Source organism: Streptomyces sp. NPDC092369 (genome assembly GCF_044755245.1).
Taxonomy (GTDB): Bacteria; Actinomycetota; Actinomycetes; order Streptomycetales; family Streptomycetaceae; genus Streptomyces.
Genome location: NZ_JBIVQP010000007.1, coordinates 333,134 through 563,819, shown reverse-complemented (window position 1 = coordinate 563,819; position 230,686 = coordinate 333,134). Strand labels below are relative to the sequence as shown.

The 230,686-nt window shown below is 71.9% G+C and carries 174 protein-coding genes, 5 pseudogenes and 2 riboswitches (2 of these 181 cut by a window edge); of the genes and pseudogenes, 88 read left to right on the top strand and 91 right to left on the bottom strand.

Annotated features, from left to right (window positions below):
- Nucleotides 1-2,525, top strand: the 3' portion of a protein-coding gene (locus ACIQI8_RS37470) for an AAA family ATPase (protein WP_402361027.1). The gene continues 484 nt to the left of window position 1, outside the view; only the last 2,525 of its 3,009 coding nucleotides appear in the window; the start codon falls outside the window, past its left edge; it ends in the stop codon at nucleotides 2,523-2,525.
- A gap of 19 nt (nucleotides 2,526-2,544) precedes the next feature.
- Here ACIQI8_RS37470 and ACIQI8_RS37465 read toward each other — a convergent pair whose 3' ends face one another.
- A complete protein-coding gene (locus ACIQI8_RS37465) occupies nucleotides 2,545-2,991 on the bottom strand; it encodes an Lrp/AsnC family transcriptional regulator (protein ID WP_402361024.1) in 447 nt (148 codons plus the stop codon).
- Nucleotides 2,992-3,085: 94 nt separating this feature from the next.
- On the opposite strand from ACIQI8_RS37465, the gene ACIQI8_RS37460 reads away from it, so the two are divergent.
- The 3 genes from ACIQI8_RS37460 (at nucleotide 3,086) to ACIQI8_RS37450 (ending at nucleotide 5,110) form a co-directional block, all read left to right on the top strand.
- Nucleotides 3,086-3,559 (top strand): rhodanese-like domain-containing protein, encoded by a 474-nt coding sequence (locus ACIQI8_RS37460; protein ID WP_402361021.1) that lies wholly within the window; start codon nucleotides 3,086-3,088, stop codon nucleotides 3,557-3,559.
- A gap of 84 nt (nucleotides 3,560-3,643) precedes the next feature.
- The gene (locus ACIQI8_RS37455; RefSeq protein WP_402361018.1) at nucleotides 3,644-4,159 is read left to right on the top strand and encodes an immunity 21 family protein; all 516 of its coding nucleotides are present in this window, start codon (nucleotides 3,644-3,646) and stop codon (nucleotides 4,157-4,159) included.
- 105 nt (nucleotides 4,160-4,264) lie between these two features.
- Nucleotides 4,265-5,110, top strand: a complete 846-nt coding sequence (locus tag ACIQI8_RS37450; RefSeq protein WP_402361015.1) for an SDR family oxidoreductase — start codon at nucleotides 4,265-4,267, stop codon at nucleotides 5,108-5,110.
- A 29-nt stretch (nucleotides 5,111-5,139) separates the two neighbouring features.
- Here ACIQI8_RS37450 and ACIQI8_RS37445 read toward each other — a convergent pair whose 3' ends face one another.
- From ACIQI8_RS37445 to ACIQI8_RS37420, 6 genes are all read right to left on the bottom strand, one after another.
- Complete coding sequence (locus tag ACIQI8_RS37445) at nucleotides 5,140-6,831, bottom strand: DUF885 domain-containing protein (protein WP_402361012.1); 1,692 nt, start codon at nucleotides 6,829-6,831, stop codon at nucleotides 5,140-5,142.
- Nucleotides 6,832-6,913: 82 nt separating this feature from the next.
- Nucleotides 6,914-8,299, bottom strand: coding sequence for a GNAT family N-acetyltransferase (locus tag ACIQI8_RS37440; protein WP_402361367.1), 1,386 nt, complete (start codon nucleotides 8,297-8,299; stop codon nucleotides 6,914-6,916).
- 201 nt (nucleotides 8,300-8,500) lie between these two features.
- A complete protein-coding gene (locus ACIQI8_RS37435) occupies nucleotides 8,501-11,191 on the bottom strand; it encodes a DUF6493 family protein (RefSeq protein WP_402361009.1) in 2,691 nt (896 codons plus the stop codon).
- The gene (locus tag ACIQI8_RS37430) at nucleotides 11,188-12,609 is read right to left on the bottom strand and encodes an SWIM zinc finger family protein (protein ID WP_402361006.1); all 1,422 of its coding nucleotides are present in this window, start codon (nucleotides 12,607-12,609) and stop codon (nucleotides 11,188-11,190) included. The genes ACIQI8_RS37435 and ACIQI8_RS37430 overlap by 4 nt, the downstream gene beginning before the upstream one ends.
- Before the next feature lie 156 nt (nucleotides 12,610-12,765).
- Entirely contained in the window at nucleotides 12,766-14,349 is a 1,584-nt protein-coding gene (locus ACIQI8_RS37425; protein ID WP_402361003.1) for an alkaline phosphatase D family protein, read from the bottom strand.
- Nucleotides 14,350-14,479: 130 nt separating this feature from the next.
- On the bottom strand, nucleotides 14,480-16,075 hold the full coding sequence (locus ACIQI8_RS37420) for a PLP-dependent aminotransferase family protein (RefSeq protein WP_402361000.1): 1,596 nt from the start codon (nucleotides 16,073-16,075) through the stop codon (nucleotides 14,480-14,482).
- 47 nt (nucleotides 16,076-16,122) lie between these two features.
- Between ACIQI8_RS37420 and ACIQI8_RS37415 the strand changes: the two are divergent.
- Nucleotides 16,123-16,911 (top strand): annotated as a pseudogene (locus ACIQI8_RS37415) (EamA family transporter); the annotation flags it as partial.
- A gap of 63 nt (nucleotides 16,912-16,974) precedes the next feature.
- Here ACIQI8_RS37415 and ACIQI8_RS37410 read toward each other — a convergent pair.
- Nucleotides 16,975-17,850, bottom strand: coding sequence for an alpha/beta fold hydrolase (locus tag ACIQI8_RS37410; protein WP_402360997.1), 876 nt, complete (start codon nucleotides 17,848-17,850; stop codon nucleotides 16,975-16,977).
- Between the two features lie 263 nt (nucleotides 17,851-18,113).
- On the opposite strand from ACIQI8_RS37410, the gene ACIQI8_RS37405 reads away from it, so the two are divergent.
- Together ACIQI8_RS37405 and ACIQI8_RS37400 are read left to right on the top strand one after the other, a co-directional pair.
- Complete coding sequence (locus ACIQI8_RS37405) at nucleotides 18,114-18,998, top strand: RNA polymerase sigma-70 factor (RefSeq protein ID WP_402360994.1); 885 nt, start codon at nucleotides 18,114-18,116, stop codon at nucleotides 18,996-18,998.
- A 272-nt stretch (nucleotides 18,999-19,270) separates the two neighbouring features.
- Nucleotides 19,271-20,032: a GntR family transcriptional regulator gene (locus ACIQI8_RS37400; protein ID WP_402360991.1), complete on the top strand. Its 762-nt coding sequence runs from the start codon at nucleotides 19,271-19,273 to the stop codon at nucleotides 20,030-20,032.
- 80 nt (nucleotides 20,033-20,112) lie between these two features.
- Here the strand turns inward: ACIQI8_RS37400 and ACIQI8_RS37395 are convergent, their stop codons facing one another.
- From ACIQI8_RS37395 to ACIQI8_RS37385, 3 genes and pseudogenes are all read right to left on the bottom strand, one after another.
- Nucleotides 20,113-21,270, bottom strand: coding sequence for an ROK family transcriptional regulator (locus tag ACIQI8_RS37395; protein WP_402360988.1), 1,158 nt, complete (start codon nucleotides 21,268-21,270; stop codon nucleotides 20,113-20,115).
- Nucleotides 21,271-21,392: 122 nt separating this feature from the next.
- The gene (locus ACIQI8_RS37390) at nucleotides 21,393-22,058 is read right to left on the bottom strand and encodes a response regulator (protein WP_402360985.1); all 666 of its coding nucleotides are present in this window, start codon (nucleotides 22,056-22,058) and stop codon (nucleotides 21,393-21,395) included.
- A gap of 14 nt (nucleotides 22,059-22,072) precedes the next feature.
- Nucleotides 22,073-22,270 (bottom strand): annotated as a pseudogene (locus ACIQI8_RS37385) (two-component sensor histidine kinase); the annotation flags it as partial.
- 3 nt (nucleotides 22,271-22,273) lie between these two features.
- On the opposite strand from ACIQI8_RS37385, the pseudogene ACIQI8_RS37380 reads away from it, so the two are divergent.
- A pseudogene (locus tag ACIQI8_RS37380) lies at nucleotides 22,274-22,498 on the top strand (ABC transporter permease); the annotation flags it as partial.
- 28 nt (nucleotides 22,499-22,526) lie between these two features.
- On the opposite strand, the gene mug reads toward ACIQI8_RS37380, so the two are convergent.
- The 10 genes and pseudogenes from mug to ACIQI8_RS37330 all read right to left on the bottom strand — a co-directional run bounded on the left by mug (nucleotide 22,527) and on the right by ACIQI8_RS37330 (nucleotide 33,114).
- A complete protein-coding gene (gene mug, locus ACIQI8_RS37375) occupies nucleotides 22,527-23,072 on the bottom strand; it encodes a G/U mismatch-specific DNA glycosylase (RefSeq protein ID WP_402361364.1) in 546 nt (181 codons plus the stop codon).
- Nucleotides 23,069-24,511, bottom strand: a complete 1,443-nt coding sequence (gene purB / locus ACIQI8_RS37370; protein ID WP_402360982.1) for an adenylosuccinate lyase — start codon at nucleotides 24,509-24,511, stop codon at nucleotides 23,069-23,071. Before purB ends, mug begins: the two co-directional genes overlap by 4 nt.
- 127 nt (nucleotides 24,512-24,638) lie before the next feature.
- On the bottom strand, nucleotides 24,639-24,995 hold the full coding sequence (locus ACIQI8_RS37365; protein WP_402360979.1) for a DUF4326 domain-containing protein: 357 nt from the start codon (nucleotides 24,993-24,995) through the stop codon (nucleotides 24,639-24,641).
- 5 nt (nucleotides 24,996-25,000) lie between these two features.
- A complete protein-coding gene (locus ACIQI8_RS37360; protein ID WP_402360976.1) occupies nucleotides 25,001-25,843 on the bottom strand; it encodes an SGNH/GDSL hydrolase family protein in 843 nt (280 codons plus the stop codon).
- 131 nt (nucleotides 25,844-25,974) lie between these two features.
- Nucleotides 25,975-26,988: a hemolysin family protein gene (locus tag ACIQI8_RS37355; RefSeq protein ID WP_402360973.1), complete on the bottom strand. Its 1,014-nt coding sequence runs from the start codon at nucleotides 26,986-26,988 to the stop codon at nucleotides 25,975-25,977.
- Complete coding sequence (locus tag ACIQI8_RS37350; protein WP_402360971.1) at nucleotides 26,985-28,397, bottom strand: hemolysin family protein; 1,413 nt, start codon at nucleotides 28,395-28,397, stop codon at nucleotides 26,985-26,987. The genes ACIQI8_RS37355 and ACIQI8_RS37350 overlap by 4 nt, the downstream gene beginning before the upstream one ends.
- Before the next feature lie 220 nt (nucleotides 28,398-28,617).
- Nucleotides 28,618-29,043 (bottom strand): GNAT family N-acetyltransferase, encoded by a 426-nt coding sequence (locus tag ACIQI8_RS37345; protein WP_402360968.1) that lies wholly within the window; start codon nucleotides 29,041-29,043, stop codon nucleotides 28,618-28,620.
- 118 nt (nucleotides 29,044-29,161) lie between these two features.
- Nucleotides 29,162-29,918: pseudogene (locus ACIQI8_RS37340) on the bottom strand (LLM class F420-dependent oxidoreductase).
- Nucleotides 29,919-29,978: 60 nt separating this feature from the next.
- Entirely contained in the window at nucleotides 29,979-32,228 is a 2,250-nt protein-coding gene (locus ACIQI8_RS37335) for an ABC transporter permease (protein ID WP_402360965.1), read from the bottom strand.
- A 4-nt stretch (nucleotides 32,229-32,232) separates the two neighbouring features.
- Nucleotides 32,233-33,114 (bottom strand): ABC transporter ATP-binding protein, encoded by an 882-nt coding sequence (locus tag ACIQI8_RS37330; protein WP_402360962.1) that lies wholly within the window; start codon nucleotides 33,112-33,114, stop codon nucleotides 32,233-32,235.
- Nucleotides 33,115-33,342: 228 nt separating this feature from the next.
- Here ACIQI8_RS37330 and ACIQI8_RS37325 point away from each other — a divergent pair, with 228 nt between their 5' ends.
- Both ACIQI8_RS37325 and ACIQI8_RS37320 read left to right on the top strand, forming a co-directional pair.
- Nucleotides 33,343-33,582: a toxin-antitoxin system HicB family antitoxin gene (locus ACIQI8_RS37325; protein ID WP_124000597.1), complete on the top strand. Its 240-nt coding sequence runs from the start codon at nucleotides 33,343-33,345 to the stop codon at nucleotides 33,580-33,582.
- Nucleotides 33,583-33,586: 4 nt separating this feature from the next.
- Nucleotides 33,587-33,961, top strand: a complete 375-nt coding sequence (locus ACIQI8_RS37320) for a fic family toxin-antitoxin system, toxin component (RefSeq protein ID WP_402360958.1) — start codon at nucleotides 33,587-33,589, stop codon at nucleotides 33,959-33,961.
- Here the strand turns inward: ACIQI8_RS37320 and ACIQI8_RS37315 are convergent, their stop codons facing one another.
- On the bottom strand, nucleotides 33,962-34,675 hold the full coding sequence (locus tag ACIQI8_RS37315) for a class I SAM-dependent methyltransferase (protein ID WP_402360956.1): 714 nt from the start codon (nucleotides 34,673-34,675) through the stop codon (nucleotides 33,962-33,964).
- Nucleotides 34,676-34,745: 70 nt separating this feature from the next.
- The gene (locus tag ACIQI8_RS37310; RefSeq protein WP_402360952.1) at nucleotides 34,746-35,432 is read right to left on the bottom strand and encodes an esterase/lipase family protein; all 687 of its coding nucleotides are present in this window, start codon (nucleotides 35,430-35,432) and stop codon (nucleotides 34,746-34,748) included.
- A gap of 200 nt (nucleotides 35,433-35,632) precedes the next feature.
- Here ACIQI8_RS37310 and ACIQI8_RS37305 point away from each other — a divergent pair, with 200 nt between their 5' ends.
- A complete protein-coding gene (locus ACIQI8_RS37305) occupies nucleotides 35,633-38,632 on the top strand; it encodes a LuxR C-terminal-related transcriptional regulator (RefSeq protein ID WP_402360949.1) in 3,000 nt (999 codons plus the stop codon).
- A gap of 58 nt (nucleotides 38,633-38,690) precedes the next feature.
- Here ACIQI8_RS37305 and bioD read toward each other — a convergent pair whose 3' ends face one another.
- From bioD to bioB, 3 genes are read right to left on the bottom strand one after another with little or no spacing between them, the layout of a single operon-like run.
- Nucleotides 38,691-39,410, bottom strand: coding sequence for a dethiobiotin synthase (gene bioD, locus ACIQI8_RS37300; protein WP_402360946.1), 720 nt, complete (start codon nucleotides 39,408-39,410; stop codon nucleotides 38,691-38,693).
- Nucleotide 39,411: 1 nt separating this feature from the next.
- Nucleotides 39,412-40,719 carry an adenosylmethionine--8-amino-7-oxononanoate transaminase gene (locus ACIQI8_RS37295; protein ID WP_402360943.1) on the bottom strand — a complete coding sequence of 436 codons (1,308 nt, stop codon included), beginning with the start codon at nucleotides 40,717-40,719 and terminating at the stop codon, nucleotides 39,412-39,414.
- Nucleotides 40,712-41,935: a biotin synthase BioB gene (gene bioB, locus ACIQI8_RS37290; protein ID WP_402360940.1), complete on the bottom strand. Its 1,224-nt coding sequence runs from the start codon at nucleotides 41,933-41,935 to the stop codon at nucleotides 40,712-40,714. The genes ACIQI8_RS37295 and bioB overlap by 8 nt, the downstream gene beginning before the upstream one ends.
- 146 nt (nucleotides 41,936-42,081) lie before the next feature.
- Here bioB and ACIQI8_RS37285 point away from each other — a divergent pair, with 146 nt between their 5' ends.
- Nucleotides 42,082-43,218 carry an 8-amino-7-oxononanoate synthase gene (locus ACIQI8_RS37285; RefSeq protein ID WP_402360937.1) on the top strand — a complete coding sequence of 379 codons (1,137 nt, stop codon included), beginning with the start codon at nucleotides 42,082-42,084 and terminating at the stop codon, nucleotides 43,216-43,218.
- Nucleotides 43,219-43,282: 64 nt separating this feature from the next.
- On the opposite strand, the gene ACIQI8_RS37280 is transcribed toward ACIQI8_RS37285, so the two are convergent.
- Both ACIQI8_RS37280 and ACIQI8_RS37275 read right to left on the bottom strand, forming a co-directional pair.
- Nucleotides 43,283-43,510 (bottom strand): DUF397 domain-containing protein, encoded by a 228-nt coding sequence (locus tag ACIQI8_RS37280; protein ID WP_402360934.1) that lies wholly within the window; start codon nucleotides 43,508-43,510, stop codon nucleotides 43,283-43,285.
- Between the two features lie 9 nt (nucleotides 43,511-43,519).
- Nucleotides 43,520-44,380: a helix-turn-helix domain-containing protein gene (locus ACIQI8_RS37275; RefSeq protein WP_402360931.1), complete on the bottom strand. Its 861-nt coding sequence runs from the start codon at nucleotides 44,378-44,380 to the stop codon at nucleotides 43,520-43,522.
- A gap of 213 nt (nucleotides 44,381-44,593) precedes the next feature.
- Here ACIQI8_RS37275 and ACIQI8_RS37270 point away from each other — a divergent pair, with 213 nt between their 5' ends.
- Nucleotides 44,594-45,052: an ATP-binding protein gene (locus ACIQI8_RS37270; protein ID WP_402360928.1), complete on the top strand. Its 459-nt coding sequence runs from the start codon at nucleotides 44,594-44,596 to the stop codon at nucleotides 45,050-45,052.
- Nucleotides 45,053-45,114: 62 nt separating this feature from the next.
- Here the strand turns inward: ACIQI8_RS37270 and ACIQI8_RS37265 are convergent, their stop codons facing one another.
- The 3 genes from ACIQI8_RS37265 to ACIQI8_RS37255 all read right to left on the bottom strand — a co-directional run bounded on the left by ACIQI8_RS37265 (nucleotide 45,115) and on the right by ACIQI8_RS37255 (nucleotide 47,093).
- Nucleotides 45,115-45,588: a C40 family peptidase gene (locus ACIQI8_RS37265; RefSeq protein ID WP_402360925.1), complete on the bottom strand. Its 474-nt coding sequence runs from the start codon at nucleotides 45,586-45,588 to the stop codon at nucleotides 45,115-45,117.
- A 3-nt stretch (nucleotides 45,589-45,591) separates the two neighbouring features.
- Nucleotides 45,592-45,792: riboswitch (cyclic di-AMP (ydaO/yuaA leader) on the bottom strand.
- 349 nt (nucleotides 45,793-46,141) lie between these two features.
- Entirely contained in the window at nucleotides 46,142-46,450 is a 309-nt protein-coding gene (locus ACIQI8_RS37260) for a hypothetical protein (RefSeq protein WP_402360922.1), read from the bottom strand.
- Between the two features lie 7 nt (nucleotides 46,451-46,457).
- Nucleotides 46,458-47,093 (bottom strand): ATP-dependent Clp protease proteolytic subunit, encoded by a 636-nt coding sequence (locus tag ACIQI8_RS37255; protein WP_402360919.1) that lies wholly within the window; start codon nucleotides 47,091-47,093, stop codon nucleotides 46,458-46,460.
- Nucleotides 47,094-47,175: 82 nt separating this feature from the next.
- On the opposite strand from ACIQI8_RS37255, the gene ACIQI8_RS37250 reads away from it, so the two are divergent.
- Complete coding sequence (locus tag ACIQI8_RS37250) at nucleotides 47,176-47,460, top strand: type II toxin-antitoxin system Phd/YefM family antitoxin (protein WP_402360916.1); 285 nt, start codon at nucleotides 47,176-47,178, stop codon at nucleotides 47,458-47,460.
- Between the two features lie 109 nt (nucleotides 47,461-47,569).
- On the opposite strand, the gene ACIQI8_RS37245 is transcribed toward ACIQI8_RS37250, so the two are convergent.
- Nucleotides 47,570-48,583 carry an ABC transporter permease gene (locus ACIQI8_RS37245; RefSeq protein WP_402360913.1) on the bottom strand — a complete coding sequence of 338 codons (1,014 nt, stop codon included), beginning with the start codon at nucleotides 48,581-48,583 and terminating at the stop codon, nucleotides 47,570-47,572.
- A gap of 134 nt (nucleotides 48,584-48,717) precedes the next feature.
- Between ACIQI8_RS37245 and ACIQI8_RS37240 the strand changes: the two genes are divergently transcribed.
- From ACIQI8_RS37240 to ACIQI8_RS37205, 8 genes are all read left to right on the top strand, one after another.
- Complete coding sequence (locus ACIQI8_RS37240; protein ID WP_402360910.1) at nucleotides 48,718-49,347, top strand: TetR/AcrR family transcriptional regulator; 630 nt, start codon at nucleotides 48,718-48,720, stop codon at nucleotides 49,345-49,347.
- Between the two features lie 133 nt (nucleotides 49,348-49,480).
- Nucleotides 49,481-49,783 carry an urease subunit gamma gene (locus ACIQI8_RS37235; RefSeq protein ID WP_028808600.1) on the top strand — a complete coding sequence of 101 codons (303 nt, stop codon included), beginning with the start codon at nucleotides 49,481-49,483 and terminating at the stop codon, nucleotides 49,781-49,783.
- A gap of 9 nt (nucleotides 49,784-49,792) precedes the next feature.
- Entirely contained in the window at nucleotides 49,793-50,104 is a 312-nt protein-coding gene (locus tag ACIQI8_RS37230; protein WP_402360906.1) for an urease subunit beta, read from the top strand.
- Nucleotides 50,097-51,818 (top strand): urease subunit alpha, encoded by a 1,722-nt coding sequence (locus ACIQI8_RS37225; RefSeq protein ID WP_402360903.1) that lies wholly within the window; start codon nucleotides 50,097-50,099, stop codon nucleotides 51,816-51,818. The genes ACIQI8_RS37230 and ACIQI8_RS37225 overlap by 8 nt, the downstream gene beginning before the upstream one ends.
- Nucleotides 51,819-51,828: 10 nt before the next feature.
- Nucleotides 51,829-52,503 carry an urease accessory protein UreF gene (locus ACIQI8_RS37220; protein WP_402360900.1) on the top strand — a complete coding sequence of 225 codons (675 nt, stop codon included), beginning with the start codon at nucleotides 51,829-51,831 and terminating at the stop codon, nucleotides 52,501-52,503.
- Nucleotides 52,504-52,556: 53 nt separating this feature from the next.
- Nucleotides 52,557-53,234, top strand: coding sequence for an urease accessory protein UreG (ureG, locus tag ACIQI8_RS37215; protein WP_402360897.1), 678 nt, complete (start codon nucleotides 52,557-52,559; stop codon nucleotides 53,232-53,234).
- Nucleotides 53,222-53,989, top strand: coding sequence for an urease accessory protein UreD (locus tag ACIQI8_RS37210; RefSeq protein WP_402360894.1), 768 nt, complete (start codon nucleotides 53,222-53,224; stop codon nucleotides 53,987-53,989). Before ureG ends, ACIQI8_RS37210 begins: the two co-directional genes overlap by 13 nt.
- Before the next feature lie 163 nt (nucleotides 53,990-54,152).
- Nucleotides 54,153-55,757: an alpha/beta hydrolase gene (locus ACIQI8_RS37205; protein ID WP_402360891.1), complete on the top strand. Its 1,605-nt coding sequence runs from the start codon at nucleotides 54,153-54,155 to the stop codon at nucleotides 55,755-55,757.
- 97 nt (nucleotides 55,758-55,854) lie between these two features.
- On the opposite strand, the gene ACIQI8_RS37200 is transcribed toward ACIQI8_RS37205, so the two are convergent.
- From ACIQI8_RS37200 to ACIQI8_RS37175, 6 genes are all read right to left on the bottom strand, one after another.
- Nucleotides 55,855-56,586 (bottom strand): lysophospholipid acyltransferase family protein, encoded by a 732-nt coding sequence (locus ACIQI8_RS37200; protein WP_402360889.1) that lies wholly within the window; start codon nucleotides 56,584-56,586, stop codon nucleotides 55,855-55,857.
- Nucleotides 56,587-56,770: 184 nt separating this feature from the next.
- The gene (locus ACIQI8_RS37195) at nucleotides 56,771-58,000 is read right to left on the bottom strand and encodes a PP2C family protein-serine/threonine phosphatase (RefSeq protein ID WP_402360886.1); all 1,230 of its coding nucleotides are present in this window, start codon (nucleotides 57,998-58,000) and stop codon (nucleotides 56,771-56,773) included.
- Nucleotides 58,001-58,069: 69 nt separating this feature from the next.
- Nucleotides 58,070-60,532 (bottom strand): SpoIIE family protein phosphatase, encoded by a 2,463-nt coding sequence (locus ACIQI8_RS37190; protein WP_402360883.1) that lies wholly within the window; start codon nucleotides 60,530-60,532, stop codon nucleotides 58,070-58,072.
- 188 nt (nucleotides 60,533-60,720) lie between these two features.
- Nucleotides 60,721-61,959 carry an ornithine--oxo-acid transaminase gene (gene rocD, locus ACIQI8_RS37185; RefSeq protein ID WP_402360880.1) on the bottom strand — a complete coding sequence of 413 codons (1,239 nt, stop codon included), beginning with the start codon at nucleotides 61,957-61,959 and terminating at the stop codon, nucleotides 60,721-60,723.
- Nucleotides 61,956-62,777: a dimethylargininase gene (ddaH, locus tag ACIQI8_RS37180; RefSeq protein ID WP_402360877.1), complete on the bottom strand. Its 822-nt coding sequence runs from the start codon at nucleotides 62,775-62,777 to the stop codon at nucleotides 61,956-61,958. Before ddaH ends, rocD begins: the two co-directional genes overlap by 4 nt.
- Before the next feature lie 152 nt (nucleotides 62,778-62,929).
- Nucleotides 62,930-63,415 carry an Lrp/AsnC family transcriptional regulator gene (locus ACIQI8_RS37175; RefSeq protein ID WP_402360874.1) on the bottom strand — a complete coding sequence of 162 codons (486 nt, stop codon included), beginning with the start codon at nucleotides 63,413-63,415 and terminating at the stop codon, nucleotides 62,930-62,932.
- 77 nt (nucleotides 63,416-63,492) lie between these two features.
- On the opposite strand from ACIQI8_RS37175, the gene ACIQI8_RS37170 reads away from it, so the two are divergent.
- From ACIQI8_RS37170 to ACIQI8_RS37155, 4 genes are read left to right on the top strand one after another with little or no spacing between them, the layout of a single operon-like run.
- Nucleotides 63,493-64,242, top strand: a complete 750-nt coding sequence (locus ACIQI8_RS37170) for a LytTR family DNA-binding domain-containing protein (RefSeq protein WP_124000626.1) — start codon at nucleotides 63,493-63,495, stop codon at nucleotides 64,240-64,242.
- Nucleotides 64,243-64,244: 2 nt separating this feature from the next.
- Complete coding sequence (locus tag ACIQI8_RS37165; RefSeq protein WP_124001489.1) at nucleotides 64,245-64,607, top strand: hypothetical protein; 363 nt, start codon at nucleotides 64,245-64,247, stop codon at nucleotides 64,605-64,607.
- An 11-nt stretch (nucleotides 64,608-64,618) separates the two neighbouring features.
- Entirely contained in the window at nucleotides 64,619-66,331 is a 1,713-nt protein-coding gene (locus ACIQI8_RS37160; RefSeq protein WP_402360871.1) for a cation acetate symporter, read from the top strand.
- A complete protein-coding gene (locus ACIQI8_RS37155) occupies nucleotides 66,328-67,545 on the top strand; it encodes a sensor histidine kinase (RefSeq protein WP_402360869.1) in 1,218 nt (405 codons plus the stop codon). The genes ACIQI8_RS37160 and ACIQI8_RS37155 overlap by 4 nt, the downstream gene beginning before the upstream one ends.
- A gap of 52 nt (nucleotides 67,546-67,597) precedes the next feature.
- Here the strand turns inward: ACIQI8_RS37155 and ACIQI8_RS37150 are convergent, their stop codons facing one another.
- From ACIQI8_RS37150 to ACIQI8_RS37120, 7 genes are all read right to left on the bottom strand, one after another.
- A complete protein-coding gene (locus ACIQI8_RS37150; RefSeq protein WP_402360866.1) occupies nucleotides 67,598-67,768 on the bottom strand; it encodes a hypothetical protein in 171 nt (56 codons plus the stop codon).
- Nucleotides 67,769-67,781: 13 nt separating this feature from the next.
- The gene (locus ACIQI8_RS37145; protein ID WP_402360863.1) at nucleotides 67,782-69,641 is read right to left on the bottom strand and encodes a septum formation family protein; all 1,860 of its coding nucleotides are present in this window, start codon (nucleotides 69,639-69,641) and stop codon (nucleotides 67,782-67,784) included.
- Between the two features lie 28 nt (nucleotides 69,642-69,669).
- Nucleotides 69,670-70,944, bottom strand: a complete 1,275-nt coding sequence (locus ACIQI8_RS37140; RefSeq protein WP_402360860.1) for a DUF6777 domain-containing protein — start codon at nucleotides 70,942-70,944, stop codon at nucleotides 69,670-69,672.
- 187 nt (nucleotides 70,945-71,131) lie between these two features.
- Nucleotides 71,132-72,082, bottom strand: coding sequence for a cytochrome c oxidase assembly protein (locus ACIQI8_RS37135; RefSeq protein WP_402360857.1), 951 nt, complete (start codon nucleotides 72,080-72,082; stop codon nucleotides 71,132-71,134).
- A 99-nt stretch (nucleotides 72,083-72,181) separates the two neighbouring features.
- A complete protein-coding gene (locus ACIQI8_RS37130; protein ID WP_402360854.1) occupies nucleotides 72,182-73,207 on the bottom strand; it encodes a 6-phosphofructokinase in 1,026 nt (341 codons plus the stop codon).
- Between the two features lie 212 nt (nucleotides 73,208-73,419).
- Nucleotides 73,420-74,148, bottom strand: a complete 729-nt coding sequence (locus tag ACIQI8_RS37125; RefSeq protein ID WP_124000634.1) for a glutamine amidotransferase — start codon at nucleotides 74,146-74,148, stop codon at nucleotides 73,420-73,422.
- Nucleotides 74,149-74,164: 16 nt separating this feature from the next.
- Nucleotides 74,165-75,403 carry a MurT ligase domain-containing protein gene (locus ACIQI8_RS37120; RefSeq protein WP_401725969.1) on the bottom strand — a complete coding sequence of 413 codons (1,239 nt, stop codon included), beginning with the start codon at nucleotides 75,401-75,403 and terminating at the stop codon, nucleotides 74,165-74,167.
- Between the two features lie 111 nt (nucleotides 75,404-75,514).
- Between ACIQI8_RS37120 and def the strand changes: the two genes are divergently transcribed.
- Nucleotides 75,515-76,090, top strand: coding sequence for a peptide deformylase (gene def, locus ACIQI8_RS37115; protein WP_402360849.1), 576 nt, complete (start codon nucleotides 75,515-75,517; stop codon nucleotides 76,088-76,090).
- Here def and ACIQI8_RS37110 read toward each other — a convergent pair.
- Nucleotides 76,087-76,731 carry a TetR family transcriptional regulator gene (locus tag ACIQI8_RS37110; RefSeq protein ID WP_402360846.1) on the bottom strand — a complete coding sequence of 215 codons (645 nt, stop codon included), beginning with the start codon at nucleotides 76,729-76,731 and terminating at the stop codon, nucleotides 76,087-76,089. The genes def and ACIQI8_RS37110 overlap by 4 nt on opposite strands.
- Before the next feature lie 172 nt (nucleotides 76,732-76,903).
- On the opposite strand from ACIQI8_RS37110, the gene ACIQI8_RS37105 reads away from it, so the two are divergent.
- A complete protein-coding gene (locus ACIQI8_RS37105; RefSeq protein WP_402360843.1) occupies nucleotides 76,904-78,133 on the top strand; it encodes an acyl-CoA dehydrogenase family protein in 1,230 nt (409 codons plus the stop codon).
- An 89-nt stretch (nucleotides 78,134-78,222) separates the two neighbouring features.
- Here ACIQI8_RS37105 and ACIQI8_RS37100 read toward each other — a convergent pair whose 3' ends face one another.
- The 3 genes and pseudogenes from ACIQI8_RS37100 to ACIQI8_RS37090 form a co-directional block, all read right to left on the bottom strand.
- Nucleotides 78,223-78,744, bottom strand: a complete 522-nt coding sequence (locus tag ACIQI8_RS37100; RefSeq protein WP_402360840.1) for a cupin domain-containing protein — start codon at nucleotides 78,742-78,744, stop codon at nucleotides 78,223-78,225.
- 7 nt (nucleotides 78,745-78,751) lie between these two features.
- Entirely contained in the window at nucleotides 78,752-79,969 is a 1,218-nt protein-coding gene (locus ACIQI8_RS37095; protein ID WP_402360837.1) for a cytochrome P450, read from the bottom strand.
- Nucleotide 79,970: 1 nt separating this feature from the next.
- Nucleotides 79,971-81,041 (bottom strand): annotated as a pseudogene (locus ACIQI8_RS37090) (type III polyketide synthase); the annotation flags it as partial.
- A gap of 173 nt (nucleotides 81,042-81,214) precedes the next feature.
- Here ACIQI8_RS37090 and ACIQI8_RS37085 point away from each other — a divergent pair.
- Nucleotides 81,215-81,787 carry a transcriptional regulator gene (locus ACIQI8_RS37085; RefSeq protein WP_402360833.1) on the top strand — a complete coding sequence of 191 codons (573 nt, stop codon included), beginning with the start codon at nucleotides 81,215-81,217 and terminating at the stop codon, nucleotides 81,785-81,787.
- 61 nt (nucleotides 81,788-81,848) lie between these two features.
- Here the strand turns inward: ACIQI8_RS37085 and ACIQI8_RS37080 are convergent, their stop codons facing one another.
- From ACIQI8_RS37080 to ACIQI8_RS37060, 5 genes are all read right to left on the bottom strand, one after another.
- On the bottom strand, nucleotides 81,849-82,085 hold the full coding sequence (locus tag ACIQI8_RS37080) for a DUF6213 family protein (RefSeq protein ID WP_280879016.1): 237 nt from the start codon (nucleotides 82,083-82,085) through the stop codon (nucleotides 81,849-81,851).
- Between the two features lie 25 nt (nucleotides 82,086-82,110).
- On the bottom strand, nucleotides 82,111-83,496 hold the full coding sequence (locus ACIQI8_RS37075) for an NADP-dependent succinic semialdehyde dehydrogenase (RefSeq protein WP_402360829.1): 1,386 nt from the start codon (nucleotides 83,494-83,496) through the stop codon (nucleotides 82,111-82,113).
- 74 nt (nucleotides 83,497-83,570) lie between these two features.
- A complete protein-coding gene (locus ACIQI8_RS37070; RefSeq protein ID WP_402360826.1) occupies nucleotides 83,571-84,041 on the bottom strand; it encodes an NUDIX domain-containing protein in 471 nt (156 codons plus the stop codon).
- The gene (locus ACIQI8_RS37065) at nucleotides 84,038-85,576 is read right to left on the bottom strand and encodes an ATP-dependent DNA ligase (protein WP_402360823.1); all 1,539 of its coding nucleotides are present in this window, start codon (nucleotides 85,574-85,576) and stop codon (nucleotides 84,038-84,040) included. The genes ACIQI8_RS37070 and ACIQI8_RS37065 overlap by 4 nt, the downstream gene beginning before the upstream one ends.
- Nucleotides 85,577-85,701: 125 nt before the next feature.
- Entirely contained in the window at nucleotides 85,702-86,625 is a 924-nt protein-coding gene (locus tag ACIQI8_RS37060) for an NAD(P)/FAD-dependent oxidoreductase (protein WP_402360820.1), read from the bottom strand.
- 77 nt (nucleotides 86,626-86,702) lie between these two features.
- Here ACIQI8_RS37060 and ACIQI8_RS37055 point away from each other — a divergent pair, with 77 nt between their 5' ends.
- The 6 genes from ACIQI8_RS37055 (at nucleotide 86,703) to ACIQI8_RS37030 (ending at nucleotide 92,077) form a co-directional block, all read left to right on the top strand.
- Nucleotides 86,703-87,305: a helix-turn-helix domain-containing protein gene (locus ACIQI8_RS37055; RefSeq protein WP_402360817.1), complete on the top strand. Its 603-nt coding sequence runs from the start codon at nucleotides 86,703-86,705 to the stop codon at nucleotides 87,303-87,305.
- Between the two features lie 100 nt (nucleotides 87,306-87,405).
- Nucleotides 87,406-88,413: an NADPH:quinone oxidoreductase family protein gene (locus ACIQI8_RS37050; protein ID WP_402360814.1), complete on the top strand. Its 1,008-nt coding sequence runs from the start codon at nucleotides 87,406-87,408 to the stop codon at nucleotides 88,411-88,413.
- Nucleotides 88,410-89,627 carry an acyl-CoA dehydrogenase family protein gene (locus ACIQI8_RS37045; RefSeq protein WP_402360811.1) on the top strand — a complete coding sequence of 406 codons (1,218 nt, stop codon included), beginning with the start codon at nucleotides 88,410-88,412 and terminating at the stop codon, nucleotides 89,625-89,627. Before ACIQI8_RS37050 ends, ACIQI8_RS37045 begins: the two co-directional genes overlap by 4 nt.
- A complete protein-coding gene (locus ACIQI8_RS37040; protein ID WP_402360808.1) occupies nucleotides 89,624-90,697 on the top strand; it encodes an acyl-CoA dehydrogenase family protein in 1,074 nt (357 codons plus the stop codon). The genes ACIQI8_RS37045 and ACIQI8_RS37040 overlap by 4 nt, the downstream gene beginning before the upstream one ends.
- 171 nt (nucleotides 90,698-90,868) lie before the next feature.
- Nucleotides 90,869-91,726: a phosphatidylinositol-specific phospholipase C/glycerophosphodiester phosphodiesterase family protein gene (locus ACIQI8_RS37035; RefSeq protein WP_402360805.1), complete on the top strand. Its 858-nt coding sequence runs from the start codon at nucleotides 90,869-90,871 to the stop codon at nucleotides 91,724-91,726.
- 156 nt (nucleotides 91,727-91,882) lie between these two features.
- Nucleotides 91,883-92,077: a hypothetical protein gene (locus tag ACIQI8_RS37030; protein WP_124000652.1), complete on the top strand. Its 195-nt coding sequence runs from the start codon at nucleotides 91,883-91,885 to the stop codon at nucleotides 92,075-92,077.
- A gap of 15 nt (nucleotides 92,078-92,092) precedes the next feature.
- Here the strand turns inward: ACIQI8_RS37030 and ACIQI8_RS37025 are convergent, their stop codons facing one another.
- The 4 genes from ACIQI8_RS37025 to ACIQI8_RS37010 all read right to left on the bottom strand — a co-directional run bounded on the left by ACIQI8_RS37025 (nucleotide 92,093) and on the right by ACIQI8_RS37010 (nucleotide 96,916).
- Nucleotides 92,093-93,328, bottom strand: a complete 1,236-nt coding sequence (locus ACIQI8_RS37025) for a phosphodiester glycosidase family protein (protein WP_402360802.1) — start codon at nucleotides 93,326-93,328, stop codon at nucleotides 92,093-92,095.
- Nucleotides 93,329-93,403: 75 nt separating this feature from the next.
- On the bottom strand, nucleotides 93,404-93,763 hold the full coding sequence (locus ACIQI8_RS37020; RefSeq protein WP_402360799.1) for a DUF779 domain-containing protein: 360 nt from the start codon (nucleotides 93,761-93,763) through the stop codon (nucleotides 93,404-93,406).
- 88 nt (nucleotides 93,764-93,851) lie between these two features.
- Entirely contained in the window at nucleotides 93,852-96,203 is a 2,352-nt protein-coding gene (locus ACIQI8_RS37015) for an FtsX-like permease family protein (RefSeq protein WP_402360796.1), read from the bottom strand.
- A complete protein-coding gene (locus ACIQI8_RS37010) occupies nucleotides 96,200-96,916 on the bottom strand; it encodes an ABC transporter ATP-binding protein (protein ID WP_402360793.1) in 717 nt (238 codons plus the stop codon). Before ACIQI8_RS37010 ends, ACIQI8_RS37015 begins: the two co-directional genes overlap by 4 nt.
- A gap of 254 nt (nucleotides 96,917-97,170) precedes the next feature.
- Between ACIQI8_RS37010 and ACIQI8_RS37005 the strand changes: the two genes are divergently transcribed.
- The gene (locus ACIQI8_RS37005) at nucleotides 97,171-98,439 is read left to right on the top strand and encodes a sensor histidine kinase (protein WP_402361360.1); all 1,269 of its coding nucleotides are present in this window, start codon (nucleotides 97,171-97,173) and stop codon (nucleotides 98,437-98,439) included.
- A 14-nt stretch (nucleotides 98,440-98,453) separates the two neighbouring features.
- Nucleotides 98,454-99,128, top strand: coding sequence for a response regulator (locus ACIQI8_RS37000; protein ID WP_402360790.1), 675 nt, complete (start codon nucleotides 98,454-98,456; stop codon nucleotides 99,126-99,128).
- Nucleotides 99,129-99,238: 110 nt separating this feature from the next.
- Here the strand turns inward: ACIQI8_RS37000 and ACIQI8_RS36995 are convergent, their stop codons facing one another.
- Nucleotides 99,239-103,321 (bottom strand): discoidin domain-containing protein, encoded by a 4,083-nt coding sequence (locus ACIQI8_RS36995; RefSeq protein WP_402360787.1) that lies wholly within the window; start codon nucleotides 103,319-103,321, stop codon nucleotides 99,239-99,241.
- A 393-nt stretch (nucleotides 103,322-103,714) separates the two neighbouring features.
- Here ACIQI8_RS36995 and ACIQI8_RS36990 point away from each other — a divergent pair, with 393 nt between their 5' ends.
- From ACIQI8_RS36990 to ACIQI8_RS36935, 12 genes are all read left to right on the top strand, one after another.
- A complete protein-coding gene (locus tag ACIQI8_RS36990) occupies nucleotides 103,715-105,775 on the top strand; it encodes a glycoside hydrolase family 27 protein (protein WP_402361357.1) in 2,061 nt (686 codons plus the stop codon).
- 14 nt (nucleotides 105,776-105,789) lie between these two features.
- The gene (locus ACIQI8_RS36985; protein ID WP_402360784.1) at nucleotides 105,790-107,079 is read left to right on the top strand and encodes an ABC transporter substrate-binding protein; all 1,290 of its coding nucleotides are present in this window, start codon (nucleotides 105,790-105,792) and stop codon (nucleotides 107,077-107,079) included.
- 1 nt (nucleotide 107,080) lies between these two features.
- A complete protein-coding gene (locus tag ACIQI8_RS36980; RefSeq protein ID WP_402360780.1) occupies nucleotides 107,081-108,016 on the top strand; it encodes a carbohydrate ABC transporter permease in 936 nt (311 codons plus the stop codon).
- Nucleotides 108,016-108,864: a carbohydrate ABC transporter permease gene (locus ACIQI8_RS36975; protein WP_402360777.1), complete on the top strand. Its 849-nt coding sequence runs from the start codon at nucleotides 108,016-108,018 to the stop codon at nucleotides 108,862-108,864. The genes ACIQI8_RS36980 and ACIQI8_RS36975 overlap by 1 nt, the downstream gene beginning before the upstream one ends.
- Nucleotides 108,861-110,924: an alpha-galactosidase gene (locus ACIQI8_RS36970; protein ID WP_402360774.1), complete on the top strand. Its 2,064-nt coding sequence runs from the start codon at nucleotides 108,861-108,863 to the stop codon at nucleotides 110,922-110,924. The genes ACIQI8_RS36975 and ACIQI8_RS36970 overlap by 4 nt, the downstream gene beginning before the upstream one ends.
- 76 nt (nucleotides 110,925-111,000) lie before the next feature.
- Complete coding sequence (locus ACIQI8_RS36965) at nucleotides 111,001-111,774, top strand: SDR family NAD(P)-dependent oxidoreductase (protein WP_402360771.1); 774 nt, start codon at nucleotides 111,001-111,003, stop codon at nucleotides 111,772-111,774.
- 52 nt (nucleotides 111,775-111,826) lie between these two features.
- A complete protein-coding gene (locus ACIQI8_RS36960) occupies nucleotides 111,827-112,567 on the top strand; it encodes a FadR/GntR family transcriptional regulator (RefSeq protein ID WP_402360768.1) in 741 nt (246 codons plus the stop codon).
- Entirely contained in the window at nucleotides 112,564-113,709 is a 1,146-nt protein-coding gene (dgoD, locus tag ACIQI8_RS36955) for a galactonate dehydratase (protein WP_402360765.1), read from the top strand. Before ACIQI8_RS36960 ends, dgoD begins: the two co-directional genes overlap by 4 nt.
- 2 nt (nucleotides 113,710-113,711) lie before the next feature.
- Nucleotides 113,712-114,497 carry a hypothetical protein gene (locus ACIQI8_RS36950; protein ID WP_402360762.1) on the top strand — a complete coding sequence of 262 codons (786 nt, stop codon included), beginning with the start codon at nucleotides 113,712-113,714 and terminating at the stop codon, nucleotides 114,495-114,497.
- A gap of 25 nt (nucleotides 114,498-114,522) precedes the next feature.
- Nucleotides 114,523-115,173 (top strand): bifunctional 4-hydroxy-2-oxoglutarate aldolase/2-dehydro-3-deoxy-phosphogluconate aldolase, encoded by a 651-nt coding sequence (locus ACIQI8_RS36945; protein ID WP_402360759.1) that lies wholly within the window; start codon nucleotides 114,523-114,525, stop codon nucleotides 115,171-115,173.
- Nucleotides 115,170-116,156 carry an SMP-30/gluconolactonase/LRE family protein gene (locus ACIQI8_RS36940; RefSeq protein WP_402360756.1) on the top strand — a complete coding sequence of 329 codons (987 nt, stop codon included), beginning with the start codon at nucleotides 115,170-115,172 and terminating at the stop codon, nucleotides 116,154-116,156. Before ACIQI8_RS36945 ends, ACIQI8_RS36940 begins: the two co-directional genes overlap by 4 nt.
- Entirely contained in the window at nucleotides 116,153-117,139 is a 987-nt protein-coding gene (locus ACIQI8_RS36935; RefSeq protein WP_402360753.1) for a sugar kinase, read from the top strand. Before ACIQI8_RS36940 ends, ACIQI8_RS36935 begins: the two co-directional genes overlap by 4 nt.
- On the opposite strand, the gene ACIQI8_RS36930 is transcribed toward ACIQI8_RS36935, so the two are convergent.
- A complete protein-coding gene (locus ACIQI8_RS36930; RefSeq protein WP_402361354.1) occupies nucleotides 117,120-118,385 on the bottom strand; it encodes a YhgE/Pip domain-containing protein in 1,266 nt (421 codons plus the stop codon). The genes ACIQI8_RS36935 and ACIQI8_RS36930 overlap by 20 nt on opposite strands.
- A 292-nt stretch (nucleotides 118,386-118,677) precedes the next feature.
- On the opposite strand from ACIQI8_RS36930, the gene ACIQI8_RS36925 reads away from it, so the two are divergent.
- The 3 genes from ACIQI8_RS36925 (at nucleotide 118,678) to ACIQI8_RS36915 (ending at nucleotide 124,732) form a co-directional block, all read left to right on the top strand.
- Complete coding sequence (locus ACIQI8_RS36925; RefSeq protein WP_402361351.1) at nucleotides 118,678-120,762, top strand: molybdopterin cofactor-binding domain-containing protein; 2,085 nt, start codon at nucleotides 118,678-118,680, stop codon at nucleotides 120,760-120,762.
- 55 nt (nucleotides 120,763-120,817) lie between these two features.
- Entirely contained in the window at nucleotides 120,818-121,279 is a 462-nt protein-coding gene (locus ACIQI8_RS36920) for a (2Fe-2S)-binding protein (protein ID WP_402360750.1), read from the top strand.
- A gap of 78 nt (nucleotides 121,280-121,357) precedes the next feature.
- Nucleotides 121,358-124,732 carry a pyruvate carboxylase gene (locus tag ACIQI8_RS36915; RefSeq protein ID WP_402360747.1) on the top strand — a complete coding sequence of 1,125 codons (3,375 nt, stop codon included), beginning with the start codon at nucleotides 121,358-121,360 and terminating at the stop codon, nucleotides 124,730-124,732.
- Between the two features lie 3 nt (nucleotides 124,733-124,735).
- On the opposite strand, the gene ACIQI8_RS36910 is transcribed toward ACIQI8_RS36915, so the two are convergent.
- Complete coding sequence (locus tag ACIQI8_RS36910) at nucleotides 124,736-125,653, bottom strand: pyridoxamine 5'-phosphate oxidase family protein (protein ID WP_402360744.1); 918 nt, start codon at nucleotides 125,651-125,653, stop codon at nucleotides 124,736-124,738.
- 300 nt (nucleotides 125,654-125,953) lie between these two features.
- On the opposite strand from ACIQI8_RS36910, the gene ACIQI8_RS36905 reads away from it, so the two are divergent.
- Entirely contained in the window at nucleotides 125,954-129,706 is a 3,753-nt protein-coding gene (locus tag ACIQI8_RS36905) for a BTAD domain-containing putative transcriptional regulator (protein WP_402361348.1), read from the top strand.
- 9 nt (nucleotides 129,707-129,715) lie between these two features.
- On the opposite strand, the gene ACIQI8_RS36900 is transcribed toward ACIQI8_RS36905, so the two are convergent.
- Nucleotides 129,716-130,621 carry an AraC family transcriptional regulator N-terminal domain-containing protein gene (locus tag ACIQI8_RS36900; RefSeq protein ID WP_402360741.1) on the bottom strand — a complete coding sequence of 302 codons (906 nt, stop codon included), beginning with the start codon at nucleotides 130,619-130,621 and terminating at the stop codon, nucleotides 129,716-129,718.
- 205 nt (nucleotides 130,622-130,826) lie between these two features.
- On the opposite strand from ACIQI8_RS36900, the gene ACIQI8_RS36895 reads away from it, so the two are divergent.
- The 3 genes from ACIQI8_RS36895 to ACIQI8_RS36885 all read left to right on the top strand — a co-directional run bounded on the left by ACIQI8_RS36895 (nucleotide 130,827) and on the right by ACIQI8_RS36885 (nucleotide 133,608).
- Complete coding sequence (locus ACIQI8_RS36895) at nucleotides 130,827-131,093, top strand: Atu4866 domain-containing protein (protein ID WP_402360738.1); 267 nt, start codon at nucleotides 130,827-130,829, stop codon at nucleotides 131,091-131,093.
- A 200-nt stretch (nucleotides 131,094-131,293) separates the two neighbouring features.
- Nucleotides 131,294-132,034 (top strand): FG-GAP repeat domain-containing protein, encoded by a 741-nt coding sequence (locus ACIQI8_RS36890; RefSeq protein WP_402360735.1) that lies wholly within the window; start codon nucleotides 131,294-131,296, stop codon nucleotides 132,032-132,034.
- Nucleotides 132,035-132,204: 170 nt separating this feature from the next.
- Entirely contained in the window at nucleotides 132,205-133,608 is a 1,404-nt protein-coding gene (locus ACIQI8_RS36885) for an amidohydrolase family protein (protein WP_402360732.1), read from the top strand.
- Here ACIQI8_RS36885 and ACIQI8_RS36880 read toward each other — a convergent pair.
- Complete coding sequence (locus ACIQI8_RS36880) at nucleotides 133,589-135,418, bottom strand: glycoside hydrolase family 76 protein (protein ID WP_402360729.1); 1,830 nt, start codon at nucleotides 135,416-135,418, stop codon at nucleotides 133,589-133,591. The two genes, ACIQI8_RS36885 and ACIQI8_RS36880, sit on opposite strands and share 20 nt — an antisense overlap.
- A 352-nt stretch (nucleotides 135,419-135,770) precedes the next feature.
- Between ACIQI8_RS36880 and ACIQI8_RS36875 the strand changes: the two genes are divergently transcribed.
- Nucleotides 135,771-138,659 carry an MGH1-like glycoside hydrolase domain-containing protein gene (locus ACIQI8_RS36875; protein ID WP_402360726.1) on the top strand — a complete coding sequence of 963 codons (2,889 nt, stop codon included), beginning with the start codon at nucleotides 135,771-135,773 and terminating at the stop codon, nucleotides 138,657-138,659.
- Nucleotides 138,660-138,757: 98 nt separating this feature from the next.
- Here ACIQI8_RS36875 and ACIQI8_RS36870 read toward each other — a convergent pair whose 3' ends face one another.
- Together ACIQI8_RS36870 and ACIQI8_RS36865 are read right to left on the bottom strand one after the other, a co-directional pair.
- Entirely contained in the window at nucleotides 138,758-140,185 is a 1,428-nt protein-coding gene (locus ACIQI8_RS36870) for a cellulose binding domain-containing protein (RefSeq protein WP_402360723.1), read from the bottom strand.
- A gap of 84 nt (nucleotides 140,186-140,269) precedes the next feature.
- Nucleotides 140,270-141,802 carry a beta-N-acetylhexosaminidase gene (locus ACIQI8_RS36865; RefSeq protein ID WP_402360720.1) on the bottom strand — a complete coding sequence of 511 codons (1,533 nt, stop codon included), beginning with the start codon at nucleotides 141,800-141,802 and terminating at the stop codon, nucleotides 140,270-140,272.
- A gap of 271 nt (nucleotides 141,803-142,073) precedes the next feature.
- Here ACIQI8_RS36865 and ACIQI8_RS36860 point away from each other — a divergent pair, with 271 nt between their 5' ends.
- Entirely contained in the window at nucleotides 142,074-142,913 is an 840-nt protein-coding gene (locus ACIQI8_RS36860; RefSeq protein WP_402360718.1) for a GntR family transcriptional regulator, read from the top strand.
- Nucleotides 142,914-142,957: 44 nt separating this feature from the next.
- Here the strand turns inward: ACIQI8_RS36860 and ACIQI8_RS36855 are convergent, their stop codons facing one another.
- The 3 genes from ACIQI8_RS36855 to ACIQI8_RS36845 all read right to left on the bottom strand — a co-directional run bounded on the left by ACIQI8_RS36855 (nucleotide 142,958) and on the right by ACIQI8_RS36845 (nucleotide 145,358).
- On the bottom strand, nucleotides 142,958-143,509 hold the full coding sequence (locus ACIQI8_RS36855) for a dinucleotide-binding protein (RefSeq protein ID WP_402360715.1): 552 nt from the start codon (nucleotides 143,507-143,509) through the stop codon (nucleotides 142,958-142,960).
- A gap of 148 nt (nucleotides 143,510-143,657) precedes the next feature.
- On the bottom strand, nucleotides 143,658-144,440 hold the full coding sequence (locus tag ACIQI8_RS36850; protein ID WP_402360712.1) for an SDR family oxidoreductase: 783 nt from the start codon (nucleotides 144,438-144,440) through the stop codon (nucleotides 143,658-143,660).
- A gap of 78 nt (nucleotides 144,441-144,518) precedes the next feature.
- Nucleotides 144,519-145,358, bottom strand: a complete 840-nt coding sequence (locus tag ACIQI8_RS36845; protein ID WP_402360709.1) for an SDR family NAD(P)-dependent oxidoreductase — start codon at nucleotides 145,356-145,358, stop codon at nucleotides 144,519-144,521.
- Between the two features lie 175 nt (nucleotides 145,359-145,533).
- Here ACIQI8_RS36845 and ACIQI8_RS36840 point away from each other — a divergent pair, with 175 nt between their 5' ends.
- Entirely contained in the window at nucleotides 145,534-145,995 is a 462-nt protein-coding gene (locus ACIQI8_RS36840; RefSeq protein ID WP_402360706.1) for a MarR family winged helix-turn-helix transcriptional regulator, read from the top strand.
- Between the two features lie 34 nt (nucleotides 145,996-146,029).
- On the opposite strand, the gene ACIQI8_RS36835 is transcribed toward ACIQI8_RS36840, so the two are convergent.
- From ACIQI8_RS36835 to ACIQI8_RS36810, 6 genes are all read right to left on the bottom strand, one after another.
- Nucleotides 146,030-146,908, bottom strand: a complete 879-nt coding sequence (locus ACIQI8_RS36835; RefSeq protein WP_402360703.1) for a helix-turn-helix transcriptional regulator — start codon at nucleotides 146,906-146,908, stop codon at nucleotides 146,030-146,032.
- Between the two features lie 172 nt (nucleotides 146,909-147,080).
- Complete coding sequence (locus ACIQI8_RS36830) at nucleotides 147,081-148,883, bottom strand: dipeptide ABC transporter ATP-binding protein (RefSeq protein ID WP_402360700.1); 1,803 nt, start codon at nucleotides 148,881-148,883, stop codon at nucleotides 147,081-147,083.
- Nucleotides 148,865-149,791, bottom strand: coding sequence for an ABC transporter permease (locus ACIQI8_RS36825; protein WP_402360697.1), 927 nt, complete (start codon nucleotides 149,789-149,791; stop codon nucleotides 148,865-148,867). The genes ACIQI8_RS36830 and ACIQI8_RS36825 overlap by 19 nt, the downstream gene beginning before the upstream one ends.
- A complete protein-coding gene (locus tag ACIQI8_RS36820) occupies nucleotides 149,788-150,747 on the bottom strand; it encodes an ABC transporter permease (protein WP_402360694.1) in 960 nt (319 codons plus the stop codon). Before ACIQI8_RS36820 ends, ACIQI8_RS36825 begins: the two co-directional genes overlap by 4 nt.
- 3 nt (nucleotides 150,748-150,750) lie before the next feature.
- Complete coding sequence (locus ACIQI8_RS36815; protein WP_402360691.1) at nucleotides 150,751-152,388, bottom strand: ABC transporter substrate-binding protein; 1,638 nt, start codon at nucleotides 152,386-152,388, stop codon at nucleotides 150,751-150,753.
- A 196-nt stretch (nucleotides 152,389-152,584) separates the two neighbouring features.
- Entirely contained in the window at nucleotides 152,585-152,695 is a 111-nt protein-coding gene (locus tag ACIQI8_RS36810; protein ID WP_402360688.1) for a putative leader peptide, read from the bottom strand.
- Between the two features lie 18 nt (nucleotides 152,696-152,713).
- Nucleotides 152,714-152,827, bottom strand: a riboswitch (SAM riboswitch).
- A 342-nt stretch (nucleotides 152,828-153,169) separates the two neighbouring features.
- Here ACIQI8_RS36810 and ACIQI8_RS36805 point away from each other — a divergent pair.
- The 13 genes from ACIQI8_RS36805 to ACIQI8_RS36745 all read left to right on the top strand — a co-directional run bounded on the left by ACIQI8_RS36805 (nucleotide 153,170) and on the right by ACIQI8_RS36745 (nucleotide 195,239).
- A complete protein-coding gene (locus ACIQI8_RS36805) occupies nucleotides 153,170-154,447 on the top strand; it encodes a sulfite oxidase (RefSeq protein ID WP_402360685.1) in 1,278 nt (425 codons plus the stop codon).
- Between the two features lie 11 nt (nucleotides 154,448-154,458).
- The gene (locus ACIQI8_RS36800) at nucleotides 154,459-155,964 is read left to right on the top strand and encodes an MFS transporter (RefSeq protein ID WP_402360682.1); all 1,506 of its coding nucleotides are present in this window, start codon (nucleotides 154,459-154,461) and stop codon (nucleotides 155,962-155,964) included.
- Nucleotides 155,965-156,439: 475 nt separating this feature from the next.
- Nucleotides 156,440-159,151 (top strand): AAA family ATPase, encoded by a 2,712-nt coding sequence (locus ACIQI8_RS36795; protein ID WP_402360679.1) that lies wholly within the window; start codon nucleotides 156,440-156,442, stop codon nucleotides 159,149-159,151.
- Nucleotides 159,152-159,245: 94 nt separating this feature from the next.
- Complete coding sequence (locus ACIQI8_RS36790) at nucleotides 159,246-168,587, top strand: type I polyketide synthase (protein ID WP_402360676.1); 9,342 nt, start codon at nucleotides 159,246-159,248, stop codon at nucleotides 168,585-168,587.
- A gap of 16 nt (nucleotides 168,588-168,603) precedes the next feature.
- Entirely contained in the window at nucleotides 168,604-181,749 is a 13,146-nt protein-coding gene (locus ACIQI8_RS36785) for a type I polyketide synthase (RefSeq protein ID WP_402360673.1), read from the top strand.
- A 91-nt stretch (nucleotides 181,750-181,840) separates the two neighbouring features.
- Nucleotides 181,841-187,936, top strand: coding sequence for an SDR family NAD(P)-dependent oxidoreductase (locus ACIQI8_RS36780; protein WP_402360670.1), 6,096 nt, complete (start codon nucleotides 181,841-181,843; stop codon nucleotides 187,934-187,936).
- Nucleotides 187,937-188,020: 84 nt separating this feature from the next.
- Nucleotides 188,021-188,809, top strand: coding sequence for an SDR family NAD(P)-dependent oxidoreductase (locus ACIQI8_RS36775; RefSeq protein ID WP_402360667.1), 789 nt, complete (start codon nucleotides 188,021-188,023; stop codon nucleotides 188,807-188,809).
- A gap of 86 nt (nucleotides 188,810-188,895) precedes the next feature.
- On the top strand, nucleotides 188,896-189,348 hold the full coding sequence (locus ACIQI8_RS36770; protein ID WP_402360664.1) for an ester cyclase: 453 nt from the start codon (nucleotides 188,896-188,898) through the stop codon (nucleotides 189,346-189,348).
- Between the two features lie 93 nt (nucleotides 189,349-189,441).
- Nucleotides 189,442-189,876, top strand: coding sequence for a nuclear transport factor 2 family protein (locus ACIQI8_RS36765; protein ID WP_402360661.1), 435 nt, complete (start codon nucleotides 189,442-189,444; stop codon nucleotides 189,874-189,876).
- 106 nt (nucleotides 189,877-189,982) lie between these two features.
- Nucleotides 189,983-191,635, top strand: coding sequence for an ABC transporter substrate-binding protein (locus ACIQI8_RS36760; RefSeq protein WP_402360658.1), 1,653 nt, complete (start codon nucleotides 189,983-189,985; stop codon nucleotides 191,633-191,635).
- Complete coding sequence (locus tag ACIQI8_RS36755) at nucleotides 191,632-192,570, top strand: ABC transporter permease (RefSeq protein ID WP_402360655.1); 939 nt, start codon at nucleotides 191,632-191,634, stop codon at nucleotides 192,568-192,570. The genes ACIQI8_RS36760 and ACIQI8_RS36755 overlap by 4 nt, the downstream gene beginning before the upstream one ends.
- 51 nt (nucleotides 192,571-192,621) lie before the next feature.
- Nucleotides 192,622-193,482: an ABC transporter permease gene (locus ACIQI8_RS36750; RefSeq protein ID WP_402360652.1), complete on the top strand. Its 861-nt coding sequence runs from the start codon at nucleotides 192,622-192,624 to the stop codon at nucleotides 193,480-193,482.
- Nucleotides 193,479-195,239: a dipeptide ABC transporter ATP-binding protein gene (locus ACIQI8_RS36745; protein ID WP_402360649.1), complete on the top strand. Its 1,761-nt coding sequence runs from the start codon at nucleotides 193,479-193,481 to the stop codon at nucleotides 195,237-195,239. The genes ACIQI8_RS36750 and ACIQI8_RS36745 overlap by 4 nt, the downstream gene beginning before the upstream one ends.
- 35 nt (nucleotides 195,240-195,274) lie before the next feature.
- Here the strand turns inward: ACIQI8_RS36745 and ACIQI8_RS36740 are convergent, their stop codons facing one another.
- Both ACIQI8_RS36740 and ACIQI8_RS36735 read right to left on the bottom strand, forming a co-directional pair.
- Nucleotides 195,275-195,646: a MerR family transcriptional regulator gene (locus ACIQI8_RS36740; protein WP_402360646.1), complete on the bottom strand. Its 372-nt coding sequence runs from the start codon at nucleotides 195,644-195,646 to the stop codon at nucleotides 195,275-195,277.
- 50 nt (nucleotides 195,647-195,696) lie between these two features.
- Nucleotides 195,697-196,731 (bottom strand): MDR family NADP-dependent oxidoreductase, encoded by a 1,035-nt coding sequence (locus ACIQI8_RS36735; protein ID WP_402360643.1) that lies wholly within the window; start codon nucleotides 196,729-196,731, stop codon nucleotides 195,697-195,699.
- Nucleotides 196,732-196,977: 246 nt separating this feature from the next.
- Here ACIQI8_RS36735 and ACIQI8_RS36730 point away from each other — a divergent pair, with 246 nt between their 5' ends.
- A complete protein-coding gene (locus ACIQI8_RS36730) occupies nucleotides 196,978-197,829 on the top strand; it encodes a helix-turn-helix transcriptional regulator (protein ID WP_402360640.1) in 852 nt (283 codons plus the stop codon).
- A gap of 55 nt (nucleotides 197,830-197,884) precedes the next feature.
- Here ACIQI8_RS36730 and ACIQI8_RS36725 read toward each other — a convergent pair whose 3' ends face one another.
- A complete protein-coding gene (locus tag ACIQI8_RS36725; protein WP_402360637.1) occupies nucleotides 197,885-199,078 on the bottom strand; it encodes a permease in 1,194 nt (397 codons plus the stop codon).
- Nucleotides 199,079-199,376: 298 nt separating this feature from the next.
- On the opposite strand from ACIQI8_RS36725, the gene ACIQI8_RS36720 reads away from it, so the two are divergent.
- The 7 genes from ACIQI8_RS36720 to ACIQI8_RS36690 all read left to right on the top strand — a co-directional run bounded on the left by ACIQI8_RS36720 (nucleotide 199,377) and on the right by ACIQI8_RS36690 (nucleotide 208,494).
- On the top strand, nucleotides 199,377-200,315 hold the full coding sequence (locus ACIQI8_RS36720) for a GlxA family transcriptional regulator (protein WP_402360634.1): 939 nt from the start codon (nucleotides 199,377-199,379) through the stop codon (nucleotides 200,313-200,315).
- A gap of 179 nt (nucleotides 200,316-200,494) precedes the next feature.
- Nucleotides 200,495-201,598 (top strand): LacI family DNA-binding transcriptional regulator, encoded by a 1,104-nt coding sequence (locus ACIQI8_RS36715; RefSeq protein WP_402360631.1) that lies wholly within the window; start codon nucleotides 200,495-200,497, stop codon nucleotides 201,596-201,598.
- A 118-nt stretch (nucleotides 201,599-201,716) separates the two neighbouring features.
- Nucleotides 201,717-203,327, top strand: coding sequence for an FAD-dependent oxidoreductase (locus ACIQI8_RS36710; protein ID WP_402360628.1), 1,611 nt, complete (start codon nucleotides 201,717-201,719; stop codon nucleotides 203,325-203,327).
- A gap of 57 nt (nucleotides 203,328-203,384) precedes the next feature.
- The gene (locus tag ACIQI8_RS36705; protein ID WP_402360625.1) at nucleotides 203,385-205,514 is read left to right on the top strand and encodes a hydantoinase/oxoprolinase family protein; all 2,130 of its coding nucleotides are present in this window, start codon (nucleotides 203,385-203,387) and stop codon (nucleotides 205,512-205,514) included.
- On the top strand, nucleotides 205,511-206,143 hold the full coding sequence (locus ACIQI8_RS36700) for a hypothetical protein (RefSeq protein ID WP_402360622.1): 633 nt from the start codon (nucleotides 205,511-205,513) through the stop codon (nucleotides 206,141-206,143). Before ACIQI8_RS36705 ends, ACIQI8_RS36700 begins: the two co-directional genes overlap by 4 nt.
- 3 nt (nucleotides 206,144-206,146) lie before the next feature.
- Nucleotides 206,147-207,433: a TRAP transporter large permease subunit gene (locus ACIQI8_RS36695; protein WP_402360619.1), complete on the top strand. Its 1,287-nt coding sequence runs from the start codon at nucleotides 206,147-206,149 to the stop codon at nucleotides 207,431-207,433.
- 62 nt (nucleotides 207,434-207,495) lie between these two features.
- Nucleotides 207,496-208,494 (top strand): hypothetical protein, encoded by a 999-nt coding sequence (locus ACIQI8_RS36690; RefSeq protein ID WP_402360616.1) that lies wholly within the window; start codon nucleotides 207,496-207,498, stop codon nucleotides 208,492-208,494.
- 16 nt (nucleotides 208,495-208,510) lie between these two features.
- Here the strand turns inward: ACIQI8_RS36690 and ACIQI8_RS36685 are convergent, their stop codons facing one another.
- Both ACIQI8_RS36685 and ACIQI8_RS36680 read right to left on the bottom strand, forming a co-directional pair.
- On the bottom strand, nucleotides 208,511-209,422 hold the full coding sequence (locus ACIQI8_RS36685; protein ID WP_402360613.1) for a hypothetical protein: 912 nt from the start codon (nucleotides 209,420-209,422) through the stop codon (nucleotides 208,511-208,513).
- A 4-nt stretch (nucleotides 209,423-209,426) separates the two neighbouring features.
- A complete protein-coding gene (locus ACIQI8_RS36680; RefSeq protein ID WP_402360611.1) occupies nucleotides 209,427-210,509 on the bottom strand; it encodes an NlpC/P60 family protein in 1,083 nt (360 codons plus the stop codon).
- A 208-nt stretch (nucleotides 210,510-210,717) separates the two neighbouring features.
- Between ACIQI8_RS36680 and ACIQI8_RS36675 the strand changes: the two genes are divergently transcribed.
- From ACIQI8_RS36675 to ACIQI8_RS36660, 4 genes are all read left to right on the top strand, one after another.
- On the top strand, nucleotides 210,718-211,497 hold the full coding sequence (locus ACIQI8_RS36675) for a DUF1963 domain-containing protein (RefSeq protein WP_402360608.1): 780 nt from the start codon (nucleotides 210,718-210,720) through the stop codon (nucleotides 211,495-211,497).
- A gap of 211 nt (nucleotides 211,498-211,708) precedes the next feature.
- On the top strand, nucleotides 211,709-213,103 hold the full coding sequence (locus tag ACIQI8_RS36670) for an FAD-binding oxidoreductase (protein ID WP_402360605.1): 1,395 nt from the start codon (nucleotides 211,709-211,711) through the stop codon (nucleotides 213,101-213,103).
- A gap of 49 nt (nucleotides 213,104-213,152) precedes the next feature.
- Entirely contained in the window at nucleotides 213,153-213,410 is a 258-nt protein-coding gene (locus ACIQI8_RS36665) for a hypothetical protein (protein ID WP_402360603.1), read from the top strand.
- Between the two features lie 165 nt (nucleotides 213,411-213,575).
- Nucleotides 213,576-214,145: a sigma-70 family RNA polymerase sigma factor gene (locus ACIQI8_RS36660; RefSeq protein WP_402360600.1), complete on the top strand. Its 570-nt coding sequence runs from the start codon at nucleotides 213,576-213,578 to the stop codon at nucleotides 214,143-214,145.
- A gap of 415 nt (nucleotides 214,146-214,560) precedes the next feature.
- Here ACIQI8_RS36660 and ACIQI8_RS36655 read toward each other — a convergent pair whose 3' ends face one another.
- Nucleotides 214,561-215,598 (bottom strand): zinc-binding alcohol dehydrogenase family protein, encoded by a 1,038-nt coding sequence (locus ACIQI8_RS36655; protein ID WP_402360597.1) that lies wholly within the window; start codon nucleotides 215,596-215,598, stop codon nucleotides 214,561-214,563.
- Nucleotides 215,599-215,752: 154 nt separating this feature from the next.
- Entirely contained in the window at nucleotides 215,753-216,115 is a 363-nt protein-coding gene (locus ACIQI8_RS36650; RefSeq protein ID WP_402360594.1) for a winged helix-turn-helix transcriptional regulator, read from the bottom strand.
- Between the two features lie 370 nt (nucleotides 216,116-216,485).
- Between ACIQI8_RS36650 and ACIQI8_RS36645 the strand changes: the two genes are divergently transcribed.
- Nucleotides 216,486-217,400: an SGNH/GDSL hydrolase family protein gene (locus ACIQI8_RS36645; protein ID WP_402360591.1), complete on the top strand. Its 915-nt coding sequence runs from the start codon at nucleotides 216,486-216,488 to the stop codon at nucleotides 217,398-217,400.
- 170 nt (nucleotides 217,401-217,570) lie between these two features.
- On the top strand, nucleotides 217,571-218,470 hold the full coding sequence (locus ACIQI8_RS36640; RefSeq protein ID WP_402360589.1) for a hypothetical protein: 900 nt from the start codon (nucleotides 217,571-217,573) through the stop codon (nucleotides 218,468-218,470).
- Between the two features lie 70 nt (nucleotides 218,471-218,540).
- Here the strand turns inward: ACIQI8_RS36640 and ACIQI8_RS36635 are convergent, their stop codons facing one another.
- The 3 genes from ACIQI8_RS36635 to ACIQI8_RS36625 form a co-directional block, all read right to left on the bottom strand.
- Nucleotides 218,541-219,443 carry an alpha/beta hydrolase gene (locus ACIQI8_RS36635; protein ID WP_402360586.1) on the bottom strand — a complete coding sequence of 301 codons (903 nt, stop codon included), beginning with the start codon at nucleotides 219,441-219,443 and terminating at the stop codon, nucleotides 218,541-218,543.
- Entirely contained in the window at nucleotides 219,440-219,673 is a 234-nt protein-coding gene (locus ACIQI8_RS36630) for a hypothetical protein (protein ID WP_402360583.1), read from the bottom strand. The genes ACIQI8_RS36635 and ACIQI8_RS36630 overlap by 4 nt, the downstream gene beginning before the upstream one ends.
- A 90-nt stretch (nucleotides 219,674-219,763) precedes the next feature.
- Nucleotides 219,764-222,454: a LuxR C-terminal-related transcriptional regulator gene (locus ACIQI8_RS36625; protein ID WP_402360580.1), complete on the bottom strand. Its 2,691-nt coding sequence runs from the start codon at nucleotides 222,452-222,454 to the stop codon at nucleotides 219,764-219,766.
- A 114-nt stretch (nucleotides 222,455-222,568) separates the two neighbouring features.
- Here ACIQI8_RS36625 and ACIQI8_RS36620 point away from each other — a divergent pair, with 114 nt between their 5' ends.
- Nucleotides 222,569-223,282 carry a hypothetical protein gene (locus tag ACIQI8_RS36620; RefSeq protein ID WP_402360577.1) on the top strand — a complete coding sequence of 238 codons (714 nt, stop codon included), beginning with the start codon at nucleotides 222,569-222,571 and terminating at the stop codon, nucleotides 223,280-223,282.
- Nucleotides 223,283-223,338: 56 nt separating this feature from the next.
- On the opposite strand, the gene ACIQI8_RS36615 is transcribed toward ACIQI8_RS36620, so the two are convergent.
- The 3 genes from ACIQI8_RS36615 to ACIQI8_RS36605 all read right to left on the bottom strand — a co-directional run bounded on the left by ACIQI8_RS36615 (nucleotide 223,339) and on the right by ACIQI8_RS36605 (nucleotide 225,417).
- Nucleotides 223,339-224,388 (bottom strand): MBL fold metallo-hydrolase, encoded by a 1,050-nt coding sequence (locus ACIQI8_RS36615; RefSeq protein ID WP_402360574.1) that lies wholly within the window; start codon nucleotides 224,386-224,388, stop codon nucleotides 223,339-223,341.
- Between the two features lie 77 nt (nucleotides 224,389-224,465).
- Complete coding sequence (locus tag ACIQI8_RS36610; protein ID WP_402360571.1) at nucleotides 224,466-225,146, bottom strand: SDR family NAD(P)-dependent oxidoreductase; 681 nt, start codon at nucleotides 225,144-225,146, stop codon at nucleotides 224,466-224,468.
- 121 nt (nucleotides 225,147-225,267) lie between these two features.
- Nucleotides 225,268-225,417: a hypothetical protein gene (locus ACIQI8_RS36605; protein WP_402360568.1), complete on the bottom strand. Its 150-nt coding sequence runs from the start codon at nucleotides 225,415-225,417 to the stop codon at nucleotides 225,268-225,270.
- Nucleotides 225,418-225,481: 64 nt separating this feature from the next.
- On the opposite strand from ACIQI8_RS36605, the gene ACIQI8_RS36600 reads away from it, so the two are divergent.
- Nucleotides 225,482-226,357, top strand: a complete 876-nt coding sequence (locus ACIQI8_RS36600; protein WP_402360565.1) for a DUF3592 domain-containing protein — start codon at nucleotides 225,482-225,484, stop codon at nucleotides 226,355-226,357.
- Here ACIQI8_RS36600 and ACIQI8_RS36595 read toward each other — a convergent pair.
- The 4 genes in view from ACIQI8_RS36595 to ACIQI8_RS36580 are tightly spaced (at most 17 nt apart) and all read right to left on the bottom strand, a layout consistent with a single transcriptional unit that may run on beyond the window.
- Nucleotides 226,350-227,600, bottom strand: coding sequence for a CHAT domain-containing protein (locus tag ACIQI8_RS36595; RefSeq protein ID WP_402360562.1), 1,251 nt, complete (start codon nucleotides 227,598-227,600; stop codon nucleotides 226,350-226,352). The genes ACIQI8_RS36600 and ACIQI8_RS36595 overlap by 8 nt on opposite strands.
- A gap of 17 nt (nucleotides 227,601-227,617) precedes the next feature.
- On the bottom strand, nucleotides 227,618-229,276 hold the full coding sequence (locus tag ACIQI8_RS36590) for a tetratricopeptide repeat protein (RefSeq protein ID WP_402360559.1): 1,659 nt from the start codon (nucleotides 229,274-229,276) through the stop codon (nucleotides 227,618-227,620).
- Nucleotides 229,277-229,279: 3 nt separating this feature from the next.
- Nucleotides 229,280-230,542, bottom strand: a complete 1,263-nt coding sequence (locus ACIQI8_RS36585; RefSeq protein ID WP_402360556.1) for a hypothetical protein — start codon at nucleotides 230,540-230,542, stop codon at nucleotides 229,280-229,282.
- Nucleotides 230,542-230,686, bottom strand: partial view of a hypothetical protein gene (locus ACIQI8_RS36580; RefSeq protein ID WP_402360553.1) — the 3' end only. Its footprint extends 1,217 nt past the window's final position; the window shows 145 of its 1,362 coding nt (coding positions 1,218-1,362); its start codon lies beyond the right edge, outside the window — the gene reads right to left on this strand; the stop codon is at nucleotides 230,542-230,544. The genes ACIQI8_RS36585 and ACIQI8_RS36580 overlap by 1 nt, the downstream gene beginning before the upstream one ends.

Sequence of the window (230,686 nt, the reverse complement as noted above, 5' to 3'; positions counted from 1 at the left end):
AGGTCGTGCTGTTGCCCCAGGGCGACTTCGCGCGCTTCCTGCGCGCCGACGCCGAGGCCCGCGGCAAGCTGCTCGGGCGGCTCTTCGACACCCACCGGTTCGCCGAGGTCGAGCAACGCCTCGCCGTGCTCCGCCGGACCGCCGAGGCCCAGGTCCGCGACGGCGACGCCGAGTTGCTGGCCGACGCGCACCGCATGCAGCAGGCCGCCGGCGGCGCGATGGAACTGCCCGAGCTCCAGCCGGGCGAGCCCGGTCTGGCCGAGGCCGTCCTCACCGCCGCCGCGATCGCCCGCAGCACCGCCCGCGAACAGCTCACGATCGCCGAGTGTCGGCTCACGGCCGCGGAGTCCGCGCAGACGGGCGCCGAGCGTGCGCTGGCCGACGTACGCGAACTGGCGCGGTTGCAGGGGCGGTTCGCGCAGGCGCGGGAGCGGGCGGCGCAGATGGAGGCGCGGGCCGACGGGTACCGGGACGCGCAGGCGCGGATGGAACGGGCGCGCAAGGCGGAGGCGGTGGCGCCCGCGCTGGAGCTGCGGGAGTCGGCCGAGAGTGAGCACCGCAGGGCGGCGACTCGTGAGGCGGATGCGCGTGCCGTGCTGCCGGATTCATTCGCCGGTGCCGGCGCGAGCGGGTTCGCGGCCGCCGAACGCCGGGCCGCCGAGGAGCTGGGTGGGCTCGAGTCGGCGCGTCGTGGGGAGCGGCGGCTGGATGAACTCGTGGACGAGCGTGACCAGTTGGATCGCCAGGAGCGCGCCGACGAAGGTGTGCTTCAGGAGGCCGAGGCATGGCTGGTCGGTTGGGAGGGACTGAGGGCCGGGCTGCAGGACGAGGTCGAGTCCGCCCAGCGGGCGGCCACCCGGGCCGAACAACTGGGCGTGCAGCGGGAACCCGCTCGCCGGAAACTGGACGCCGCCCGCCAGCGCGACCAGTTCGCGCGGGACACGGAGGATGCCGGACGGCAGGTGGTCGTCGCGACGGACCGCGCCCAGAAGGCCCGGGCCGAGTGGCTCGACGTCAAGGAACAGCGGCTGAACGGCATCGCCGCCGAACTGGCCGCCCAGCTCACCGAAGGCGACCCCTGCGCGGTGTGCGGCGCCACCGAACACCCGGCGCCCGCACGCAAGGACGCCGGACACGTGGACCGGGAGACGGAGGAGCGCGCGCAGGCGGCATTCCAGGACGCCGACGAACAGCGCGCCGAGGCCGAGCGGCGACTCGGCGTCGTACAGCGGGCGTTGGCCGCCGCGCAGGGCGAGGCCGGTGACGCGTCGACGGACCAACTCATGCGGCAGAGCGAGGAGTTGGAGCGGCTCTACGCGGAGGCCCGGCAGGGCGCGAGCGCGCTGCACCCCGCGCAGGAACGGCTGCGACAGGCCGAGCAGGAGCGGGAGCGGCGCAGCTCCGCCCAGCAGGAGGCCGCGGTGCGTGCCGCCTCCCGGGTGGCCCGCCGCGATGCCCTCGACCGCGAACGCACGGCGCTGGAAGGCGAGTTGGCGCAGGCGCGCGGTACCGCCGTCAGCGTGGCCGCGCGAGCCGGGCAGTTGGAGCGGCAGGCCGCTCTGCTCACCGAGGCCGCCGATGCCGCGCGCGGCGCCGAGGACACGGCTCAGCGGCTCAAGGACGCCGACGCCCGGCTCGCCGACGCCGCCTTCCGGGCCGGCTTCGACACCCCGCAGGCCGCGGCCGCCGCGCTCCTCGACGACGACGCCCACCGCGAGCTGCAACGCCGCCTGGATGCCTGGCAGTCGGAGGAGGCCGCCGTACGCGCCGTCCTCGCCGAGCCCGACACCGCGCACGCCGCCCAACAGCCGCCCGCCGAGCTGGAGTCGGCCGAACGGGCCGCCGCCGACGCGTCGGCACGTCTGCGCGATGCCGCCTCCGCGTGCGACGCGGCAGCCGGCCGCCGCACCGAACTCGACCGGCTCTCCGCCCGGTCCGCCACCGCCGTGCGCCGACTCGCCCCGCTCCGCGACGAGTACGACCGCGTGGCCCGCCTGGCGACCCTGACCGCGGGCACGTCGGCGGAGAACGAGCGCAAGATGCGCCTCGAGTCGTATGTGCTGGCGGCTCGACTGGAACAGGTGGCCGCCGCCGCGACCGTGCGCCTGCAACGCATGTCGTCCGGCCGTTACACCCTCGTGCACTCCGCCGACCGGTCTGGCCGGGGGCGCAGCGGTCTCGGGCTGCACGTCGTCGACGCGTGGACCGGGCGCGAGCGCGACACGGCGACGCTGTCCGGCGGCGAGACCTTCTTCGCCTCGCTCGCGCTCGCCCTCGGCCTCGCGGACGTCGTCACCGACGAGGCGGGCGGAGTCCGCCTGGACACGCTCTTCATCGACGAGGGCTTCGGGAGTCTCGACGACCAGACGCTGGACGAGGTCCTCGACGTACTCGACTCACTGCGCGAGCGCGACCGCAGTGTCGGGATCGTCAGCCATGTGCCTGATCTGCGGCGCAGGATCCACGCCCAGCTGGAGGTCGTGAAGGAGCGGACGGGGTCGACGGTGCGGCAGCGCGGTCAGTGACGGAGCCGCAGCGGCAGGGTCACTGACCCAGCGGGCGTCGGGGGAGCGGTGAGGAGTAGACGACGCTGGTCGTGACCGAACCCAGGGCGCCGATCTTGCCCGAGACCTCTTCGAGGTGGCGCATCGAGCGGGCGGTCACCTTGATGACGAAGCAGTCGTCGCCGGTCACGTGGTGCGCCTCCAGGATCTCCGGGGTCACCGCGACCAGGTCGTGGAAGGGCTTGTAGTTGCCGTTCGGGTAGCGCAGCCGCACGAACGCCATGATCGGCAGCCCCAGCCGCTCGGGGTCCACGACCGCCGCGTACCCCTGGATCACCCCCGCCTCCTCCAGCCGCCGCACCCGCTCGGTGACCGCACTCGGCGACATGGAGACGGCCCGCCCCAACTCGGCGAAACTGGCCCGCCCTTCACGCTGGAGGACGTCGAGAATGCGCCAGTCGGTGGCGTCCGGGGAAAACGTGGTCATGGGGGAGAGATAGCAGGGCAATCCCCGGCAGATCAAGGGGCGGGCCGGGGATCGCCTCTTCAGAGGGCCGGACAGCGGCCGTAAATTCCCTGCCATGACCATCACTGACAACCCCGTCCTGCGCGTCCCCCCGGCGGCACCCGCCGAGGCCGCCGCCCACTTCCGGGCGAGCCTCGCCTTCCACGCGGACGTCTCCGACGTCGCCGGCGCGCTCGCGGGCGACGGCGACCCCGGCTTCGTCGTCCTGGACTCCCGTTCCACCGCGTCCTGGGACCAGGGCCATGTGCCCGGCGCGATCCACCTGCCGACCGCGCTGATCCCCGAGCAGGCCGCCCAACTCCTCGACGTTTCCGTGCCGGTGGTCACCTACTGCTGGGGCCCCGGCTGCAACGGCGCCACCCGCGCGGCCCTCGCCCTCGCCGAACTCGGCTACCAGGTCAAGGAGATGCTCGGCGGCTTCGAGTACTGGGTGCGGGAGGGCTTCGCCTACGAGACCTGGGAGGGGCGCGAGCAGCGGGCCGCCGATCCGCTCACGGCGCCCAAGTCCTCTGCGGACTGCGGCTGTTGAGGAGGGCGGCGGCTGGAAGGGGGCTGCGGTCGGCGGGGGAGGGGGACGCGGAGGTGAGGCACGGCCACGTGTACGGTCGGCGCCATGGTGCGATACGCGGATCCCGGTGCGGTGGAGTGGGTCGAGTCGGGCGGCGGGCCCCTGATAGCGGTGCCGGAGACGGTCCTGCCGTTCTGGGCGGGGGCCGACGGCGAGGAGACCGCGTCCGACTACGACCGGGCCTGCGAGGTCGACGGCTACTGCGGGCTGCTGCCCGTCGGGGACTCCGCCGCGCTGGTCCTGGGCGACGAACCCGCCTCGACGGCCTTCCTGCCGGAACACGGCATGTTCGTACGATGGACGGCCGCGAACTCCGAGGACGAACTGCTCGCCGAAGTCCCCGCCGCCCTCGCCGCCGCGGACTGGGCCGACGAGGTCGACTGGGAGGTGCCAGGGCCGGTCGTCCTCTTCGACTCGGCCTGGCCCGGTACCGAGACCGAACGCACGGAGAGCCTGCGGGTCGCGCTGGAACCGGGGCGGTACGCGGTGCGGGCGGCCAACGTGCAGCCCGGGCCGGAGACTTGGGTGGGGCTGGTGCAGTTGCGGCGGGTCGCGGGCTGATCGGGTCGGGCGGCCTGATCAAGTCGTGGGCCGATCGGTGCCGGCGCTGTCGGTGGCCCTAAAACCAAGTGCGCGGGCCGTCGCCGCTCACCATGATGATCGTCCATGCCACGACTTCCCGAGCCCACCGCCGAAGACCTCCGCCGCGACCCCCTGCCCCTGCGCGGTCGTACCGCCCTGGTCACCGGCGCCAGCAGGCGCGCCGGCATCGGGCACGCCGTGGCCCGGCGGCTGGCCGCGTACGGGGCGAGTGTCTTTCTGCATCACCATGTGCCGCACGACGTCGCGATGCCCTGGGGTTCCGACCGGATCGAGGACGTGACCGCCTCCGTACGGGCCGCCCTCGGCGACCCGGACGCGCGAGTCGTCGACGGTCCCGGTGACCTCTCCGACCCGGCCGGCCCCGCCGAACTGATCTCAACTGCCGCCTCCGCGCTGGGCGGTCGGCTCGACATCCTCGTCGCCAACCACGCCCTCAGCGGCAGCGACGGCGACCTCGACACGATCGACGCCGGGATGCTCGACGCGCACTGGGCCGTCGACACGCGCTCGGTGCTGCTCCTCGTGCAGGCCTACGTCCGCCATCGTGCCGCGCTGCCGCCGCGTACCCCGGGTGGGCGCGTGGTGATGATGACCTCCGGGCAGGACCAAGGGGGCGGTATGCCGGGCGAGTTGGCATACGCCCTGCAGAAGGGGGCGCTCGCCTCGGTGACGCGTTCGCTGGCGACGACGCTCGCCGAGCAGGCGATCACTGTGAACACGGTCAACCCGGGCCCGGTGGACACGGGTTACGCGACCGGAGAGAGGTACGACGCGGTCGCCGCCCTTTTCCCCGGCGGCAGTTGGGGTATGCCGGACGACCCGGCCCGCCTCATCGCGTGGCTCGCCACGGACGAGGCGGGTTGGATCACGGGTCAGGTCATCGACTCGGAGGGCGGCCTCCGGCGCTGACCCGGTGCTCGGTCACCCATGGCTCGTGTCTAGAGCTGGGACAGCTCGTCCACCAGGTCGTCCAGGCCCAACGAGCCCTGCGAGAGCGCGGCCATGTGCCAGGACTTGAGGTCGAACCCTTCGCCCTTGCGCTCACGGGCCTTCTCCCGGCCGAGCAACCAGGCCCGCTCGCCCAGCTTGTAGCCGATGGCCTGGCCCGGCATGGACAGGTAGCGGGTCAGCTCGCTCTCCACGAAGTCCGCGGGACGGCTGCTGTGCGAACCGAAGAATTCCTGCGCCAGCGCGGGCGTCCACCGCTCCCCGGGGTGGAAGGGGGAGTCGTCGGGGATCGTCAGCTCCAGGTGCATGCCGATGTCGACGATCACCCGGGCAGCACGCATCATCTGCGCATCCAGATAGCCGAGCCGGCGCTCGGGATCCGTGAGGAGGCCCAGCTCGTCCATCAGGCGCTCCGCGTACAGCGCCCAGCCCTCGGCGTTGGCACTGACCATGCCTACGCCCGCCTGGTAGCGGGAGAGGTTCTCCGCCACGTGTTTCCACTGCGCGAGCTGGAGGTGGTGGCCCGGCACACCCTCGTGGTACCAGGTCGACACCAGGTCGTAGACGGGGAACCGGGTCTGGCCCATGGTCGGCAGCCAGGTGCAGCCCGGGCGCGAGAAGTCGTCCGACGGGGGCGTGTAGTACGGCGCCGCCGCGCTGCCGGGAGGGGCGATCCGGGACTCGACGCGCCGCACCCGTTCGGCCAGGTCGAAGTGGGTGCCGTCGAGCTTCTCGATGGCCTCGTCCATCAGGGACTGCAGCCAGCGCTGCACCTCGTCGACGCCTTCGATGTGCGTGCCCTGCTCGTCCAGGTGCGCCAGCGCCACCCACGGCGTGGCCGCGCCGGGCAGGACCTTCTCGGCTTCGGCCTTCATCTCGCCCAGCAGCCGGTGGTACTCCGACCAGCCGTACGCGTACGCCTCGTCCAGGTCGAGGTCCGTGCCGTTGAAGTAGCGGACCCAGCGGGCGTACCGCTCGCGGCCGACCACGTCCGGTGAGCCCGCGATCGCCGGCTCGTAGACGTCCCGCAGCCAGTCGCGCAGCGCGACCACGGCCTCGGTGGCCGCGCGGGCCGCTGTGTCCAGCTCGGTCCTGAGCGCCTCGGGGCCGGCCGACGCGTACTGCTCGAACCAGCCGTGCCCCTCGCCGTCCGCGTCGGCCCACTCGCCGAGCTGTCCGACGAACGTGGCGGTGGCGCGCGGCCCGCCGTACAGCTTCCGCTCCAGGCCGAGGGCCAGGGACTCCCGGTAGCCCTCCAGCGCGGCCGGCACCGCGCGCAGCCGCTCGGCGATCGCCGCCCAGTCCTGCTCCGACTGCGCCGGCGTCACGGTGAACACCTGGCGCACCGAGTGGACGGGCGAGCTCAGGTTGCTGACGGCGCGCAGTCCCTCCTCGGCCTCCTGCACGGCGAGCGAGGCGTTCAGCCGCTCGCGCAGCAGGCGCGCGCACCGGCGCTCGCTGTCACTGTCCGCCCCCGGCTGCCGCTCGGCCTCGTCCAGCCGCGCCAGCGTCCGGCGTGACAGCTCCGCGATCGCCTCGTCACCCGCGGGCGAGGTGTCGGGCAACCTGCTCGAACTCTCCTTGACGCCGAGGAACGTGCCGATGATCGGATCGAGGGCGACGAGTTCGTCGACGTAGGCGTCGGCGACCTGACGGGGCAGCTGGCTCTTGGTCTCTGACATGCGGTCCATCCTCGTACGAGGGGCCGCCGCGCGTCACCCCGATTGAGCCGGGGGCGCCGCGGGCGGCGGCACCCCGCACGCCCTACGGTGTTTCGGCGCTCGTGGTCCTCATGGCTCCCTCGCCGACCGGAGCGTCTCCGACCAGCCGCGCCGTGACGACCAAGGTCCCCTCCTCGATCTGGTAGTCGAGCGGAAGCTCAAGACCCCGCATCGCCGCCACCATGCCCGTGTTGGACGCCTGCGTCACCGCGTACACGCTGTCGCACCCCGCCTCGACGGCCATGGCCACCAGCCGCCCGAGCAGCTCGCCCCCGATACCGCGCCGCTGCCACTTGTCCTCTACGAGCAGCGCGACCTCCGTCTCGTCCCCGTCCCACAGCAGATGACCGAGCCCGACGATCCGCCCCGACGCGGTCTGCACCGCGAGGGTGCGGCCGTAGCGCGGGCTGAGGAGGTGGTTGAGATAGCGGTCGGCGTCGCCGACCGGACCGTGGTACCGCATGGCGAGTGTGCGCGGCGAGCACCGCTCGTGCATCTCCTTCGCGGCCTCCACATCACCCACGTCGGCCCTTCGTACGGTGATCTCGTTGCCCTCGGGCAGCGTCAGTACGTCCTGACTGCGCGGCACCCGCGGTCCGAGCCGGGCGTCCAGCTCCACCAGTGCCCGCGCCCGGGCGAACTCGGTGGGCGTGAACGGCAGATACGGCCGCTCCACGGTGATCACGCCACCCTCGGGCGCCCGCAGCCGCAGCACGGTGTCCTCCAGCGCTCCCTCGACGGGCGCGCCCTCCGGGGCCCGGCTGCCGGCGCCGACCGGCACGGCGGGCGACTGGCGGATGGTGCACCGGCCCAGCAACTGCCGCAGCGCCAGCGGCAGTTCCGCCGCGTCCAGGGCGGTACGGGTGGCCAGACCGAGGACCCGGGTCGGCGCGTCGACCAGGTCGTGGGCGTCGGCCCGTTCGATCCAGGTGTCGGTGCCCCCGGCCGACGCGATCACCCGGGTCAGCTCCGAGGCGGACAGCCCGGCCGGAGCCCGCAGCAGGAACTCGTCCACCGTGCCGGCGCCCAGCGGATGCGTCTGCAGGCTCAGGATGTCGACCCGGTGCTCGGCCAGAGCCGTGCACAGCACAGCCAGCGACCCCGGTTCGTCCTTCACCGTCGTCCGCAACCGCCACAGCGTGCTCTCGGTGGGCTCGGTCTCCTGCGGCGCCGACGACGGGTCGGACGGCCCGGCCTGCCTGACTTCGGTCAGCGGCCGGGCACCGGTATCGCTCGTCGGTGGCGCATGACCGTGGCGGCGTGTCCACCACGTGTGGAACACCGCCGTGGCGGCCAGCAGGACCGCCGAGATGACCAGCAGCGCCGGTCCGTCGGGCCCGTGCCCGACCAGGTTCGCCACCCCGTCCGCCACGGCGACCGCCGTGAACAGGGCGGCGAGCTCGACGACATCCCGCCGCCAGTGGTGCACAGGACGTCCGTCCTTCGCACGCGTCACATCAGACATGTCTCGACTCATGCAGCCACTGTGAAGGAAGGGTGTTGCGTGATCACGAACGCTCTGTGACTGATCGGTAAAGCGTGGTTATGCCCTTTTTGTAGATTTTTCAACGGTCGTGGGGGTGGACGACGTGCGGGCTGGTGGGGTGCCGGGTGCGCGGTTTCGCCTACGTCATGCGGCTACCTCCACCGCCAGCGCACTGCGCAGCCGGCGCGCCTGCGTCACCAGACGCGAGGAGCCGCGCCGGTCGGCTGTCTGCGTCAGGTGCGGCAGCTCCCCGCGCGCCCCGGTCCGCTCGGCGCACTCCGCGGCCACGCCCAGCAGCTCCCCGATCCCGCGCGCGGACGACGCCGCCGGGTCCGTCGCGAGCGCGGCGAGCAGAACCGGCAGCGTGTGCCGCAGCACCTGCCAGATCGTCGCGTTCGCCCCCGTGGCCGCCGCCGTGCGCACCGACTCCGCGAGCCGCAGCGGCTTCACCGCCCCGCGCCCCACCAACTGGCCCAGGTCCGCGCCCAGTTGGGCCGCGTCCAACTGACCGCGCGCCGCGAGCGTCAGCAGCGCGTCCACCGCGGCGAGCCGGTCCTCGGGATGCCGCGCGCCGAGCCCGTACGCCACGCACAGATGCACGGCCTCGCCCGCCACGCCGCCGGACTCGGCGAGGTACGGCAGGACGGCGGCGGCACCTCGGACGTCGTCCACGCCGGCGGAGGCGACGTCCGTCAGCAGGCGCGCCGCCACGAGTTCGCGCCGCTCGGGGAGCAGGGCGAGCCAGTGCGGGCGTATGTCGTCGTTCCAGTGGTGGCAGTGCCAACGGCCCCTGACGAAGGTGGGCGTCGGCCGGCCCAGCGAGCGGTATTCGGCGAGGAAGCCCTCCTGCAGCTCCGGGAGTTCACCCAGCTCGACCAGGACACGTGGGCCGGAGGTGAGGCGCTGTGACGTCGGCAGATCCGCGCCCTCGCCGGTGAGCCACGCGGCGAGTCTCTCGCCCTCCCTTGTGCCCAGCGCCGCCGCCCTTTCCGCAGCTGTCACGGCGGCGGCACGGTCGGCACGCCGCACCCGCAAGAGCGCCTGCGCGAAGTCGCTCTTCACGACCCGCGCGCCCAGGCGCCGGTACTCGGTGAGACGGTCCACGAGTTCGGCCGGCTCCAGCAGGCCCGTGCTCCAGGTCGGGGTCGACAGCAGGAAGGGCGGCGGGTCGGTCCGGAGCCGGTACGCGATCTCCCACAGCCGGCTCTGGAAAGCCCCGGCCAGGCTGCTGTGCCGGCACTGCGGGCCGGTGGTCGGCTGAGTGACGAGTGAGTGGAGCAGCCGCGTCACCTTCCGGTCGGGCGTCGGCGGGTCCGTCCTGCCGCTCAGGGCGGCGAGGATCAGATCCAGGCCGGTGGACCCGTCTCCCACGTGGAAGGTGTCCCTGCTGAAGCGGGCCCATGCCGTCTCCGCGTCCTCGGGGGTGTCACCGTGCCACCAGCGACGCACGAGTACCGGCCCCAGCGCCTCCAGCAGGGCGTCCCGATCCCGGTGGGCATGGCGCACCAGCCCGTCCAGTGCCCGCTCGAACACGGCCACCCCGGGCTCACCCGCCAGAGCCGCGCCCACCTCCTCGGCGACCTCGACCGCCGAGGCCGGCGCGGGCGCGAGGCGCGTCGGCTCCGGCACCGGCGGCAGGACCTCCTCGTACGCGACCGGCAGCACCGGCCCGAGCGCGCTGCCCAGGATCTTGGCGGCGCGAGCCCGCAGTCCGGGGATCAACTGCTCGGCGGCGACGACCAGTGCGGCGTGCGCCTCGGTGTTCTCGATCTTCCCGGCATGGCGCTCCACCAGCTTCAGCGCCCGCTCCTGCACCTCCGAGTCCTCATGGCCGAAGGCCTGCGCCACGGCGGGCAGCAGTACCTCGGCCGTCGTCGCGTCCCGGGTCAGCGCCCTGCCGAGGAGGACCAACTGCGCCCGCACGAGCTTCTTCTCGGTGCGGAAGAGCACCGCGTCGGACATCTCCGCCAGCCGGCCGGGCGGCAGCTCGCCGTCCAGAGCCAGCTCGGCCAGCACCGACTGCGCGTGCGACGCCACCGGGGAGACGGCGTCGGCGGTGAGCGCCAACCAGTCGGCGGTCCGCTCCAGTTGCTCCTCGCGGGTGAGCGCCAGGGAAGTCAACATGCGCAGGAACACCCGGTTGTCGGCGGCCGAGCCGCCCCGCAGCAGCCGGGCGACACAGGCGTCGACGGTCGCCCGTCGGTCCAGGGCCCCGTCGACGGTGAGCCGGGCGAGGGCGTCGGTCCAGCTGTTCGGCCCCTCGCGCGGAGTCCACTCCAGACTGCTCCCGATCTCGGCCGTCTCGAAGAGCGCGGCCACCAGGTCGGTGAGATACGCGTCCTTGCGCAGCCGCTCCAGCACGCTGTCCCCGTGCTGCCAGAGGCTGTTGATGTGCTGGACCCAGCCGGTGACGTAGGCCTCGGTGGTCGGCACCGGGCAGCCGGACAGCCGTACCAGGCCCGCCATCAGTTCGTAGGGCACATCGGACGTGACGGGTCGCTCGGCGAGCCGCTCGGTGAGGTCGGCGAGCCACTCCGGCGCGCGGTCGCCCAGGAGGCGCAGGGACAGGGCGGGAGACGTCCGCGACCAGCGCATGTCGGCCGCGGCGATCCAGGTTGCGACGGCCGCGGCGCCCGTTTGGCACGCCACCCCGGCCGCGTACAGCGGTGGGTAGGCGCGACGGGACCCCGCCTCCCAGGGAGCCGCTCTGAGCTCCTTGCGCAGCGCCTTCAACTCCGGGAACAGCGCCCGTCGTTCGGTATGGGTCAGCTCGTCCAGCAGACCCACCACCTCGGCCGTCCGCCCGGCCCGCACCGCTTCCATCAGCTCACTCATCGCACACCCCCGTCGATCCGAACCCCGGCCCGCTCCATACCGACCGGCTCCACCGCGCCGCCGCCCCGCCGCATCATCCGCACCGCCAGCGCGTGCTTGCACGGCCCGCGGCCACCCCGGTACTTCGCCCACCACAGGCAGCTGCAGCTGAGCACCCCCGCCTCCTCCCGCACCCGGTGCGTGTGGCCGTCCTGCGCCGTCACGGTCGCCGGCGTGCGGTCGAGCCGGACCGCGCCCGCGGCCACCAGGGCCCGGGCCGCGCGCAGCCTCGGGTTGTGCTTCTCCACCCGCTCCGCGTCGTAGGGCAGTTCACGGTGGAAGTAGGCCGCTTCCGCGGTGTCGTACCCGACCCGGCCCGAGGTGCCGAGGCGGATCAGCGCCGCCCGGACCCGCTCCGCCGTGAGACCCGAGTCGGTGGCGAGGTCGGCGACGTCGACGCGGGGCTCCCAGGCGAGGAGCACCGAGATCAACTCCGCGTCCTCGGCGGCCTCGTCGGTGGCCAGCGCGTCCAGCACACCGCCCTCGCCGGAGAACCCGCGCGAGGCGTCGGGCGACAGGGTCAGCGTGAGCCGCATGCCCGGCAGGACGGCCTCCCAGGCGGCGGCCGTGGCATCGGTGCCGGTCACCGGGGGGCCGTAGACGCGAAGTGCCGTCGCGTGCCGTAGGATCCGCTGGAGCGCGGTCAGCCGCTCCGGTCCCGGCAGGCACACCGCGCCGGGCACCGCGCGCGTGGTCGGCCGCAGAGTGCGGCCGGCGGGCACCACCCAGCGCGGCCCGGCCGCCGAGCCGCGTCCACCGCCGCGGGGCAGCGCGCGCAGGAACCGTACGGCCTCGGCGGCGGGCAGCTCGGCCCGCAGGTCGAAGCCGGCCGCGATCACCTGGGCCTCCGCGAAGCCGCGCAGCCACCGGTCCGGCAGCGGCACCTTCTTCTCCACGACCGGGCCGTCCAGCGTCGTGACGGCCAACTCCTCGGGGCCGACCCGTAGATGGAGCGGATCGTCCGAGCCGATCCGGGAAAGGGCGTCGCGCAGCGGGTTGTTGACGTCGACGTTCGTCGTGCCGTGTCCCACCTCGCCGCCGTCCAGGCCCGGCGCCAGCACGTCCAGGCGGGCGTACACCCCGCCGCAGCCCGAGAAGGACTCGAAGCGCAGCCGGTCGCCGTTGCCCGTCACGACCGGGTCGAGCGAGGCGCGCAGCAGGCGCTGGTAGTACCGAGCGGCGGCCACGTCCGCCACCGCGAGCAGTCCGGCGGCGGCCACCTGAGGAGACGTCAGAAAGCCTGCGAAGAAGCGGGGGTGGTCCTCGACGCCGGTGGGCGTCGCACCCCGCGAGGTCTCGAGTCCCAGGCGCTGTCCGCCCGCCGCGGACTCCAGCACGGAGGGTCGGCGGTAGGCCACGGCCTGCAAAGATCGCGTCATGGAAAAACCGTAGAGGCGACCACTGACAATCGGCCCTGACCTGCGAAAACAGCCTGGCTCAGAGGGATTTCGCACACGTGGGCGCAGACCGCGCACCGGGGGATGACGCCGGTGCGCGGCACACGGACAAGGGTACGGGAGCCGGAGGCGGGGAAATCACTGCCCGACGCGGCCCGGCTGCAGTACCTGCGTGAACAACACCGTTCCGTCGTACTCCCGCAGACGGACCGTCAGCTCCCCGCTGTCGCCGTCGATGTCGACCTCGCCGAAGAACTGGTAGCCCTCGGCCGGCGAGACGTTCGCGGTGGTCGGCGCCTTCACGAACACCCGCTCGGGACCGAAGGTGCCGTCCAGCGCGCTGGCCGGGAAGGCTCCGGCGTTGAGCGGACCCGAGACGAACTCCCAGAACGGCTCGAAGTCCTTGAACGCGGCCCGCGACGGGTCGTAGTGCTGGGCCGAGGTGTGGTGCACGTCGGCCGTCAGCCACACCGTGCCGGTGATCCGGCGGTGCTTGATGAACCGCAGCAGCTCGGCGAACTGCAGCTCGCGGCCCAGCGGCACGCCCGGGTCGCCCTGCGCGACGGCCTCGATGTTCGCCTTGCCCTCGGTCGCGTCGGGCACGACCAGGCCGATCGGCATGTCGTTGGCGATCACCTTCCACACCGCACGCGACTTCGCCAGCTCGCGCTTGAGCCACTCCAACTGCTCACGGCCGAGGATGCCCACCGGGTCCGTGGTCTGGTCGTCGGCGGAGTTGGCGTTGCGGTAGGTGCGCATGTCGAGCACGAACACGTCGAGGAGCGGACCGTGGTTGACGACCCGGTAGATCCTGCCGTCCGGACGGCCGCTGATCGAGGAGATCGGGAAGTACTCGGAGAAGGCCCGCCGCGCCCGCACTGCCAGGTCGTCGAGTTTCGTGCCGGCCGGGTAGGGCGTGCCGGTGCCGATGACCTCGCCCGGGTACCAGTTGTTGCGGACCTCGTGGTCGTCCCACTGGATGATGCTCGGCACCTGGGCGTTGAACCGGCGCAGCGCCTTGTCCAGCAGGTTGTAGCGGAAGTTGCCGCGGTAGTCGGCCAGCGTGGTGGCGACGTGCGCCTTCTCCTCGGTGGTGACGTTCCGGTAGACGCTGCCGTCGGGCAGCGCGGCACTGGCGGCGATCGGCCCGTCGGCGTAGATGTTGTCGCCGCTGCACAGGAAGAAGTCCGGGTCCACCTTCGCCATGGCGTCGAAGATCCGGTAGCCGCCGATGGACTCGTTGATGCCCCAGCCCTGTCCCGCCAGGTCGCCGGACCACACGAATCTGACGCCCTTGCGGCGCTTCTCGGACGCCGTGCGGAAGGTGCCGGCGACCGGCTCACCGGTACGGCGCGGGTCGTGCGGGTCGGCGAGCAGCACGCGGTAGTGGATCTGCTCGCCCGAGGGCAGTCCGCGCAGCCGGGTGGTGCCGGTGAAGTCGGAGCCCGGGCCCAGCAGCGGGCCGTGCCGGCGCTGCGGGTTGCGGAACGACTCCGTCGCGGACGTCTCGACGATCATCCGGGCCGGACGGTCGGAGCGCACCCACACCAGACCGGAGTCATGGGTCACGTCTCCCGTCTGCACACCCCAGTCCGCCCGGGGACGGCCGGACAGGGCGAAGGCCGGCGCGGCGCCGAGGGCGGTGGGCAGGGTCAGGGCCGCGGACGCGGCCAGCGAGCCGCGCAGCACGCTGCGACGGCCGGGGAACGGACGGTGTGACATGCGGGCGCCTCCAGGGACGGGATCCGGCCAGTGGTTCGATGCCGTGTTGCGATGCCACAACTACTGGGACCCCGCAGCGCACACGGAAACCCCGAGTGAACAACTGCCCGCGGAGACAGGGTGGGCGGTGTCACACGGCGATGGCCCGGGCCATCAGCCGCACGCCGTCACGGATCCGGGCGGGTGAGAGATGGGCGTACCCCAGGACCAGCCGAACGTCCCCGTCCCCGTTGCCCTCCTCACCCCCGCCTCCGACTCCGTCGGCGTCGTGTTCGGCACGTGCGTGCGTGTAGTCCGTCAGCAGGCGCACCTCCACACCGGCAGCGGTCACGCGCGCGTGGAAGTCCTCCCGGGGGCCGTACCGCTTCGGCAGGTCGACGATGACGTGCAGCCCGGCCGCGATGCCGGCCACCGCCGCACCCGGGAAGTACTCCGCAAGGGCGGCGACGAGCGCGTCGCGCCGCTCGCGGTAGGCGCGCTGACACCGGCGCAGCTGACGGTCGTAGTCGCCGCGCTCCACGAACCGGGCGAACAGCGCCTGGTCGAGGGTGGGATGGCCGAGGTCCATGGTCCGCTTGCGCTCCACGACCTCGTCGGCCAGCGCCTCCGGGACCAGCAGCCAGCCCAGCCGCAGCCCCGGAGCCAGCGACTTGCTGACCGAGCCCGCGTAGGCCACCCGTTCCGGGTCGAGCCCCTGGAGAGCGCCCACCGGGGCACGGTCGTAGCGGAAGTCGCCGTCGTAGTCGTCCTCCATCACGAACCCGTCCACCGACCGCGCCCAGTCGAGCAGTTCGGCACGGCGCTGTGCCGAGTACGCGATCCCGGTGGGGAACTGGTGCGACGGGGTCGTGACCACGACCCGAACGTCCGTCGCGCGCAGCGCGTCCATGCGGAGACCTTCGTCGTCCAGGGGTACGGGCAGGGTCGCGACGCCGGCCGAGGCGTAGAGGGAGTCGTGCTGAGGGCTGCCGGGATCCTCGACGGCGACCGTGCGCAACCCGCGCGCGTGGAGCGCGAAACCGAGCAACGTCGTCGCCTGGGCCACTCCGGAGACGACCAGGATCCGTTCCGGGTCCGCGACCACGCCCCGGCGCCGCGCCAGCAGTTCCGCCAGCGCCGTCCGCAGCCGGGGCAGCCCGCGCGGGTCCGGATAGCCGAGATCCGGGTGGGGCAGCTCGGCCAGCACACCGCGCTGCGCTGCGGCCCAGGCGGCGCGCGGGAACAGCGACAGGTCCGGCGTCCCGGGCACGAAGTCCGCCCGCGCGCCCGGTGAGCGCGGGGCGAGGTCACGCGCGCGTGGGTGCGCGGCCCGCACGGCACCGCCCACCCATGTCCCGGCCCCCCGGCCGCTGCGCAGATAGCCCTCCGCCGTCAACTGCTCGTACGCCTCGGTGATCAGCCCGCGTGAGACCCCGAGGTCGGCGGCGAGATCCCGGCTCGACGGCAGCCGGGTGCCCGTCGCGAGCCGTCCCGAGCGCACCGCCTCGCGCAGCGCCGCCTGCAGCGAACGCCCACGCGCGCGTGCCGGCGCCGAGGCGGCGGGGAGCAGCAACTCCCAGGCGGGGGAGGCGGGGAGAGCGGGCGAGTCGGAGGAGGTGGGAGGCGAGACGAGCCGGTCCGCGGACAGCGCCGGATCTGGCCCCTCACCCCTACCCTCGCCCGAATCCCCGCTCGAATCCCCACCCGAACCCCCGCTCACCCCCGAATTGGTCTCCGATGACGTCATGAAAGTGGACCTTAAACCGGACCGCCCCGCTCCCTAGCGTCGCTGCCATGAATGCCACCACCGCGCGGGGATCCCTGCTCGCCGCACTCGCCTGTGTCCTCGTCGGAGGGTCCTTCACCGCCAACAGCGTCCTGGGCGAATACCCGTACGCGGGCGGCCAGTTCCTGCGCTACGGCCTGGCCTGTGCGCTGCTCGCCCCACTGGCAGGTGCGGGTGCCACGGCCCGGCTGCGGGCGCTCACGCCCCGCCAGTGGGCCCGCCTCGGACTGCTGGCCGCCGTCGGCATGGTCGGCTTCAACCTCGCGGTCATCGCCGCCGAACGCACCGCGGAACCGGCCGTGCCCGGAGTCTTCGTCGGCTGCGCGCCCGTGGTCGTGGCGGTGGTCGTCCCGCTCCTGGAGGGGCGCCGGCCCCGACGCGTCGTGCTGTACGGGGCACTGCTCGTCGCGGTCGGGGCCTGCACCGTCCAGGGGTGGGGGCGCACCGACGGAACGGGACTGGCCTTCTCCGCCTGCGCGTTGGCGGGCGAGGTGGGCTTCGCCGTCCTCGCCGTGCCTGTCCTGCGGCCGCTGGGGCCGCGCCTGCTGTCCGCCACGGTGTGCGGTGTCGCCGCGGTCGAGTCCGCGGTGGCCGGCCTGCTGCTCGACGGGACGGGGTGGTTGCGGCGCCCCGACGCCATCGAGGCCGCCGCGCTGCTGTGGCAGGCGGCGATCGTCACGGTGATCGGCTTCGTGTGCTGGTACTTGGGCATGCAGCGGCTCGGCGCGGAGCGCGCCACGCTCTTCTCCGGCCTCATCCCGGTCGCCGCGGCCTGCACCGCCCCGCTCGTCGGAACGGGCTCCTACGGGGCCGCCCAGGCCGTTGGCAGCGCCCTGGTGGGTGCCGGAGTCGCCCTCGGATCAGGCGCGTTGGGGCTCGGCCTGTCCGGGCCGGGCCGGCGCCGGCCCGCGGCTGCCGTCGAGGATGACGCGGGAGACCAGCGCCGGGTCGTCGTTCATCGGGCAGTGCCCGCAGCCGGGCAGCCGCACCAGGCGGGCCTTCGGAATGATCCGCTTGGCCCGCACGCCCTGGCGGCGCACGAGCAGCATGTCCCTTGTGCCCCAGGCCACGGTGACCGGAATCCCGGGGATGTCGTCGGCGAACTGGACAGAGCCGCCCGCCCGGAGGGTCGCGTCGAACCCGGTGGCCTGCGCGAGGGCGAGCGTCTCGGCGACCACGGCCTCGGGTGAACGGCGGCCGGGACGGGCGTAGATGGTGCTGGTCAGCATCGCGCGGCCGGCCGCCGACCGGGACAGCCGCTCGACCAGGGGCAGCGGCAGCTGCTGCGAGATCCTGCGCATCGCGATCAGGACGCCGAAGGCGTAGCGCCGCTCGGACTCCGACCAGAATCCGGCCGGGGACAGGGCGGTCACCGAGCGCGCGAGCTTCTCCCGGCCGAGCTCCAGGGCGAGCAGCCCGCCGAGCGAGTTGCCCGCCACATGCGGCCGGTCGAGCTCCAGTGCCTCGCAGAACGCGCCGAAGACGGCCGTCGTCGTGGGCAGGTCGTAGGCGAGTCCGTCCGGCAGCGCAGGGGACGCGCCGAATCCGGGCAGGTCCACCGCGATCACGTCGCGCTCGGTGGCCAGAATGTCCACCACCGGGTCCCAGACCTGAAGGTGATGGCCGATGCCGTGCAGCAGGAGCAGCGGTTCGCCGCGGCCCACGCGCGTGTAGGAGACGGTCACGGACCGGGGGCCGTGCGGAGAGGGGACCTCGAAGGAGACGGTGGCGGGCATGGGGGTGCTCCTCGACCGGGACGCGAAGACGGACACTGGGTAGACAGCTTGTCAGCAATTGCTACCGACGGGTAGCCCCTGGTGCCGTCCTCCTCCTGTCCGTATGGATCTCCCCCACGCGCGCGTGGTGAAGACCCTCGCGTACCGCATGGCCACCTCCGCGCGTCGCTGCCGCCGACCACCGGCGGCCCGCCGGTCATTCTGGTCCTGGAACCGCGGGTTCCTCCTGGACAGGGACGCGGTGGGTCGCGTGGGATGGTGCCGTGACCACCGACACCGAGACCGAGGTCTTCGAAGCGCACCGCCCCGTCCTCCTGGGGGTCGCCTACCGCATGCTCGGGCGGGTGGCCGACGCCGAGGACGTCGTCCAGGAGGCCTGGCTGCGCTGGTCCGGCGCCGACCACGGCCGGGTGCGCGAGCCGCGCGCCTACCTCGTGCGCATCACCACCCGCCTCGCCATCGACCGACTGCGCCAGGTCAAGGCCCGCAACGAGGCGTACGTCGGCCCCTGGCTGCCCGAGCCGTACGTCACCGACTTCGGCGACACCGTCCCGGACACCGCCGAGCGGGCCGTCCTCGCCGACTCCGTCTCACTGGCCGTCCTCGTCGTCCTGGAGTCGCTCTCGCCCCTGGAGCGGGCGGTGTTCGTCCTCAGGGAGGCCTTCGGGTACCCGTACGCGGACATCGCCGTCATGCTCGACCGGGGCGAGCCGGCGGTGCGTCAGCTCGCCGCACGGGCCCGCAAGCATGTGGACGAACGGCGACCGCGCTACGAGGTCGATCCCGGCCGGCGCCGCGACCTCACCGAGCGATTCCTCGCCGCAGCGGCCGAGGGCGACCTGGAGGGGCTCCTGGAACTGCTCGCGCCGGATGTGCGCCTGGTGGCCGACAGCGGCGGCAAGTCCAGCGCGCCGCTGCGGGTCCTGGACAGCGCCGACAAGGTCGGCCGCTTCATCGTCGGGGTCGCGCGGAAGGGCGTGGCGGACCTGTCCGTCCGCTTCGTCGAGCTCAACGGCGGCCCCGCCATCGTGGCCCTGTCGGCAGGCAAGCCCGACAGCGTCTTCCAGCTGGACATCTACAAGGGTCGTGTCCAGGCGGTCTACATCATGCGCAACCCCGACAAGCTGGTGTCCCTGGCCGTGGAGTAGCCCGGGGGCGCCCGTTCGCCGCCTCGCTTCCTCCTTCGGATGAAACAAAGCCCCCGTTTCACTACGGGGGCTTTGCCGTGATGTCACGAATGCGGTTCGGCGCGAACGCCCCATGAACGCTGTACTGCACGGGTCCTGTGGGTTGCGTACGGGATCGAGGATTGGTCTTGACCAAGGGTTTGGGCCGCCCTATGGTCGCAGATAAGTGCAACAACCTTTAATAAACAAGGGCGCTAAAACGCCGCCGGACCACGGCGATCGCGGAGGACAGGGTGGGGACCACGCAGCTGGAATCGGTACCGGAACCGAAGTACTGGCATCTCAGGACGGTGTTGAGCGAGGCACTGGACTCCGAATTCACCGTGGGCGAGATCCTGCCCAACGAGCGCGACCTCGCCGCCCGCTTCGGCGTCGCCCGTGCGACGCTCCGTCAGGCGCTGGAGCAGCTCGAACTGGAAGGCAGGCTGCACCGCCGTCGCGGTGTCGGCACGACCGTCGCGCCCCCGCGTGTGGGCGTGGCCGTCGGCACCGAGCAGCACGCCTGGCCGGGCGCCGCGGGGGACGTCTGGCAACCCGTCGACAGCACGGTCACGCCGCCGCCCGCGACCGTCGCCGCGGTCCTGGAGACCGGCCAGGACGAGCCGGTGCACATCGTGCGCCGCTCCCGCGTCTCGAAGGGCCAGCCCGTCGCCGCGGAGCTGCTCTACATCCCGGAGTCGTCGGTCCCCGACCTCTCCGCCATAGACGCTCCGTCAGGACCCGCACGCGCGCGTGCCGTCCTGCGCGAGCTGCAGCGGCTGGAGCTGGACGGCCAGGACAGCTCGGTGGAGCTCGGCTCCGCGCGCGCGGACGACGCCAAGGAACTGGACCGCCTCCCCGGCGCGCCCGTCCTCGTCGTCACCACCCGCTTCCTCGCCGCCGGCCGCACGGCCGCGCTGTCCGTCGCCACCTACCGGGCGGACACCTGCCGACTCACCTTCGGTGACTCCGGGGGCGTGGAGATCCACGAGGGTCCGGAGCGCCAGGCCTCCTGATCCCACGTAGCGTCAAACGCCCCGCGCCCCGGAACTCCTCCGGGGCGCGGGGCGTTTCGCCCGCCGGTCGTCGGCCGGGGTCAGTGCCGCCCGGTCACCGTGCCCTCCACCGCGAACAGTTCCTCTTCCACGTGGTCAAGTGCCAGCCGCAGCGCTCCCGTTGCCACCGCCGCCTCACCGAGGAGGGACAGGGCCACGCGCGGCGGGCGCAGACAGAAGCGGGCCAACTCCTGGCGCAGGGGCGCCAGTACGCCGTCCAGGCCGGCCGCCCACCCGCCGATCACGACGAGTTCGGGGTCGAGGGCGAGGACGAGCGCGGCCACGTCGTGGACGAGGCGTTGGATGAAGCGGTCGACCGCGGCGATCGCGCGCTCGTCGCCCTCGCGGGCCTTCGCGAAGACCTTGGCGACAGCCTGCTCGTCGAGAGGGTGCAGCGGCTCGTCCGTGGTGGACAGGAGCGTCTCCGGAGTCACCTCGCTGCCCAGCAGATGCAGCGCGCCGATCTCCCCGGCCGCCCCGCCGTACCCGCGGTGCAGCTTGCCGCCGATCAGCGAACCGGCGCCCGGGCTCAGCCCGGCAAGCACGAACACCACGTCGTCGGACTCGGTGGCGGTGCCCTTCCAGTGCTCGGCGACGGCCGCCGCGTTGGCGTCGTTCTCGACCAGGACCGGGCACTTGAAGGACCGGCTCAACCGCTCGCCGAGGTGCAGTCCCGTCCACTCCGGCAGCGCGGTCCCCAGCCGTACGGTGCCGTCCGCCTCGACGATCCCGGGCGTGGCCACACCCACCGCGCGCAGGGAGTTGCGCGGGACGCCGGCCCGGCGCAGCAGTTCGGCGACCACGGTGCGCAGCCGGTCGAGCCGTTCGTCGGCCGATGCCGTCTCGTCGACGTCCTTGGCCTGCGCGCCGAGCACCCGCCCGTCCAGGTCGGACAGGAGCGCCGCGACGCGGTGAGGGCCGATCTCCAGGCCCAGCAGATGCCCCGCCTCGGCCCGGAACCGGAACCGCCGCGCGGGCCGCCCCTGCCGCCGTGTGGCGCTCTCGTCGGCGGCCTGCTCGACCACGAGACCGGCCTCGATGAGCCCCTCGACCACACCTTCGACCGTCGGCCGGGACAGCCCGGTCACCCGCGTGATCTCGGTCAGCGTCGCGCAGTCCGTGGCACGCAGCGCGTGCAGCACCACCGCGGAATTGATCCTTCGCAGCAGCGAGGGATCCCCGCCGGTCAGCTGCCCCAACGTCCGTCCTTCCAGCTCGTGCGCGTGTTGGGGCGGATCGTACTCGGCGCGGCGCACCCCGGCGAGTGCCGGGCCCGATCGACCCGTCGAACAATCCGTTCCCGTCCTGTTCGTCCCACCGATCACCCCGGCGCCACGAACCCCGATTCGTACGCCGTGATCACGGCCTGCGTACGGTCCCGGGCCCCCAGCTTCGCCAGTACGGCGCTCACATGCGACTTCACCGTCTCCGTCCCGACGACCAGGCGGGCGGCGATCTCCGCGTTGGTCATTCCCCGCGCCATCAGCCGCAGCACCGCCGCCTCACGCTCCGTCAGCCGGGCCCGCTCCAGCACGTCCCGGGCCGCGCGGTTGCCGCCGCCGGCCTCCCCGTACTCGGCGGCCAACCGCCGTACCGACGCCGGGAACAGCAGTGACTCGCCCTCGGCGACCAGCCGCACGGCATGCACGATCTCGGCCGGCCGCGCCCGCTTGAGGAGAAACCCGTCGGCACCGGCCCGCAGCGCCTCGTACACGTACTCGTCGTTCTCGAACGTCGTCACCACGAGGATCTTCGGCGGCTCGGCGACCGTCCGCAGCACCGCGCGCGTGGCCTCGATCCCGTCGAGCAGCGGCATCCGTACGTCCATCGCGACCACGTCGGGCCGCAGCTGCCGCACCAGCGGGATCACCGCCGCCCCGTCGGCCGCCTCACCGACCACCTCGATGTCGGACTGCGCCTCCAGCACGGCCCGCAGCCCCGCGCGTACGAGCGGTTCGTCGTCCACGAGGAGCACGGTGACCGGCATCCGGCCAGCCTAGATCACCGCAACGGCAGCCTGACCTGGACCTGCCAGTCACCCCGGTCGGGCCCGGTGCGCGCGTCACCGCCCAGCAGCGCCGCGCGCTCGCGTATGCCCCGCAGACCGCTGCCCCGGCCGGGCCCGGGTATATCGGCCGTCAGCGGGTTGCGCACCTCCAGGTCCAGGGCGTCGTACGCCACCTCGATCCGGATCCGGACGCCGCCACGCTCGGCATCCTCATCCCGTTCCTGCTGATCGTCTCCTTCGTCGTCGGAGACGTGTCCGGCTCGGCTGCGGACGTCCTGCCGGACAAGGCGGGCCAGGTGGTGTTCCACGAGAGCTGGGACGGTGCGCTGGGCCCCTGGACGGGTCTCGCGGTGACGGCGCTGTGGACGGCCGCCGCTCTGTGCGCGGGGGCGTGGAGCGTGCGACGACGGGACGCCTGACACCCTGCCTTCGGCCCGCCGGAAACGGCTAGGAGTCCGCTGCCACCCGCAACCGCGCGAACTCCTCCGCCATGCTCGCCGCCGTCCAATGCGCGTTCAGCCCGCTCGGATTCGGCAGCACCCACACCCGCGTCTCCCCGAACGTCCGCTCCTGCGGCCCCACTTGGGCCTTGCGGTCGTCGAAGGCGGCGCGGTACGCGGTGACGCCCAGGACGGCCAGCCAGCGGGGGCGCAGCAGGGTGATCCGCTCCGCCAGCAGGCGTCCGCCCTCGCGGTACTCCTCCGCGCTCAGCTCGTCCGCCCGGGCCGACGCCCGCGCCACGACGTTCGTGATGCCGAGCCCGTACGAGAGCAACTCACCTTGTTCGGCGGGCTTCATGAGCCTGGGCGTGAAGCCGGACAGGTGGAGGACCGGCCAGAAGCGGTTGCCGGGGCGGGCGAAGTGGTGGCCCGTCGCGGCCGTCATGAGGCCGGGGTTGATGCCGCAGAACAGGACGCGGAGGCCGGCCGCGGCCACGTCGGGGACGAGGCGGTCGCGGGCGGCCTCCAGCTCCTGCCGGGTGAAGCGGGTCAGAGGATCGCCCCCGGCGTGTAACCCGCCGCCTCGGGGTGCTGCTTCACGAGCTCCTCGATGCGGCCCACGACGGTCGCGACCTGGGCGGCCGCAGCACCGGTGAAGGACAGCTTGTCGGCCATCAGGTCGTCCAACTGGGCCCGGTCGAGCGGGATCCGCTCGTCGGCGGCCAGCTTGTCGAGCAGCTCGTTGCGCTCGGTGCCCTGCTCGCGCATGGCCAGCGCGGAGGCCACCGCGTTCTCCTTGATGGCCTCGTGCGCGACCTCGCGGCCGACACCCGCGCGCACCGACGCCATCAGCACCTTGGTGGTGGCGAGGAACGGCAGGTAGCGGTCCAGCTCGCGGGCGACGACGGCCGGGAAGGCGCCGAACTCGTCGAGGACCGTCAGGAACGTCTCCAGGAGGCCGTCCAGCGCGAAGAACGCGTCGGGCAGGGCCACCCGGCGCACCACCGAGCAGGACACGTCGCCCTCGTTCCACTGGTCGCCCGCCAGCTCGCCGGTCATCGAGGCGTAGCCGCGCAGGATCACCATCAGGCCGTTGACGCGCTCGCAGGACCGCGTGTTCATCTTGTGCGGCATCGCGGAGGAGCCGACCTGGCCGGGCTTGAAGCCCTCCGTCACCAGCTCGTGCCCGGCCATCAGCCGGATCGTCTTCGCGAGGGACGAGGGCGCCGCCGCGAGCTGCACGAGCGAGGTCACCACCTCGTAGTCCAGCGACCGCGGGTACACCTGGCCGACCGAGGTGAACGCCTGCGAGAAGCCCAGGTGCCCGGCGATCCGGTCCTCCAGTTCGGCCAGCTTCGCCGCGTCCCCGCCCAGCAGGTCCAGCATGTCCTGGGCGGTGCCGACCGGGCCCTTGATGCCGCGCAGCGGATAGCGGCCCAGCAGCTCCTCCACGCGCGCGTACGCCACCAGCAGCTCGTCGGCCGTCGTCGCGAACCGCTTGCCCAGAGTCGTCGCCTGCGCGGCCACGTTGTGCGAGCGGCCGGCCATGACCAGCTCGCCGTACTCGCCCGCCAGCTTGCCGAGGCGTGCCAGCACCGCCACCGTGCGGTCCCGCACGAGCTCCAGCGAGAGCCGGATCTGGAGCTGCTCCACGTTCTCGGTGAGGTCGCGCGAGGTCATGCCCTTGTGCACCTGCTCGTGCCCGGCGAGGTCGTTGAACTCCTCGATCCGCGCCTTCACGTCGTGCCGGGTGACCTTCTCGCGCTCCGCGATGGAGGCCAGGTCGACGGTGTCCAGGACCCGCTCGTAGTCGGCGATCGCGCCGTCCGGCACCTCGATCCCGAGGTCCTTCTGCGCCCGCAGCACGGCGAGCCAGAGCTGCCGCTCCAGCTTCACCTTCTGCTCGGGCGACCAGAGCGTGGCGAGCTCGGCGGAGGCGTAGCGTCCGGCGAGGACGTTCGGGATGCGGGGCTTGGCGGCAGCGGAAGTCACGTAGACGGATTCTACTGGCGATTCGTGCAGGCCAGCGCCAGGGCCCCGCTCGTCGGAAGCTACGAGACGCCCGTCACGTGCGAAGACGTCCGGCTCGGGCAGACGTCCGGCTCGGGTGGACGTCCGGCTACGGGACGCCCGTCACCTCGTCCGTCTCAGCCAGCTCTGCCAACACATCCCCGTGGCACAGCTCGGGCGCGCACCAGCACGCCAGCGTCCTGCCGCGCAGCTCCGCCACCAGGTCCAGCAGCTCGGGGCGCTCCAGCAGATACGCCCGGTACATCGCCATGACCTCCGCCCGCGTCCCGTCCCGCTTCTTGGCGGGGGTGTCGTAGGCGAAGGGGTTGTGGAGAGGGTGGCGGGGGAGGTCCCAGCCGCCCATGGTCCAGCGGCGGCCGACGTAGACGACGTCCTCGGGGGCGAACTCCAGGCGGGGGCCGAAGTCGTGGATCCGGCCCCTGACGTTGATCACCCGGGTGACCACGGCGGTCAGGACGCCGAGTCCTGGTAGGGGTCCTTGGCGTCTCTTGAGTCCTTGTAGGGCAGCAGGTCGGGACGCTTGGCGACGAGGCCGTCGCCGGAGGAGCGGCCGGTCAGGCGGCGGCCGATCCACGGCAGCAGGTGCTGCCGGGCGAACCGCGCGTCCGCGATGCGCCGCGCGACCCACGCGGGCGGCACGGTGGCCGCCATCGGCGTACGCCACTCGGTGTCCTCGGGGTCGTAGCCGAGCGTCTGCCAGACCGCCTCGGCGACCCGGCGGTGACCCTCGGCCGTCAGGTGGAGCCGGTCCACGTCCCACAGGCGCGGGTCGGCGAGCGAGGGGGCGCCGTACAGGTCGACGAGCAGGGCGCCGTGCCGTTCGGCGAGCCCCTCGACGATGGTGAACAGCTCCTCCATGCGCGGCCGGAACCGCTCCAGGACGGGACCCTGGCGGCCCGGGCTGCGCATGAGCACCAGTTGCTCGCAGGACGGGGCCAGCCGCTCCACGGCCTCGGTCAGCAGATCCCGCACCCGGCCCATGTCGACCTTGGGGCGCAGGGTGTCGTTGAGCCCGCCCACCAGCGTGATCACGTCGGGTCGCATGGCCACGGCCACGTCGACCTGCTCGTGGACGATCTGCCCGATCAGTTTGCCGCGCACCGCGAGGTTGGCGTAGCGGAAGCCGGGCGTGCGGGCGGCCATCCGGCCGGCGAGGAGATCGGCCCACCCGCGGTACGAGCCGTCCGGCAGGAGGTCCGACATGCCCTCGGTGAACGAGTCGCCCAGCGCCACCAGGCTGGTGTACGTCGGGCCGGCGTGCGCGGGGTCGCTGTGTGTGGAGTTCGTCTGCATGGCGAAGCCGATCGTAACCCGACGGCATACCCACCGGTCTGTCGGCCTCCGGGCGGTGCGGGGCCTCGGCGGATCTGGCCGCCGACTGATCCCGCACCGCCCGGGCGCCACCGCCCGCTACCCCCTGATCGTCACGCCCGCTGCCCGAACAGCTCCTGCAGGACGTCCTCCATGGTCACCAGACCTTCCAGCCGGCCGTCGTCGCCGCGGACCGCCGCCAGGTGCGTACGGCTGCCCCGCATCGCGGTCAGCACGTCGTCCATGGGCGTGCTCGCCCGCACGCGCGCGATGGGCCGCATGTCCTGGACGCGGAACGGCACATCGCGGGGCGAGGCGTCCAGCGCGTCCTTGACGTGCAGGTAGCCGACGATCCGGCGGGACTCGTCGACGACCGGGAAGCGGGAGAAGCCGGACTGCGCCGAGAGCTGCTCCAACTCCTCGGGAGTGACGCCCACGCGCGCGTAGACGACGCCTTCCAGCGGCAGGACGACGTCGCGGACCGGGCGGCGGCCCAGTTCGAGCGCGTCGCGCAACCGCTCCTGCGCGCGGTCGTCGATCAGGCCCGCCTCGCCCGAGTCCCGCACGATCCGGGCCAGTTCGGCGTCCGAGAAGGTGGCCGCGACCTCGTCCTTCGCCTCCACGTGCAGCAGTCGCAGCAGGGTGTTCGCGAAGGCGTTGATCGTGAAGATCACCGGGCGCAGCCCCCGGGCCACGGCGACCAGCGGCGGGCCGAGCAGCAGCGCGCTGCGCACCGGCTCCGCGAGCGAGATGTTCTTCGGCACCATCTCGCCGAGCAGCATGTGCAGATACGTCGCGAGGGCCAGCGCGATCACGAAGGACACCGCGTGGCCCGCGCTCGTGGGCACGCCCAGCGCGTGGAACACCGGTTCCAGCAGGTGCGCGATCGCGGGTTCCGCGACCACGCCCAGGACCAGCGTGCACAGCGTGATGCCGAGCTGGGCGGCGGCCAGCAGCGCCGACACGTGCTCAAGCCCCCACAGCACGCTCTTGGCCCGCCGGTCGCCCTCCTCGGCGTGCGGTTCGATCTGCGAGCGTCGTACGGAGATCAGCGCGAACTCGGCGCCGACGAAGAAGGCGTTGACGACGAGGGTCGCGAAACCGATCAATAGCTGTACGGCGATCATCGGGCGTCCTCCTGCTCGTCCTTGGCCTCGGCCTTGGTCCTGGCGGATCCGGCAGTCCCGGAGGACCCTGCGGCGCCCGAGGCACCGGCGGCCTCCGTCACGCCGTCGAACGGCGCATGCATCAGCACGCGCGCGGCCCTGCGCCCGGACGCGTCCACGATGTCCAGCCGCCAGCCGGTCACCTCGACGGAGTCACCCGTCTCCGGGATGCGGCCGAGTTCCGTCGCGACGAGGCCCGCGAGGGTCTCGTACGGTCCCTCGGGCGCCCTGAGACCGACACGCGCGAGCTGGTCGACGCGGGCCGAGCCGTCGGCGGAGTAGAGGGCGCGGCCGTCGTCGTCGGTGCCGGCGTGGGCCAGGTCGGGCGTCTCGTGCGGGTCGTGCTCGTCGCGCACCTCGCCGACGACCTCCTCGACGATGTCCTCCAGCGTGGCCACGCCCGCGGTGCCGCCGTACTCGTCGATCACGACGGCCATGGTCCGTCTGCCGGACAACCGGTCCAGCAGGCGGTCGACGGTGAGGGACTCGGGGACGAGCAGCGGCTCGCGCATGATCTCGGCGACCGGCACGTACCGGCGGCGGTCCGCCGGGGTCGCCAGCACGTCCTTGATGTGCGCGGTGCCGACCACGGAGTCGAGGTTGCCGCGGTAGACGGGGAACCGGGACAAGCCCGTCGCCCGGGTCGCGTTCGCCACGTCCTCGCAGGTCGCCTGGACGTCGAGGGCGATCACCTGCACGCGCGGGGTCATCACGTTCTCCGCGGTGAGGTCGGCGAGGTTCAGGGTGCGCACGAACAGCTCGGCGGTGTCCGGCTCCAGGGCGCCCTCCTTGGCGGAGTGCCGGGCCAGCGCGGCCAGCTCCTGCGGCCCGCGGGCCGCGGCCAGCTCCTCGGTGGGCTCGACGCCGAAGAGACGCACCACGCGGTTCGCCATGGTGTTGAGATGCGAGATGAAGGGGCGGAAGGCGGCGCTGAACCAGCGCTGCGCGTTGCCCACTCCCTTGGCCACCGCCAGCGGCGAGGAGATCGCCCAGTTCTTGGGCACCAGCTCGCCCACGACCATCAGGAAGACCGTCGACAGCGCGGTGCCGAGCACCAGCGCCACGGTGCTCGACGCGGAGTCCGGGATGCCGATCGACTCCAGCGGACCCGCGATCAGCTTGGCGATCGAGGGCTCCGAGAGCATGCCGACCACCAGGTTGGTGACCGTGATGCCGAGCTGCGCGCCGGAGAGCTGGAAGGTGAGATTCCGTACGGCCTTGAGGGCGCCGGCCGCGCCGCGCTCGCCGCGTTCCACCGCCCGTTCCAGCTCGCCCCGCTCGACCGTGGTCAGCGAGAACTCGGCGGCGACGAAGGCGCCACAGGCGAGCGACAGCAGGATCGCCACCAGCAGGAGGAGCACTTCGGTCATCGGGTCACCTCCGTCCCATGATCGGACAGGGTGGGGCGGACCGCGCGCCATCGTGCACGGTGGGTACTACTGGGAGGCTCGCCCATGGGCGGACGCTCACACCTTTCATGACAGTACGGGTCGTCCTCGCATGCTCGCACGGAGGACGGAACGGTGCCTCAATAGTAAAGGACGGGCAAAGTGGATCGAGAGGCGGTCCCGAGGCAGATCGAAAAGCGGCTCAGCCGGCCAGCGGCTTCACCCACCGCCGCCAGTGCTCCTCGCGTGTGTACCCCGCCGCACGCCACGCATGCTGGCCGGTCTCGTTGCGGGTCAGCACCATGGCGTCCCCGCGCCGCCCGCCGAGCCGTACGAACCGCTCCTCGGCCGCCCTCAGCAGCGCCGAGCCGATACCCTGACGGCGCCGCTCCGGGTGCACCGCCAGCCGGTACAGATGGCAGCGCCACCCGTCGAAGCCTGCGATCACCGTGCCGACCAGTTCGCCGTCCAGCTCGGCCAGGATCAGCGCCTCGGGATCGCGGGCCACCAGTCGCTCCACGCCGTCCCGGTCGTCACTGATGCTCGTCCCCTCGGCGGCGCCCTTCCAGAAGGCGAGAACGGCGTCGAGGTCCTCGGGCCCGGCGGCCCGTATCCGCAGATCGCTCATACGGCGATCCCATCATCCGGGACGCCTCTGAGCGCGGAATTCCAGCATGCGGACCGGACCTCACCTGCCGTCGGTCCGGCCGTTCGCCGCCCTGTTCGCCGCGCGCCGAGCGCCCCTCTCACCGCCCCGCCAACGCCGCGACCACCGGCGCGAACGCCCCCATGTACGGCTCCAGGACCGTCAGATACCAGAACCCGAACCGCTCCCGCTGCGTCAGCACCTGCGCGGTGATCTCGTCGAGGGTGCCCACCAGGAGGATCGGCAGGCCCAGCGCCTGCTCCGCAGTCAGCCCCGGGACCCGTTCGAGGAGCGGCCGGATGGCCGCCGCGCGGTCCTCGGTGACGATCACCATCTGGACCAGGAGGTTCAGTTCGGCTCTCTCCGCGCGCGTTTCCGCCAACTCCCGGTAGCGCGCCACCCGTTCGGCGAGTTCCGCCGCCGTGACCGGCGCCAGTTTCCCCGTCGTGCTGCCCGGCACCGGTCGCGCCCCCGTGAAGGCGACGATGTCCGCGTGCTCGGCGGCGAGTTGGAGCATCCGCTCGCCGTTGCCGCCGATCATCAGCGGGACCCGGGTGCCCTCGTCGGCGTCGAACGCGCAGTTCAACTCCTCCACCGTGCGCCGCAGATGGGCCACCCGCTCGCCCGGCGAGCCGTACGGCAGCCCGGCCGCCTCGTGAGCCGAGCCTCGGCCGCTCGGTCGCGCCGGCCGCGGCGACGAGGGCCGGGAACGGGGCGACCATGCCGAGGTGGTCGGGGACCAGGATGACGTCGTATCCGAGCTCCTCGGCGCGCCCGCATCTGGCGCGCCACTCGGCGGCCGGTCCGGGCAGCAGCAGACTGGCGCCGAAACGGAACGGGCGGGACGGCCGCGGCATGAACTCTCCTCACCGGCAGGGGACTTGAGCACTCACCGCGATTCCCTCACTGCCGTTCCGTCATTCGTGCGCGATCGCCGCCAGGACGTTCATCCGTGACGCGCGCAGCGCGGGCAGCAGGGCCGCCACCACGCCCACCACCGCCGAGCCCACGACCACTTCGACGATCGTGGTCCACGGGACGGCCAGTGCGTTCATGCCCTGCAGTGCCAGCACCTGCTGGGTGCACACGCCCCACACCAGGCCCAGCGCGAGGCCGAGGACCGCGCCGAAGACGGCGATCACCACCGACTCCAGCCGGATCATCCGGCGCAGTTGGCGCCGGGCCAGCCCGATGGCCCGCAGCAGGCCGATCTCGCGGGTGCGCTCCACGACCGACAGGGCAAGGGTGTTGACGACTCCGAGCACCGCGATGACGATCGCGAGTCCGAGCAGCGCGTACACGAGGTAGAGCAGGACCGCGATCTGGTCGTGCACCAGCTTCTTGTAGTCGGCCAGGTCGCGGACCTGGACCTGCGGATACGGGTCGAGCGTCGTGTCCAGCCGCTTGCGCAGCTGGTCGGGGGAGGTGCCGGAGGACGCGTTGACGTAGAGCGCGGAGTCCTGTCCGCCGGGCACGTACTTCTCCACGGCCGCGATCGCGAGGAACAGGCCGCCCTGCATGCCGAATCCGTCGCTGCCGTCCTGGTCGGTGAGCGCGCCGACCTTCAGCTGGGTCCGTTGGCCGCCGGGGAACTCCACCGGGATCGTGTCGCCGACCTTGACCTTGTGGTCCTTCGCGAAGTCGACGTCCATGCCGAGGGCGCCGGGCGCCAGTGCCGCCGCCGTGTCGCCCGTACGGCGTGGATTGCGCAGGGCGTTGCGCTGGCTCATCCGGCCGATCGAGCCGAAGATCGCGGGGAAGGCCGCGCCCAGGACCCGGATCACCGGGCGCACCAGGAGCGGTCCCGCGACCACGGTCGCCAGCAGCGTCAGGACGATGCCCAGACCCAGGAAGGAGGCCGACGAGGCGGTCTTCGTGGCGGTCGCGCAGCCCGCCAGCGCGGCCGCGCCCAGGACGCCCAGGACGGACCCGACGATCGCCCGGGTCCGCAGCGGCCGTCCGATCTCGGCGATCTCCGCGTCCGCGAGCGCGGCCATCGGCGAGACACCGGCGGCGCGCCGCGCGGGGAGGTAGGCCGCGACGAAGGTGACGCCGATGCCGACGACGTAGGCCGCGACGGGTGTGCCCCAACCCACCACCATCTCGGTGGTCTTGAGGTTCATGCCGAACGCGCTCATCAGCTTGATCAGTCCGGCCGCGAGCCCGATGCCGGCCCCCAGGCCCAGGGTCGAGCCGACCACACCGAGCAGGATCGCCTCGGTGAGCACGGACCGGCGCACCTGCCGGCGGTCGGCGCCCAGGGCGCGCAACAGGCCGAGTTCGCGGGTGCGTTGGGCGATCAGCATGGAGAAGGTGTTGACGATCAGGAAGACGCCGACCAGGACGGCGATCCCGGCGAAGCCGAGCATCACGTACTTGATGATGTCGAGGAATCCGCCGAGGTCCGCGGCGGCCGACTTGGCCTGTTCGTCGGCCGTCCTGACCTCGTAGTCGGCGGTGCCCACCACGGCGGCGACCCGCTGCTCGAGCACGGTGTCGCTGACGCCGTTCGCCGCGTCGACGGAGATGCCGGTGGCCTTGTCGGCGGAGCCCAGCAGTTGGGTCGCCGCGATCTTGGGGTCGAGGAAGACCAGGGCCGCGCCCGGGTTGGTGGTGGTGAAGGTGGCGATGCCGACGATCTCGACCTTGAAGGTGCCCGGCTGGGCGAGCACGGTCAGGGTGTCGCCGATCTTCACGTGCTTCCTGTCGGCGGTGTCGGCGTCCAGGAGCGCCTCGCCGCCGCCCTCCGGGGCATGGCCCGAGGTCAGCTTCACGGCGCTGCGGTCGGTGAGGAACCAGTCGGAGGCGATGGTCGGGGCGCCGGTGGTCGGGCCGACGGACTTGTTCCTGCTGTCGACGACCGTGATGTTCTCGACGCTCACGTCCGCGTGCGCCGACGCGACACCGTCCACCTTCGCCACCCGGTCAGCGAGCGCGGCCGGCACGGTCCGCGCTTCCCCCGTCGGCACCTGCGACTTGAGGTCGTCCTTGGCCTCCACCGTCACGTCGGCGGAGGTGGAGGCGAACAGCCGGTCGAAGGTGCGGGTGACCGTGTCCGAGAAGATCAGGCTGCCCGCGACGAACGCCACGGACAGCACGATCGCCAGCGCGGAGAGCAGCAGCCGCCCCTTGTGCGCGAGGAAGCTGCGGAGCGTCGCCTTGAGCACCGGTTCAGTCCTTGTCGAGGTGTACGTCGGAGGTGGCCGCGCGGCCCTCACCGGGCCCGGCCCCCGGCCTGGTCCCCGTCCCGAACACGTCTCCGTCCCCGTCGGACGAGCCGCGCAGCGAGTCGAACCGCTTCATTCGCTCCAGCACCGCCTCCGCCGTCGGCCGCTCCATCTCGTCCACGATCCGTCCGTCTGCGAGGAAGAGCACCAGGTCGGAGTGGGCGGCGGCGCCCGGATCGTGGGTGACCATGACCACGGTCTGGGACAACTGGTCGACGGCCTCGCGCAGGAAGCCGAGCACCTCCAGACCGGCCCGCGAGTCGAGGTTGCCGGTCGGCTCGTCGGCGAAGATCAGCTCGGGGCGGGAGGCCAGCGCCCGCGCGCAGGCCACGCGTTGCTGCTGGCCGCCGGAGAGCTGGGAGGGCCGGTGCTTGAGCCGGTCCCGCAGCCCCAGGGTGTCGATGACCTGGTCCAGCCACTTCTCGTCGGGCTTCTTGCCCGCGATGTCCATGGGCAGGGTGATGTTCTCGAGCGCGTTGAGGGTCGGGATCAGGTTGAACGACTGGAACATGAAGCCGATCCGGTCGCGGCGCAGCCGGGTCAGCTCCCGCTCCCGCAGCCCCGTGATCTCCGTGTCGCCGAGCCACACCTGACCGGCCGACACGTTGTCGAGGCCGGCCAGACAGTGCATCAGCGTGGACTTCCCGGACCCCGAGGGTCCCATGACGGCGGTGAACCGGCCGCGCGCGATGTCCACGTCCACCGAGTCGAGGGCGCGCACGGTCGTCTCACCGGTGCCGTACGCCTTGGTCAGACCGCGGGCGCGAGCCGCGATCCCGTCCGCCGACGCATGGCCGGGGACGTACTGCGCAGCAGGTGTGGACAAAGCCGTCTCCTCGCTCCTGGGCATGGCGACTCGCTGGTCCCGCCCGAGCGTAGTGTGATGCGCGGCACACGTGGAATCCCTCGCAAGTCCTGGGTGGTCTCCACCGCAGGTCGGGCCCCCGATACGGATGTAAGGGGCACCCTCCACCCTGAGGTGGACCCTTTCGTCCCGGATTTGGCAAGGGAGTACCCCTTGCCGGTGCTAGCTGTTCGGCGCTAGCTTGTGGGTATGGCGAAGACCCAGCTGAACGTGAGAGTGGACGAGGGCACCGCCCGCGCCGCCCGTGAACGCGCCCTGGCCCGCGGCATGAGCGTCAACCGTTACATCGAAGAGCTGGTCAGGCAGGACACCGGAGAGGTCGGCCACACCTTCGTGGACGCCGCCGCCGACTTCATGAAGCAGTACGAGTCCGTCTTCGCCGAGGAGTTCGGCACGGAGAAGGAAACGCCGCGCGAAGGTCGCCGCTGATCCGTTGAGCAGTCTCAGAATCGATCTTGCCTGGCTCCTCATGCTCGCCGAACAGAAGACACCGGGGGACCCCCAGGTCACCGACTGGGGTGCCCTCGTCGCCGCCGTCGCGCGCCACGAGGCCGAGATCTTCGACGTACCCGTCTACGACACCCCGCCCGCGCGTGCCGCCGCACTGCTCCAACTCCTCATCCACGTACCGGCGTTGGAGCGCTCCAACGCCCTCTTCGCCTCCGCCGTGGCATACGCCTACCTCGTCGCCAGCGGCCTCAAGGTCGCCACCTCGCCCGAACAGGTCCGCGATCTGGCCCGGATGGTCAAGAACGGTGAGGCCACGGTGCACGAGATCGCGGAGGAGCTGCGCCAGTGGACGCTGTGATCACGACCCGGTGGCCGGCTGCTTGACCTCCGGCACTTCGGACGGCCGCCAGGCCGTGCCCAGCACGCAGTACGAAGTGGGCAGCCGCGGCCCCTTCTCCGGCATCAACAGCCTTCGGTAGGGGCCGAGTTCGAACCCGGCGTCCCGGAAGGCGGCGATCGGCTCGCGGGCCAGATGGCAGCCGCCGTTCAGGGGCGGCCACAGGGTGCGGTCCAGGGCGCGCTGAGTGAAGGTCATCGCGCTGCCGCCGCCCCGCCCGTGCTCGAAGAACCGCACGACCCCGCCCGGCCGCAGCACCCGCCGCACCTCGCCGAGTGCGCGCCGCACATCCCGCACGCTGCACAGCACCAGACACAGCACCGCCACGTCGAAGCCCTCGGACTTGACCGGCAGCGCCTCCGCCGCGCCCGGCACGACATCGACCGGCACCTCCGCGCGCAGGGCGGCCTCGACCGCCAACTGCCGCAGCAGGGACTCCGGTTCGAGCGCGACGACCTCCGCGACCGTACGCGGATAGTGCGCGAAGTTGAGCCCGTTGCCCGCGCCGATCTCGATGACCCGGCCGGAGAGCCCGGCGAGCAGCCGGTCGCGTACCCCGCCCATGCCCATCCGGGTCTCGGCGCCGACACTGACCTTGGCGTAGTAGCGGGCGAACAGCGGATGGTGCACGGGGCCCCGCGTGACCTTCGCGGAAGCGGCGGATCCCTGCGGCATGAGGACCTCCCTCACCGGACGCCTTACCGTGATTGTCCCCCGGAACGGCCCCGCGCACCCTTTCACCGGGTCAGGCGATGAAGTCCCGGACCTGGGTGTACACGCCGTGGTCGTTGTTCGTGTCGGTGTGCGAGATGCACCCGACGTCGACGTTGGTCGCACCGCTCAACAGGGCCGAGCTGTTCGGGACGACCGCCGAGTCGCAGTCGGACCAGTAGCTCGCGTACGAGACGCTGCCGGGCGTCTCGTCACCGGAGTTCAGCGCGGTCACGTACGCGCTGCCGGTCTGCATCTCCTTGCAGGAGGTGTACAGCCAGGCGCACAGCGAGGCGACGGACGTCCCGTGGTTCGTGCCGGCGACCGACACGAAGTCGTCGACGTACGCCGTACCGCCCAGGTTCTTGAGGTAGTAGCGGGTGCTGAGCACACCCATCGAGTGGGCGACGAGGTCCACCTTGGAGGCGCCGGTGCGCGCCAGCACGTTCCTGATCTCGGTGGCCAGTTGCTGTGCGCTGGTGGCGTTGGACTGCCCCCAGTCGTACGACCAGGCGTCCAACTCGGAGGAGGAGTAGCCGTCGGCCTTGAAGTCGGCGACCCAGTCGTCCCAGCCGCTGGCCGAACCGCTCAGACCGTGCACGAACACGACCGGGTTGTGGGTGGCCGCCTGAGCGGGTGCGGCGGTGAGGGAGAGGGACAGCAGGAGCGTGGCGACCACTCCCGAAAGGGCGGTGGCGATACGACGCTTGTGGCGCTGCATGATGCCTCCTGAAACGGATGGGGTTCGTCAGGAGTGTCAGCGCGGGTCTACGCGCGCCGCATCGGTGGAATCGCCGGTCTTTACGGGTCAATTAACTCGCCAGTAACGTCAGTTGTGTGGTGTATCCGGTGAACCCCCCGCCGCTCGACCGCACTTCGCCACCGCCTCCCCCCACGGAGGCGTGGCGGCAACTGGCTCCGATGCTTCCCGAAGGCGTCCGGGTACGGATGCTGCACGCCGTCTACGGCGATCCGCGCGCCGCCGCCGAGGCGGTACCGCGCCTGACGGAGCGGCAGACCTCGGGCCACGACCCGCTCCCCACGGACCCCGCGGAGCTGGCCCCGGCCCTCCTCCACGCCCACCGTGCCGAGATCCGCGCGCTCCCGGACGACACCCGCCTCCTGCTCCTGCTGGCCGCGGCCGACCAGTACCCCGTGGCCACCCACGCCTTCCTCCGCGCGACGGCCGCTGCCCGCCTGGACACCCGCCCCCTGGAACGGGCCGAGACCGCTGGCATCGCGCACGCCGGAGCAGGCGGTGTCGTCTTCCGCGACGCCTGGACGAGGATCGCCGCCTACGAGACCGGCTCGCCGGCGGACCGACGCGAGGTCCACCGCCTGCTGGCCCGCGTCCTGCGCGCCGACGGCGAGACACCCCGCCGCTCCTGGCACCGCGGCGCGGGCGCTCTGGGCCCCAGCGGCCGCCTCACCTCCGAACTGCGCGCCGCCGCCGACCAGGCCCGCACCGCCGGCCAACTCACCCTGGCCCGCGCCCTGGTCGAACGCGCCGCCACCCTCAGCCCCGACCGCACCGAGACCGCCCGCCTCCTCGCCCGCGCCGCCACGGACGCCTGGCACGCGGGCGACGGCGACCGCGCCCGCCGGCTGGCCGCCACGGCAGCACACGACGACGCCTTGGCCGGCCTGTTCGCGCTCCGCGCGGGAAACGCGACGGAGGCGTTCGACGCGCTGGTGGCGGCGGCGGTTCAGCGGGGCGGCGGGGGCGAGGGACACGCGGAGGGGAACGGCTCAACGGGCACCGACGGCGGGGGAGGGGCGGCACCGCCCGAAGGAGGCACAACCGCAGCGGGCTTCGGCGTGGGCGGCATCAGCGAGAGACCGCCGGCTCCGCTCGACGGAGGTCCCCCGGCATCGGTCCCGAGCGCGGCCGAGGGGCGACCGGAGACCCGCGCACCGGGTTCGTCTGACGACGTGTCGCCGGGCGGGCGCGTCGACGCGGGGTTGTCGGGTCGATCCGGCGGCGCTGGCCGGGGAGTTGGGATGTCCGGTGGTCCCGGCTCCGCCGCTCATGCCTCCGCAGGGGCCGCCGATGCCGAGGTCTCCGTCAGTTCGCGGGGTTGGTCTGACGACGTGTCGCCGGGCGGGCGCGTCGACGCGGGGTCGTCGGGTCGATCCGGTCTCGCTGGTCGGGGAGTTGGGATGTCCGATGGTCCCGGCTCCGCCGCTCATGTCTCCGGAGGGGCCGCCGATGCCGAGGTCTCCGTCGGTTCGCGGGGTCCGGTTGGCGGGGTGTCGCCGGGCGGGCGCGCCGACGCAGCGCGGCCGGGCCGCCGATCCGGTGGCGCCGGTCGGGGGATCGGGATGTCGGACCGCCCCGGTTCCGCCGTCCACCTCTCCGGAAACGCCGACGAAGCCGCTGTCTCCACCCCTGCGCCGGGTCCGGCCGACGGATTGTCCTCGGGCCGACGCGTCGCCGCACCGCTGCCGGGCCAGTCCGCCGCTGCCGATCGGCGGGTCGGGACGCCCCGCCACTCCGACTCCGCCGTACACCTTCTGGCCCGGGCCACCGAAGCCGCCGTCTACACCGGTGATCTGCGGCGCAGTCGCGAGGCCCTCAGGGTCGCGGGGCGTCTGGGTGTCGGACCGCCGGGGGCGCTGGGCGGCCTCGTGGCTGCCGTGGAGGGGCGGTACGAGGACGCGCGGGACTTGTTGCGGGTGGCGGCGGGTCACGGCGAGCCGGGCGACGATCCCGCGCTGCTCGTGCGCGGCGGCTCCGGCATCGACCGCACGCTCCCTGTGTACGGCGGCCCCGGCATTGACCCCACACCCCCCATGCACGGCCCCGGCGCCGACCCCACGCTCCTCGTGCACGCCGGTATCGCCGCGCTGATGCTCGGGGACCACACCCTCGCCGCCACCGCGACCGTACGGGCCGTCTCCTCGGCGCGGGCGCGGGGCGCGACCGCCACCGTGGTCCAGGCGCTGGAGTTCCGTGCCTACGCCGACTTCTGGACGGGACGCCCGCACGCCGGCGCGGCCACCGCCCTGGACGCCCTGCGGCAGGCCTACGCCACCGGGCAGGACAACGGCGCCTGTCATCTGCAGGCCGCCCTCGCCATGTTCGCGGCCCTCACCGGCGACGAGGACACCTGCCGCGAACGGGCCGCCGCCGCACGCTCGTACGCCCTCACCCACGGCCTCGGTCTGCCCGCCGCGCTGGCCCAGTGGGCGCTCGCCCACCTCGATCTCGCGGCCGGGCGCTTCGCCGGCGCCGCGGCCCGGCTGCGCGCGCTCGCCGGGTTCGGACCGGGCCACGGGCACCGCGCCATCCGGCACTTGGCCACCCCGCACTACGTCGAGGCCGCCGTCCGCACCGGCGACACCCGGGTCGCGCGGGCCGCCCACGCCGACTACGACCGCTGGGCGAGCGCCGTCCGCAGCCCGGACGACCTTGCCCTGAGCGCCCGTTGCCGCGCCCTGCTCGCGCCCGGTGCCGAGGCCGTCGAGCACTACCGCGCCGCCCTCGACCTCCACGCGCACGGCACCCGCGACTTCGAACGCGCCCGCACGGAGCTGCTGTTCGGCGGCGCGCTACGACGACTGCGGCGCCGTACCGAAGCCCGCGACCGCCTGCACAGCGCCCTGGAGGCCTTCGACTCCTTCGGCGCCCCGCACTGCGCGGCCCAGGCCCGCGCCGAACTCCGCGCCCTCGGCGCCCCCGCAACTCCCTCGCATCCAGCTGCAGTTGACCCGACCGCCCGCCTCACGGCCCAGCAACTCCTCATCGCCCGCATGGCCGCCGATGGCGCCACCAACCGCGAGATCGCCGGGCGCCTCGCCCTCAGCCCGCGCACGATCGACCACCATCTGCGGGGCGTCTTCACGCGGTTGGGGATCCGGTCGCGGATCGATCTGGTGCGGTTGTTGGGTGGGGGTGGTGACACCAGGGGCACTGCCTAGGTAGCGCCCCGGGCGAGGCTTTTGTTGGGACAAGCCGCGAGGACACAATAGGGCGCCCCTACGGCGCCTCCCGCTCCCCGAACGCCTCCGCGTCCCACGTCCCCGACAGCCGCGCCGCCAGCCAACTCGGCGCCGCAGTACGGAAGTCGGCCGGCGGCAGAGCACCCGCCCCGGCGGGCACCGCGCCCAGCAGCGACGCTCCCGACACCTCCGGCAGGTCCGCAACATTGCAACGCGACGCCAGGTCCGGTGAGTTCGGCCAACTCCCGATCACCACTCCCGCCAACTCAAGCCCACGGGAACGGAGTTCACGAGCCGTCAGTTCCGTCGTGTTCAGCGTGCCCAGGCCCGCCGACGCCACGACCAGGACCGGCGCCCCGAGCAGCGTCGCCGCGTCCGCCAGCGTGCCGCCCTCCGCGTCGAACCGGACGAGCAGCCCGCCCGCCCCCTCCACCAGCACCAGATCGTGCTCGGTGGCCAGCTTGGCGGCGGCCTCGGCCACCTCCTGCGGACGCACCGGTGCCCGCCCGGCCCGCCGTGCGGCCGTCGCCGGGGCCAACGGGTCGGGATAGCGGGCGAGTTCGGCGGTCGTCACGGCGCCCGCGAGCCGCGCGACCTCCGCCGCGTCCCCTGGCTCGTCCGGCCGTACGCCCGTCTGCGCGGCCTTCAGCACGGCCACCGAGCGGCCGACGGCGAGCGCGGCGGCGGCGACAGCGGCCGTCGTGACCGTCTTGCCGACCTCCGTGCCGGTCCCCGTGATCACCAGTACCGACGACATCTCATCCCTCCCGAGCGGCCGCGCACACCGCGTCCGCGATCCGCGCCAGATCCGCGTCCCCGGTGACGTACGGCGGCATCGTGTAGATCAGGTCGCGGAACGGCCGCAGCCACACGCCCTCGCGCACCGCCGCCTCCGTGGCCGCCTTCATGTCCACGTCGTGGTCGAGCTGCACGACCCCGATGGCGCCCAGGACCCGGACGTCCCGCACGCCCGGCAGCTCACGCGCCGGCTCCAGACCGTCCCGTAGCCCTGTCTCGATCCGTTTGATCTCCGACTGCCAGTCCTGGCCGAGCAGCAGCTCGATCGAGGCGCAGGCGACGGACGCGGCGAGCGGGTTGCCCATGAAGGTCGGGCCGTGGGCCAGCACCGGGACCTCGCCGCGCGAGATGCCGTCGGCCACGCGTGCGGTGCACAGCGTCGCCGCCATCGTCAGGTAGCCGCCGGTCAGGGCCTTGCCGACGCACATCACGTCCGGCGTCACGGCCGCGTGGTCCGCCGCGAAGAGCGCGCCCGTCCGCCCGAAACCGGTCGCGATCTCGTCGAACACCAGCAGCACGCCGTGCGCGTCGCACGCCTCGCGCAGCACCCGCAAATACGTGGGGGAGTGGAACCGCATCCCGCCCGCACCCTGCACCACCGGCTCGACGATCACCGCGGCCAGTTCGTCGGCATGGCGCTCGATCGCCGAGCGCAACCGGTCGGCGTACGACTCCTCGTACTCCTCCGGCGGCGCGTCCACGAAGACCTGGCGGGGCAGCACCCCGGACCAGAGTTCGTGCATCCCGCCCTCGGGGTCGCACACCGACATCGGCTGCCAGGTGTCGCCGTGATAGCCGCCGCGCCAGGTCAGCAGGCGCTGTTTCGCGGGGCGGCCCAGTGAACGCCAGTACTGCAGACACATCTTGACCGCCACCTCGACCGACACCGAGCCCGAGTCGGCCAGGAAGACATGCTCCAGGCCCTCGGGTGACATGTCGACAAGGTGCTTCACCAGTCGGACCGCGGGCTCGTGCGTCAGGCCGCCGAACATCACGTGGCTCATCCGGCCGAGCTGCTCTTGCGCGGCCTCGTTGAGCACCGGGTGGTTGTAGCCGTGGATCGCCGACCACCAGGACGACATGCCGTCCACGACCTCGTCCGTGCTCCCGTCCGCCCCGCGCAGCCTCAGCCGGACCCCGCTCGCCGACTCCACGACGAGCGGTTCCTGCCGACCGGGCATCGGCCCGTACGGATGCCAGACGTGCCGCCGATCCAGCTCCAGGAGCTCGGGGACGGACAGGCCGGGCGGGACGGGCAGGTCAGGCATTGGGCGCGAGGTCCGTTCCGGCACCACGGCGACGGACCGAGACCAGGTCAGTACGGGGTTCGTTCAGGGCAGCCGCGGACGCGGACGCGGGCGCGGCAGTCGCCGTACCGCAGACTTCGCCACCCGCGTGCGACCCGCAGCCGGCGCTCTCGCCGTTCTCGTGGGACCCGCAGCCGCCGCCCGCGTGCGACCCGCAGCCCGCGCCCGCCGTCGCCCGGTGCTCCGGCAGGGTCACCTGGCCGGTGCCCTCCACCTCGAACCCGGCGTCCGCGATCATCTCCAGGTCGGCGTGGCCGGCCTGGCCCTCGCTGGTGAGGTAGTCGCCCAGGAAGATCGAGTTGGCCAGGTTCAAGGCCAGCGGCTGCATGGTGCGCAGGTGGACCTCGCGGCCGCCCGCGATGCGCACCTCGGCGTCCGGGCACACGAAACGGACCATCGCCAGGATGCGCAGGCAGCGCTGCGGGGTGAGGTTCCACTCCTGGGAGAGCGGGGTGCCCTCCATCGGGATCAGAAAGTTGACCGGAACCGAGTCGGGGTCGAGGGCGCGCAGCGAGAACACCACGTCGACCAGGTCCTCGTCGGTCTCGCCCATGCCCGCGATCAGACCGGAGCAGGCGGACAGCCCGGCCGCGTGCGCCTTCTGCACGGTGTCCACGCGGTCGGCGTAGGTGTGCGTGGTCGTGATGTCCCCGTACGTCCCCTCGGACGTGTTCAGGTTGTGGTTGTACGCGTCCGCGCCTGCCGCGCGCAGCCGCTCCGCCTGGCCGTCGGAGAGCAGCCCGAGACAGGCGCACACCTCGACGTCCTCGTTCTGGTCCTTGATCGCCTTGATCGTGTCCGAGACCCGGTCCACGTCACGGTCGGTCGGTCCGCGCCCGGACGCCACCAGGCAGACCCGCTTGGCACCTCCCGCCAAACCGGCCGCCGCCGCCTTCGACGCCTCGTCCGGCTTGATCCAGGTGTACTTCAGGATCTCGGCCTTGGAACCGAGCCGCTGGGAACAGTAGGAGCAGTCCTCCGGGCACAGTCCGGACTTCAAGTTGACGAGGTAGTTGAGCTTCACCCGGCGCCCGAACCAGTGCCGGCGCACCTTGCCGGCCGCGGCCACCACATCGAGCACGTCGTCGTCGGAAGTGGCGAGGACGGCGAGAGCCTCCTCGCGGGTCGGCAGCTCGCGCCGAAGCCCCTTGTCCACCAGCGTGTTCAGCAGGTCCATGAGAGCCGATCCTGTCCTACGGAGCGGCTTTCGGCCAAGGAGAGTTCGCACAACGAAGGGACTTCGTCGTGTGTGCCTTGCCACATCATGGGCGGGAGCACCTGCGGCTAGTGTCTGTTCATTGCCTACAAAAGCCCGGAGGAGCCATGGCGTTCGGCTGGATCGACGAGCAGGCGCTGCTGCGCCGCCGGGCCGGGCTCGTACGGACCCTGCGCCCGCGCCCGGCCGACTCCCCGCTCCTCGACCTCGCGAGCAACGACTACCTGGGTCTGGCGCACCACCCCGAGGTCGCCGAGGGCGCTGCGCGGGCCGCGTACACCTGGGGCGGCGGCTCGACCGGCTCGCGGCTCGTCACCGGGACGACGGAGCTGCACGCGGAGCTGGAGCGCGAGCTGGCCGACTTCTGCGGCTTCGAGGCGGCGCTGGTCTTCTCCTCGGGGTACGCGGCCAACCTCGCCGCGGTCACGACCCTGGCCCCGCACGGCTCGCTGATCGTCTCCGACGCGGGCAACCACGCCTCCCTCATCGACGGCTGCCGGCTGGCCCGGGGCACCACGCAGGTGGTCCCGCACACCGACCCGGAGGCCGTGCGCAAGGCGCTGCGGACCCATCAGGGGCCCGAGGGCACGGCGGTCGTCGTGTCCGACACGGTCTTCTCGGTCGACGGCGACGCGGCCCCGCTCGCCGCGCTCGCCGGGGTGTGCCGGGAGCACGGCGCGGGACTGCTGGTCGACGACGCGCACGGGCTCGGCGTCCTCGGGGACGGCGGACGCGGCGCCCCGCACGCGGCCGGGCTCGCGGGCGCCGACGACGTGGTCGTGACGGTCACGCTGTCCAAGTCGCTGGGCAGCCAGGGCGGCGCCGTCCTCGGTCCCGCGCGGGTGATCGACCATCTGATCAACGCGGCCCGCACGTTCATCTTCGACACGGGCCTGGCCCCCGCGGCGGCGGGCGCCGCCCTGGCTGCCCTGCGGCTGCTGCGCCGGGAACCGGAGCGGGCGGCACGCGCGCGTGCGGTGGCCGCCGAACTGCACGCACGCCTGACCACCGCGGGGCACGAGGCGGTACGCCCCGACGCCGCGGTGGTCTCCGTGCGCGCGCCGTCCCCGGAAGGGGCCTTGCGATGGGCGGCCGACTGCCGTGCCGCGGGGCTCGTCGTGGGGTGTTTCCGACCCCCCTCCGTGCCCGACGGCATCTCACGGCTCAGGCTGACAGCCCGCGCTGACCTCTCCGAGGCACAGATCGAACGCGCTGTGGATGTGATCGGCGAAACGCGACCATGAGTCGGCGTGACACGGCCGTGCGCCGCCGGATGGGGAACTGATCAGGTCCTGGACACGGAACCGATCAGGCGTCGAACGCGGCCGTGAAGCCCGCCCAGCTCTCGGGGGAGAAGAGCAGGACGGGTCCTGTCGCGTCCTTGGAGTCGCGCACGGCGAGCAGCCCCGCCCAGGGGCCGGGGAGCGACAGCGCCGTTTCGACGCAGTTGTTCGCTCCCGTGCTGTAGCTGCTGCGCAGCCATCGCACACCGTGCAGATGGGTACTGGAAGGTACGTTCCGAGGCAGTGCTGACATGGTGCCTCCTTACGCGCCGTCACCTATCCCGGCGATGTAATCCAACGAGTCCTCGGGTGAAAGGGCATAGCTCTGAAGGGCGTTGAAGGCCTCGATGTAGGCCTGGAGGTCTTCTTTCCGTTCGAGGTAGAGGCTACTCGTCAAGTGGTCGAGAACAACCACGTCCAGATCAGAAGTGCTCGAAAATGAGAAGACAACGAAAGGTCCGGTGACGCCGACATGCGCCCCGGCGGTGAACGGCAGTACCTGAAGCCGCACTTGGGGCAGGCGCGCCGCCTCGATGAGCCGTGCCAGCTGGCGTGACATCACGTCAGGGCCGCCGATCTCCCGGCGCAGCACCGCCTCGTCCAGGATCGCGCTGAGTTTCAGCGGCGGATTCGAACGCAGGACGTCCTGTCGGGCGAGCCTCACCTCGACCAGCGCGTCGAGCCGTTCGTCGTCCAGACCTCCGACGGCCGCCCTGGTCACCGCCCGCGCGTACTCGGGCGTCTGCAACAGCCCGGGCACCACCGAGGTCTCCAGCGTGCGCATCGCGCTCGCCTGGGACTCCAGACTGATGAAGTCGCGGTACGTCGTCGGCAGCACCCCGCGGTAGGCGTGCCACCAGTGGTGCCGGCCGCCGCCCTCGTCGGAGCCCGCCAGCATCTGGAGCATCTCCCGCAACTGTGGATCCGAGACGCGGTAGGCATCCAGCAGTAACCGCACATCGGCCGGTTTCACACCGCTGGCGCCGGTCTCGATCCGGCTCACCTTCGACTGATGCCAGCCCACCATCCGGGCCGCCTCACCACTGGTGAGCCCCGACCCGGTGCGCAACGAACGCAGTTCGGCGCCCAGCTTCCGGCGGCGCACCGCGGGTCCGTGCTGCATGGGTCTCTCCTTACTCCTTCCGGGGCGCCCAAATACGGTCTCCCGTCGTAGAGTTCACCGCTTCGAGCGACAGATATATGCATATCTTGGTGGATCGCCACCCGTGACCGGTGCGGGAATGGCACTCTGGCGACGAAGCACCAGTCCGGGACCGTACTCGAACCATCCGCTCTGTGTCGGACCCCGGTCCCGCGGGAAAGGGACGACGTCGCCATGGCAGACCACCTGGAAGCATCCGTCACTCTGCCGAGCGAACCCGCCTCGGTCGCCACCGCCCGCGGTTATGTGGTCTCGACGTTGGCGGAGTGGGGTCTGCCGTCCGACACGGAGGTGGCCGACACCATCCGGCTCATCGTCTCCGAACTGGCCACCAACGCCGTACAGCACACCTTCGGCCAGTCACCCACCTTCACGGTGGACATCGTGCTGGACCGTGACGAACAACTGCACATCGGGGTGACCGACAGCCACCCCCGGTTCCCCAAACGCCTGCCGGCCGCTGTCCAACAGGACAACGGCCGGGGCATGGTGATCATTCGTTGGCTGGCCGCGGAGTGCGGCGGCCGGCTGCGGGTGCGGGCCACCCCGGAGGGCGGCAAGACGGTCTCCATCGAACTGCCGTGGACCGTACCGGCGCGCCCGGTCACGACCGCCGGACAGCAGGAGCCGTAGAGCCGGTGTCGAGCCCCGCGGGGGCGACGGCGTGTCAGGTCGCCGTCACCCCCGCGGGAGAGTCAGCTGACCCGGCCGTACCAGACCTTCTTCGTCCAGATCTTCTGCAGCCGCACCACGTCCCCGGTCTTCGGGGCGTGCCAGATCTTTCCCTTCCCGGCGTAGATGCCGACGTGGTAGACGCTGGAGCCCGAGTGGAAGAACACGAGGTCCCCGGCCTTGCGGCTCTTGGCGGAGATGTGGTGGGTCTTGTTGTACTGCTGGGCCGCCGTGCGGGGCAGCTTCTTGCCCGCCTTCTTGAACGAGTACAGCGTGAGCCCTGAGCAGTCGAAGCGGCGTGGTCCGGTGGCGCCGTACTTGTACGGGGAGCCCTTCTTGGACGCCGCGATGTGAAGTGCCTTGGTCGCAGGCGTCGCGGCCGCGGCGTCGGAGGCGACACCGGGGATCACGACGGAGCCGCCCACTGCGGCGATGGTGAGAGCGGAGGCCGTACCGGCCCGGGCCATCAGCGACGGGACACGATTGAGCGCAGACATGCGCAACCCTTCGTCAGCCGCCTGTGAAGGATGACCTGTCGGATTCGGGCTGGCGAAGTTGCCCGGCCGCACACTCGCGGCTTCACCCCAAGGGCTGCTCGACCCGGTCATGGCGTGACCGTCCCGGCGACCCGTCGTGCTTGGGTCCTCCACTCCTACCGATGCAATCCTGTCGACCTGTCATCCGGGCGGCGGTAGGACTCGGCGTCCGCCCGGATCGCCCCGCCGCTGCGGCGGGGTCTTGTCGTCAGACAGGGATCTTGACCTATGAATGTCCGAAAAGCCCAACGGAATCGGGGATTTGTGGGGTTACTCACCACTCACCCGTTCGGGTGGACTCCCCTGTGTTCGAGCCGGTGTCCAGGACGCACGGGCCCCCGGACCAGCACTGGAACGCCTCATGCGGCCCTCGAACCCCGCGCGTTGCGCAAGCCTGACGGTCGCGAAAAAGTAGCCGCAACTCCTCCGAACGGGGGTACACCATTTGGTCCGTTTCGCCGCCGGTCCGGACGTCCCGACCGCGCGGCGGACATCCGAACCGGCCACGCCCGCGTCAACCGGCGGAGTGCGGCGGCAGTGTGAGCCGTGCGGTGCGGCGCTCGCCGTCCAGGACCCGCAGGGCCCGCGCCAAGGTGGGGGCGTGCACCTCGGCCTCGCCCCGCTGGTGCATCAGCGCCAGCGCGTCACGTAGTTCGGCCGCCTTGGACACCAACGCCTGCGCGGCCCGGAGTCCGCGGTAGGTGTCCCCGTGCCGCGCCGGGTTGATCCGGCCGAGCAGGTCGACCACATCGAGATAACGGTCGATCAACTCGCCCTCGGCGCGCGTCAGCGCGGGCAGCGGCGGCAGTTCGGGTGGGAGCACCGGAGGCTCACCTCCCCGCGGGCGGGGTGAGCGTGGTCTTGCGGGTGGAGACGATCCGGTCCACCAGGCCGTACTCCAACGCCCCCTGCGCATCAAGGATGTTGTCCCGCTCGATGTCCTCGTGCACCTGCTCCGCCGTGCGGCCGGTGTGCCGTACCAACAGCTCCTCCAGCAGGTCGCGGGTCCGCATCAACTCCTCGGCCTGGATCGCCAGATCGCTCGCCTGCCCTTCAACCGGCCCGGAAAAGGCGGGCTGATGGAGCACCACCCGCGCACCCGGCAGCGCGAGCCGCTTGCCCGGCGTGCCCGCGGCCAGCAACACCGCGGCGGAGGAGCCGGCTTGCCCCAGACAGATGGTCTCCACGTCACAGGTGACGAACCGCATCGTGTCGTAGATCGCCGACATCGCGGTGAACGAGCCGCCGGGGGAGTTGATGTACAGCGAGATGTCCCGGTCCGGGTCCTGGTACTCGAGGTGCATGAACTGCGCCATCACGTCGTTCGCCGACACGTCGTCTACCGGCGTCCCGAGAAAGACGATCCGCTCCTCCAGCAGCTTCGAGTACGGATCCATCGTCCGGACCCCGGAACTGGTGCGCTCGGTGAACTCGGGCAGGACATGGCGGGCGATCGGTCGGGTCATGGGTGCCCCTCCTTCTGCGTCTGACTGCGCCTGACTGTGTCTGTACAAAATGTACAGGACGTACGTGACGTTAGAATGAGGCATGGCCTACGAGATTCCGGTGACGCAAGCCAGGGCTGAACTCGCCGACCTGATCAACAAGGTGGTGTACGGCGGTGAGCGCGTCGTCGTGACACGGCACGGCAAACCGCTGGTCGCCCTCGTCTCCGCCGCCGACCTGGAACGACTCGCCGAGCTCGACGCGGCGGCCGTCGAGGAGGAGCAGGTGATCACCGCCGTCTCCACGGTCCGCGAGGTCCCGTCCGCTCCCCGCGAACAGCACCGCTTCGGCATCACGGCGCACCACCGGGGGACCGGCGCCTCCTAGGCGAGTCACCGGCGCCTGTGAGCACTGGGCATGCGCGGACGGAAAGACCGCGCACCCCCTCCGCTGCGGCGGGGATGCGCGGCCGGCCCTGTGACGGCCCGGCGAACCGTCAGCCGACGGCGGTCAACTCCCGTTCCGTGACCGGTTCCTGGGCCTTCGTGCGCGTCTTGAGCGCGTTGCCCAGCAGGATGGCGCCCAGGCCCAGCGCGGCCCACCAGGCCAGCGTCAGCAGGGGGCCGGTCGCCGCCGCGCCGTCGAAGAACGACACCGAGCGCAGCAGGGTCGTACCCGCCCCCGGCGACAGCCACTGGCCGATCGTGCCGACCGGCTCCGGGAGCATGCGCGGCGCCGAGGCCGCGCCGGAGAACGGGTTGCCGAGGAACATCATCACGAACGCCACGACGCCGATGCCGGCGGGTCCGACGAGCGCGGCCAGTCCCGCCACGGCCGCGCCGACCGCCAGCGTCGACAGGCCGAGCACGCCGGCCTCCGTCCACCAGTCGCCGGTGAGCACCCCCAGCCAACTGTGCGCGAGCGCGGCGGCGACGATGCCCACCACGGCCGCGGCACCGACGAGCGTGATCGCGGCCCGGGCCCCGCGCAGCCCGAGCATGGTCACCGCGGCGCCCGCGATGATGCCGGCCAGCGCCAGCGGCAGCACGCTCGCGCCGAAAGCGGCCCCCCTGGGGTCACCGGCGGGGGCGGCCACGACGTCGACCGTCCGTACCTCGGTACCGGTGGCGGCGGCCTGCTGGGTCACCGCCTGCGTGAGCAGTTGGGCGACGACGGGGCTCGCCGCCGACGCGGTCAGCAGCTCGGGGCCCTGCGCGGTGACCACGACCGCGCCGTATACGGTCCGGTCCTTGATCGCGTCCCGGGCGGCGGCCTCGTCGGCGTAGTGGTGGATCTCGAACGCGCCCCTGTGCTGGGCGAGTTGCTTCTCCATCTGGGCGGTCGCGGTGGTGGGTCCCGCCACGCCGAGCGGCAGGTCGCGGGGTGCGGTGCGGGCGGCGGGCCAGGCGAAGGCCCACAGCGCCAGGGCGGCGAGCACGGGGATGAGCACGACGACCGCGACCATGCGGCGGTTGTGTCCCCTCGTGGGGGTGGCGGGGGCGGTCGACATGGGCTGGTTCCTCTCCGGCGGCCGGGGTGGCTCTGGGGTGGTTAAAAAGAAGGATCGTTCGTTTTTGCTCAGCCACCACCGTCCTGCGGCAGTCGCGTCTTGTCAAGAAGGAATGTTCGTTTTACTTTGGACACATGGCCCGCGTATCCCAGGAACACCTCGACGCCCGCCGCCGGCAGATCCTCGACGGCGCCGCCCGCTGCTTCGCCCGCAACGGGTTCCATGCCACGTCCATGCAGGACGTGCTCAAGGAGGTGGATCTGTCGGCCGGCGCGGTCTACCGCTATTTCAGCGGCAAGGAGGAGCTCATCACCGCGATCGCCGCCGAGGTGCTGACGGAGGTCCGCGGGGCCTTCGCGGAGGTCTCCCGGCAGACTCCGCCCCCGCCGCTGGACGAACTGGTCGGCCTGGTCCTGGGCCGGATGATGGGCGTCTGGGCATCGTTGATCATCGACGGCGAGCCCGGCTTCCCGCGGCTGATCATGCAGGTGTGGGCGGAGGCGGCCCGCGACAAGGAACTGGCGGCCGTCACGCGCCAGGGCTACGAGGGGCTGCGGGAGAGCTGGGACGAGGTCTTCCGGACGTACCAGGATTCCGGAGCGATGCGGTCGGACATCCCCGCCGAGCACGTCACCCGGACGGTGATCGCCATGGTCCAGGGGTTCATCGCCCAGCAGTGCCTCTTCGGGCCGGCTCCGGTCTCGGTGCTCCAGGACGGTCTACGGGCGTTGACGAGCATGTCCGGCACGCGGACCACCGCCTGAGAGATCACAGCTCGGTTAACTTGCCTGAAACTCGGTCCAACTAGCCTGCCGAACCACGCCACCAGGGACTTTGCCCGGGCGGCCGAGGCAACCGGACCCCGCACGGTCCGGAGCGAGGACTGTGAGGTGGGACGTGCAACTGACCCCGCACGAGCAAGAGAGGCTGCTGATCCACGTGGCGGCCGACGTGGCCGAGAAGCGCCGGGCCCGTGGTCTGAGGCTGAACCACCCCGAGGCGGTCGCCCTCATCACGTCGCACATCCTCGAAGGCGCGCGTGACGGCCGTACGGTCGCCGAACTCATGTCCTCCGGACGCAAGTTGCTGACCCGCGACGACGTCATGGAGGGCATCCCCGAGATGATCCACGACGTCCAGGTGGAGGCGACCTTCCCGGACGGCACCAAGCTCGTCACCGTCCACGACCCGATCGTGTAGGAGGCCTCGATGATTCCCGGCGAGATCCTGTTCGCGGACGACTCGATCGTCTACAACGCGGGCCGCGAGGTCACCCGGCTGACCGTCCTCAACGCCGCCGACCGGCCCGTCCAGGTCGGCTCCCACTACCACTTCGCCGAGGCCAACCCGGGCCTGGAGTTCGACCGTGCCGCCGCCCGCGGCAAGCGGCTCGACATCGCCGCCGGTACGGCCGTGCGCTTCGAACCCGGGATCCCCGTCGACGTCGCGCTCGTCCCGCTCGCCGGCGCCCGTGTCGTGCCCGGGCTGCGCGGAGAGACCGGAGGTGCCCTCGATGCCTGAGATCTCCCGCGCCGCGTACGCGGACCTGTTCGGCCCGACCACCGGCGACCGGATCCGGCTCGCCGACACCGACCTGCTCGTCGAGATCGAGGAGGACCGCAGCGGCGGCCCCGGACTCGCCGGTGACGAGGCCGTGTTCGGCGGTGGCAAGGTGATCCGCGAGTCCATGGGCCAGTCACGTGCTACGCGCGCAGACGGCACCCCGGACACGATCATCACCGGCGCCGTCATCGTCGACCACTGGGGCGTCGTCAAGGCCGACGTCGGCATCCGCGACGGCCGTATCACCGGCATCGGCAAGGCCGGCAACCCCGACACCATGGACGGCATCCACCCCGACCTGGTGATCGGCCCCGAGACCGAGGTCATCGCGGGCAACGGACGGATCCTGACGGCCGGCGCGGTCGACGCGCACGTCCACTTCATCTGCCCGCAGATCGCCGACGAGGCGCTGTCCGCCGGCGTCACCACCCTGGTCGGCGGCGGCACCGGTCCCGCCGAGGGTTCCAAGGCGACGACCGTGACGCCGGGCCCCTGGCACCTCGCCCGCATGATGGCGGCGATGGAGCAGTACCCCCTCAACATCGGCTTCCTCGGCAAGGGCAACACCGTCTCGCACGACGCGATGATGTCCCAGATCCGCGGCGGCGCGCTCGGCCTCAAGCTGCACGAGGACTGGGGCTCGACCCCGGCCGTCATCGACGCGTCCCTGACCGTCGCCGACCGCACGGGCATCCAAGTCGCCATCCACACCGACACGTTGAACGAGGCCGGGTTCGTCGGCGACACCCTCGCCGCGATCGCCGGACGCGGCATCCACGCGTACCACACCGAGGGTGCGGGCGGCGGGCATGCGCCGGACATCATGACCGTGGTCTCCGAGCCGCACGTCCTGCCCAGCTCGACCAACCCGACGCGGCCCTACACCGTCAACACCGCCGAGGAACACCTCGACATGCTGATGGTCTGCCACCACCTCAACCCGGCCGTCCCCGAGGACCTGGCCTTCGCCGAGTCCCGCATCCGCCCGTCCACCATCGGCGCGGAGGACATCCTCCACGACCTCGGCGCGATCTCGATCATCTCCTCCGACGCGCAGGCCATGGGGCGGGTCGGCGAGGTCATCCTGCGGACCTGGCAGACGGCGCATGTCATGAAGCGGCGCCGGGGCGCGCTGCCCGGTGACGGACGGGCCGACAACCATCGGGTACGTCGCTATGTCGCCAAATACACGATCAACCCCGCCCTCGCACAGGGCCTCGCCCGCGAGATCGGGTCGGTCGAGACCGGCAAACTCGCCGACCTGGTGCTGTGGGAACCGGCGTTCTTCGGCGTCAAGCCGCACCTCGTCATCAAGGGCGGGCAGATCGCCTACGCGCAGATGGGCGACGCGAACGCCTCCATCCCGACCCCGCAGCCGATCCTGCCGCGGCCGATGTTCGGGGCGATCGGGCGGGCGCCCGCCGCGAACTCGTTCAACTTCGTCGCGCCGCTCGCGATCGAGGACGGCCTGCCCGAGCGGCTCGACCTCGGCAAGCGTTTCGTGGCGATCGAGTCGACGCGCGGTGTCACCAAGTCCGACATGCGGGAGAACGACGCCCGGCCGCAGGTGCGGGTCGACCCCGACAGCTTCGCCGTGCACATCGACGGCGAGCTCGTCGAGGCGACGCCCGCCGCCGAACTGCCCATGGCCCAGCGGTACTTCCTCTTCTGAGGGGACACGGATGACTAGGGCTGCACTACTTGTCCTGGCCGACGGCCGCTTTCCCGCCGGAGGGCACGCGCACTCCGGCGGGGCCGAGGCGGCCGTGAAGGCCGGGCGGATCACCGGGGCGGGGAGTCTGGCCGACTTCTGCCGGGGGCGGTTGCACACGGCCGGGCTGGTGTCCGGTGCGGTGGCCGCTGCCGCGGTACTCGGGGTCGCTGCCGTGGAGTTGGACGCGGCGGTCGACGCGCGTACGCCGTCGCCGGCCCTGCGGGGTGCCTCGCGGCGGCTGGGGCGGCAGCTGACGCGGGCCGCGCGGGCGACCTGGCCGTCGGTCGAACTCGACGTCCTGGCGCGGGAGTTCCCCAAGGGGGCTCATCAGCCGGTGGTGTTGGGGCTGACGGCGCGGGCCGCCGGGCTCGGGCCCGAGGACGCGGCGTACTGCGCGGCCTACGAGAGTGTGAGCGGGGCGGCCTCCGCGACCGTGCGGTTGCTGAGCCTGGATCCGTTCGACGCCACGGGTGTGCTGGCGCGGCTGTCGCCGGAGATGGACCGTGTCGCCGACCGGGCGGTGGAAGCGGCTCGGCGGGTGGTCGACGAGGGCGTCGACGCGTTGCCTGCGGCGTCGGCACCCTTGTTGGAGATCGGGGCGGAGGCACATGCCGCTTGGGCTGTGCGGTTGTTCGCCTCCTGAAGGCTCCCAGGAGCCGTGAAGCACCGTAGAGAAAGACAGAAGGAGCCGCTCTCATGCACCTCGACCACGACCACCACGGTCCCGCCGCCGTCAGCGCCGACTCGCATCGTCCCGACGGCACCCGTCGGGCCCTGCGCATCGGGCTCGGCGGACCCGTCGGCTCGGGCAAGACCGCGACCGTCGCCGCCCTCTGCCGGGCCCTGCGCGACGAGCTGTCCCTCGCTGTCGTCACCAACGACATCTACACCCGTGAGGACGCCGAATTCCTGCTCCGGGAGGCCGTGTTGCCGCCCGAGCGGATCGCCGCCGTGGAGACGGGCGCCTGTCCGCACACCGCGATCCGGGACGACATCTCCGCCAATCTGGAGGCCGTCGAGGATCTGGAGGACGAGGTGGGGCCGCTCGATCTCATCCTCGTCGAGTCCGGTGGCGACAACCTCACCGCGACCTTCTCCAAGGGGCTCGTCGACGCGCAGATCTTCGTGATCGATGTTGCCGGTGGGGACGACATCCCGCGCAAGGGTGGGCCCGGCGTGACCACGGCCGACCTGCTCGTCGTCAACAAGACCGACCTCGCTCCGTACGTCGGCTCCGATCTGGGGCGTATGGCCGCCGACGCCAAGGCTCAGCGGGCCGAACTGCCCGTCGTCTTCCAGTCGTTGCGGACCGAGGCCGGGGTTTCCGAGGTCGCCGGCTGGGTGCGGGGGCAGCTCGCCGCGTGGACGGCGTGACCGTGACCGGGGTGCGGGCCACCGCGCGGATCGTGGCCCGGGACGACGGGCGGGGCGGTACCGCGTTGCCGGTGCTGGAGGGGGACGGGCCGCTCGCGTTGCGGCGGACGCGGGGGAGCGGGGCCGAGGCGCGGGTCATGCTCGTCGGGGCGATGAGCGGGCCGCTCGGCGGTGATCACTTCGCCGTGGAGGCGGAGGCGGGAGCGGGGGCGCGGTTGAGCGTCGGATCCGCCGCCGCCACCATCGCGCTGCCCGGGCAGGCGAAGGGCGAGGCCCGCTACGACGTCCGGCTCACCGTCGCCGACGGGGGCGAACTGCGCTGGCTGCCCGAGCAGTTGATCTCCGTGCACGGCAGTGATCTGTATGTCACCACACGGGTCGAGGTCGGTGCCGACGCCCGGCTCGTGCTGCGCGAGGAGCAGGTGCTCGGGCGGGCCGGCGAGGAACCCGGGCGGCTCACCAGCCGTCTCGCCGTGCGGGTCGCGGGGCGGACGGTGCTGGATCAGGAGCTGGCCTGCGGGCCGGGTGCGCCCGGGGGCTGGGACGGTCCCGCCGTGCTGGGTGGGCACCGGGCCGTGGGGCAACTGGTCGTCGTACGGCCGGAGTTCTTGGAGCGGCCGGTGGACGCGCGGGTGCTGGGGGACGGGGTGGCCGTCATGCCGTTGGCCGGGGCCGCGGCGCTCGTGACCGCCGTGGCCTCGGACGCGCTGCGGTTGCGGCGCGCGCTCGACGAAGCACTCGCGGACTTCGGGTGAGGCTGTGCAGGTGAGGTGCCTTCTTCGCCGCCTTCTCCGCTGAGCGGGACGGGTTAATCCGTTTATCGGATTGGCAAAGAAGGTCAACAAACCCTGTTCTCAGACGGTACACAGCCGAAAGGATCCCCTTACCGAATCGTCACCATGTAGGGGGAGGTCCCTTTTGAGGGAGATCAGACCGACCAAGCGAGCAACGGCGCTCGGCTCGGCCGGAGTGCTCGTCACCGCGACACTGATAGCCGGCGCGTTCGCCGCACCCTCGGCGAGCGCCACCGCCGGCTCCCGGCATGGCCAGGACCGCGAGGCCCGTGGAGCCGCGATCGCGGCCGAGCGTGCCGGCAAGGCCGGTATCGACTGGGCGGACTGCCCCACGGACTGGGGGTTCGCCAAGCCCATCCAGTGCGGCTGGGTCAGTGTGCCGCTCGACTACGCCAAGCCGTACGGCAAGCAGATCAAGCTCGCCGTCGACCGTATCGGCAACACCGGGACGGCCGCGGAGCGCCAGGGCGCCCTCGTCTACAACCCGGGCGGCCCCGGTGCCTCCGGCATGCGCTTCCCGACCCGGGTCACCAACAAGAACCCCCTGTGGGTCAACACGTCCAAGGCGTACGACTTCGTGGGCTTCGACCCGCGCGGCGTCGGCCACTCCGCGCCGATCTCCTGCATCGACCCGACCGAGTTCGTGAAGGCGCCGAAGCTGGACCCGGTGCCGGACTCCGAGGCCGACAAGCAGGCCCAGCGCAAGCTGGCCCGTGAGTACGCCGAGGGCTGCGCCGAGCGCAGCGGCAAGGCGATGCTGGCGCAGATGACCACGCCGAACACCGTCCGCGACCTGGACGTGATCCGGGCCGCGCTCGGCGAGAAGAAGCTCAACTACCTGGGCGTCTCCTACGGCACGTACATCGGCGCCGTCTACGGCACCATGTTCCCGGGCCACGTGCGCCGGATGATCGTGGACAGTGTGGTCAACCCGTCGAAGGAGAAGATCTGGTACGAGGCCAACCTCGACCAGGACGTCGCCTTCGAGGGCCGCTGGAAGGACTGGGAGGACTGGGTCGCCGCCAACGACGCCGTCTTCCACCTCGGCACCACGCGCGCCGCGGTCCAGGCGAAGTGGCTCGAACTGCGCGCCACCGCCAAGAAGAACCCCATCGGCGGGGTCGTCGGCCCGGCCGAGCTGATCGGCTTCTTCCAGAGCGCGCCGTACTACGACTCGTCGTGGATCCCGGTCGCCACCGTCTTCAGCAAGTACTTCGCCGGAGACACCCAGGCACTCGTCGACGCCGCAGCCCCGGACCTGTCGGACACCGCGGGCAACGCCAGCGCGGAGAACGGCAACGCCGTCTACACGGCCGTCGAGTGCACCGACGCCAAGTGGCCCACCAGCTGGAAGAAGTGGGACAAGGACAACACGGCGCTCAACAAGAACTACCCGTTCATGACCTGGGCCAACGCCTGGCTGAACCTGCCGTGCGCCACCTGGCCGGTCAAGCAGCAGACCCCGGTGAACGTCAAGACGCACAAGGGTCTCCCGCAGGTCCTGATCGTGCAGTCCACCAATGACGCCGCCACCCCGTACGACGGCGCCGTCGAACTGCACAAGCGCTTCAAGGGCTCCCGCCTGATCACCGAGAAGGACGCGGGCTCCCACGGTGTGACCGGACTGGTCAACCCGTGCATCAACCAGCGAGTGGACAGCTACCTGCTGACCGGCAAGCTGGACGCCAAGGACGTGACCTGCACCCCGCACGCCACGCCGAAGCCGTAACACCCGTATTGCGTACGGGAGTTTGAAGGGGCGGTCGGATTTCTCCGGCCGCCCCTTCGTCAACTCGCCCCGGCCCACAGGGGCCAAGCGAGCCGCTCTAGCCCAACGGCATCCGGCGGAACCGGCGTTCCTTCTCGGCGATGCCCGCCGCCTCCGCCTGCTCCGCCTTCGCGACCGCCGCGTACTGGTCGACGTACTCCTGCTCGGACAGCGTCAGGATGTTGTACATGATCTCGTCGGTGATCGCGCGCAGGATCGCCTTCTCGTTCTCCATGCCGGCGTAGCGGGAGAAGTCGAGGGGCTTGCCGAAGCGGATGGTCACGGGGTGGATGTTCGGGATGACCTTGCCGGGCGGCTGGGCCTCGAAGGTGCCGATCATCGCGCAGGGGATGACCGGGACCTGGGCCTTGAGGGCCATGACCGCGACGCCGACCTTGCCCTTGTAGAGGCGGCCGTCGTGGGAGCGGGTGCCCTCCGGGTAGATGCCCAGGAGTTCGTCCTTGCTCAGGACGCCCAGGCCCTCGCGGATCGCGGCCTGGCCGGCCTCCTTGCCGGTACGGTCGACCGGGATCTGGCCCGCGCTGCGGAAGAAGGTCGCGGTGAGCCGGCCCTTGATGCCGGGGCCGGTGAAGTACTCCTTCTTCGCGAGGAAGGTGATGCGCCGCTTGAGGATCGCCGGCATCAGGAAGTGGTCGGCGAAGGACAGGTGGTTGCCGGCGATGATCGCTGCACCCGTCGCCGGAACGTTCTCCAGGCCCTCGGTCCGAGGCCGGAAGACCACTCTCAACAGAGGTCCCAACAACACGTATTTGAGTACGTAGTAGAACAAAGGGGTTGCTCCTCACTCCGGCGGCTCGGCGGGTCCCCGCGTTCCAGCAGGTCAACCGGCGTGTCGTGGGCTTGTCAGTGTAGGTGCAGGCAGGGGTTGCCGGAACACGGCCGACAGTTGTGTCCCGATCGCACCCAACTGCGGGCGGGCGCACGGTACTTGATCAGCGTCGTACAGCAGCCGTTCACAGCCGCACGATGACGAGGGCCGTGTCGTCGGTGGCACCCCCGGGCGGGAGCAGTTCGAGGAGGACCGCGTCCGCGAGGGCCTCGGGGCCGGCCGCGCGGTGGCGGGTCAGGGAGTCGGCGAGACGGTTCAGGCCCGTGTCGATGTCCTCGTGTCTGCGCTCGATCAGGCCGTCGGTGTACAGGACCAGGGTCGCTCCCTCGGTGTAGGTCGTGCGGAACTCGGGTCGCGGGACCGGGACGGGGCGGGCGTCCAACGGAGGGTCGGTGGCCCGGTCGAGGAACTCCACGCGCCCGTCGGCGTGCACCAGGACCGGCGGGGGATGGCCGGCACTGCTGTAGGTGATGGTGCGCGCGTCGAAGTCGATGAACGTCGTGACGGCGGTGGCCGATTCGGCGCCGTCGACGACATGGGCGTACCGGCCCAGGACGCCCAGCGCCTCGGCCGGCCCCGCGGCGACGCGTGAGGCCGCGCTCAGGGCGCTGCGCAGCTGGCCCATCACGCCGGCCGCCGCGAGCCCGTGCCCGACCACGTCGCCGACCGCCACGCCGATGCGATGGCCGCCGACCAGGTCGACGAGGTCGTACCAGTCCCCGCACACGTTCAGCGCGCCGACCGCGGGCCGGTAGCGCACGGCGGCCCGGTGATGGCCGACCTGGCGGCGGGCCGGGAGCATCGCCTCCTGGAGGGCGAGGGCCACCTCGCGCTCGCGGGCGTGCGCCTGCCGCAGGCGTTCGTTGAGCTCCTGGAGTTCCCGGGCGCGGGTGTACAGCTCGGCCTCCAGGACCCGGGTCCGGCCGCCGGTCGGACCGCCGCGCGCCTTGATCAGCTCGGTGACCTCCTCGACCCGGTGCACCAGCAGCACCACCGTGCCGTCCGGGCCGAGCACGGGCGCGTTGACCGGGCTCCAGTAGCGCTCCTCCCACTCGCCGGGCCGCTCTGGGTCCTCGACGTCGTAGCGCTGCAGGGCCATGGCGTCCCGCTCGCCGGTCTCCCGCACCCGCTCCAGCGAGGCCGCCAGGTTGCGCATGCCGGAGGCCGCCGGGTTGTTCGGGTTGTCCGGGAAGACCTCGACGAGATGCCGGCCGACGACTTGCTCGTGGGTGCGCCCGCTCATCCGCAGGTACTCCTCGTTGGCGTCCGCGTAGACCAGGTCGGGCGTCAGCAGCGCCACCATCCCCGGCAGCGCCCGGAACACTCGCGCGTAGTCGATCGCCGTAACCGTCATGACCGCCGCCTCACCGCCGGGATCACACCAGTTTCCCACGGGATGCGGCGTATGTTCCGTGCCCGCCCGTCAGCCGGGAGGATCCGTCAGGGACTGTTCGGCCCAGATGACCTTGCCCTCCGGTACGAAGCGGGTGCCCCAGCGCTGGGTGAACTGGGAGACCAGGAGCAGTCCGCGGCCCCCCTCGTCCGTGGTGCGGGGATGGCGCAGATGGGGTGCGGTGGCGCCGCCGTCGGAGACCTCGCAGATCAGCGCGCGGTCCTTGATCAGGCGCAGCCTGATGGGCCCCGTGGCGTACCGGATCGCGTTGGTGACCAGCTCGCTGACGACCAGTTCCGTGGTGAAGGCCAGCTCCTCCAGGCCCCACGCGGTCAGCTGCCGGGCCGCCGCCTTGCGGGCGTCGGCGACGACGGCCGGGTCGCCCGGCAGGTCCCAGTCGGCGACCTGGTCCTCGCCGAGCAGCCGGGTGCGGGCCAGCAGCAGGGCCACGTCGTCGTGCGGCCGGTCCGGGACCAGCGCGTCGACCACCGCACGGCAGCGCAGGTCGAGCGAGGACGCGACCCGCTCCAGGGCCCCGCGCAGCCGGTCGCGGTCCGCGTCGACGGCCCAGTCCTCCCCGCGGGCCAGCAGCCCGTCGGTGTGCAGCGCGAGCACGCTGCCCTCCGCGAGGGCCAGCTCGACCGACTCGAAGGGCGGCCCGCCGGCGCCGAGCGGCGCTCCCTGCGGGAGGTCCACGAAGCTGACGGTGCCGTCGGGCATCACGACCGCCGGTGCCGGATGGCCCGCGGCGGCCATCGAGCACTGGCCGTCGACGGGGTCGTAGACGACGTAGAGACATCCGGACCCCACGATCCGCACCATGCCGTCGGCCCCGCGCGTGCCCGGTTCGCCGCCCTCCTCGCGGGCCGACCGTCCGACCAGGTCGTCGAGGTGGGCCAGCACCTCCTCGGGCGGCAGTTCGAGGGCGGCCAGGGTGCGTACGGCGGTGCGCAGCCGGCCCATGCCGGCGGCGGCGTCGATGCCGTGCCCGGGCACCTCGCCGACGACGAGGGCGACGCGCGCGCCGGACAGCGGGATCAGGTCGTACCAGTCGCCGCCGAGGCCGGTCAGCTCGTCGGCGGGGCGGTAGCAGGCGGCCACCTCGACCGCGTCCTGGTCCGGGAGGCGCCGGGGTAGGAGGCTGCGCTGGAGCACGAGGGCGGCGTCGCGCTCGCGGGTGTAGCGGCGGGCGTTGTCGACGCAGACGGCGGCCCGGGAGACCAGGTCCTCGGCGAGGCTCAGGTCGTCCGCGTCGAAGGGCTCCTGACGGCCGCGCCGGAAGAACGTGGTGACGCCGAGGGTGACGCCCCGGGCGCGGATCGGCACGATCAGCACGCTGTGCAGTCCCAGTTCCAGGAAGGTGGCCTCGCGGCCGCCGGGGATGTGGGTGGCCCACTCCTTGGCGAGCGGGTCGAGCCGCTCCTCGCGCCAGGCCCGGCCCGAGGCCAGCGCGCGCACCAGCGGCGAGGTGGGGAGGTAGGCGGCCACGTCGCCGATCCCGACGACGGCCTCCGGCACACCGGCGTTCACCGACTGGTGGCCGGCCCGGCGCAGCGGCACCTGGTCCGTGACGGAGACCGGGCCCGGCGCCGGTTCCGCGCCCCGCAGCACCGTCTCCAGCAGATCGACGGTCACGTAGTCGGCGAAGTCCGGGACGGCGACGTCGGCCAGTTCCTGGGCGGTGCGCTCGATGTCCAGGGTGCGGCCGATGTGCTCGCCGGCCCGGTCCAGCAGCGCCAGGCGCTGGCGGGCGCGGTGCCGCTCGGTGATGTCGACGACGGTGTAGTAGACGCCCATCGGATGTCCGCGGTCGTCCTCCAGACGGGTGAACGACATCATGTGAGCGGTCTCCCGGTGCGGGGCCGCCCGCACCTGGCCGACGTGCTCGTAGCCGACCACCGGCTCACCGGACGCCAGCACGCGCCGCATCTGGGTCTCGATGCCCTCGGCGTTCAGCCCCGGCTGGATCTCCGCGAGCCGCCGGCCGAGGCGGTGCCCGGCCGGTCCGCCGCCGAACTGCTCCAGGGCCGCGTTCGACCACACGAAGCGCAGGTTCGCGTCCACGATCGCTATGCCGACCGGCGAGCGGGTGACCATCTGTTCCAGGACGCTGCGGCTCATGTCCCAGCCGGGGGCCCCGGACAGGTCCGACACCAGCACCAGCCAGTGGTCCGTGCCGCCCGGTTCCACCGCAGGAGTGATACGCACCATGACCCGGACCGGCCGGCCGTCCTTGCGCAGCGCGGTCAGCAGCCCGACCCAGCCACCGTCCCGGCGGCACCGCTCGGCCAGCTCGGGCACCCGCGCCGCGTCCCCGGCGGCCAGCAGTCCGGTGACCGCGGTGCCGACCACCTCGCCCGCCGTGTAGGCCAGCAGTCGCTGGGCGCCCCGCGTCCAGCTGGTCACCACGCCCCGGGCATCGAGCAGCAGGGGAGCGGCATCGGCCACGTCGAACCGCCGCCGGTCCACGTCGTGCTCCTCGTGAGTGCCCAAGGCCGACCTCTCTGTCGCTGAGAGTGGTCTACCACCACATGTCCCCATCTTCACCCTTCACGGCATCGGAAGGGCTGCGGGAGCGAACCCGGAGCTGGGGGAGGCGGTGTGCAGGTGGGGCGGGTGGGGTGGCGGAGACTCCGTCACCCCACCCACCGGCCCGTGAGCTCACGCGCCTGCCCGCACGCTCACGCCCCCTCGGCCAGCACCTTCGCCAGCGTCTCCAGCGCCGACTCCAGTTCCTCGCCGGTGATGGTCAGCGGCGGGGCGAGCCGGATCGTCGAGCCGTGGGTGTCCTTGACCAGGATCCCCTCGCGCATCAGCCGGGCGCTGACCTCGCGCCCGGTGCCGATCGCCGGGTCGACGTCGACGCCCGCCCACAGCCCGCGCGCGCGGAAGCCCACGACGCCCTTGCCGACGAGTCCCGCCAGCCCGTCCCGCAGCAGCACGCCGAGATCGGTGGCCCGCTGCTGGAACTCGCCCGTCTCCAGCAGCTCGACCACCGCCGTGCCGACCGCGGCGGCCAGCGGGTTGCCGCCGAACGTCGAACCGTGCTCGCCCGGCCGCAGCACCCCGAGCACGTCCCGCCCCGCCACCACCGCGGACACCGGCACGATGCCGCCGCCCAGCGCCTTGCCCAGCAGCAGGACGTCCGGGACGACCGACTCGTGCTCGACGGCCAGGGTCCGGCCGGTGCGGCCGAGGCCCGACTGGATCTCGTCGGCGATGAACAGGCAGCCCTTGCGACGGGTCAGTTCGCGGACGCCGGTCAGGTAGCCCGCGTCCGGGATGATCACGCCCGCCTCGCCCTGGATCGGCTCCAGGAGCACGGCCGCCGTCGTCTCGTCGACCGCCGCCTCCAGGGCCGCCAGGTCGTTGTACGGCACGATCTTGAAGCCGGGCGTGAACGGGCCGAAGCCCGCGCGCGCGGTCTCGTCCGTGGAGAAGCTGACGATCGTCGTCGTACGGCCGTGGAAGTTCTCCGCGGCGACCACGATCGTGGCCTGGTCGGCCGGCACGCCCTTGACCTCGTACGCCCACTTGCGGGCCACCTTGATGCCGGACTCGACCGCCTCGGCGCCGGTGTTCATCGGCAGCACCATGTCGAGGCCGGTCAACGCGGCCAGCCGCTCGGCGAATTCGGCGAGCTTGTCGTTGTGGAAGGCGCGCGAGGTGAGGGTCAGCCGGTCCAGCTGGCGGTGGGCCGCCTCGATCAACGCGGGGTGGCGGTGGCCGAAGTTGAGGGCCGAGTAGCCGGCCAGCATGTCGAGGTAGCGCTTGCCCTCGACGTCCTCGACCCAGGTGCCCTCGGCACGGGCGACGACCACGGGCAGGGGGTGGTAGTTGTGCGCGAGGACCGGCTCCTCGGCGCGGATCAGGTCGGCGGAGGTACGGGCGGAGGCGGGCGCGTCTGCGGTGGTGGTCATGAACGGATCTCCTGAGTGCAGCACTTGATGCCGCCGCCGGCCTTGCGGAACTCGGACAGGTCGACGGGTACGGGGACGTAGCCGCGGTCGGTGAGCGCGGCGGCGAGGGCCTCGGCCTGCGGGGCGATGAAGACATGGCGGCCGTCGGAGACGGAGTTCAGCCCGAACGCCATCGCGTCCTCGGCGGTGGCGAGCACGGCGTCCGGGTACAGCCGTGCCAGCACCTCGCGGCTGCCGGGCGAGAACGCCTCCGGGTAGTACGCGATGTTGTTCGCGGCGCCGTCGTCCAGCACGAACAGCGCGGTGTCCAGGTGGTAGAAGCGCGGGTCCACCAGGGTCAGACTGATCACCGGGTGACCGAAGAACTCCTGCACCTCGCGGTGGGCCTCGCGGGTGGTGCGGAAGCCGGTGCCGGCCAGCAGGTACCGGCCCGTCCAGACGAGGTCGCCCTCGCCCTCGCAGACGGACTCGGGGCGGTGCACGTCGAAGCCCGCCGACTTGAACCAGGTGTCGTAGTGCGTGGACTCCCCGCGCCGCTCGGGCGCGTGGAAGAGGGAGCCGAAGACCCGGCCGTCCACCACGACCGCCGAGTTCGCGGCGAAGACCATGTCGGGCAGGCCGACGACGGGCTCCACCACGTCGACGTCGTGGCCGTGGGTCCGGTAGGCGCTCATGAGCGCCTGCCACTGTTCCCGGGCCAGGTCGACATCGACATGGGAGTCGGGACGCATCCAGGGATTGATCGCGTACTGCACGGCGAAATGTCTGGGTTCACAGACGAGGAAGCGCCGCCGGCGCGGCACACGGGAGTCGGACACAGAGGGGTTCCTCCGCTTCCTTGATGACGATGAGGGTTGACACCAAGGTAAGAAGTGACCGGGCCGCGCGACAAGGAATGAAAGTTGCGTGTCCGCGCAGGAACGCTGCGTCTTTCAGAGCGCCTGCGCAGCATCGCTGCACACTCGGATGTTTATTCGGGAGCCGGGTGGGTCGCGCCCGCTTCGGGGCTTTCCGGGATCAGATGGGACAGCACCATCACGCTGATCGTCTTTCGCACGAACGGTTCGGTGCGGATGCGTTCCAGCACCTCCTCGAAGTGCTCGACGTCCCGCGCCCGCACGTGCAGCAGCGCGTCCGCGCCGCCCGTCACCGTCATCGCCGCGGTGATCTCCGGATGGTTGCGGACCACCTCCGCGAGCCGCCGCGGCGGGGCCGCGCCCTCGCAGTACACCTCTACGTACGCCTCCGTCAGCCAGCCCAGCGCCGACGGCTCCACCGTGGCCGTGAACGCGGTGATCACCCCGGTCTCGCGCAGCCGGTCCACCCGGCGCTTCACCGCCGTCGAGGACAGCCCGACCGCCGCCCCGATCTCGGCGAAGCTGGTCCTGGAGTTCGCCATCAGGGCGTTGATGATCTTCCGGTCGAGCTCGTCGAACGGCGCGGGCCTGCTGTTCATGCCCGCACTGTATCCAGCGGGAACGCGCACGCCCGGCACATGTCCAGGCGTACGGATTCCACCTACACTCCGGGTTCATGCTGCGCGCCCTCGCCGTCGACGACGAACGCCCCTCCCTGGAGGAGCTGCTCTATCTGCTGCACGCGGATCCGCGCATCGGCAGCGCGGAGGGCGCGGGCGACGCGACCGAGGCGCTGCGCCGGCTCAACCGCGCCCTGGAGTCCGGCCCCGGCGGGGCCGCGGCGATCGACGTCGTCTTCCTCGACATCCACATGCCCGGCCTCGACGGCCTCGACCTGGCCCGGCTGCTCACCGGCTTCGCGAAGCCGCCGCTGGTCGTGTTCGTCACCGCCCACGAGGACTTCGCCGTCCAGGCCTTCGACCTCAAGGCCGTCGACTACGTGCTCAAGCCGGTCCGCAAGGAACGGCTCGCCGAGGCGATCCGCCGGGCCGCCGAACTCACCGGCAGCTCCCCGCGCATCCCCGTGCACGAACCCGACCCCGACCACATACCCGTCGAACTCGGCGGTGTGACCCGCTTCGTGGCCGTCGACGACATCACCCACGTCGAGGCCCAGGGCGACTACGCCCGGCTGCACACCGACCGGGGCAGCCACCTGGTACGGATCCCGCTGTCCACCCTGGAGGAGCGCTGGCGCCTGCGCGGCTTCGTCCGCATCCACCGCCGCCACCTCGTCGCCCTGCGCCACGTCGGCGAACTCCGTCTGGACGCGGGCACGGTGAGCGTCCTGGTCGGCGACGAGGAGCTCCAGGTCAGCCGCCGCCACGCGCGCGAACTGCGCGACCTGCTGATGAGGAGGCCGTGACAGTGCCGAACCAGGACCCCGCCGAGCGCCGCGTCACCGTCACCGGACCGCCCCGCCGCGTCCGGCGCGCCACCGGCTACTACCGCCCGCGCACCGAGATCGACGAGCAGACCACCCTCGGCCACACCTACGTCCGCTCCCTCATGCGCACCCAACTGCGCGCCGCTCTCGCCGTGTTCGCGGTCCTCGGCCTCCTGATCGGCCCGCTGCCCCTGGTCTTCGCGGCCATGCCCGACGCCCACCGCCTCGAATGGGCGGTCCTCGGCTTCTGCCTCTACGCCCCGCTCGTCCTGCTCGCCCTGTGGTACGTCCGCCGCGCCGAGCGCAACGAACGGGACTTCGTGCGCCTCGTCGAAGACCGCTGAGCAGCTCCTCGATGAACTCCAGCTACGCCGTCACCGCCGTCGCCCTCGTCGTCGTCGCGACCGTCCTGGTCGGCGCCTTCGGCCTGCGCATCTCCCGCACCACCTCCGACTTCTACGTCGCCTCCCGCACCGTCGGCCCCCGCCTCAACGCGGCCGCCATCAGCGGCGAATACCTCTCCGCCGCCTCCTTCCTGGGCATCGCCGGACTCGTCCTGGTCCAGGGCCCCGACATGCTGTGGTACCCCGTCGGCTACACCGCCGGATACCTGGTCCTGCTCCTCTTCGTCGCCGCCCCGCTGCGTCGCTCCGGCGCCTACACGCTCCCCGACTTCGCCGAGGCCCGGCTCGCCTCGCAGAACGTGCGCCGCCTTGCGGGCGCCTTCGTCGTCGGTGTCGGCTGGCTCTATCTGCTGCCCCAACTCCAGGGCGCCGGGCTGACGTTGGCGGTGCTGACCGGCGCCCCCGACCTGCTGGGCGGTGGGATCGTCGCGGTCGTCGTGGTCGCGACCGTCGCCGCGGGCGGCATGCGCAGCATCACCTTCGTGCAGGCCTTCCAGTACTGGCTCAAGCTCACCGCCCTGCTGGTACCGGCCCTCTTCCTGACCCTCGCCTGGCAGGGCGACGGCTCGCCCCGGCACGCCTTCGAGGAACCGGCCACCTTTCGCGAACAGCGCGTGGTCACCGTCGGCGACAGCCTCGACCTCACCCTCGACAAGCCGCTCACCGTCACGGTCGACGGCAGGGTGGACGGCCGCGCCCACGAGGACCAGCGGGTCCAACTGGCCGCCGGTACACACCACATCGAGCACGGCACCCGGCTGACCTTCGCCAAGGGCTCGGCCGTCCCCGCCGCCGACCGGGGCAGCAGCAACGGGATGTCGACCTCGCTGGAGGCCGGCCGCGAGGAACGCCCGCTGTACGCCACGTACGGACTGATCCTCGCCACGTTCCTCGGCACGATGGGTCTGCCGCACGTGGTCGTCCGCTTCTACACCAGCCCGCACGGCGTCGCCGCCCGCCGCACCACGGTGGCCGTCCTCGGCCTGATCGGCGCCTTCTACCTGCTGCCCCCGGTCTACGGCGCCCTGGGCCGCATCTACACCCCCGAACTCGGCCTCACCGGCGACGCGGACGCGGCCGTCCTGCTGCTGCCCGACCGGATGATCGGCGGCACCGGCGGCGACCTGCTCGGCGCGCTGGTGGCGGGCGGCGCGTTCGCCGCGTTCCTGTCCACGGCCTCCGGGCTGACCATGGCCGTCGCGGGCGTGCTCACCCAGGACGTCCTGCCGGCCCGCGGCGTACGGCACTTCAGGCTCGGCACCGTGCTCGCCATGGCCGTGCCGCTGGCCGCGAGCGTCCTGGTCGGCGGGCTGCCGGTGGCCGACGCCGTCGGGCTCGCCTTCGCCGTCTCCGCGTCGTCCTTCTGCCCGCTGCTCGTCCTCGGCATCTGGTGGCGCCGGCTGACCCCGCCGGGCGCCGCCGCCGGCATGGTGATCGGCGGGGGCGGCGCGTTCGTCGCCGTGGCCGCCACCATGGCCGGCTTCCCCGGCACCGGCCCCCTGCACGCGCTGCTCGCCTGGCCCGCCCTCTGGTCGGTGCCGCTGGGCTTCCTCACCATGGTGCTGGTGTCGTTGGCCACCCCGGGGCGGGTGCCGACCGGGACGGCGGCGATCCTGGCCCGCTTCCATCTGCCGGAGGAACTGCGCGCGGAGGTGAAGGCATGAGCGGCTTCCTGGCCGGGCTGTGCGTGGCCGTACTGCCGCTGCTGGCCGCCGGGTTCTGGTTCGGGCGGCGCACGGCACGCCCGCAGAACCTAGGCGGCCTCGGCACCCCGGTCGAGCACGCCACCTTCCAGACCCTGCACACCGCCTCCCTCGCCGCGCCCCCGCTGCGGGCGGGCCTGACCGAGGAGACCGCCCGCAAGTCGGCCCGCAGACTGCGCTCGCTGCTGGGCACGGACGCGCTGTGCCTGACCGACCAGAAGGAGGTCCTGGTCTGGGACGGGGTCGGCGCCCACCACCGCACCGAGATCATGGACCGCCTCGCAGGCGCCCTGGAGACCGGCCGCGGCGAGGCCTTCCCGCTCGCCTGCGAGACCCCGGACTGCCCGGTGCGCTGGGCGGTCGTCGCCCCGCTGACCGTCGACGACCGGGTGCACGGCGCGCTCGTCGCCTGCGCCCCGCGCGAGTCCGCAGTCCTGGTCCGGGCGGCCGGCGAGGTCGCCCGCTGGGTGAGCGTCCAGCTGGAGTTGGCCGATCTGGACCAGTCCCGCACCCGGCTGATCGAGGCCGAGATCAAGGCACTTCGCGCCCAGATCTCCCCGCACTTCATCTTCAACTCGCTCGCGGTGATCGCCTCGTTCGTCCGCACCGACCCCGAGCGGGCCCGCGAACTCCTCCTCGAATTCGCCGACTTCACCCGCTACTCGTTCCGCAGGCACGGCGACTTCACCACCCTCGCCGAGGAACTCCACGCCATCGACCACTACTTGGCGCTGGTACGGGCACGCTTCGGCGACCGCCTCTCCGTCACCCTGCAGATCGCCCCCGAGGTGCTGCCGGTGGCCCTGCCCTTCCTCTGCCTCCAGCCGCTGGTGGAGAACGCGGTCAAGCACGGCCTGGAGGGCAAGACGGTGACCGCGGGCGGCAAGAGCCACATCACCATCACCGCGCAGGACACCGGCGCCGAGGCGCTCGTCGTCATCGAGGACGACGGCGTCGGCATGGACCCCGTCCTGCTGCGCCGCATCCTCGCCGGCGAGGTCAGCCCCTCCGGCGGCATCGGACTGTCCAACGTCGACGACCGGCTCCGCCAGGTCTACGGCGACGAGTACGGGCTCGTCATCGAGACGGCGGTCGGCGCCGGCATGAAGGTCACGGCACGCCTGCCCAAGTACCAGCCCGGAGTCCACTCGGCCGGGCGCCTGTCCACCGAGTGAGGACCAGGCGCCGAGGACAGCCGCCGAGGACTGCCGCCCTCCCGGGTACCGCTCAGGCGCTGCGCGTGGCCACCATCCCCAGCGTGAGCAACCCCAGCACGACCCAGCCGAACCACAGCCAGCCGTTGCTGCCGAGCGCCACCGTGTAGGCCGTCACCGCGACGAGACCTCCGACGGTGAGCACCCCCATCGCTTTGGTAGAGCCGTCCGTAGAACCGGGCATCGCGACACCCTCCTCATGGTTCGTCCCCCTCCATGGTGCCCCCGTTCTGCCTCCGGACGGTGCACACGACGAAATGTGTGCCCGATTTCCAGGGCCCCTCGCTGGTCCAGGACCCGGCCGTGTAGACGGAGGGATCGAAGCCGTAGTCCTCTGGCGGCACGTCCTTCGCACAGGCGGCATCCGATTCCGTACGGGCCTGTGTGAGGGTGACGTCGGAGCCGAGCCGGGTGAAACCGAGCACCTGTTCGTCGTGCGCGCCGCTGCAGGAGACCAGCTGGGCGTCCCGGTTGGTCCGGGTCCGCAGACAGTCCCGGCGCTGCATGTTCGTGGTGTCGGTGAACGACGAGCCGGGCTTGCGGTGCGCGCCCAGCGGGCCGTAGACCGGCCCGTGCGCGCCGAGCACCAGACACGCCGTGCGGCGTCCGGCGGCCTGGAAACCCGCCGCGCTCGGCACCACGGCGACCGCACGGACGTCCGCGAGCTTCGCCCGGAACTCCCGCGTCCGCTCCTCGCAGCGGGCCGCACCGGTCTGCCGGGCCTCGTCCGCGGACCCCGCCGGCGCGAAGGCCATCACCTGCCCGTCGGGCGTGCCTCCCACACAGCCCGCGTCCAGCCGCAGCCGGGGCGTGCCCAGGAAGCGCTCCCCGGGCCAGTCGGCGAGCACGCAGTCACCGTCCTTCAGCGGCTTCGCGAGCCCCACGCCCGAGCCGTACGGCGGCGCCGACGCCGGCGTGCCCTCGGTGGCCGTCCGGTGGGCCATGGCGTACCAGACCCCGCCCAGGGCCAGCACCAGGCCGAGGGAGACGGCTATGACGGCACGCAGGAGGCGCGGCACCTCGCGGCGGTGCCGGGCGGGCGGTGACCCGGCCGAGGGCGCCGACGGGAACGCGGCCGCCGGTCCCACGCCCCGCACGCCGGGTGCGGGCGGGGGAGGGGGTGGAACGACGCCCGCCCACGGCGGCTGCGAGCCCAGGTCCGTCTGAGTACGGGCGTACGACTCGGCCTGCGGCGTGACGATCCCCGACAGCGCCGCATCCGCCTCGGCCGCCGACAACCGCGCCGCCGGGTCCTTCGCGAGCAGAGCGGCCAGTACGGGACCCAGCGCGCCGGCGCGCACGGCGGGCCGCGGCTCCTCCATGACCACCGCGGTCACCTGGGCCAGATGCGACTCCCGCTCGAAGGGCCCTTGGCCCTCGACGGCGTGGTAGAGCGTGCAGCCCAGCGAGAACAGGTCGGCCGCCGGGGTCGGCGGCCCTCCCGTGGCCCGCTCAGGGGCGAGATAACCCGAGGTCCCCACCAGTACGGACGCCATCGTGTACCGGGTCTCGCCGCCCTCGGGCCGTACCGAGATGCCGTAGTCGGTCAGCAGCACCTGGCCGTACGGCGCCCCGCCGCGGTCCGGCGCCAGCAGGATGTTCGCCGGTTTCACGTCCCGGTGCATGACGCCCCGCTCGTGCCCGGCGGTCAGCGCGTCCAGCACGGCGAGCCCGACGCGGGCCGCCTCCGCCGGCGCGAGCGGGCCCCGCCGGTCGACCAGGTCACGCAGGTCCACGGCGCCCGCCACGTACTCCATGACGATCCACGGCAGCCCCTCGTGCTCCAGCACGTCGTGCACCGTCAGGACGTTCGGGTGACCCCGCAGCCCGGCCGCGTGCCGGGCCTCCGCGCGGGCCCGGGCCACCCGGGAATCCCGTTCCTCGCCGGCCGGGTCCCGATCCCGGAACACGATCTCCTTCAGCGCCACCTCGCAGGCGAGTCTCTGGTCGTGCGCGAGCCACACATGGCCCATGCCCCCGCCGCCCAACTGGTTGAGCAGCAGATAGCGACCGGCGATGACCCGGCCCACTCCCGACGTCGACGATCCTGAAGGCATCCGGTCACTCCCCCGGGTCTGCAGTGCGCTAGGCGGTCGCGCTCGACGCGGGCCCGGACGAGGCGGGCTCACTCGGGCCGGGCGCGCTGGTGGTGACCGGGTCGTCGGGCGGCGGCGGGGCGCTCGTCGTGACCGGATCGCTCGGCGGCGGCGGTGGCGGTGCGCTGGTGGTCACCGGGTCGTCGGGCGGCGGACTCGGTGGGTCCGGCGGTGGTGCGACCGTCGTCGGCGTACCGCTGTCCGGCGCCTTGGAACTTGGCGGCGGGCTCGACGTGGGCGGCCCTGAGCTGGGCGGACCGTTCGACGACGGGGCGGACGAGGAGCCGCCGGTGCCGCTGCCCGAGGGCGCGGACGGCGACGACGGTGGCGCCTTGGACGACGGATCGGAGACCGACGGCGGCGGGGCGGGCGTCGAGCCCTCACCGGACGTCCCCCCACCTGATGGACCGCCGCCCGACGTACCGCTGTCCGGCGCGCTTCCGCCGACCGCCGTGACCGTCACGTACTGCCCGAACCGCAGCTTCGTTCCGGCCGGCGGGTCGGACGCCGTCACGCGCGCGCCGGCGGCCGGCGCCCGCTTGCCGTCGTACCCCGTCGCGAGCCCGGTGTCGGCCAGTCGCAGGCTCGCCTCCCCGAAGGTCGTCCCGGCGAGGACGGGCACCGTGCGCAGCTCGCGGGTGTCGAACGTCGAGTCGGCTTTGCCCGTCGTGCCGACCGGTCGGCTGATACCGGTGTCCGGGTCGTCGACGTCGACGAGGGCGAGCTTCGCCATCTTCCGGGGCGCGGGCCGTACCGCCACCACGGACGAACGCTCGTACCCCTGCCACTTCTTGTTCCCGTCGTCGAACGTGACGGATATCCGGCTGGTGTCACCCTTGAAGGGCCGCAGGGGATTTCCGCACGAGCACTTCACGGCGGGCAGGCCCTGCTGGTCCACGAGAATCGCGATTCCCGCCTGCAGCAGCGAATTGAAGGGAACAGCCTTTCCCTTTTTGTAGTCGTGGTTCTTCACGAGCGTGTCGTGACGCAGGAGAACCGGTGTGAGCCGGTCCAGATAATCCGGGATCTGGGCGGTGGTGAGGTCGAGGGCGGTTGCCCACGCCTGAGCCTTCCGCTTGTTCCTGGGATCTGTGAGAAATGCCTTCAGCTTGGCGACGTCACAGAGCGTCGGTTCCCGGGTCCCGCCGTACAGCCCAGGCGTGTCCCCCTGCTGCAGGCTGCCCCGCACGGCCTGCGAGCGGACCGTGGCGTCGTCCTTGCCGAGGCCGCTGTCCTCGTCGAAGAAAGGTGCGAGCGAAGGCACTCCCGCGGCCACTGCTTTCACTTCGGTCAGCGGCGTACCCGTGTCACAACTGCCGAGTACCAGTACGCAGACCAATAGGACGGCGATCCTCCGAATTAACATGAGTGCGCGCTTTGTCATTACCGCTCCCCCTGGCGGTTCCCCCAATGCGCTTCATGCTACTGAATGCTTCAGAAAGACGAGGCCTTCAACGCCCGCGTGCGTTCAATGAGGCCAAATAGGCGTTGTATGCCTCGAGTTCCTTGTCGCCGTCACGATCGGCGGCGCGGTCCGAGCGCCGGGCCTGGCGCTGTTCGGAGCGGTACCACTGGAACAGCAGGGCGAGCAGCACCAGGACGGACGGCACCTCGCTGAACGCCCAGGCGATCCCGCCGGCGGCGGTCTGGTCGGAGAGCGCGTCGATGCCGAGCGAGGCGGACGGGTGCTTGAACGTCGACACCATCGGCTCCGACGCCATCATCAGCGCGATGCCGAAGAACGCGTGGAACGGCATGCCCGCGAACAGCTCCAGCATCCGCATCAGATAGCCCGGCCGCTGCGGGCCCGGGTCCACGCCGATGATCGGCCAGAAGAAGACGATGCCCACGGCCAGGAAGTGCACCATCATCGCGATGTGCCCGGTCTTCGACCCCATCAGGAAGTCGAACAGCGGTGTGAAGTACAGCGCGTACAGGCTCGCGATGAACAGCGGGATGGTGAACGCCGGGTGTGTGATGATCCGCATGTACCGGCTGTGCAGCACCATCAACAGCAGCTCGCGCGGCCCCTTGCGGCCCTTGCCGGTGGCCGGCAGCGCGCGCAGGGCGAGCGTGACGGGGGCGCCCAGCAGGATCAGGATCGGCGACAGCATGCTGATGATCATGTGCTGCACCATGTGCACGCTGAACATCACCATGCCGTAGTCGTTCAGCCCGGTGCACATCACCAGCATGATGGTGAGCACTCCGATGACGTACGAGACGGTCCGCCCCACGGGCCACGCGTCCCCGCGCCTCCGTAGCCGCACGACACCCCACGCGTACAGCCCGAGCCCGAGCAGACAGGCGATCAGGAAGAACGGGTCGGCGGACCACGCGAGCCCCCGCCCCAGCGTGAACGGCGGCAGATCCATGGTCATGCCGTGCCCGCTGTGTCCCATCCAACGGCTCCTGATTCGAGGGGGTTGTGCAAGTCTGTCCGGACCAGGGTATGACTCACCCCGGCCACCTCCGTGACCGGGGTGAGGGTGGTCCGAACGTCAGAGCACGCACTCCGCTTCGTCGTACCGATCGGCGGGCACCGTCTTCAACGTCTCGACGGCCTCGGCCAGGGACACCATCACGATGTCCGTCCCCCGAAGCGCCGTCATGTTCCCGAACTCGCCCCGGTGCACGGCCTCCACCGCGTGCCACCCGAACCGGGTCGCCAGCACCCGGTCGTACGCGGTGGGCGTGCCGCCGCGCTGCACATGTCCGAGGATCACCGGGCGGGCCTCCTTGCCGAGCCGTTCCTCCAGCTCGATGGAGAGCTGCCGGGCGATCCCCGCGAAGCGCTCGTGCCCGTAGACGTCCTTCTTGCCCTCGTCGAAGTCCATGGACCCGGCCTTGGGCTTGGCCCCCTCGGCGGCGACCACTATCGCGAAGCGCTTGCCCGCCTCGAACCGCTCGCCGACCCGCGCGGCCAACTCCTCGATGTCGAAGGGCCGTTCCGGTACGACGATGGCGTGCGCGCCGGCCGCCATGCCGGAGTGCAGCGCGATCCAGCCGGTGTGGCGGCCCATGACCTCCACGACCAGCACGCGCTGATGGGACTCGGCGGTGGTCTTCAGCCGGTCCAGCGCCTCGGTGGCGACACCGACGGCCGTGTCGAAGCCGAAGGTCACGTCCGTGACAGCGATGTCGTTGTCGATGGTCTTCGGGACGCCGACGATCGGCAGGCCTGCGTCGTACATCAGCTTGGCCGCCTTGAGCGTGCCCTCGCCGCCGATCGGGATGATCGCGTCGAGACCGAGCTCCTCGACATGCTCCCTGGCCCGCGCCACGCCGTCCCGCAGATGGGAGGGCTGGACCCGGGAGGAACCGAGGATCGTGCCGCCGCGAGCGAGGATGCCGCTCACCGCGTCGAGGTCGAGCTTGAGGTAGTCGCACTCCAGGAGGCCCTTCCAGCCGTCCCGGAAGCCGATGACCTCGTCACCGTGGTCGGCCACGGCGCGGTGCACGACGGACCGGATGACGGCGTTCAGGCCGGGGCAGTCGCCGCCGGACGTGAGGACACCAATGCGCATAGCCCGAAAGAACCTTCTCAACCGTGGAACGAGGCGGGACCGGACCTCGTCGTCCGGCTCGATCCCCGCCACCCTAACGGCAGGAGGGGGCGGGGCAGCACTGTGCGTCCGCCTGCTGGACGACCCCGCTCACCTGTGCGGACGCGCTGTCAGACGGGCTGGTTACGAGCAACCGACGCCCAGGTGTCGGGCAGGCTGCCGGGCGACCGCCGTCACGCGGGCTGCTGCGCGGACGCGATGCGCTCGTTGCGGAGCGCCTCGTACCAGCGGTCGTCGGTCGGCGGCAGCGCGTTCACGTCGAGCGCGAGCTTCAGCAGGTGGTCGGCGATGAGCGGGTTGCGCGCCAGCACCGGGCCGTGCATGTACGTACCGAAGACCGTGTCGTTGTACGCGCCCTCCGTGCCGTCCCCCGTGCCGTTGCCGTTGCCGAGGCGGACCTGGGCGAACGGGCGGGCCGTGGGGCCGAGGTGGGTGACGCCCTGGTGGTTCTCGAAGCCGGTCAGCGGGGGCAGGCCCAGGCGCGGGTCGATGTCGCCGAGGACGTCCCCGACGCACCGCGCGCCCTCGCCGCGCACCGAGACCACGTCGAGCAGGCCGAGGCCGGGCTCGCGCTGGCCGAGGTCGTTGATGAACTCGTGGCCGAGGATCTGGTAGCCGGCGCAGACCGAGAAGACGATCGCGCCGTTCTCCACGGCCCGGTGCAGACCGCCGTCCCGGCGCAGCCGCTCGGCCGCGAGCCGCTGCGGCCGGTCCTCACCGCCGCCGATCAGGTAGATGTCGCCCGAGGTCGGGATGGGCTGGTCGCTGCGCACGTCGAGGCGGGCCACGTCGAGGCGGCGCTGCCGGGCCCGGCGCTCGACGACCAGGACGTTGCCCTGGTCGCCGTAGGTGCTCAGCAGGTCGGGGTAGATCCACACGACCCGCAGGCTGTTGTCGCTCACAAAAGTCCCCTGAGTGTCAGTTGCCGACGCGGCGGCGCAGATCCTGGAACGCGGTGTAGTTGGCGATGACCTCGATGCGGCCGGGCGGGCACTGCTGCACCGCCTGGTCGAGGTTGTCGCAGACCTGGAAGTGCTGGTTGGCGACCTCCAGGCGGACGGCGAGGTCGAGCTTGCGGTCGCCGACGACGCAGATCGGGTGACCGCTGAGGCGGGTGTAGTCGACGTCCCAGAGCCAGGAGGTGTCGGTGCCGTCGGCGCCCCGCGCGTTCACGGAGAGGATCACCGGGGTGGGCGGGGGATCGATCAGGCTGAACGTTTCGAGCCAGCCCGCCGGGTTCTTGGCGAGCAGCAGCCGCAGGTCGCGCTGCTGGAACTGCACGACGTCGTAGCGGCCGGCCACGGCCTGCACCTGGTACATGCGCTCCAGGGCGACCTGCGGCGGTACGCCGAACACGGCGGCGACGGCCGCGGAGGAGGCCGCGTTGGCCTTGTTGGCACGGCCGGGCAGCTGGAGGTGGATCGGCCAGGCGGAGCCGTGCGGGTCGAGCACGTGGTCGCCGGAGAGCGCCCAACTCGGCGTCGGGCGGCGGAAACCGCACTCGCCGCAGAACCAGTCGTCGCCGGGCCTCTGCATCACACCGCCGCAGGACGGGCAGGACCAGGCGTCGTCCTTCCACATCTGACCGGCGGCGACCCAGATCACGTTCGGCGAGGAGGAGGCGGCCCACACGACCAGTGGGTCGTCCGCGTTGGCCACGACGACCGCCTTGGAACCCGCGAGACCCTCACGCCAGTTCTCGGCGAGCATGCGGGTCTCGGCGGCACGGTCGAGCTGGTCGCGGGAGAGGTTGAGGAGCGCGATGCACTTCGGGTCGGTGTCCCGGGCCACGCCGGCCAGGTACTTCTCGTCGACCTCGATGACGCCGTAGCGCGCGTCCGAGCCGCCCGCGAGGGCCGAGGTGATGCCGGCTGGCATGTTCGCGCCGAGCGCGTTGGACACGACCGGTCCCGCGGCGCCGAGCGCCTCGGCGATCAGCCGGGTGGTCGTGGTCTTGCCGTTGGTCGCCGAGACGAGGACGACGTCCAGGCTCTGGGCGAGCCTGGCCAGGAGGTCGGGGTCCAGTTTGAGCGCGACCCGGCCACCGATCACCGATCCGCTGCCGCGGCCTGCGGCACGCGACGCCGCAGCGACCGCCTTGCCGGCGGTCACGGCGATCTTGGCCCGCGGCGAAAGCGGGTCCGAGTTGCCTGACATCAGTTCCCGATCCTCCTTGCGTACGCGCCGCGCCTCTGCCTGACGGCAACGTGGTGGTGGCCAGCCTATCGAGATCCATTCGCACTCCCGAATCGCCGTACCCTTGCGGCCATGCGAAACGGCTCCATTCCGGGCACCCGCGGGCGCGTCCGGCCCCTCACGCTGTTCGGCGACGCCCCGTTGCACACGCCCTGCCGCGAGGTCACCGACTTCGGCCCCGAACTCGCGGGTCTCGTCGAGGACTTGTTCGCGACGATGTACGCGGCCCAGGGCGTGGGCCTCGCCGCGAACCAGGTGGGGGAGTCCCTGCGGGTCTTCGTCTACGACTGCCCGGACGACGACGAGGTGCGTCATCTGGGCCATCTCGTCAACCCGCGCCTGGTGGAGACCGACGGAGTGTCGCTCCGCGGCCCGGAGGGCTGCCTGTCCCTGCCGGGCCTGGAGGCGGGGACGGAGCGCTACGACCATGCGGTGGTCGAGGGTTTCACGGTGACGGGCGAGCCGGTGACCGTGCACGGGACGGGTTTCTTCGCACGCTGCCTCCAGCACGAATACGACCACTTGGAGGGACGGGTCTACGTCGATCACCTCACGGGATGGCGCAGACGCAAGGTGCTCAGGCAGGAGGCGAAGGCTTCCTGGAGCCGCCGGAACCGGCCGGAGTCGACCGGGACCGCCCGGGACTAGAAGCCCGGACCGCCTACCTTGTCGCCCGCCGCGGCCAGCCGGCCCCACAGCAGGTCCGCGAGGCTGTTGACCAACTCCGCTCGTGAGCACGGGCGTTCGCCGAGCCACCAGTCGCCGGCCGCGTGCATCATGCCGACGATGCCGTGGCCCCACACCCGCGCCAGTTGCTGACTGCTGGGGCCGAGGTCCACCCGCTCCTCGATGACCTGCGCCAACTCCTCGCCCATGCGCCGCAGTACGGGAATCGAGTGCGTGCCGGCCTCGAAGCCCTGGTCGGCCGTCTGGCCGCCCTCCGCCGGATGCATGAGGAAGCGGTACACCTGGGGGCGTGCCTCGATCGCCGCGAGATAGGTGTCCAGCGTGGCCTCGACCCGCTCCCGCCGTTCCGCGGGCGCGTCCAGGGCCGCCCGCAGGGAGGCGAGGAGGGCGTCGGTGTGCCGGGTGGCGAGGGCCGCGTACAGTCCGCCCTTGTCGCCGAAGTGGCGGTACAGGATCGGCTTGGTGATGCCTGCTTCCGCGGCGATCGCGTTCATCGAGGCCTGTGGCCCGTCGCGCAGCACCACTCGGTCGGCGGCCTCCAGCAGCTCGCGCCGACGGCGGTCCGCCGAGCGCTGCTGATCGGTCCGCTGCGTGGTGTCCATGAGCTCTCCCCACCCGTGCTGATTCGGTGACGCCTGCGCAAACTAACACCTGACCTCAGCCTGACATCGAACGGGCTGCCGAGGAGTCATCAGGAGTTGACTTTTCCTACCCGTGGGTAACAAGCTAACGTTACCGCTAGTAACATGCAGGTGTACCGCCGCTGGAGGAGACATGGCCGAGTTCACCATGGAGCTCAACGACGAACAGAAGGAGGTCCGGGACTGGCTGCACGGCTTCGCCGCCGACGTCATCCGCCCCGCGGCCGCCGAATGGGACGAGCGTGAGGAGACTCCCTGGCCGGTCATCCAAGAGGCCGCCAAGGTGGGCATCTACTCCCTCGACTTCTACGCCCAGCAGTACTTCGACCCCACCGGCCTCGGCATACCGATGGCCATGGAGGAGCTGTTCTGGGGCGACGCGGGCATAGCCCTCTCCATAGTCGGCACCGGCCTCGCCGCCGTGGGTGTCCTCGCCAACGGCACCGAGGAGCAGATCGGCACCTGGATCCCCCAGATGTACGGCGACACCAACGACGTCAAGGTCGCCGCCTTCTGCTCCTCCGAGCCCGACGCCGGCTCCGACGTGGCCTCCATGCGCACGCGTGCCGTGTACGACGAGGCCAACGACGAGTGGATCCTCAACGGCACGAAGACCTGGGCGACCAACGGCGGCATCGCCAACGTCCACGTCGTCGTCGCGGTGGTCGACCCCGAGCTGGGCTCCAAGGGCCACGCGTCCTTCATCGTCCCGCCCGGCACGCCCGGCCTCTCCCAGGGCCAGAAGTTCAAGAAGCACGGCATCCGCGCCTCGCACACCGCCGAGGTCGTCCTGGAGGACGCGCGCGTCCCCGGATCCTGCCTGCTCGGCGGCAAGGAGAAGCTCGACGAGCGCCTTGCCCGGGCCCGGGAGCGGGCGAAGGCATCCGGCGGGGAGCGGGTGAAGAACGCGGCGATGGCAACGTTCGAAGCTTCGCGGCCGGCGGTTGCGGCGATGGCGGTCGGTACCGCTCGGGCCGCCTATGAGGTGGCCCTCGAGTACGCGACGACGCGTGAGCAGTTCGGGCGGCCCATCATCGACAACCAGGGTGTGGCCTTCCAGTTGGCCGACATGCGGACGTCCATCGACGCGGCCCGGCTGTTGACGTGGCGCGCCTCCTGGATGGCGATCAGCGGGAAGAAGTTCACCGCGGCCGAGGGGTCCATGTCGAAGCTGTTCGCCAGCGAGACGGCGAAGAAGGTCACCGCCCAGGCGATCCAGATCCTGGGCGGCAACGGTTACACCAGGGAGTACCCGGTGGAGCGGATGCACCGGGACGCGGCGATCTACACGATCTTCGAGGGCACGAGTGAGATTCAGCGGTTGGTGATTGCTCGGACGCTCTCAGGGATGCCGATTCGGTAGGTGTGCGGCTGCGGGTGATTCGTGGCTGGTCGCGCCCACGCGGCGGAGCCGCACATTGACACAGCCCCGCGCCCCTGAGGTCGGTGCGCTCACCGGTGCTTCAGAGGTGTGAGTTGCTCGATGTCGTACCTCGCCCGGAGTTCCTCGATCGCCGAATGGTCCGGAGGACCCCCGCTGCCAAGGATCTCCAGCAACTCCTCGAAGTAGCGCTCGTGATCCGGTGGCGGGGACGCCTGGAAGAACATCCTCGCGGGGGTGTCGGTCGGGTTGGCGAAGGCGTGCGGGCAGCCGGGGGGTACGGCGATGAGCGTGCCCGGGGTGGCGCGTACCACCCGGGTGCCCGAACTGGACTCCCAGCGTTGCCAGTTGTCCGGTGTTCGGATGCGCGGCTCGAAGGCGAGGACGTCCAGTTCGCCTTCGAGGACGTAGAACAACTCCTCGCTGCGCGTGTGGACATGGGCGCCGACGTCGAAGCCCGGGGGGACCTCCACCTCGAAGGTGGAGGCCGTCCGGGAGTGCGTGCCGGTGACCTTGAACGTCACGCGCTGGGCGGGGGTCTGGACGATCCGGCCGTGGCCCGGGGGGACCAGCAGACCCTCTGGCGCGGTCATCGGCGGCTCACCAGGTCACCGGGAGGGACTCGGGACCGCGGATCAACGCGCCCTTCTTGAAGGGCACTTGGTCCGGGGGCACGGCCAGCCGCAGGCCCGGCAACCGGTCCATCAGCGCGTCGATCAGCAGTTCCGACTCCAGCCGGGCGAGCATGCCGCCGGGGCAGTAGTGGGGGCCGAAGCCGAAGGAGACGTGCGGGTTGGGGTTGCGGCCGAAGTCGATCCTCTCCGGGTCGGGGAAGACCTCCGGATCGCGGTTGGCGGCCAGGTAGGAGACGTAGATCGGGTCGCCCTCGCGGATCCGTACGCCTCTGATCTCCACGTCCTCCATGGCGATGCGGGACAGTCCGACCGCGTTGCGGTGCGGGATGTAGCGCAGGAGTTCGTCGATGGCCTTGGGGCGGATCTCCGGCTCGGCGCGCAGGCGTTCGGCCAGGTCGGGGCGGGTGAGGAGCAGGTAGAACATCTGCCCGCTGTTGTTGGTGACCGCCTCGCCGCCGATCTGGAGCAGCACCGCGAGTCCGACGGCCTCGTCGAGCGTCACCTCGCCGCGGCCGACGGCGGCGCCGAGCAAGGACGTGACGTCCTCGCCGGAGCTGCCCTCCCGCAGGCCGATGAGATCGCCGAAGTAGGCGCCCATCTCCTGCTTGGCCTGTTCGCTGACCTCCTTGCCGTGCGAGGAGGACAGGATCAGCTGGGTCCAGGTGTGCATGCCGTGCCGGTCGGCGGCCGGCACGCCCATCAGCTCGCAGATCACCGCGATGGGGAACGGGCTGAGGACGGTGGCCGTGAGATCGCCGGGCGGTCCGGCCTCGACGAGTTCGTCGATGAGCTCGTCGAGCAGTACGCGCGATTTCTCGCGCACCCGCTCCACGCCCCTCGCCGTGAACGCGGCGGCGACCGAGCGGCGCAGCCTCGTGTGGTCGGGCGGGTCGAGGAAGCCGACCGCGCCGCGCTGCGGGATGAAGTGCGGGGCGAGCCGGGTGACCGGCTGGTCCATGACCGCCTCGCGGCTGAACCGGGGGTCGTTGGTCACCATGCGCACGTCGTCGTGGCGGGTGACCAGCCAGGCCCAGCCCTCGCCGTTGGGCAGCTGGATCCGGGTGACGGGGCCCTCGCGCATCAGCTCGGCGAGCACCGGGTCGAAGTCGACCCCGGTCAGGTCGCGCGCGGGCCAGTGCCGGATCGGCGGCAGGAAGGTCTCGGTGATCGTGTCGTCGCTCATGTCACGTCGTTTCTTCGTCCCGGTGCCAGCGGCCCAGGGCCATCTCGGCGGTGATGCCGGGTCCGAACCCGGCGAGCAGCCCGCGCGCCCGATCCTGGGCACCGCCCTCGTCGAAGAGCCGGCGCAGCGCGTCAAGGACGACGGCGCTGGCGATGTTGCCGTACTCGGTGAGGGTGGCCCGGCTGAACCGGAAGGCGTGCGGGTCGACCTGCAGGAACTTGCTGAGGTCGTCGAGTATTCGGGGCCCGCCCGCGTGGACTATGTAGAAGTCCAGGTCGGCCGCGTCCCAGCCGTGCAGTCCCGCGAGGTCCTGGAGCGCCGGCGCGAGGGGCTCCATGGTGGCCGGCACCCGCTTGTCCAGCAGGAAGTGGAAACCGGTGGCCCGGACGTCGTACATGATCCACTCTTCGGTCTTGGGGATCAGGTACGAGCCGTTGCGCTCCAGCTCGATGCCCTCGCCGCCGCGTCCGCGCACCACGGCGGCGGCGATCCCGTCGCCGAACAGACCGTTGGACAGCAGGGAGCCGATGCCGAGGTCGGTGGGCTGGTAGCACAGCGAGCAGAACTCGCAGGCGACGATGAGCGCGTTGGCCTCGGGGTAGGCCGTGCAGAAGTCGTGCGCGCGGTTGATCGCGGCGCCGCCGGCCGCGCAGCCCAGCTGGGCTATGGGGATCTGGCGGGTGGTGGCGTCGAAGGCCATCTCGTTGATCAGCCAGGCCGTGAGCGAGGGCATCATGAAGCCCGTGCACGAGACGTAGATGATCACGTCGATGTCGCTGGTGAGGAGCTCCGCGTCGTCGAGCGCCCGCTGCACCACTGCCGGGACCCGGGCCTTCGCCTCGGACACGTAGATCTTGTTGCGGTCCTCGAACCCGGGGTGCTTGAGGGTCTCCTCGATCGGCTGCACGATGTGCCGGGTGCGCACGCCGGTGTTCTCGATCAGCCGGAGGGCCAGCGGCAGTTGGGGGTGGTCGGCGTGGCGGGAGCGTGCCAGCTCCAGCGTCTCCTCCATCGTGATGACGTGCTCCGGGACGGACACCGAGGGTCTGCACAAAGTCGCCATGAACCGTGCCTGCTTTCGCCGTCCGGAAGGCTTTCGGCCCCCCGGTCAGAAGGTGGTTCACCTCTGGGGGTGGTGCACCCACGATCACCCGTGGGGGCGACGTTCTCTCGGTGGACTACTCCAATTCAGGGACCCTGTGTAAAGGTCGGATCAGTAGCCGGACCCTCATGGACGGATCCCCGATGACCGAGAACCCCCTGGTGGCCCTGATCGCGACCGGCACCGCCCCCACGGAGACCCTCGCAACCCTCGCCCTTGAACAGCAGCGGGTGATCCCGGCCGACCGCCGCGCCTTCCTCCACCTGGCGCAACGCGCGACGGCGCAGCCGGAGACCGCGGCCTTCTTCAGGACGCTCGCGGAAGGAGAGGCGGAGGCGGCCCGACGACTGACGGCCTTCGCCACGGCCTGCGGCGTGGACGAGACCCGCTCCCGCACATACGAGCCCCTGCCGGGCTGCCAGTCCTACCCCGCCTACGTCGCCTGGCTCGCCCTCAACGCCGACCCGACGGACGCGCTCCTGGCCCTGACGTCCAACTTCGCGGAATGGGGCGCCTATTGCGCGACGATCGCCGGCGCACTGAGAAGCCACTACGCCTTCACGGACGAGGCATGCGCCTTCTTCGACTTCTTCGCGGAACCGGCCCCGGCGGGGCCAAGGGCCGAGCCCGCGGACGAGCAGTTGGTCCGCCACTACAGCCGTACGCTCCAGCACTACGAAGCAACCTTCTGGGCAACCTTGCTGCCACGCCCTTAGGGGCGCGGGGAACTGCGCGACCAGCCACACTCAACCCGCGCCCGGCAAACCACAAGCACCCCTACGACGCGCCCCCGCTGCTGTGCGCAATGCAGGCCACATCGATCCGATCGGCCAGCTTCGCAAGCTCGATCGTGAGAGCAGCGACCGTGTCTTCGTCGAGGGCCTCCTCCCCGGCCTCGACAAGGTGCAGCCACCGCCCACCCACCGTGCGCAGCAGCTTGCTCACATCCGCCGCAGCCACCTGCAAGGTCCCGCGGTCGTCGACGATCAGAGGCAGAGTCACTTCGCGGTTCACAGACGGGATGGTAGCCGCGCGGCGTTCACGCTCCGTGCCAAACCGTCGTGATGTTGCAGAACTCCCGGATTCCGTGCCCGGACAGCTCACGCCCGTACCCGGACCGCTTCACCCCGCCGAACGGGAACGCCGGATGGGACGCGGTCATGCCGTTGAAGAAGATCCCGCCCGCCTCAAGATCCCGTACGAACCGGTCCACCTCGGCGTCGTCCCGGGTCCAGACGTTGGAACTCAGCCCGAACGGCGTGTCGTTGGCGATCAGCACGGCCTCGTCGATGTCGCCCGCCCGGTACAGCGTGGCGACCGGGCCGAACGCCTCCTCGCGGTGGATGCGCATCTCGCGGTCGATGCCGGCCAGGACCGTCGGCGGGTACCACCAGCCCTCCCGGTCCGGCCGCTCACCCCCGCACAGCACGGCCGCGCCGCTGCGCCGGGCGTCGTCGACCAGTTCCTCCAGATCGGCCCGTCCCTGTTCGGTGGAGAGCGGCCCGACGTCCGTGCCCTCGTCCATGGGGTCACCGACGGTGAGCGCCTTCATGCCGGCGACGAACCGCTCGGCGAACGCGTCGTACACGTCCGTGTGCACGATGAACCGCTTGGCGGCGATGCACGACTGCCCGTTGTTCTGCACACGCGCGGTGACCGCGATCCTCGCGGCCCGGTCGATGTCCGTGGAGGGCATGACGATGTACGGGTCGCTGCCACCGAGTTCGAGCACCGTCTTCTTGATCATCTCGCCGGCGGTGGAGGCGACGGCCCGCCCGGCCGGCTCGCTGCCGGTGAGCGTGGCCGCCCGGACCCGCTCGTCGCGCAGGATCTCGTCGACCGCGCCGGAGCCGATGAGCAGGGTCTGAAAGCAGCCCTCCGGGAAGCCCGCCCGGTGGAAGAGGTCCTCCAGGTACAGGGCGGTCTGCGGGACGTTGGAGGCGTGCTTGAGGAGGCCGACGTTGCCCGCCATCAGCGCGGGCGCGGCGAAGCGGATCACCTGCCAGAGCGGGAAGTTCCAGGGCATGACGGCGAGGACCGGGCCGAGCGGCCGGTAGCGGACCAGGGCGCGGGAGCCCCCGGAGTCCTTCACGTCGTGCTCCGCGGGCTCCTCGTCGGCCAGCAGCCCCTCCGCGTGCTCTGCGTACCAGCGCATCGACTTGGCGCACTTCGCCGCCTCCGCGCGGGCCTGCTTGACCGGCTTGCCCATCTCGGTGGTCATGACCGCGCCGATGTCGGCCTGGTCCTCGTCGAGGAGTTCGGCGGCCCGGGTCAGGAGGCGGGCGCGCTCGGCGAACGTCGTGGTGCGATAGGTGCGGAACGTCGCCTCGGCGAGCCGGATCCGGCGTTCCACCTCCTCCTCGCCCATGGCTTCGTACGTCTTGAGCGTCTCGCCGTTCGCCGGGTTGACCGTCGCGATGGGCATGGCTGACCTCCTGGGGGCGGGCTTGCTCCGACCTTCCCGCGCGGCGCCGGGCACCGCAACGTGTGGGCCGCTGTTCAGTCCGAGTGCTCCGCCAGCCGGTCGAGAAACGCGGCCTGCGCCTTGACGATCACATCCCGGGCCCGGTCCGGCGCGAACCACTCGACGCGGTCCAGCTCGGGGAACTCCCGCAGCTGTCCCGACTTCGGCGGCCACTCCATCCGGAAGGTGCCCGGCTCGATCGTCGCCGGGTCCAGATCGGCCTCGATCGCCCACACCGTGACGATCTTGCCGTTCGTCTGCCGCACCTCGCCGAGCGGCACCGCCTCCCCGTCGGGCGGCGCCAGCCCCAGCTCCTCCTGGAACTCGCGCCGGGCCGCGTCCCAGGCGGTCTCCTCCTCGGGCTCGTACTCACCCTTCGGGACCGACCACGCCCCGGCGTCGCGCCTGGCGAAGAAGGGGCCGCCCATGTGGCCGAGGAGGACTTCGAGTCCGTCGCCGGTCCGCCGGTACAGCAGCAGACCCGCGCTGCGCTTCGGCCCGGTCACGGCTTGACCTCCGGGTGTGCGGCCAGCAGGGTCTCCACGGTGTCCGCCTCCTCCGGCCGCTTGTCCTCGCGGTAGCGGATCACGCGGGCGAAGCGGAGGGTGACGCCGGCCGGGTAGCGGGTCGACTTCTGCAGACCGTCGTAGGCGATCTCGACCACGAGTTCGGGGCGTACGGTCACCCCCCAGCCGTTGTCCTCGACGGCCAGTTCCTGGAGGCGCTCGGTCTGCCAGGTGAGCATCGCGTCCGTCATGCCTTTGAAGGTCTTGCCGAGCATGGCGAAGGTGCCGTCCGGGTTGCGGGCGGCGAGGTGGAGGTTGGAGAGCTTGCCGGTGCGGCGGCCGTGGCCCCACTCGGCGGCCAGGACCACCAGGTCGAGGGTGTGCACGGGCTTCACCTTCAGCCAGGAGGCACCGCGCCGGCCGGCGCTGTAGGCCGCGTCGAGGGCCTTGGCCACGACTCCCTCGTGCCCGCGCGCCAGAGTCTCGGCGAGGAAGGCCTCCGCCGCCGCCGTGTCCTCGGGCCCGGACACCAGCGCGCGCCGCACCCGCATCGGCTCCGGCACCAGTCGGGCCAGCTCCGCGTGCCGCTCGACGAACGGCAGGTCGAGCAGGTCACGGTCGTCGACCGACAGGGCGTCGAAGAACACGGGCGAGACCGGGACCTCGCGGGCGGCCGCCGCCACGTCCACACGGGAGCCGACCCGCCCCGCGGTCTCCTGGAAGGAGCGCGGTCGGCCGTCCGTGTCGAACGCGATGACCTCGCCGTCGAGAATGAACCGCTCGCCTCTCAACTCCATTGCGGCGGCCGTCACTTCGGGCAGCCGGTCGGTGATGTCGTCGAGCGTGCGGGTGTAGATCCGCACGGTGTCGCCGTCGCGGTGCACCTGTACGCGGATGCCGTCCAGCTTCTCCTCCACCGCGCACGTGCCCAGCTTCTCGACCGCCTCGGCGACCGAGGAGGCAGTGTGCGCGAGCATCGGCTGGACCGGACGGCCGACGGTGAGGCGGAAGCGGTCCAGGGAGGCGGGGCCCTCCGCGAGCAGGGCCTGGGCCACCGGTTGTACGGAACCAGCGAGCATCACCGCCCGCCGTACGTCCGCCGGCGGTGCCTGGGTCGCCTGCGCGAGGCCCTCGACCGCCACGGCGTCGAGCGCGCCTTGGCGTACCTCACCGGTGAGCAGCCCGAACAGGAAGCGCTGCTCCTCTTCCGTCGCCGCGCCCATCAACTCCCCGACCAGCCGGGCCCGTTCCGCCTGCGAGCCGGCGCCCGCGACCTTGCCGAGGTCGGTGAGAAGGGCGTCCACCTCGCGGACGGTGAGGGTGGGTTCGGCGGCCGGGGCGACCCGGTTGCTCAGCACCTTCCAGCCGACACCGAGCCGTCCCTGCGGCAGCCGTCCGGCGAGGTACGGGATGACGATCGGGACGTCGTCCGGCTCGGCGTCCCGGAACAGCTCCGCGAGCAGGGCGATCTTCCGGGATCGCGCCGAGGTGGCGGCGACCTCCTGGGACACGTGGGCCAGCCGGGCAAGCAGCATGCAGCCATCCTGCAACGCGCTCCGCTGGTCTTCACCCCGAAATACGGGTCGTTTGTCGACTGCGGGTCTGTTGTGGCTGGTCGCGCCCATGCGGCGGAGCCGCATATGTACACAGCCCCGCGCCCCTAAGGCGTTGCGTCCAGGTCGGCCATCAGCAGCTCTCCGTTGATCGCCGCGCCCGCCCGGTAGCCTCGGCTGGCCGCGTTGATCACCTGCTCGGCGAATCCGCTCGCGTTCCCGGCCGTCCACAGCCCCGGCACGGACGTCAGGCCTCGCTCGTCGATCACCGGATAGGTGCCGAACGGTGTCTCCTGCATGTCGGCACCTAGCCGAGCCGGCAGCTCGGTCTGCGGGATCGCGCGCGGGGCCGTGAAGAGGACCGACCGGTCGTGGACCGTGCCGTCCGCCAGACGGACGCCGTTCAGCCGGTCGTCGGTCACCACCAGCCCGGCGACCTCGCCCGGCACCACCTTGACCCCGGCCGCGGCCAGTCGGCGCAGGTCGTGGTCGGTCAGTTCGGACTCGGCGATGGTGTGCAGGAACAAGGTCACGTCCTTCGACCACTGGGACACCATCAGTGCCTGGTGCACGCTCATCGGCGTGGTCGCGAGCACGCCGAAGGCCTGGTCGCGCACCTCCCAGCCGTGGCAGTAGGGGCAGTGCAGCACGTCACGGCCGTAGCGCTCGGCGAGGCCGGGGATGTTCGGCAGCTCGTCCTTGAGGCCGGTGGCGATGACCAGGGCGCGGGCCCGTACGGTCCGGCCGCCGGCCAGCGTGATGGTGAAGTCGCCGTCCCGTGTCGCGTCCACCGCGCGGTCCCGGACCAGTTCGACGCCGTAGCGCGCGATCTCCTCGCGGCCGGTCGCCAGGAACTCCGCCGGGGACATGCCGTCCCGGGTCAGATAGCCCTGCATGTGGGCGGCGGGCGCGTTGCGCGGTTCGCCGGCGTCGACGACGAGGGTGTGCCGCCGGGCACGGCCCAGCACCAGCCCGGCCGAGAGCCCGGCCGCTCCGCCGCCGACGATCACCACTTCGTACCTGTCGGTCATGGTTGACCACCTCCACGACGACCGTCCCGCCAAGGCGCGGGATTGACAAACTCGTTTGCCGAAACTGCAATACCCGTATGAGTGACGACACGCACGACGGCCCGAGCGACGGCACGAGCGAGGTCCTTGCCGAGGTCGGCCCGCGGCTGCGGCGGGTCCGCAAGGAGCGGGGCGCGACCCTCGCCGGGCTCTCCGAGGCGACCGGCATCTCGGTGAGCACGCTCTCGCGGCTGGAGTCGGGGCTGCGCAAGCCCAGCCTGGAGCTGCTGCTGCCGATCGCGCGGGCCCACCAGGTGCCGCTGGACGAGCTGGTCGGGGCGCCGGCGCCCGGCGATCCGCGGGTGCGGGCGAAGCCGATCGTGATGGGCGGACGCACCCACTGGCCGCTGACCCGCCAGCCCGGCGGACTTCAGGCGTACAAGGTGCTGGAGCCGCAGCGGAAGCTGGAGCCGGACCCACGCACGCACGAGGGGTACGAGTGGCTGTACGTGCTGTCCGGGCGGCTGCGGCTGGTGCTGGGGGAGCACGACGTGGTGCTGGGCGCGGGTGAGGCGGCCGAGTTCGACACCCGGGTGCCGCACTGGTTCGGGTCGACGGGGGAGGGGCCGGTGGAGTTCCTGAGCCTGTTCGGGCCGCAGGGAGAGCGGATGCATGTGCGGGCGCGGCCCAAGCGGGCGTGACGTGGGTGACGGTTCCGTGCGGGCGGTTCCCAGAGGGCAAGCGACCGCTTAGTATGCGTTTCGAACCCCGTCGGGCGAGGCAGTCGCGTGGAGGCACCGCATGCAGGCATGGCAAGTGCACGAGAACGGTGAGCCGAGCGAGGTGATGCGGCTCCAGGACGTGGAGACGCCCACGCCCGGTGACGGTCAGGTGCTGCTGAAGGTGCGTGCCGCGAACATCAACTTCCCCGATGTGCTGATGGCCCGGGGGCAGTACCAGGTGCGCCCGCCGCTGCCGTTCACCCCGGGCGTGGAGATCTGCGGCGAGACCGAGGACGGGCGCCGCGTGATCGCCAACCCCGCGCTGCCGTACGGCGGTTTCGCCGAGTACGCCGTCGCCGATGCCGTCGGCCTCCTGCCCGCGCCTGACTCGCTGGACGACGCCGAGGCCGCCGCGCTGCACATCGGCTACCAGACCGGCTGGTTCGGCCTGCACCGCAGGGCTCACCTGGAGGCGGGCGAGACGCTGCTCGTACACGCCGCCGCCGGCGGGGTCGGCAGCGCGGCAGTCCAGCTCGGCAAGGCCGCGGGCGCCACCGTCATCGGGGTCGTCGGCGGGGCCGAAAAGGTGAGCGTGGCGCGGGAGTTGGGCTGTGACGTCGTCATCGACCGGCGGAGCGAGGACGTTGTCGCCCGGGTCAAGGAGGCCACCGGCGGACGGGGCGCCGACGTGGTCTACGACCCGGTTGGCGGCGAGGCCTACACGCAGTCGACCAAGGTCGTCGCCTTCGAGGGGCGGATCGTGGTCGTCGGGTTCGCCAGCGGGGTCATCCCCAGCCCGGGGCTCAACCACGCCCTCGTGAAGAACTACTCGATCCTCGGCCTGCACTGGGGCCTGTACGCCACCAAGAACCCGAAGCTGATCCTGCGCTGCCACGAGGAGCTCACCGGCCTGGCCGCGCGCGGCGCCATCAAGCCGCTGGTGAGCGAGCGGGTACCGCTGGCGGGCGCCGCGGACGCCGTGCAGCGGGTCGGCGACGGCACCACCACGGGCCGGGTCGTCATCGTCCCGTCGCTGGAGGCCGGGTCTCAGGGGAACAAATCTCAGGAGAGCGGAGCCGCCGTATGACCGACGCAGCCGAACTGACGCGCCGCACCGCGGAGTTGCTCGCCGCGTACCCGCCCGCCACCACCGACCGGCTCGACTTCCTCAAGGCCCGCTTCGACGCCGGGCTCGCCTGGGTGCACTACCCCGAGGGACTCGGCGGACTCGGTGTGCCGCGCTCCCTCCAGTCCGTCGTGGACGCCGAGTTGGCGGCGGCCGGCGCACCCGACAACGACCCGCGGCGCATCGGTATCGGCCTCGGAATGGCCGCGCCGACGATCCTCCAGTACGGCACCGAGGAGCAGAAGCAGCGCTTCCTGCGGCCCCTTTGGGTGGGGGAGGAGGTCTGGTGCCAGCTCTTCAGCGAGCCGGGTGCCGGGTCCGACCTGGCCGCTCTCGGTACCCGGGCCGTCCGTGAGGATGGGGGCCCCTCCCGGTCGAGCGAAGTCGAGAGTGGGGGAGACTGGTTGGTCAACGGGCAGAAGGTGTGGACGTCCAGCGCCCATCTCGCCCGCTGGGCCATCCTCATCGCCCGCACCGACCCGGACGTGCCCAAGCACGCGGGCATCACGTACTTCCTCTGCGACATGACCGACCCGGGCGTCGAGGTCCGCCCGCTGCGCCAGATCACCGGCGAGGCCGAGTTCAACGAGGTCTTCCTCACCAATGTCCGCATCCCCGACTCCCGCCGCCTGGGCGACGTCGGCAACGGTTGGCGGGTCGCGCAGACCACCCTGAACAACGAACGCGTGGCCATCGGCGGCATGCGGCTGCCCCGCGAGGGCGGAATGATCGGCCCGGTCGCCAGGACCTGGCGCGAGCGCCCCGAGCTGCGCACCCCCGACCTCCACCAGCGGCTGCTGGGGCTGTGGGTCGAGTCCGAGGTCGCCCGCCTCACCGCCGAACGCCTGCGCCAGCAGCTCGTCGCGGGCCAGCCCGGCTACGAGGGCTCCGGCATGAAGCTCTCCTTCGCCCGCCTCAACCAGGAGATCAGCGGCCTGGAGGTCGAACTCCGTGGCGAGGAGGGCCTGTTGTACGACGACTGGACCATGCGCCGCCCCGAGCTGGTGGACTTCGTCGGCCGTGACGCCGGCTACCGCTACCTCCGTTCCAAGGGCAACAGCATCGAGGGCGGGACCAGCGAGGTCCTGCTGAACATCGTCGCCGAACGCGTCCTGGGCCTGCCCGCCGAGCCGCGCACCGACAAGGACGTCGCGTGGAAGGACCTGGCCCGATGACCGACCTGCTGTACTCGGAGGAGGAAGAGGCCCTCCGCGCCGCCGTCCGTGACCTGCTCACCGACCACTGCGACGCGGCGAGCGTGATCAAGCGCACCGAGTCGGACGCCCCGCACGACCTGTCGCTGTGGAAGTCCCTCGCCGACGGCATGGGCCTGGCCGGTCTCCTGGTGCCCGAGGACAAGGGCGGTCAGGGTGCCACCCACCGCGAAGCCGCCGTCGTCCTGGAGGAGTTGGGGCGCGCGGTCGCTCCCGTGCCCTACCTGACGAGCGCCGTCGTCGCCACCGAGGCCCTGCTCGCCTGCGACGCCGACGACCTCCTCGCCGAGCTGGCCTCGGGCCGGCGCATCGGCGCTCTCGCCGTCGCCCTGAACGTCGCTCCGCGCGGCGCGTTCAGGACCGTACGACTCGAAGACGGTTTGCTGTACGGGGAGTTGACCGGCATCGCGGACGCGGCCGTCGCCGATGTGCTGCTGGTGCCGGCTGAGGACGGGGGGCTGTACGCGGTGGAGGCGGCCGAGGTCGCCGTCGCCCCGCAGGTCTCGCTCGACCTGACCCGGCCGGTCGCGACCGTGGCCTTCGACGGGGCGCGTGGCCGCCTCGTCGGTGATGGCGGACCCGCCGTGCGGCGTGCGCTGCGGGCCGGTGCCGGGCTGCTCGCCTCCGAGCAACTCGGTGTCGCCGACTGGACGTTGACGGAGACCGTGCGTTACCTGAAGGAGCGCAAGCAGTTCAACCGGCCGGTCGGTGGCTTCCAGGCGCTCAAGCACCGGCTCGCCCAGCTGTGGCTGGAGGTCGTCAACCTCCGGGCCGCCGCCCGCAATTCCGCCGACGCGCTCGCCACCGGTGCGGACGCGGATGTGGCGGTCGCCGTCGCGCAGGCCTACGCGGCACGGGTCGCGGTCCACGCGGCCGAGGAGGCACTGCAGTTGCACGGCGGCATCGGCATGACGTGGGAGCACCCGGTCCACCTCTACCTCAAGCGGGCCAAGGCCGACTCGATCGCCTACGGCACGGCAGGCGCCCACCGCGCCGAGTTGGCCGAACTCGTCGACCTCCAAGCCCCCTGAGATTCACCCGGTGAAGCCCGCCCCACCTGGGGCGGGCTTTTTCGTGCGGCTGGACGGAAGGAGTGAACGAGCGACGGCAGTCCGGCCAACTCCTGGCAGGTACAGGTTCATCGAGCCTGGTCCCGCCGCATACTCCCTGTGGTTCCGACCCGCCCCACAGGGAGGCAGAACATGGCCCACCTCACTCGTCGCAGAGTTCTCACCACCCTCGGCGCCGCCACCGCGGCCGTGCTCGCCCCGCCCGCGGGCAGTGCGTTCGCGAGCGACGGCAAGCACCGGCCGCGCCCGTTGTGGAAGGCCCACGCCCACAACGACTACGACCATCCGCGCCCCCTCTTCGACGCCCTCGACCACCGCTTCGGCAGCGTCGAGGCCGACATCTTCCTCGTCGGCGACCAGCTCCTGATCGCGCACGACGCGACCCAACTGGACCCGAAGCGCACCCTGGAGTCCCTCTACCTCGACCCGCTGGCCGCCCTGGTCAAGCGCAACCACGGTTCCGTGTACCGGGGTTACCGCAAGCCGCTGCAACTGCTCATCGACATCAAGACCGAGGGCTCCGCCACGTACCTCGAACTCGACCGCCATCTCCAGCGCTACAAGCACCTGTTCACCACGTACGCGCATGGCCGGGTGCACCCCGGCGCGGTCACCAACGTCATCTCCGGCGACCGGGCCGCCCGCATCCCCATGGAGGCGCAGACCGTGCGGCGCGCCTTCTACGACGGTCGCCTCACCGACCTCGGCACCTCGGCGCCCGCCTCCTTCGTCCCGCTGATCAGCGACAACTGGCAGCTCAACTTCACCTGGCTGGGCGCGGGCGCCTTCCCGGAGGCGGAGCGGCAGAAGCTGCGCGACATCATCCGCCAGGCACACCGCCGCGGGCAGAAGGTGCGCTTCTGGAACACCCCCGAGGCGGCCGGGCCCGCCCGGGACGCGCTGTGGACCGAACTGCTCGACGCCGGCATCGACTACTTCAACACCGACGACCTGGCCGGCCTGGAGGCCTTCCTGGACGCTCACCGGTAGGCGGCCGGCGGTCAACTGGACGCCCGCCGCCGGGCGTCAACGCGGCACCACGGACATCACACGTCCGGGGGGCGGGTCAGCCGCCAGGACGAAGCCTCCGCTACGCCACACTTGCGGCCGAACGCCGCGAAACGGGCGTGGCGGAGGAGGTTGACGATGGCCATTTCCATCTCTGTGCTGGTGCTGCTCCTGATCCTGGCGGTGATCTTCCTGCGCAGCGGCGGGCTGAAGGTCTCGCACGCCCTGGTGTGCGTCCTGCTCGGCTTCTTCCTGGCCGGCACGAGCATGGCGCCCACCATCCACGGCGGCCTCACGGCGACCGCCGACATCGTCAGCAGTCTGCGGCCGTGAGGACCGCCGCGTTCGCTACTCGGTGAAGACCCCGATGCCGGTCGGGACCGGGCGCTCCGAACCGTCGGAGGGGTGATTGCGTACGGACACGGCACTCGCGCCCGGCTCGCGGGCGACCAGTTCCGACGAGCCGCCGCCGTCCAGGCTGAAGGCGTCCACCGAGCCCAACGACCGCATGGTGGTGGCCACTTCGGCGATCGTCAGACCGGTGCGGTAGGCGGGGGCGCCGTCCAGCGCGAACAGCAGCAGCTTGTGGCCGTCGTCCGCGATGCCGACGGCGGTGCGCACGGCCGCGACCGCGTTGTCGAGACCGGCCAGCGGCCGGCCTGCCATGAGCACCGGATAGCCGCCGAGCGCGAAGCGGTACGGGATCCCGGAGGCCGATGCCACCAGCCGCCGCTTCACCGTCACCGGCTCGCCCTTGAAGAACTTCCGCAGGTGCTGCGCGCCCGCCTCGCGGCCGACCAGCACCGTGGTCCCGGCCGCGATGGCGCCCTTGCCCGGGGTGTCCGCCGTCGCCACCACCCGGTTGTGGCGGATCGTCACCTCGTAGGTGTCCGTGCTGCACGCCGCGGCGCGGTTGGTGTCGGTGCCGCAGGTGGCGCGCACCCGGGAGGCGCTGCCCCAGTCGGACGTGAACGCGCCGACGGAGCCCACCGGCAGCGCGTACTGGTTGAGCCCGCCGAGCGGCAGTCGCCCCGCCGGTGTGCGGACCGAGCCGCTGAGGCTCAGGCTGTCCAGCCGGGCCCTGCGGTCGACGCCCACGCCGATGACGTCCTCGGTGGTGCGGCCCGGCGGCATGGAGGGGCCGAAGCGCTGTCCGCCCGGCACCGCCGCCTTCAGCGTGCGGCCGCTCGCGATCGCCGGGCCCACGGTGGCGAACGTCGCCTCGACGCCAGGGTGCTGGGCCTCGGTGATGTTGAAGAAGTCGCCGTTGACGGCCGCGACGGCGCCCCTGGCGTCGGCCAGCGAGGACAGGGCGGCCCGGGAGGCGACCGCTCCCGGGTACAGCAGATCGAGTTTCACGCGCGCGTCGCGCAGGTCCACGGTGACCAGGTGGGCGTGCGTCAGCCCCTTGATCCCCTGGATGTCGAACTCCTGGTAGGTGACCCCCGAACCGACGGGAACGGCCCTCGGCACGGCGCCGGCCGGTGCCGCCCCCGCCAGGGCCGCACCGGCCAGCGCGCCGAGTGCCGTGAGAAACGCCAGTACCGATCTGTGTGCCGAACGACGTCTTTGACGACGCGTCACCGTGCCCCCTGAAGTCTCGTCAACTGTCCCAGGACTCAGGAGAAGTGCATCAGACGGTGGTGACCGGCGGGGTTCCTAAGCGCCGACTACGCGAGAACGAGTGAGAAAACGCAGCCCCTCGGGCGCCTCCAGCGAGAAACCGCTGCCGCGACCCGCTACGACGTCGATGATCAGCCGCGTGTGGCTCCACACCTCGTACTGGCTGCGCGACATCCAGAAGGTCACCGGCTCGGCCACGCCCTCGACCTCCAGCTCCGCGAGCAGCACGTCCGAGCCCCCGGTGCGGAACTCGCCCTCCGGGTAGCACATGGGCGCGCTGCCGTCGCAGCAGCCGCCCGACTGGTGGAACATCAGCGGGCCGTGCGTCCCGTGCAGTGTGCGCAGCAGGTCGGCGGCGGCGGGGGTGAGTTCGACGCGCGGAGTGTCCTCGTCCATGCCACCAGGGCAGCACGGACAAGGTTGCGAGAGGGTTGCACGGCTCCCTCGCACGGCTCCCTTGCACGACAGCTTCGCTCCCCGCGCCCTACTCCGCGCGCAGGGCGGTCGCCGTGCGGATCCGGGCCGCCCAGCCGGCCGGCAGCAGCGAGCCCAGGACGGCGACCGCCGTGCCGGCGAGGGCCAGCAGGACCAGTTCGGGACCGCCGTAGACAGAGGTGACCGAGCCTGGCAGGCGCAGTCCGGCGCTGTGGCCCATCGCCGGCAGGACCGCGTCGTGCACCGCCACCCCGAGCGGTACGCCGAGGACGCCCCCGACGACTCCCGGCAGGACGACCGACGCGACGACCAGGGTGACGGTCTGGCGGGGTGTCATGCCGAGGGCCTTGTGGACGCCCAGCTCGCGGACGCGTTCGTGGGTGTCCAGGACGACCCCGCCCAGAACCCCCAGCGCGGCGACGCAGACCAGCAGCGCGGTCAGGAACGCCGTCAGGGAGTTGAGGACGGTGACGGTGTCGCTGCCGTTGAGGGACTTGGCGCTCGTCGCGCTGACGCCCAGTGGTTCGAGGTCGGCGTTGAGCGCGTCGACGTAGGCGTCCGTGTCGGTGCCCGGCTTCAGGTCGATGGCGTACGTGGTGGGCTCGAGGTCCGGTGCGGCCGACTTGAGGGTGTCGGCCTCGGTGAAGACGCGCATGCCGTCGTCGCCGGTGTCGAAGACCTCGCCGACGATCCGGACCGACACCGGTTTGCTCCCGACGTTCAGCGTGACCGTGTCCCCGACCTCGGCGCCGGCCGCGGTCAGTACGGGGGACGCGACCACGGCCTCGCCCGGTGCCGCGAGCCAGCGCCCCGAGAGCATCCGGAAGCCGCCCCAGGAGGCGTCACCGTCCAAGGCGAACAGGGTGACGTCCCCGGACACGCCCGACAGCGTCGACTCCGTGCTCGCGGAGCCGTAGGAGCGGCGGGTGCCCGGCTGGTCCCGGATCGCCGAGACGACCTTCGCCGGATCGGCGGGTGTCGTGCCCTGCTGTACCTGTTCCCTGTTCCGCGGGCCGCCCGGACCCGGCGTGGCGACCGTGACGTCGGCCGCGTTGTGGTTCTTCGCGGCGATCACCTCGCCCAGCGAGGACGACAGACCGGTGGCGAAAGTGACCGCCGCCGCGCCGAACGCGACCGCCGCCACCATCGAGAGCGTGCGCGCGGGACGGGCGAACGGCCGGGCCAGGCCCAGGCCGACCGGCCGCGGCAGCGGCAGCCGCGCGGTGAGCCGGGCCGCCCGCCGGCCCCGGCCCGGAGCGGGCGTGCGGCCCACGGACAGCGCGTCGACCGTACGCAGCCGCCCGGCCCGCCAGGCGCTCGCGCAGGCCGTCGCCGCGACCACCACCAGCACCCCGCCGACCACCAGCACGTCCACCCACACCTCCACGCCGAGCCCGGACGTGCCGTACGCGTCCTCCGTCTCGGACAGCAGCGGTACGGCCAGCAGGTGACCCGCGACCGTGCCGAGGCCCGCGCCGACCGCGGCCGGCAGCACGGCCTGGCCCGCGCAGGCCCGCACGACCTGACCGGGCGTGCAGCCGACGGCCTTGAGGACGCCGATGCGCCGGATGCCGGTGGCCACCGCGCCCGCGACCACGTTTCCGACGATCAGCACCGACATGACCAGGCCGAGGACACCGAACGCGACCAGGAAGGGCACGAACAGCGAGGTCTCGCGGGTGGCCGTCTTCTTGACGTACAGCCAGGACTGCGAGCCCGTGACGGACTTCGCCGGTACCGTCGCGGCGACCGCGGCCCGGTCGTGGGTGACCTGCGCCGAAGTGGCCGCGTGGGTGAAGCGGTAGAGCATCTGGTAGCCGTCGGGCTCGCCGGACGCGGTGAGGCCGGCGATCCGGGACGGCAGCACCCAGCCGTCGGCGGTGCGGCTGACCGAGCGGGCGATCCCGACCACCGTCAGCGTCGGGCTGCCGGGCTGGTCGGGGAAGGTCAGCTCCTGGCCCAGGCGCACGGACGGGCCGGAGTCCGCCGACATGACGATCTCGCCGGGCTTCTCCACCCAGCGGCCCTCGGTCACGTCCACCTTGTCGACGGCCTGGCCGGCGCTCGCGCGGCCCACGAGTGACAGCGGCACGGTGGCCTGCGCGTTGATGCCCAGGCCCACCGAGACGGTGGGGAAGGGGCCGGCGGAGGCCTCGACCCCGGCGGCCCGCGCCGACGCCCTCACCTGTGCCTCGGTGACCTTGTCCGCGTCGAACCCCACGGTCAGCTGCGCCCCGTGCTGACGGTCGAAGGCCTTCTGGAAGGGCGCCTGGGACGCCACCAGCAGCGACCCGCCCAGCACGGACGCCGTCACCGCGAGCAGTGTCGCGAGACCGATCACCAGGGTCTGCACCCGGCGCCGGGCCATGCCCACGCGGACGACCCTCACCAGCGCGCTCATCGGACCGGCTCCGTGGCCGTGCCGACGTCCGTCGAGGTCGCGGCGTCGGAGGTGATCCGGCCGTCGACCAGATGGACGGTGCGGCGCGTGCACGACCGCGCCAGCGCCAGGTCGTGGGTGACCACGACCACCGTCTGCCCCTCGCCGTTGAGCTCCCGCAGCAGCCGGCACACGTCCTCACCGGACGCCGAGTCCAGCGCGCCGGTCGGCTCGTCGGCGAGCAGCAGGGGCGGACGGTTCATCAGGGCCCGGGCCACCGCGACCCGTTGCCGCTCGCCGCCGGACAGCCGGCCCGGGTAGGTCCGTGCGTGCCGGGCGATGCCGAGCGACTCCAGCAGATCGTCCGCCCGGCGCTGCGCCTCACGCCGGCCGAGGCCCGCAAGGCGGGCGGGCAGCAGCACGTTGTCGGCGACGCTCAGGTCGTCCAGCAGGTTGAAGAACTGGAACACCATGCCGACCTTCGTACGCCGATAGCGCGCCGCGGCCGCCTCGCCGAGCCGGTCCACGCGGACGCCGTCCACGGTGACCGTCCCCTCGTCCGGCCGGTCCAGCCCCGCGACCAGGTTGAGCAGTGTCGACTTGCCGCTGCCCGACGGCCCCAGGATCGCCACCGCCTCCCCGGCCCGTACGGTCAGCGACGCCTCCCGCAGCGCCGGTGGTCCGGCGTCGTAGCGGCGGCCGACCTCGTGCAGTTCGATCACGGGTGTGCTCATGGCCCACTCCCTCGGTCCTCGCCGCGACGGCGAGGGTGTCCTCGTATCGGATGCGAGGACGCTAGGAACGGACGCGGTGCGGGCACGACGGCCGCCGGGGGTAATCGGCGTACCCCGTGCGGACGACGGCGTGCGATGTCATCCCTGAGATGTACGTGCCGGATGTACCCGGCCAGGCCCGCGGAGGGATTCCCGCCGTGCCGCCCGCTCGGGAGAATGGGCCGGTGACCGTGTGGGAGCGGGTGGGACAGGGCATGCCGGGCCGACTGCGCGCCGGCGCCGGGGCGTTGCTGCGGCCGACCGGTCCCCTGCCCGTGCCGAGCCGGCGCGACCGGCTCGCCGACGGGGCGCTGGCGCTGGTCCTGGCCGGGCTGTCGGTCCAGTTCACGATGGACGACGGGTACGAACAGTCGCACGGGCACAGCATGGTGGGCCTGCTCGACCTGGTCTTCGTGGCCTCGGGGGCGCTCGCCCTGCGGCGCCGCTATCCGCTGACCGTGCTCTGGATCGTCATGACGGCGACGGCGCTCACGCCGGACAGCGTCGCCCGGATCACCTTCTACCAGTGCGTCATCGCCGCCTACTCCGCGGCGGCCTACAGCCCCTACCGGGTGGGCACGTTGGTGAGCCTGGTGGGCGCGGTCGCGCTGATCGGCCTGCCCGGGGACGGCGGCGACCAGCCCTATCCCTACGCGTATCCGCTTCCCTACCCCGTGCCGCCCAGTCTCGCGGCCGAGCCGACCGTGCCGACCCGGTTCGTGCCGCTGCTGCTGTCCGTGCCGCTGGTCATCGCCGCCGTGGGACTGCGCACTTGGCGGCGCCGGGCCGCCGAGACCCGGACCCGGCTGACCGCCGTGGAGCACGAGCAGGCCGAGGCGCTGCGCCGGGCCGTCGAGCTCGAACGCGCCCGGATCGCCCGGGAGTTGCACGACGTCGTCACGCACAACGTCAGCGTGATGGTCATCCAGGCCGGCGCCGCCCGCACGATCATGGAGAGCTCGCCCGAGGAGGCGCGCGAGGCGCTGCTCGCGGTCGAGACGGGCGGCCGGGCCGCGATGGGGGAGCTGCGGCAGGTCATGGGACTGCTCACCCCGGACACCGACGACCTTGATCAGCAGTGTTTGGGGCCGCAGCCCGGGCTGGCCCAACTGGACTCCCTCGTCGGGCGGATGCGCGCCGCCGGACTGCCGGTCGAGCTGACGGTGACCGGAAGCGCACCCGCCGCGCTCTCACCGGGCGTCGAACTCGCCGCCTACCGCGTGGTGCAGGAGGCCCTGACCAACACCGTCAAGCACGCCACCGGCGCCGAGGCGAGCGTGCGGATCGCGTACGGTGCCGAGGACCTGGACGTGGAGATCAGCGACACCGGCGGCCCGCCCGCCCCCGCCGCGGCCACCGGCAACGGACGCGGACTGATCGGCCTGCGCGAACGCCTCGCCATCCACGGCGGCACCCTGCGCACCGGCCCGCGCCCCCTGGGCGGTTACCGCGTGCACGCCCTCATCCCCCTGCGCCATCAGTGAAGTTGGAGTCCCCAGTGAACTCACCGCCCCCGCGGGTCGTGGTCGCCGACGACCAGGCACTCGTGCGCACCGGCTTCCGGCTGATCCTCGGCGCGCACGGCATCGAGGTGGTCGCCGAGGCGGCCGACGGGGGCGAGGCCGTGGCGGCGGTCCGGCGCACCCTGCCCGACGTGGTGCTGATGGACATCCGGATGCCCGACATGGACGGCCTGGAGGCCACCAGACGCATCCTGGAAGGTGCCACGGAGGCGCCTCGCGTGGTCATGCTCACCACCTTCGACCTCGACCACTACGTGTACGCGGCGCTGTCCGCCGGAGCCAGCGGCTTCCTCCTCAAGGACGTCACGCCCGAACAACTCGTCGCCGCCGTCCGCACGGTACGGGCCGGCGACGCGCTGCTCGCCCCCGCCATCACCCGCCGCCTGGTCGAACGCTTCGCCCGCACCAGCACCGCGTCGGCCGCTCTGCACCGCGACCTGGCGGCTCTGACACCACGCGAACTCGACGTGCTGCGGCTCCTCGCCGAGGGCCTCAGCAACGCCGAACTCGCCGCCCGACTCCACCTGTCCGAGACCACCGTCAAGACCCACGTCTCCCGCATCCTCACCAAACTCACCCTGCGCGACCGGGCCCAGGCGGTGGTGGTGGCGTACGAGACGGGACTGGTGAGTCCGCGGTCGAGTCTCTGACGGCGCTCTGCGCCCGGCGCCGCGCAGCAGCAAGAAGTCGAGGGCCCGGCGCACGTGCCCGGCCCTCGACTCCTGTGTTCCGACCGCCCTGACCACGGCCGGATCCTGTCCTACGGCCTCGCCGTGGCCGTGGGCGCGTTGTAGCCCTCCACCCGCAGCTTCGGGCGGGAGCCGCCCGGGGCTTCGGCGGGCCAGGACGCGGTGACGGTGCGGGACTCGCCCGGCAGCAGCCACAGGTAGTTGTCGCTGTAGAGGGTGGGCAGCACCCGGTCGCCCGACTTCGCGTCGAGGAGGGAGAGGCGCACCATCGCCGCGACCGACGAACCGCGGTTGCGGAGGCGGGCGGCGAGGCCGTGGCGGGCGCCCGAGTGGTCCGTGTCGGTGATGTCGACCGAGACACGGGTTCGCGCCGCGGAGTTCAGCGCCCGCATGTCCTGCGGGTTCTTGTAGCGCCAGTACGTGTTCTCGGACAGCAGCTCACCGCGCGCGTCCGTCAGACGCACCCGGAGGAGGTGGAAGTCCGGGAGGCCGTCCCTGCTCACCGTGAACGCGCTCGTGGTCGCCGAGGACGCGATGTCGACCTTAGTGCGCTGCTCGGCCGCGAGTTGACGTCCCGTCAGGTCGTAGCAGCGGGCGGAGACCGTGGCGCCCTTGATCGCTTTCGGCGTGTGGTTGACCGCGATCACCTTGCCGCTCGCCGAGTCCGCCTGGACGTGGACGGGCTCGCTCGCCTTCCTGGAGCCGTAATAGGCGCCGTTGACGTCGAAGTCGTAGTCGTAGGTCTGCCACACCGTGCTGTACCAGGCGGGGTGGGACATCCACAGCATCAACCCGCTGGCGTCCTCCCACAGGTTGGCGTTCCAGGCCTCGAACATGGCGCGGTGGTTCTCGTAGTTGACGAACTGCGCCTTGCGGGCGAGGTCCTCCAGGCCGGTGGTCGTGTCCAGGCGGGACTCGATGGCGGCGCGGTAGTTCTGCGGCGCCTGATTCCCGCGGGTGCTCCAGTCGTGGTAGTACCAGGCGCCGCCGATCGGCCACTCGGGCTCGTCGCCGACGAGGTTGCGCAGGGTCTCGGCCGTCGACACCACCGGCATGCCGATCTCGGTGTGGAAGCCGAAGACGCCACCGCCGTAGGTGGCGGCGGAGGCATAGCGCTCCGGCTCGACCCAGCCGTAGGGGCCGCCGCCGGAGACGATCCCGCCCGCGGAGTTGTTCTGGTAGAGCAGGTCGGGTGCCTCGGCGCGCACCGCCGCCCGCATGCCGTCGTCGACCGCCGCGGGCGGGTTGCCCTCGTTGGCGCCGCACCACACCACGACGCTCGGGTGGATCCGGTACCGGCGCACGGTGTCCTGCGCGGTGTCCAGGAACGCCTTGTGGTCCGGCGGGTCCATTCCCCACGCGTTGGGGAAGTCGTTCCACACCAGAATGCCGTGCTCGTCGCAACTGGCGTAGAACTCCTCGCGGTTGCTGCTGGCGACCCAGTTGCGGATCATCGTGAAGTTCATGTCCCGGTGCATCCGCACGGCCGCGTCCATGCGGGACTTCGGCATCCGGCGCAGCAGTTCGTCCCAGCCCCAGTTGCCGCCCCGGCAGAAGACCCGGGTGCCGTTGACGCTGATCTTCAACGGCTTGGTGCTGTTGTCGACGGACTTCACGTCGGTCCAGTCGTCGCCGTTGTCGGAGACCTGGATCGTGTACTTCTTGGCGTAGGCCGCTTCCCAGGTGATGACCACCCGGTCGAAGGACACGGTCGAGCCGAGATCGACGCGGATCCACTGGTTGTCCTCGTAGGAGGAGGACCAGCGGGTGCCGGGGTCGCCGTCGGTGGCGTTGCCGGGCCCATTGCCCGAGTTCTCGTCGGCGGACGAGGTCGCCGTCCTGTGCAGGGCGAGGTCGGTGTCCGGCGACGCGCTGTTCACGACCGACAGGGCCCACATCGAGGAGCCGTAACCCGTCGCTCGCTCACGGCAGAAGATCCTCAGATACCGGGCGCTCTGCGCCGCCAGGTCCACGCTCTGGATGCTCGCCGCCCCACCGGCCCGGAACGGCAGCGGCACTGCCGAGTTGTCCACCGAGGCCGCGTCGGTCCAGTTGTCGCCGTCGTCGGAGACCTGGACGGTGAACGTCTTCGCGTACGCCTGCTCCCAGGTCACCACGACCCGGTCGAAGGAGACCGAGGAGCCGAGGTCGACGCGGATCCACTGGTCGTCGTCGAAGGACGAGGACCAGCGCGTGCCCGCGTCACCGTCGGTCGCGTTGCCCGGCTGGTTGCCGGGGTCGTCGACCGAGGAGGACGTGGCCGTCCTGCCGAGAGCCAGGTCGGTGTCCTGCGCCGTGCTGTCCACGACCGACAGGGCCCACATCGACGAGCCCCAACTCGTCGCGCGCGTATGGCACATGATCCGTACGTAACGCGCCTTGCGGCGGGTGAAGTTCACCGTCTGCGCGTACGAGTCGCCGCCCGTCTGGAACGTCAGCGGCACCTCGTACTCGTAGCCGAACTGGCGGATCCCGAAGCGGGTGGTGCGCCGGTCGCTCTCCGCGCCGCCGACGGAGGCGGTGAGGGTGAGGTCGTGCAGGGTGGCCTCGCCGTAGCCGTTGGGCCACCACAACGCCGGGTTGCGCAGCCGGAGTTGGGGGTTGTCGGCGGGGGCGAAGACCACGTCGGTGCTCTCGCCGCCGGCGACCGTGACGGTCTGGGTGAGGCGTACGCCCTTGAAGGCCGCGGAGACGGTGACCTTCCGGTCGGCGGTGTCCGCGTTCTTCACCGGCACGGTGATGGTCAGTTCGGCGGTGCCGGTGTCCGGGAGGTCGGGCAGCCGGGTGTCCACGCGCGGGTCGCCGATGACCGCGGCGCCGGTGGAGCGCAGCCGGACGTGGTTCCAGATGCCGGCCGCCCGGTCGCGGACCGCGGGCATCCAGTCCCAGCCCGAAGAGGCCAGATACGTGGGGGAGTTGCGGTTCATCATGTTCGCGCCGGCGTCGACGAACGCGAGACCCGCCGGGCCCTTGTCGCCCGGGCTGCCCGGGAACGGCATCGGCGTGATCCGCACGGCGAGGGCCTGCGCGGCGTCGCCGCCGGTGGCCAGCAGCTCGGTGACGTCGAAGGCGGCGCGCGCGAAGGTGAAGGCGACCTCGCCGACGGAGCTGCTGTTGAGCCAGACGTCCGCCTTGTGGTTGACCCCGTCGAACTCCAGCCAGATGTGGCGTCCGGCGCCGGTGCGCAGACCCTTGGGGAGGTGGAACTCGCGCCGGTACCACCAGGAGTGGCGCGAAAGGGCTTCCGGGACATGGAGGTTGTTGAATCCGGCCACCGGGTCGGGCAGATGGCCCTGGTCGACGAGCGAGGTCGTGACCGTGCCGGGGACCGTCGCCGGCAGCCAACGGCTCGTGTCCGCCGAGGACTTGGACAGGGCGGCGCCGTCACCGGCGGCCCAGTCGTCCATCGTCAGGTCCCAGCCGGACTCCAGCGGGACGGTGCCGTCCTCGGCGACCTTGAGAGCCGGGGGAGTGCGGTGGTGGACGCCCCAGTCCGTCCAGCCGGTGGCCTCGGGGCGGGCGGTGCGGCATGTGCCGTACACCTGGAAGCCGTTGAGGCCGAGCGGGTTGGTGTTGGAGCGCTTGCGCACCGTCATGCGGACCCAGCGGGCGCTGACCGGCTTGGCCAGGGCGATCTCCACGACCCCGCCCTTGCCGGAGGTGGTGCTGTACACCGTCGTCCAGGCCTTGTTGTCCCGCGAGGTCTCCACGACGTAGTCGACCGCGCAGCTGGAGAGGATCTCCTGGCCGGTCGTGTCGTTGCGCGGACTGCCACTGGTCGACTCCGTGAACGCAGGGTCGTCCGCGGTCGCTTCGAAGGTGAGGTGGACCGAGTCGACCTCGCACAGCGCCTGGAGGTCGACCGAGATCCACTGGGGATCGCCGGCCGCCGCGCGCCAGCCCGTGCCGCGCACGCCGGTGGACGTCACCTTGTCGACCACGAACTCCGCCGGGGTGGGCGCGTAGTCGGTCGAGGAGACGGTGACGGGCCGATATCCGGCCAGCTCGCCCGGCGCCACCGGTCGGCTCGCCTGTCCGGATCCGGTCGCGAAGGCGTCGGTGGTCGAGGTCATGCCGAGGCCGAAGCCGGCCAGCAGGGCGGAGCCGGTGGACAGGACGGTGCGGCGTGAAGGTCTGGACGGCTGATCCGACATGGATTGCGGCTCCGATCAGGGAAGTTCAGGGCGCGGGCCGGCTCTGGGGCAGCCTGCTGACAACGTTGCCAGTGCGGCTCTGACAACGTTGCCAAACACTGCACCCGCGGGGGTGGGCTGTCAAGGTTTCCGGCGGTCACGCAAGGCCTCCAGGAATAAATTAGTAATTAATATTGACAAGGTTTCGGCCGCGCGCCACAGTCGTCGCCGTGACGTCGAGGCCGCCGTCCTGGGGGCGGCCGCATGTCACGCCGTCCGCATCCCCATCCCCCGGAGAGGCACGTGACCTCACACCCGCAAGGCCGCAAGACCGCAGGCCACAGACTCGGGCGCCGAGCCGGCACGGCCGCCGCGATCGCGACGGTCCTCGCCGTGACCGCGGCTCCCACGGCGATGGCGCAGACCCCCGAGGCGTCGGCGCAGGCGCCCACGGGGCAGGGCGCCGTGGACCAGGGCGCCCCCGCGTACTACGACAGCGGTCTCGCCCCGACGCCCTACATGGGCTGGAACACCTACTACGGGCTCGGCGCCCCCACCGAGAAAGAGGTCCGCTCGGTCGCCGACAAGCTGGTCAGCAGCGGTCTGCGGGACAGCGGTTACGACATCGTGTGGCTGGACGGCGGCTGGCAGGCCGACAACCCCCGTGACGCACAGGGGCGGTTGGTGGCCAACGCGGATCGCTTCCCCTCCGGGATCCCGGCACTCGTCTCCTACCTGCACAAGCGTGGACTCCGTGCGGGCATCTACACCGACGCCGGCACCTACGACGGCGGCAAGAGCTGCGGTCTCGGCAGCCGCGGCCACTACGACCAGGACGCGCGGCAGTTCGCCGGCTGGAAGGTCGACGCGATCAAGGTCGACTTCCTGTGCGGGATCGGCGCCAAGCTCGATCCCGGCCCGGCCTTCAAGGAGTTCAGCGACGCGGTCGCCAAGTCCGGCCGCACGATGCTGCTGAACCTGTGCAATCCGCTCACCGACGACTGGGGCCTGCCGCACACCCCCGAGCAGGACGCGCACAACACGTACGTCTACGCGCCGACCGCCGCCGACTCCTGGCGTACGGGCACCGACATCGCCTGGGGCACCGCGAGCCCCGGCCAGTGGCCCAACGTGCTGCGCAACATGGACGCCAACGCCTGGCACCCCGAGGCGCAGGGGCCCGGTCACTACAACGACCCGGACTACCTGATCCCCATGCGCAAGATGACCGACGGGTCGTACGAGCTGACCCAGGAGGAGTCCACCAGCCAGTTCGTGATGTGGGCCGAGATGGGCTCACCGCTCGTCCTCGGCTCCGACCCGCGCACGCTGTCCGACTCGATGCTCCAGACCCTCCGTAACCCGGAGATCATCGCCGTCGACCAGGACCCGCTCGCGATCCAGGGCGTGAGGGTGGCCTCGGACTCGGTCGGGGACGTGTACAGCAAGATGCTGGACGGACCCGGCCGGCGTGCGGTCGTGCTGCTCAACCGGTCCGACCAACCCGCCCTGCGGACCGTGCGGTTCGCGGACGCCGGGCTCGGCGGCCCGGTCCGGGTACGGGACCTGCGGGCGCGGGCGGACAAGGGCACGCACACGGGCTCGTACACCGTGGAGGTGCCCGCGCACGGCACCGCGTTCCTCAAGCTGACCGGCGCCGACGCCCTGCCCGGCACCGACCTCGGCGAGAGGACCACGGCCAGTCCGGCCGCCGTGCGTGACGGCTCCGGACTGACCACCTTCTCCCGTGGGCCGCACGGCTCCCTCGTGCAGCGCACCGACAACGGACGTACGCGTGACCTCGGCGGCCCCGCACAGGGCCGGATCCTGGGCCAGCCAGCCGCGTACGCCTCTGCCGGTGGCCGTATCGACGTCTTCGTGCGGGGCGCCGACTCCCGGGCCTACCGGCGGGTCCGCGACCACGGGCACTGGAGCGACTGGCAGAGCCTGGGCGGCCGGCTGACCGACGCACCCTCCGTCGCCTTCACCGACCCCGCGCACTGGACGCTCGTCGCACGCGGCGCCGACGGGCTGATCACACAGCGCGGTCCCGCCTCCGGGTGGTCCTCGCTCGGGGCGCCCAACGACCGTGCCACGTACGGGCGTCCGTCCGCCGTCGTCGACGCGCTCGGGCGAGTCCATGTCGCCGTACGCACCGCCGCGGACGACATCTGGACGCGGTCGCGCGACACGTCGGGCCAGTGGTCGGCGTGGATCTCGCTCGGCGGGACGGTCAGCGGCAGTCCGACGCTGGTCGCCGTCGGGGACGCGGTCCTGCTGTACGCGCGGGCCGCGGACTACACGCTCTGGCAGCAGCGGTACGCCGACGGTGCCTGGCAGGGCTGGAGCAAGCGACAGGAGTTCCCGAGCGCCGCCTTCGACGGGGCGCTGGGAGTGGTCGCGGGGCCCGACGGCTCCGTCGACGCGGTGTTCCGCGGAGTGGACGGCTATCTGCACCGGACCGAATTCAAATAAATTAGGAATCAATCATGGCCAACCAACTGCCCAGCCGACGCCTCTTCCTCGGCGGACTCGGTGCCGCCGGCACCGCCGCACTGCTCAGCGGCTGCGTCACCTCCACCTCCACCGGCAAGAGCTCCTCGAAGGGCGCGGTGACCCTCCAGTCCAACGTGTCCGCCCCGCAGGCCAAGGCCGCGATGCAGGACGTCGTCGCCGCCTACGCCAAGCAGGGATCCGGCAAGGCGAACCTCAACACGGTCGCCGCGGAGACCTTCCGCACCCAGCTGCCGACCTACCTCACCTCGGCCAACCCGCCGGACGTGTACACCTGGTACCCCGGCTCGGTGGCGGACGCCTACGCCAAGAAGAACCTGCTGCTCGACCTCGACGAGGTGTGGAGCTCCTCGCCCGATCTCAAGAAGTACAGCAAGGCGCTGAACACGCTCTGCACGGCGAGCTCCGGCAAGAAGGTCTTCGTGCCCAACACCTACTACTGGTGGGGCATGTTCTACCGCAAGTCCAACTTCGCCAAGTGGGGCGTGAGCGAGCCCAAGAGCTGGGACGACTTCCTCGACCTGTGCGACAAGCTCAAGAGCAAGGGCGTCACCCCGATCGGGCTCGGCGCGGGCGGCAACACCCCCTGGGTCGCGTCCGCCTGGTTCGACTACCTGGACATCCGGATCAACGGCGCCCAGTACCACCGTGAACTCCTCGCCGGGAAGCACCGGTTCGACGACCCCGAGGTGCGCAAGGTCTTCGACCGCTGGCAGGAGGTGCTGCCGTACTTCGATCCGAACGGCACCGCCGTCGCCTTCCAGGACGCGACGACCTCCCTGCTCAACGGCCGCAGCGGCATGATGCTCATCGGCACCTTCTTTGCCGACGCGGCACCCAAGGACGCCCTGGACGACATCGACTTCTTCCGCTTCCCCGTCATCGACTCCAAGATCCCGCTCGCCGAAGAAGCACCCGTCGACGGCTACTTCGCCAGCGCCCGCACCGGCCGCAAGGACCAGGTCACCGACCTGATGAAGTACCTCGCCACCGCCGAGGCCCAGGAGATCTACATCAAGGGCTCCTCCGGCACCGTCCTGCCCTGCAACCCCGACGCGAAGGACGCCGGCACCCCGCTGGTCATCAAGGGCCGCAAGCACATCGACGAGGCGGCCGAGATCACCCAGTTCTTCAACCGGGACTCCAGCGACGCCCTCCAGCCCACCGCCGACAACGCGTTGACCAAGTTCCTGGCCAAGCCCAAGTCGATCGGGAGCATCCTCACCGACTGGCAGCGCGACGCCGAGAAGATCTGGAACGCCTGAGATGGCTGTCCTGACAGCACCCGAACGGAAGTCCCCGGCCCGCACGCCCGTCAAGGGCAAGCGGGTCCGGGGGCCCCGGCGCACACCCCCGCTGGTGCTCGCCTTCGTCCTGGTCCCGCTCCTCGCCGAAGCGGTGTGGGTGTTCTGGCCCGCCCTCCAGGGCTTCTACCTCGCCCTCACCGACTGGGACGGCGTCTCGGCACCGCGGTTCGTCGGCCTGGACAACTTCCGGGAGATGGCGCACGACGAGGTCTTCCGCAGCGCCACCGGCCACACCGTCCTGTGGCTGGTCCTCTTCGGCGGCCTGTCCGCCCTGCTCGGCCTCGCCGCCGCCCTGCTGCTCCAGCAGGAGCGGCGCGGGGTCGGGTTCTACCGCGCGGCCCTCTTCCTGCCGGTCGTCTTCTCCCTGGTCGCCACCGCCCTGGTCTGGCAGGCCATCTACCAGCCCGACGGCGTCCTGAACCAACTCCTGCAGTCCGTCGGCCTCGGCAGCCTGCGCCACGCCTGGCTCGCCGACCAGGACACCGCCCTGTACGCGGTGATCGTGCCCGCGCTGTGGCGCCAGATCGGCTACGTCATGGTCCTCTACCTGGCCGGCCTCAAGGGCATCGACCCCGCCCTGTACGAGGCCGCGAAGGTCGACGGCGCGACCGCCTGGCAGCGCTTCAGGCACGTCACCCTGCCCCAACTGCGCAGTGTCAACGCGGTCGTTCTGTCGGTCATCGTCATCGATTCGCTGCGCTCCTTCGACGTCGTGTGGTCGCTGACCCGCGGCGGCCCCTACCACTCGTCCGAGCTGCTGAGCACCTACATGTACTCGACCGCCTTCCAGTCCCTGCGCCTCGGCTACGGCTCCGCGCTCGCCGTCGTCATCTTCGTGCTGGCCTTCGGCGTCATCTGCTCCTACCTCGTCCGCGCGTTCAGGGAGGCCGACTGATGTCCGCCAACTCCACGGCCCTGCGCCGCAGGCGGGCCGCGACCGCCGGATTCCACCTCGGCGCGGGCGCGCTGGCGATCCTGTGGCTGCTGCCCATCGCCCTGGTCGTGGTGACCAGCCTGCGCTCCTTCGACGACATCGCCGCGAACGGCCTGGGCAGTTGGCCCCACTCCTTCACCTTCGGCAACTTCAGCCAGGCCTGGGTGGACGGCGGCCAGCAGCGCGCCCTCATCAACAGCCTGGTCGTCACGATCCCCTGCGTCCTGGTCACGCTGGCCCTCGCCGCGATGGCCGCCTTCGCCCTCAGCCGCTACGAAGTCCCCTTCCGGCGCTCGCTGTTGCTCCTCATGCTCGGTGGCAACCTGCTCCCCCCGCAGATCCTGCTCATCCCGGTGTCCAAGCTCAGCGAAGTGATGGGCATCTACGACACCCTGCCCGCGCTCATCGGCGTGCAGATCGGCTTCGGCGTCGGCTTCTACGTCTTCGTCCTGCACGGGTTCATGCGCTCGATCCCGGTGGAGATCCAGCAGGCTGCGGTCGTCGACGGCGCGGGCCCCTGGCAGATCTTCTGGCGGATCATCCTCCCGCTGACCAGGCCGGCCCTGGCCGCCCTCAGCGCCCTGTCCTTCACCTGGATCTTCAACGACCTGCTCTGGGCGATCACCGTCCTGCGCAGCGACACCAAGATGCCGATCACCGCCGCGCTCATCGGACTGCAAGGACAGTACGTGTCGATGTGGAATGTCATCGCGGCCGGTTCCGTCATCGCCGCCGCGCCGACGGTCGCCGTGTTCCTGCGCTTCCAGCGGCACTTCGTCGCCGGACTCAACCTGGGGGCGGTCAAGTGACCTACCAGCGCTGGACCTTGCGCACGGAGAACACCTCCTACACCGTGCGCCTGTCCCCGGACGGCCCCTGGGCCGAACTCGACGCATGGGGGCCCCTCGGCGTCGAGGACGGCCCGTCCGCCCTGGACTGGTCGAGGCGCACGCACTTCATCACGCCCGCCGACGCGGCTCCGGCCGAGTATCTGCCGTACGGGCTGCGGCCGTTCACCGGATCGGAGCTGGTGGCCTCGCGGCTGGACGGGGGCGACCGGGGCGTGTGGTGGGAGTTCGCGGGGGCGCAGGCGAGCGAGGGCTCGCTACGACTCGCCTTCCACGACGGGCAGTTGGGCCTGCGGACCGTCCTGCGCTACGAGACCGTGCCGGGCACGGACGTGATCCTGCGGTGGACCGAGTTCACCGCCACGGAGGAACTGCGCCTGGAGCGCCTCGACTCGGCCGCCGTGACCGTCCCCGTCTCCGGCGTCGCCCGACTGACGTACCTCACCGGCCAGTGGTCGCAGGAGTTCCAGCGCACCCAACTCGACCTGCCCAGAGGCACGTTCGGCATCGGCAGCCTCCAGAGCGTCCCGGGCCACGCCTACGCGCCCTGGCTCGCCGTACAGGACGGCGAGTCACCGGCCGCGTACGGCGTCGCCCTCGCCTGGCCCGGCAACTGGCACATCACAGCGGAGGCCGCGCCCGGCGGCTCGGTACGAGTGCGGGCAGGCCGGGTGCCGCACGAGGGGGTGGCCCTGCTCGCACCTGGGGAGACCCTGGCCACTCCCCAACTGGCCTGTGCTTTCAGCGCGGAGGGCCTCGACGGGCTCTCGCGCGTCTGGCACCGCTACGAACGCCGGCTGACCGGCGAGCGTCTGCACCGCCCGCGCAAGGTCCTCTACAACTCCTGGGAGGCCACCGGCTTCGACGTCGAGGCGGCCGGCCAGCTGGAGCTGGCGAAGACGGCCGCCGACATCGGCGCCGAACTGTTCGTCGTGGACGACGGCTGGTTCACCGGGCGCGCCGACGACACCGGGGGGCTGGGCGACTGGTGGCCGGACCCGGCGGCGTTCCCGCAGGGCTTCGACCAATTCGTGGCGGACGTAAAGGGGTTGGGCCTGGACTTCGGCCTCTGGGTCGAGCCCGAGGCCGTCAGTCCCAAGAGCCGGCTGTACGCCGAACACCCCGAGTGGGTCTACCGGATCGAGGGCCGCCCCCGCCGGCTCGTCCGCAACCAGCTCCTCCTCGACCTCGGCCGCACCGACGTCCAGGACTTCGTGATCGGGACGCTGGACCGGCTGCTCGGCACCTACGACATCAGCTACCTCAAGTGGGACATGAACCGCCCGCCCACCGAGCGCGGGCGCCCCGGCGGCGGCCCTGTCGACCTCGACGCCGAGCACGTCGCCGGATACCTGCGCGTCCTGGACCACCTCCGGTCCGCCCATCCCGACGTCACCGTCGAGGGGTGCGCGGGCGGCGGCGGGCGGATCGAGCACGCGACCATCGCGCGCACCGACGTGGTGTGGCCCAGCGACAACACCGCCCCGCTGGACCGGCTCGCCATCCAGTACGGCTTCCTGCACGCGCACGCCCCGCACGTGATGAGTTCCTGGGTCACCGACGCGCCCGGCGTCTTCGATCCGCGCCCGCGCAGCCTCGCCTTCCGCTTCGTCAACGCCATGTGCGGAGTGCTGGGCATCGGCGCGGACCTGCGCGAGTGGACGCCGGAGCAGCGGGTCGAGGCCGCCCGGTGGATCGCCCGGTACAAGGAGGTGCGGGACGTGATCCACCACGGCGAGGCGCGGCTTCTCGGGACGCCGCAGGAGCCGACCTGCGGGGTGCAGTACGACCTCGGCGAACGTACGGTCGTCGCCGCGCTGAGCACCGGGCGCCTCGACGGGGCGCCGCTCGTGCCGGGGCGGGCGAGCCGGCTCCGGCTGCGCGGACTGGACGCCGCGGCACGCTACCGGGACACGGCGACGGGAACGACGTACAGCGGAGCGCATCTGCTGCATCACGGGCTGCCGTTCGCCTGGAGCGGCGATCACGATGCCGACCTGGTCGTGCTGATGCGCGAGTGAGCCCCTTATGTTTCCAGCAAGCCCTTACTCGTGAAAACCGCGAAGGACCCGAAGGTCGCGAAGGAGTCGAACCTCGATGGACCAGTCCGCACGCCGGCCCGGCGCCCGTTTCACCGGCCGCACGGCCGTGGTCACCGGAGCTGCCTCCGGCATCGGAGCCGCCACGGCCGTGCGCCTCGCCGAGGAGGGAGCGGCCGTGGTGCTCACCGATGTCGCCGAGGAGCGCGGCGAGGCGGTGGCGGAGCGGATCGGCAAGGACGGCGGGCGAGCCCGGTTCGTGAGCGCCGATGTCGCGGTCGAGGAGGACTGGGCGCGGGTCGTCGCCGCCGCGCACACCTTCGGGCCGGTCGACGTCCTCGTCAGCAACGCCTTCACCGTCGACGTCACACCCGCCCACGAGATGACCCTGCCGTCCTGGCAACGCCAGCTCGACGTCAATCTGACCGGCAGCTTCCTCGGCTTCCGTGCCGTCCTGCCCGACCTGCGCGAACGCGCGGGGGCGGTGGTGCTGACCTCGTCCGTCCACGCCCACCGCGGGATCCCCGGACACCCCGCCTACGCGGCCGCCAAGGGTGCCCTGCTCTCCCTGTGCGGGCAGTTGGCCGTCGAGTACGGACCCGAGGTGCGCGTCAACGCCGTCGTGCCCGGCCCGATCCTCACCGGGGCCTGGGACCGGGTACCCGAGCACGACCGCGCACAGAGCGTCGCCGAGACGGCCGCCCGCCGGTTCGGCACCCCGGAGGAAGTGGCCGCGGCCATCGCGTTCCTCGCCGCCGACGAGGCCTCCTACATCACCGGGACGAGCCTGGTCGTGGACGGCGGCTGGAGCGTAGTGAAGGCCTCCGCATGAGCGCGCACCGGCCGAACCGGCCGCACCGGACGAACGAGAAAGGCAGTACCACATGAGCTCCTACGCCCGCCGCGGTGTGCACGGTCAGACCGTGGAGGCGCTCGCGCGCCGCATCCTGGGCGGTGAGATCCCCGAGGGGGCCACGCTCGACCTGGTGGCGCTGCAGAGCGAGCTGGACGTGAGCCTCACCGCCCTGCGCGAGTCGCTCAAGGTGCTCGCCGCCAAGGGGATGGTCGACGCCCGGCAGAAGCGCGGTACGTTCGTGCGCGCCCGCGCCGACTGGAACCTCCTCGACGCCGACGTGCTGCGCTGGCAGTTCGAGGGCGACCACACCACGGACGCCGACCGGGCGCTGCTGCGCAACCTCGCCGAGGTGCGCGCCATCATCGAACCGGCCGCCGTCCGCCTCGCCGCCGCCCGGCGCACCGACGACGACCTCGCCGCACTGGAGGGCGCCCTGGACGCGATGGCGGAGCAGGACGTCGATGCCTCGCACGCCGTCGACGCCGACCTCGCCTTCCACCGCGCCCTGCTCAACGCCACCCACAACGAACTCCTCGAACGCATGGAGATGGTCATCGAGTCCGGCCTCGCCCACCGCGACCACATCGTGCACAGCGCCCCGCACAGCGAGGACCCCGTGCCCGCCCACCGCGCGGTCCTGGACGCCGTGCGCGACCGGGACCCGCTGCGCGCCGAGGCCGCCATGCGGGCCCTGCTCGACCAGGCCGGCCGCGACCTCGACCGGGTCGGCACCGCCGACGACGACACGGAAGGCTCCCGAGCCAAGTGAAGATCACCCGTATCGAAACCTTCCTCGTCCCCCCGCGGTGGCTGTTCTGCCGCGTGGAGACCGACGACGGCGTGGTCGGCTGGGGCGAACCCGTCGTCGAGGGCCGCGCCGAGGTCGTCCGGGCCGCCGTCGAGGTCCTGTCCGAGTACCTCGTCGGCCAGGACCCGCTGCGCATCCAGGACCACTGGCAGGTCCTCACCAAGGGCGGCTTCTACCGCGGCGGCCCGGTCCTCTCCAGCGCCGTCGCCGGCATCGACCAGGCCCTGTGGGACATCGCAGGGAAGGTGTACGGCGCTCCCGTGCACGCCCTGCTCGGCGGTCCCGTGCGCGACCGGGTCCGGGTCTACGCCTGGGTCGGCGGCGACGAACCCGCCGAACTCACCGACCAGATCGCCGAACAGGTCGAGGCGGGCTTCACCGCCGTCAAGATGAACGGCGCCGGCACCACCTCGCCGCTCGCCACCGCCGCCGAGACCGCGGCCGTCGTCGCCCGCGTCGCCGCCGCCCGCGAGGCCCTCGGCCCCGACCGCGACGTCGCCGTCGACTTCCACGGCCGCTTCAGCGCGGCGAGCTCCCGCCGGGTCCTGGCCGAACTGGCGCCGCTGCACCCCCTGTTCGTCGAGGAGCCGGTGGTCCCCGAGCAGAGCCACCTGCTGGCGGGCCTCGTCGCCTCCTCACCGGTGCCGCTCGCCACCGGTGAACGCCTCTACGGACGCGCCGAGTTCCTCCCCGTCCTCGCCGCCGGAGTCGCCGTCGCCCAGCCCGACCTCTCGCACGCCGGCGGCATCTCCGAGGTGCACCGCATCGCCTCGCTCGCCGAGACCTACGGCGCCCAGCTCGCCCCGCACTGCCCGCTCGGCCCGATCGCGCTGGCGGCCAGCCTCCAGATCGCCTTCGCCACGCCCAACTTCCTCATCCAGGAGCAGAGTCGGGGCATCCATTACAACAAGGACGCCGACCTCCTCTCCTACCTGGTCGACACCGAGCCGTTCCGCTTCATCGACGGGCACGCGCCGCGCGGGGACGCGCCCGGCCTCGGCATCACCGTCGACGAGGACGCCGTACGCGCCGCCGACCGCACCGGGCACGCCTGGCGCAACCCGGTATGGCGGCACGCGGACGGGTCCTTCGCGGAGTGGTGACCATGGACTCCCCGATCCTGCGGATCGTCACCGACCCCGCCCACGGTGGGCGTTGGACCTCGCTGCGGGCGGGGGAGCGGGAGTGGCTGTGGCGGCGCGACGGCGTCGGACGCGAGGACGTGTCCCGGGGGGACTCCTTCGTGGACGCGGGCGGCCTTGAGGAGTGCGTGCCGACGGTGCGGGGCGTGCCGGATCACGGGGACGCCTGGGCCCGGGGGTGGACCCGGGACGAGAGCGGAACCGAGCGCGTCGAGTGCGAGTCGTTCTCCCTGACCCGGTCGATCGGCCCGGGACCGGTGGTCGACTACGTCCTGTCGGCCGACCCGGGCTTCCGCTTCGTGTGGGCCGCGCACGCGCTGCTCGACCTGTCCCCGCGAGCCACCCTGCACATGCCGGAGGGGGCGGACACCCGGCTCTATCCCTCCGCCGACGGCCCCTGGGTGGAAGGCGGTTGGCCCGCGCCCAGGGACGTGCGCCTCGACCGGTTCGGGCCGGACGACGGCACCGCGGTCGGCGCCGTCGTGGACGCCTCCCGCGCTTGCGTCCACGACGACCAGGACCGGCTGGCGTTCGCCCTGGAGGCCGAAGGGCAACCGGTGTCGATCGCCCTGTGGCGCAACCTCGGCGGCTTTCCGCTCGACGGTCCCTATCGCAGCACGGGCGTCGAGCCGATGCTCGGCCGCGTCTTCGACCTCGCCGAAGCCGGTACCGACGACGCGGCGCGCGTCCCCGCGTCCGGTCAGGCGCACTGGCGCCTCACCCTCGCCGCCGACTGCAACTGCACCTGAGACAACCGGAATTGGAGCCCAGCAGATGGATCTGCGAGCGTCCCTCGCCGCCCACCGCCTCGTCGCGATCGTGCGCGGAGACGATCCCGAGGCCGCGTTGAGCACCGTTCTGACCCTGGCCGCGGAGGGCGTCGAGCTGATCGAGGTCTCCCTCACAGGCAAGGACGCGCTCACCGTCATCGAGCGGGCTCGGCAGGCGCTCGGTCCCGACCGCCCCCTCGGCGCCGGTACGGTCCTGACCGCCGAGGACGCCCTGGCCGCCCACCGGGCCGGCGCCGACTTCGCCGTCACCCCGGCCCTGGGCGAAGGGGTCGGCGCGGCAAGGGAGTTGGGCATGCCGGTGATAGCCGGAGTGATGACCCCGACCGAGATCGTGGCCGCCGGCGCGCTCGGCGCCGCCGCGCTGAAGATCTTCCCGGCGGCGGAGGCCGGCGGGCCCGCCTACCTGAAGGCGTTGCGCGGGCCGTTCCCGCAGGTGCCGTTCGTACCCGTGGGAGGCGTGGACGAGACGGCCGCTCGTGCCTATCTGGCCGCCGGGGCGATCGCGGTGGGGGTGGGCTCGCCCCTGGTCGGCGACGCGGCGGACGGCGGAAGCCTGACCGAGTTGCGTGTCCGGGCGCGTGCGTTCCGGGCTGTCGCGGGGGAGTTCGGCGAGTTCGGGGAGGTCACGTCGTGACCGATGTCCTTCGTACCGGTGCCCTCCGTCCTGATCCCCTCCACCCCGACCGGCTGGAGCTCGGCGAAGGCATCCGCTGGACCGACGTCGGTGTCTTCCTCGTCGACATCCTCGCGGGCCGGCTGCTGCACGCCCCCGAGGAACCCGGTGCGCCCCTGCGCGAACTGGCCCGACTGCCCTTCCCGTTGGGCGCGGTCGCACCCGTCGCCGGCCGGCCCGGCACCTGGATCGCCGCCGCCGGCACCGGGATCTGCCTGCTCACGCCCGACGGTTCGACCGACTGGCTGGCCCGCCCGGAGGACGACGCCCCGCAGCCCATGCGCATGAACGACGCGGCCGCCGACCCGTCCGGCCGGTTCTGGGCGGGCAGCATGGCGTACGGCGCCGACGAGGCGGCCGGTTCGCTGTACCGGGTCGACCACGACGGCACGGTGAGCCGTGTGCTGGACGGCATCAGTGTGCCCAACGGGCCTGCTTTCACGGCCGACGGGACCGCCATGTACCTGGCCGACAGTGCGCGGGGGATCGTGCGGCGGTATCCGGTGGACCCGGCGACCGGCGACCTCGGGGACCCCGAGACGTTCGTGACCGTGTCCGAGGGCAGTCCCGACGGCATGACCGTCGACCGTGACGGTGCCGTCTGGATGGCGGTCTGGGGCACCGGGACCGTGCGTCGGTATCTGCCGGACGGGAGCCTCGACCGGACGGTGCGGTTGCCCGCGCGCCAACCCGCTGGGGTGTGCCTCCGGAAGGACGTCCTCTACGTCACCACCGCTCGCGTGGGCCTGACCGACCCGGGCCCCGGCGACGGTGCGATCTACGCCGTGGGGGTCGATGTGCCGGGCCGCCCGGCGGACGCCTACCGACCCGAGGCGGACGTCTCCCGTCCCGAGGCGGACGTCTCCCGTCCCGAGGCGGACGTCTCCCGTCCCGAGGCGGACGGCTTCGGTCCCGAGGCGGCGTCGAAGCCGGAGGTGGCATGAGCACCGGCAGGCGTCCCGCCGACGGCCCGGTCGTGTGCGTCGGCGAGACCATGGCCGCACTGGCCCCCACCCCGCCCGAATCCCTGTACAGCGCCGACGAGTTGAGCCTGTCGGTGGCCGGCGCCGAGTCCAACGTCGCCATGTACCTCGCCGACCTCGGACGTCCCGTCTCCTGGCTCTCCGCCCTCGGTGACGACGCGTTCGGCAGGCGGGTGCGGACGGCGGTCGCCGCGGCGGGCGTGGACGTGACCGGCGTACGGACCGACCCCTCGCGGCCCACAGGTCTGCTGGTGAAGGACCCGGGCTCCGAGCGCACCCGCGTCCACTACTACCGCGCGGGCTCGGCGGCCTCGGCCCTGGGCCCCGACGTCCTGGACGACCCGAAACTGCGGTCGGCGGCCCTCCTGCACCTCACCGGCATCACCCCCGCGCTCTCCTCGTCCTGCCGGGACCTGGTGCGACGGGCGCTCGACACCCCGGCGGACTCACGCCCGTACGCCATCAGCTTCGACGTCAACCACCGCCCGGCCCTGTGGCCGGACGACGGCACGGCCGCCGACGTGCTGCGCGCGCTGGCGGACCGGGCCGACATCGTCTTCGTAGGACTCGACGAGGCGCAGGAGTTGTGGGGCGCCGATCTCGAACCGGGCGGTGTGCGGCGGTTGTTGGCAGGGCCGGGCATCCTCGTCGTGAAGGACGGTGGGCGGGCCGCGCACGCGTTCACCGCGGAGGGCGAGTTCACGGTTCCGGCGCTGCCCACGGACGTCGTCGAGCCCGTGGGCGCGGGTGACGCCTTCGCCGCCGGGTTCCTGGCCGGTCTGCTGCGCGGCGACGACCCGCGGCGCGCCCTGCGGCTCGGGCACATCACGGCCTCGTCCGCGCTCAAGGTGACCGGGGATCATGGGCCGTTGCCGGAGGACGCCGTGCTCATGGGGTTGCTCGGCGCCACCGACGCGGAATGGCTCAGGCGGGCTGTGGTGTGAGCCGCTTGTGGCCCTTGCGGTCGTAGTACCGCGTCATCCCGAAGCCGAAGAGCAGGGCGAGGGCCGCGCCGACGGCGATCATGGTCCAGGAGCGGGTGAGGCCCGCGTCGCCGCGGGCGTCGAAGTAGAGGACCGCCCGGACGCCGTCGCTGAGTTGGCGCATGGGCTCGAAGTGGGAGAGGAAGCGGTAGAAGGCGGGGACCGCCTGGAGGGGGACGGTCGCGCCCGAGGAGGGCAGGCCCAGGACGATGAACACGAACATGGACACCAGCTGGCCGATCCCGCCGAACGCGGCGTTGATGGCCTGCACGCCCAGACCGACGGCGAGGGAGGCGCAGTAGGAGAAGATCCACAGCAGCGGGATGTGGGTGGCGTCCATGCCGAGGATCGAGATGGTGGCGAGCATGACCAGGGTGACGGTCACGACCGTGATGCCCGCGGTCATGCCCATCTTCAGGAGCAGGGTCTGGGTGCGGTTGATGGGGACGGTCGGCCGGCGGGTGTGCCAGGGGCCGATCTCGTTGTCGGCGTAGCCGAGGGACGTGTCGACGGCGTTGCTGATGACGTTGCCGCCGAGGAACCCGGCCAGGACCAGCAGCAGCGTGTAGTAGAAGGCACTGAGGCCGAGGCCGCTGTGGTCGCCGAGGGGATGGCCCACCTGGGTGACGACGTTCACCGGGTCGGCGAGCAGCAGCTTGGTCGTCGAGTTGGCCTTGGAACCGGCCGCCGACGTGAGCTGCTTGCCGATGGACTGCGAGGCCTGGTGCGCTGCCTGCGTGGTGATCTGGCCGGCGAGCGAGGAGCCCAGACTGCCCTTGCCCGGGTTGGTGAGCACCGTGATCGTCGGCCGCGCGGTGGCGCCGGTCGTGGTCAGCGCGGTGACGGAGTCGGTGAAGTCGGCCGGGATGACCAGGGCGCCGTAGATCCGGCCGGAGTCGAGCTGGTCCTGCGCCTGCGCCCGGGTCAGGGTGCGCCAACCGGCCTTGCCGCCCGCGGAGTCGGCGGTGATGGCGCCGGCGACCTGCGTGCCCAGGTTCTGTCGCTGTCCGGTCGGCGGCTTGCCGGTGTCGGAGTTGACGACGCCGATGGGGAGGTGGTGCAGGTCGCCCTGCGGGTTGACGACGCCGCCCATGTACAGAAGGGACAGCAGCAGGGCGAGCACCGCGGTCAGGACGGACGGCATGAGCCACAGCTTGGGGTGGCCCAGCAGCTTGGTGGCACGGACCTCGGGGGCGGCGTCGGCCATGGTGGTCCTCGGGGTAGCGGGTGGCGACTGTTCGGCGTTCAGAGTGTTCGCCATCCGGTGCCCTTTTGCATCCCGAACACACTCGCACGGATGTACGTCCGCACAGGCAACCCACAGCCCCTCGGGCCCCTCCTATCCGGTGAACGGACCCGCGTACCGAGGTCGTCCACGAGTGGCGACGCACCAAGAGGAGTGTTCGTTGGACGGCATCGAGACCCCCTCCGCCGGCAGCAGACCGTCCCGGGAGGCGGGCGACGGCGAACGGCCCACCGCGCTGTCCCGCCGCCGCTTCATGGTCTACTCGCTCGCCGCGTCCACCCTCACCATCGCCGCCCCTCTCGGCTGCGACGCCTCCACGGCCCGGGGCGCCACCCCCTCCGCCGCTTCCGCCGCCTCCGACGTCCTCGTGACCGGAACCGACGAGGAGATGCTCGTCCTGGAGGTCACCGCGGCCAACAAGGTGATCGTCCGGCTGCCCCGCCTGGAGGTCGGGCAGGGCATCACCACCGCCGTCGCCATGATGATCGCCGAGGAACTGGACGCCCGGCTCGCCGACGTCGACATCCCGCTCGCCGACGCCCGCACCCGGGGCAACCAGTACACCGGCGGATCCAACTCGGTCAGCTCGCTCTACGGCCCCGCCCGCGCCCTCGCCGCGACCGCCCGCGCCAGGCTCGTGACCGCCGCCGCCCGGAAGTGGCACGTACCCGCCTGGAGCCTGCGCACCCGGGACACGATGGTCATCGGGCCGGGCGGTCGCACCGCCACCTTCGGTTCCCTCACCGCGAGCGCCGCCACGATCCGCCGCACCTCCGTGTCCAGCAGGCCGAAGCCGGCCGCCAAGCACCGGGTCATCGGCCGGCCGACGAACCGGATCGACGCCCGGGCCATCGTCACCGGCATGGCGAAGTACGCCGGTGACGTGACCGTCGCCGGGGTGAAGCCGACCGTGGTGGCCCGGCCGCCGACGATCAGGGGGAAGATCGTCTCGGTCGACGACCGGGCGGCCCGCGCCCTGCCGGGTGTGCGGGCCGTGGTCCGGATACCGGGCGGTGTCGCGGTCGTGGCCGACACCTTCCATCACGCCTTCAGAGCCCGCGACGCCCTCAAGATCAAGTGGGCGCCCGGGCCGCTGGCCGGACTGTCCGACGCGGGCGTCCGTTCCCGACTCAAGGCGGCCGTGCCCAGGTTGCCCACCCCGCCCAGCGGATCCACCCAGATCCAGGGCGAGTTCGAGTTCGCGTTCGTCAGCCACGCCCCCATGGAAGTGCTGACCGCGGTCGCCGATGTGCGCGCCCACAAGGCCGAGTTCTGGTTCGCCTCCCAGACACCGATGGAGGCGAGGGACGCCGTGGCCGCGGCGGTCGGGCTGCCCGCGAGCAAGGTGAAGGTCCATGTCCTGCGCGGCGGCGGCTCGTTCGGACGGCGGCTCAACTACGACGCGGCCGTCGAGGCCGCCCTGATCTCCAAGGCCGCCGGCCTGCCGGTCAAGTTGATGTGGAGCCGCACCGACGACATCCGGCACGGCCGGATGCGCCCCGCCAGCCACCACCGCATACGCGCCAGCCACAAGGACGGCCGAGTGGTGGCCTTCACGCACTCGATGGCCTCGGTGAGCGAGTCGTACGAGGGCAAGGGCGCCGTCAACCAGGCCGCGTTCCTGCGGCGGGCGGCGGCGGGACCGGCGCCCAGCGACTCCGGGCTCTACAACTTCGGCCGGATATCCGGGGATTGGGGCGGCATCGACCTCGCGATACCACTGGGCGCCTGGCGCTCGGTGGACTCCGGGACGATGCGGACCGCGGAGGAGATCCTCGTGGACGAGGTCGCCGCGAGCCTGGGGCAGGACGCGGTCGCCTTCCGGCGTACGACGCTGCGGAACAAGGCGGTGAAGGCCGTGCTCGACAAGGTGGCAGCCGCCGGGCAGTGGGGACGGTCGCTGCCTGCCGGGCATGCGCAGGGTGTCGCCGTGCACGAGGAGTACGGGTCCTGCGTGGCCTGTCTCGCCGAGATCGACGCCACCGATCCGAAGAACCCGCGGGTGACCAGGGTGGTGATGGCGGCCGACGTCGGCCGGGCCGTCAACCCGCGCGGCCTCGAGGCCCAGCTCATGGGGACCGCTGTCGACGGGATCTCGACCGTGCTGCGGGCCGGGCTGCACCTGGACCGGGGCGCGATCCGCGAGGGCAGCTTCGCCGACTTCCAATGGGCCCGCCAGCGGCACGCCCCGCTGCACTTCGAGGCGCACATCATGCCCGCGAACGGGGATCCGGGCGGGGCCGGCGAACTCGGCGTACCGGCCGCCTCCGGGGCCGTCGCCAACGCGTACGCACGGGCGACCGGCACCAAGCCGCGCCGCTTTCCCCTCACCTTCTGACCAGCCTCGCCCTCTGACCAGCCTGAGCTTCTGACCAGCCTCCGAGAAGGTACTCATGCCCTCCCACTCCTTCACCCTCAACGGCAAACCGGTCACCGTCGAGGCCCCCGCCGACATGCCCCTGCTGTGGGTGCTGCGCGATCTGCTGCACGTCACCGGGCCCAAGTACGGCTGCGGAGTCGGCGTCTGCCGCGCCTGCACGAGCCATCTCGACGGGGAGGAGATCCAGCCCTGCGTCGTCGAGGTCAAGGAGTGCGCGGGCCGCGAGGTCACCACCATCGAGGGGCTGGCCGAAGGCGACACCCTGCACCCCGTGCAGCGGGCCTGGATGGACTGCGACGTCTCCCAGTGCGGCTTCTGCCAGCCCGGGCAGATCATGGCCGCCGCGGCCCTGCTGAAGCGGACGGCCCAGCCGACCGACGCCGACATCGACCGCATCGAGAACGTCTGCCGCTGCGGCACGTACGCCCGGATCCGCGAGGCGATCAACAAGGCGGCCTCGGAAATCACCCCTTGAGTGGCCCGGCTCACATGGCCAGACGGCTACGGCACCGACACCATGGTGCACGTCACCGGCAGGCTGAAGGGAGCGGCGATGTTCCGCAAGGTACTGGTCGCCAACCGTGGTGAGATCGCGATCCGGGCATTTCGCGCCGGCTACGAGCTGGGCGCCCGGACGGTCGCGGTCTTCCCGCACGAGGACCGAAACTCGCTGCACCGGCTCAAGGCCGACGAGGCCTACGAGATCGGCCTGCCCGGACATCCGGTGCGGGCGTATCTCTCCGTCGAGGAGATCGTGCGCGCCGCCCGCAAGGCCGGTGCGGACGCCGTCTACCCGGGGTACGGATTCCTGTCCGAGAACCCCGAGCTGGCGAAGGCCTGCGAGGAGGCGGGCATCACCTTCGTCGGGCCGGACGCGCACACCCTGGAACTGACCGGCAACAAGGCCCGCGCCGTGGCCGCCGCCCGCGCGGCCGGTGTCCCGGTGCTCGGCTCCTCGGCGCCCTCCAACGACGTGGACGAACTGGTCCGCGCCGCCGAGGAGGTCGGCTTCCCGGTGTTCGTGAAGGCGGTCGCCGGCGGTGGCGGACGCGGTATGCGGCGGGTCGAGGACCCGGCCACCCTGCGCGAGTCCATCGAGGCCGCCTCCCGCGAGGCGGCGAGTGCCTTCGGCGATCCGACCGTCTTCCTGGAGAAGGCCGTCGTCGACCCCCGCCACATCGAGGTGCAGATCCTCGCCGACGGCGAGGGCAACGTCATCCACCTCTTCGAGCGCGACTGCTCCCTCCAGCGCCGCCACCAGAAGGTCATCGAGCTGGCCCCCGCGCCCAACCTCGACCCGGCCCTGCGCGACCGCATCTGCGCCGACGCGGTCCGCTTCGCCCGCGAGATCGGCTACCGCAACGCGGGCACCGTCGAGTTCCTGGTCGACCCCGCGGGCAACCACGTCTTCATCGAGATGAACCCGCGCATCCAGGTCGAGCACACGGTCACCGAGGAGGTCACCGACGTCGACCTCGTCCAGGCCCAGCTGCGCATCGCCGCCGGCGAGACCCTCGCCGACCTCGGCCTGTCCCAGGAGACGGTGAAGCTGCACGGCGCGGCCCTCCAATGCCGTATCACCACCGAGGACCCCGCCAACGGCTTCCGCCCGGACACCGGCCGCATCAGCGCCTACCGCTCGCCCGGCGGCTCCGGCATCCGCCTCGACGGCGGAACCACCCACGCGGGTACGGAGATCAGCGCGCACTTCGACTCGATGCTGGTCAAACTCACCTGCCGGGGCCGGGACTTCAAGACCGCGATCGGCCGGGCCCGGCGTGCCGTCGCCGAGTTCCGCATCCGCGGTGTCGCCACCAACATCCCGTTCCTGCAAGCCGTGTTGGACGACGCTGACTTCCAGGCCGGGCGGGTCACGACGTCGTTCATCGAGCAGCGCCCGCACCTGCTGACCGCCCGCTCCTCCGCCGACCGCGGCACCAAGCTGCTCACCTACCTGGCCGACGTGACGGTGAACAAGCCGCACGGCGAGCGGCCCGACCTGATCGACCCGACCACCAAGCTTCCCCCGCTGCCCGCCGGTGAGCCGGCCGCGGGATCCCGGCAGCGGCTGGTCGAGCTGGGCCCCGAGGGCTTCGCGCGGTGGCTGCGCGAGTCGCCGACCATCGGCGTCACCGACACCACCTTCCGCGACGCCCACCAGTCCCTGCTCGCCACCCGGGTGCGCACCAAGGACCTCCTCGCGGTCGCCCCGGCGGTCGCCCGCACCCTTCCCGAACTGCTCTCCCTGGAGTGCTGGGGCGGGGCCACCTACGACGTCGCGCTGCGCTTCCTCGCCGAGGACCCGTGGGAGCGGCTCGCCGCGCTGCGCGAGGCCGTCCCCAACATCTGTCTCCAGATGCTGCTGCGCGGGCGCAACACCGTCGGCTACACCCCGTACCCGACCGAGGTGACCGACGCCTTCGTGCAGGAGGCCGCCGCCACCGGCATCGACATCTTCCGCATCTTCGACGCCCTCAACGACGTCGGCCAGATGCGCCCCGCCATCGACGCCGTACGCGAGACGGGCACCGCGATCGCCGAGGTCGCCCTCTGCTACACCTCCGACCTGTCCGACCCGAACGAGCGCCTGTACACCCTCGACTACTACCTCCGCCTCGCCGAGCAGATCGTCGAGGCGGGCGCGCACGTCCTTGCCGTCAAGGACATGGCGGGACTGCTGCGCGCACCGGCCGCCGCGAAGCTCGTGTCGGCGCTCCGGCGGGAGTTCGGGCTGCCGGTGCACCTGCACACCCACGACACCGCGGGCGGCCAGCTCGCCACCTACCTGGCCGCGATCCAGGCGGGCGCGGACGCGGTGGACGGCGCGGTCGCGTCCATGGCGGGCACCACCTCGCAGCCCTCCCTCTCGGCGCTGGTGGCCGCGACCGACCACTCGGAGCGCCCCACAGGGCTCGACCTCCAGGCCGTCGGTGACCTGGAGCCGTACTGGGAGAGCGTCCGGAAGATCTACGCCCCCTTCGAGGCGGGCCTCGCCTCCCCGACCGGCCGCGTCTACCACCACGAGATCCCCGGCGGCCAGCTCTCCAACCTCCGTACGCAGGCTGTCGCGTTGGGCCTCGGCGACCGGTTCGAGGACATCGAGGCGATGTACGCGGCCGCCGACCGCATCCTCGGCCACCTGGTGAAGGTGACCCCGTCGTCCAAGGTGGTCGGCGACCTCGCCCTGCACCTGGTCGGCGCCGGCGTCAGCCCCGACGACTTCGAGGCGAGCCCGAACCGCTACGACATCCCCGACTCCGTCATCGGCTTCCTGCGGGGCGAGTTGGGCACCCCGCCCGGCGGCTGGCCGGAACCCTTCCGCAGCAAGGCACTTGAGGGCCGCGCCGCCGCCAAGCCCGTGCAGGAGCTGTCCACCGAGGACCGCGACGGCCTGGAGAAGACCCCCCGCACGACCCTCAACCGCCTTCTCTTCCCCGGCCCGACCCGCGACTACGAGACCCACCGCCAGGCCTACGGCGACACCAGCGTCCTGGACAGCAAGGACTTCTTCTACGGTCTGCGCCCGGGCACGGAGTACGCCGTCGACCTCGAACCCGGCGTCCGGCTCCTCATCGAGCTGGAGGCCGTCGGCGAGGCCGACGAACGCGGCCTGCGGACCGTGATGTCCACGCTGAACGGGCAGTTGCGGCCGATCCAGGTCCGCGACACGGCCGCCGCCTCCGACATCCCGGTCACCGAGAAGGCGGACCGGGCCAACACCGGCCATGTCGCCGCGCCCTTCGCCGGCGTCGTCACCCTCGCGGTGGCCGAGGGCGACGAGGTGGCGGAAGGCGCGACCGTCGCCACGATCGAGGCGATGAAGATGGAGGCCTCGATCACGGCGACGAAGGCCGGGCGGGTGTCCCGGCTCGCCATCAACCGCATCCAACAGGTGGAGGGCGGCGACCTGTTGGTCGAGATCGGCTGACGGTCAGTCCTGCCGAGCCGCTGCCGCCAGGGCCTTGAACGCCTCCCACCGCACCCGGGGGCGTTCGAGGCCCCGGCGCTCCAGATAGCGGTTCGTGGCCTGCTTGGTGTGGCGCAGCAGTCGTACCGTGTCGCTCGGCCGTCCCGAGCCCATCGGCTCGACCACCTTCTCGGGCACCAGCACCCAGCCGTCACCGGTCTCCCGCAACTCGCCCCGGACGAGGGCGTTCCGCATGTTGTTGATCTTCTCGTCGTGCCGGTGCACCAGCAGGGAGGCGGGACCCGGCTTCGCGGCGCAGTCGGACGGGACCTCCACCGCGAAGCCGTCCGCGGTCGGCACCGGCCGGGTCCTGGCGAGCACGGGCGCGCCGGAACCGTCGCGGGCAGCCAGCACCGCCGTCGGGAAACGGGCCAGCTGGGCGGCGCCCAACAAGGGGCTGTCCACGGCCGGCCCGAGACCGTGGACCGGCGCCAACGGGGCGCGGACGACGACCTGTTCGGGCGTGACGGTGATCAACAGCCGCAGGTAGTACCACTCCGTGAGCCGTCTCATCGGGGCCGCGAGATACGAGCGGCTGTGCGGCTGCCGCTCGAAGAGCATCCGCCAGTAGTCCTCGGCGCCCTCGGGACCCGTCATGACGGTGTCGGGGCACTCGGCCCGGCCGCCGACGAAGATCTGCGGGGCGTGGTCGAGACCGCTGCCGGTGGGGTCGGAGAAGAGCAGGGCGACGCGCGGGTCGCGGCGCACGTTCAGCGCCTTCTGCGCGAAGGCCAGGGACGTGGTCACCAGCAGCGTCCCGTCCTCGCGGCGCCACGCGGCCGTCGGCCACACCAGCGGTGTGCCGTCCCGGCCGAGGGTGACGAACTCGCAGGTCCGGTAGGCGCGCAGCACACCGGGAGGGGCGGAGTCGAGTACGTTCACGTCTGCTTGCTCCAACGATCGTTCACGGCAATGGCGCTCGCAGCCTCCCGGCTTCCGCTTGGCACCGGCTTGGCGTCCGCTTGATGCCCCTCCCAACCGGCCCTGACCAGCCCGTTTATCGTCCGTTGAACGGCTGGAACGACGGCTCGGGTAGATTCCCGCGGCGTGCTGCGTATTCGAGTCCTGGGGTCACCGGGCGCCGACCTCGCGGGGAACCCGGTCCCGTTGGGCGCTCCGCGGCAGCGCGCTGTCCTCGCCCTCCTGATCGTGGCCCGGGGCAGCACCGTGCCGGTCGAACGGATGGCGGACGCGCTGTGGCGGGGCACGCCGCCGGCCAAGGCCGTCGTCTCCCTGCACACCTACGTGTCGAACCTGCGCCGGTCCCTCGAACCGCGGCGCCCCCCGCGCACCCCGGCGACCGTCCTGGTCACCGCCCCGCCCGGCTACGCACTTCGGCTCCCCGCCGACGCGGTGGACGCCTGGCGGTTCGAGGCCCAACTGGCCCGGGCCCGCCACGCACCCGCCGAGGACGCCCGCGCACTCCTCACCGAGGCGCTCGCCTGGTGGCAGGGCCCGGCCTTCGCGGAACACGCCGACGAGGAGTGGGCCGCTCCCGAGGTGGCCCGCCTGACCGGACTCCGCGCCGAGGCCCGCGAACTCGCCGTCTCCGCCGACCTGCGCACCGGCCGCGCCGCCGAGGCGGCACCGGCGGCCGAAGTCCTCGTACGCGAAAGCCCGTTGAGGGAGGAGGGTTGGCGCCTCCTGGCGCTCGCCCAGTGGACCTGCGGCCGTCAGGCGGACGCCCTCGCGGCGGTGCGCCGTGCGGCGGGCGTGTTGCGGGAGGAACTGGGCTGCGATCCGGGTCCCGCCTTGGCGGAGGTCGAGCGGGCGGTGCTGCTGGGGCGGGTCGATGTGCTTCGGGGGTTGGTGGAGGCGGGAGCCGGGACGGCGGCGGGGCGTCTGTTGCCGGTGAGTGTGCGTGGGGGGTGGACGGGCGGGTCGGGTTCGTCGGTGGACGGAGGCGGGGGCGGGGGCGGAGGCGGGGGTGGCGCGGCTGCGTTGGGGCCTGGGCGCGGGTTCGGGAACGGGCTTGCGGCGCCGGCGTCTGTGCTGGGGGGCGGGACTGGGAGTGGGATCGGCTCGTCTGCGTCTGCGTCTGCGTCTGCGGCTGTGGTTGGGGACGGGTCTCGAAGTGGGGTTGCCACGCCTGCGTTCACACCTGGGCACTTGTCTGGGAGAGGCCGGGGCGCATCCGAGTTCACACCTGGACGGGCGTCCGGGAGCGAGCTCGGGCCGCTCTCGCTCCCGTCCGCACACGGTTCCGCGAGTGGGCTCGCCACGCCCGGGTACGTGTCCACGCCCGCGTACGTGCCCGGAAGCGCGCTCGTCCCTGCCGAGGGCCTTCACGACGGACCGCTCGCCCCGATCCGGGCCACACCCACGCCCTCCCTTGACATGGCCCGCGATGGGCATGACCTCTTCGTCGGCCGGGAGCGGGAGTTGAGGGCTCTGGACGCCGCCGCGCAGGCGGCCCTGCCGCGTGGTGGGGTCGTGCTGGTGGGTGGGGAGGTCGGTGCGGGGAAGTCCGCGCTGCTCGACCACTTCGTCGGCCGGTTGCGGGCCGGCGGATGGCGGGTGGTCGTCGGGCGCTGTCCGCAGTACGAGGGCGCGCCGCCCGCCTGGGCCTGGGTGGAGGCGCTCGGGGCGCTCGCCCGGGATCTGCCGCCGGCCCGGCCCGAGGAGTTGGCGGTGCTGCTGCGCGAACCGGAGGACACCGCCACCGCCAGCCGCGACGAGGCGACCGCGGGACGTTTCCGCACGCACCGCGCGTTCGCCGCATGGCTGCGGACCGCGGCCGGTGCCGGGCCCCTCGCCGTCGTACTGGAGGACCTGCACCGCGCGGACGGCGAGACGCTCGCCCTTCTCGAAGCGGCGGCCGGCGTCACCGGCGTACCCCTGCTCACCGTCACCAGTCACCGCCCGGCCGAGATAGGCGAACACCTCCTCAAGACCCTCGCCGATCTCGCCCCCCGCGCCCCGCACCGGATCACGCTGGCCGGACTGTCGACCACGGACGTCGCCACCGTGGTCGATGCCGTCTGCGGCGAGACCGTGGACGCGAACACGGTGACCGCCCTCGCCGAACGCACCGGCGGCAACCCCTTCTACGTCCTGGAAAGCGCCCGCCTGCTGGCCAGCGAGGGCGCCCTGGTCGCCGTGTCGGAGGTCCCGCAGGGCGTGCGCGACGTACTGCGCAGACGCCTGGCCCTGCTGCCCGCCGACGCCCTGTCCACCCTCCAACTCGCCGCCGTCGTGGGCCTGGAGGCCGACGTGGCCCTGCTGGTCGACGCGGGTGCCATGGGCGGCACGAGCGGCACGGGCGCGCTGGACGAGGAGGCGGTGCTCGACGGGCTCGACGCCGCCCTCGCCGCGGACCTGCTCGCCGAGCCCGGGCCGGGGCGGGTGCGGTTCGTGCACGCGTTGGTCCGCGACACCGTGTACACCGACCTGTCCGGCGTCCGACGGGCCCGCCTGCACGCCCGGATCGCGCAGGCGCTGAGCCGTCACCGCCCCGACGATCTCGCCGCGCTGGCCCACCATTTCGCCCGCTCGGGCACCGCGGCGCACGCACCGCTGGCGGTCGACTACGCGCTGCGGGCCGCCGAGTCGGCGGAGCGGCGCTACGCCCACGACGTCGCCGTCGACCTGATCCAGCAGGCGATCGACGTGCACGCCGCCACTGACACCACCCGTGTCGCCAACGGCACCGACGCCTCCGACCGTGACGCTCAACTCGACCGCACAGTAGGGCTGTTGGTACGGCTGCTCGGCGCGCAGGTCCGGGCCGGTGCCACCGACGCGGCCCTGCACACCCGGCGGCGCGCGGTCGATCTCGCCGAACGCGCCGACCGGGGCGACCTGGTCGCGGCGGTCTACGGCGCCTGGACCGAACCCTCCCCGTGGCGCAGCAGGTTGGAGGGCTTCTACGACCGTACGGCCCTCGCCCGTCTGGAGCGGCTGACGTCCGATCCGGCTCTGGACGACCCGACCCGCGCGCGGGTGCTCCAGGTGCTCGTCGAGGCGGCCGCCGCCGTGGACGTGCCGCGCGCCCTGGACGCGGCCCACACCCAGCTGTCACTTGCCCGCGCGCACGGTGAACCGCGCCTGCTCGCCGCCGCGTTGATGACCTCGGCCAAGCTGCTGCCGCACGAGGCCAACGGCACGACCCGCACCCCGCTGGTCGCCGAACTGCGCCGACTCGCCGAGGACCACGACCTGCCCGCCTACCGCTGGACCTGCGAACACCTCGACGCCATGACCGCCGGCACCCGGGGCGACCCGGCCGCCGTCCGCCGCCACACCGATCAGGGCCTGGCCTTCGCCCACCGCTACGGGATGCTGTGGGCCCAGGGCCTCAACGCCGCGACCACCGCCATGCTCGCGACGATCGCGGGCCGCTTCGACGCGGCGGAGGCCGCCTACGCCGAGGCCGACGACCTGGGCCGCCGCGTCGGCGCCCGCCACGCCGCACGCCTGCGCACCCTGGGCCTGATCACCATCCGGCTCGCCCAGGGCCGCACGGCCGAGATCGAGCCCTTGATGCGGGAGGTGTACGACGCCGTGGGTGCCCCCGTCGGAGTTGCGCTCGCGCTCGGCCTGGCCCACCTCGGCAGACTCGACGAGGCGCGGGAAGTGCGGTGTCCCGAGGTGATCGTGACCGACCACCTCTACGGCATCGACCTCGACTTCCGCTCCCAACTCGCCGTCATGCACGGCGACATGGAGGCCGCGGCCGTCCTGGTCGAGCACCTGCTGCCGATCCGGAACCAGCTCGCCGGCGCGGCCGGTGCCGCCTACGCCACCCGACCGCTCGCCCACGCCCTCGCCGACCTGTACCGACTCCTCGGCGAGGACCGCGCCGCCGCCGAGCACTACGCCCTCGCCGAACGCACCGCCCGCGCCTGGTCCTCGACCCACCTCACCGCCGACGCCCGCCGTGCGGCCGAGGAGTTGGCCGCGGCCCAGGGCCGCCGACGGACCTTCGCGACGTAGGAGAAGAGTTCACGGAAGGGCGCCCGCGGGGGAGCGCGCCGCGTGGCGCAGGCGGGCCGCGTCCTGGCTCGGGGGCGCGCCGAACTGGCGGCGGTACTCGCGGCTGAACTGCGACGGGTTGTCGTAGCCGACGCGGTGGCCGACGCCGGTGACATCGCCCGGGTGGGTGGCGAGCAGCAGCCGGGCCTCCTGCAATCTGATCTGCTTCTGGAACTGGATGGGGCTCATCGCGGTGACCGCCTGGAAGTTGCGGTAGAAGGCGGAGACGCTCATACCGGACAGTCGCGCCACGTCCTCGACCCGGAAGGGCTGCGCGTAGTGCTCGCGGATCCAGCGCACGGCCCGGGAGACATGGCTGAGACTGCTGTCGGCGAGGCCGAGTTGGCGTACCGTCGCGCCCTGCTCACCGGTGATCAGGCGCCACAGGATCTCGCGCTTGACCAGCGGGGCCAGCACGGCCCGGTCGCGGGGCTCGTCGAGCAGGCGCAGCAACCGGACCACCGCGTCCAGCAGTGCGTCCGGGGCGTCACTGACGTAGATCCCCGACGAGGCGGCCCCGGCGGTCCGGGGCGCGTCGCCCGCCCCGGCCAGGAGCAGCAGCTCGGCGACGGCGGACGGCTCCAGCGTGAGGCCGAACCCCAGTGCGGGATGCTCGGGGTCGGCCCTCGTGAACTGCCCGGTGACGGGCAGGTCGACCGACGCGACCAGGTACTGCCCGGCGTGGTACTCGAACACCCGATCACCCAGCGCCAGGCGTTTGGCGCCCTGCGCGATGACCGCCAGGACCGTCCCTGACGTCGACGGCGCCGGCGGATCCGACCGGTCGACCTTCGAGATGAGCACCCCGTCGATGGCGGTGGTCCAGTCGGGCCGGGCATGCCGGTCCAGCAGGGTGCGGAGCTCTTCGAGGTGCATGGGGACAGTGCAGCACGATTGCGGGCCCTGAGTCCCGCGAGCGGGAGGATCGTGCAAGGACGGGGGAGCATCGTCGCGGGGCGGGCGCGCACTGCGGAGGGCGAGTGGCGCGCCTTCCGGAGGGTGGGTGTCGTACTCCCAGGAACGCGGCTCCTGCGAGAACCGTGGCCTGGTTGCCAGGGCGCCGGGCCGCGAGCGTGGAGCCATGAACACGAACGCGACACCTCACCCCTTCGTCGGCATGTGGGTGACGGCGGACGGGCACATCCGGCAGGAACTCCTCCCGAACGGGCGCTACGACGAGGCCCGGGGCAATCGGCCGAGTGCCTACACCGGCAGCTACACCGTCACCGGCAACCACATCGACTACGTCGACGACACCGGCTTCACCGCGACCGGTGACGTCCGGGACGGCGTGCTCTTCCACGAGCACCTCGTCCTGTACCGGGAGGGCGCCGGCCCCCGGGGGTGACGTCATGGAGAGCCTGGAACTGATCGTCGTCGTGTCCGTCGGCATGCTGGCGATGGGCCGGCTGTCGCGCCGCACGGGCGTCAGCGAACGGCTGCTGCTGCTCGGCGTCAGCGGCCTCTCGCGACGACACCCCTTAGGCTCGGACCTTCGTCCGTTTATCTCCCGTGGTTCGAGAGGTACTTGTCGCCGGTATGCGAGTAATGAGCCATCCCACGAGGCGTGCGCAGCTGTTCGTGCGGGCGGCCGCCCTGGCGACGGCGGCCGTTCTGCTCGGCGCCTGTGGCGACTCCGAGGCGGGGGCGCCGCCAAGTCCCTCGGGCAAGCCCGCGGTCCCCTCGTGCGTGATGTCGTCCGGGGACCTGTCGGCCGACATCGACGGCGACGGTCGAACCGACCGCGTCTCCGATCCCTCCCGCACCGGTGCGCGACTGACCGTGCAGTTCGGCGAGAAGGCCGGCTACGGGAAGCCGGTCGGGGTGCGGAAGCTGGTCGGTGGCTCCGGCGGCGGGGAGAAGGACGTGGTGGGGGCGGTCGCCGACTTCGACGGCGACGGGTGGAGCGACCTGGCCGTCGTGGCGACCGGGCAGAAGCAGGGCGACGACGCGATCAAGCCGAAGGTGGCCAAGCTGGTGTCGGGTCCCTTCTCCGCCTCCGGCCGGGGACAGCGGACCCGGAAGCTCGACCTCGTAGAGACCCGTGGGGTCTCCGTGGCCGACTTCAACCACGACTCCCACCCCGACCTCGCGGTGTTCTCCTACAACGGCGACGGCGTCTACCAGACGGAAGCCCGCCTCGGCAGCGCGGACACGGGCCTCACCGATACGTCCGAGGACTCGGCGGGATACACCAAGCACGTGTACGCGAGCAGACCGATCACCCTGCCTCCCGACGGCCTGAGCACGTTCTACCCGAAGTGCGGGAAGGCCGACGGCCAGGGATGAGGTGGTGATGGGCGGTACCGGGATGCAGGGAGTCCGCCGAGGACTCGCACCACCTGCCTGGGTGCGCCACACCTAGGGAAACGGCGGCCTGGTTGCGGCCGTCGCGCTGATCGAGGCTGGGTCCACAAGCCACTCGGCCCAGTCTCAGCGCCTCCCGAAAGGGGCCCCTCATGAACGCCAACGACACCACCAGCGCCGGCCTTCTCGAACAACTCCGACGCCGGTCCACCGACCCGCGTCGGCGCATCCTCTTCACCGGCGCGACCGTCGTCACGATGGACCCGGAGCTGGGCATCCTCCACAACGGCGACCTGCTCGTCGAGGGCGACACCATCGCCGCGATCGGGCCGGGCCTGGGCGCGGAGACCGTGGCGGGCGCGGTGGTCGTCGACGCCTCCGGGACGATCCTGGCTCCCGGTTTCGTCGACACCCACCGGCACGCGTGGGAAGCCCAGTTGCGCCGGATCATGCCCGACGTCGACGACCTCGGCGGCTACGTGATGACCACGCTCGCCGGCTACGCCACCGTCTACCGCCCGGAAGACATGTACATCGGTACGAAGCTGGCGGCCCTGACCGCGCTCGACAGCGGCATCACCACCATGCTCGACTTCTCCCACAACTCCCGTACCCGCGAGCACTCCGACGCGGCGATCGAGGCCCTGCGCGACACCGGCATCCGGGGCGTCCACGCCTCCATGGGCCCGCACTTCGGGGAGTGGGACCGCCAGTGGCCGGCCGACCTGACGCGCCTCAAGGACCGGTACTTCGGCAGCGACGACCAGTTGCTCACCCTCCGCCTGGCGACGCTGGCCACCGACGAGATCGCCGGACCGGCCCTCGCCTACGGCCCCGAACTCGCCCGCACCGCGGCTGACTTGGGCATCGGCGTCAGCGTCGACGCGGTCTTCGGCAAGGCATCCTCGGAAGCCGTGCTGTCCTGGGCCGAGCACGGCATCCTCGGCCCCGACGTCACCCTCATCCACGCCACCGGCCTGACCGCCGAGGCGTGGAGGGCGATGGGGGAGTCGGGCACCACGGTCGCCCTCGCCCCCACCTCCGACGCGCAGATCGGCCTGGAGACGGCGATCCCCGCAGTGGACGAGGCACTCGCCGTCGGCATCCGCCCCGGCCTGAGCATCGACGTCGAAGTCGCCCTCGCGAGCGACCTGTTCACGCAGATGCGGGCCCTGCTCGCGATCCAGCGGATGCGCGCGGTCAACGCCGCGTACGGCACGGGCGGCGGCCTCTCCCGCATCACCACGCACGACGTCCTGGACTTCGCCACCCTCCAGGGCGCGCGCACCAACGGCCTCGGCGACGTCACCGGCTCCCTCACCCCCGGCAAGAAGGCCGACCTGGTGGTCGTCCAGGCCGAGGACTTGAACAACATGCCCCTCAACGACCCGATCGGCACACTGGTGTTGGGCTCCGACGCCCGCAACATCACCGCCGTCCTGGTCAACGGCCGCCCCCGCAAGTGGAACGGGGAGGTTCTCGACGTGAACCTCCCCGCCCTGCGCGCCGAGGTCAGCGCCTCCCGCAGCTACGTGCTCAGTTCGACGCAGCCGTGAGCGCCCCGAGCGCACTCGCCTGCGTACGCCAGTCGGTCTGGTTGGGGCTGGTGCCCGCCCATCGCTGACCGAGGGCGTTGAGCGAGCTGCGGTCTCGCGCCCACAGCGTGTCCGCCTGCTTCTGGACGTAGTTCTGGTAGGCAGCGGCACCGGTGGCCTTCGCGAGGTCGGCGAAGTGCCGCATGAAGATGCCCTTGAACTGCTTCTGGTTGTCGTCGCAGGACGCCGAGCCGACGTCACAGGACTCGGTGAGCACCCCGCCGACGGTCAACCGCGAGCTGGAGATGGCGGCATCGGCCAGCGTGCGGGCGGTGGTCAGGTAGGAACCGTCCCCGGTCGTCCGCCACAGTTCGGTGAAACCGCCGATGGCCAGTCCCTGGTTGTAACTCCACACGGTGGAGCCGTTGTTGGCGCAGGACGAGGTCAGTCCGTCGTTCACCAGACCCGCCGAGTCGATCATCCCGCTGGACCGGTACCAGGCGGCCGACGTCTTCGCCCGTTGGAGCCACACCGTGTCGCCAGGGATGCGCTGGTGCAGGGCCGTGGTCAGCCACAGGTACTGCCCGTTGGTCACCGCGTTCTTGTACGTGCGCTCACGGTCCCACCACACGCCACCACCACAACTGCCGGTGTCCCAGTACTGCTGGACGTAATTGGCAATGGTGACCGCCTCGTTGAGATACCGGGAGTCGCCGGTGTAGTCGTACGCGTCGAGCCACGCGATGGCCCACCAGGCCGAGTCGTCGATGGCACGGCTGATGAAGTGCCCCTCGATCGCGTCCGAACTGCGCGTGCCGGCCGCGAAGACACCCTTGTTCCGGTCGAAGGTGCGCGCGATGACCCAGTCGTAGTCGTGCGTGCCCGTGGTCTTCGCGAAGTCGATGAGGGAGGTGAGCGTGGCGGCGGAGTTCCACCAACTGCTCGGCCACCAGCCGTTGTAGGGGTCGTACGAGGCCATCAGCGCGTCCGCCGCGGCGCGCGCCCTGGTCGGCACGGGCCTGACCCACGCGGTGCAGCTGCCCTCGTTGTGGCTCGCCTCCCGGCCGCACGCCCGGACCGCGCCGCCGTAGAGGAGACCGCGCGGGTCGCGGGTCGCGTACAGGGCGGTACGGGTGCCGGTGGCGCCGGACGGGGTGCTGGTACGGCCGCGGGAGGAGCCGTCCGGCCAGGTCGAGCCGCCGTCCCAGGAGCGGTCGAGCCAGATCTCGTCACCGGCGCCACCGGACTCGATGCTCGCCCAGGCCATCGCGTTCTTCTGGTCGACGTGCAGCCGGATCGTGCGGCCGTACAAGGTCGTTGAGGGCACTGGCTGGTCGTCGCCGGCCGCCTGGCCCGCGCTCGTACCGTCGCAGAGGGTGTCGCAGACGGTGGGGTAGGCCCAGTTCGTGCAGCCGACGCCGGCCGCGTCGCCGCAGGCCCGGACCAGTCCGCGGCGGTGGTTGCGCGGGTCGGTGATGTTGTGCATCAGCGTCCTGGTGCCGGTCCAGGAGCTCGGGACACTCGCCTTGCCGAGCAGTCCTTCCCAGGTGGCGCCGCCGTCCCAGGAACGGTCCAGCCACACCCAGTCGCCGGTCACGGCGTTGTCGATGCTGGCCCAGGCCATGTCGTCGGCGTCGGACACGTGCAGTTCGAGGCGTCGGCCGTTGAGGTCCTTGTTCGGCACTGGAAACGTTTCCTGTACAGCCTGCGAAGGGTCCAGTGTGTCGCAGGACAGCACGCACACCTGGGTCGCGGCGGACGCGGGTGACGCGGCCGGGACGAGGGCCGCGAACGCGAGGGCGGCCGGCAGCAGGAAGGTGAGGAGCCGCATTCTGACAACGATGTCGAATCTGTGTGAGGACACCGGGAACTCGCCTCGATTTCAGAGTGGGGGGACGCCGGTCGGGTCTCACTGAGCCAGGAGAAAGGGGCACTGGTCCATACCTGTAGGGAGGCAGTGAACCGGCTCGGTGGGGTGCTGTCAATGTCTCCAACGAGAGTGATTCCAGGGGTGGTTCACACCGGCTGTGACGGGTTGACACCCCGTTGCGGGGCGCACATCATCGGTGGAACTTCGGCGAGGCGCCTCGCACATCCACTGCTTCATGAACTCCCGACCTTGGTCGGCAAAATTTTGAATCGATTCAAACACCTCATCCCTCATCCGGACCCGGGAGGTACCCATGCGGCGCCGCCGCCCCCTGCTGATCCGATCCCATCCACCGCGCGCGCTCGGCCTCGCCGCAGTCGTGGCCGCCGCACTGCTCACGGCTCCCGCGCCCGCCACCTCCGCGGCCACCTCGACGTCCGCAACGGACGTGCGCCCGGCGGCCGTTGCCGCCCCGAACTACTCGCCGACCTCGCGCACCGTCAAGCCGACCGCGATCTACCGCACGTCCGGCAGCGTCGCGAATCCGCAGAACGTCCTCAACGGTCAGTCGACGCGGATCTCCGGCTCGCAGTCGGCCATCACCCTCGACTTCGGCAAAGAGGTCGGTGGTGTGACAACGTTGTCCTTCGGTAGTACGAGCGACGGCGGCCAGCGGGTCGGCCTGGCCTTCAGCGAGTCGTCCCTGTACGTGGGCAACAACAGCGACCGCAGCAGCGGACGCGACGGCGAGGACGGCGCGCTCTACACGACGGCCTCCGCGAACGGCACCTACACGGTCCCGACCGCTCAACAGCGGGGCGGCTTCCGCTACTTGACCGTCTTCCTGGACACCTCGGGCTGGGTCGACCTCAAGGGCGTCAGCCTCAACTTCACCGCGGCTCCGGGCAAGGCCAACCCGGCGGACTACGCCAACTACTTCTCCTCCAGCGACGAGCTGCTCAACCGCATCTGGTACGCCGGTGCGTACACCGTGCAGCTCAACACCATCGCCTCCAACCAGGGCCGCGCCTGGCCCCCGCCGTCCTCGGCATGGGACAACGGCGCGACCGTCGGCGTGGGCGACTCGGTCCTGGTCGACGGCGCCAAGCGCGACCGCACGGTGTGGCCGGGCGACATGGGCATCGCCGTACCCACGCAGTACGCGTACTCCAACGACCTCGTCTCGACCCGCAACGCGCTGACCACGATGTTCAACGCGCAGTCGGCGGCGGGTGAAATCCCTTGGTCGGGTCCGCCGTTCAACCTCACCGGCTCGGACACCTACCACACCTGGACCCTGCTGGGGACGTCCACGTACTACACCTACACCGCCGACCGGGCATGGCTGGACTCCGAATGGGCCGACTACAAGCGCGGGATGGCCTTCATCACCAACAAGATCGACGGCAACAACCTGCTCAACGTGACCCGCACCCAGGACTGGGCCCGGGTCGGTCAGGGCGGCGAGAACATCTCCGCCAACGCGCTGCTGTACGCGGCGCTCAGGGGCGGTGCCACACTCGCCACGGCCGAGGGCGACAGCGCGCTCGCCGCGAGCTGGAACAGCAAGGCCGCCGCCATCAAGTCCGCGGCCAACTCCCTGCTGTGGGACGCCGCGAAGGGCATGTACAAGGACAACCCCACCAGCGGTCTGTATCCGCAGGACGGCAACTCCCTCGCCGTCTGGTACGGGTTGACCGACTCCGCCGCCAAGTCGAAGAGCGTCATTGCCGGGCTCGGCAAGAACTGGGGCATCTACGGCCCCGCCACTCCTGAGTGGGGTGGCAACGTTTCCCCCTTCGCCGGGGGCATGGAGCTCAACGCCCGCTTCACGGCCAACGACGACTACACCGCCCTGGACCAGATCCGCCGCACCTGGGGTCACATGCTGACCACCGACATCGGCACCAGGAGCACCTTCTGGGAGGGCGTCAAGGCCGACGGCGGTCTGGCGTACGGCGGTTCGTTCATGAGCCTGGCCCATGGCTGGTCCACCGCGCCCACCTCGACGCTCACCTTCGACGTGCTGGGCACCGCACCCGAGTCGCCGACCGGCGCCTACCGCTTCGTCCCGCACCCCGGCGACCTGACCAGCGCCGAGGGCCGCATCACCATGCCCCAGGGCGCGGTCAACGCCTCCTGGTCCCGCGACCCGGCCGCCGGCACCTACGCGGCCCACCTGACCAGTCCGTCCGGCTCCACCGGCCGCATCGGCGTGCCGAAGTTCGGCGGCGGCAACATCACGGTGACCGTGAACGGCGCCGCCGTATGGCGCGACGGAACCTTCACGCCCACCTCCGGCATCACCGGCGCGAGCCAGGACGACACCTACGTTTACTTCACCGGCGTCGCCCCCGGCAGCTACACCGTGGCCGCCACCGGCCTGGGCAACCCGGCACCGCCCGCCGACCCCGGCACCGGTGCGTTGCGTCCCGGCTTCACCCGGTGCGCGGGCGAGGGCGGCACCTGCTCCTTCAGTGGCACCCGCTCGGTGGCCTACGGGGCCGGGACCTACGTCTACAAGACGGTGACCGGCAGCGCCAGTTGCGGCAACGACTCCTTCGGCGGCGACCCGGCGGAGAATCTCGTCAAGTCCTGCTACGTCGCCGACGTGGGCGGCCCGCCCGGATACACCGCGTGCGCGGCCGAGGGCGGCACCTGCGCCGTCCCGGGCTACAACCGCGATGTCGCCTACGGTGCCAACGGCAACTTCGTCCACCAGGTCACCAAGGGCTCCGTGGACTGCTCCAACGCCCACTTCGGCGATCCCGTCGACGGTGTCGCCAAGTCCTGTTACCTGCCACCCGACGGAGCGCCGGCCGGCGGCTGGACCAAGTGCGCTTCGCAGAACGGAACTTGTGCGGTCGTGGCGGGACAGCCGGTGATGTACGGCGCCTTCGGGGCGTTCGCGAAGATCACCGCCACCGGCGACACCCCGTGCACCGACGCCGTGTTCGGCGACCCCATCTCCGGTGAGTCGAAGGCCTGCTACACCGCCACCGGCGGCCCGGTCGGCTACGGCACCGCCTGCGCCGACGAAGCCGGGACCTGTTCCTTCGGCGGACAGCGGACCGTCGCCTACGGCGCGAGAGGCGCCTTCGTCTACAAGGCCCTTACCGGTAGCGCGAGTTGCTCGACGGCGGTATTCGGCGGCACGGACCCGCTGCCCGGCGTAAGAAAGGGCTGCTACCTGACCTCCTGACCCCCTGAGGGGATGACGAAGGGACCGGTCATCGACAACGGCGTCGGTGGCCGGTCCCTTCCTCGGTCAACAGGTCAACAGGTCAACACGTCGGCAGGTCAGCTGGCCGGCACGGTGTCCTCGAACGTGGTGCCTGCGCCCCGGTACGCCGTCACCTTGGCGGCGACCTGGGCCGGCGTGAGGACCTGGTCCTTGACGTGCAGGACGTAGTCGACCTGCTGGTCGTAGGCCCGCGCGGTGGAGCTGCTCAGGCCGCCGAAGTCGATGAGCCACTGGTTGAAGTTGATCGACATCGGCCGCTCCGGCAGATACGCGGCGTCGTGCGTGCCGAACAGCTGCCCGTCGATGTAGTACTTGATGGAGCTGTTGTCGATGGTCAGCACCAGGTCGTGCCAGCCGTTGTAGCTCTGCCGGCCCTCGGTGTGCTGGTTGACCGCCACCCACGGGTCGGCCTGGTAGGTCTCCCAGGACGTCGTGTAGAGGATGTTGGACGGCTCGCCCCAGCCGCCGTTGGGCAGGTACTCGAAGTCGTACTCGGCGTAGTCGTCCGCCATCGGCGCCGTGAGGTCGTTGATGGTGAAGAACGTCTGGACGAGGTGGTCGCCGTCCGGACCGTACTTGGGCGCGTCGTTGAACTTGACCCGGGCCGCGTAGGTGCCGTTCTTGAACTTCCGCGCGTTGGTGAGGACTTCGGTCTGCTTGGTGCTCTCGCCGGTGCCGGAGGTCGAGGTCTCCAGGTTCATGATGGAGTTGCCGCTCGTGGTGGCGAAGGTGACCTTGTCGGGCGCCCAGGTGGCACCGGAGACGCCGGGGCCGCCGGAGTTGGAGCGCACGCTCCAGCCGTGCGAGGAGATCCTCGGGTCGCTGTAGCCGGTGTAGTTGAAGTCGTCGAACAGTGTGGCGCCGCTCGCCGGCGGGTCGGTCGGCGGGTCCGTGGGCGGGTTCGTCGGGTCGTTGCCCGCCGGAGCCTGGCCCCACAGGGTGGCGCCTGCCAGCTGCGCCGTGACTTTGGACCAGTCGCCGTACGAGGTCTGCGAGGCGCCGAAGGAGTAGTCGTCGCTCTGCTTCAGCGAGGCCCAGTTGGACTGGTAGAAGCGCAGTTGCATGTCACCGGTGTCGGCGCCCGGGGCGAGCGAGCCGGCGCCGGAGGTGAAGCCGATCTCCAGGTAACGGTCGGCCGTGGCGGTCGGGTTGGCGAGGGTGCCGAAGGTTCCCGTGACGTTGGCGCAGCCCTTCACGGCCCAGGAACAGGCGAAGCGGTAGGCCGCGCTCGCCGAGTCCGCCTTGAAGTAGTAGCGGATCCTGACGTTCGCCAACTGCACCGTGGTGGTACCGGTGTTCCTCACCTTGAACCAGGGCTCCGCCTGGTCGGCGGTGGCTCCGGTGGCGCTCGTGCGGTACTGGACGCTGAGTCCGTCGCCGGCCGCGCTCGCGGTGGCCGGGAGTGCGGTCAGCGCGGCGGCGCCCAGGGCGACCGCCACGGCGGCGGACGCGGTGGCGCGCAGCCGGTTCTTGGTGAGTCTCATCGTTGTTCCTCTCCAGAAAGGTGGGGGTGATTCCCGGAACGGACAGGTCAGGAGCGGTGCTTGAGGTGGTCTCCGGGGTCGCTCTCAGGGGTGGCGGTTGACGCCGAGCGCGTCGAGCCGGGCGGTGTGCGCGCCGAGGCGGGAGCGGAAGTCGGGCCACTCGGTCGCGCCGCTCCAGGAGCGGTCGGCGAGGGCGCACAGGCGCGGGTAGGTGAGGTACTCGATGTGGGCGGGCGTGGTGACGAACTCCGTCCACAACTGGGCCTGGGTGCCGAGCACCCGCCCGGCCACGTCCGGGTCCGCGTCCTCGGGCACGGGGTCGTGGGCATGGACCGCACGCAGATCGACGACCGTGCCGGGCTGGGCAGGCGGCTCGTGGGGGTCCTCGGACTGGGCGTGGTCGAGGTAGGTGGCCCGGTGGTACGCGTTGATGACCGGATGGCCGCGGCGGGCGGCGTTGAGGGTGTGGGACGCGTCGCGCCAGGTCATCACCGTGAAATCCAGGGGCAGTTCGGCACCGGTCTCGGCCCAGCCGACCGGCCTGCGACCGCGCCGGACCAGGAACTCGCCGATCTGCCCGAGGAACCAGCCGTGCAGGGACTCGGGGTTCGACAGGCCTTCGGCGGCGGCTCGTCGGCGTGCGGCGGCACTGTGCTTCCACTCGGTGGTGGGGCACTCCTCGCCGCCGATGTGGATGTACGGGGAGGGGAAGACGTCCATGACCTCGTCGAGGACGGTGCGGCAGAAGTCGAGGACCTCGTCGTGGACCCCGAGGACGGTGTCGCACACGCCCCAGCGCGTCCAGACGTCGAGGGCGCGGTCCGGGTCGTTGCCCAGTTCGGGGTAGGCGGCCAGGGCGGCCCGTACATGTCCGGGCATCTCTATCTCCGGCATGACGGTGACACCGCGCGCCGCCGCGTACCGGACCAGACCGGTCAGTTCTGCCCGCGTGTACGACCCGGTGTGCGGGAGGCCGTCGTACCTGCCGGTGCCGGCCGGGCCCTGCTGGGTCTCGGCGCGACGGCCGCCGATCTCGGTGAGCTTGGGCCGGGCGGAGACCGGCATGCGCCAGCCCTGGTCGTCGGTGAGATGCAGATGGAACACGCTGATCTTGTGCAGGGCCAACAGGTCGACGTACCGGCGCAGATAGGAGACGGGCTGGAAGTGACGGGCCACGTCCAGCATCGCGCCCCGCCAGGGGTGACGGGGGTGGTCGGTGATCTCGGAGCACGGCAGCAGCCACGGCGTATCGCCCTGCGGAGTCTCCGACAGGGCTTGCGGCGGCAGGAGTTGACGGATCGTCTGAATCCCGCGCAGCAGACCGGTGAGGTGCGCTGCGCGCAGCAGCACGGCGTACGGGGCGACGGTGAGGACGTATCCCTCCTCGCCCAGCGTGCCGAGGCCGGCGTCGATCGCCAGCTTCAGCTGACCGTTCGGGGACGGTCGCAGGGCCAGTCCGGTGGCGGGGGCGAGCAGAGTGCGCAGCAGCTGTGCGGCCGGTTCGGTGCCCGCGCCGATGCTGAGTTCGGTGTCGGCGTCGAGCGTGAAGTACCCGGGCCGCAGCACGGTCTTTGCGGGGCGGGGGACGAGGGTGAGGACGGACCGGTGTGCAGGCATGGATCGTCTCCGGAAACGGGGTCGCGGGGGACTTGACCACCTGACCAGTGAAGTCCACTGGACAGCTCACCTCTTGATGTGGGGATGAAGGTGGCATAGACCAATACACGCGTCAACCCCTCGTACTGCGAAGGGATTTGGCATGCGGGTCGGTCGAGATCCGGACGATCACCGCTCGGTGGTGGTTACACTTCCCCGGCCGGCAGGGCGATTGCGGGTGACCACTGGTCAAGTGGTTAACTGGGGATTCCGTGCACGAGGGAGTTGCGACATGAAGGCCGACGAACCAGGTGCGGTGCTCAAGCGCGAACGTGTTCGCGACTTCATCCTCGACCTCGTCGAGTCGCACCGCCCGGGGGACGCGATCCCCTCCGAGCGTTCCCTCTGCGCCCAACTCGGCGTCTCTCGCCCGACCCTGCGCGCGGCGGTCGACGAACTCGTCGTGGCGGGCCTGCTGATACGGGAACACGGGCGCGGCATGTTCGTGGCGCCCGAGAAGATCACGCAGGAACTGGTCGCCGGCCGACAGACCATGACGGTTCCTCAGGCCGCCGGGACCTGGTCGAGCCGCCTGCTGGAGTTCACCACCATCCCGGCGGGCGCGCGCGTCGGCCGCAAGCTGCGCATCTCCCCGGCCGCCGACATCGTGTACGTGGCCCGGCTGCGACTGGTCGACGGCGCCCCGATGGCCGTCGAGCACCTGCACATCAAGGCCGACCTGGTCCCCACGCTGTCCGCCCGGGAGCTGGAGACGGGCGACCTGTACGAGCACCTGCGCGAACAGCACGGCGTGCACGCCCATGAGGCCGTCCAGGCGATCGAGCCGACGGTCGTCACCCGGGCCGAGGCCGAACTGCTCGACGTGCCCGAGCTGTCCCCGGCCCTGCTCTTCGAGCGGCTCACCACGGACACCGCGGGCCGGCCCGTCGAGTACGTCCACTCGATCTACCGAGGCGACCGCTACCGCATCGTCTCCCGGCTCACCCTCGGCCCCTCGGTCGCGGAGCCGGCGGACCGGCTCGGCCACCACCCCGGCATCCCCCCGGGCGACTTCGCCCACCGCGACACGATCGCGTCGTCCACGCGGGGGGACATCCAGTCGGCGCAGTGAACTGCCGCTGGGCGGGCGGTGGTTACGGTTCCGGGGGAGGTTGACTACAGCTCTCCGGGGCGGCCGTAGCGGTAGAAGTAGGGTCCGCCGATGTCACCGGCGATCGCGCGGGCCAGTCCGGAGCTGTCCTCCAGCAGCCGTGCTCCCGGGTCGAGGTCACCGACGTAGACCGGGTCGAAGCCGGTGTCGCTGATGAGCCGCGCGGTGATGTCCTTCGCGTCCGGCTCGGCCGCGTACAGGTTGCTCGGAGTGACGCGCTGGGTGCCGATCTGGTCGTACGAGGCGGCGAAGACCGTGTTGAACGACTTCGCGGTGGGACCGCCGATGATCGACTTGACCTGGTGCGCGAGCGAGGGGAAGGCCTCGTCGCGGTCTGCGTAGAGGTTGGTCGCGTCAATGGTCACCTGGCCGTCGAGCCCGGTGACGCCCTGGAGCGCCTCGGCGATGAGGGTGCCCGGGACGGCCACGACCACCACATCGGCGTCCGAGGCGTCGCCCCCGTCCCGCCCCAGCGTCCTGACCTGATGCCCGGCCTTCTCCCAGAGCCGGGCCAGGCCGCCGCCGACATGTCCTCGTCCGATCACCGTGATGTTCATGCCGGGCCCTCCGGTCCGCCGGGAGTTTCATTGACGTATCAACAAAACACCAGGGATGTTGTCGTGTCAACCAATGCCGCCGGGGCGGGGGAGGAGCAGCACCCGGCTGTTCCTCCCCCGCCCTGACGGGACCCGTACGGGACGGATCTCAGACGGCCTGCGCGGTGGGCAGGATGGTGATCTCGGTGAGGTTGACGTGGCGCGGTACGGCGGCCATGAAGGCGACGGTCTCGGCGACGTCGGCGCTCTGCAGCACGTCGATGTCGTGGATGAGGTCGGCCATCAGCTTTGAGGCGTCGGGGTCCGTGACGTGGTCGGGGAGCTCGGTGTCGACCATGCCGGGCTCGATGGTGGCCACGCGGACCATCTTCGGGCCGAGCTCGGTCCGCAGCAGCCGGGTGAGGTGGCTGATGTAGGCCTTGGTGCCGGAGTAGACCGAGAACTTCGTCAGGATGCGGGTGGCCGCGATCGACGAGGTGTTGATCAGGTCGGCCGGCCTGCCCGCGGCGGCGGAGTCCGTCAGGTGGGGGAGGAACGCGGCGATCACGTGCATCAGGCCGCTGATGTTGAGGTCGATCTGGCGCTGCCAGTCGTCGACCTTCAACTCCTCGATGCCGGAGATGAGTTGGACACCGGCATTGTTGAACACCAGGTCGGCCTTGCCGAAGCGCTCGGCGACCTGATCGGCGGCGGCCTGGACGGCGGCACGGTCGGTCACGTCGACGGCCAGGGCGAGCGCGGTGCCGCCGGCGGCCTCGATGTTCTTGACCACACCGTCAAGACGCTCCTTGCGTCGGGCCAGTACGACGACGGTGGCGCCGAGTTCGGCGAGGCGTTCGGCGGTGACGGCACCCATACCGCTGGAGGCGCCGGAGACGACGGCGACGCGGCCGGACAGGGGGGTGCCGGTGAGCAGGGCGGCAGACATCACAAAACCTCGATCTCTTGGATGCGAACAGCGATGTTCGATGGTGGGATTGACGGTGTGTCAGGGGCGCTACGGCATGCGTCAGGCGGCGTCGTCGTGCGCGGTGGCCGCGGACTTCTCGCGCCACGGGGCCAGATCGTCCTGCACCTGCCGGTACTTGACGTCCAGCCGCTCCAGGGTGTCGCGGCCCAGGTAGAGGTGCGTGGGCAGCTTCTCGGTGCCGGCGACCTCGACGATGAGCGCCGCGCCCCGGACCGGGTCACCGAGCTGGGCGTGGTTGGCGCGGTCGATCCAGTCCAGCGTGACGTGCGCGGGGGTGTCGTCGTAGTCGGCGATGCGCGTCGCGGCAACGGAGAGTGAGCTGGAGTCGAGGAAGTCGGTGCGGAAGACGCCCGGTTCGACCACCATCGACTGGATCCCGAACGGCGCCATCTCGGCGGAGAGCGCCTCACTGATACCGGCGACCGCGAACTTGGACGCGGAGTACAGGCTGACACCGGGCTCGCCCTCGAAGCCCGAGCGGGAACCGATGTGCACGAGCTTGCCGGAACCCTGCTCGCGCATCACGGGCAGGACGGCGCGGGTGACGTTGATCAGGCCGAAGACGTTGAGGTCGAACAGTGAGCGGGCCTCCGCGTCACTGATCTCCTCCAGCGCGCCGAGCAGACCGCGGCCGGCGTTGTTCACCAGGACGTCGATACCGCCGAAGCGCTCCACGGCGGCCTCGACCGCCCGCGGGATGCTGTCGTTGTCCGTGACGTCCAGGGCGACCGCGAAGACCTGGTCGGACTTCTTGAGATCGTCGGGCACCCGCTCCGGATTTCGCACGGCGACCACGACATTGTTACCGCCGGCCAGTGCGGCGCGGGCGATTTCCGCGCCGATTCCACGGGAGGCGCCGGTGACAAACCACGTAGCCATGGGAAAAACCTCTTTCGTCGCTTCCCCCGGCGGGGGATTTTCCTGTTGACGTAAATGAGTCTGTCCCTTGGCCGTGGAGCTATGAAGGCAGCGGTTTTCCTGGGTGTCCCACACCCAGGCACGGGCGACGGTCCGCGCAGTCGGTGACATGTCAACAATCTGCTACGGTGAGGCCATGTCCGAACCTCGATGGCTCACCCCTGACCAGGCCGAGGTCTGGGCCAAGTACCGCAGGGTGCGCCGCGAGCTGCAACGGGCCCAGGAGCAGCAGTTGCTGCGGGATTCGGGGCTGTCGGCGGCCGACTACGCGCTCCTGGCGCCCCTGTCGGAGTCCGCCGACGGCGTGCTGCGGGCGCGGGAGCTGGGCTCCGAGGTCGACTGGGAGCGCAGCCGGCTGTCCCACCAGATCAGCCGCATGGAGAAGCGCGGCCTCGTCACGCGCGAGGCCTGCGTCGACGATGCCCGTGGCTCGATGGTGCGCATCACGGAAAAGGGCCGGGACGCGATCGAGGCCGCCGCGCCCGCGCATGTGGAGACTGTGCGACGACTCGTTTTCGATCCGCTGGCACCCGACGAGATACGTGTTTTCGGTGATGTTCTGGACCGAATACTGGGTGCTGTCGAAGAGAATTCCTGACAGTCGGAGGGAATGCCCGGGAAAGCCCGCGATCTTAGTGGGTTCCGCGCGCTCGATTCTGCTGGTGCGGTCCCTCGGACGCGCTGACGGAACCCAGCAGGGCCAGGCCGTCCGCCGAGGGCGACCCCGGCTCCGCCTGCAGAATGATCAGCTGCTGCCCCGGCGCGCTGCGGATGGCCAGGGCCTCGTGCCGCAGCTCCAGGTCGCCCACCACGGAATGGTGCATCCGCTTGACCTCGTAGGGCGGGACCCGTGTGTACTCACGCGCCCACAGCGAGCGGAACTCGCCGCTGCGCACGGACAGTTCGCCGACCAGCTCAAGGATGCGGGGATCCTCGGGCGTACTCGCGGCGGTCTGCTGAAGATCGGCGACCGCGCGATGCTTGGCCCGCTCCGGGCTCCGGTAGAAGGTCTTCGCCGCGGGGTCCAGGAAGAGCATGCGCAGCACGTTGTCGTGCTGGGCGAAGTCCCGGTAGAGGGCGTCGGCCAGGGCGTTGGTGGCCAGCAGGTCCTGGGCGTGGCCGATGACGAAGGCCGGTGTCCCGGTCCAGCTCTCGATCAGCTGCCGCAGATGCGGGCGGACCCGCTCGACCCGGGAGGGCGGCTTCGTCCGACGACCCGCCGGCCGCGCCAGCCGGAACAGCTCCCTGCGCTCCTCGTCCGCCAGCCGCAGCACGCGGGCCATGGCGTCCAGCACCCGGACCGAGGGGGTGAGTTCGCGGCCCTGCTCAAGGCGGCTGTAGTAGCCCGGACTGACCCCCGCCAGCGCCGCGACCTCGTCGCGCCGAAGTCCGGGCACCCTGCGGCGGCCCGTGGTGGGCAGCCCCGCGTCGGCGGGAGTGATGCGTTCCCTGCGGGAGCGGAGAAACTGACCCAGCCCTTCAACGGAGTCAGGGGGCGTGTCCTTGTACATGCCTTCGAGGCTAGGCAGAGAACGCCTGGATAAGGGCTGCGGACGGTGGGTGCGTTACACCCAGGATGGTGCGGACATCGCCGCGGAGCCGCCCCGACGTTCGCCTCAGGGCCGCCCCGGCCGCGTGGTCAGGGCAGATCGACGTCGTGGGGGGCGCCGGCCGGTCCGGACCTCATCGCGCGGCCTCCAACCGCGCCGAAGGAGCGTCACCCCCGGGTCCGCGGCCGGGGATCGCCGCGAGCAGTTCACGGGTGTACTCGTGCTCGGGGTGTGTGAACAGGTCCTCGGGCGCGCCGACCTCCACGATGCGGCCGGCCCGCATGACCGCCACCTGGTGCGCGATCTGGCGTACGACGGCCAGGTCGTGCGAGATGAACAGGTACGCCACGCCCGTGTCGGCCTGCAACTCGGCCAGCAGGTCAAGGACTTGGGCCTGGACGGAGACGTCGAGCGCGGACACCGGCTCGTCGCACACGACCAGGTCCGGGGAGAGCGCGAGGGCACGGGCGATCGCCACGCGCTGGCGCTGCCCGCCCGACAGTTCCGCCGGCCGGCGCTCCAGCGTCGATGCGGGCAGCGCGACCCGGTCGAGCAGGTCGCGGGCGCGGGCGAGCCGGGAGGCGCGGTCGCCGACCCTGAACGCGCGCAGCGGCTCGGTGATCACCTCGCCGATGGAGAAGCGGGGGTCGAGCGAGGCGTACGGGTTCTGGTAGACGTGCTGGGCCCGGCGGCGCAGTTGGCGCGCCTGCGCGCCCCGGGCGGTCGTGATGTCGGCGCCGTCGAACAGGATGTGTCCGTCGGTCGCGTCGGTCAGACGTAGCACCAGCCGGGCGGTGGTGGACTTCCCCGAACCGGACTCGCCGACCAGGGCCAGCGTCCGGCCGCGGTGCAGGGTGAAGCTGACGTCGTCCACCGCGCGCAGGGTCCGGGACTCGCCGTCCGCGCGGGGGAGCCGGAACTCCTTGACCGCGTTGCGGACTTCGACCAGTCGTGTCCCCTCGATGGCCGCGGGCGCTGCGGCCGGGACACTCGCGCGGGCGGTGGCCAGGCTCGGCGCGCTCGCCAACAGCCTCTGGGTGTAATCGTGTTGGGGATCGGCGAGGACGTCACGGGTCGGACCGGCCTCCACGACCCGCCCCTGCGACATGACGACCAGCCGCTGTGCCCGGTCGGCGGCGACCCCCAGATCGTGGGTCACCAGCAGGATCGCGGTGCCCGACTCCTCGGTGAGGTGCTGGAGATGGTCGAGGATGACGCGCTGCACGGTGACGTCGAGCGCGCTGGTCGGCTCGTCGGCGATGATCAGCTTGGGGTTCGCGGCGATGGCGACGGCGATCAGGGCGCGTTGCCGCATGCCGCCGGAGAGTTCGTGCGGGTACTGCCGGGCCCGGGTGGCCGCGTCGGGCAGACCTGCCCGGTCCAGGATGCCGATCGCCTCCGTCGGCGCGGAGCGGCGGGTCGCCAGCCCGTGGATGCGCAGGACCTCGGCGACCTGCTCGCCGATGCGTTTGACCGGGTTGAGCGACACCGACGGGTCCTGGGGCACCAGGCCGATCTGCGCGCCGCGCACGGTGCGCAGCTCCGCCTCGGACAGCGCGGTGAGGTCGTGCCGGCCGAAGCGGATCGTGCCGCTGTCGATACTGGCGTTCGCTGCCAGGAGCCGGGTGATCGCATGCGCGGTGGTGCTCTTGCCGGACCCCGACTCGCCCACCACCGCGGTCACTTCACCCGGCCGCACGTCAAGATCGACGTCCCGCACCGCGCGCACGATGCCACCGCGGGTGCGGTACGACACCGACAGGCCGCGTATCTCCAGCGCGGCGCCCTGTCCGGGGCCTGGATCGCTGCTCGGCGTCGTATTCAGGTCCGGTGTCGTACTCAAGGCCGGTGCCGTACTCAAGTCGGGTTTCGTACTCAAGTCCTTGTCCGTTCCAGGTGTGTTCGTCGCGTCGCCGCTCATCGCTGCCGCGACCATTCGCCGTCCAGCGCGCGTGCGATGCGGTTGGTGGCCAGTACGGTCGCCGCGATCGCCAGTCCGGGCAGTGCCGTCAACCACCAGGCGTTGGCGAGGTAGTTGCGGCCGTCGGAGATCAGCGTGCCCCACTCGGGTGCCGGGGGCGGGGCGCCGTAGCCGAGGAAGCTCAGGGCCGACACGGCGAGGATCGAGGAGCCGAAGTCGAGGGTGGCAAGGACGATCACCGGGCCCACCGCGTTGGGCAGTACGTGCCGGCCGAGCACCGAGTACCAGCGGGCTCCGCACGAGCGGGAGGCCTCGACGAAGACCGCCTGCCGTACCCGCAGCACTTCCGCCCGCGTCACCCGCGCGAAGCTCGCGACGCTGGCGATGCCGACCGCGACCGCCACTTTCACCGTGCCGTAGCCCAGCGCGGTGACCAGGGCCAGGGACAGGAACAGCGCGGGGATCGACAGCAGGACGTCGACGAAGCGCATCAGCACGTCGTCGACCCAGCGTCCGACGAACCCGGCGACCAGTCCGATCAGACTGCCGACCACGAAGGCGACCGCGACCGCGATGAGGGTTGCCTTGAGCGACAGTTGGGCGCCGTGGACCACCCTGGAGAACACATCGCGGCCCAGTTCGTCGGTGCCGAACCAGTGCGCGCCGTCGGGACCGCGGAAGTTCTCCGACGGCACGCCCTTCAGCGGATCCTTCGAGGTGAACAGGTCCGGCCAGAACGAGGCGAGCACCACCAGGACGACGATCAGGACCGACAGCAGCAGTCCCGGTCGGCGCACCAGGAACCGGCCGATCCGTCGCAGGCCCACGCCACGCCCCGGTGCGGGGCCGGTTTCCGGTTCCACCGGCCGGGCCGGGAGGCCGAGCCTGGCGCCGGCGGCGTCGTCGATCAGACCCTGGCTCATGCGAATCCCGCCTTCCGGCCCGAGGCCACCACGATCCGCGGGTCCAGCAGCGGATACACGAGGTCGACGACCAGGTTCGTCACCACGAAGATCAGTGCCCCGAACACCACCACCCCCTGGACCAGTGGGATGTCCTGGGCCGTGACCGCGGCGGCCGTCACCCGGCCGAGGCCGTCCCGCGAGAACACCGTCTCGACGACCACCGAACCCGCGATCAACTGCCCGACCAGCAGTCCTACGACGGTCAGCGCCGGCAGCGACGCGTTGCGCAGGGCGTGCCGCAGATGGACCCGCCACCGGCCGGCGCCCTTGGCGCGCGCGGTCTCCACATAGGCCTGGTCCAGCGCGGTGAGCAGGCTCTTGGCCAGCACCTGAGCCACCTGCGCACCGGTCGGGATCGCCAGCGTCACGGCCGGCAGGACCAGCCCGCGCAGTCCGTCGTTGCCGAAGGCCGGAAACCAGTGCAACCGGAAGGAGAAGGTCTCGACGAGCAGCAGGCCGGTCCAGAACGTCGGTACGGACACTCCCAACGGCGGCAAGGACAGCAGCAGTTGGCGCAGCCAGCGCTGCGAGGTGTAGGTGGCCAGTATGGCCAGACCGCCGCCGAGGACCACCGCGAGCAGCAGCGCGGCACCGGTCAACTGCAGTGTCTGGGGCAGCGCGTCCGCGAGCGTCGAGGTCACCGGCCGGCCGGTGGAGACCGCGTCGCCGAAGTCACCGCGGACCGCCTTGCCGAGGTAGTCGGCGTACTGCGCCAGGACCGGCTTGTCGAAGCCGTACTGGTGGCGCAGCGCGGCGAGTTGGGCCGGATCGACCTGCCCGGAGTCCGCCCCGGCCCCGGCCATCGCCGAGACCGGGTCACCGGGCAGGAAGTCCAGCACCAGGAACGACACCGTGTACGCCGCCCACAGCACACCGATCGCCTGCGCGACGCGCTTGATCACATAGCCGCGCACGATCTAACCGATCCAGGTGTCGTGCAGCTGGATCCGGCTGGAGGCGTCGAAGTCCAGGTTGTGCACCTTCGTCGACACGCCCAGCTGGGTCTGCAGCTCCACCACGGGTACGACGTACGCGTTCGTCACGATCAACTGCTGTGCCGTTCCGGCCAGTTCCTTCCGCTTGGCCGCGTCGGTCGTGGCCGCCTGCCGGGTCAGCGCCGTGTCCAGCGAGCTCTTCGGGAGGCGGTAGGTGTTGGCCAACCCGGTGGAGTACAGCGTGCGCAGGATGTCGGGGTCGGCCCGGGTGAGGTTCCCCCACAGGCCGTCGAAGTCACCGCTCTGCTGCACGGTCGCGATCTGGGAGATCTGCAACTCCTTGAGCACCACGTCGATGCCGACGGCCTTGAGCTGCTGCTGGATCAGTTCCAGCGCCGGCTGGTTGGTGGCCGCGTTGGCGAACCACTTGACGGTCAGGCTCAGCTTGGCGCCGCCCTTCGTGCGGATGCCGTCGCCACCCGTCTTCCAACCGGCCGAGTCCAGCAGTGACTTGGCCTTGGCCGCGTCGAACCCGAGGTCGCTGCCCAGGTCCTCGTAGTCCGGTGTGGTGCGCGCCAGGATGCTGGTGGCCGGATGGGTGCCGGTGGGGAAGACGGCGTCGGCGATCTCCTGCCGGTTGACGGCGTACTGGATCGCCTGCCGCACCTTGACGTCCTTGAGGGCCGGCCGGGAGTTGTTGAGCGCCAGGTTGAACACCGCACCGGGATTGGCCCGTCGCGCCAGGGTCACCGGGCCGCCCTTCAGCGCCGCCTCGTTGGCCTTGCCGACGCTGCTGATCGCGTCCACCTGACCGGACTGGAGGCTGCCGGCCCGCACGCCCGCCTCGGGCACCACCTTGAACACCAGCTTGTCGAGATAGGCCTCGCCCTTCTTGCTCCACAGCGAGGAACCCCAGGTGTAACCCGTGCGCTTGGCCAGGGTGATCGACTGGTTCTGGACGTACTGCTTCAGGACGAAGGGCCCGGAGCCGACCACTCCCTCGCTGCACTTCTGCTGCGGGGTCCTCTTCGCGCTCGCAGAGGACTCGATGCCCAGCGAGTGCGTCGAAGTGGCCTGCAGGAACTGGGCGTTGGGCTGCTGGAAGGTCACCTTGACGGTGAGCGGGTCGACCACGGTGGTGCTCTTGACGCCACTCAGATAGCCCTCGGCGAGAGTGCCGAGGGCACCCAGCTTCGGGACCGCGTCGAAGTTGTCCTTGACCACCTGCGCGGTCAGCCTGGACCCGTCACTGAAGGTGACACCCGATCGGAGATGGAAGGTGAACGTCGTCGCGTCGGAGCTGATGTCCCAGCTCTTCGCCAGCCACGGCACGATCTTGCCGGTCTGCGGGTCCTGGTCGGTGAGGGAGTCCACGATCTGCCGCACCGAGTAGATGGTGTCGTTGCTGGCCACCTGCTGCGGGTCCACGCAGCCGGCGTCGGAGCCCACCGCGAAGGTCAAGGAGCCACCGGACTTCGCCGGGCCGCTGCCGCTGCCGCTGCCGCTGCCGCTGTCCGAGCCGTCGCCGCCGGAGCCGCAGGCGGTCAGAAGGACGCTGGTGGTCAGGAGGGCGGCCAGTGCCGCCCACCGGGTGGGTCGGAAATCCGGATGTGCTGTCACGGAGGGTGCTCCTACTCGTGTCACTACGCGTGTGCCCCCCCGGGGGATCGCGACCGCGCGCGGGCAGGCCGCACCGGTCGGCGCAACGCCGATGACGGGGCAGTGCAGTTCAGGAAGTCAGGCGGGAATGCCTACGGGCCGCGACGGACGTCGGACGGACGTGGTCGGGGCGGTCGGCTGCGACGCGGACAAACGGTCAGCTGCGACAGAGACAGCCGGCGAAGCGCTGAAGGTCGATGTGACGTCGACGGGAGAGCCAGGAGAAGGCGTTCAGGTCACTGCTGTGTCGCACGACCGTCCTCCACATCTCCGCCCCGGCCAAGGGGTCCCGCGCTTGCAGAGATCGTCGGTGATCCTGCCGGGCTTTCACCTGGAGCACCCCACCGCGTCGGAGGGTTGCCGGTCAGCAAGCCAGGGCTTGACGCTGACACTCGATGCCGTTCGTGATCATACGGATCGACGTCGTCATACGTCAATGGAGCGCTTCACCCGTCAACCACCCTCCCCGCGCTGCCGTGCGGGCGGATGCCAACGCCTCGTTGACACCTTCCGCTCCGCGTGTTTGCATCCCGCCATGCCGTTGTCGCAGTCGCTGACCCGTCGCCGCGCCGTGGACCTCGTCCGCGTGGCCGCCGCGCTGTGTCGACCGACCGGCTGATCGAGCACCTTCTCGCACCTCTGCCAACAGCCGCGCAGGACAAGCCGGTTGTGCATCCACCGGCACGTCTCGCGATCCTCCGTGCCGCCCGCACTCTTCGCTCAGACATGACGAGGAACCGCCATGCCGACACCCGTTCCCCCGCCCGGTCACCGCCACGAAACCGACTACGACCGCCGCAGGTTGAACCAGTGGCTGGCCGGTGAGGCCAGGGCCGACGGGGTCAGCCGCCGACGACTGCTCACGCTGCTCGCCGCCACCGCCGCCGGGACCGCACTCGGCGGTACCAGGCCCGCCCGCGCCGCCGTTCCCGGCATCGTCAAACCCCTGCCGCCCGAGTGGTTCATCGAGCGCGGCACCAACGCCGAGACCCGCTGGGAGGCGTTGCGCGGAATCGGCCATCACACCCCCAACGACCTGTTCTTCGTGCGCAACCACACCGCCACCCCCGTCCTTGAGGCCGACGACTGGCGGCTGCGGCTGTGGGGGAGCGGACTGCGGGGAGCTCCCGGCGAGGACCGCCCGGTGGAGTTCGGCTACGACGATCTGCGCGCCCTGCCGTCCGTCACCCGTACCGCGTTCGTCGAGTGCGCCGGCAACGGCCGCTCCTACTACACGACCCAGCAGGGCGACACGGTCACCGGCACCGCGTGGACCCTGGGAGCGATCGGCGTCGCGCGCTGGCGCGGGGTGCGCCTGGCCGACGTACTGCGCAGGGCCGGACTGTCCCGCAACGCCGTGGACGTGCAACCGCGCGGCCTGGACGCCGAGTACGTCAGCGGTGGCGAGAGCCTGGGCCGCGTACGCCGTCCGCTGCCGCTGGCCAAGGCGCTGGACGACGTGCTGCTCGCGTACGAGATGAACGGCGAGCCACTGCCGTACGACCACGGGTACCCGGTGCGGGTGCTGGTGCCGTCCTGGGTGGGGATCGCGTCGATCAAGTGGGTCGGCGACATCGAGGTGTCCGCGCAGCCGCTCCTCTCGCCCTGGAACATTACGTTCTACCGACTGTTCGGTCCCTCCTACCCGGAGGGCGGCAGTGCCCCGCTCACCCGGCAGGCCATCAAGAGCGCCTTCGAGTTGGCGAGCGGGGCCACGTTCGCGGCGGGCCGCCGGCACGTGCTGCACGGGCGCTCGTGGTCGGGCGCGGGTGCTGTGGACCGCGTCGACATCAGCACCGACGGCGGGGCGAGCTGGCGGCGCGCCCACCTGAACGACCGTCCCCGTACCGGCACGTGGACCCGCTGGTCCCTGAACTGGCGGCCCGAGGCACCCGGTGCCACCCACCTGCTGGCCCGCGCCACGGACACGGCCGGCCGTACGCAGCCGGACGTCGCGGTGCCCAATACGCAGGGGTACCTGTTCGACGCGGTGGTACGGCATCCGGTGAGCGTGGTGTGACGGACGTCTGAATGCTCCCGGGAGAAGACCGCGCCACCCGCCGCGTCCTGCTGGTGTGCATGGCCGCAGGGGCAACCACCCTGCTGGACCAGGCAGTTCTGAACATCGCCGTCCCGAGCATGCGGCACTCGCTCGGGGCCGGCGCGGCGGACGTCCAGTGGATCGTGGCCGGCTACTCACTGGCCTTCGGGCTGGCCCTCGTACCCGGAGGCAGCCTGGGCGACCTGCACGGGCGCAAACGGCTCTTCATCGCAGGTATGGCCGTCTTCCTCCTGGCGGGGGTGGCGGCCGCGACCGGTAGCGGGCCGGGGACCGTGATCGGCGCCCGGTTGGTACAGGGTGCCGCCGCGGGACTCGTCAACTCCCAGGTGATCGGCACCATCCAGGACGTGTTCCACGGACTCGACCGCGGCCGGGCGCTCGGGCTGTACGCGGTGACGGGCGGTGTCGCCGCGGCACTCGGTCCGCCGCTCGGCGGCGTGCTGGTCGCCGGGCTCGGCTCCGCAGCGGGCTGGCGGTACTGCCTCCTGCTGAGCGCACCGTGCGCGGTGGTCACCCTGATCCTCGCGGTCCGCCTGCTGCCACCGCCCCGGCGCACCGCCCGTGACTCCCGGCTGGACCTCCTCGGCCTCGTCCTGGCCTGCGGCTGCACGCTGACGCTGATGGTGCCGTTCATCAGCACCCCGGACAACGGAGGGCAGGCACTGCTGTGGGCGGCCGGAGTCTCCGCCCTGGCCTGCGTGTTCGCCGTGCACCAGCGGCTACGGATACGCGGGGGCCGGGTGCCGCTGGTCCATCCGGCGCTCGCGTCGTCGAAGCCGTATCTGCTGGGCACGGCCGTCGCCATGGCCCAGTTCGGCTCCTCGCTCGCCGCGTCCCTCGTGCTCACCGTCTTCCTCCAGGACGGGCTCGGGCTGTCCGCCCTGCTCACGGCGGCCGTCTCGCTCCCCTCGGCCATCGCGATGGGTGTCTCCTCGGCACTCGCGTGGCGGCTGGTGCGGCGCATCGGACCGCGCACGGTGAACGTCGGCCTGGCGCTGGGCATCGGCGCCGCCCTGGCCGGTGCGGTGGCCGCGCTCCTCGCGCCGTCCACCGCGCTGCCGATCCTCCTCGCCGTGACGCAGCTGCTGTCCGGCGCGGCCGGCGGGCTGGCCGTCTCGCCCAACCAGACACAGGTCCTCCAGCACGCGCCGGCCGAGGCCGCCGGGGTGGGCGGCGGCATCCTGCAGATGGCCCAGCGCATCGCGGCGGCGGTCTGCCTCAGCGCCGTGTCGGCGGTCTACCTGCACTCCTCCTCCGGCTCGTCCGCGGGTGGCGGTCCGCGGGCCGCGTACGCGCTGGCGTCCTGCGTCTGTGCCGGCCTGCTCGCGGTGGCGCTGGTGCTGTCGCGACTGCGCGGGGCCGCCGCCGCACCGCGGTCGGCGAGGTCCGCGTTCCTGACCGTGCGCAGTGCCCGAGTGGGCCGACACCACGACGACCGCACCCCGCAGGAACGACAGGAGCCAGGAAGAACATGAGCAGTTGCCCGGCACGACCCCCAACCCCGGGGCGGAGACGGCAGCTGCGGGCGCCGAGCGGCCAATGTCCGTATGCCGGGCGCGCATTGACGCGCGGAAAGGCGTGTTCGTAGACTTTCGAACACGACGATTGTCGGCCACCGGACGGTGACCGGCTGCGCCCTTCCGAGAAGGAGGGGCGCGTTTTCGTGGGAGTGGTCAGGGGATGGGGACAGTCATGCAGCGCGTGCACGTCGGTGCCGCTCAGCTGGGACTGGTGGCCAGGTTGGACATCGACCTCCGCCGCCGGGCGAGTTCCCTCTGTCGGTGACGCCCAGGATGTGACCGGACCCGGACAAGCCCGGTCCGGCGCCGTCTCTTCGGATGCGTCGCGGTTCGTTCAGCGCGACGCGCTCAGCACCCCCTTCCAGGCCTCGCACGATGGGAAGCGCACCGGCGCGCATCCCGGTCACGCGCCCGTGCCCCAGGAGAGCGCATGTTCATGTCCTCCGCGCAGCAGATGCGCCCCGTCCCGTCCCTCTCGATACCCGGACGCCAGCATGAGATCGGCCGGCTTCAGGCCGCGTGGGAACTCTGCCGAGGCGGCCGGGGAAACGTGGTCACCCTGCACGGCCCTGTGGGCACCGGGCGCACCGAACTCCTCGACGCCTTCGGCGAGTTCGCCGAATCGGACGGTGCTCAGGTACTGATGGCCGCCGGTTCCCCACTGGAGCGGGACTTTCCGCTCGGGATCGTCCGTCAGCTCTTCCAGAGCCCGCACCTGGCACCGGAGATCGTCTCCGAGGCGGCCCGGCTCATCGAGAACGGGGTGGCCCCCGCTCCGGCGCCGCACTGGTCCGCACCCGATGTCGTCGAGGGCGGGCTGCGGGTCCGCCCCACCCCCGAGGCTCTGCACGGTCTGAGCACGCTCCTGCTGGACTTCGCCCGGGACACCCCCCTGCTGCTGGCCGTCGACGACCGGCAGGACGCGGACATCCCGTCGCTGGAGTTCCTGCTCTATCTGGCCCGCCGCATCCGCAACGCCCGGATTCTGACGGTGCTCTGCTCCCGGGAGAACATGACCCCGCCGGAGCCCTTCTTCGACGTCGACCTGGCCAGTCAGCCGCATCACGAGCGCATCCGGCTGCGTCTGTTCAGCCGCGAGGTGATCGCCGAGCTGATGAGCGCCCGGCTGGGGGAGGAGGCGGCCCGGCGCCACGCCGGCACGGTGCACGACCTCACCGGTGGCAACCCCCTCCTGGTCAGGGCCGTCATCGACGACCAGGAGGCCGGTTCGGTCCACCCGGACCTCGTGGTGGGGGAGAACTACCGACGCGGGGTCATGAACTGCATGCACCGCATCGACTCCTTCGCGCTGCGCGTGGCCCGCGGCGTCGCCGCACTGGGCCGGCCCGCCGAACCCGCGTTGCTCGCCGAACTCCTCCTGCTGGCCAACGACTCGCCGCCCCGCGCCCTGTATCTGCTGCACGCCGCGGGCCTGTTCCGCGGCGGCTACTTCCGGCACCCCAGCGGCGCGGGCGACCTGCTGGCGGCGATGCGGCCCGCGGAGTTGGCCGCGCTGCACCGCCGCGCCGCCGAACTGCTGCGCGCCTCAGGCGCACCCGCGCGACACATCGCCGAACAAGTGCGCGCGGCCGAAGGACAGGTCCGCGCGCCATGGACGGCCACCGACGCGTCCCCTGTCCTCACGGAGGACCCGCAGGCCGCGGAGCCCGCGGAAGCCGTGGAGGCCCCGGTCGCTCCGGAGGCCGACCGGCCCCAGGAGGTCGTCATCCAGTGCGTGCCCTGGCTTCCCGAGGCCGATCCGGGTGTCGCCGCTCCTTCCCCCCGACGGCAGCGCACCAGGCTGCGTCATCTGTTCTGGCACGGGCAGGTGGACGAGGGGATCACCGCCCTGCACCGCTACGAGGCCGAGCATCCGGCGGACCCAGGTGCCCGTTCGCGACTGCGCGACTGGGTCGACTACTGGTATCCGGCGCTGCTCCCGAGGACCGGCGCCGGGGCGGACGCCGAGCGCGACCGCCCCGACGGCGCGCGCACGACGCCACCGGACGGCATGCGCGTACTGACAGCGCTGCTCGGCGGACTGCCCGCACCGGACGCCGTGGCGCGGGCCGAGTCCGTCCTGCGCGACAGCCGCCTCGGCGAGACCCCGGTCCGCTCCCTGACGGCGGCCCTGACCGTGCTCCTCTACGCCGACCAGTCGGACCGTGCCGCCCGGTGGTGCGCGGCCGTCACCAACCGGCCAGGGCGCGGACATGACGCGACCGAGGACGCCCTGCTGGCGGCGCTGACCGCCGAAGCCGCCCTGCGCCAGGGCGATGTGCGCACCGCCGAGGAGTACGCCCGGGCGGCGTTCCAGCAGATCGATCCCGACCGCTGGGGCGTCGGCGTGGGCTTCCCGCTGTCCACCATGATCGCCGCGCGGACCGCGCTCGACCGGCACGAGGACGCCGCCCGCTATCTGGCCATGCCCGTACCGGGCGCCATGTTCCGCACCCCCGCGGGACTGCACTACCGGTACGCCAGGGCCGGACACCGGCTGGCGGTCGGCGACGCCGAGGCGGCCCTCGCCGAGTACCAGGAGTGCGGAGAGACCATGGCTCGCTGGGACCTGGACCACCTGCCCGGCCTCGTCCCCTGGCGCATCGGTGCCGCCCGCGCCCACCTGGCCCTCGGACGGCCCGCAGCCGCCCGCGCTTTGACGGACCGTCAGCTCAAGGGCCTCGGTCCCGGTCGGCCCCGCGTCCTGGGGATGACGCTGCGCACCCGCGCGGCAGCCGCCGAGTCGGCCGAGCGGACCCCGCTGCTGGAACGCGCGGTACAGGCCCTGGAGATCTCCGGCGACCAGGTCGAACTGTCCGCCGCGCTCGCCGAACTGTCCGCCGCCCACGGAGCGCTCGGCGACCCCGCCCAGGCGAGGACCGCCGAGCGCCGGGCCCGTCATCTGTCCCGCGTGTCGGGCACCGCTCCGGCGGAGCCCGGTGACGACGAACTCAGCGAAGCCGAAAGGAGGGTCGCCGAACTCGCGGCATGCGGCCTGACCAACCGGGAGATCGGACAGAAGCTCTTCATCACGGTCAGCACGGTGGAACAGCATTTGACGAGGGTCTACCGGAAACTCGGGGTACGCCGCAGAATGGAACTCTCCAATTTGCTGGAACTCCGCAGGGGGATGGCGGGTTGACCGGCGCTCACGGCCCGTAGGGGGTTGCCGGTAGGGGGTCGGCAGGGGGCCGCTAGGGGTCGTTCGCGGGCCGGCGGACACCATGCTGATCAGCATGTCTGCACCGGAGAACGAAGCAACGGCCGCATTGGGGCACGAAGCCACGGCCGTTGTCGGGATCGCCTGCCGGCTCCCCGGCGCCCCCGACCCGGAGGCTTTCTGGCGGCTTCTCGACGACGGCGCGAGTGCGATCGGGAATCCCCCGCCCGGCCGTTTCCGTGAATCCGCGGATATGGCGGACGTCCGGCCCGGCGCATTCCTGGAGAACGTCGACCTGTTCGACCCGGAATTCTTCGGGATATCCCCGGCCGAGGCCGCCGCGGCCGACCCGCAGCAGCGCCTCGTCCTGGAACTCGCCTGGGAAGCCCTGGAGGACGCGGGCATCCGCCCCGGCAGCCTGGCCGCGTCCCGCACCGGTGTCTTCGTCGGAGCGATCGCCGCCGACTACGCGGGACTGGTCCACCGGCACGGCCCCGAAGCGGTCGGCCGGCACACCCTGACCGGCCTGAACCGTGGCGTCATCGCCAACCGGGTCTCCTACGCCCTCGACCTGCGCGGCCCGAGCCTTTCTGTGGACTCCGCCCAGTCCTCGTCACTGGTCGCCGTCCACCTGGCCCTGGAGAGCCTGCGCACCGGTGAGTCCGAGGTGGCGCTGGCCGCCGGGGTCAACCTCAACCTCGCCCCGGACAGCACCCTCGTCGTGGACCGCTTCGGCGCGCTCTCCCCCGACAACACCTGCTTCACCTTCGACGCCCGGGCCAACGGCTACGCGCGCGGCGAGGGTGCCGTCCTGCTCGTCCTCAAGCCGCTCACTCGCGCCCTGGCCGACGGCGACCCGGTGCACGCCGTCCTGCTGGGCAGCGCGGTCGGGAGCGACGGCGCGACGCCGGGACTGACCGTGCCCGGTGCCGCCACCCAGGCGGAGGTGATCCGCGCCGCGCTGAAACGGTCCGGGGTCGACGGCGCCGATGTGCAGTACGTCGAACTGCACGGCACCGGAACCCGCGTCGGCGACCCGATCGAGGCCGCCGCGCTCGGCGAGGTCTTCGCCGCCGACCGGACCCCCGACAACCCGCTGCTCGTCGGCTCGGCGAAGACCAACGTCGGGCACCTGGAAGGGGCCGCCGGTATCGTCGGTCTGCTCAAGACCGTGCTCAGCGTCCGCCACGGCCGTCTTCCGGCCGGCCTCAACTTCGTCACCCCGAACCCGGACATCCCCTTCGACGACCTCCGGCTGCGGGTACGCACCGAGCGCGGCCCCTGGCCCCACCCCGAGCGTCAACTGCTCGCCGGCGTCAGCTCGTTCGGAGTGGGCGGCACCAACGCCCACGTCGTGGTCGGCCAGGCCCCGGCACGCCACGACACCGGCACCCACCGCGCGGGCCCGTGGCTGTGGCCCCTGTCCGGGCACACCCCGCAGGCCCTGCGAGCCCAGGCCGCACGCCTGCGCGCCCATGTCGCCCAGCGGCCGGACCTCACCCCGCACGACATCGGCCACACGCTCGCCACCACCCGGACCACCTTCGCCCACCGGGCCGCCGTAACGGGTGGCGACCGCGACGAACTGCTCGCCGGACTCGCCGCGTTGGAGGCCGGAGAGCAGTCCGCCGGTCTGGTCACCGGACGGGCGGGCGAGCAGGGCGGCACGGTGTTCGTCTTCCCGGGCCAGGGCTCCCAGTGGCCCGCCATGGCACGCGAACTGCTCGACACCGAACCGGACTTCGCCGCCTCCATCGACGCGGTCGCTTCGGCCCTCGCACCGCACACCGACTGGTCCCTGCACGACCTGCTGCGCGGCACACCGGACGCCCCGTCGCTGGAGTGCGCCGACGTGGTCCAGCCCGCCCTGTTCGCCGTGATGGTGTCCCTGGCCGCCCTCTGGCAGGCCCGAGGAGTGCGCCCGGACGCGGTGATCGGGCACTCGCAGGGAGAGATCGCCGCGGCCCACGTGGCCGGAGCGCTGACCCTGGAGGACGCCGCCGCGCTGGTCGCCCTGCGCTCCCGGGCCATCACGGAACTGCCCGTGTCGGGTGCCGGTGGCGGGATGGCCTCCGTGCCCCTGCCGGAGGCCGACGTGCGCGGCCGACTCGAAGGCTTCGGCAGCGCGTTGAGCGTGGCCGCCGTCAACGGCCCGTCCACGACTGTGGTCTCGGGCGACCGCGCGGCCGTGGAGTCCCTCGTCGCCGGGTACGCGGCGGACGGGATCCGGGCCAAGGTCGTACCGGTCGACTACGCCTCCCACTCGCCCCAGGTCGAGCCGCTGCGCGACAGCCTGCCCGCCCTGCTCGCCCCGATCCGGCCGCGACCGGCGCGGATCGCCTTCTACTCGACCGTCACCGGCGGCCTCCTCGACGGCACCGCGCTCGACCCCGCCTACTGGTACCGCAACCTCCGCTCCACCGTCCGCTTCCGGCAGACCGTGGAGGCCGCGCACGCGGCGGGCCACCGGGCCTTCGTGGAGATCAGCCCGCACCCCGTACTGACCGTCGGTCTCGCCGACCTGCCGGGTACGGCCGTCACTGGCACCCTGCGCCGCGACGACGGCGGAACGCGCCGCTTCCTCACCTCACTCGCCGAACTGCACGTCCGGGGCGGCGAGTTGAACTGGCCCGAGGTGTACGGCACCGAAGCCCGCCGGGTGCCGTTGCCCACGTACGCCTTCCAGCGTCGCAGGGTCTGGCTGGACGCGCTGCCGGGCCCCGAGGCCCCGACGTGGACGCCCGCCCAATCGCTCCCGGCGACCGGTGGGCTGTCAACGGCGCCCCTGCATCAGGTGGTTGAGCCGGTGGACCTCCAGCCGACGCCTCCCGTGGCCGCGGACCTGCTGCGGATCGTCCGCTCGGGCGCGGCCCTCGTCCTCGGGCAGTCGTCCCCGGAAGCCGTCGATCCCGATCTCACCTTCCGGGAGTTGGGCTTCGACTCCGTCTCCGCCGTCGAGTTCCGCGACCGCCTCGCCGCGGCCACCGGCCTCGACCTGCCGTCCACGCTCACCTACGACCGCCCCACCGCCCGCGCGGTCGCCGACCACGTAAGGAGCCTGCTGGAGGGGCCGGGCGAGGCCGCCGTGGAGGGCGGACCGGAACCGGCCCGGGGCGCCGACGACGATCCGATCGCGATCGTCTCCCTCGCCGGCCGCTGGCCCGGCGGTGCGCACACCCCCGAGGAACTGTGGGACCTGCTGCGGGACGGACGGGACGCCGTCGGCGACTTCCCGGACAACCGGGGCTGGGACCTGGACGCCCTCTACGACCCGGACGGGCTCCGGCACGGGACCTCGTACACCCGGCAGGGCGGTTTCCTGCACGACGCGGACCGGTTCGACGGGGCGTTCTTCGGGCTCGGGCCGCGCGAGTCGGCGGCCATGGACCCGCAGCAGCGGCTGCTGCTGGAGTCCTCCTGGGAGCTGCTGGAGCGCGCGGGGATCGTCCCCGCGACCGTGCGCGGCACGCGTACCGGCGTGTTCGTCGGTGTCATGCCGCAGGACTACGGCCCGCGCCTGCACGAGACCCCGGAGGGCTATCAGGGGCACGCGCTCACCGGAAGCCTCACCAGCGTCGCGTCCGGCCGCCTCGCCTACGCGCTGGGTCTTGAGGGCCCGGCCATCACCGTGGACACCGCCTGCTCCTCGTCCCTGGTCGCTCTGCATCTGGCGGCGCAGTCACTGCGGTCCGGGGAATCGGACCTCGCCCTCGCCGGTGGTGTCACCGTCATGTCGGGTCCTGGCATGTTCACCGAGTTCAGCCGGCAGCGAGGGCTGGCGCCGGACGGGCGGTGCAAGCCGTTCGCGGCGGCGGCCGACGGCACCGCCTGGGCCGAGGGGGTCGGACTGGTCCTGCTGGAGCGGCTCTCCGACGCGCGCCGCCACGGCCACCGGGTGCTCGCCCTGCTGCGCGGCTCCGCCGTCAACCAGGACGGCGCCTCCAACGGACTGACCGCGCCCAACGGCCCTTCCCAGGAACGCGTGATCCGCCAGGCCCTGGCCTCCGCCGGGCTGCGCCCCGGCGACGTGGACGCCGTCGAGGCACACGGCACCGGCACCGCGCTCGGCGACCCGATCGAGGCGCAGGCCCTGATCGCCGTGTACGGACAGGACCGGGACGCGGGGCAGCCCCTGCTCGTCGGTTCGGCGAAGTCCAACATCGGACACACCCAGGCCGCCGCCGGTGTCACCGGCGTCATCAAGCTCGTACAGGCCCTGCAGCGCGGCGAGTTGCCCGGCACCCTGCACGTGGACCGGCCCACCCCGCACGTCGACTGGTCGGCCGGCACGGTCTCCCTCCTGACCGCCACCACTCCCTGGCCGGACGCCGTGGAGGGCCGGCCGCGCCGGGCGGGCGTGTCCTCGTTCGGCATCAGCGGCACCAACGCCCACCTGATCCTCGAATCAGCGCCGCCTGCCGAGACGGACGACACCGTCGTGGCGTCCGCCACCGGCTCCGGACCGTGGGTCCTCTCCGCCCGCGACACCGATGCCCTCCGTGCCCAGGCGGCTCGCCTCCTCACCCGCCTGGAGGCACTCGACGGGCGCGACGCCGACATCGGGTGGTCGCTGGCCGCCACCCGTGCGCTGCACGACCACCGCGCGGTGATCCTCGGTGACACCCGCGCATCGCGGACCGCCGCGCTGCGAGCCCTGGCCGACGGCACGGACGCGCCCGGACTGGTGCACGGCCCGGCCGCCGGCCGCGACGTCCGTACGGCGGTGCTGTTCTCCGGGCAGGGCAGCCAACGCCCCGGGGCGGGACGGACGTTGTACGAGACCCACCCCGTCTTCACCGCGGCCCTCGACGAGACGGCGGCACTCTTCGACGCGGAACTCGACACCCCGCTGCTCGACGTGCTGTTCGCCGAACCGGGCAGCGCGCACGCGGAGTTGCTCGACACCACCGCCTACACCCAGCCGGCCCTGTTCGCCCTCGGTGTCGCCCTGTACCGGCTCGCGGAGTCGTTCGGCGTACGCGCCGACGCGTTCATCGGTCACTCGATCGGGGAACTCACCGCAGCCCACCTCGCGGGGGTCCTCTCGCTGCCGGACGCGGTCCGCCTGGTGGCCGCTCGCGGGCGCCTGATGCAGGCACTCCCCGAGGGCGGGGCGATGGCCGCGCTCCAGGCCACGGAAGCCGAAGTGGCCCCGCTGATCGTCGGCGCCGACGGCCGGGTGAGCATCGCCGCGGTCAACGGCCCCGCCTCCGTGGTGGTGTCCGGCGATGCGGACGACGTACACCGGATCGCCGCCGTCTGGCGTGAAAGGGGCCGCAGAACCAAGCTGCTGACGGTCAGTCATGCCTTCCACTCACCGCACATGGACGCGGCCCTGACGGACTTCCGCGCGGTCGCGGCGAGTGTCGAACTCGCCGAGCCGGTCGTGCCCGTGGTCTCCAACCTCACCGGACGGCCCGTGGCAGCGGGGGAGTTGACCGACCCCGACTACTGGGTGCGGCACATCCGTGAGGCCGTCCGCTTCCACGACGGGCTCGGCGCGCTGCGCGACCTCGGGGTGACCGCCTTCCTCGAACTGGGCCCGGACGCCGTCCTCACCTCCCTCGCCGAGTCCCTCGTCGAAGGGGGTCCCGACGGCGAACTCACCGCGGTGGCCGCACTGCGAGCGGGCCGTGCGGAGACGCGGACCTTCACCGAGGCGCTGGCCCGGCTGCACGTCCACGGCACCACCGTCGACTGGCGCGCCGCGTTCGACCGGCACGCCGTGCGCGCCGTCGACCTGCCCACCTACCCCTTCCAGCGCAGGCGGCACTGGCTGGACGTGCCCTCCGGTACCGCCACGGCCGCGGCCGGGCTCGACCCCGCCGAGCACCCCCTGCTGGGCGCGAGCCTCGAACTCCCCGACGGCGCGGGCACGTTGTTCACCGGACGGATCGCACTGCGCACCCATCCCTGGCTCGCCGACCACACCATCGCGGGCCGGGTCGTCCTGCCCGGCGCGGCCTTCATTGACCTCGCCCTGCACGCCGGTGGCGGCCGGGTCGAGGAGCTGACCCTGGAGGCGCCGCTCGAACTGCCCGCCGACAAGGCGGTCCGGCTCCAGCTCTCCGTGGGCACGGCCGACGACTCCGGCCGCCGTGCCCTGGCCGTGCACTCCCGCGCGGAGGACACCGGCGCTCCCTGGCCCCGTCACGCCACCGGCTTCACCGCCCAGGCCGTGGACCCGGGCGCGGTGACGGACGGCGTCTGGCCACCGGCGGGTGCCGAACCGGTCGACCTGACGGACGTCTACGACCGTCTCGCGGACGACGGCTACCACTACGGCCCGGCGTTCCGTCTCCTGACGGCGGCCTGGCGGCTCGGCGAGGAGGTGTACGCCGAGGTCGGCCCAGCCCCCGAGACGCCCACCGGACACGCCCTGCACCCTGCCCTGCTCGACGCCGCGCTGCATGCCGCGGTCGCCCTGATCCCCGGATCCGCGAGGCTGCGACTGCCGTTCGCCTGGGAGGGCGTCACTCTGCACCGGCCCGGAGCGTCGGCCCTGCGCGTACGACTCCGGCCCACCGGCGTCGACACGGTGGCCTTGCGACTTGCCGATGGCTCGGGCGAGTCGGTCGCCGAGGTGGCCGCACTGACCTTGCGGGCCGCGCCCCGACAGGACAGTGCCACCGGATACCGGCTGGAGTGGATCCCGGCGGATGCGGCCGCATCGGCGAACCTGTCCGCCGTCGGATCGGCGCCCCTGCCCGCAGGGGCCGACGGCAGCGTGGCACCCACCGGCTGGGCCCTGCTCGGCGCCCAGGACGACCCGCTGCGGGCCGTCCTGGCCGAGGCCGGCGGGCCGCCTGTCGAGGTCCACACCGATCCGGCCGCCCTGCCCCGGCCCCTCGGACCGCTGACCCTGGCCGTCGCCCCGGATGCCACCGGCGTCCTCGACCTGCTCCAGCGGTGGCTCGCCCTCCCGGACACCGAGGACTCCCGGCTCGCGCTGGTGACACGGGACGCGGTCTCCACCCACCCCGGAGAGGACGTTCCCGATCCGCCCACCGCGGCGGTCTGGGGGCTGGTGCGCTCCGCGCAGGCCGAGCACCCCGGCCGGTTCGCCCTGATCGACCTCGTGGCCGACCCGGCGACCGGCATCCCGTTCGCCGAACTGGCGGCGCTGCTCGCCGCGGGCGAGGAGCAGATCGCCGTACGGGGAACGGACCTGCTGGTTCCGCGGCTGACCCGCGCCGCCGACCCCGACCTGCTCGTCCCGCCGTCGGACGTGGCCGGCGCGTGGCGGCTGGACGCCGAGCCGCGGGGCAGCCTCGACGGACTCGCGCTGCTGCCCGCTCCCGAGGCGGCGGCCCCGCTCGGACCCGGGCAGGTCAGGATCGCGCTGCGGGCCACCGGCCTGAACTTCCGCGACGTGCTCATCGCGCTCGGCGTGTACCCCGGCGAGGCCCGCATCGGAGCCGAGGGCGCGGGCGTGGTCCTGGAGACCGGACCCGGTGTTACCGGGTTCGCTCCTGGCGACCGGGTGACCGGACTGGTGCAGGGCACTCTGGGGCCGGTCGCCGTCACCGATCACCGGCTCCTCGTGCGCATCCCGGACGGCTGGAACTTCGCCCGTGCGGCCGGTGTGCCGGTGGTGTTCCTCACCGCCTACCACGGACTCTTCGACCTCGCCGAACTCCAGCAGGGCGACAGAGTGTTGATCCACTCCGCGGCCGGTGGTGTCGGCCAGGCGGCCGTCCAACTGGCCCGGCACCGGGGCGCCGAGGTGTACGCCACCGCGCACCCCGCCAAGTGGGACATCCTGCGCGGCCTCGGGCTGCCCGACGACCACATCGCCTCCAGCCGCTCGCTCGACTTCGAGGACGCCTTCCGGCGCGGCACACCGAGCGGGCGGGGCGTGGAGGTCGTACTGAACTCCCTGGCCCGCGAGTTCACCGATGCCTCGCTGCGACTGCTCGCGCCCGAGGGCCGGTTCGTGGAGATGGGCAAGACCGACTGGCGGGACGCCGCGGCCGTGGCCGCGGAGTACGACGGTGCCGCCTACCTCGACTTCGACCTCTTCGACGTAGCGCCGGACCGGATCGGGGAGATCCTCGCCGAGTTGTTCCGGCTGTTCGCCGAAGAGGCCCTGGAACCGCTGCCGTTCCTGGCCCAGGACGTCCGGCAGGCCCCGCACGCGCTGCGCCGGCTCGGGCAGGCACGGCACACCGGCAAACTCGTCCTCACCTCGCCCCCGCCACCCCTGGACCCGGCAGGCACCGTCCTGATCACCGGCGGCACAGGCACCCTCGGCGCGCTCGTCGCCCGGCGTCTGGTCACGCGGCACGGCGTACGGCACCTGCTGCTCACCGGGCGGCAAGGACCGGCCGCGCCGGGCGCCGCCGAACTCCGCGACCAGCTGGCTGAGTTGGGCGCCGAGGTCACGGTCGTCGCCTGTGACGTGGGTGACGCGGACGCGGTCGACGCGCTGATCTCCGGCATCCCGACCGCCCATCCGCTGACCGGCGTTGTGCACACGGCGGGCGTCCTGGACGACACCGTCCTGACCTCCCTCACCCCGCAACGGCTCGCCGCCGTCGCCCGTCCCAAGACGGACGGCGCGTGGCATCTGCACCGGGCCACCGCGCACCTGGACCTCTCGGCGTTCGTGCTGTTCTCCTCGGCGGTCGGTGTCCTCGGCAACGCGGGGCAGAGCAACTACGCGTCCGCCAACGCCCAGTTGGACGCCCTCGCGCAGTACCGCCGGGTGCGGGGCCTGCCGGCTGTGTCGCTGGCGTGGGGCCACTGGGCGGAGGCGGGCGGTATGGCGGCCGGACTCGGTTCCGCCGAGACGGACCGGCTCGCCCGCACCGGCCTGGCACCGATGACGAACGACACCGCGCTCACGCTGTTCGACACCGCGCTCGACACCCCGTACACGGTGGTGGTCGCCGCCGAGATCGACCCCAGCCGGTCCGAGGACGGCCGGCGGTCCGGCGTGCTGCGCGATCTCGCGGCGAGGGCCCGGCCCGCCGTACGACCGAGCAGCACGTCCACCGACCCGTCCCGTGCGCTGCGCAGCGAACTGGAGGGTGCGTCCGAAGTCGACTGCGGACGCAGGCTGTTGACCCTCGTGCGGAGCACCGCCGCGGCCGTCCTGGGGCACGCCGACGCCACCGCCGTACGCCCAGGGATCGGGTTCATGGAGAGCGGGTTCGACTCGCTCGGTGTCATCGAACTCCGCAACCGGCTCGGCACGGCCACCGGTCTGCGCCTCCCGAGCACCGTCGTCCTGGACCACCCCACCCCGACCGCCCTGGCCGCCCACCTCGACACGCTCCTCGCCCCCCAGGCGCCGCCCGCGCCGGAACCCGAACCGACGGCGCCCGCGCCCCCTGTCGACGTCGAGGCCCTGCTCACGGCCGCCGGCGACGACGAGATCTTCGACCTCATCGACAGCCAGCTCGGCATTTCGTAGGAGAGGCACCCACCACATGACCACGCATGAGGCGAAGCTCCGCGACTACCTCACCCGCGTCGCCACCGAGCTGCACCACACCCGCGAACGGCTCAAGGAGGCCGAGTCCAAGGCCACCGCACGCGACGACGAACCGATCGCCATCGTCGGCATGGCCTGCCGCTTCCCCGGCGGCGCCGACACCCCGGACGCCCTGTGGCGACTGGTGACCGAGGAGCGTGACGTGATCGGCGCGTTCCCCGCCGACCGCGGCTGGGACCTCGACCACCTCTACGACCCGGACCCCGACGCGGCGGGCCGCAGTTACGCCCGCGAGGGCGGATTCCTCTACGACGCCGGGGAGTTCGACGCCTCCTTCTTCGGCATCTCCCCGCGCGAGGCGCTCGCCGCCGACCCGCAGCAGCGCCTGCTCCTGGAGACCTCCTGGGAGGCCCTGGAACACGCGGCCCTCGACCCGGCCGGCCTGCGCGGCACCCGCACAGGAGTGTTCGCCGGTGTCATCGCGCAGGAATACGGGCCGAGCCTGCATCACCTGCCCGCCGAACAGACCGACGGCTACGTGCTGACCGGCAGCACCACCAGCGTCGCCTCCGGGCGTATCGCCTTCACCCTCGGCCTGGAGGGGCCCGCCGTCACCGTCGACACGGCCTGCTCCTCCTCGCTCGTGGCCCTCCACCTCGCGGCCCAGTCGCTGCGGCGCGGGGAGTGCGATCTCGCCCTCGCGGGCGGTGCCACGGTGATGGCCGCGCCCGGCATGTTCATCGAGTTCAGCAGGCAGCGCGGGCTCGCGCCGGACGGCCGCTGCAAACCGTTCGCGGCGGCGGCCGACGGCACCGGCTGGGGCGAGGGCGTCGGTGTCGTGGTCCTGGCCCGGCTCTCCGACGCACAGCGCCTGGGCCGCCCGATCCTCGCCGTGCTGCGCGGCTCCGCCGTCAACCAGGACGGCCGCAGCAGCCAACTCACTGCCCCCAACGGGCCCTCCCAGCAGCGCGTCATCCGCGAGGCCCTCACCGCGGCCGGACTCGGCCCGGGTGACGTCGACGCCGTCGAGGCACACGGCACCGGGACCCGGCTCGGCGACCCCATCGAGGCGCAGGCCCTCATCGCCACCTACGGCAGCGCGCGCACGGCCGAACACCCGTTGCTGCTCGGCTCGTTGAAGTCGAACATCGGACACACCCAGGCGGCGGCGGGCGTCGCGGGCGTCATCAAGATGGTGCAGGCGATCCGGCACGGCGTGCTTCCCAAGTCCCTGCACGTGGACGAGCCGTCCCCGCACGTCGACTGGTCCGACGGAACCGTCCGACTCCTGGCCGAGGCCCAGCCCTGGCCCGCCACGGAGGGGGAGCGGCCGCGCCGAGCCGCGGTCTCCGCCTTCGGCGTCAGCGGGACCAACGCTCACGTCATCATCGAGCAGGCGCCAAAACCGGCACGGGAACAGGCCTCGGAAGCGGCCTTGGACCAGGCTCCCGCGCAGAGCTCCGGGCAGTACGACGCCCCTGCCCGGCCCGCCCTTCCGTGGGTCCTCTCCGGCCATACCCCCGACGCCCTGCGCGCCCAGGCCGCCCGGCTCGCGGACCATCTCGACACCACCACCGACGCGTCCGCCGACGTGGCGTACTCCCTGAGCACCACACGCACCGCCTTCGACGAACGTGCCGTGCTCGTCGGCGACGACCCGGTGAACGCGCTGCGGGCCCTCGCCCGCGGCGAGCACCCCGTCACCGCCGTGCGGGGCACGTCCAGGCCCGCCGGCACCGACGGCAAGGTCGTCTTCGTCTTCCCCGGCCAGGGCTCCCAGTGGCTCGGCATGGCCGCCGAACTCCTCGACAGCGCACCGGTGTTCGCAGCGAAGATCGAGGAGTGCGCGGCGGCCCTCGCGCCCTACACCGACTGGTCGCTGCTCGACGTCCTGCGCGGCACCGGCGACACCCCTGACCCGGACCGCACGGACGTCGTCCAGTCCGCGCTGTGGGCGGTGATGGTCGCGCTCGCCGACCTGTGGAAGTCCTACGGCGTCACCCCCGACGCCGTGATCGGGCACAGCCAGGGCGAAGTGGCCGCCGCGTACGTCGCGGGCGGGCTGAGCCTGGAGGACGCGGCGCGGATCGTCGCCCTGCGCGCTCAGGCACTGGAGTCCATCGCGGGCCGCGGCGGCATGGTCGCCGTGGCACTGCCTGAGGCCGAGGTGGCCCGGCGGCTCGTCGAGCGCTGGCCGGGTCGACTGTCCATCGGCGTGGTCAACAGCCCTTCCGCCGTGGCCGTTTCGGGCGACCTGGACGCCTTGGAGGAACTGCGGGCCGAGTACGCGGCCGAGGGCGTCCGCACCAGCGTGATCCCGATCGCCTACGCCTCCCACTCCCCGCAGACCGACGCCCTGCGCGAACGGTTGCTGGACGCGCTCGCGCCCCTCACCCCCCGCACCGGGACCGTCCCGCTGCTCTCCACCGTGACCGCCGACTGGCAGGACACCGCCCAACTCGACGCCGCCTACTGGGTGTCGAACCTGCGCAGCACCGTGCGCTTCGAGGAGGCCGCCCGCCGGCTCGCCGACACCGAGCACACAATTTTCGTCGAGGTCAGTGCACACCCTGTTCTGATCGGCGCCCTCCAGGAGACCCTCGCCGAGGCCCACCCGGTCGTCACCGGCTCGCTCCGTCGCGGGCAGGGCGGACTCGACCGCTTGCTGCGCTCGGTCGCCGAACTGCACGTCCACGGCGTGCCCGTCGACTGGGCGCCCGCCTTCGCCGGCGCGTCCCCGCGCCGCGTCGCCCTGCCGACCTACGCCTTCCAGCGCGACCGCTACTGGCTGGCCGCCACCCGTTCGCCCGAGAACGCCGTGGCCACCACCTCTCAGGACGACGCCTTCTGGAACCTGGTGGCGGCACCTGACCCCGACCGGCTGGCCACCGCCCTGGGCCTGACTGCTCCGCAACTCGCCCCTGTGCTCCCCGCGTTGGCGACCTGGCGGGAACGTCGGCTGGCGGCCGAGGCGTCCGACCGCTGGCTCCACCGCCTGGCCTGGCGCCCGGTGCGAGCGGCCCGCACGGACCACCGGCTCGCGGGGGAGTGGCTGCTCGTCGTGCCCGACACGCACGCCGACCATGCCGTCCCCGGTGCCGTGCGCGGGGCGCTGGAAGCGGCCGGTGCCCGAGTCGTCTCCGTCATCGCCACGGCGGACGCCGACCGGGACGCGCTCGCCGGACTTCTGCCGTCGGGCGCCGCCGGAGTGGTCTCGCTGCTCGCCCTCGCCGAGGGGCGGCTCGACGATCAGGCCGCCGTTCCGCGCTCGTACGCCGCCCAAGTCGCCCTCACGCAGGCCCTGGACGACTCGGGCGCCTCGGCGCCGGTCTGGTTCCTCACCCAGGGCGCGGTCTCCACCGGTCCCGCCGACCCGGTGACCGACCCCGAACAGGCCCTGGTGTGGGGCTTCGGCGCGATCCTCGCCGTGGAGAACCCCGCACGCTCCGGCGGGCTCATCGACCTTCCCGCCGACCCCGACGCGCACGCCTGGGCCCAGGTCGCCGCCCTGCTCGCCGACCCCCGGCCCGACCGGGAGCGTGAAGTCGCCGTACGCCACGGGGGAGTTCTGGCCCGCCGGCTGGTGCCCACTGGCCCGCTACCGCCCGTCACCGGCGGCACCGCCGGTCCACGGCAGCCCGTCACCGAAGGCACTCCCGGTCCCCTCCCTCCTGTGCCCGACGACTCCGCCGGATGGCTGCCGACCGGGACGACGCTCATCACCGGAGGCAGCGGTGCCCTCGGCGGACACCTCGCCCGCTGGCTCGCCGCGCGCGGCGCACAGCACCTGCTGCTTGTCAGCCGACGCGGAGCGGACGCACCCGGTGCCCGCGAACTCGCCGCCGAACTGGCCGAGTTGGGCACCACCGTCACCTTCGCCGCAGCCGATGTCGCCGACCGGGACCAGCTCGCCGCGGCCCTCGCCCTCATTCCGTCGGACCGGCCGCTGACCGCCGTCGTCCACACCGCCGCCGCCCTGCACGACGCGCTGATCGGCGAGTTGACCCCCGAACACCTCGATCGTGCCCTGCGCGCCAAGGTGGTCGGTGCGCGCAACCTGCACGAACTCACGGCCGACGCCGACCTGTCGGCATTCGTGCTCTTCTCCTCAGTCGCCGGTGTCTGCGGCATCCCCGGACAGGCCAACTACGCACCGGGCAACGCCTACCTGGACGCGCTCGCCGACCTGCGCCGGTCCGCCGGACTGCCCGCCACCTCCGTGGCCTGGGGCCACTGGGCGGGCGACGGCATCGCCGCCGACGGCGCCGAGGAGACGCTGCTGCGCCACGGCCTCGTCTCCCTGCCGCCGGACGGTGCCCTCACCGTCCTCGGACAGATCCTCGACCGGGACGAGCAGCACCTCGTCGTCGCAGACGCCGACTGGGCCGCGTTCTTCCGGGGACTCCCGCACCCGCTCGCCGCCGAACTCCCGGACGTGCAGGGCCAGGTGACGGTGTCCGTCGCGGAGACCGTCCGCCCCGACCGGTGGACCGGGTTCGCCCCGGCCGAACTGCGCCGCGAACTCCTCACCGTCGTACGGTCGCAGGCCGCCGCGGTCCAGGGCCACGGCACTCCTGACGTGATCGACCCGGCGCGCGCGTTCCGCGCCCACGGCTTCGACTCGCTGATGTCCGTGGAACTGCGCAACCGGCTCGCGGCGGCCACCGGTCACCCGTTGCCCGCCACCCTCGTCTACGACCACCCCACCCCCGCCGCCCTCGCCGACTGGCTCGCCGGTGAACTCGGCGATGCGGCAGGGGCGTTGGCCGAGACCGCCGTGTCCGCGGTCACCACCCCCATGGACGACGACCCCGTCGTCATCGTCGGCATGGCCTGCCGCTTCCCGGGCGGGGTCGCCTCGCCGGACGACCTCTGGCGGCTGGTCGTCGACGGCACCGACGCCCTCACCGAGTTCCCCACCGACCGGGGCTGGGACCTCGACCGCCTCTACAGCGCGGACCCCGACCGCCCCGGCACCTCCTACTCCAAGCACGGCGGATTCCTCGACGCCGTCGCCGAGTTCGACCCCGAGTTCTTCGGCATCTCCCCGCGCGAGGCCCCCGCCGTGGACCCCCAGCAACGGCTCCTTCTCGAAACCACCTGGGAGTTGTTCGAGCGGGCCGGCATCGACCCCACCGCGCTGCGCGGCAGCCGTACCGGCGTCTTCGCGGGCATGTCCGGCCGCGACTACGCCACCAGCGCCCAGCACGTGCCCGACGAGCTGGAGGCCTACCTCGGCATCGGCAACGCGGCCAGCGTGGCATCGGGCCGCGTCTCCTACACCTTCGGTTTCGAGGGCTCGGCGGTCACCGTCGACACGGCGTGCTCCTCGTCGCTGGTCGCCCTGCACCTGGCCGCTCAGTCATTGCGGTCCGGCGAGGCCGACCTCGCGGTCGCGGGCGGTGTGCTCGTGATGTCGACGCCGACCACGTTCATCGAGTTCAGCCGGCAGCGCGCCATGTCACCCGACGGCCGCTGCAAGGCCTTCGCCGCCGGGGCGGACGGCACCGGCTGGGCGGAGGGTGTCGGACTGCTGCTCGTGGAACGGCTGTCGGACGCGCGGCGGCTGGGCCACGACGTCCTGGCCGTCGTCCGCTCCTCCGCCGTGAACCAGGACGGTGCCTCCAACGGCCTGACCGCGCCCAGTGGGCCCTCCCAACAGCGCGTGATCCGCCAGGCGTTGGCCGCGGGCGGGCTGACTCCCGCCGACGTCGACGCCGTGGAGGCGCACGGCACCGGTACCACCCTCGGCGACCCCATCGAGGCCCACGCCCTCATCGAGACCTACGGCAGGAACCGCCCCGCCGAACGCCCGTTGCTGCTCGGCTCGGTGAAGTCCAACATCGGTCACACCCAGGCCGCCGCCGGCGTCGCGGGCGTCATCAAGATGATCCAGGCGATCCGTCACGGCGTCCTGCCCAAGACGCTGCACGTGGACGAGCCGTCCCCGCACGTCGACTGGTCCGCCGGGACGGTGGAGCTCCTCACCGAGACCCGCCCGTGGCCGGTGACGGACGACGGCCGTCCGCGCCGAGCGGCTGTGTCGGCCTTCGGGGTGAGCGGCACGAACGCCCACGTCATCATCGAACAGCCGCCGGCGGAGGAGGAGTTGGACACCGAGTCCGCGCCGACCGCCGACCGCCCCCTGCCCTGGCTGCTCTCCGCCCGCACCCCCGAGGCGTTGCGCGCCCAGGCCACCCGACTCGTCGAGCACCTGGACCTCACCCCTGACCGCCCGCTCGACCTCGCCTTCTCCCTGGCCGCCACTCGCGCGTCCCTGGAGGAACGGGCCGTCGTCATCGGCGACCTCGACGCGCTGCGAGCCCTGGCCGAGGGTGAACCGACGCCGGCCGCCGCGGTCACGGGCTCAGCCGCGCAACCAGGCGGCCTCGCCATTCTGTTCACCGGGCAGGGCAGCCAACGCGCCGCCATGGGACGGGAGTTGTACGACACCCATCCCGCGTTCGCCGCCGCCTTCGACGAGGTCGCAGCCGCCCTGGACCCGCTCCTCGACCGTCCGCTCACCGAGGTCATCGCCTCCGGGGACGGCCTGGACGACACCACGTTCACCCAGCCGGCGCTGTTCGCCGTAGAGGTCGCCCTGTTCCGCCTCTACGCCTCGTGGGGCGTGCATCCCGACTTCGTGGCCGGACACTCCGTCGGCGAGATCACCGCCGCGCACGTGTCCGGTGCGCTCTCGCTCGCGGACGCGGCCGCCCTGGTCGCCGCCCGCGCCCGGCTGATCGGCGCGCTGCCATCGGGCGGCGCCATGGCCGCCGTACAGGCCACCGAGGACGAGATACGCGCCGAGCTGCCCGACGGCGTGGACGTGGCCGCGGTCAACGGCCCCCAGGCGGTCGTCGTCTCCGGCGACGGCGAAGCCGTGCGGGCACTCGCCGAGTCGTTCGCCGCCCGAGGCCGCCGCATACGGCACCTCACCGTCAGCCACGCCTTCCACTCCCCGCACATGGACGCCGTCCTCGACGACTTCCGCACGGTCGTCGCCGGACTGACCTACGGTCGCCCGCGGATCCCCGTCGTCTCCGCGCTGACCGGGCGGATCGCCGAGGGCGAGGACCTGGCCACGGCCGAGTTCTGGGTACGGCACGTGCGCGAGGCCGTCCGCTGGTCCGACGTGGTCCACGCACTCGACGCGTCCGGCGTCACGACGTACCTGGAACTCGGCCCCGACGGCACCCTGAGCGGACTCGTACGCCAGCACGTCGCGGACGAACAGGCCGTCGCCGTACATGCGTTGCGCCGCGACCGGTCCGAGGCGGTGACCTCGCTGACGGCCCTCGCCCACGTCCATGCGCGCGGCCACGCGGTGGACTGGAAGGCGTACTTCACGGGCAGCGGCGCCCGGCGCGCCGAGCTGCCGACGTACGCCTTCCAGCGGCGCCGCTTCTGGCTGGAGCCGGGCACCGGTGGGGACGCCGGCGCGCTCGGCCTCGGTGCTGTCGACCACCCCCTGCTGGGGGCCGCCGTACCGCTGCCCGACACCGACGGGCTGCTCCTGACCGGCAGTCTCTCCCTGCGCACGCATCCCTGGCTCGCCGACCACGTCGTCCTGGGCACCCCGGTACTGCCCGGCGCCGCCCTCGTCGAACTGGCCACGCAGGCCGCCGACTCGGTCGGAGCGGGCAGGCTCGTGGAACTCGCTGTGGAGACCCCGTTCGTGCTGCCCGGACAGGGTGCCGCCCAGGTCCAGGTCGCCGTGGACGCACCCGACCCGGCGGGCGACCGGAGCGTCACCATCCGGTCCCGGATGCCCGGCGCGGACTGGGTCCGCAACGCCACCGGCATCCTCGGCACCGCACAGGCGCCGGACGGAGAGCGACTCGACCAGTGGCCACCGGTCGACGCCGAGCCCGTCGCGGTGGACGAGGTGTACGCGGCCCTGGCCGGGACGGGCCTGGAGTACGGCCCGGCGTTCCGCGGCATCCGCGCGGCCTGGCGGGACGGCGACACGTCCTACGCCGAGGTCGCCCTGCCCGAGGAACGGCACAAGGAGGCCACCGGTTTCGGCATCCACCCCGCCCTGCTCGACGCGGCCCTCCAACTCCCCGGACTGCACCAGGACGTGGACGGGGCCACACGTCTTCCGTTCGCCTACCGAGAGGTCGCCCTGCACGCCACCGGCGCCACAGAGTTGCGGGTGCGGCTCACCGCCACCGGCCCGGACACCTTCTCCCTCCAGGCAGCCGACCCGACCGGCGCTCCCGTGGTCTCGGTGGACACCCTCACCACCCGTCCTTTGAAGACCACCGCCCTCACCGCAACCGAGGGCCTCTACACCCTCACCTGGCCGCAACTCCAACCGACCGGGAACGACGCGACGGACTCCTTCGAGTGGACCGAAGTCGCCGTCGGTGACGGCCCGTTCGGCACCACCGACACTCCCGCCCGAGTCCGTGCCGCCCTTGCCCACGCCCTCACCACCGTCCAGGAATGGCTCGGCGAAGGCCACCCCGCCGGGACCCGGCTGGTCGCCCTCACCCGCGACGGCGTCTCCACCGGCCCGGACGACACCCCGAACCCGGTCACCGCCGCCATATGGGGTCTGCTGCGCTCCGCGCAGACCGAGAACCCGGACCGGATCGTCCTCGCCGACACCGACGGCAGCCCTGAGTCCGCCGCCGCACTGGCCATCGCGGTCGCCACCGGCGAACCACAGTTCGCGCTGCGATCCGGGGACATCCACGTCCCCCGGCTGGCCCCCGGGCCCGCCGGCCGCACAGCCCCGGGGGAGTGGAACCCCAACGGCACCGTCCTGATCACGGGCGGCACCGGAACCCTCGGCGCCCTGCTCGCCCGTCACCTCGTCACCCGACGCGGCGTACGCCACCTCGTGCTCACCTCGCGCAGCGGGGACACGGCGCCGGGCGCGGCCGAACTCCGCACCGAACTGGCCGAGTTGGGCGCCGACGTCACGGTCACCGCAGCCGACACCGCCGACCGGGACGCACTCGCCGCCGTCATCGCCGCCATCCCCGCCGACCACCCGTTGACCGCCGTCGTCCACACCGCCGGAGTCGTCGACGACGGCATCACCACGGCGCTCACCCCCGAACGCCTGGACACCGTGCTGCGCCCGAAGGCCGACGGCGCCTGGCACCTGCACGAGCTGACCGCGCACCTGCCGCTGGACGCGTTCGTCCTGTACTCGTCGGTGGCCGGTGTGCTGGGCTCGCCCGGACAGGGGTCGTACGCCGCCGCCAACACCTTCCTCGACGCGCTCGCCGCCCACCGGCACGCGCTCGGGCTGCCCGCGCAGTCGCTGGCCTGGGGTCAGTGGGCCGGGGCCAGCGGGATCACGGGACACCTCACCGCGGCCGACCTCGCCCGGCTGGCCCGGCTGGGGGTGCGGCCTCTTGGTGACACGGAAGGGGTGGCGCTGTTCGACGCGGCCGAGGCGGTGGGCGGGTCGCTGCTCGTGCCGTCGCCGTTCGACGCGGACGCCGTACGGGCATCCGGCGCACCCGTCTCCGCGCCGCTGCGCGGCCTGGTCCGGCAGACACGCGGGCCGGCCCGCCGCAGCGCGGCCACCGAGACCGCTGCCACCTCGAACACCGGCCTCACGGAGCGCCTCGCCGCGCTTCCGGACGCCGCTGCGCAGGACGCGGCCCTGCTGGATCTCGTACGTGCCGAGACCGCGACCGTGCTGGCCACCACCCCCGCCACCATCGGCGTCCGCAAGGCGTTCACCGGACTCGGCGTGGACTCCCTGACCGCCGTCGAACTCCGCAACCGCCTCGGCGCGGCCACCGGCCTCACCCTCTCCGCCGCCCTGGTCTTCGACCACCCGACCCCCGCCGATGTCGCCACGCACCTGCGCGAACGGCTCCTCGGCGCCGTAGCGCCGAAGCCCGAGCGGGCACCCGCGCGGGCAGCGGCCACGGACGACGACCCGGTCGTCATCGTCGGCATGGCCTGCCGGCTGCCGGGTGGGGTCGCCTCCCCGGACGACCTGTGGGAGCTGGTGCGCGACGGCGTGGACGCCGTGAGCGAGTTCCCCGACGACCGGGGCTGGGACCTGGACGCCCTCTACTCCGAGGACGCCGAACGACCCGGCACCTCCTACACCCGGCACGGCGGATTCCTCGACCGCGCCGCCGACTTCGACGCCGCCTTCTTCGGCATCTCCCCGCGCGAGGCGCTCGCCACCGACCCGCAGCAACGGCTGCTCCTGGAGACCGCGTGGGAGACGCTGGAGAGCGCCGGCGTCGATCCCGAGGCACTGCGCGGCAGCCGTACCGGCGTCTTCGCCGGGGTCATGTACCACGACTACGCGCCCCGAGTCCGTGATGTGCCCGCCGAGTTGGAGGGCTGGCTGAGCAACGGCACGGCGGGCAGCGTCGCTTCGGGCCGGATCTCCTACACCTTCGGCTTCGAGGGGCCGGCCGTCACCGTCGACACCGCGTGCTCCTCGTCCCTGGTCGCCCTGCACCTCGCGGCCCAGTCGCTGCGCACGGGGGAGTGCGATCTGGCCCTGGCGGGCGGTGTCGCCGTGATGTCGACACCGACGACCTTCGTGGAGTTCAGCAGGCAGCGGGCGCTGTCCGCCGACGGCCGTTGCAAGGCGTACGCGGCCGGGGCGGACGGCACCGGCTGGGCGGAGGGTGTCGGGCTGCTGCTCGTGGAGCGGTTGTCGGATGCGCGGCGGCTGGGGCACCAAGTCCTGGCGGTCGTAAGGGGATCGGCCGTGAACCAGGATGGTGCCTCGAACGGGCTGACCGCGCCGAGCGGTCCGTCCCAGCAGCGGGTGATCCGGCAGGCGCTCGCCGCGAGCGGCCTCAGCCCCGCAGACGTCGACGTGGTCGAGGGGCACGGCACCGGCACCACCCTCGGCGACCCGATCGAGGCCGAGGCCCTCCTCGCCACCTATGGACAGCAGCGCGACCCCGAACAGCCTTTGTGGCTGGGCTCGTTGAAGTCGAACATCGGCCACACCCAAGCCGCTGCGGGCGCGGCCGGTGTGATCAAGATGATCCAGGCGATCCGGCACGGCGTCCTGCCGAAGACGCTGCACGTGGACAGCCCGTCCCCGCACGTCGACTGGTCGGCCGGAGCCGTCGAACTCCTCACCGAGGCCCGTCCCTGGCCCGGGACGGAGGACAACCGCCCGCGCCGGGCCGCCGTCTCCTCCTTCGGCGTCAGCGGCACCAACGCCCACGTCATCCTCGAAGCGCCGCCCGCCGCCGCCCCGTCGCCCGGCTCGGCCGCCCAACCCACCCAACTGCCCTGGCTGTTGTCTGCCCGCACTCCCGAGGCGCTCCGCGCCCAGGCCGGTCGACTCGCCGCCCATCTCGACCGTACCGATGACGACCCGGTGGACATCGCCCACTCCCTCGCCGTCACCCGGGGCGCTCTGGAGGAGCGTGCCGTCGTGCTCGGCGATCCCGCCCGCGCCCTCGCCGCACTGGCCGCCGGGGAGTCAGCCCCGGGAGTGGTGCGCGGCCGGGCGGACACCGACGGCAGGACCGTCTTCGTCTTCCCCGGCCAGGGCTCCCAGTGGGCAGAGATGGCTGTCGAACTCCTCGACAGCGCACCGGTGTTCGCGGCGCGGATCGAGGAGTGCGCGGCGGCCCTCGCCCGCTGCACCGACTGGTCCCTGCTCGACGTCCTGCGCGGCACCGACGGAGCCCCTGGCCTCGACCGTGTGGACGTCGTCCAGCCGGTGCTGTGGGCGGTGATGGTGTCCCTGGCGGACCTGTGGAAGTCCTACGGCGTCACCCCCGATGCCGTGGTCGGGCACAGCCAGGGCGAGATAGCCGCCGCCACCGTCGCCGGCGGACTCAGTCTCGACGACGGTGCCCGTGTCGTGGCGCTGCGCAGCCGCGCCATCCTCGCGCTGTCCGGGCGTGGTGGCATGGCGTCCGTCGCGCTGTCCGCCGACGCCGTCGCCGAGCGCATCGAACGGCGGTGGTCCGAGCGACTCTCCGTCGCGGTCGTCAACGGGCCCACCTCGGCTGTCGTCTCGGGCGACGCGGACGCGCTCGCCGAACTCGTCGCCGAGTGCGAGTCCGAGGACGTACGGGCACGGCTGATCCGCGTCGACTACGCCTCGCACTCCGCCCACGTGGACGGCCTGCGCGATGAACTCCTCGACGCGCTCGCCCCGGTCCGGCCGCGCACCGGCACCGTGCCGCTGCTGTCCACCGTGACCGGCGACTGGCAGGACACCGCCGGACTCGACGCCGCGTACTGGGTGGCCAACCTGCGCAAGACGGTCCGCTTCGAGGAGGCGACGCGGGCGCTGGCCGCCACCGGGCACACCGCGTTCGTCGAGATCAGCCCCCACCCGGTGCTGGCCGTGCCGCTCCAGGAGACCCTGGAGGCGGCCGACGCCGCTCGTCATTCCGTGGTCTCCGGCACACTGCGCCGCGACGAGGGCGGCCTGCGCCGCTTCCTCACCTCGGCCGCGGAACTGTACGTGCGCGGGGTGCGCGTCGACTGGACGGCCGCGTTCGCACCCGCCGTGCCACGCCGGGTCCCGCTGCCGACGTACGCCTTCCAGCGGCGGAGGTACTGGCTGGACGCCGAGGTCACCAACACCACCGTCGTCAGTACGGCGGTCACGGACCCGGACCTCGACACCCCGCAGGTACCCGCATGGACCCGGCGTCTGGCCGGACTCGCCCCGGCCGAACGCGAGGCGACGCTCACGGAGTTGATCCGCGCGGAGGCCGCCGTGGTCCTCGGTCACACCGACGGCGTGGACGGTGTCGATGCCGAACGGGCCTTCCGGGACCTCGGATTCAGCTCGCTCACCGCGGTCGAGCTGCGCAACCGGATCGGTGCGGCGGTCGGCCTGGACATCCCGGCCACGCTGGTCTTCGACCACCCCACCCCGGCCGCCATCGCCTCCTACCTGGTCACTGAACTCCCGCTGGAGCAGGGCGAGTCGCAGGCGCCGACGGTCGGTGAGTCGCTCGCGGCCCTGGAGGAGGCCCTTGCCTCGCCGGAGGCGGAAGCGGTGGACGAGGGAGTCCTGTCCCGGCTGCTCGCCCTGATCAACCGTGTCGATCGGATTGACCGGCCGGCGTCCGGCCTTGAACACGATCTCGATATCGACCTCGACGCGGCCACCGACGAGGAACTGTTCCAACTCGTCGAACGCAACGCCGGGTCGCACTGAAGCGAGCGCAAGGCCGGCTCGCACTGAACCGACGTTCCCCATCCATCGCGATCCATCGAGACCAACCCGACGGGAAGAGGTACGTACCCCGATGGCCACCGAGCAGCAGCTCCGCGACTATCTGAAGCGCGCGCTCAACGACGCCAGGCAGGCCAACAGGCGGCTGCAGGAGGTCGAGGAGAGCCGGCGCGAACCGATCGCCGTGATCGGCATGGCCTGCCGGCTGCCCGGCGGTGTCGCCTCCCCGGACGACCTGTGGGCGCTGGTGCGCGACGGCGTCGACGCCATCACGGAGTTTCCCGACGACCGTGGCTGGGACCTCGACGCCGTCTACGACCCGGACCCCGAGCGCATCGGCACCTCCTACACCCGGCACGGCGGATTCCTCGACACCGTCGCCGATTTCGACGCCGAGTTCTTCGGCATCTCCCCGCGCGAGGCCCTCGCCACCGACCCCCAGCACCGGCTGCTGCTGGAGTCGGCTTGGGAGGCGTTCGAGCGTGCGGGCATCGACCCGCGTTCCCTCAAGGGCAGCCGTACCGCCGTCTTCGCCGGCATCGCGGGCGGCGACTACACGCCCCGACTCGGGGACGCTCCCGGCGAGTTGGAGGGCTATCTCGGCATCGGCGGTCTGGACAGCGTCGCCTCCGGCCGGATCTCCTACACCTTCGGCTTCGAGGGCCCGGCGGTCACCGTCGACACCGCGTGCTCCTCGTCGCTGGTGGCCCTGCACCTGGCCGCGCAGTCACTGCGTTCGGGGGAGTCCGACCTCGCGCTGGCGGGCGGGGTGAGCGTGATGTCCACGCCGCAGGGCTTCGTCGAGTTCGCCCGGCAGCGCGGGCTGTCCGCCGACGGCCGCTGCAAGGCGTTCGGTGCCGGCGCCGACGGTACCGGCTGGGCCGAGGGGGTCGGTCTGCTCCTCGTGGAGCGCCTCTCCGACGCCGTGCGGCTCGGCCACCCGGTGCTCGCCGTCCTGCGCGGCTCCGCCGTCAACCAGGACGGCGCCTCCAACGGCCTCACCGCGCCCAACGGCCCCTCGCAGCAGCGGGTCATCCGGCAAGCCATGGACGCGGCCGGGCTGCGCTCCGCCGACGTCGACGCCGTCGAGGCGCACGGCACCGGGACCTCCCTCGGCGACCCCATCGAGGCCCAGGCGATCCTCGCGACCTACGGACAGCAGCGCGATCCCGAACGCCCGCTGCTGCTCGGCTCGTTGAAATCCAACATCGGCCACACCCAGGCCGCCGCCGGAGTCGCCGGCGTGATCAAGGTGATCCAGGCGCTCCGGCACGGCGTGCTCCCGCGCACCCTCCACGCCGACGAACCCACCCCGTACGTCGGCTGGTCGGCGGGCGCGGTGCGGCTGTTGACCGAGGAGCAGCCCTGGCCCGCCACCGGGGAGGACCGCCCGCGCCGCGCCGGGGTGTCCGCGTTCGGCGCGAGCGGCACCAACGCGCACGTGATCATCGAGGAGGCCCCGCCGGCGGACCCCGGCGACGCACGGGAGACCTCCGAAAGGCGAGACCCGGGCCCGCTCCCGTTCGTCCTCACCGCACAGACCCCCGACGCCCTCCGCGCCCAGGCGGCCCGCCTCGCCGATCACCTGCCGCACGCCCGCCCCCTGGACGTCGCCTACTCGCTCGCCACCACCCGCGCCCCCCTCAAGGAACGCGCCACACTCGTCGCCGACAGCCACGACACCCTGGTGACGGCCCTACGAGACCTCGCGGCGAACGCCTCCCCGGACACCGTGACCGCGGGGACCGGCTCCCTGGCCGTCCTCTTCACCGGCCAGGGCAGCCAACGGGCCGGCATGGGCAGGGAGTTGTACGCGGCCCATCCCGCCTTCGCCGCCGCCTACGACGAGGTCGCGGCCCACCTGGACCCGTTGCTGGACCGCCCGATCGCCGAGGTCACCGCGTCCGGTACCCGTCTGAACGACACCGAGTACACCCAGCCCGCCCTGTTCGCCCTCCAGGTCGCGTTGTTCCGCCTCTACGAGTCCTGGGGTGTGCGCCCGGACCATGTCGCCGGACACTCCATCGGCGAGCTGACCGCCGCCCATGTGGCCGGAGTGCTCGACCTCTCCGATGCCGCGGCCCTGGTCGCCGCGCGCGCCCGCCTGATGCAGCAACTGCCGGGCGGCGGAGCCATGCTGGCCGTCCAGGCCACCGAGGAGGAGATCCGGGCCGAACTGGCCCCGCTGGACGGGGCGGTGGACGTGGCCGCCGTCAACGGGCCGTCCGCCGTGGTGATCTCCGGCGACATCGAACCGGTCCTCGCTCTCGGCGCCCGCTTCGCCCAGCGGAACCGGCGCACCCGGCGCCTCACCGTGAGCCACGCCTTCCACTCGTCCCACATGGACGGGATGCTCGCCGAGTTCGCCGGGGTGGCCAAGGCGCTGACCTACCGGGCGCCCCGGATTCCCGTCGTGTCCGACGTGACCGGCCGGATCGCGACCGACGGCGAGATCACCACCGCCGACTACTGGGTACGCCACGTCCGGGAAGCCGTGCGGTTCGCGGATGTCATACGCACCCTGGACGAGGTCGGCACCGGCACCTACCTCGAACTCGGGCCGGACGGCACCCTCACCGCACTGGTCCGGGCCACCCTGGACAGCGCGTTCGCCGTGCCCGCACTGCACCGCGACCGGCCGGAATCGGCGACCGCGGTGGCCGCCCTCGGCCTGCTGCACGGCCGTGGCCGGCCCGTCGACTGGCCCGGCTTCTTCGCCGGCACCGGCGCCCGCCGTACCGATCTGCCCACCTACGCCTTCCAGCACCGCCGCTACTGGCTGGAACCCGGCACCTCAACGCACCCCTCCGGGCTGGGCCTTGAGGAGGTGGGCCACCCGCTCCTCGCGGCGGCCGTGCCGCTGCCCGACAGCGACGGCGTCCTGCTCACCGGCAGCCTCTCCCTGCGCACCCATCCGTGGCTGGCCGGCCACGCCGTGCAGGGCACCGTGATCGTCCCCGGCACCGCCCTGCTCGAACTCGCCCGACGGGCCGGCGAAGAGGTCGGCGCCGATGTCATCGCCGAACTCGTCATCGAGGGCCCGCTGGTGCTGCCCTCGCGCGGTGCCGTGGGGATACAGGTCGAGGTGGGCGCGCCCGACCCGACGGGTGCCCGCGAGGTCGTCGTCCGTTCCCGTGCCCCGGGCGGCGACTGGGCCCGGAACGCCACCGGCACCTTGACCGCCCCGCCCGCCGAGCGATCCGCCGACCTCGACGACCGGCCCCGGCCCGCCGAAGGGATCGCCGCGGCGGCCGACCTCGGCAACTGGCCCCCGCCCGGCGCCACCGCCGTACCCGTCGACGACGTGTACACCGAACTCGCCGCCTCCGGACTGGAGTACGGCTCCGCCTTCCGCGGACTGCGCGCCGCCTGGCGGGACGGCGACACCTTCTTCGCCGAGGTGGCCCTGCCCGAACCGCAACACGCGGACGCCGCCCGCTTCGGCCTGCACCCCGCCCTCCTGGACGCCGCCGTCCACCTCACCGCGCACGACGACCTGACCGGCACACCGGAGGGGTTCAGCCGACTGCCCTTCGCCTACACGGGAGTTCGGCTGCACGCCGACGGCGCCACCGCGCTGCGCGTCCGTCTCACCCGCACCGGCCCCGACACCCTCGCCGTCGACCTCGCCGACGGGTCGGGCGCACCGGTCGCGACGGTCACCGGCCTCCACGCCCGCCTGGTGTCCGCCGGTCAACTCGCCGCCGCGCGCAGCACCGACCCCGACTCCCTGTTCCGCCTGGAATGGCGGGAGGTGACGGCCGAACCCGGAGCGGACCACTCCCCGGAGGTCGTCCACCTGGGCGGCGCGGACCAGGCCGGTGACGTTCCCGAACGGGTCCGAGCCGCCCTGGCGGAGGCCCTGGACGTACTGCGCCGGCAACCGGACACCACATCACCGCTGGTCGCCGTGGTGCGCCACGCCCAAGTCGTACGCGAGGCCGACCAGCCGGACCTGACCTCCGCACCCGTGTGGGGACTGCTGCGTTCCGCGCAGGCGGAACAGCCCGACCGACTCCTCCTCGTCGACACGGACGGGACCCCGGAAAGCACCGCTCTCCTCCCCGCGGCCGTGGCCGCCGCCCGAGCGGCCGACGAACCTCAACTCGCCCTGCGAGCGGGGGTCGCCTACGTCCCTCGCCTGGTGCGGGCGCCGCAGCCGACCGATGACGAGATCACGAGCCGCTCTTGGAGCCCCGAAGGGACCGTCCTGATCACCGGTGGCACCGGCGTACTCGGGGCCGCCCTGGCCCGGCACCTCGTCACCCGACACGGCGTACGCCACCTCCTCCTGGTCTCCCGCGGCGGCCCGCAGGCTCCCGGTGCCGGCGAACTGACGGCGGACCTCACGGCGGCGGGCGCACAGGTCACCGTCGTGGCCGTCGACACCGCCGACCGTGACGCACTCGCCGCCCTCATCGCCTCGGTGCCGACGCAGCACCCCCTGACGGCCGTCGTACACACAGCGGGCACCGTCGACGACGGCCTCGTCGACACCCTGACCCCCGACCGGCTCGACACCGTGCTGCGCCCGAAGGCCGACGGGGCCTGGCACCTGCACGAACTGACCGCGCACCTCCCGTTGGACGCCTTCGTCCTCTACTCCTCCGTCGCGGCCGTGCTCGGCGGCCCCGGCCAGGGCTCCTACGCGGCGGCCAACACCTTCCTCGACGCACTCGCCGCCCACCGCCACACGCTCGGACTGCCCGCCCAGTCCCTGGCCTGGGGCCAGTGGGAGCAGCCCAGCGGCATCACCGGACACCTCACCGAAGCCGACCTCGGCCGCGCCCGCCGAGCCGGCCTGCGTGCCCTGCCGACCGATCGAGGCACCCAACTCTTCGACAGGGCAGACGCGTTGGGGCTCCCGTATCTGGTGCCCGCACCCCTGGACCTCGCCGCCCTCCGCGACCGGCAACCGGTCCCGGCGCTTCTCCGCGGCCTGGTGCGACCGCCGCGCCGGACGGCCCTCGCCGCCGCGGAAGGACCCGCGCTGTCCGCCAGGCTCGACGGGCGCACCGCCGAGGAACGGCGGGAGGTCCTGCTCGCCCTGGTCCGCGAGGAGGCCGCCGCCGTACTGGCCGCCCGCCCCGAAACCGTAACGGCGGACGCGCCCTTCAACGACCTCGGACTCGACTCGCTCGCCGCCGTGGAACTGCGCAACCGCCTCACCTCCACGACCGGCCTGCGACTCGCCGCCACACTCACCTTCGACCACCCCACCCCGGCCGAACTCGCAGCCCACCTGGACGAGTTGACCGGCTCGGCGATTCGGGAGTCCGGACCCGCCACCACGCCCCGGTCCACCCACGGCGACGAGCCGTTGTCGACCCTCTACCGGCGTCTCGCGGGCGAAGGGAAGTTCGCCGACGCCTCCGCCCTCATCGGCGTCGCCTCCGCGTTGCGCACGCGCTTCACGCTCCCCGAAGGCGCCGCGCACACCCCGCGCCCGCTGCATCTCGCACAGGGCGAGGGGGAGACCGCGGTGGTGTGCTTCCCCGCCCTCAGCGCCATCTCGGGACCGCACGAATACGCCCGCTTCGGCCACGCCTTCCAGGGCGAGCGCGACCTGTTCGTGGTCCCCTCGCCCGGCTGGGCCGCCGAGGATCCGCTGCCCGACAGCCTGGACACGTTCCTCAGCCGGCACGTCGAGACCGTGCGTCAACTCGTGCGCGACGAACGGCCGTTCGTCATCGTGGGCCGGTCCATGGGCGGGTGCCTCGCCAACGCGGTGACCGCCCGCCTGGAACAGGAGGGCCGCCCGCCCGCCGGGCTCCTCCTGATCGACGCCTATCCCATCGACAGTGCCGTCCGCGAGGGCATGGGGGAGTGGTGGCTGACCGCCCTGCTCACCGGGATGCTCGACCGCATCGAGGCCTACGACATGGTGTGGAGCGATGCCAGCCTGACCGCGATGGGCGGATACAACAACCTCTTCGCCGACTGGCAGCCGCATCCCGTCGCCGCGCCGACCCTCGCGCTGCGCGCCGACACGCCCCTGCGCCACATGGTCGTCGACCCGACGGGCGGCTCCGACTGGCGCGCCTACTGGCCCGTGCCGCACCGCGTCGAGGACATCCCCGGCGACCACTTCACCGTCCTGGAGGAGCACACCCCGACCACGGTCGAGGCGGCCCGCCAGTGGCTGCGCGGCATCGAGAACCGCGGCTGAGCAGCGGCTCACCGACCCATCCGCACCAATCCACACGCACCACCGAACCCGCATCAACTCACCCGCACCACAAAGGAGTCGACGATGACGTCACAAGCCGCACCCGCGGCGCCGGTCACGCTGGTCACCGGAGCCGCGTCCGGAATCGGGGAGGCCACCGCGCGTCTCTTCGCCGAGCGCGGCCACCGGGTGGTCGCCGTGGACGTACAGGAGGAGGGGCTGGCCAAGCTGGGCACCTTGGACGGCGTGGCCACCCTCGTCGGCGACGTCTCCGAGGAGTCCACCAACACCGCTGCCGTGGAGCTTGCGTTGGGGCGCTTCGGACGGCTCGACGCGGCCGTGCTGAACGCGGGCATCGGCGGAGCCGGTCCGTTGGAGTCGCCCGGCGCGATCGAGCGGTTCGACCGGCTGTTCGCCGTCAACGTGCGGTCCGTCGTCCTCGGTATCCGGGCCGCGGTGCCCGCGCTGCGCGCCTCGGGCGGCGGTTCGATCGTGGCGACCTCGTCCGTCTCCGGGCTGCGCGGCGACCCCGGGACCTGGGGCTACAACGCCACCAAGGCCGCCGTCATCAACCTGGTGCGGGCCACCGCCATCGACTACGCGGCCCAGAACATCCGGGTCAACGCCATCGCCCCCGGCGGCACGGCCACCGCGCTGACCGCAGGCCAGATCGCCGACCCGGACTTCTCCGCGGCCATCACCGGCCGTATCCCGGCACACCGTTGGGCCGACCCCCAGGAGCAGGCCGAGGTCATCTGGTTCCTGGCCTCGCCGGCCGCGTCGTACGTGACCGGGGTGACCGTCCCGGTCGACGGCGGACTCAGCGCCAACGGGGGAATCCTGCCCCCGCCGCCCGGCCCCGCAGCCCACTGACCCACCGATTCAGCGTCCCCGATTCACCACCCAACCGATTCACCGCCCCGCGATCCGCCGATCCGCCGAGAGAGAGCAGGCCCCAAGTGAGCCGTACGCACAACGACTTCGACTTCGAGAACGAGATCGAGCGCAACAAGAGCGTCGCCCGGCGCTACTTCGAGGAGTTCGTCGACGGACGCAGCCTGGAGGCCCTGGAGGAGATCGTCGCCGCGGACGCCGCCGACGAGACCCGGGTCGGTGTCGGCGGCAGCGGCACCCGTGAGGACTTCCGCGAACACGCCAAGTGGCTGTGGGAGAACGTCAAGGACGTCCACGTCTCGGTCTCCGACCTGCTCGCCGAGGGCGACCGGGTGATCGTGTTCTGGAAGATCGAGGGCCTGCACACCGGCAACATCTTCGGTGTGCCCGCCACCGGCAAGCCCTTCACCGGGCACAGCATCAGCTGGCTGACCATCCGCGAGGGCCAGGTCGTCCGCTACAACGTGCTGCCGGACCGCCTCGGCATCATCCAGCAACTCGCGGACGTACACCTCTGACACCTTCCCCGTGACCCGGTGACCCCGCCAACACCCGCTGCCCGGACGGCCGTTCACCGGCCGTTCGGGCAGCCCTGCCCCCAGGAGGCCCGCATGTCCCTGCCCTCAGCCCTGAGCCACGACGACCTCGCCGAACTCCGGCACCTGCTCGCCCTGTTCGCCCATGTCTTCGACAACGGCGACCTCGACGGACTGGAGGAGGTGTTCGCGGAGGACGGCGTCATCGTCCTGGCCGGACCAGGACGCGAGTTCCACGGCCTCGAAGCCATCAGGGAGTTCAACCGGAGCCTGGGGGACCGGTCGCCCGACCACCACACCCTGGACACCGTCTTCACCGTCGACGCCGCGGACCCCTACGGCACCGTGCGGGCCCACAGCCGCTACCTCGCCCTGCTCCCCGACGGCAGTGTGCACAACGGCGACTACCTCGACGTCCTCGTGCGCACCCCCAAGGGATGGCGCATCGCGCACCGGCGTTCGGTGCCCCGGTATCCGGTGGCCAGTACGGGTCCGGTAGGGGTCCGCTAGGGGCGTGCGGGCCGCGCGCGCCGGTTAATTTCGTGGCATTCCCCCACGTCACCAGCCGGTCGGCCGTGCGCCGCCCTCCCCGCCCGCGACACACCGGAGTTCCCACATGCCCGTCAACCGCCCCAGAGCCCTCGTCCTGGCCACCGTCGGTTCGTTGTTCCTCGCGGCCTGCTCCGGTGCCGGCGACACCGACGGCGCGGCGGCCGGAGCCACCGGAAAGCCGGTGAGCGGCGGCTCGTTGACCTATGCCGTGGACACCGAGCCGGTGTCGTTCGACATCCACGCCAGCCCGCAGGACATCACCGGCAACATCCAGCGCAACGTCTTCGACTCGCTCGTCTACCAGGACGCGAAAGGTGAGTTCCACCCCTGGCTCGCCACCAAGTGGTCGGCGTCCAAGGACCTGAAGACGTACACCTTCCACCTGCGCGAGGACGTGAAGTTCACGGACGGCACGGCCTTCGACGCCGAAGCGGTCAAGGTGAACTTCGACCGGATCGTCAACAAGGCGACCAAGTCCCAGTACGCGTCGAGCCTGTTGGGCCCCTACACCGGCACGACCGTCGTCGACGCCCACACCGTCGAGGTCCACTTCTCGGCCCCCGTCGCCTCCTTCCTCCAGGCCGCCAGCACGCCCTACCTCGGCTTCTACTCCCCGGCCGCCATCAAGAAGTACGGCACCAAGCTCAGCGCGGGCGGCGCCGCCGACGTGGGCACCGGGCCCTTCAAGTTCACGAGCTACACCAAGGGCCAGAGCGTCACCCTCACCCGCAACCCCGACTACGACTGGGCGCCTTCGACCGCCGGCCACACCGGACCCGCCTACCTGGACAAGCTCACCATCCGCTTCCTGTCCCAGGACGCCACCCGCGTGGGCGCGTTGACCAGCGGCCAGGTCCAGGTGGCCGACCCGATCCCGCCCGCCGACGTCAAGACCGTCAAGGCCGACTCGCGGTTGCAGGCTGTGACCACGGACGCGCCCGGCGCCAACTACGCGCTCGTCCTGAACACCACGCAGAAGCCCCTCGACGACATCCGCGTCCGCAAGGCCATCCTGCGCGGCATCGACGTCGACACCGCCGTCAAGAGCCTCTACTTCGGCGTCTACAAGCGGGCCTGGGGCCCCATCTCGCCGACCACGCCGTACTACGACAAGTCCGTGGAGAACAGCTGGACATACGACCCCGGCCTGGCCGCCAAGTCCCTGGACGAGGCCGGCTGGACCGGCCGTGACGCGGACGGCTACCGCACCAAGAACGGCAAGCGGCTGAGCATCGAATGGCCGCTCATGCCGCAGGAGTACATCCGCGAGCAGCGCGACACCCTGGGCCAGGCCATCCAGGCCGACCTCAAGAAGCTCGGCATCGAGATCAAGCGCCCGCGCCTCGACATCGGCACCTACATCACGAAGGTGTACGGCGGCCAGGAAGGCATCGCCGACTACAGCTGGGCCCGTTTCGACCCCGATGTGCTGCGCCTGTACTTCAACAGCTCCAGCGACCCCCGCAAGGGTGGCCAGAACGCGACCTTCTACAAGGACGCCGACCTCGACAAGTGGACCGACGACGCGCAGAAGACCCTCGACAGGACCACGCGACAGGATCTCTACGCCAAGACCCAACAGCGCGCCATCGACCTGGCGTTGGAGGTCCCGATCTATGTCCGCACCGCCGTCGTCGGCGTCGCCTCCGACGTGCACGGACTGAAGACCGACCCGAACACCTGGGTAAGGTTCTACGACGCCTGGATCGGCAAGTGAGCCTGCCCGCACTGCTCAGGGCGGTCGCCAAACGCCTGGTCGCCGCGCTGGCCGTGCTCTTCGGAGCGGCGACCCTGGCCTTCCTGACCCTTCAGCTGATCCCCGGCGACCCGGTGGCGGTGATGCTCGGACCGGGCAACGCCGCGAGCCCAGAGGTACGCGCCGAGATCACCCGTCAGTACGGCCTCGACCGCTCGCCGGCCGAGCAGTACCTGCACTACCTCGGCAGCCTGCTCACCGGGCACCTCGGCGAGTCCTACCAACTCCAGCGCCCGGTGGCGGAACTGATCAGTGATCAGCTCTGGCCCACCGTACAACTGGCCCTGTTCGCGCTCCTGTTGGCGGTCACCGTAGCGGTCGCATTGGCGGCGGCCACCGCCGGACGCCATCCGTTCCTGCGCGCCGCCGCCTCCCTCGCCGAACTCCTCGCCGCCTCGACTCCCAGCTACTGGACGGGCATCCTGCTGCTGACCGCGTTCTCCTTCCAGCTGCGGATCTTCCCGGTGGCCGGAGCACAGGACTTCGCCTCCCTCGTCCTGCCCGCCGTCACCCTCGCGCTGTCCCTGGCCGGAGTGCTGGCGCAGGTGCTGCGCGAGGGACTTGAAACCGCCCTGGCGCAACCCTTCGTGGTGACCGCGCGGGCCCGAGGGCTCAGCGACACGGCCGTACGACTCCGGCACGCCCTGCGGCACGCGGCGATCCCGCTGGTCACCCTCACCGGGTGGCTCACCGGGTCGCTGCTCGGCGGCGCGGTGCTGGTCGAGACGGTCTTCGGCCGCCCGGGCATCGGCGCGCTGACCCTCCAGGCCGCGACCAACAAGGACATCCCCCTGGTCATCGGCCTCGTTCTGCTGTCCGCGCTGGTGTTCGTCGTCCTGTCCACCGTGATCGACCTGCTGTACCTCGTCATCGACCCCCGCCTCAGGACCCGTTGACATGCCCGACGGGACCATCGGGTGCCCCTGGGTGAGAAAGGCCGCCACTCCATGACCACCGTCACCGTCGCCGTCCCGCCACGGCGACGGCCCCGGCTCCGCACCGCCGTACGACCGGCGCACCTGGCGACCGCGGCCGTCCTGGCCCTGATTGTGCTGGCGGCGGTCTTCCCCGGCCTGTTCACCTCGGCCTCGGCCGTCGACACGGACCCGGCCCACGCGCTCACCGCGCCGGGCGCCGCCCACTGGTTCGGCACCGACCAGCTCGGCCGGGACATCTTCGCCCGCGTCCTGTACGGCACCCGCACCTCGGTGTGGCTCGGCCTCGGCTCCACCCTCCTGTCCGTCGCGGCGGGATCCGTCCTCGGGCTCGCCGCGGCACTCGGCGGCCGGTGGACCGACCAGGCACTGATGCGTCTGGTGGACGCGCTGCTCGCGCTGCCGCCGATCCTGCTCGGTCTCCTCGCGGTGACCATCCTCGGCCCGGGCACCCTCAACGTCATGATCGCCATCGCGGTGGCCTTCGCCCCGGGCTACGCCCGTCTGGTGCGGGCCGAGGCCCTGGTGGTGCGCACCTCGGGCTACGTCGAGTCGGCCACGGTGCTCGGTCTGCGCCGGCCCCTGCTCGTCGTACGCCACATCGTGCCCAACGCGCTCGGCCCGCTGCTCGTCCTCGCCACGGTCGGTTTCGGCTCGTCTCTGATCGCCGCCTCCGGGCTCAGTTTCCTGGGCCTTGGCCCCCAACCGCCCTCGCCCGAATGGGGAACCATGCTCTCGGAAGGCCGCAACTTCCTCGCCACCGCCTGGTGGATCGGCGTCTTCCCCGGCGCGGCGATCACCTTCACCGCGCTGTCCGTCAACGTCGTGGGCCGTCGGGCGCAGGCCCGCTACACACGGAGGACGGACGGATGAGCCTCCTCGACATCGACGGACTCGACGTCTCCTTCGGTACCCTGCACGCCGTCCGCGACGTCTCCCTGCGCCTCGACCGCGGCGAATGCCTCGCCCTGGTCGGCGAGTCGGGCTCCGGCAAGAGCGTCACCGCCCGGGCCTTGGCCGGACTCGCCGGCCGCGGCGCCTCGGTCACCGCCCGTCGTCTCACCTTCGACGGGACGGACCTGAGCACCCTCAAGGACCGTGCCTGGCGCGACATCCGGGGACGCCGTATCGGTCTCGTCCTCCAGGACGCCCTGGTCTCCCTGGACCCGCTGCGCCGCGTCGGCGCGGAGATAGCCGAACCGCTGCGCACGCACCGGATCGTGCCCCGGGCCGAACTACGGTCGCGGGTAGTGGAGTTGCTGTCCGACGTCGGCGTACCGGAGCCCGCGCGCCGCGCCGACCAGTACGCACACCAACTCTCCGGCGGCCTGCGCCAGCGCGCCCTGATCGCCTCGGCCGTGGCCGCCGTCCCCGATCTGCTGATCGCCGACGAACCGACCACCGCGCTCGATGTCACCGTCCAGGCCCAGGTGTTGACCCTGCTGGCCAAACTCCGGAGCGAGGGCACCGCCCTGCTCCTGATCAGCCACGACCTCTCGGTGGTCGCGGGCCTCGCCGACCGCGTCGCGGTCATGTACGGCGGCCGGATCGTCGAACACGGCCCCACCGACCGCGTGCTCCGCTCGCCGCGCCACCCCTACACGCGGACTCTGCTGGACGCGGTACCCACCGCGCACGCGAAGGGCACCCGACTGTCTCCGTCGACGCCGTCGGGCCTGCCGGCCGAACCGGACGGCTGCGCCTACGCGGCCCGCTGCTTCCTGGCCGACGACGGCTGCCGGACCGCCCCGCCGGAACGGGACGACCACGGAACCCTGTGCCACCACCCGTTGCTCTCGACAACAGTGGCGGGGGCGTCGACCGTCCCCACGGCGATCGAGACCGCCGCGCCGGGCAAGCCCCTCGTGGTCGCGGAAGGCCTCACCAAACGCTACCGAGCACCGGACGGCACGGCGTACGACGCCGTCCGTGACGTGTCTTTGACGCTGCGCCGAGGCGAAACCCTGGGCGTGGTCGGCGAGTCGGGCTCCGGCAAGACCACCGTGGCGCGCATTCTCCTCGGCCTCACCGAACCCGATGAAGGAAAGGCGGAGTTCGACGGCGTCCCCTGGACCGGCGTACCCGAGCGCACCCGGCGACCCCTGAGGCGCCGCGTCCAGGCCGTGCAACAGGACCCGCTCGGCTCCTTCGACCCCCGTTTCGACGTGGAGCGAGTGATCGGGGAGGCCGTGGCTCTCGTCGGACCGCGGCGCGGGCGGGCACGTCGGGCCAGGGTGGCCGAACTCCTCGACCAGGTAGGGCTGTCGGCGACGGTGCTGGACCGTCGGCCGCGCGAGCTCTCCGGCGGTCAGCGTCAACGGGTCGCCATCGCCCGGGCGTTGGCGCCTGCCCCCGATCTCATCGTGTGCGACGAACCCGTCTCCGCACTCGACGTCTCGGTCCAGGCCCAGATCCTGGACCTCCTCGCCGACCTGCGCCACGACACGGGCGTGACGCTCCTGTTCATCTCCCACGACCTCGGAGTCGTCCACCACGTCAGCGACCGGGTGCTGGTCATGAGGAACGGGCGGGTGATCGAGTCGGGCGAGGTCGGAGCGGTCTTCGCCAGCCCGAACGAGGAGTACACGAAAGAATTGCTCGCCGCGGTCCCGGGGGGCGGCCCGGCCTGACGAGGGGCCCTCTCACCCGAGCGTCGTCCGAGCCGTCACGGCTGCCCCAGGGTGCGCCGGGCCAGGCGTGCGCGCAGACCGCTCAGGCGGTCGATCTCGGCGTCGAGGGCCGCGATCCTGCGGTCCACGACCCCTGAGCCGGGGATCTCCGAGTCGGGTTGCCCGCACCGCCGTCGGGGGTTGTCGACCAGTACGTCGATCCGGTCGGCGACGCTGCGCAGATCCTCGACGGTGAGCCCGAGCGCCAGCAGCTCACGGATGACGCGGACTCGGGCCACTTCGCCCGGCCCGTACTCGCGTTGCCCGGTGGCGGTGCGCGAGGGTGGTGGCAGCAGGCCGCGTTCCTCGTAGAACCGCAGTGCCCGCGGGGTGGTCCCGGCCGCTGCCGCCGCGTCCCCGATCCTCATCCTCGACCTCGCACCTCAGTCCCGGTCGCGCGTCGGCGCGCGACGACGTGTCACCGTGGCGGCAACTCCACGACGACGGTGCCGAAGTGCCGCCCCTCGAACAGTTCCTGCAACGCCCGCGGTGCCTGATCCATGCCCGGGATCCGTGCGTGCGGGAAGGTGATCTCGCCGGAGCGCAGCCAGCCTCCGAAGCGCTCGGTCCACTCCTTGGTCACCTCGGGATGGTCCTGGCCGCTGTAACCATGGAGCGAGACGCCCAGATTGACGAGCCGGAACGTGTCGATCTCGGCCAGCGCGCTGCCGCCGTCCCGGTCCGGTGACAACTGTCCCGAGAGCGCGCCGACCAGGGCGAAGCGGGCGCCCCGGCGCGCGACGCGGACCGCCGCCGCCAACTGCTCGCCGCCGACGGTGTCCACCAGCACGTCGATGCCGTCCGGCACGGCCGCGGCCAGTTGCTCGTCGATCGGCCCGGCACCCGGCACCACCACGGCGTCGTAGCCCAGTTCGGCCCGCAGCCGCTCGGCCTTGGCCGGCGAGCGGGTGCTCCCGACGACCCTCGTGGCGCCCAGCAGCCGTGCGACGGGACCCGCCAGCGTCCCCACGCCTCCCGCCGCGCCGGTGACGAACACGGTGTCTCCGGGGCGGACTTGAGCGACTCGGGTCAGTGCTCCGTAGGCGGCCGAACCCGATGACAGATGGGCGGCGGGATCGGGCAGCAGGTCGCCGACGGGAGCCCATTCGGCTTCCGTCAGCAGCGCGTGCTCGCGCCATCCGAGGAGATGGGTGACCGCGTCCCCGGGGCGCAACGCACTGCCCGGCCCGGTCGCGACGACCTCCCCGACGGCGGGACCGAACAGCGTGTCGCCCGCGTGGATGCGGGGCAGCGGCACACCGTCGGCCTGGCCGCCGATCAGCGTGCGCAACCCGGGAAACACGAGGAAGTACCGGTTGCGGACGAGGACTTGTCCGGCGCCGGGGGCGTTGACCGGCTGCCGTGTGACCGTGAAATGCTCGGGCCCGGGCAGCCCTTCAGGGCTCTTGGCCAGACGAATCTCGCGGGTCGTGGACGGCGGGACAGCGGCCATGTCGGGACTCCTGAATCCGGAACGGGTCGGAAGAGGCGATTGGCGGCGCCGAAAACCGGACGGGTCCGGCTTCCGGCGCGCAGAACCTAATCCCTGACGTATGCGTCAAAGGCAAGGGCGGACGGCAAGGGCGGACGTTCCGGTGACGCCAGGGCGGCGAATCACTCTGTGTGAGCAGCGTGGAACGTGGTGCCATCGCGCACCACCGGCCCTCCTCATCCGCCGAAAAGCATCTAGGCTTGCCGCATGAGCAATGGGACCCCTTTGGGAGATTTCCTCCGGGCCCGCCGCGAGGCCCTCAAGCCCCAGGACGTAGGTCTGCCCGAATACGGCCGACGTCGGGTGCCGGGACTGCGCAGGGAGGAAGTCGCGTTGCTCGCCGGAGTCAGCTCCGACTACTACATCAGGCTGGAGCAGGGGCGCGAGAGCAGCCCGTCCCCACAGGTCCTCGCAGCCGTGGCGCAGGCGCTCAAGCTGGACGCGGAGTCCGCCGACCACCTCAACCGCCTCTGTCTGGCGCCCTCGCAGCGTCCGCACGACCGGGGCGAGACCGACGTCAGCCCGCAGTTGCTCCAGCTGATGGACGGCTGGGAGCACACCCCGGCGTTCGTCCTCGGCCCGGCCCTCGACATCCTTGCGGGCAACTCCCTTGCCACGGCGCTGCACAGCGGATTCGACGCCTTCGACAATCTCGCCCGCAATGTGTTCGTCGACCCGGTGGGACGCGAGTTCTACCAGGAATGGGACCGGGCGGCGCATTCCTGTGTCGCCGAACTCAGGGCCGCGTACGGTCACGATCCCGAATCGGCCCGTATCGCCGAGCTGGTCGCCGAACTGTCCGAGGAGAGCGAGGAGTTCGCCGGGATCTGGCAACTCCACGACGTCAAGAGCAAGTCCCAGGAAGGCAAGCACCTCAAGCACCCCGAAGTGGGCGACCTGCACATCGCGTTCGCCGCTTTCACGGTCAACGGCGCCCCGCACCAGCAACTGGTCGTCTACCAGGCCGAACCGGCGAGCCCGACGGCGACCGCGTTCGAGGCGCTGCGGGCGATGGCCACCGAGCCGAAGCGGTCCGAGGCGGGGCCGAGGCGAACGTGAACATGTGACCCGGGGTGAGCCGAACACGTAGGCGGGGTGGTCAGGGACTTCCTTGTCAGCCTTCCTGACGGTCCCTGCCGTGTTCGGAGTGCTCCGAGTGCTTCGAGTGCTCCGACTCCTCGGGCGCCCCGCCCATCATGCGGAGCATCGCCGGACCTCCGGTGCGCAGAAACCGTACGAGCAGGCTCGCCGCCAGGAGGAGGAAGGCGATGTTGAGCCAGGTCGTGTAGTTCCAGGTGATGCCCTCTTCGGGGATCTTGGCGTCGGCCTGGTCGGGAATCAGGCCCAGGCCGCCGAAGACGAACTCGACGACGTATCCGGCGAAGGCCATCGCGGCGAAGAAGGTGACCAGCAGGAACGCGGCCATCCGAGCGCCGTAGTACTTCCGGTAGATGTTCAGGATCGGGAGGATCAGCAGGTCGGCGTAGAGGAAGGCGATCACGCCGCCGAAGCTGATGCCGCCCTTCCACAGCACCACGGCCAGCGGCACGTTGCCGATGGAGCAGACGAAGGTCGCGACGGCCACCAGTGGTCCGACGAGGGGGCCCACGAGCTTGGCGGCGAGCGGATGGTCCGCGAGGAAGAAGGTGTGCCAGAAATCGTCCGGCACCCAGGCGCCGATCGCCCCCGCGATCAGCAGGCCGGCCACCAGGTCGCGGAGGATCGCGGCCCACTCCATGACGAAGATGTGCGCCACGGAGGTGAAGCCGTCGCGGGAGAACAGCCTGCGCGCGAAACCGCCCGAGCCCCCGATCGACATGTCCATCGCCGCGTGGCCCTCCATGGAACCGGCCAGCCCGCGCTCGGCCTGCTCCCGAGCCGTCCGCAGCAGCCGCTCGCGCAGGAAGAGACGGAACAGCACGGCGAGTACGACGATCATGAGCGGGCCGCCGACGAACTCGGCGGCCGTGAACTGCCAGCCCATCAACAGGGCCAGAATCACGCCGAGTTCGACGACCAGGTTGGTGGAGGCGATCTCGAAGGCCATCGCCGCGGTGAAGTCCGCGCCCTTGCGGAACAGGGAACGGGCCAGGGCGACGGCCGCGTACGAGCAGGACGACGAGGCCGCGCCCAGTCCCGCCGACAGGGCGAGCGTCCGCGGCCGGTCGTCGCCGAGCAGCCGTACGACCGTGGACCTGCGGACCACCGCCTGGACCACGGCGGACAGCGTGAAGCCGAGGATCAGCGCCCAGGTGACCTCCCAGGTCATCGACCCCGCAATGGACAGTGCGTGTCCGATCGCCGCCACAGCTCCGCACCTTTCCCGAGGGGGTAGCGCTCACGCGAGCTCAGTGTGCCCCCGCGGGCGGGTGTGTCATGCGGACGACTCGCCCCGGCCTGCGTCAGGTGGCGGACAGGGCCGCTGCCACCCCCCGTCCACGCCTGAACCGTGCGACGGCGGCCCCATACACCTCCCAGTGGCATTAGTGACATCTTCCAACGGGATATTGCCACTGACCTCTGAACGGCGGCTGACCTGGCGTGATCGCGTACTGAGGCCTCACCTCGGTCGAATTCGACCGTCAGTGGAAAGGTATGTTGCTGCCATGCACACAGTCGCCGTCCTCGCGCTCGACCGGGTGATCCCGTTCGACCTGTCCACGCCGATCGAGGTCTTCACCCGCACCCGCCTCCCGGACGGGCGACCCGGCTACCAGATCCGGGTGTGCGCGGAGAAGCCGGAGATCGACGCGGGTGTCTTCACCCTGCGCGCGCCCTGGGGACTGGAGGGGCTCAAGGGCGCGGACACGATCATCGTGCCCGGCACCGCCGACATCGCGGCTCCCCTCGCTCCCGCCGTCCGCGACGCGCTGCGGTCGGCCGCCGCCGACGGCACGCGCATCGCCTCCATCTGCTCGGGCACCTTCCCGCTGGCCGCCACCGGCCTGCTCGACGGTCTGCGCGCGACCACGCACTGGATCGCCGCCGCCCAACTCGCCGCCGCGTACCCCGAGATCGACGTCGACCCGGACGTCCTGTACGTCGACAACGGCCAGTTCCTCACCTCGGCGGGTGCCGCCGCAGGGCTGGACCTGTGCCTGCACATGATCCGGCGCGACTACGGCTCGGCGGTCGCCGCCGATGCCGCCCGGCTGTCCGTCATGCCGCTGGAACGGGAGGGCGGACAGGCGCAGTTCATCGTCCACGACCGCACACCCACCCCGCAGGGCTCCGTCCTGGAACCCCTGCTCAGCTGGCTGCAGGACAACCTCGCCCGCGACCTCACCCTCGCCGACATCGCCGCCTACGACGGCACCAGCACCCGCACCCTGATCCGCCGCTTCCGCGAACAGACCGGCACCACCCCGCTCCAGTGGCTGCAGCGCGCCCGCATCCGCCAGGCCCAGCATCTCCTGGAGACCACGAGCCACCCCGTCGAACGCATCGGCACCCAGGTCGGCTTCGGCTCACCCACCGCGTTCCGCGACCGCTTCAAGCGCACCACCGGCGTCAGCCCGCACGCCTACCGCCGCGCCTTCAGCTGAGCGGCCCGCAGAGTCTCGCTGAAGAAGTCCCGGATGGCGGCGAGGGTCACCGGCGGGGTGACCCGCGCTCCGGCACGAAGTCCTGTCAGAAGCCTTGACCCCTGGCGGCCGGGCGCCCACAGTACTCATTCATACGCATTACTAATACGCATTACTGATGCGCATGAACGATGAGGAGCATGGTGGAGCAGCCCAAGAAGCGGTCCCGCCGCGGTCGTACCCCCGCGGCGTCGGGCCGCACGCCCCGGCCGCGGCAGGCCGAGGTCGCCCGGCTGGCCGGGGTATCCCAGGCCACGGTGTCGCTCGTGCTGTCGGACAAGACCACGGGCGCGACGATCTCGGACGAGACCCGGCAGCGGGTGCTCGACGCGGCCCGCAGTCTCGGCTACGTACCGGACCCCGCCGCGCAACGGCTGGCCGCGGCCCGCAACAACCTGCTCGGCGTGTTCAGCTTCACGGCCACCTTCCCCACCGACGTGCAGCACTCGTACTACCCCTTCCTCGTCGGCGTGGAGCAGGAGGCCGCCGCGCGCGGCTACGACCTGGTGCTCTTCACGGGGTCGAGCTCAGGCGGCGCCGGGGCGTCCCGGCCCGACGCGCTGAGCAGGGTGCGCCTCGCCGACGGCTGTCTCTTCCTCGGCCGGCACGCTCCGGTCGCGGAGCTGAAGCGGATGGTCGCCGACGGATTCCCCGTCGTGCACATCGGGCGGCGCGACGAACTCGAAGGGCTGCCGTGGGTGGGCGCCGACTACGTCAGCGCGAGCGCCGAGGTCGTCGGTCACTTGGCGGATCTGGGGCACCGGCGCATCGTGCTGGTCCGCGAGGACGACGACGCTCCGGCCTCGACCGACCGGCAACAGGGCTTCCTGGAAGGGCTGTTGGCGGCCGGCCTCGACGGCGGACCCGAGGCCGTCTTCCGCTCGGCCGACCCCGAGCGCGACCTCACTGTCGAGCGGCTGCGCGACTGGCTCGCCGAGGGCGTCACCGCGTTCGTCGCGGAGGAGACCGACACGGGAGCCGCCTGGCGTGCCCTGTGCGGGGCCGTCGACGCGGCCGGACTCTCCTGTCCCGACGACCTGTCCCTCGCCCTGCTCGGCAGCCCGCCCGGCGATCTCGTCGCCGGTCCGCGGGCCACCGGATTCGACATCCCCCGGCCGGAGTTGGGCGCGGCGGCGGTCCGACTGCTGGCTGCCCGGGTCGCCGGCGAGGAGGCCGAAGAGCCATTGGTCGCCTGTGTGTTCCGGCCCGGCGACACCTCCGGGAGGGCGCCGGAACAGCGCTGATCACCGCAACCGATCACCGCAACCGATCACCAGGGTCGATCCCCGCAGCTGAGAACCACGGCCGATCACCGTACGGCCGCCGCACCTCCGTGGACGTCAACTACCAGCAAGGAGAAGCGTGATACCGGAAGCCGACATCCTCATCGTGGGCGGTGGTCTCGGTGGCGTGGCCGCCGCGCTGGCCGCCTGCCGGGCCGGACGCAGCGTCGTGCTCACCGAGGAGACCGACTGGGTCGGCGGACAGCTCACCTCGCAAGCCGTGCCACCGGATGAGCACCCGTGGGTCGAGCAGTTCGGCACGACGGCCTCGTACCGCCAACTGCGCGAGGGCATCAGGCAGTTCTACCGGCAGTGGTACCCGCTGCGGGCGGAGGCGCTCGCGCTGACCGACCTCAACCCCGGCGCCGGTCGGGTCAGCAAGCTCTGCCACGAGCCACGGGTGGCGCTGGCCGTCCTGGAGGCGATGCTCGCGCCCCACCGGGCGGCCGGACGCCTGACCGTGCTCACCGACCACCGGCCCGTCGCCGCCGAGGCGGACAACGATGTCGTACGGTCCGTGACCCTGGAGCACCGCCCCGACGGCCACCGCGTCACCGTCGCGGCCCGCTACGTCATCGACGCCACCGAGACGGGTGAACTCCTGGAGCTGGCGGGCGTCGAGCACGTCTGCGGTGCCGAGGCGCGGTCCGAGTTCGACGAGCCGCACGCCCCGGACAAGGCGGAGCCGCTCAACCAGCAGGGCATCACGGTGTGCTTCGCGCTCTCCCACCACGAGGGCGAGGACCACACCGTCGACCGTCCGGACGACTACGACTTCTGGCGGGCGTACCGCCCCGACTTCTGGCCCGGCCCGCTGCTCGGCTTCCAGGCGCCCGACCCCCGCTCCCTGGAACCCGTCCCGCGCACCTTCGTCCCCAACCCCGACCTCGACCCGCTCGCCGTGAGCGCCGACCAGAGCGCCGACGCCGGCGACAAGGAACTCTGGGGCTTCCGCCGCATCCTGGCCCGCAAGCTGCACCGTCCCGGCGCCTTCGACTCCGACGTCACGCTCGTCAACTGGCCGCTGAACGACTACTGGTTGAAGCCGCTCGTCGGAGCGGGTGCGGAGACCGGGGCCCAAGCCGTCACCGGGGCACGGCAGTTGTCGCTGTCGGTCCTCTACTGGCTGCAGACCGAGGCACCCCGCCCCGACGGCGGCACGGGATTCCCCGGTCTCCGGCTCCGCCCCGATGTGACCGGTACCGCCGACGGTCTGGCGAAAGCGCCGTACGTGCGCGAGTCGCGCCGTATCAAGGCCGTCACCACCGTGACCGAACGCGATGTGGCGATCGACCTGGTGGGCCCGTACGGGGGCACCGAGTACCGCGACTCCGTGGGCATCGGCAGCTACCGCATCGACCTGCATCCCTCGACCGGGGGCGACTCCTACATCGACATCGGGTCGGTGCCCTTCGAGATCCCCCTCGGCGCGCTGGTGCCCCGGCGGGTCCGCAATCTGCTGCCCGCGGGCAAGAACATCGGCACGACCCACATCACCAACGGCTGCTACCGGCTCCACCCGGTCGAGTGGAACATCGGCGAGGTCGCCGGCGCGCTCGCCGCGCACTGCCTGGCCGAGGACCTCGAACCGCACCAGGTGCAGGGCGAGGACAAGCGGTTCGAGGAGTTCGCGCGGCTCCTCGACCGCGCCGGAGTGCAGCGCCACTGGCCCGACGTACGCGGCTACTGACCGCGTCGGGGCGACCGCCCGCGCACGAGCGACACAGCACAAGGAGGTGCTCCAGACATGACCACCGACCGGATCCGCGTCGGCATCGACGTGGGCGGAACCTTTACCGACGCCGTGGCCGTGGACGCCACGACCCTGCGGCTGCTGGGCCAGGTCAAGGTCCCCACCAGCCACCACCACGAGGACGGGGTCGCGCACGGCATCGTCGAAGCGCTGGACCGGCTGCTGCGCGAGGTCGAACGGGCTCCCGGGGACATCGCGTTCCTGGCGCACGGCACGACCCAGGCGACCAACGCCCTGCTGGAGGGCGATGTCGCCACCGTCGGCCTGATCGGCATCGGCACCGGACCCGGCGCCGTCCTCACCCGTCGGCTCGCCGCGCTCGGCAGACTCGAACTCGCCCCCGGCAAACGGCTGCCGCTCGCCTACGCGCATGTCGCCGACCCGGACGACCCGGCGGCCGTACGTACCGCGGTCGACGAGTTGACGGCCGCGGGCGCCCAAGTCCTCGTCGCCACCGAGCCGTTCGCCGTCGACCGGCCCGAGGGCGAGCAGGCCGTGCTCGAAGCCGCCCGGTCCGCGGGCCTCCCGATGACGGCCGCACACGAGATCACCTCGCTGTACGGACTGCACAAGCGCACCCGCACCGCGGTCGTCAACGCGGCCATCCTGCCGCGCATGCTCGCCACCGCCGACCTCGTCGACGCGTCCATCACCAAGGCCGGCGTCACCGCACCCCTCATGGTCATGCGCTGCGACGGCGGAGTCATGGCCCTGGACGAGATGCGCCGGCGCCCACTGCTGACCGTCCTGTCAGGACCGGCCGCCGGCGTCGCCGGTGCCCTCATGCAGGAACGGATCAGCGAGGGCGTCTTCCTCGAAACCGGCGGCACCTCCACCGACATCAGCGTCGTGCGGCGCGGAAAAGTCGCCGTCCGCCACGCCACGATGCTCGGCAGGGCCTCGTACCTCAACGCGCTCGACGTGCGCACGGTCGGCGTCGGCGGCGGTTCGATGGTCCGTGTCGCCCAGGGCCGTGTCAGCGCCGTCGGTCCGCGCAGCGCCCACATCGCGGGACTGCCCTACGCCTGCTTCGCCGACCTGGACGACCTGCGGGACGCGACCCTCGCCACCGTGCGGCCGATGCCGGACGACCCGGACGACTACGTGGTGCTGGACGCGGCGGGCGGACGGTTCGCGCTCACCATGACGTGCGCCGCCAACGCGCTGGGCCGGGTCCCCGACGGGGACTTCGCCCACTGCGACCCGGAGGTGGCGAGGGCCGCGATCGCGCCGCTCGCCGCCGAGTTGGGCGTGGACGTGCCGACCGCGGCCGCCCGTGTCCTCGACGCCGGCGTCGCGCGTGTGCGGGAGACCGTGGACTCGCTCGTCCGCGACTACCGCCTCGACCCCGACACTGCGGTCCTCGTCGGCGGTGGCGGCGGGGCGGCCTCCGTCACCCCGCACATGGCCGCGCTCACCGGCATGACGGGCACGATCGCCCGGCACAGCGAGGTCATCAGCCCCATCGGCGTGGCGCTCGCGCTGGTGCGGGAGCAGATCGAGCGGATCATCCCCGGTGCCGGGCAGGAGCAGATCCTCGCCGTCCGGGCCGAGGCCGAGCGGGCGGTCGTCGCCCAGGGCGCGGCGCCCGACGGCGTCGAGGTCGAGGTGACCGTCGACCCGCAGACCAGCACCGTGCGCGCCACGGCCACCGGCGCCACGGAACTGCGTACCCAGGACCGCTCGCGCAGCGCCGACGACGCCGAACGTCTCACCGCGGCCGCCACCAGCCTCAAGACCGACCCCGCCGCGGTCCGCGTCCTCGCCGAGACACCCGCCCACACGGTCTACGGCACCGAGACACGCCGTCGGCTGCGCGCTGTCCGGCGGCCCGTACGGGTCGTCGACGCCGACGGTGTCGTACGCCTGCACGCCTCGGACGCGAGCGTCACCGCCACCACCGTCGGTGCCGCCCCCGAACTCCTCGCCCGCCTGGTGCGGGAGGGCACGTCCTACGGTGACGGCGGCGTCCGCGCCCCCGCGCTGCGGCTCCTCCTCGGCTCCCGTATCGCCGACCTCTCCGGTGTCCTGGACCCGCAGCCCCTGCTCGCGCTGGCGCGCAGCGAGATGCGCGACCGCGCCATGGACGAACCGGTGGTCGCCGTGGTGGAGGTGCGGTCATGAGCGGCCCTGCCGCTTCCGCCGCCGCAAGTGCTGCGACCGCCGAAGCTGCCGCGGCCGCGGCTTCCGCCGTCGATCCGGCGACGGACGATCTGGCCCTCGCCGTGCGGCTGTTGGCGGCCACGCCCACCCACGAGAACCGCACCCCCGCCGAACTGCGCCGATGGGCCCTGGCCGCCGACGCGTTCGGTGCCGCACTCGACCCAGGACCGCCGTGCCGCACCCGGATCGTGGAACGGGGCGACGGGCTCGGCCAGTTGCTGCTCGCGCGCTACACCTCGCGTCCCGCCACCGTCGAGCTGTACACCGACACCATCGACCGGGCGGAGACGCTGATCGACGAACTCGGCTGGCGTGCCTGGTATCCCGTCGGATCCGTGCGGGCGGCGGCCCTCGCCCACGAGAGCGCGCACGCCCTCCTCCACCGCAAGGGGACGCGGAGCGCGCTCAAGGAGGCGCTCGGACACACCGCACTGCGGCTGGGCCGCCACCGGGTCCTCGCCCATGTGGCCGGTGCCGACGAACTCGTCGCGCACGCCTACGCCCGTACCGTCTGCGGCCTGGGTCGCAGCCCCCTTCTGCTCACCGCCGCGCTCGCCGCCGCGGTGGCCACACCCGGAAGACAGAGGTGACCCATGGGTGTCGTCATCCTGCTCGTCATGGCGGCCGGAGTCGCCGCCATGCTCACCCGCAAACTGCCCACGGCCTTCGCGCTCGTCGTCCTCGCCGTCGTCATCGCCTTCCTCGCCGGCGCACCCCTGACCGGCAAGAACAGCGTGCTGGACACCGTCCTCCAGGAGGGTGCGCCGACCCTGGCCGCCACGATGATCGCGATCGTGATCGGCTCCTGGCTCGGCAAGCTGCTTGAGGAGACGGGCATCGCGGGCACCATCGTCCGCAAGATCGTCGAGTTCGGCGGTGACCGCCCGGTCGTCGTGGCCCTCGGTGTGCTGGCCGTGTCCGCGCTGGTGGGTACCGTCACCGGGTCCGCGCCCGCCGCGATGCTCGCCGGGCTCATCGGCATCCCGGCCATGATCGCGGTCGGCATCCCGAAGGTGACCGCCGCCGGGACCGTCCTCATGGGCATCGCCGTGGGCATTCCCTTCGAACTGCCCCTGTGGCAGTTCTTCTCCACGGCCCTGGACCTGCCCGTACCGACCGTGCGCGGCTTCATGGTCAAACTGTTCCCCTTCGCCCTGGTCGCCGCCGTCCTCTACGTCCTCGTCGAGTCGCGCCGCCGAGGCGTGGAGCACACCTGGTCCCTCAAGTCCGTTCAGGACAGGCCGAGTTCGGCGAGTCGCCGGAAGAGGCTGGGTGACGCTCCCTGGTACGCGCTGCTCACCCCCGCCGTTCCCCTGATCCTCGCCCTGGGCTTCGAACTCGCCATCATTCCCTCCCTGTTGGCGGGTGTGCTGTACGCCCTGGTCACCACCACAGGACCCCGCGAGATGAACAAGCGGCTGCTGCGCACCCTGTACGGCGGCTTCGAGGTGGCCGCCCCGCCGATCGCCCTCTTCATCGCCATCGGCATCCTGCTGGCGGCGGTCAAACTGCCCGGCACCGTCGACGCGTTGGAACCGCTGATGAAGGCGGTCAGCCCGCACAACGCCGTGCTCTTCGTCGTCGTCTTCACGCTGCTCGTCCCGCTCTGCCTCTACCGCGGGCCGCTTAACGTGTTCGGGCTCGGCGCCGGGATCGCCGGCGTCCTCATCGCCACGGGCATCTACCCGGCCGCAGCGGTCCTCGGCATGGCCACCTCGTACAACCAGGTCTTCGGCGTCGCCGACCCGACCAGCACGCAGACGGTCTGGGCCGCCCAGTACGCCGGTGTCTCCCCGCAGCAGGTCATGGTGCGCACCCTCCCGTACGTGTGGGCCGTCGCCCTCGGCGGGCTGTGCGTCACCGCGGCGACCTACCTCTGACCCGCACCTCCTTGGATCGACCACCACCCCCTGGACCGACCTCCACCCCCTTGGAGCCGACCATGCCCCAACCCCGTTTCGACCGCCGCCTGTTCCTGCGCGCCACGGCCGCCACCGGCGCCGCCGTCACCGTCGGCGGCCTCTCCGCCCCGGCCGCGTCCGCCGCACCGGGCGGCTTCCCCGACTACACCTACGTCCGCACCCTGCTCACGCCGTCGCAGCTGAAGTACAACCCGACCGGCGAGATCATCTTCCCGTGCGTTAGGGGCGTCTACGACAAGCTGAGCGCACCCCTCGGCCGCTACTACCTGTACTACGGGCCGCACGACGCACCCGGCGGCATCTGCCTGGCCTACGGCAACTCCCTGGAGGGGCCGTTCACCGAATACCCGAACAACCCGATCGTCGCCAACAGTTGGCAGCCCCACTACTCCGTCAGCCACGTCGCGTCCCCGCACGTCATGTGGCACGCGAGCGCCAAGGAGCTGTGGCTGTACTTCCACGGCGAGAACACCACCACGCGCCTGGCCCGCTCCAAGGACGGCATCAACTTCACCTACGACAAGGTCGTCCTGTCCACCTCGATGCTGCCGAGCGGCACCACCGAGACCTCGTACGCCCGGGTCTTCCCGCACGAACTGCCCTCTCGCGGCGCCCACTACGTCATGGTCTTCATGCTGAACAACACCACCAATCACCGTGACATCGACTGGGGTTGGTCGGCCGACGGACGCACCTGGACCTACGACCAGCAGCCGCTGATCCGGCACGCCGACGTCGGCGCCGTCAACGTCGGCGGGCCGCACCTGCTGTACCGGAACAACAGCACCTACGTCGTCTACAACAAGGACAAGGAGAGCGGCGGCGACCTGATGATCACGGAGGTGGGCAACGACTTCAGCAAGCGCACCCACCTCGGGGTCTTCTACAACTCCCGCAGTGGCGCCCCCGAGAACGGCCGTTCCGCGGCCCCGTCGTTCGGCACCGACGGGGGAGTGCCCTACATGATCTACGAAGCGGGCGAGCGGCTCGCGGGCTCCATCGCCATGGCCCGCGGCTGACGGAACCGTTCGCCCGTCATGACCCGGGGGGCCGGCCGGGTCGGCGGGTGAATCGGCGCAGTCCGCGGCGCGCGGGCTTGAGGGGCTTGTCCTCGGGGGCGACGGGACCGTGGCCGCTCGTCAGGGCCGAGGCCGAGGCCGAGGTCGGTACGGACCGGTCGCCCCGTGCGAGCCGGCTCCGGACGGCCTGGGCCAGCGCGTGGTGGGCCGGCTCCACCAGCAGGCCCGCCTCGGACAGCCGCTCCCACATGTGCAGCAACTCCGCGCCCCGGGTGGCCACTTGGCCCTCGTCCAGCAGCCGCTGCCACGCGGCGGTGGCGCGGGCCACCTCGGGCGCCGCCCGCGTCAGGTCGGTGCGGCAGCGGATGCGGGCGACGGTCAGCGCGAGGACGGTGGAGAGCATGTGGTCGCCACGCAGATACGCGAGGTACGCCTCGATCGCCCGGGCCTCCAGAGAGAGTTCGTCCTCCGCTCCCCGGCGCAGGGTGAGGTGCTCGCGCAGGGCGCTGGCGAGGACGAACGCGGCATGCAGCTCCTCGCGTTGGGCGTGCTGGAGGATGCGCTCGACGCGGGCGAGCGGCGGGAACGCCTCCTCCTCCGCGGCGGTCCGCTCCCGCCCGGGCGGCAGGTCCTCCTCGTCGGCGATGGTCCGGCTCGAACCGTCGGGATACACCCGCAGGCGCGCCACCTGCTGCACGGTGCGGTCGATGACGGTGGCCGCCACCGGGGCCCGCAGGGTGCGGGCGAACATGGCGACGGCGTCGAGGATCGCCTCGTGGGGCTGCCGCATGCCGGCCATCTCCAGGAGGTGGCCGTTGACCACCGTCGACCCGTCCTCGGCCACGTAGGCGTCGAGCCGGATCAGCGGGTGTGCGGCGAGCGCGGGCAGGTTGTGCCCCTCGTCGCGAGGTGTCAGCGCGTGGTTCATCGGTTCATGCTCCGGGTCGGACGACACCGAGGATGGGCATGGAGGCGGCCGGCGCGATCGTCACCGTGCGCCCGGGGCGCGGGGCGTGCACGATCTGCCCGTTCCCGATGTACATGCCCACGTGCGTGGCGTCGTAGTAGATGATCAGATCCCCGGGCCGCGCGGACGCGAGACCGACCCGGGTCAGCCCCTGCCACTGCGCCTGCGAGGTGCGGGGGATGGGGTGCCCGGCCGCCGCCCAGGCCGCGGAGGTGAGCCCCGAGCAGTCGTACGACGAGGGGCCCACGGCACCCCACACGTACGGCTTGCCCATCTGCGCCTTGGCGAAGGCGACGGCCCGACCGGCCTCGCCGCTCACCTTCGTCCCACCGCCCGTGCCGGTCCCGGTCGAGGTGCCGCCGCCCGAACCGGAGCCGTTCCAGCGGGACTTGGCGTCCCGCGCCTGCTCCTTCTCCAACTGGGCGAGCTTGCGCTTCTGTCGCTTCTCGAGCCCCGCCTCGATCCGCTCCGCCTCGGCGATCTTCCCCTCGATCTTCTGCTTCGACTCGGCCTTGTCCGCGCGGGTGTTGTCCAGCCGGCGCAGTTCCCTGGCGGCGGCGTCGGTCCGCCGGCTCAGTTCCGTGCGGGCGGTCTTCTGGGACTCGGAGACGGTGACCAGGTTCCGCATGGCCTGGCGGGCCTGGGACGCCTCGTCCAGGGCCTGGTCGGGGTGGTCGCCGAGCAGCAACTGGATGCCCGTGGCGGCGAGATCGCCCCCGTGGTACTGCGTCCGGGCCGCGGCGCCCGCGAGGTCGCGCAGATCGTCCACCCGGTCCTCGGCGTGCGCCAGGGCCCTGCGGAGCGACTTGAGCCGCTTCTCCTGCTCGGTCGCCTTCACGTCCGCGGTGTTGTACGCCTCGGTGGCCACCTCCGCCTCGCGGTAGAGGCCGTCCAGCTCGTCACGGATGCCCTCGATCGACTTGTCGTCCCCCGGGCCGGGTTCGCTCGGAACCGCGTAACTCGGCCCGGACACAAAGGCGATCGTGCACGCGAGGCTTGCCAGGAAGGCCCGACTCTGCAAGCGTCTGGCGCCGGTCGACAGGTTCATCAGCTCCACGACAGGTTCATCGGCTCCGCTCTCAGAGGTCGGTTCCACCCAACCTCGGCCCGGCACCCCGACCAAGAGCCGGACGGGCACACGTGAGGGAACCCGAGGGACCCTCTGGTATGCCCTTTTGTACGTGCGTTCGGTCCCGATCATGAGTGGCGGCTCGGCCGACGGGGCGATGTCAGTGGCCTCTGGCACGATCACCGCCATGGCTTCGATCGATGAGCGGCACATCAGGGAACTCGCTGCTGAGCACGGCGTTCCCGAGGCGGTGGCGGACGAGATGACGGGTCAACTGCGGCCCTGCGTATACCTGGTGCGCCAGGAGGACCTGCCTGCGCAGGAGGCAGGCGCCCGGCCGGCCGCGCGGACGGGCGGGCTGCCCGCGTTACCGGCGGGCGTCGACCGGCCGGGCGGGGGAGAGCCGCTGGTGCTGACGATCGACTGCGCGGCGCTGCCCCGGGACGTCCTGGACTTCCCCCTTCCGCCCGACGGACAGCTGTTGTTCTTCACGGACCTGTCGTACCCGCCGGACTCCTCCGCGGTGCTCCACGTCCCGGCCGGCGTCCCGACGACGGAGCACCCCGCGACGTACACGGTCGACGGGGAGGCCGGAGAGATCAGAGAGGTCTACGAACCCCGCACGCTGTACCCGGTGTCAGGACTGACCCTCGGCCCCGACCGGGCGGATCTCCCCGAGACGCAGAAGTTCCTGGAAGGCGACCCGGACAACGAGGAGATCCTCGACCGTTTCGAGGCGGCCATCCTGCACGGCACCCATGGCGATCCCCGCAGCGACTGGATCCAGCTGGGCGGCTACTCCCGCCCGTGGCAGATGCCACCGGACGCGGACGGCCGGATCCTGCTGGCCCAGATCCAGGGGGACGCGGTCAAGTACGGCATCTACACCCTGAACCTGATCGCGGGCACGCGTGAGGACATCGCGGCGGGACGCTTCGAGAACCTCTACTACGACCAGCAGTACTGACCCTCCGCGTATGACGACCAGCAGCCCTGACCCTTCGTGACGCGTCGACAAGCCCCTCGGGGCGTTCGGCCGGGCCGCCTTCTGTTGAGCGCCGCATCGTGAACCTCTTCGAGGTGCGCGCCGTAGCAGCCATCGGACGGCACCCCGGTCGTGTCGAGGAGCCGTTCCCTTTGCTTCCCACGTGGCCGGCGCCGACGAAAGGCACAGCACCATGACCGAGCACCAGGGGCGGACCGATCCCGGAGAGGACGCCGTCACCGAACTGGCCGACCGGATCGGGGGATCCGTGTTCACCCCGGACGACCCGGGCTGCACGGGAGCGATCGCGGGGTTCAACCTCCGTTCGCGGCACCGGCCTTGCCTGGTCGTCGCGGCGTCCACGGCCACCGATGTGCTGGCCGCGGTCGGTTTCGCCGCCGCGCGGGACCTGCCCGTCGGGGTCATGGCCACCGGGCACCAGCCGTTCCCGGCCGAGGACGACTTCCTTCTCGTCACGACGGGTGCGATGCGCACGGTCGAGATCGACGCCGAGCGTGCCGTGGCCCGCGTGGGCGCGGGCGCGCTCTGGTCGGACGTGGTGGAGCCCGCTCAGGCGGCGGGTCTGGCACCGCTGAACGGGTCCAGTCCGGTGGTGGGAGCCGTGGGCTTCACCCTCGGCGGCGGACTCAGCCCGTTCCTGGGCCGGTCCTACGGCTGGGCCGCCGACCACGTCGTCGCGATCGAGGTCGTCACCCCGGACGGCACGCTGCGCCGCGTCTCGCCGGAGGTGGACCCGGAGCTGTTCTGGGGCCTGCGCGGCGGGCGCAGCAACTTCGGGATCGTGACCGAGCTGGAGATCGGGCTCTTCCCCGTGACCTCCTTCTACGGCGGTGGGATCCACTTCCCCGCCGAGCACGTCGAGGCCGTGCTCCGCGCTTTCCCCGACGTGGTTCGTGAGGCGCCCGACGCCTTCACGTGCTCGGTGGCGCTGCTCAACTTCCCGCCGGTGCCGGAGATTGCCGAACCGCTGCGCGGCCGGTTCCTCGCTCACGTCCGGGTGACCCACCTCGGCTCCGACGAGGAGGCCGAGAAGCTCATCGCGCCCTTCCGGGCCATCGGCGAGGGCGTCCTCGACACGATCGGCCGCCACCCCTACAGCGCGTACGCCGCCGTGCACGGCGACCCCGCGGATCCCCTCCCGTACGCGGAACAGGGCGCCCTGCTGGCCGAGTTGCCGCCCCAGGCCGTCAACTCCCTTGTGGAGAGCGCCCAGGTGGCCGCCGGCGGTCTCGTCACGGCCCTGGAGATCAGGCACCTCGGCGGGGCGCTGGCCGATCGGCCGGCCGCGGCCGCTCCCATCGCCGCCCGGGACGCCCAGTTCAACGTGTGGGGAGCGACCGTCGGGCCGCCGGAGACCGTCGAGGCCGAAACGGCCATGCTGGGCGGGATGATCGAGCGCCTGAGCCCCTGGACCACGGGCCTCGCGTACACGAACTTCTCCGGCCGCGAGGACCGGGCGGAGCAGGTGTTCACCGCCGCCGACCTGGCGCGGCTGCGCGCCCTGAAGAGGCGCTACGACCCGCGGAACCTCTTTCGGGTCAACAACCACGACATCGCTCCGGAATAGGACCACGCCGAGCCGTCGGGCCACCGACCTGATTCCAGGAGACCGCACGGTGACATGCGAGCAGGAGACGACCGCACTGGCCGCCTACGCCATGGCGGCCCTCGATGTGGCGGAGACCGTAGCCGTCGACAGACATGTTCGGCAGTGCCCGGTCTGCGCGGGCGACGTGGACGGGATTCGCACCACGCTCGCCGCGGTCCGCGGACTGCCGGACCACGACCTGCTGGGCAACTGGTCCGGCAGGCTCGCCGACCTGCGGGAAGCGGCGGTTCGAGCCGCCCGGGCCACGGCCCCCGGCCCAGGCTGAACAGCGCCTTTTCCCCGGCCTTTCCCGCGCCTGTCCTCGCGGACGCGGGAGAGGCAAGCGGACATCAAGCGGTCGGCAAGAGGTTCCCCCGAAGGTTTCCCCGTTCAGCCTTCGACGAATGAGTGCGCCGTGCCTCGACCCACGGCGCACCGGGGGAACATGGCGATGAGGCACAGCACAGGAGCCCGGGACACCCGGCCGGACCGGACCGACGGGCCGCGGGACAGGGGGCGTGACGAGGTGTTCATCCGTGCCGTCTACGACAAGCACGGGGTGTTCCTGCTGAGAGTGACCACCGGCTTGCTCCTGGGGGACAGCCATCAGGCCCAGGACCTGGTCCAGGAGGCCGTCCTGCGCGCTTGGCAGCACGCCGGCATCCTCGATCCCGAGGCCGAGGGCATCCGGCCGTGGCTCCTCACGGTCGTCCGCAACCTCGTCATCGACGGCTACCGCGCCCGCAGGGCCCGCCCCCCGGAGACGGTCGACACCGCGCTGAACGACGTGCCCGGCCCGGAATGCATGGACCCGGCCCTCACCAGGAAGCTCGTGCGCGAGGCCCTGGGCGACCTGACGCTGCAGCATCGCGAGATCCTCGTGCACGTCGAGTTCCTGGACCAGTCCGTGGCCCGGACGGCGAAAACACTCGGCATACCGCCGGGCACGGTCAAATCCCGGACCCACTTGGCACTCAAAGCACTGCGCGCCGCACTGGCGGAGCGGGGCTACGCCCCTTGAGCCCAGCCGGGGAGTGGCCAACCGATTCCGAGGGGCGGGGAATTCGGTGAATGGCGGACGCGTACGCGTGGCTACCGTGCTCCCCGATTCGCGGCGGGCTCACGCCGATTCGCCCGCCGGCGCGCCGCGTCCACCGTGCTCCTTTCCTGTGGGGTCAGGAGGCTCATGAGCCTCTCGTTGTTGACCCAGTCGTTCAGAAGGGCGTGCGAGCCTCCCAGGCTCAGGGAATACGCCCACATGCTTCGCCCTCGCCTCGTTCCGTCCCATTCGGCCGCCCAGCGCAGCAGATGACCCATTCGCTGCTCCGGCGTGAACCTCATCGCTCGCATACTCGTCACGTTTCCATGGTTACGAGAAGGCCTGTTCTTCTTCCGGTCTGTAGACGGGGCGGAGAACAAGGAGGTTCACGAAAGGATCAGAATCCGGTGAGAGTCACCTTGCCGATGGTGCTGCCGGACTCCAGGATCCGGTGCGCCTCGCGCAGATGGGCCGCGTTGATCGTGCCGAGGTCCTGGGTGGCCGTGGTCCGCAGGGCGCCCTCGTCCACGAGCCGGGCGATCCGGTCGAGAATGTGGTGCTGCGTCACCTGTTCCGGGGTGCGGAACAGCGAGCGCGTGAACATCAGCTCCCAGTGGAAGGAGATGCTCTTCGCCTTCAACAGACCGATCTCCACGGGACCGAAGTCGTCGATGGCGAGCAACTGCCCGAACGGCCTGAGCATGTCGGCGTACGCGCCGAGGTTGCGGTCCGTGCCCGCGGTGCCGAAGATGTGGTCCACCCCGCCGGGCGCCACCTCGGCCACCTGCGCCGGCAGCGGGCGGTGGTGGTCGACCACGTGCGTCACGCCCATCCGGCGGGCGAACTCGACGCTCTCCGGGCGGGACGCGGTGCCGATCACGGTCAAACCGGTGAGGGCGCGGGCCAGTTGAGCCACCATGGCACCGACACCGCCCGCCGCCGCGGTCACCAGCAGTGTGCCGGTCTCCGCCGCAGCGCCCTCGCGCAGACCGAGCCGCTCGAACAACCCCTCCCAGGCGGTGAGGGAGGTCAGCGGCAGCGCCGCCGCCTCGCCGAAGGAGAGCGTGCCGGGCTTGTGTCCGACGATGCGCTCGTCGACCGTGTGGAAGCGGGAGTTGGCGCCCGGCCGGTCGAGCGCGCCGGCGTAGAAGACCTCGTCGCCGACCTCGAACAACTCCACCGCGTCGCCGACCGCGACGACCGTGCCGGCGGCGTCCCAGCCGATCACCTTGGGCTCGCCGCCCGGGTCGTTGCTCTGCCGGATCTTGTAGTCGACGGGGTTGACCGCGACGGCCTCCACCTGGACCAGCAGATCGTGCGGACCCGGCTGGGGCACGGGCAGTTCGAGATCCAGCAGGCTCTCGGTGTCGTCGATCGGCAGGCTCTTGCGGTAGCCGACGGCGGGCATCGTCGTCGTCTTCCAGGTCTCACTCATGATGGATCTCCTCGACATGCGCGGTGGGCCGACGAGGACCGGCGGCCACGACTCGCAAGGTACCTATCGGGAGGTAGTAACCAGCAAGGGAGTCTGCTTCCCAATAGGAACTATTGAGGTGGGGCGGGCGCGGGGAATCCAGGATGCCGTGGGGTCAGGCGGATTCCGGGAACCGGTCGATGTTCTGCTCCACCCAGGTGCGCAGATGGGAGAGCGGCGCGCAGGCGTCCTTGCCGAGCGGGGTCAGGCTGTACTCGACGCGGGGCGGCACCTCCGCGTAGATCTGCCGGTCGACCAGGCCGTGGTCCTCCAGGCGGCGCAGTGTCTGGGTGAGGACCTTGGGGCTCACGCCCTGCAGCCGGCCGCGCAGCGCTCCGAAACGCTGGGGCCCTTCCTCCAGGGCGCCCAGTGCGAGAGCGCTCCACTTGTTGGCGAGCAGGTCCAGCATGTCGCGGCAGGGGCAGGCGGCCGAGTAGACGCTCTTGGGGTCGTCGCAGGGGCCCGATGTCTTCGTCATGCAGCAACAGTACCCAACGGGTACCAGTGTGCCTTGCCGGTAACCACTCCCCGTCTCGTACGGTCACGGCCACGCTCGGAAACACGGGATTCGAACATTGGAGCCGCTGATGAAGGCTGACGCGTGAACGTTGACGCCCTCATCGACGAACTCTGGGAGGACCGTGATGCCAAGGACCCGGTCAACGCGGCACGGGGGATACCGGTGTCCTCTCCAGAGGGATCGCTCTGATCCGCCTTGCTGGCCAACAGCCTTTCCAGGGGACAGCAGTCACCACCCATCGGTGAACCTCCTTGACGTGCAAGCCGTTTGACGTATCGCCAGGACAATGCCCACGCCTCCCCCGCCGCCCGGGGGGCCTGACGAATGGATGGACTTGAACCAGCAGACCGAGAGATCCCCCGGCCGCAGACGCCTGCTGCGCGGCACCCTGGTCGCGTGTTGCGCGCTGGCGCTGTCAACTGCGGGCGCGACAGCGGCGAGCGCCTCGATATCCACCCCCCGCACCGTCGACTACGTTGCGCTGGGCGACTCGTACGCATCTGGCCCCGGTATCCCGACCCAGGTCCACACCGCGTGCGCGCGGTCCGACCAGAACTTTCCGTCACTCCTCGCGGCGGCGAGGAACTGGCGGCTGACGGACGTCAGTTGTTCGGGCGCCACGACGACCGCCCTGGCCGGCCCCCAGGGCGCGCAGTCGCCGCAGCTCGATGCGCTGAGCGAGGACACGGACGTGGTCACCCTGACCATCGGCGGAAACGACCTCGGCTTCTCCAACAATCTGGCCACCTGCGCGAGCCTGACGTCCCAGGACCCGGCGGGCCACCCGTGCCAGACCTTCTTCACGAGCGACGGCACGGACCGTCTGGAGCAGCGGGTCAACGACATCGCTCCCAAGATCACCGCCGCCCTGGACTCCGTCCGCGAGCGCTCTCCGCACGCCAAGGTCGTGGTGGTCGGCTATCCCGACCTGTTCCCCGAGGACGGGGTGGGCTGCACCGGTTCCGCCGTACCGCTCGCGGCCGGTGACTTCGCCTATCTGCGGGACACCGAGAAGAAGCTCAACTCGATGCTCGCAGGCCAGGCTTCGGCCAACGGCGCGGCCTACGTCGACACCTACACCCCCACGGTGGGCCACGACATGTGCAAGCCGGCCGGAGAGCGCTGGATCGAACCTCTGGTCGCGACGGCTCCGGCCGCACCCGCGCACCCCAACGCCCAGGGCCAGCAGGCCATGGCCGCCGCGGTGGAGCACGCCCTCCACTGCCGCCCGTACCGCCGCTGACCTGAAGGAGAGGAGGGTGTCGGCTGTCCTGGGGAGAGCCGACACCCCCTCCTCCCGGAATCTCCTCGCCCTCGTGAACCCCTTCACGTACACGTACGTAGCCAGTGCAGTGCCCGCGGCGATCCCGCGGGCCACCGATCGTCGACGCACAGGAACGGATGGACTCAACGATGAGATCTGGAACCGCGATGCGCCTCCCGCTCGACCGTCCCGCCCGCTCTCTCGGCAGCCGCGGGCGCAAACTGGGCGTGGCGCTCGCCCTCGGCGCGTTGCTCGCGTCGGGCACGGCAATGACCCTTGCCGCACCGGCCGTTGCCGCGACGGGTGACATCACCTGCCCGTCCACGGCATGTGTGCAGGTGGCGCCGGGAGCCGGTTCACCGGTCGCCATCGCTCCCGACAACGCGGGGTCGGCGTACCTGGCGTACTCGGGAGGCGATCTGCTCAAGCTCGACCTGGCCACCGGGACGCTCACCACGATCACCACCGGTCTGGGCAACCTCCGCGGTGTGGCCGTCGCGGACGGCAGCGCCTACCTCACCAGCTTCGACGGCAGGCTCCAGCAGGTCACACTCGCCACCGGCAGCCGCCGTACCCTGGCCGCCGGCCTGCCCTCGCTCTTCGGCGTGACCCGCGCCGGCTCCACCACCTATGTCACCGACGGCAACGGGGAGATCGTCGCGGTCCCGGACGGCGGGACGGCGCGCGTGGTGGCCACGGGGCTCGGATTCTCGTACGGGATCGCGTTCGACAAGGCGGGACTCGCCTACACCGCGGACATGATGACCGGCCGCATTCTGCAGACGAACGTGACCACCGGCGCGACCCGCTCGCTGGTCACCCAGTCCTACGAACCCACGTCGATCTCGGTCGGCGACGACGGCCTGGTCTACTTCATGGTGGCGGGCGAGGTGAAGCGCGTGAACCCCGCCACCGGGGTCCAGTCCCACGTCACCAACCTCGTCGGGATCAACAGCTTCAGCTTCTCGCTGGCGGCGTCCGGGGACGCGTACACGACCGGCAGTGGCAACGACGGTCTGTGGCGGATCGTCGGTCTGACGGCACGATGAGCCACCAGGGTCCGGCGCGCTGATCGGCTGGGGCCCGTCCGGAGTCACCCCTGGTCCTGGCGCTGTCCGGTCACGCGTGCGCACCGGTCAGCCGTGCGGTCAGGAACCGTCCTGCGCTGTCCAGCGCGGCGGTCGCCTCGTCGAGGAGCGGACCGTAGGCCTGGAAGACGTGCGGTGCACCAGGGGTGACCTCCAACGTGACGTCCACGTCCGCGGCGGCGGCCCGCTGGGCGAGGCGTACGGCGTCGTCGAGGAGGATCTCGTGGGAGCCGACCTGGACGAGGAGGGGCGGCAGCCCTGAGAGGTCCGCGAAGACGGGGCTGATCAGGCCGAGCCCGGCGTCCTGCCCCGCCGTGTAGTCGGCGACCCGGGGTTCGAGGAGTTCCCGGCTCAGCAGCGGGTCGGCGTCCCGCTTGGTGTCGATGCTCGGGCCGGCCAGGGTGAGGTCGGTGTACGGGGACATGGCGTACGTGGCCGCGGGCAGGGGCAGTCCGTGATCGCGGGCGTTGACCAGGGTGGCGACGGCGAGTCCACCGCCCGCGGACTCGCCCGCGAAGACGATGTCCGAGGGGGCGATGCCGTCCCGCAGGAGGGCTTCGTAGGCTGCCAACGCGTCGTCCACCGCTGCCGGATACGGGTGTTCGGGGGCGAGCCGGTAGTCGACGGAGAAGGCCTTGGCGCCGGTCCGTCGGCCGACCTGCGAGGCCAGACCCGCGGCGCTGAGCGCGTCCCCGAGGACATAGACGCCGCCGTGGAAGTACAGGACGACGTGCCGGGGTTCGACCCCCTCGACCGTGATCTCGGTGACGGGGACCCCGCCCAACGCACCTGATTTCACGCTCACTTCGGGTGGCAGAGGCTGCGCCGACGTCAACTCGCGGAGCTGGCGCCGTTGTTCGTCGACGGAACTGCCGACGGGGAAGGCGGCCTGACGCAGGATCGCGTCGAGGGCCTGTTGCTGCTCGGTGCTCACGGAGCATCTCCCTTCGCTGGGGGCCGGACTCTGCGCACTTCGAGGAGATCCAGTCCGAGGGCCTCGATCTCGCAGATCACACCGAAGAGCGCCGCTGCATCCGGCAGCAGCCCGGTGAGCACGGTCTCGGTGCCCTGCTGCCGCGGCGCGAACGCCGGGAACGCCGTCAGCAGGGTGGGGCCGAGGTGGCCGTCGACCCGGATCTGATACAGGACAGGGTCATCACCCATGCGCACATGGTCGTCGGCCGCCAGGTGAATCCGCGTCACCGGAATCCGGTGATCCTAGGAAGGCACAGGATTCCGGCTGTCGTACGAGGCTCAGCCGCGTCCGTTCGACAGCAGCCGCAGCTCCCGGCCGCGTTGCACCGCCGAGGACCGGTCAGTGGCGCCGAGCTTGGCGTAGATCCGGCGGATGTGGGTGTTGACGGTGTTGGGCGAGACCGACAGTTCGGCGGCGATCTCGGGCCGGGTGAGGTTGGTCGGCAGGTAGCGCAGGACGCGCAGCTCGCTCGGGCTGAGTTCCTCTGCGGGTCCCGCGGCCGATCGGTCAGGCCCGGCGGGGGCGTCGCCGTGGACGGCGTCGAGGATGTCGGAGACCAGCGCGGCGTGAGAGGTCCTGTGCTGCAGGGCGTCGAGCAGCTCCCAGGCACCGGTCGTCACGAAGGGCAGGATCATCCGGTCCGGCTCGGCGAGGTGCAGTGCCTGTTCGACGGCTGCCCTGGCCGCGTGATCGTCGCCCAGATCGCGGCAGGCGAGCGCGTCCAGGAGATGGGCCTCGATCGGGGTGAGCAGGGAGTCGCCGGGGGCGGTGCCGTCGAGAACGGACCGCAGTTCGTGGCGGGCGGCGGCGGGGTCCTTCTCGGCGAGGCGGATCACCGCGGCCGCGGTGCGGATCTCGCCGGCGGCGGCCTGGCTGTCGTCCAGGCCGGCAAGGAGCGTCCGCGCCTGGTCGACCATCCCGAGGCGGGCCTGCGTGGCCATCGTCCAGGCGGTCACCCGGGACGACAGCCCGTGCCGGCCCACCATGTGTTCCTGCACCTGCTCGGCGGCGGTCAACTCGGCCAGTGCCTCGCGGTGTTGGCCGCGCGCCGCCGGAAGCATCGCGGAGATCAGCCGCACCAGCAGCCGGACGCCGGGCTCGCCCTCGGACCGGGTGACGCGCCGTGCGCGCTCCAGCCACCGTTCCCCTTCGTCGAACTCGCCCGCGCAGATCAGTGCTCCGGCGAGGGCCGCCTGCGCGGGGGCGATCACCGGCTCGGCGTCCCAGCCGTACCGCGCGGCCAGCGCGATGGCCTCCTCGCAGCGCCGGCGGACCAGGGCGAAGGAGCGGCGGCCGGAGGCGAATCCCAGGTGGGCACGGCAGGCGACCTCCAGGTAGGGGCGGCCGATGTCACGGGCGAGCGCGGCGCCGTCCAGGAGGTGCCGCTCGCTGTCGGCGAGCCGTAGCGACCAGGCCTCGGTGACCCCCAGATTCAGCAGCGCAAGGGCTCGCAGGTCGCCGGCGAGCGCGACCTCGGTGTGGGACTGGCCCGCGGTGGGGGAGGGCAGCGCGTCCGCCTGCTCGAACACGGCGTCGAAGTGCCCGCGCAACCGGGCCAGCAGCAGTTCCAGGGACGCGATCGCCGTCCGCAGCCGAGGCCGGCGGTCGGGCGGTGCCGTGGCGGCGTACGACCTGGCGATCTCCAAGTGCGCCTGGGCTTCGTCCAGTCGGTGCTGGTGCAGGTCGGCGTTGGCGTACACCAGCGCCAGCTCCGGGGAGTTCTCCCCGGCGCCGGCCGGGAAGGCGCGCGACAGCGCCACCACGGTTCCGGCCTGTCCGTCGAGTGTGAGGCTGACGGTGTGATCGGTGAGCAGGTGGGCCGCCTCGGCCCAGTCGCCGGCGGCCTGCGAGTGTCGTACGGCATCGGCGACTTGGGCGTGTTCGGCGAACCAGCGGGCGGCCAGCCGGTGCAGCTCCGGGATGGCTGCCGGGAGGGTGCGGCGCAGTTCCAGCCGCAGCAGGTCGGCGAACATGCGGTGGTAGCGGAACCAGGTGCGGTCGGGGTCGAGCGACACGACGAACGCGTTGGCGTCCTCCAGATCGAGCAGGACGCGTTCCGAACCGGCCGCGCCCGTGAGCAGATCGGCCAGCTCGCCGTTGATCCGGTCGGTCAGGGAGGTGCGTAGCAACAGCCTTTGCACATGGGCGGGTTGCCGCTCCAGCATCTCGGCCAGCAGATACTCGGCGACCGTGCGGTGGCTGCCGGAGAACTCGGCGACGAACCGTTCGGGATCCGGATGCCCGGCCAGCGAGAGCACCGCGAGCCGCAGCCCGGCCGCCCAGCCCTCGGCCCGCTGATGCAGCACGCGGGCCACATCGTGGGACAGCGCGACGTCGCAGGCGGCGAGGAGTTCGCGGGTCTCGGCCTCGGTGAAGCGCAGCTCCGCGGCGCGGATCTCGGCCAGTTCCCCGCTCAGCCGCAGTCTGTGCAGCCGCAGCGGCAGGTCGTGCCGGGTGGCCACGATCGCGTGCACGCCCTGAGGGAGATCGGTCAGCAGGGCCGCGAGCTGCTCGATGGCCGCCACGGAGTCGAGTTCGTGCAGGTCGTCGATGACCAGGAAGAAGGCTCCGCCGGACGCGGTGAGCTCGGACAGCACCTTGTCCATCAGGGCGCCCCCGTTGAACCCCGGGGCCACGGGCGGGAGTTCACTCGCGCCCTCGGTGCCGGCCGCGACGCGGACCGCGTCCAGCAGAGCGAGCCAGAACAGTTGCGCCTCCTGCTGGCGCGGTCGTACGGACATGAACGCGATACGGCGGTCCTGGCCCGGCCGGTCGGCCCAGGCGCGCAACAGCGAGGTCTTCCCGCTGCCGGCCGGCGCGGAGATCATCGTCACCGGCTTCTCGGCCGCGCGGTCCAGAGCGGCGACCAGATCGCGCCGGTCGATGAGACCGGGTCGACTCCGGTCCGGTGCGCGGCCCGGCCCCGCTGCGGCCGGCAGGTGGGGCTTCGGGCCATGTCCTTGAGCCACGCCGTCAGCGTAGCCGACACGAATCACCGCATCCCGGCGTGGACGGAGGCCGTCGGAGGATCCAGCAGGGACGACGTTCCCTCGACGCGGCCGTGGGCGCATAGTCTCGCGGACATGACAGATGCGTTCACGAGTGTCCGTCTCCTCGGACCGCCGGAGACCGACGGCGAGTACATCGCCCTGAGCGAGCACGAGACGGTGCACCTGCACGAGTACACGCGGATCTACGCCGTACCGGGCCTCTACGAGCATGTCGTCCAGGAACGCCTGCGGTGCACGTCGCCGCAGGTCGCGGCCGAGGGCTTCCTGCGGGCGGCCGAGGGCCTCGGGCTGGATCCCGGCTCGATGACGGTCCTCGACGTGGGCTCCGGCACGGGCCTCGTCGGCGAACTCGTGCGCCGCGGTGGCGTGGCCCGGGTCGTCGGCGTCGACGCGCTGCCGGCGGCACGCGAGGCGTGTCTGCGCGACCGGCCGGGCGTCTACGACGACTACGTGGTCGGCGACTTCCAGCACCCCGACGCACTCCGCGCGGCGCTACGCCCGTACGGGCTGGGCGGGTTGGTGTCGGCGGGAGCGTTCGGCGGCACGCACGCCACACCGCGGGCGCTCGACAACGCACTCGCCCTCCTGCCGGCCGGCGCTCCCGTGGCCTTCACGATCGACGAGCGGTGGATGGACGAGTCGGACCCGGACGGGTTCGGCGCCGCCGTCGAGCGGTTGGTGTCCGACGGTGGTCTCACGGTGCTGGAACGAACCAGGTTCCAGCACCGGGTGACGACGACCGGCGAGCCGATCTTCTACCAACTCGTGGTGGGCCGTACCGAGTGAACGACCCTGCTGGATCGGCGAGTTGACGTCAGGACGAGCCCCGCGGACTCTTCCGGTCAGGCATGGACCTGCGAGTCGACACCGAGGTCGAGGCGCAGGGATTCGAGGATGATGAACGTCGTGCTGGCCGTGTACACATCGGCCGCGGCGAGGACGCCGGTGTACTTCTTGATCACGGGACCGGCCGCGTAGGCGATCTGGGCGGCCTGGTACTCCTTGACCGCGGCCCACACGTTGTTCCCGTACTTCGTGAAGTACGGCGTGGGATCGACCGTCACGAGCGCCTTCTTGACGTTCTCGACGATGTCGTCCACGTACTGCTGGTACACGACCATGTCCTGGCGGGAGCCCAGCCTGCCGATGTGGCCGCCGACGAAGTGCTTCCACGGGTAGCTCAGGGCCTTGGCGGGGGCGGCGATGGAGCCGGGCACGTCCTCGTTGAGGTTGAAGCTGTCGAAGGGCACCCAGCCGGGCAGCAGAACGTCGACGAGCATCAGGGTGTGGTGGTCAGGCAGGTGGATGTAGACGTTGTCGGGGGTGTGGTTGGTGCCGTGCCAGGCCAGTTCGACGCGCTCCCCGCCGACCCGCAGCGTGTACCGCTGGTCGAAGGTGATGTCGGGCACCGGACGGGCCGGGTCGTTGTCGCGGGCCAGGAGCTTCCTGGCCTCGGTGTGGCCGATCCGTACGACATGCCGGCCGAACAGCGACGAGGCGCCGAGGTGGTCGGCGTGGTGGTGGGAGTAGACCAGGTGGGTCACTCTGTTGGAGACGCCGTTGGCGGAGGCGATCTCGTCGATGGCCCGCTGCAGGTTGTGCCCGATCGACGGCGGCGCGTCGAACAGCACGACACCCTCACGGGTCGTCAGGAACGCGGCCTGGTAGGTGCCGTCGGTCACCCAGTACAGGTTCTTCTCGATCCGGCCGACGTAGTAACCCTGCGCGTTGACGGCGGGACCGAGCGCGGACGGCGGTATCGGCGCGTAGTCGGGCAGCGTGGCGGCGGACGCCTGACCGGCGAGCGCGCCGTCGGCGAGCACGGCGACCGTGGGCACGGTCGCCAGCGCCGCACCGCGGGCGAGGAACGAGCGGCGGTTCGTCGATGACATGGTGATCCCCTTCGGGAAGTCGTGAGATACGAGAGGTACGTGGGGTGGAGGGCGCAGGTGGCGTCGGACCGTCCGGGCTACGCGCCGTAGGCCGGCACGATCGCTCCGCCGATGTCGGCCGCGAGGTCGCCGACGAGGAAGGCGATGATGTGCGCGACCGACTCCGGCGACACGGCGTGGGCCAGCGCCTCCGGAGGCAACTCCGCCTGGTTCCTTGCGGTGTTGATGAGCTGCGGCGCCACCGCGTTCACGCGGATGCCGTCCGGGCGCAGCTCCAGGTCGAGAACGCGGACGAGGTGGTTGAGCGCCGCCTTGCCGAGGCTGTAGGCGGCCATACCGGCGGTCGGCTCGATCGCCGGCCGGGATGAGACGTGCACGATGGCGCCCTCGCCGCGCCGGCGCATGTACGGCGCCACCGCCTGGCTCAGCCAGAGCGCGGCGCCGAGGTTGACGTCGAGCATGAGCCGGAGCTCCTCGGGCGTGACGGCGAGCGCGTCTCCCGGGCGGAACGCGCCGAGGGTGTTCACCAGCACTTCGGGAGGCCCGGACTCGGTGGCGATCCGGTCGATGACACTCCTGGCCACGGCCGGGTCGGTCGCGTCGACCACTTCCCGGCGGATGACGTCGGGCAGTTCCTCCAGTGTCTTCTCCGTACGGTCGACCGCGGTCACGGTGTATCCGGCGTCCGCGAGTACCACCGCCGTGGCCAGGCCCAGGCCTCCGCCCGCACCGATCACCACCGCCACACGCTCATTCATGTCCGCCTCCTCGCCGGCGTCGCCCTCTGGCCGTGTCCCAGGTTTGTCGCGGGGGAGGTGAGCGGTCCTCACCGGATTCCGGTGATCTCACGGAGACAAGTGCGCGGTGCCGCTTGCTCGTTCAGTGGTCCTGACGCGGGTCGAGTACGCGGTGCGGGCCCGGCTCGATGTCCGACATCGGCATGCACAGCGGGAACTGGTGGGCCGGGGTGACGTACACGGCACGGGTGTCCGCCGGGAGGGCGTCCACCGCCGGCCCTTCGGCGTCCACCGGTACGCCCGGCCCGCCCCGAACCTGGGATCGGTAGGAGTTCCGGCAGCGAGAGCCTCGCCTTATGGACCTGCAGAAGATGCTCGGGCTGTGGTGGACGGTGCCCGCTGTGCTGGCGTTGGTGGGTTACGCGTGTTCACTGGCCGGGCTGACCCGGCCGCAGCGGGCGGTGTGGGTGACGGCCCGGGTCGTGGAGGTGCACGCGCCGGGACACGGTGAGCCGGGGGACCAGGGGATACCGGTGACGATCCTGTACCAGGACCCGGCCACCGGGCGGGAGTTCAGGCTGCGGCACGAGAACAGGCGTGGCGACCGGGTGCTGGTGGCCTGGGTGGGGCAGGAGTTCCCGGTCCGGTTTCCGCGGCGGCGGCCGGAGCGGTTCCATCTCATGCTGGACAGCGAGGGGCGGACCTCCGGGGTCGGTGGGCCGAACTGCATGGTGATCCTGCTGGTGTTGGGGCTGGTCGTCCAGTCGTTCTTCGTGTGGGGCCGACAGTGGGGGCTGATCTGCGTCGGTGGACTGCTGCTGCTCGTCGCCGCGTTGAGCCGGGACGGCGAGTACGCCCGCGCCCGCGCCGCCCAACTGGCCGCGGGCGTCACCGTCCAGGGCCGCGTGGTCGCCGTCACCAGGGACGTCCACCCCGACGGCGAAGGCGGCGAGAGCGTCAGCCACGCCTCCGTCGTCGCCTTCACCACCCATGAGGGCGTCGAGGTCACCGCGCTGTGCACGCAGGGCATCCGGAACATCGCCCGGTCCCTCGGCCGTGCCATCCCGCTCCGTTACGCGCCCGCCGACCCGTCCCTCCTCACCGCCGATCCCGACCACGAACGCCGTGAGCGCACGTCGAACATCAGGTTCGTCGCCACCCTGCTGGTCGCCGGGACCGCCGCGATCGGGGTGGGCGCGTACGGCCTCCACCACCCCTGGCCCCTCACCTGACGATGCAGGTCAGGGCCGCCCAGAGGAGGGGCGAGTGCTCGATCCGACCGTCGGCGCGCCACTGGTCGAGCCGCTGTCGTTGCCAGGCGCCGAGATGGCGGACCGGGTCGTGGTCCTCGTGGGCCGCGTCCACGGCGACCACGGCCTCCGTGAGCGGTCGTACGGACTCCGGCAGACCGGCCAGGCGGTGGAAGGCGAAGCTGGTGGGGAGCACCCAGCGGGTGGCGGTGACCAGGTGGGCGCCGTTGTGGATCATCGCCGTCGCCAGCCCGAAGGACTCCGCGAAACGCAGATCACCGCCGCTCTCGCAGGCGATGAGCGCGACGCGCGGCGGTGCGGGCCAGAGGTGGGCGCCCGGCACACCGTCCGCGCGCAGCGGGAGCGTGCCCAGCAGAAGGTCCTTGGCGGACAACGGGCGGTGGGTGCGCACCGGTTCGGCCATCCCCGTGGTCCGAGGGCCGCAGCACAGGTGGAGGGTGACGTCCTCGCTCTGCCCGCCCTCGACCGGGGCGCCGCTGACGTGACCGACGTACATCAGGCGACGGGCACCCTTGCGCAGCGCCTCACCCAGCCAGTCACGGTCGAGGTCGGTGCGACGGAAGGCCTCGGCGGGGGCGGCGACGGACGGTACGACGGTGCCCGCGTCGAGCCTCCGCCGCACAAGGGACAGCAGCTCCGGGTCCGAGCCGGGCTGCCCCAGGACCGACCCGAGCGGGGAGTCGGCGCGGAAGCCGGGGACCCGGGGGTCCAGGACGAGAACCACGGCGTCCGAGTCCGAGGCAGGGTCCTGATCGGTCGGGGTCGTGCCGGCCCGTCGTAGCGATGCCGGCGCCGTGGTGGCGATGTCCACGAGGTCGATCAGCCGTACGTCGCTGTCGTCACCGTCCACGGCCAGCAGCTCCCACGGGACCTGGGCGACCCGGGGCGACGGCTGGAGCCGCATCAGCGGACGGCCCAGCCGGGCGGAGACCTGACGGATCTGGTCGGTCAGGCCCGGTGGCCACAGCACGTCGGCCAGCATGCGGGAGAGGCGGAGCTCCTGCTCGTACGTGGCCAGCGCGCCGGAGGCGAACGTGCGCCGCATGTCTTCCGCGCCGCCGCCCGGCAGTTCGACGGCCAGCGCGCGGATCGCCTCGTCCACGTCCGCCCCCGGGGTGTACCCGGTGCCGAAGCCCTGGGCCCCACGGGTCCACGTCCAGGTCATGTGCAGGTCACCGGCGTCGGCGAGGCGGACCTGGACCACCGGACGGTTCGGGTCGGTCAGATCGTCGGCGGACAGAACGGCACCTCTTCCTCGCTCACGATCCGCCGGTGATAGCGGAACTCGGCTGCCTGGACGTACTCCTGGAGCGCGGTACGGCCGCCCGACTCCGCCGACATCACGATCTTCGGTGGCGGTGCGACGCGCAGGCCGACTGAGGCGGCGGCCTCGGCCGCGATGCCGCCCAGCGTCAGGGGAGCGCCGTCATCGGGGGCGTACGTCTTCATGGCGGCGTCCGGGAAGACCGCCCCCTGGTCGGCGGTGGACGTATGGCTCAGGGCCAGGGAGGCGCCCGCGCACCGGTGTTCCACCAGCTCGAAGATCAGCCCCTGGTCGTTGCTGCGGAGGGCGAGGCGGAAGACCAACTGCATGGCTTCGTCGGCCAGTTGGAGCCACTGGCTGCGGGCGTGGGCGGTGGCGAAGTCGTAGCGGGCCGCTTCCAGTGTCAGAGCGGCGGGCAGGGCGAGGGAGAGCGCACCCGCGAGCGAGGTGCGTTCGTGGACGCCGTGGTCGGTCCGGTTCAGGTTGTCCTCAAGGGTTCGCGCGAGCATCAGGTCCACCTGGGCGCACCGCTCGTACACCCCGCGCTCCTGATACACGTCTCGCGCGCCCTGGGCCAGCCGCTTCATCTCGTCGATGTCGCCCCGCTCGTACGCGTGCCGGGCGCCCAGCAGCATGGTGTCGGCGGCGGCGATCGAGGCACCGACCTGCTGGAAGCGGGCCAGGCTGGACGCCGTCAGAGCGGCGGCGCCGGCCGCGTCCCCGCGGTGTGCGGCGATGGCGGCACGGGCCTGTTCGCAGACTGCCAAGTCCTCGGCCCGGCCCTGCCGTTCGAAGATCTCGGCGGCCTGCGCGTACAACTCCTCCGCGCGGTCGAGGTCGCCCGCCCGCAGCGCCGCGTACGCCCTGTGGGAGAGCACCTGTTGGCGCCCCGCGTGGTGGCCCAGCGCCAGATAGGCCTCCTCCGCGCGGGCGAAGAAGTCCTCCGCCTGCTCGAACCGGACGGTCGAGGCGCAGACGACCCCCAGACAGTCCAGCAGATACGGCTCGGCCGGCGGCGCGTCGGCCAGCAGCGCGGAGGCCAGTTCCTCGGCCGCGCCCCACGCGCTGCGGTCCATGAGCAGATGCACCCGGCTCAGGCCGATCTCGGCGGTGCGCAGCCCCTCGGGGTCGCGGAACTCGGACAGCAGGGCCGTCGCCTCGTCCACTGCCTCCTGCGCCTCCTCGAACCGTCCGGTCCTGCGCAGGAGTTCGACTCTGGCCAGGAGTGTCTTCAGCAGGACTTCCAGCCACAGCTGGCGGCCGTTCGGTCCCATCGGCACGGACGCGATGCCCCGCACCAGATCGAGGGACTGCCCGATGGACAGGGCCGCCCCGGGCAGATCCGTGGCCGCGAGCTGAACCGTCCCGATGTCGGACAACAGGTGCCCGCGCAGGAGCTGTACGTCGGGAGAGTCCTCGAACGACTCGGCCACGGCGAGGAGTTCGCCGTAAACGGCCAGCGCTGCCCGGAGATCCGGGGTGAGTTGATGGCGCTCGGCGAGCGCGAAGCCGCTGTCGAAGGGCTCGCCGTAGCTGAGCCCCGCCGCCTGCTCCTCCTGTTGCGCTGTGTCTTCCGGGTCTTGAGGATCTTGAGGGTCTTCCGGCTCTTCCGGCATGGGCTAGAAGTCCTCCTCCACGGCAGCGGCGGCCACGATCTCGGCGAGGAACGGCTCGGGGTGTGCGGCCTCGCTGCCGTGCGGTGCTTGTGCGGCCTCGCTACGGTGCAGTGCCTGTGCGGCCTCGCTGTCCTGCGGTGCCGCCGCGACGCCGAGTCGGTGCCGGGCCAGGGCTCGTACCGCTTCACGTGCCGCGCGCTCATCGGCGCCCGGTCCCGGGTCGAACCCCGGCAGCAGGACGCCGACTTCGATGCCCGGTGTCGTCGACGCCGGGATGTCCAGGTCAGCCCCGCCGACCCACACGTCCTCCTGCCTCGCCAGCCGCACGCGGTTCGGCGGGCTGCTGTCCACGTGGACCTCCGCCGCGAGGTGCACCCCGCCCATGGGGGCCGCGATGTCGGCGACGACCTCGACCTCGATCCGCCGCCCGGCGCCGAGCGCGTACGCGGTCCAGGACACGGCGTTCTCGGCTGCGTCGACGAAGCCGGGCGGATAGCGGCACCAGTCGTTGGTCCCCGAGCCCCGGGCGACCACGCGGCCGGTCGCGGTGCGAAGACTGCCTGCCGCGAGGGCGAACTCCTGCCGCCGCGCGGAGAGTTCGGCGAGGTCGAACGACGTGGCGGCCGGCCTGTGGTCCTGTTCCAGGGCAGACCGGAGGCGTCGTAGTGACTCCCCGTCCAGCCCGGCGTTGTCGGCCGCGTCGTCGATCAGCCGTAGGACACGGTCCAGTTGGCCGGGCGGGGCCGCCGACCGCTGCCAACGGATCAGCGGATCGAGCGCGGCCAGGTGCTCCTCCAGCAGTTCGGCATCCGCCAACTCGCCTGATTCATCGAAGAGTTGCTGGCATTCGTGGGTCAGTGCGGCCAACTCAAGCCCCAGTAGGTCCGGTTCGAGTGCGGGAATCCCGTCCAGGTACGACGTCGGCCACCAACGGGCCGCCCAGTGCCCGAAGGCGAGGCGGGCGGCGGCCTCGGCGAGGGCGGACGGCTGCTCGGGCAGCGCCGGCTCGGCGGCCGGATCCCCCGACGCGAAGGCGTAAACAGCGGCGGCTGTACGCTCGCCGTAGACCGCCCACAGCCACTGCTGGGCCTGCCCCACGTCGTGGATCTCCGCTGCAGGCAGACCTGTTGGGCCGAGCACGGGCCAGGTCAGGACGGCGCCCGCGACATCGAGAACGGCCCGGGTGAAGGCGGGCTCGGCGGAGGTTCCCGCGAGGCGTACAGTGCCGTCCTCGTCCCGCGTGATGGCGCAGCGCCGTTCAGGCATCATGCGCTCCTCGGCTCGGCGGCGGTCACGGGGGTCGCCGACAGCGTGCGCAATGCCGTACGGACTCGTGCGCGGTGATCCATCATCACCGAGCGGGCGACCCCGTCGAGCACGCCCCAGGCGGATGCCGCGTCGGGCAGTGCC

What these genes read in the sequence shown, in the direction of transcription:
- ACIQI8_RS37465 (WP_402361024.1), bottom strand. Translation starts at nt 2,991, where the DNA reads ATGACCACGTTTTCCCCGGACGCCACCGACTGGCGCATTCTCGACGTC.
- ACIQI8_RS37460 (WP_402361021.1), top strand. Translation starts at nt 3,086, where the DNA reads ATGACCATCACTGACAACCCCGTCCTGCGCGTCCCCCCGGCGGCACCC.
- ACIQI8_RS37455 (WP_402361018.1), top strand. Translation starts at nt 3,644, where the DNA reads ATGGTGCGATACGCGGATCCCGGTGCGGTGGAGTGGGTCGAGTCGGGC.
- ACIQI8_RS37450 (WP_402361015.1), top strand. Translation starts at nt 4,265, where the DNA reads ATGCCACGACTTCCCGAGCCCACCGCCGAAGACCTCCGCCGCGACCCC.
- ACIQI8_RS37445 (WP_402361012.1), bottom strand. Translation starts at nt 6,831, where the DNA reads ATGTCAGAGACCAAGAGCCAGCTGCCCCGTCAGGTCGCCGACGCCTAC.
- ACIQI8_RS37435 (WP_402361009.1), bottom strand. Translation starts at nt 11,191, where the DNA reads ATGAGTGAGCTGATGGAAGCGGTGCGGGCCGGGCGGACGGCCGAGGTG.
- ACIQI8_RS37430 (WP_402361006.1), bottom strand. Translation starts at nt 12,609, where the DNA reads ATGACGCGATCTTTGCAGGCCGTGGCCTACCGCCGACCCTCCGTGCTG.
- ACIQI8_RS37425 (WP_402361003.1), bottom strand. Translation starts at nt 14,349, where the DNA reads ATGTCACACCGTCCGTTCCCCGGCCGTCGCAGCGTGCTGCGCGGCTCG.
- ACIQI8_RS37420 (WP_402361000.1), bottom strand. Translation starts at nt 16,075, where the DNA reads ATGACGTCATCGGAGACCAATTCGGGGGTGAGCGGGGGTTCGGGTGGG.
- ACIQI8_RS37410 (WP_402360997.1), bottom strand. Translation starts at nt 17,850, where the DNA reads ATGCCCGCCACCGTCTCCTTCGAGGTCCCCTCTCCGCACGGCCCCCGG.
- ACIQI8_RS37390 (WP_402360985.1), bottom strand. Translation starts at nt 22,058, where the DNA reads ATGCCGGTCACCGTGCTCCTCGTGGACGACGAACCGCTCGTACGCGCG.
- ACIQI8_RS37360 (WP_402360976.1), bottom strand. Translation starts at nt 25,843, where the DNA reads ATGCAGACGAACTCCACACACAGCGACCCCGCGCACGCCGGCCCGACG.
- ACIQI8_RS37355 (WP_402360973.1), bottom strand. Translation starts at nt 26,988, where the DNA reads ATGATCGCCGTACAGCTATTGATCGGTTTCGCGACCCTCGTCGTCAAC.
- ACIQI8_RS37350 (WP_402360971.1), bottom strand. Translation starts at nt 28,397, where the DNA reads ATGACCGAAGTGCTCCTCCTGCTGGTGGCGATCCTGCTGTCGCTCGCC.
- ACIQI8_RS37345 (WP_402360968.1), bottom strand. Translation starts at nt 29,043, where the DNA reads ATGAGCGATCTGCGGATACGGGCCGCCGGGCCCGAGGACCTCGACGCC.
- ACIQI8_RS37325 (WP_124000597.1), top strand. Translation starts at nt 33,343, where the DNA reads ATGGCGAAGACCCAGCTGAACGTGAGAGTGGACGAGGGCACCGCCCGC.
- ACIQI8_RS37315 (WP_402360956.1), bottom strand. Translation starts at nt 34,675, where the DNA reads ATGCCGCAGGGATCCGCCGCTTCCGCGAAGGTCACGCGGGGCCCCGTG.
- ACIQI8_RS37310 (WP_402360952.1), bottom strand. Translation starts at nt 35,432, where the DNA reads ATGCAGCGCCACAAGCGTCGTATCGCCACCGCCCTTTCGGGAGTGGTC.
- ACIQI8_RS37305 (WP_402360949.1), top strand. Translation starts at nt 35,633, where the DNA reads ATGCTTCCCGAAGGCGTCCGGGTACGGATGCTGCACGCCGTCTACGGC.
- bioD (WP_402360946.1), bottom strand. Translation starts at nt 39,410, where the DNA reads ATGTCGTCGGTACTGGTGATCACGGGGACCGGCACGGAGGTCGGCAAG.
- ACIQI8_RS37295 (WP_402360943.1), bottom strand. Translation starts at nt 40,719, where the DNA reads ATGCCTGACCTGCCCGTCCCGCCCGGCCTGTCCGTCCCCGAGCTCCTG.
- bioB (WP_402360940.1), bottom strand. Translation starts at nt 41,935, where the DNA reads ATGGACCTGCTGAACACGCTGGTGGACAAGGGGCTTCGGCGCGAGCTG.
- ACIQI8_RS37285 (WP_402360937.1), top strand. Translation starts at nt 42,082, where the DNA reads ATGGCGTTCGGCTGGATCGACGAGCAGGCGCTGCTGCGCCGCCGGGCC.
- ACIQI8_RS37280 (WP_402360934.1), bottom strand. Translation starts at nt 43,510, where the DNA reads ATGTCAGCACTGCCTCGGAACGTACCTTCCAGTACCCATCTGCACGGT.
- ACIQI8_RS37275 (WP_402360931.1), bottom strand. Translation starts at nt 44,380, where the DNA reads ATGCAGCACGGACCCGCGGTGCGCCGCCGGAAGCTGGGCGCCGAACTG.
- ACIQI8_RS37270 (WP_402360928.1), top strand. Translation starts at nt 44,594, where the DNA reads ATGGCAGACCACCTGGAAGCATCCGTCACTCTGCCGAGCGAACCCGCC.
- ACIQI8_RS37265 (WP_402360925.1), bottom strand. Translation starts at nt 45,588, where the DNA reads ATGTCTGCGCTCAATCGTGTCCCGTCGCTGATGGCCCGGGCCGGTACG.
- ACIQI8_RS37255 (WP_402360919.1), bottom strand. Translation starts at nt 47,093, where the DNA reads ATGACCCGACCGATCGCCCGCCATGTCCTGCCCGAGTTCACCGAGCGC.
- ACIQI8_RS37250 (WP_402360916.1), top strand. Translation starts at nt 47,176, where the DNA reads ATGGCCTACGAGATTCCGGTGACGCAAGCCAGGGCTGAACTCGCCGAC.
- ACIQI8_RS37245 (WP_402360913.1), bottom strand. Translation starts at nt 48,583, where the DNA reads ATGTCGACCGCCCCCGCCACCCCCACGAGGGGACACAACCGCCGCATG.
- ACIQI8_RS37240 (WP_402360910.1), top strand. Translation starts at nt 48,718, where the DNA reads ATGGCCCGCGTATCCCAGGAACACCTCGACGCCCGCCGCCGGCAGATC.
- ACIQI8_RS37230 (WP_402360906.1), top strand. Translation starts at nt 49,793, where the DNA reads ATGATTCCCGGCGAGATCCTGTTCGCGGACGACTCGATCGTCTACAAC.
- ACIQI8_RS37225 (WP_402360903.1), top strand. Translation starts at nt 50,097, where the DNA reads ATGCCTGAGATCTCCCGCGCCGCGTACGCGGACCTGTTCGGCCCGACC.
- ACIQI8_RS37220 (WP_402360900.1), top strand. Translation starts at nt 51,829, where the DNA reads ATGACTAGGGCTGCACTACTTGTCCTGGCCGACGGCCGCTTTCCCGCC.
- ureG (WP_402360897.1), top strand. Translation starts at nt 52,557, where the DNA reads ATGCACCTCGACCACGACCACCACGGTCCCGCCGCCGTCAGCGCCGAC.
- ACIQI8_RS37195 (WP_402360886.1), bottom strand. Translation starts at nt 58,000, where the DNA reads ATGACGGTTACGGCGATCGACTACGCGCGAGTGTTCCGGGCGCTGCCG.
- rocD (WP_402360880.1), bottom strand. Translation starts at nt 61,959, where the DNA reads ATGACCACCACCGCAGACGCGCCCGCCTCCGCCCGTACCTCCGCCGAC.
- ACIQI8_RS37175 (WP_402360874.1), bottom strand. Translation starts at nt 63,415, where the DNA reads ATGAACAGCAGGCCCGCGCCGTTCGACGAGCTCGACCGGAAGATCATC.
- ACIQI8_RS37170 (WP_124000626.1), top strand. Translation starts at nt 63,493, where the DNA reads ATGCTGCGCGCCCTCGCCGTCGACGACGAACGCCCCTCCCTGGAGGAG.
- ACIQI8_RS37160 (WP_402360871.1), top strand. Translation starts at nt 64,619, where the DNA reads ATGAACTCCAGCTACGCCGTCACCGCCGTCGCCCTCGTCGTCGTCGCG.
- ACIQI8_RS37155 (WP_402360869.1), top strand. Translation starts at nt 66,328, where the DNA reads ATGAGCGGCTTCCTGGCCGGGCTGTGCGTGGCCGTACTGCCGCTGCTG.
- ACIQI8_RS37150 (WP_402360866.1), bottom strand. Translation starts at nt 67,768, where the DNA reads ATGCCCGGTTCTACGGACGGCTCTACCAAAGCGATGGGGGTGCTCACC.
- ACIQI8_RS37145 (WP_402360863.1), bottom strand. Translation starts at nt 69,641, where the DNA reads ATGCCTTCAGGATCGTCGACGTCGGGAGTGGGCCGGGTCATCGCCGGT.
- ACIQI8_RS37135 (WP_402360857.1), bottom strand. Translation starts at nt 72,082, where the DNA reads ATGGGACACAGCGGGCACGGCATGACCATGGATCTGCCGCCGTTCACG.
- ACIQI8_RS37130 (WP_402360854.1), bottom strand. Translation starts at nt 73,207, where the DNA reads ATGCGCATTGGTGTCCTCACGTCCGGCGGCGACTGCCCCGGCCTGAAC.
- ACIQI8_RS37120 (WP_401725969.1), bottom strand. Translation starts at nt 75,403, where the DNA reads ATGTCAGGCAACTCGGACCCGCTTTCGCCGCGGGCCAAGATCGCCGTG.
- def (WP_402360849.1), top strand. Translation starts at nt 75,515, where the DNA reads ATGCGAAACGGCTCCATTCCGGGCACCCGCGGGCGCGTCCGGCCCCTC.
- ACIQI8_RS37110 (WP_402360846.1), bottom strand. Translation starts at nt 76,731, where the DNA reads ATGGACACCACGCAGCGGACCGATCAGCAGCGCTCGGCGGACCGCCGT.
- ACIQI8_RS37105 (WP_402360843.1), top strand. Translation starts at nt 76,904, where the DNA reads ATGGCCGAGTTCACCATGGAGCTCAACGACGAACAGAAGGAGGTCCGG.
- ACIQI8_RS37100 (WP_402360840.1), bottom strand. Translation starts at nt 78,744, where the DNA reads ATGACCGCGCCAGAGGGTCTGCTGGTCCCCCCGGGCCACGGCCGGATC.
- ACIQI8_RS37095 (WP_402360837.1), bottom strand. Translation starts at nt 79,969, where the DNA reads ATGAGCGACGACACGATCACCGAGACCTTCCTGCCGCCGATCCGGCAC.
- ACIQI8_RS37085 (WP_402360833.1), top strand. Translation starts at nt 81,215, where the DNA reads ATGACCGAGAACCCCCTGGTGGCCCTGATCGCGACCGGCACCGCCCCC.
- ACIQI8_RS37075 (WP_402360829.1), bottom strand. Translation starts at nt 83,496, where the DNA reads ATGCCCATCGCGACGGTCAACCCGGCGAACGGCGAGACGCTCAAGACG.
- ACIQI8_RS37065 (WP_402360823.1), bottom strand. Translation starts at nt 85,576, where the DNA reads ATGCTGCTTGCCCGGCTGGCCCACGTGTCCCAGGAGGTCGCCGCCACC.
- ACIQI8_RS37060 (WP_402360820.1), bottom strand. Translation starts at nt 86,625, where the DNA reads ATGACCGACAGGTACGAAGTGGTGATCGTCGGCGGCGGAGCGGCCGGG.
- ACIQI8_RS37055 (WP_402360817.1), top strand. Translation starts at nt 86,703, where the DNA reads ATGAGTGACGACACGCACGACGGCCCGAGCGACGGCACGAGCGAGGTC.
- ACIQI8_RS37050 (WP_402360814.1), top strand. Translation starts at nt 87,406, where the DNA reads ATGCAGGCATGGCAAGTGCACGAGAACGGTGAGCCGAGCGAGGTGATG.
- ACIQI8_RS37045 (WP_402360811.1), top strand. Translation starts at nt 88,410, where the DNA reads ATGACCGACGCAGCCGAACTGACGCGCCGCACCGCGGAGTTGCTCGCC.
- ACIQI8_RS37040 (WP_402360808.1), top strand. Translation starts at nt 89,624, where the DNA reads ATGACCGACCTGCTGTACTCGGAGGAGGAAGAGGCCCTCCGCGCCGCC.
- ACIQI8_RS37035 (WP_402360805.1), top strand. Translation starts at nt 90,869, where the DNA reads ATGGCCCACCTCACTCGTCGCAGAGTTCTCACCACCCTCGGCGCCGCC.
- ACIQI8_RS37030 (WP_124000652.1), top strand. Translation starts at nt 91,883, where the DNA reads ATGGCCATTTCCATCTCTGTGCTGGTGCTGCTCCTGATCCTGGCGGTG.
- ACIQI8_RS37020 (WP_402360799.1), bottom strand. Translation starts at nt 93,763, where the DNA reads ATGGACGAGGACACTCCGCGCGTCGAACTCACCCCCGCCGCCGCCGAC.
- ACIQI8_RS37015 (WP_402360796.1), bottom strand. Translation starts at nt 96,203, where the DNA reads ATGAGCGCGCTGGTGAGGGTCGTCCGCGTGGGCATGGCCCGGCGCCGG.
- ACIQI8_RS37010 (WP_402360793.1), bottom strand. Translation starts at nt 96,916, where the DNA reads ATGAGCACACCCGTGATCGAACTGCACGAGGTCGGCCGCCGCTACGAC.
- ACIQI8_RS37005 (WP_402361360.1), top strand. Translation starts at nt 97,171, where the DNA reads ATGCCGGGCCGACTGCGCGCCGGCGCCGGGGCGTTGCTGCGGCCGACC.
- ACIQI8_RS36995 (WP_402360787.1), bottom strand. Translation starts at nt 103,321, where the DNA reads ATGTCGGATCAGCCGTCCAGACCTTCACGCCGCACCGTCCTGTCCACC.
- ACIQI8_RS36990 (WP_402361357.1), top strand. Translation starts at nt 103,715, where the DNA reads ATGGCGCAGACCCCCGAGGCGTCGGCGCAGGCGCCCACGGGGCAGGGC.
- ACIQI8_RS36985 (WP_402360784.1), top strand. Translation starts at nt 105,790, where the DNA reads ATGGCCAACCAACTGCCCAGCCGACGCCTCTTCCTCGGCGGACTCGGT.
- ACIQI8_RS36980 (WP_402360780.1), top strand. Translation starts at nt 107,081, where the DNA reads ATGGCTGTCCTGACAGCACCCGAACGGAAGTCCCCGGCCCGCACGCCC.
- ACIQI8_RS36975 (WP_402360777.1), top strand. Translation starts at nt 108,016, where the DNA reads ATGTCCGCCAACTCCACGGCCCTGCGCCGCAGGCGGGCCGCGACCGCC.
- ACIQI8_RS36965 (WP_402360771.1), top strand. Translation starts at nt 111,001, where the DNA reads ATGGACCAGTCCGCACGCCGGCCCGGCGCCCGTTTCACCGGCCGCACG.
- ACIQI8_RS36960 (WP_402360768.1), top strand. Translation starts at nt 111,827, where the DNA reads ATGAGCTCCTACGCCCGCCGCGGTGTGCACGGTCAGACCGTGGAGGCG.
- ACIQI8_RS36950 (WP_402360762.1), top strand. Translation starts at nt 113,712, where the DNA reads ATGGACTCCCCGATCCTGCGGATCGTCACCGACCCCGCCCACGGTGGG.
- ACIQI8_RS36945 (WP_402360759.1), top strand. Translation starts at nt 114,523, where the DNA reads ATGGATCTGCGAGCGTCCCTCGCCGCCCACCGCCTCGTCGCGATCGTG.
- ACIQI8_RS36935 (WP_402360753.1), top strand. Translation starts at nt 116,153, where the DNA reads ATGAGCACCGGCAGGCGTCCCGCCGACGGCCCGGTCGTGTGCGTCGGC.
- ACIQI8_RS36930 (WP_402361354.1), bottom strand. Translation starts at nt 118,385, where the DNA reads ATGGCCGACGCCGCCCCCGAGGTCCGTGCCACCAAGCTGCTGGGCCAC.
- ACIQI8_RS36925 (WP_402361351.1), top strand. Translation starts at nt 118,678, where the DNA reads ATGGTCTACTCGCTCGCCGCGTCCACCCTCACCATCGCCGCCCCTCTC.
- ACIQI8_RS36920 (WP_402360750.1), top strand. Translation starts at nt 120,818, where the DNA reads ATGCCCTCCCACTCCTTCACCCTCAACGGCAAACCGGTCACCGTCGAG.
- ACIQI8_RS36915 (WP_402360747.1), top strand. Translation starts at nt 121,358, where the DNA reads ATGTTCCGCAAGGTACTGGTCGCCAACCGTGGTGAGATCGCGATCCGG.
- ACIQI8_RS36905 (WP_402361348.1), top strand. Translation starts at nt 125,954, where the DNA reads ATGGCGGACGCGCTGTGGCGGGGCACGCCGCCGGCCAAGGCCGTCGTC.
- ACIQI8_RS36900 (WP_402360741.1), bottom strand. Translation starts at nt 130,621, where the DNA reads ATGCACCTCGAAGAGCTCCGCACCCTGCTGGACCGGCATGCCCGGCCC.
- ACIQI8_RS36895 (WP_402360738.1), top strand. Translation starts at nt 130,827, where the DNA reads ATGAACACGAACGCGACACCTCACCCCTTCGTCGGCATGTGGGTGACG.
- ACIQI8_RS36890 (WP_402360735.1), top strand. Translation starts at nt 131,294, where the DNA reads ATGAGCCATCCCACGAGGCGTGCGCAGCTGTTCGTGCGGGCGGCCGCC.
- ACIQI8_RS36885 (WP_402360732.1), top strand. Translation starts at nt 132,205, where the DNA reads ATGAACGCCAACGACACCACCAGCGCCGGCCTTCTCGAACAACTCCGA.
- ACIQI8_RS36880 (WP_402360729.1), bottom strand. Translation starts at nt 135,418, where the DNA reads ATGCGGCTCCTCACCTTCCTGCTGCCGGCCGCCCTCGCGTTCGCGGCC.
- ACIQI8_RS36875 (WP_402360726.1), top strand. Translation starts at nt 135,771, where the DNA reads ATGCGGCGCCGCCGCCCCCTGCTGATCCGATCCCATCCACCGCGCGCG.
- ACIQI8_RS36870 (WP_402360723.1), bottom strand. Translation starts at nt 140,185, where the DNA reads ATGAGACTCACCAAGAACCGGCTGCGCGCCACCGCGTCCGCCGCCGTG.
- ACIQI8_RS36865 (WP_402360720.1), bottom strand. Translation starts at nt 141,802, where the DNA reads ATGCCTGCACACCGGTCCGTCCTCACCCTCGTCCCCCGCCCCGCAAAG.
- ACIQI8_RS36860 (WP_402360718.1), top strand. Translation starts at nt 142,074, where the DNA reads ATGAAGGCCGACGAACCAGGTGCGGTGCTCAAGCGCGAACGTGTTCGC.
- ACIQI8_RS36855 (WP_402360715.1), bottom strand. Translation starts at nt 143,509, where the DNA reads ATGAACATCACGGTGATCGGACGAGGACATGTCGGCGGCGGCCTGGCC.
- ACIQI8_RS36845 (WP_402360709.1), bottom strand. Translation starts at nt 145,358, where the DNA reads ATGGCTACGTGGTTTGTCACCGGCGCCTCCCGTGGAATCGGCGCGGAA.
- ACIQI8_RS36840 (WP_402360706.1), top strand. Translation starts at nt 145,534, where the DNA reads ATGTCCGAACCTCGATGGCTCACCCCTGACCAGGCCGAGGTCTGGGCC.
- ACIQI8_RS36835 (WP_402360703.1), bottom strand. Translation starts at nt 146,908, where the DNA reads ATGTACAAGGACACGCCCCCTGACTCCGTTGAAGGGCTGGGTCAGTTT.
- ACIQI8_RS36830 (WP_402360700.1), bottom strand. Translation starts at nt 148,883, where the DNA reads ATGGTCGCGGCAGCGATGAGCGGCGACGCGACGAACACACCTGGAACG.
- ACIQI8_RS36825 (WP_402360697.1), bottom strand. Translation starts at nt 149,791, where the DNA reads ATGAGCCAGGGTCTGATCGACGACGCCGCCGGCGCCAGGCTCGGCCTC.
- ACIQI8_RS36810 (WP_402360688.1), bottom strand. Translation starts at nt 152,695, where the DNA reads ATGTGGAGGACGGTCGTGCGACACAGCAGTGACCTGAACGCCTTCTCC.
- ACIQI8_RS36805 (WP_402360685.1), top strand. Translation starts at nt 153,170, where the DNA reads ATGCCGACACCCGTTCCCCCGCCCGGTCACCGCCACGAAACCGACTAC.
- ACIQI8_RS36800 (WP_402360682.1), top strand. Translation starts at nt 154,459, where the DNA reads ATGCTCCCGGGAGAAGACCGCGCCACCCGCCGCGTCCTGCTGGTGTGC.
- ACIQI8_RS36795 (WP_402360679.1), top strand. Translation starts at nt 156,440, where the DNA reads ATGTTCATGTCCTCCGCGCAGCAGATGCGCCCCGTCCCGTCCCTCTCG.
- ACIQI8_RS36790 (WP_402360676.1), top strand. Translation starts at nt 159,246, where the DNA reads ATGTCTGCACCGGAGAACGAAGCAACGGCCGCATTGGGGCACGAAGCC.
- ACIQI8_RS36785 (WP_402360673.1), top strand. Translation starts at nt 168,604, where the DNA reads ATGACCACGCATGAGGCGAAGCTCCGCGACTACCTCACCCGCGTCGCC.
- ACIQI8_RS36780 (WP_402360670.1), top strand. Translation starts at nt 181,841, where the DNA reads ATGGCCACCGAGCAGCAGCTCCGCGACTATCTGAAGCGCGCGCTCAAC.
- ACIQI8_RS36775 (WP_402360667.1), top strand. Translation starts at nt 188,021, where the DNA reads ATGACGTCACAAGCCGCACCCGCGGCGCCGGTCACGCTGGTCACCGGA.
- ACIQI8_RS36765 (WP_402360661.1), top strand. Translation starts at nt 189,442, where the DNA reads ATGTCCCTGCCCTCAGCCCTGAGCCACGACGACCTCGCCGAACTCCGG.
- ACIQI8_RS36760 (WP_402360658.1), top strand. Translation starts at nt 189,983, where the DNA reads ATGCCCGTCAACCGCCCCAGAGCCCTCGTCCTGGCCACCGTCGGTTCG.
- ACIQI8_RS36750 (WP_402360652.1), top strand. Translation starts at nt 192,622, where the DNA reads ATGACCACCGTCACCGTCGCCGTCCCGCCACGGCGACGGCCCCGGCTC.
- ACIQI8_RS36745 (WP_402360649.1), top strand. Translation starts at nt 193,479, where the DNA reads ATGAGCCTCCTCGACATCGACGGACTCGACGTCTCCTTCGGTACCCTG.
- ACIQI8_RS36740 (WP_402360646.1), bottom strand. Translation starts at nt 195,646, where the DNA reads ATGAGGATCGGGGACGCGGCGGCAGCGGCCGGGACCACCCCGCGGGCA.
- ACIQI8_RS36735 (WP_402360643.1), bottom strand. Translation starts at nt 196,731, where the DNA reads ATGGCCGCTGTCCCGCCGTCCACGACCCGCGAGATTCGTCTGGCCAAG.
- ACIQI8_RS36730 (WP_402360640.1), top strand. Translation starts at nt 196,978, where the DNA reads ATGAGCAATGGGACCCCTTTGGGAGATTTCCTCCGGGCCCGCCGCGAG.
- ACIQI8_RS36720 (WP_402360634.1), top strand. Translation starts at nt 199,377, where the DNA reads ATGCACACAGTCGCCGTCCTCGCGCTCGACCGGGTGATCCCGTTCGAC.
- ACIQI8_RS36715 (WP_402360631.1), top strand. Translation starts at nt 200,495, where the DNA reads ATGGTGGAGCAGCCCAAGAAGCGGTCCCGCCGCGGTCGTACCCCCGCG.
- ACIQI8_RS36705 (WP_402360625.1), top strand. Translation starts at nt 203,385, where the DNA reads ATGACCACCGACCGGATCCGCGTCGGCATCGACGTGGGCGGAACCTTT.
- ACIQI8_RS36700 (WP_402360622.1), top strand. Translation starts at nt 205,511, where the DNA reads ATGAGCGGCCCTGCCGCTTCCGCCGCCGCAAGTGCTGCGACCGCCGAA.
- ACIQI8_RS36695 (WP_402360619.1), top strand. Translation starts at nt 206,147, where the DNA reads ATGGGTGTCGTCATCCTGCTCGTCATGGCGGCCGGAGTCGCCGCCATG.
- ACIQI8_RS36690 (WP_402360616.1), top strand. Translation starts at nt 207,496, where the DNA reads ATGCCCCAACCCCGTTTCGACCGCCGCCTGTTCCTGCGCGCCACGGCC.
- ACIQI8_RS36685 (WP_402360613.1), bottom strand. Translation starts at nt 209,422, where the DNA reads ATGAACCACGCGCTGACACCTCGCGACGAGGGGCACAACCTGCCCGCG.
- ACIQI8_RS36680 (WP_402360611.1), bottom strand. Translation starts at nt 210,509, where the DNA reads ATGAACCTGTCGACCGGCGCCAGACGCTTGCAGAGTCGGGCCTTCCTG.
- ACIQI8_RS36675 (WP_402360608.1), top strand. Translation starts at nt 210,718, where the DNA reads ATGGCTTCGATCGATGAGCGGCACATCAGGGAACTCGCTGCTGAGCAC.
- ACIQI8_RS36670 (WP_402360605.1), top strand. Translation starts at nt 211,709, where the DNA reads ATGACCGAGCACCAGGGGCGGACCGATCCCGGAGAGGACGCCGTCACC.
- ACIQI8_RS36660 (WP_402360600.1), top strand. Translation starts at nt 213,576, where the DNA reads ATGAGGCACAGCACAGGAGCCCGGGACACCCGGCCGGACCGGACCGAC.
- ACIQI8_RS36655 (WP_402360597.1), bottom strand. Translation starts at nt 215,598, where the DNA reads ATGAGTGAGACCTGGAAGACGACGACGATGCCCGCCGTCGGCTACCGC.
- ACIQI8_RS36650 (WP_402360594.1), bottom strand. Translation starts at nt 216,115, where the DNA reads ATGACGAAGACATCGGGCCCCTGCGACGACCCCAAGAGCGTCTACTCG.
- ACIQI8_RS36645 (WP_402360591.1), top strand. Translation starts at nt 216,486, where the DNA reads ATGGACTTGAACCAGCAGACCGAGAGATCCCCCGGCCGCAGACGCCTG.
- ACIQI8_RS36640 (WP_402360589.1), top strand. Translation starts at nt 217,571, where the DNA reads ATGAGATCTGGAACCGCGATGCGCCTCCCGCTCGACCGTCCCGCCCGC.
- ACIQI8_RS36630 (WP_402360583.1), bottom strand. Translation starts at nt 219,673, where the DNA reads ATGGGTGATGACCCTGTCCTGTATCAGATCCGGGTCGACGGCCACCTC.
- ACIQI8_RS36620 (WP_402360577.1), top strand. Translation starts at nt 222,569, where the DNA reads ATGACAGATGCGTTCACGAGTGTCCGTCTCCTCGGACCGCCGGAGACC.
- ACIQI8_RS36615 (WP_402360574.1), bottom strand. Translation starts at nt 224,388, where the DNA reads ATGTCATCGACGAACCGCCGCTCGTTCCTCGCCCGCGGTGCGGCGCTG.
- ACIQI8_RS36610 (WP_402360571.1), bottom strand. Translation starts at nt 225,146, where the DNA reads ATGAATGAGCGTGTGGCGGTGGTGATCGGTGCGGGCGGAGGCCTGGGC.
- ACIQI8_RS36600 (WP_402360565.1), top strand. Translation starts at nt 225,482, where the DNA reads ATGGACCTGCAGAAGATGCTCGGGCTGTGGTGGACGGTGCCCGCTGTG.
- ACIQI8_RS36590 (WP_402360559.1), bottom strand. Translation starts at nt 229,276, where the DNA reads ATGCCGGAAGAGCCGGAAGACCCTCAAGATCCTCAAGACCCGGAAGAC.
- ACIQI8_RS36585 (WP_402360556.1), bottom strand. Translation starts at nt 230,542, where the DNA reads ATGCCTGAACGGCGCTGCGCCATCACGCGGGACGAGGACGGCACTGTA.